This window comes from Nonomuraea sp. NPDC004186, from assembly GCF_053603495.1.
This window is the reverse complement of the sequence record NZ_JBSGFQ010000007.1, coordinates 1-229,134: the sequence shown is the minus strand read 5'-3', so window position 1 is coordinate 229,134 and position 229,134 is coordinate 1. Positions and strand designations below refer to the sequence as shown.

Genomic DNA, 229,134 nt, shown 5'->3' with positions numbered 1-229,134 from the left:
TGACTATATACGCCTACTTTCTCTAGATAGTCCCAACTCCCGGGGAACTTGACACCCGATTCTCAGGATCTATCTAGGGTAGAGCGCTCATCCGCCATGCCGACTTCCCTGGGACGACAGGCTTACGCATACCTCTGGCTGGGTTTCGCCACCTTTGCCGACGCGGCTCCGGAGACTCCTCGGGTTCGGCGTGCGAGCTCTGCCGCGCGACGAGTACGGCCACCAACGCCGCGATCTCCTCGGGCGTGGCGTCCCCCCGGACAATTCGCAGCTCTGGCGTCATAGCGGGATGTTCCCATGCTTCTTCGGCGGGAGCGTCGCCCGCTTGTTCCTGAGGGCCCGCAGCGCCCTGACGACCTGAACCCGGGTCTCGGACGGCCGGATCACCGCGTCCACATAGCCGCGCTCGGCCGCGATGTACGGATTGGCCAGCGTGTCCTCGTACTCGGTGACGAGCCGGGCGCGCTCGGCCTCGGGGTCGTCGGAGGCGGCGAGTTCGCGCCGGTAGAGGATGTTGACCGCGCCCTGTGCTCCCATGACCGCGATCTGGGCCGTCGGCCAGGCCAGATTGACGTCCGCGCCGAGGTGCTTGGAGCCCATGACGTCGTACGCGCCGCCGTACGCCTTGCGCGTGATCACCGTGATCAGCGGCACGGTGGCCTCGGCGTAGGCGTAGAGGAGCTTGGCGCCCCGCCGGATGATTCCGTTCCATTCCTGATCGGTTCCTGGGAGGAATCCCGGCACATCCACAAATGTCAGTATCGGAATATTAAAGGCATCACATGTTCGAATAAATCGGGCGGCCTTCTCCGATGCGTTGATATCCAGACATCCCGCGAAATGCATGGGCTGGTTGGCCACGACCCCGACCGGCTGGCCGTCCACCCGGCCGTACCCGACCACGATGTTCGGCGCGAACAGCGCGTGGACCTCCAGGAACTCCCCGTCGTCCAGCACGTGCTCGATGACCCGGTGCATGTCGTACGGCTGGTTGGCCGAGTCGGGGATCAGCCCGTCGAGCTCCGGATCGGGCTCCAGGTCGGTGGCGGGCTCGAAGGCGGGGGCCTCGTCCAGGTTGTTCGACGGCAGGTACGACAGCAGCGCCTTGACGTACTCCAGCGCGTCGTCCTCGTCGGTGGCCTGGTAGTGGGCCACGCCCGACTTCGTGTTGTGCGTGTGCGCCCCGCCGAGCTCCTCGAACGTGACCTCCTCGCCCGTCACCGTCTTGATGACGTCGGGCCCGGTGATGAACATCTGGGACGTCTGATCCACCATCACCACGAAGTCGGTCAGCGCGGGGGAGTAGACGTGCCCGCCGGCCGCGGCGCCCATGATGAGCGAGATCTGCGGGATCACGCCGGACGCGTGCACGTTGCGCTTGAAGATCTCCGCGTAGAGGCCGAGCGCGACCACGCCTTCCTGGATGCGCGCGCCGCCGCCCTCGTTGATGCCGATGATCGGGCACCCGGTCTTGATCGCCAGGTCGAGCACCTTGACGATCTTCTCGCCGTACACCTCGCCGAGCGAGCCGCCGAACACCGTCACGTCCTGCGAGAACACGCACACCTGCCGGCCGTCGACCGTGCCGTGCCCGGTGATGACGCCGTCGCCGTACGGCCGCCGCCTCTCCAGCCCGAACATCGTCGACCGGTGCCTGGCGAACTCGTCGAACTCCACGAACGAGCCCTCGTCCAGCAGCGCGAGCACCCGCTCCCTGGCGGTCATCTTGCCCTTGGCGTGCTGCTTGTCCACGGCCTCCGCGGAGCCCGCGTGCGCGGCCTCGTCGAGCCGCCGCTCCAGGTCGGCGATCTTCCCGGCGGTGGTGTGAATGTCCGGCCTGTCCGGCAGCTCCTCGGCAGCAGTGCTCATGCGCGCAAGGCTAGTCCTTCCTCCTAGAGTGGATCCATGACGGATGCGGTTCGCACGCACGGGCTGTTCAAGCGCTACGGGCCGCAGGTCGCGGTGGCGGGCGTCGATCTGGTGGTGCCGTCGGGGAGTTTCGCGGGCCTGGTCGGGCCCAACGGCGCGGGCAAGACCACCACGCTCAGCATGATCACCGGGCTGCTCCGGCCCGACGGCGGCACGGCCGAGGTCGACGGGTTCCACGTGTGGCGCGACCCCGTGGAGGTCAAGACGCGCATCGGGGTGCTGCCGGAGGGGTTGCGGCTGTTCGAGCGGCTGTCGGGCCGCGAGCTGCTCCTCTACAACGGGCGGCTGCGCGGCATCCCCAAGGCCGACGTCGAGCAGCGCGCGGGCGAGCTGCTGGCCGTGATGGACCTGACCGAGGCCGCCGACAAGCTCGTCGTCGACTACTCCACCGGCATGCGCAAGAAGATCGGCCTGGCCGCCGCGCTGCTGCACAACCCGTCCGTGCTCTTCCTGGACGAGCCGTTCGAGGGCGTCGACCCGGTCAGCGCCAACACGCTCACCGACGTGCTCCGGCGCTTCACGGCGTCCGGATCGACGGTGATCTTCTCCAGTCACGTGATGGACCTGGTCGAGCGGCTGTGCGACTGGGTGTCGGTGATGAGCGCGGGCCACATCGTGGCGCAGGGCCCGCTGGCGGACGTACGCGGCGGGCGCAGCCTCAACCAGGCGTTCCTGGAGCTGGTCGGCGGATCGCGCGACAACGGCGAGGGCCTCACGTGGCTCGGCGCCAACCCCAGGTGACACCCGAGGAGTCCCGTTGACCACCGTGGCCCTGTTCGCGCAGCTCAAGCTCCGGCTGCTGGCCGGAAACCTGCGCGGAGACCTCCAGCGCAAGCTCGGCTTCGTCTTCACCCTGCTCATCGCCACCGGCCTGGCCGTGCTCGGTTTCTTCCTGATGAGCCTGCTCCGGCTGGCGCCCCACGACATCGCCGCCGACCTGGTGATCATCGCGTTCACGTCCTTCCTGATCGGCTGGATGATCGTGCCGCTGATGGCGTTCGGCCTGGACGACACGCTCGACCCGGCGAAGCTGTCGCTCCTGCCGCTGCGCACCGGGCAGCTCGCGGTCGGCATGTTCACCGCGTCCGTGACCGGGGTCTGGCCGCTGGCCATGCTGATCGTCACGGCCGGCGCGCTGGTGGGGGTGGCGACGGGCGTCGGCGGCGTGCTGCTCGGGGTGCCGGCCGTGCTGCTGCAGTTCGCGCTGTGCGTGGTGACGTCGCGGCTGATCACCACCTCGCTCTCCAGCGCGCTGCGCACCCGGCGGGGCCGTGACGTGCTGGCCGTGGCCGCGCTGCTGGTGGTGGTGCTCGCGCAGCTGCCCAACCTCGTGATGAACCGCGGCCTCGGCGACCCGGAGGGCATGCTGCGCCAGCTTGCGGGCGTGCTCAGGTGGACGCCGCCGGGCATGGCGGCGCACGCGATGGCCGACGGTGGCCTGGCCGGGCTGGCCGAGCTGGCGCTGGTGGCCGTGATCGTGGTGGTGCTGGGCCTGCTGTGGATCAAGGCGCTGGGCCGGGCCCTGGTGACGCCTGACGTCTCCACCCAGGCCGCGTCCGTGCGCAAGGAGAGCGGCCTGGTCGACAGGTTCCTGCCGGACGGGCCGCTGGCGGCCGTGGTGACGAAGGAGCTGAAGTACATCCGGCGGGAGCCCAGGTTCCGGGTCGGCTGGTTCAGCGCGGTCGTCGTCACCGCCGTGGTGGCGTTCTCACTGAGCAGGAGCACGGGCGGCACGGAGGGCAGTGCGATCGTCCCCACCTGCGTCGGCGCCCTGATGATCGCGCTGCAGTCGGGCAACGCGTTCGGCATCGACGGCCGCTCGCTGTGGATGAACGCCGTGGTGTTCGGCTCCGAGCGCGGGCTGGCCACCGACCTGGCCGGGCGCCACCTGGCCAACGCGCTGATCGCCGTGCCGCTGCTCACCGTGATCGCGGTGGCCACCGGCCTGTTCACCGGCCATCCCGGCATGATCGTCCCGGCGGCGCTGGTCGGGTGGGGCGCGCTCGGCGTCGGGCTCGGCGTCGGGTCGGTGACCAGCGTGGTGGTCCCGTACACCGTGCCCGAGCGGATGAACGCCTTCAGCGGCGCCGCGCCCGGGCAGGGGGGCCAGGCGTTCGCCTCCGCCATGGGGGCCACGCTCGGCATCGCGCTGCTGTCGCTGCCGTTCGTGGTGCCGCTGGCGTTCGGCTGGTTCTGGGTGTGCGCGGTGGCGCCGTTCTACGGGGTGCTGGTGGAGGCGCTCGGCAGGCGCCTGGCCGCCAGGATCGGATTCGCCCGGATGCCGGAGCTGCTGGGGGCCGTTTCCAAAGGTAGTTGAATGGTCTAGTCCAATGGGCGAGACCGGTCTACGGCTTCCCTGAGCGACTCGATACCCTTCGAAACATGATTGACCAGGGGCTCGAGCGTCGCAGCGCCGCCGTTACCGAGATGCCGGACGAGCTACGCCACGATGTGCGGCTGCTCGGCAAACTGCTCGGCCAGGTGCTCGCCGAACAGGGTGGCGAAGACCTGCTGGCCGACGTCGAACGGCTGCGCAAGGCAGTCATCGCAGCACGTAAGGGCGAGGTCTCGGCCGACGAGATCACCGCCATGGTCGCCGAATGGGAGATCGAGCGGGCCGTGGCGGTCGCCCGCGCGTTCACCTGCTATTTCCACCTGGCCAACCTGGCCGAGGAACACTACCGGATCCGCACACTACGCGAGCGGGACGCCGAGGGCAGGGTCCAGCGGGAGTCGCTGGCCCAGGCCGTACAGGAGCTGGGCCACGAGCGGGTCTCCGAGCTGCTGGAGGGCCTGGAGCTGCACCCGGTGCTGACCGCGCACCCCACCGAGGCACGCAGGCGCGCGGTCGTCACCGCCATCCAGCGCATCAGCGGCCAGCTCACCGAGTACAACACGCCCGGCCGCGGCGCCAGCGAGCGCGCCGAGAACAAGCGCCGCATGCTGGAGGAGATCGACCTCCTGTGGCGCACGGCCCAGCTCCGCTCGACCAAGCTCGACCCGCTCGACGAGGTGCGCACCGCGATGGCCGCCTTCGACGAGACGCTGTTCCGCATGGTGCCGCAGGTCTACCGCTCGCTGGACGCCGCGCTCGACGAGCGCACCGGCACGCGCCCGCCGCAGGCCAAGCCGTTCATCCGGTACGGCAGCTGGATCGGCGGCGACCGCGACGGCAACCCCAACGTCACGGCCAGGGTCACCCGCGAGACCATCCAGATCCAGTCCGAGCACGTGCTGACGGCCCTGGAGACCGCCTGCACGCGCATCGCCCGCACGCTGACCTCCTCCGTCCAGCTCGCCGCGCCCTCGCCCGCGCTCAAGTCGGCGCTGGCCGAGGCCGTGGACGCCTATCCCGACGTGGTCTCCGAGCTGGCCACCCGCTCGCCGCGCGAGCCGCACCGGCAGTGGCTGCTGTTCGTGGCCGCGCGCATCGCCGCGACCCGCCGCCGCGACCTCGACCTGGCCTACCGCGCGCCGGCCGAGCTGCTGGACGACCTGCGCGTGGCGCAGGAGTCGCTGGCCGCCTCGGCGCCGCGGCAGGCGTACGGGGAGCTGCAGCACCTCATCTGGCAGGTCGAGACGTTCGGCTTCCACCTGGCCGAGCTGGAGGTGCGCCAGCACTCCCAGGTGCACGCGGCCGCCCTGGAGGAGATCAGGGCCGGTGGCGAGCTGTCGGAGCGCACCGAGGAGGTGCTGGCCACGATCCGGGTGATCGCCTGGATCCAGGAGCGGTTCGGGGTCACGGCCTGCTCCCGCTACGTGGTCTCCTTCACCCGCTCGGCCGACGACATCGCGGCCGTCTACGAGCTGGCCAGGCACGCGCTCGGCGAGCGGGCGCCGGTGCTCGACGTCGTGCCGCTGTTCGAGTCGGGCCAGGACCTGGCCAACTCACCGGACGTGCTGACCGGGATGCTCGAGATCCCGGCGATGCGGGCGCGCCTGGAGACCAACGGGCGGCGCATGGAGATCATGCTGGGCTACTCCGACTCGGCCAAGGAGCTCGGCCCCGCGGCCGCCACGCTCCGGCTCTACGAGGCGCAGGAGGAGCTGACGGCCTGGGCGGCCAAGCACGACGTGAAGCTGCGGATGTTCCACGGCCGTGGCGGCGCGCTGGGCCGTGGTGGCGGCCCGGCCAACCGTGCGGTGCTGGCCCAGGCGCCGGGCTCGGTCGCCGGCCGGTTCAAGGTCACCGAGCAGGGTGAGGTCATCTTCGCCCGCTACGGCCACATCGCCATCGCCCGCCGCCACCTGGAGCAGGTGGCCAACGCCGTGCTGATGGCCTCCTCGCCCACGGTCGGCGCCCGTACGGCGGCCGCCGCCGAGCGCTTCCGGGGCCTGGCCGAGCAGGTGGCGACGGCGTCGGAGCAGGCGTACCGCGCGCTGACCGAGGCGCCGGGCTTCCCCGAATGGTTCGGCCTGGTCAGCCCGCTGGAGGAGATCGGCACGCTGCGCCTGGGCTCGCGCCCGGCGCGCCGCGGGCTCGGCGCGCCGCGCTCGCTCGACGACCTGCGGGCGATCCCGTGGGTGTTCGCCTGGGCGCAGACGCGGGTCAACCTGCCCGGCTGGTACGGCCTCGGCACCGGCCTGGCCTCGGTCGGCTCCCTGGAGGAGCTGCGGGCGGCGTACGCGGAGTGGCCGCTGTTCAACGCGATGCTGGACAACGCCGAGATGTCGCTGGCCAAGACCGACCGCTCGATCGCCAAGCGCTACCTGGCGCTGGGCGGCCGGGAGGACTTCGCCCAGCAGGTGCTGGAGGAGTACGACCGGACCCGCGACCTGGTGCTGCGGGTCACCGGCCACACGCGGCTGCTGGAGAACCGGAAGGTGCTCTCGCGCGCCGTCCAGCTCCGCGACCCGTACGTGGACGCGCTCTCCCACCTCCAGCTGCGGGCCCTGCGCGCGCTGCGCACCGGCAACCCGTCGGAGCAGGAGCGCGAACGCCTGTCCACGCTCCTGCTCCTGTCGGTCAACGGCGTCGCCGCGGGCCTGCAGAACACCGGCTGATCCGGCCGTCTAGCGGAGGCCCTCGAAGAAGGCGATGACGTCGGAGGTGAGGGCCTCCGTCGCGGTGTGCGCGGTGTAGTGGCCGTGCGCCGGGGCCGGCAGCGTCTTCCAGGAGACGATGTTGGCGTGGTCGCGCTCGGCGAAGCGGCGGATCGACGTGAAGTCGCCCTCGGCCATCGCCAGCGCGGTCGGCACGGTGGTGGGCTCCTTGGGCTGCTCCGCGCGGGCGTTCTCCCAGTACTGCCGGATGGCCGAGCCGGCGGTCCCGGTGAACCAGTAGATCGCGGCGCTGGTGAGCACGAAGTCGTCGTCCAGGTCCTCGTCGAAGAGCTGGACGAGCCAGCCCAGGAGCCCGGCGGGGGAGTCGGCGAGGGCGTGGGCGAGGGTCTGCGGCTGCTGCGAGTGCAGCACGTTGAAGGCGCCCTTCTCCTTCCAGAACCAGTCGAGCACGGCCAGCCCGGCCTGGTCCTCCTCGCTCAGCCCGGCGAACTCGGCCGGGTCGCCGGAGGGGAAGGAGAACAGCTGCGTGACGTGCACGCCCACGACGTGGTCGGGGTCGATCCTGCCGAGCTCGGGCGAGATCATCGAGCCGCCGTCGTTGCCGACCGCGCCGTAGCGGGTGTAGCCGAGGCGGGCCATCAGCTCGGCCCACGCCCTGGCGATGCGCTGGTTGTTCCAGCCCAGCTCGACGGTGGGGCCGGAGAAGCCGTAGCCGGGGACCGACGGGATGACCAGGTGGAAGTGGCGCGACAGGGGCTCGATGGCGTCGAGGTACTCGGCGACCGAGCCGGGCCAGCCGTGGGTGAGGATCAGCGCCAGGGCGTCGGGGTTGTCGTTGCGTACGTGGATGAAGTGGATGTTCTGGCCGTCGATCTCAGTGGTGAACTGCGGGTGGGCGTTGAGCCTGGCCTCCTGCGCGCGCCAGTCGAAGCCGTCCCGCCAGTAGCCGACCAGGCGCTTGACCCGCTCGACGCTGACGCCCTGGTCGACGCCGGGGATCTCGTGGGTGAAGCGGGTCAGGGCGAGGCGGGCCTGGAGGTCGTCGAGGTCGGCCTGGGAGATCTCGACGCGGAAGGGGCTGATGCTCATGGAAGGCTCCCGGAAAGTGCGGAACGGTTTGTTCTGTTCCAGAATAGCAGAACGGAATGATTCATTCCACTAGAATCCGCTCCGATCCCGCGTAGACGTTGCAGCGCTCTCCGCGCAGGAACCCCACGAGCGTGATGCCGAACTCCCTGGCCAGCTCCACCGCGAGCGACGACGGCGCCGAGACCGCGCACACCGCCGGGATCCCGGCGGCCAGGGCCTTCTGCATGATCTCGTAGCTGGTCCGCCCGCTGACCATGAGCACGTGCTCGGCCAGCGGCAGCCGCTCGTTCAGCCCCGCCCAGCCGACCAGCTTGTCCACCGCGTTGTGGCGGCCCACGTCCTCCCGCACCGCCACCAGCGTGCCCGTGGCCGAGAACAGCCCGGCCGCGTGCAGGCTGCCGGTCTTGCCGAACCCGCCCTGGGCGGCGCGCAACGCGTCCGGCAGCCCGTACAGGAGCTCGGGGGTGAGGTCGAGCCGGCCCCTGGGGACCGGCTTGCAGCGGTCGTGCAGCGCCTCCAGGCTGGCCGAGCCGCAGACGCCGCACGCGCTGGAGGTGAGGAAGTGGCGGTCCAGCGCGGGCAGGTCGGGGATGGGGCCGCGCAGGCGTACGGTCACCGTGTTGTAGCGGGCCTCGGGCGGGAGGTCCTCGTCGGTGCAGTACGCGATGGCGGCGATGTCGCCGGGACCGGCCAGGCCCTCGCCGTGGAGGAACCCGGCGGCCAGCTCGAAGTCGTGCCCGGGGGTGCGCATGGTGATGGCCATGGTCTTGCGCGTGCCGTCGGGCGCGGTGAGCCGGATCTCCAGCGGCTCCTCGGTGGCCAGGTAGTCGCGCCGCTCCCTGGTGGCGGAGCCGGACAGCTCCATGATCCTGATGCGCGTGGTGGGCCCGGGACGCGTGGTCACAGCGGCCGCACGGTGACGAGGGCGTTGTAGTCGGGGATCCGCGCGTCCGGGGAGCGGCGGGACTCGTCCAGCAGGACGTTGCCCTCCGGCCAGTGGATCTGCAGGTTGCCCGGCATGAGCGGGGCCCGCAGGATCTTGCCGCGGTAGGTGCGCTCGCCGGAGCGCAGCTCGACCGGGGCGCCGTCGGGCAGGCCCAGGCGGTCGGCGTCGTACTCGCTCATCAGCACGGCCTCGCGCATCGCGCCGTTGAAGCCGTCGCGGCGCTCGTGGACCATGCTGTTGAACTGCTTGCCGCGCCTGGTGGCCACCATGAAGGCGCCGTCGGGGCGCTTCAGCGCCGGAGGCCGGACATTGCTGAAGCGGCCCAGCCCGTCGGGGGTCTGGAAGCGGCCGTCGGCGAACAGGTGGCGGCCGCCGTACTGGACGTTGTCGCCGAACTTCCGCAGGTCGGCGATGCCTCGGTAGAAGGGGACGGCGCGCTCGATCTCGGCCCGGATCTGCGGAGTGCCAGTGAAGGCGATTTTTGACGAAATTTCGGGGTTTGTGCGGGCGGCCAGCTCCGTGAAGATCTTCCACTCCGGCCACGCCTCGCCGATGCGCGGCCCCTCGACCTCGGGGGAGAAGATGATCCGGCGCTCGGTGGAGGTCTCGGTCACGCCACCGACCATCTCGTAGCGGGTCTGCGCGGGCAGCAGCAGCACGTCGCCCTCGCCCGGGACCAGCATCTGCGACGACAGCACGATGTCGATGTGCACCCGCAGTCGCAGCCGCGACAGGGCCTCGCGGCAGTAGGCCGGGTCGGGCAGGACCTCCAGGAAGTTGCCGCCGCTCGACACCAGCGCGTCGAGCTCGCCGCGGTGGGCCGCGTCGATCATGTCGGTCGCGGTCAGACCGGGCGTGGTCGGGACCTCGAACCCCCACATCTCCGTAAATTTCGCGGCATTCTCTGGCGTGATCGGCAGCCCGCCGGGCAGGCCGGTCGCGTACGCGCCCATCTCGGCCCCGCCCTGCACGCCGCTGTGGCCCCGGATCGGCATCAGCCCGCACTTGTCGCGCCCGACGAAGCCCCTGGCCAGCGCCAGGTTCACGATCGAGCGGACGTTGTCCTCGCCGTAGCTGTGCTGCGTGATGCCCATCGACCACACCAGCACCGCCGACCGGGCCTCGCCCAGCAGCGTGGCCAGGTGGAGCATGTCGTCGCGGGAGGCCCCGGACAGCGCCTCCAGCTCCTCCCACGTCTGCCCCGCGAGCTCCCGGCGCAGCTCCTCGAAGCCCGTGGTCCGCTGGTCGACGAACTCCTTGTCCACCCAGTCGTTCTCGATCAGGTGCTTGAGCACGCCGTTGAGGAAGCCGATGTCGCCGCCCACGTTCACGCCGAAGAACTCGTCGGTGATCTTCGTGCCGAACACGGCGGACTCGGCGTTCGACGGCACCCAGTACTTGTCCATGCCGGGCTCGCGATAGGCGTTGACCATCGCGATCCGGGTGCCGGCCTTCTTGGCGTGGTAGAGGTATTTCATCGCGACCGGCTGGTTGTTCGACGGGTTGGAGCCGATGAAGACGATCAGGTCGGAGCCGATCCAGTCGGTGTACGAGCAGGTCGTGGCCGCCGCGCCGATGGTCTGCTTGAGCGCGACCGTGGAGGGCGAGTGGCAGATCCTGGCGGCGTTGTCGACGCTGTTGGTGCCGAGCGCGCGTACGGCCTTCTGGGCCGCGTAGTAGTTCTCGTTCGGCACGCCGCGGCTGGTCAGGTAGGCCCCGAAGCGCGCGTCCCGCAGGCCATCCGCGGCCACGCGCAGTGCCTCGTCCCAGGAGATCCGGGTGAATCCGGGATCGCCCGCGCGGCGCAGCATGGGGTACGGCAGCCGCCCCAGCTCGCGGAGCTCGGCGCTCTTCTTGCCGACGAGTCCAGAAATATCCCGCAAAAGTGTGGTGTCCAGGGCGGGCATCGTGTTCAGCGGCAGCAGCCGCAGCCTGATGTTGCACAGATGGATCTCGTCCATCGTCCAATCCCTCATGCCTTGGGTGCCCAGCGCGCACCCGTCACACGTGCCCTGGTTGAGTATCCGCCACGCGTAACCCCGGTTGCCCTTGACCGACCTGAACGCCTTCCACAGCTCCAGGTAGTTGTTCGGCTTGCGCAGCCCGATGCCGAACGGTCGCCAAGAGGCCCAGTTACGCGGATCCAGGAGCTTGCTCATCTCTCCATCTTCCTCCTGGCTGCAAAGATAGAGGGATGCCCGACTCGCGTTACTCCGACCTCGACCGCCCGCCTCTCTCCGAGGCGGCGCTCAACCGCGCGCTGGTCCGCCCCGGCTCCCTGTGGACCGGCATCACCGTCGTGGAGAGCACCGGCTCCACCAACGCCGACCTCGCCGAGGCCGCCCACGCCGGAGCCCCGGAGGGGACGGTGCTGGTGGCGGAGTCGCAGCTGGCGGGCCGCGGCCGGCTGGGCCGCACCTGGACGGCGCCGCCGCGCTCGGGCCTGACCTTCTCGATCCTCCTCAAACCGGACGTGCCGGCCACCGCGCAGGGCTGGCTGACGCTCCTGTACGGCGTCGCCGCCGCCTCCGCCCTGCGCCGCCTGGCCGAGGTGGACGTACGCGTCAAATGGCCCAACGACCTGCTGATCGGCGAGCGCAAGCTGGCCGGGATCCTGGCCGAGCGGGCGGAGAGCGGCGTCGTCATCGGCATGGGCCTGAACGTGTCGCTCAGGCCGGAGGAGCTGCCCGTCGAGACGGCCACGTCGCTGGGCATCGAGGAGGCGGCCTGCCTCGACCGCGACCCGCTGCTCAGGGTCGTGCTCCGGGAGGTCGAGAGCCACTACAGGGAGTGGACCGACGCGAAGGGCGACGCCGAGGCGTGCGGGCTGCGCCCGGCGTACCTGGCGGCCAGCGCCACGGTCGGGCGGCGGGTCAGGGTGGAGCTGCCGGGCCGGCAGGCGGTCACCGGGACGGCCACGGGGGTCGACCAGTTCGGGCACCTGCAGGTGGAGTCGGAGGGGGAGCGCTACACGCTGAGCGCGGGCGACGTGGTGCACGTCCGCCCGGCCGACTGACCTGATCCGCCGGGAGCGTAGCCGCCGCGGCGGCGATGGTGGCACGATTTGGCCATGACCCTTCCCGACCATCATCTGACGCAGGGTGAGCGGCGCATCCGGTCCTTCCATCCCCATTGGAAGCGACTCGTGCTCCCCTTCCTCGCGCTGGTTCTCGTCGTCGCGGCCGCGGGCGCGGCGATGTTCTTAATCCCCGGCGGCTGGGAGTACGCGTTCTACGCCAGGATCGCCGTCGTCGTCATCGGCCTCATCCTGCTGACGATCTGGTCGCTCGTCCCCTACCTGCGGTGGGTCAACACCGGCTACGTGCTCACCACCCACCGCTTCACGATCAGCACCGGCGTGCTCAACAAGTCGACCGACGAGATCCCGATCACCAAGGTCAACACGGTCAGCTCCGACCAGACGTTCTTCGAGCGCCTGCTCGGCTGCGGCACGCTGACCGTCGAGTCCGCGGGGGACCGGGGCGAGATCGTGCTGCGTGACATCCCCAAGATCCAGGACGTCCGCACCGACCTGTTCAGGCTCGTCGAGGACGCCTCCGACGGCGAGATCGACGGCCAGTGAACGCGTGAGCCGTCCCCCCAGCCGGCCCACTGCCGAAGAGATCGAACGCCTGCTCGTCGGCTCGCCGGCCCGCTTCACGAAAGAGCAGGTCACGGCCAAGGCCGGGGTGTCGCAGGAGCTGGCCGAGCGCATCTGGCGGGCGCTCGGGTTCGCGCAGCGGGCCGACGGCGCCGTGGCGTTCACCGACGCCGACGCGGCGGCGCTGCGCCGGGTGCGCCGGATGCTCGACGGCGGCCTGCTCGACGAGCAGACCGTCATCCGCATGGCCCGCGCGCTCGGCCAGACCACGGCCAGGCTGGCGCAGTGGCAGGCCGAGATCATGATCGGCGCGATGCTGCCACCGGAGCCCTCGGAGGACGACCTGGCCAAGGTGCTCGGGGCGGCGCAGGAGCTGATGCCCGACTTCGAGCAGGTGCTGGTCCACGTCTGGCGGGCCCAGCTCGCCGCCGCCGGCACCCGGCTGCTGGCCATCGCCGACGGCAGCGACGAGCTGGTGCCGACCCGGGTGGCGATGGCGGTGGGGTTCGCGGACCTGGTCTCGTTCACCAGGCGCAGCCGCGAGCTCGACGAGAAGGAGCTGGCCGAGCTGGTCGAGGGGTTCGAGGCGCGGGCCTCCGACGTGGTGGCCTCCCACGGCGCGCGGCTGGTCAAGACGCTGGGCGACGAGGTGCTGTTCACCGCCCCGAGCCCGGCCCAGGCCGCGGGGATCGCGCTCGACCTGGTCGAGTCGGGTGTCGAGCTGCGCGTCGGCCTGGCGTACGGGCCGGTCCTGCCCACCATGGGCGACGTCTTCGGCACCACCGTTAACCTGGCCGCCCGGCTCACCGCGATCGCCCGGCCGGGCACGATCCTGGTCGATTCCGCGCTGGCCGAAGGGCTGGAGGGGTTCGATCTGCGCAAGATCAGGCGCCGGCCCGCGAGAGGGCTCGGCGTGGTCCAGCCCTATGTCTTGCGGAGATCATCCTCCTGACACAAGATGGCTGGCATGCCGTACGAAGTGCAGGGCGTCGTCGCCCGGGCCAAGGGTCAGGAAGTTTCGCTCGAGACGGTCGTGGTGCCGGACCCAGGTCCCGGCGAGGCGGTCGTCAACGTGCAGGCCTGCGGGGTCTGTCACACCGACCTGCACTATCGCGAGGGCGGGATCAACGACGACTTCCCGTTCCTGCTCGGCCACGAGGCCGCGGGCGTCGTCGAGGCGGTCGGCCCGGGTGTCACCGAGGTCGAGCCCGGCGACTTCGTGATCCTCAACTGGCGCGCGGTGTGCGGCCAGTGCCGCGCGTGCCTGCGCGGCCGCCCGTGGTACTGCTTCGCCACCCACAACGCCACGCAGAAGATGACGCTCAAGGACGGCACGGTGCTGTCGCCGGCGCTGGGCATCGGCGCGTTCCTGGAGAAGACGCTGGTCGCCGCGGGCCAGTGCACCAAGGTCTCCGCCGAGGCGCCCGCGCAGGTCGCGGGCCTGCTGGGCTGCGGCGTCATGGCGGGCATCGGCGCCGCGATCAACACCGGCGGCGTGGCGCGCGGCGACTCGGTCGCCGTCATCGGCTGCGGCGGCGTCGGCGACGCCGCGATCCTGGGCGCCTCGCTGGCCGGCGCCGCGAAGGTCATCGCCGTCGACGTGGACGACCGCAAGCTGGGCTGGGCGCGCGACTTCGGCGCCACCCACACCGTCAACTCCCGCGAGAGCGACCCGGTCGAGGCGATCCGCGACCTGACCGGCGGCTTCGGCGCCGACGTGGTCATCGAGGCGGTGGGCCGCCCCGAGACGTACAAGCAGGCCTTCTACGCCCGCGACCTGGCCGGCACGGTCGTGCTGGTCGGCGTCCCCACGCCGGACATGACGCTGGAGCTGCCGTTCCTCGACGTCTTCGGGCGCGGCGGCGCGCTGAAGTCCTCCTGGTACGGCGACTGCCTGCCCTCGCGCGACTTCCCGATGCTCATCGACCTGTTCCTGCAGAACCGGCTGCCGCTCGACAAGTTCGTCTCGGAGACGATCGGGATCGGGCAGGTCGAGGAGGCGTTCGCGAAGATGCACCGCGGCGAGGTGCTGCGTTCGGTGGTGACGTTCTAGATGATCGACAGGGTCATCACCTCGGGCACGTTCTCGCTGGACGGCGGCACCTGGGACGTCGACAACAACGTCTGGCTGGTCGGCGACGCCCGCGAGGTCGTCGTCATCGACGCCGCCCACGACGCCGCGACGATCGCCGAGCGGGTGGGCGGGCGCACGGTCAAGGCCATCGTCTGCACGCACGCGCACAACGACCACATCAACGCCGCCAAGCCCCTCGCCGACCGCACCGGGGCGCCCATCCGGCTGCACCCCGCCGACCAGGTGCTGTGGGAGCAGCAGTACGGGGCCACAGCGTCGTACGAGCCGCTGGCCGACGGCGAGAAGATCGAGGTCGGCGGCATCGCGCTGGAGGTCGTCCACACCCCCGGCCACGCGCCCGGCGCGGTCTGCCTGTACGCCCCTGACCTCGGCGCCCTGTTCAGCGGCGACACGCTCTTCAAGGGCGGTCCGGGGGCGACCGGCCGGTCCTACAGCTCGTTCGACACGATCATCGACTCGATCAGGGAGCGGCTGCTGACCCTGCCGCCGGAGACCGTCGTGCACACGGGACACGGCGACTCGACCACGATCGGCGCGGAGGCGCCCCACCTGGAGGAATGGATCACCCGAGGTGGATAGCGTGATGTGGCCGACCTAACATAGGCAAGCCTTACCGAAGTGAGGTAGCTTAGGTGTGCCTTACCTAAAGGTGCCCCCACTTCGCTTGAGAGGCCTGTCCCCGGATGTACGTGTGCATTTGTCGTGCTGTGACCGAAAACGAGGTGCACGACTGCATCGCCTCCGGGGCCAAGAGCGCGAAGCAGATTCGCGACACCACTGGTGCCGGTGGTGACTGTGCCCGATGTGTACGGAAGATCTGTGCAATCCTGAAACGGTCTGAAGAACTGACGACCGCATAGCGAGGGGCCCGTTTCATGCAGGGCGACAAGCAGATCATCGAGCTGCTCAACGAGCAGCTGACCGCCGAGCTCACCGCCATCAACCAGTATTTCCTGCACGCCAAGATGCAGGAGAACTGGGGCTACACGAAACTCGCCGAGCACACCCGTGCGGAGTCGATCGACGAGATGCGCCACGCGGAGCGTCTGACCGATCGCATCCTCTTCCTGGAGGGCCTGCCCAACTATCAACGCCTGGGCACCCTGCACATCGGCCAGACCGTGGAGGAGCAGCTCAGGGCGGACCTCGAGGTCGAGCTCTCAGTCGTGCAGCGCCTGCGCCCGGCGATCACGCTCATGCGCGAGAAGGGCGACGTCACCTCGGCCCGGATCTTCGAGGAGATCCTGGAGGACGAGGAGGAGCACATCGACTATCTGGAGACGGAGCTCAGCCTCATCCGCAGCCTGGGCGAGCAGCTCTACCTGGTCCGCTACGCCGAACCGCCCTCGTCCGACGACTGAGCGGCCCTACTGAGCGGCCCTATTGAGTGGCTCTGTGGCACCGAAGGCGCCCCGTCCCCGACGGGGCGCTTTCCCTTTACCTCCAGAGCCACGCCTGCTCTCCCGTGTCCCTGCACGTCCACTGGATGATCCACTTACCCTTCTTGCGCTCGCCCTTGCCGACCGCCAGGCACAGGCCGCTGGCCCGGTTGCGCAGGCGCTGCATGTCGTCGTAGATCCACTCCTGCTCGATCCCGCCGTCCGTGCACGGCCACTGGATCGCGTACTTGCCCTTGACCTGGGAGCCGCGCGCGATCGCCAGGCACATGCCGGTCTTGGCGTTGACGAGCTTGCGCCCCTTGTAGATCCACTGCTGGTCCTTGTTGTCGGAGCAGGTCCACTGGATGACCTTCTTGCCGGCCTTGACCTCGCTCTTGCCCACGGCCAGGCAGAGGTCGGTGGCGCCGTTCATCAGCCGCCCGCTGGCCCCCGCCGAGGCGGGAGCGGCGGCCAGGGACAGCGCCAGGGCGGCGGTGGCGGCGACGGCGAGCAATCTGGTGGGGGTGGCGTCCACGTCAGTGACCCTTTCCGTTGAGGTATTGATCACTGAGACGCGCGCGATTCCCGTTTTGTTGTGATCGGATCCCTTATGGGGTCAGCCCTGGGGTGAGCAGTCGGCGACGGTGGTCTCGGAGATGACGTCCTCGTACACGCCGACCTTGTAGGTGATGAGGTCCAGGCAGCGGTTGAGATCGCTCATCTGGCGCAGCACGCGCTCCCGGTGCTCCAGCATGATGGTGAGGCGCTCCGCCTCGTTCCCGGTCCCGTTCCTGACGAGGTCGGTGTACTCCCGGATGGCGGGCAACGGCATCCCCGAGGCGCGCAGGATGATGCACGTGGTCAGCCAGTGCGCGTCCGCGTCGCTGTAGATCCGCCGCCCGCCCGGCCCGCGGCGCACGGGGTTGAGCAGGAGGCCCTCACGCTCGTAGAAGCGCAGCGTGTGCACGCTCAGCCCGGTGAGTTCGGCGAGCCGGCCGATGCTGATCTCCGATGACATGCCGCCCAGGATACGAGCCGGCCCTAGCCCCCCAGGATGGTGTAGGCCGTCCCGGCCTGGGCGTCCCAGCTCAGCGTGTCCCCGGAGCGCCGCGCGTCGCCGGGCACCTGGCAGCGTCCGGCCAGGTCCGTCCGTACCGTGATCGGGCCCGAGCGCCCCACGTGCAGCGTGATCCGCTCGGCGGCGCCGTCCCGCCAGGAGACGTCCACCGTCACGTCGCCCCGGGCGCGCAGCCCGCGCACCGACCCCGTGGGCCAGGCGGAGGGCAGAGCGGGCAGTACGTGGATCTCGCCGTGATGGCTCTGCACCAGCATTTCCGCCATACCGGCGGAGGCCCCGAAATTTCCGTCGATCTGGAACGGCGGGTGCGTGTCCCACAGGTTGTCCAGCGTGGACGTCCTCAGCTGCTCGCTCAGCATCCGGTGCGCGTGGTCCCCGTCGAGCAGCCGCGCCCAGAAGTTGATCTTCCACGCCTTGCTCCACCCGGTACCGCCGTCCCCGCGAGCGGTCAGCGACACCTTGGCCGCCTCGCCCTCGCGGCTGCCCGCGGCGATCTGCCGGCCGGGATGCAGGCCGAAAAGGTGGGACACGTGCCGATGCGTGTTCTCCGGGTCGTCCCGGTCGGCCTTCCACTCCTGGAGCTGCCCCCAGGACCCGATCCGCAGCCCCGGGTCCAGCTTCGCCAGCGCGTCGCGTACCCTCCCGCCGAACTCGGCGTCGCCCAGAAGGTCCGCGGCCTCCGCCACGTTCGTGAACAGGTCCCGGACGATCTGCTGGGACATCGACGCCCCGGCCGAGAAGTCCCCGTGCTCGGGGGAGTAACCGGGCGAGACGACCAGCGTCCCGTCACGGGGGTCGGTACGCAGGGTGTCCAGCCAGAACTCGGCCGCCCCCTTCATCACCGGATAGGCGGTCTCGCGGAGATAGCCCGCGTCTCGGCTGAAGCGGTAGCGGTCGTAGAGCTGCTGCGTGAGCCAGGCCCCGGCCTCCGGGAACCAGAATGACGTGGCCCAGTCGTGCACGCCGGTGAAGCCGAACGGGTTCGTCTCGTTGTGCACCAGCCACCCGCGCGCCCCGAACATCTCCCGCGCCGTGATCTCACCCGGCTTCACCAGCCCCGCGACATAGTCGACGTACGGCTGCGCCGTCTCGGCCAGGTTCGTCTGGTCGGCGAGCCAGTAGTTCATCTGCAGGTTGATGTTGACGTGGTAGTCGCCGGCCCAGGGCGGGGTGGTGGAGTCGTTCCAGACGCCCTGCAGGTTCGCGGGCAGCGATCCGGCCCGTGAGGAGGCGATCAGCAGATAGCGGCCGTAGGAGAAGAAGAGGGCTTCGAGCGCGCGGTCGTCGGCGGAGGCGCCCCCGGTGTAGGCGGCCCGGAGCCGGTCCGTGGGGATCGGCGGCGTCCGCTGGCCGACGTCCAGCCGCACGCGGTCGAACAGCTCCCCGTGGTCGGCCTGGTGGGCGCGGCGCAGGGCCTCGTACCCCTGGGCCACCGCCTGGTCCACGGCGGCGGTGACGGCGGCGTGTGGATCCTCGCCGCGGTAGTCCGGATGGGCGGGGGCGTAGTCGGTGCCGGCGGACAGCACGAACACGGCGCTGTCGGCCCCGGTGACCGTGATCCGGTCGACCCCGTCCGTACGGGTGCCGCCCTCCGCGACCACCCGCACCTGGGCCTCGAACGCCATCTCGTTGTCCGCGAGCCGCCCGCGGATCGTCAGCCGCCCGTCCGAGACGCTGACCCGCCCGTCCTCGTGCGGCGAGGACACCCGGAGCGTGAACGACACCTGGCCCGCCCGATCGGCCGCGACCCGCCCGGCGATGACGTTTCCGGGGTGACTGGCGAAGTACTCGCGCGAGTGCCGCACCCCGTCCGCCGTGTACGTCACCCTGGCCACGGCCTCGCTCAGGCTCAGCTCCCGGCGGTAGCCGGCGGGGGAGCCCGGCTGCCCGGCCAGGTCCAGCCAGAGGTCACCGAACGGCTGGTACGCGCCGAACCCCGACTTCGGCTGCCCCAGCGCGGCCGCCACCTCCTCCGGCGCCATCCGCCCGTCGCGATCCAGCGCCTCCTGGACCTCGGCGAGCGCGTCCGGCCGGGGAGCGGTCCAGTCGCCGAAGTCGTATCCCTCCCGCGATCCCGGGCCGCCCGTCCACAGGCTCTTCTCGTTGAACTGGAGCCGCTCGGTGTCCGTCCCGCCGAACACCATCGCCCCGAGCGCGCCGTTCCCGATGGGTAACGCCTGCGTCTCCCAGTCGGTGGCCGGCCGGTCGTACCAGAGGGTCAGATCAGTCACGGGGGACAACGTTAACAACATTATTTCTTCCGGACGGCAGAGGGCCGGGGACTCCATTGCTTTCGTTTCTCGGTAATCGCGGTAATTTAATCCCGACTAACCGATATTTAGCCGCGTTTGCCCAGGTCAATGGATAGGTCAACTGCGAGTCAAACCGCGCGCTGTGCCCGGGAAACGATCGCTTAAGGTCCTACGATCGCTTCATGACCTGCGTACTTCTCGCCGAGGATGACACCTCGATCTCCGAGCCGCTCGCGCGTGCATTGCGCCGTGAGGGCTATCAGGTCGAGGTGAGCCCCGACGGCCCGCAAGCCCTGGAAAGGGCTCTGTCGGGCGGCATCGATCTCATCGTTCTTGACCTTGGACTGCCCGAAATGGACGGTTTGGAGGTGGCTCGTCGCATCCGGGCCGAGGGCCACGGCACTCCGGTCCTGATTCTCACCGCTCGCGTCGACGAGGTGGACACCGTCGTCGGCCTCGACGCCGGCGCGGACGACTACGTGACGAAGCCGTTCAGGCTGGCCGAGCTGCTCGCCCGGGTACGGGCGCTGCTCCGGCGCGGCACCTCCGAGACTCCGGTCGTCCAGGGCGTGCGTATAGACGCCGACTCCCGCCGCGCGTGGATGGGGGAAAAGGAGCTGCATCTGACAACGAAGGAATTCGACCTGCTGCGTGTGCTCGTCCGCGACGCCGGAAAGGTGGTCACGAGGGAGCAGATCATGCGCGAGGTCTGGGACACGAACTGGTGGGGTTCGACCAAGACCCTCGACATGCACATCTCCTGGCTACGCCGCAAACTCGGCGACGACGCCGCGAAACCGCGTTACATCACGACCGTCCGGGGAGTCGGCTTCCGGTTCGAACGCGAGTAGGAGATGCGCCGCCGACTGCTCTCCTCAACCCTGGTCGTCGCGGTCATCGCGGTTCTGCTGCTGGGGGTCCCCCTGGGTGTCGTCGTCAGCCGGCTGATCGTCGACGAGGCGGCTCAGGAGCTCGGGGCGGAGGCCAAGCGCCTCGTGGGAGAGGTCGAGTACGCCCGTGTCCAGGAGACGCCGCTCGACCCCCAGCAACTGGAGCAGAAGTATCCCGGCAGGTACATCCAGATCTGGGAACGCGGAACCCCCTTGCGGGTGACCGTGGTCGGCACCGCACCGCCGTCCGGTCACCTGATGACCGAGGACGCGCAGACCAACACCGGCGTCTATGTCCGCATAAGTCGCGATCGCGACCAGGTTGAACAGGACGTACGGGCCCGGCTCCTGCTCATCGTGGCCCTGGCCGTCGCCGCCCTGGCGGTGGCCGTGAGTCTGGCCGTCGTACAGTCCCGGCGGCTGACGCTGCCCTTGCAGGACCTGGCGAAGATCGCCGAGCGGCTGGGCTCCGGAGACGCCCGGCCGAGCAAACACCGCTACGGCATTCCCGAACTCGACCGGGTGGCCCAAGTGCTCGACCGCAGCGCGACCCGCATCTCCGACCTGCTCACCCGCGAGCGCGAGTTCGCCACCGACGCCTCCCACCAGCTCCGGACCCCCTTGACCGGTCTCACCATGCGCCTGGAGGAGATCGTGTCGGCGGCGGACGAGCCGGAGGTCGTACGGGAGGAGGGGGAGGCGGCGATCGTGCAGGCGGAGCGGCTCACCGCCGTGATCGACGAGCTGCTGGCGGCGGCGCGGCGCCAGCGCCACGCCCAGGCCGAGCCGGTCGCCATCGACGACGTGATCATCCAGCAGATCAGGGAGTGGGAGCCGGTGTTCCGGGAGGCGGGGCGTATCCTGCGGCTCGAAGGCGCCCGCGGCCTGAAGGCGATGGCCACCACCGGCGGCTTCGGCCAGGTGATCGCGTCGCTGCTGGAGAACTCCCTGCGCCACGGCGGCGGCGACGTCACCGTCACGTCGACCAGCGGCGACAACTACGTGGTGATCGAGGTCGCGGACGAGGGCCCGGGCATCGCCGACGAGATCGCCCCCAAGATCTTCGAGCGGAACGTCAGCGGCGGCGGAGGCACCGGTCTCGGGCTGACGCTCGCCCGCGCGCTGGCCGCGGCCGACGGCGGCAGGCTGGAGCTGGTACGGCGCCGCCCGGCGACGTTCGCCATCTTCCTGCGCCCGGCCGAGGACGACGGCGCGAGGACCCGCGTGGTCAGCGGTCCTGCTTGACCCCGGTCTCGGGCAGCTCCATCGGGATGGGCTCGGTGGCCTCCAGGAACACCCACTTCTTGTACGACCAGTAGCGGAACAGCGTGCCGAGCCCCACGCCCACGATGTTGGCGATGTTGAAGCTGAGCGGGTCGTGCAGGTCGAGCGTGTAGGTGGTGAAGCCGATCGTCAGCATGCCGAACAGCAGCGCGATGCCGTTGAGCAGGAAGAACAGGAAGTATTCGCGCCTCAACCCGCTCTGGTCGCGGTGCCGGAAGGTCCAGAAGCGGTTGCCGATGTAGGCGAAGGTCGTGGAGATCGTCGTCGCCACGACCTTGGACGTCAGCGGGCCCCAGCCCAGGCCCACGTTGCAGAGGTTGAGGAGGCCGGTGTCGATCAGGAAGGCGACGGCGCCGATGCTGCCGAACTTGGCCAGTTCGTACACAAGGGAGGAGAACCGCTCGTAGAGGCGTTTGGCGAAGTCCACGTCTCTGCTCGGTCCCTTCCTTCGACGAGCCTGACCCAACTCAGCGTACCGGCCGCCATGTAGGGGCGACGTCAGGCTGGTGAACTTACCACTTAGAAATATCGTCCTATGCCCGGCATTTACGACAGTTGGGCATTACGCTGCGTTGCACATCGCCCGCGACCCGGCATAAGCGGGCGGAGCGGAACGCTGGGCGGTCGTGCCTGCGAAGGCAACCCGGAACGGCCGCCCAGCCCGGGGAGTCCGGGAAAGTCGTTCCGTCCCGGTAAGCTCACCTGGCGTGAGTTCCTACAGCCCCATCGGGCCGGTCGTCGGCATCGTCGGCGCAGGCCAGCTGGCCAGGATGTCGCAGCCGCCGGCCATCGCGCTCGGCGTCGAGCTGCGGGTGCTGGCCAACTCTCCGGAGGAGAGCGCCGCACGAGTGATCGTCGACACGCGCGTCGGAGATTACCGCGATCTGGACGATCTGCGCGAGTTCGCCAAGGGCTGCGACGCGATCACGTTCGACCACGAACACGTGCCCACCGAGCACATCCGAGCCCTGACCGAGGCCGGCCACTCCGTGCACCCCGGGGCCGACGCCCTCGTGCACGCCCAGGACAAGGCCGTCATGCGCGAGCGGCTGACCGCGATCGGCGTGCCGTGCCCGGCGTGGGCGCGCGTGTCGTCGCCCGAAGAGGCCACGCGCTTCGCGGAGCAGCACGGCTGGCCGATGGTGCTGAAGTCGGTGCGCGGCGGCTACGACGGCCGCGGCGTGTGGGTGTGCCGGTCGGCCGAGGAGGTCGCGGAGGCGTTCGCGGCCGGGGTCGAGCTGCTCGCCGAGGCGTTCGTGCCGTTCGAGCGGGAGCTGGCGGTGCTGGTCGCCCGCTCGCCGCACGGGCAGGGCGTCAGCTACCCGGTCGTGGAGACCGTGCAGCAGGACGGCATCTGCGTGGAGGTCATCGCGCCCGCTCCCGGGCTGGACCCCGAATACTCCGCGCAGGCGCAGCGCATCGGTCTGAAGATCGCCCACGAGCTCGGCGTGACCGGGCTGCTCGCGGTCGAGCTCTTCGACACGCCGAACGGGCTCGTGGTCAACGAGCTGGCCATGCGCCCGCACAACAGCGGCCACTGGACCATCGAGGGCTCGACGACGTCGCAGTTCGAGCAGCATCTGAGGGCGGTGCTGGACCTGCCGCTCGGCTCGCCCAAGATGACCGCCCAGGTCGTCGTCATGGCCAACCTGCTCGGTGGCGAAGAGCCCGACCTGTTCAAGCGCTACGAGCACGTGCTGGCCCACGATCCGGGCATCAAGCTGCACTTCTACGGCAAAGAGGTGCGCCCCGGCCGCAAGATCGGCCACGTGACGGCGCTCGGCTCCAACCTCGACGAGGTGCGCGCCCGCGCCCGCCACGCCGCCGTCTACCTCACCACCGGGGAGTACACATGAGAGAGCGAAGCATCCCGATGCCGACGAAGGCGGCATCGTGAGCATCGGGATTGTGATGGGGAGCGACTCCGACTGGCCGGTCATGAAGGCCGCCGCGGAGGCGGTCGCCGAGTTCGGCGTGCCCTTCGAGGCGGACGTGGTCTCGGCGCACCGCATGCCGACCGAGATGATCGACTACGGCCGCCAGGCCGCCTCCCGGGGCCTCCAGGTGATCATCGCCGGGGCCGGGGGAGCCGCGCACCTGCCCGGCATGCTGGCCTCCGTCACGCCGCTGCCGGTGATCGGGGTGCCGGTGCCGCTGAAGTACCTCGACGGGATGGACTCGCTGCTGTCGATCGTCCAGATGCCCGCCGGGGTGCCGGTGGCGACGGTGGCGGTCGGCGGGGCCCGCAACGCGGGGCTGCTGGCCGTACGCATCCTCGCCGCGTCCGACCCCGGGCTGCGGGAGCGGATGGAGGAGTTCCAGGTGCGGTTGAAGGAGCAGGCGTACGCCAAGGGCGAGAAGCTCCGCTCGGAGGCCGCGAACCTCGGGTTGTGACGGGGGTGCGCCTACGGTTGCCGGGGGTCGTGATGGGGGGTGCGCCTACGGTGGCCCAGGGTCGTGATGGGGGTGCGCCTACGGCGGCCGGGGCTGTCGTAGGCGGGGGATAGGTCCGTCAGGGGCGGCCGAGGGCGCGGTAGTGCCATCCGGCGGACCGCCACGTCTCGGCATTCAGGGCATTACGCCCGTCCACGATGCGCCGGGTCGCCACCACGGCTCCCAGCTCCTCGGGGTCGAGCTCCACGAACTCCTGCCACTCGGTGAGCAGCAGCACCACGTGCGCTCCCCGTACCGCGTCCAGGGCTGATTCGCCGTAGTTCAGCTCGGGGTGAGCCTTACGGGCGTTGTCGAGCGCGATCGGGTCGTACACGGTGACCTGTCCGCCCTGGTGGCCGATGGTCACGGCGACGTCCAGCGCGGGGGAATCGCGGATGTCGTCCGAGTTCGGCTTGAACGCGGCGCCCAGCACGCCCACGGTGCACCCGTGGAACGAGCCCCCGGCCAGCTCCCTGGCCAGATCGACCATGCGGGCGCGCCGCCGCAGGTTGATGGCGTCCACCTCGCGCAGGAACGTCAGCGCCTGGTCCGCTCCCAGCTCCCCGGCCCGCGCCATGAACGCCCTGATGTCCTTGGGCAGGCAGCCGCCGCCGAACCCGAGGCCCGCGTTCAGGTAACGTCCGCCGATCCGGTCGTCGTACGACAGCGCCTCGGACAGCTGCTTGACGTCGGCGTGCGCGGCCTCGCAGACCTCGGCCATCGCGTTGATGAACGAGATCTTGGTGGCCAGGAACGCGTTCGCGGCCGTCTTGACCAGCTCGGACGTGGCGAAATCGGTCACCACGAACGGAACCTCGCCCAGCGGCTCGTAAACCTCGCGCAGCACCTTCTCCGCTCGCTCGGTGCGAACGCCGACCACGATGCGATCCGGGTGCATGGTGTCCTGAACCGCGAACCCCTCCCGCAGGAACTCGGGGTTCCAGGCCAGCTCGGCCTGCCCGCCGGCGGGCGCGAGGCGGGTGAGCTTGTCCGCGAGCCGCTCGGCGGTGCCGACGGGCACGGTGGACTTGCCCACGACCAGGCACTGGCGGTCGAGGAACGGGGCAAGGGACTCGATCGCGTTGTCCATGTACGTGACGTCCGCGGCATATTCGCCGCGTTTCTGGGGAGTGCCTACGCAGACGAAATGCACGTCGCCGAAGGCGGCGGCTTCCTCGTACGAGGTGGTGAAGCGCAGGCGGCCGGATTCGAGCCCGCGGCGGAGCACAGGCTCGAGCCCGGGCTCGTGGATCGGGAGCTCCCCTTGGTTGAGGCTGCGGATCTTGTCGGCGTCGATATCAAGGCCCAGGACGTCGAATCCGAGATCAGCCATGCACGCCGCATGGGTGATGCCCAGGTATCCGGTCCCGATCACCGTGAGGCGATATGGCACGAGTGAGCTCCTTTCGATCGCGCAGGCATGCTACCGGCCCTAGCTACCTCGTACGTGCCACCTGCACCTCTTCGCAAACCGTACCGACTAGTAACAAGAAGGTCGGACCTCCGGATATCTGACACCCTCTACGCCGTCGCCGACAAGAAGATCAGGCCGGGACCAACGGCGCGGTCCTCGCGCCGGAGGCAAAGGCGCGGTCCTCACGGTGGGGCGCTTCGCGCGGAGAGCTCGGGCAGTGACATTGGGGGTGCGACCCCCAAACCCCCAGCCAAACCCCGCTTCGCCGACTCGTTGAGCACACGAGCCATTGAGAGAAGCACAGCCAGGGGCAAGGAGGCGCTGAGGCCACCACGAGGCCCTGTTCGTGAGCTCGGGAGATGGGACCGGTCCGAGCTCAGTCCTTTGCCGCGAGGCCGACGTCGAACCGCACCTCGACCTCATCGCTCAGCTTGAGCGCGCCGAAGAACGCGGAATACGGTCGAATCCCCCACCGGGACTGCACGATGGCCGCTGAGCCCCGTACGCGGTCATCGGCGACCATGCCCTGGACGGTCACCAGCCGGGTCACCCCGAGGATGGTGAGGTCGCCCTCGATGTGGAACGACTCCGCGGTCCCGTCGACTCGCGTCGATCGGAAGGTGATCGCCGGATGTCGGCCGGTGTGCAGGATCTTCTCCCGGATGGTTCGCTCGATCTCCTCGCGGTCGGAGTCCGTGAGCGGCTTGATGCCGCCGGTCCCTGCCCGGACTTCGAGCGAACCCGGGTCGACCTCGACGGTCACCGAGGAGTTCGCCGGGGCGGCGGTGTCGATTGTGGCGTCGCCGCTCCAGCGCGTGACCTCGATGGTGAGATCGTGGCCGGCCTTGGCGCCAAGTCCGGTGCGGGTCGTGTGGATGAGGAGCCGGCCGGAATCGGGTCCGAATGTGTAGCTACCAGCGGTAATGCTCACCTTGTCAGGCTAACTCGCACCACGCGTCCGCCTTCCGACCGAGGGGCGTGTCCGCCGCCGTGGTGAGACCTGCTGGCGGGTGGTGGAGATGCCGCTTCCGACCGGAGGGCGTGTTCGTCGGTGCGGTGAAAACCTACGGGCAGGTGGTGGAGATGCCGCCGCGTCCCCAGGTGCAGCCGTCGATCTTCTTGAGGTCGCTGCTCCGGTAGAGGCCGGCCGTGTCCCCGTCGTTGTTCCAGACGTACCACTTGCGACCCCAGTACAGGGTGGTCGAGGTGTCGGTCCCCTGGCCCGAGCGTACGGTCACTGACTTGCCGGGCTTGAGGGTGAAGCTGGGGAATCGGTATTTGTAGCCGGTCTCGTCCCGCAGGACCCAGTTCTCGAGCTGGATGCTTCGCCTGCTCATGTTGCGCAGCACCGCGTATTCGCCGTTGAGCGAGACGTTGCCGCCCCGGTCGGACCCTGGCGAGTCGTAGTAGACCTTGACGATCTGAACGACCGGGGTCGCGGCCTGGGCGGGCGTACCGGCCGACGGCAGGACCACGGCGGCGACGCCGGTCGCCGCGAGGAGGCGCTTGAGCACTGCGGGCTCCATATGGCTAGAGATGGAACGTGACATCAGTGGGACGGCTGCTGTGATTGCCGGGTTGGCGATCAACGGCGTCCGCATCCGGCCAATCTCGCGAAAGGCACTCCGCGTCCGGCTCCGTCTTGCGAAAGGCACTCCGCGTCGAGCCGTCTCGCGTAAGGCGCTCCGCGTCCGGCTGGCTTGCGACGGGCGCTCCGCGTCCGGCCGTCGCCCGAAAGGCACGTCCGGCCGCCTCGCGTAAGGCGCCCTGCATTCGGCCGTGTCGCGAATGTCCCGTCTGCCCCTATGTCACCATGCGCCACCATTTGCACACTCTTGGCAGATCAACTACGGTCCCTGACTACTGTCAGCCGCGCATGTGTGGAGTGATCAAGTGAAGAACCGTAGAACGGGGACCGGCGTCGCCCTCACCGCAGCCGTGACCGTGGCCGTCCTGGGCTTCACCACCGCGTCACCGGCCTACGCGTCCCCCGGCACCCCGACTCCCACCCCGTCCCCGTCCCCCTCGTCCTCCGTCGCCGCAACGCCCAAAGGCCTCTTCACACCCCTGAAGTACCAGCTCAACCTCAAGGGCCAGCGCCAGGAGACCAACTACTTCTGCGTCCCCGCCTCGTCGTCGATGAGCCTGTCGACCTTCGGCGTCAACGTCAGCCAGTCGACTCTCGCCAAGAAGATGAAGACCACGGCCGCCGCGGGCACCAAGGGTGTGAACGCGCTGCCGGTGGTCAACGCCTACCTCAAGTCGCGCGGCTACAAGGTCACGAGCCCCACCGACGCGGACGGCAACGCGGTCGTGCTCATGAACCGGGTCTCCGGCAACATCGGAGACCTGCGCCGGGCGCCGGTGCTCGCGGTGTGGATGGAGCAGCTGCCCTGGAACAAGGGCAAGATCAAGGGCACCAGGGTCGGCCACGCCATCATCGCCTACGGTTACGACAAGACGGCGGGCACCATCACCGTGTACGACCCGTGGAAGCCGACCGGCGGCACCCACACCATCAAGACCTCCGTCCTGGCCGGCATCCTCCAGCCGGGCGGCAACATGTACTACATCTCCAAGCTCTGAGGCGACGCGGGCGGGCCGTGCGCCCAAGGCCGGGAGCGGAAGGGGTGCCTACGGGATGAGCGGGTGCCCACGACCGGGAGCGGAAGGGGTGAGTACGGGATGAGCGGGGACCCCGCGACCGGGATGCTGCATCACGTCGAGATCTGGGTGCCCGACCTGCCGCGAGCCGTCGCGAGCTGGCAGTGGCTGCTGGAGACGCTCGGCTACACCCTGTACCAGGACTGGGAGCACGGCCGCAGCTGGCGGCTGGGGGCCACGTACCTGGTGCTGGAGCAGTCGCCCGCCCTCAGCGCCGACCGGCACGACCGCTGCCGCCCCGGGCTGAATCATCTGGCCTTCCACGTGGGAAGCCGCGCCGAGGTGGACGCGCTGGCCGAGCGGGCGCTCGCGAACGGCTGGACGCTGATGTTCCCCGATCGCCACCCGTACGCGGGCGGGGAGCGGCACTACGCGGCCTATCTGGAGGACGGGGACGGCTTCGAGATCGAGCTGGTCGCGCTCGACGCCTCAGGGTGACCAGGGGTTCCGGTAAAGAAGCGAGCGGCACTGCCCAGGTCACCATCACGACCCTGCCGGGGTCGAAGGCGGCGGTCGCCCGCGTTCTGGCAGGCCGAAGCCACTCAGCGCAGTACGGCCGTCAGCAGGTCGGCGCCCAGCGCCATCAGATCGGGGAGATTGAGGGTGTGACGGACGTAACGACCGTGTCGCCGGGCCGTGAGCAGGCCCGCGCGGCGCAGGACAGCGAGGTGGCGGGAAACCTCCGGGGGTGAGAGTTCCCAGGCGTGGGCCAGTTCACCGGTGGTGTGCGGGCCGCGGGCCAGGGTGCGCAGCAGCCGCAGTCGTACCGGATGTGCGAGTGCCTCCAGCCGTAGTGTGACCGTTTCCAGCGATACCGGCTCTGATGGACTTGCCTCGGCCACGGGGTACTGCACCACTGGCTGCCACCCGGGCGCGTGGACCGCCACCAGGTGCGGGTGGCCGAAGACGCTGGGGAGGAAGGTTACCCCGGTGTCGTGGGCGGCGGTCGCCTTGTCCTGCAGCTTGTCCAGGATGATGCAGTTGCCGTCCTGTGCCAGCGTGACGGCGCTGGAGACCGATGCGAGTGCCGCCTCGATGCCCTGGCGCTTCAGCAGGTCGTTCTTCACGCGCAGGTCGGTGGCGAGTTGCACGGCGACGCCTGTCCAGGCGGCGTCGAAGAAGGCCTCGGCGCACTGTTCGAGGGTGTGGCGCACCCGCGCCCGCACGGCGGCCGGGTCCGTGAGCAGCCGTTCCGCGAAGGCCTCTTGGAGCGCGCCGCGGGCCTGGGCCAGGTCCAGGGCCCGCTCGCGCGCCGTCGCGTCGGTGAGTGGCGACGGCGTGGCGAAGTGGACCCGGTTGCTGCCGCACGTGGTGATGAGCGCGGCGGTCACATAGGTTTCATCGTCGATCCGGTCTACATCGTCCAACTCCTCGGCAAGGGTCGGCCGAGGACGAGCGGGGACCAGAAAGTCGGCTCGTGAGGAACGCCAGAGGAACTCCGCCTCCCGCAACCGCTCGGCCAGCTCCGGCCGCAGCCCAGCCCAGACGTCCCCGGCCCAGCCGGCGAGCTGCGGGTGATGCCCGGGTTCGGCCAGCACGTGCAGCATCGCGGTCAGCTCGGCCAGCGGGGAGGCGGCGAACCGCAGTCGCCCGGACGGCATCCCGCTGATGTCGATCCTCAACGTCATCCCCTCATCATCACTGGTCGGATGGCCGACGACCGCGTCGGTTGACGGTGTCCGTCAACCGACACAGTCCGCCCGGCGGCCGAACGCACTGTTGACGCCATGGCAACCACCACCAAGATCCGGCCCCGCGCCCTCGTCCGTGCCTCCGGGGGCCCCCGCTATGCCGTCGCCCTGGGCGTGGACGCGCTCGGCACCGGCCTGCTGCGGCCCTTCCAGCTGCTCTACGGGGTGACTGTGCTGAGGCTGTCCGCGCCGGCCACCGGCATCGCCATGACGGTCGGCGTCGTCGTAGGTCTGGTGTGCATGCCTGCGGTGGGCCGATGGCTGGACCGGGGCGCACGCAGCACGGTCGTGGCGGCGTCGATGCTGGTGCGGGTGCTGGGCGTGGCGCTGCTGCTGGCCACCCCGGCGGGGAACGTCTGGCTGTTCGCGACGGCGGCGCTCTTCCTCGGCATCGGCAACCAGGCATGGCCGGCCGCCCACGCGGCTCTCGTGGCCACGGTCGCCCACGGCCGGGAACGCGACGCCGCTCTCGCGGGAGGCCGCGCCCTGCGCAACGCCGGCCTGGGCGCGGGCGCGCTCCTCGCCACCGCGTGCCTGGCGGGCGGCACCACCGCATTGCAGGCGCTGGCAGCCGTCACCGGGCTCGCCTATCTCGCTGCGGCGGCCTTGGTGTGGTCGGTCCACCTGCACGCGCATCCGGCCGTGACCCCGGCCAAGGACGGGCCCGACGGGCCCGCACCCCGGATGCGCGCGCTGCTGGCCGCCAACGTGGTCTACGTCTTCTGCCTCAACGTCCCCGAAATCGCGCTCCCTCTGGTCCTGGTGACACAGTTGCACGCAACCCCGGTGTGGTCGGCAGCCATCTTCGTGGCCAACACGGTGCTGGTGGTCACCCTGCAGGTTCCGATCACGGTCCTGATGTCCCGCTTCGCCCGGCGGACCGTGCTGGCTGTCGCCGGCGTGATACTCGCCGCGTCCTACCTCGGCTTCCTCGCGGCCACGTCACTGGGACACGGCTGGGGTGCCCCGGCCGTCGCCACGGTGTCCGTGGTCTGCACCATCGGTGAGATCATCTATGCCGGCAGCGCCACCGCGCTCGTCACCGCCCTCGCCCCGGCCCATCTCCTGGGACGCGCCCTCACCCGCTTCCAGCTCTCTACGGGCTTCGGCCTCGCCGTCTCCCCGGCGGTCATCACCGCTCTCGCCCCCCACGGCTCGGCAGCCCTCTGGGGCAGCCTCGCAGCCGCGACGCTCGTGTCCGCCTCCGCCGTTGCCACCGAGAAGGATCAAGGAACGCGGCTCAGCGATTGCCGCCGCCAGGCGCGAGCAGGCTCGTGAGCTCGGCGATCGCCTCTGGCGATGGTTCGAAGTAGCGGCGGACGTTCTCCGGCTTCTTGCGCCCGGGACTTCGTACGGAACAGCCGCAAGCTCAGGCCAGTGCACCTTGACGGTTGCCACGGCATCGCCAGGTTTTGGACGGCACTCACCTATGAGATCATCCTTGACTTTGACGAGATATCACGTGCAACAGCAGGAGAGGACAACATATGGCAGATATCGGCTTAACGGACTCCGGCGACGTCTCGCGGGAGAACACTCTGCGGCACGCCGCGTACTCGGGGGACCTGAAGGGCCTCAAAGAGCAGATAGCGGCCGGCGTCGATGTGAACGCCGCCGACGAGCGGGGTTGGACGGCGCTGCTGGCTGCGGCCCACGAGGCGTTCCGAGAGGGCGTCGAGGCGCTGCTCGCGGCGGGCGCGGATCCAGGGGGCGCTTCCACGGGCGGATTCACCGCGCTGCACCATGTGATCCAGCAGACCAAGGACCGGCCGGTGGCCATCGAGGTCACCGTGGTGCGCGACGGCGTCGAGACGGTTCTCACCGGTCGCGACGAGATCCGCGCGCAGATCGGATCCCACCCGGACGACTTGTACGATGACTGCGTCGCCATCGCGCGCATGCTGATCGACGCGGGGATCGACGTTGAGCGGGTGACCTCCCACAAGCAGACCCCGTTGTCGCACGCAGCCTCGCGGGGGACCGCTGAGATCACCGAGCTGCTCATCGCGACGAAGCGGGTCGATCTCGATTCGCGCGACAAGGACGGGGTCTCCCCGCTTCACTACGCCAGCCGCCATGGTCATATCGATCCGGTACGGCTGCTGCTCGAGGCCGGAGCGAACCCGAACATCACCGAGAACTACGGGTTCACCCCGCTGCACGAAGCGGCGGAGAACGGCCACGCCGAGGTGGCGGGTGTCCTGCTCACGGCGGGCGCGGACCCTGGGCGCGGCCTGACGAAGCCGTTCGAGAGCTACCCGGTGGGCACCACACCACTCGACATCGCGCGAAGCATGGGACGCCGGACGATCGTCGATCTGCTCAACCGCCGGCACTGATCGCCGCGACGGTTTCCGCCGCTACGCAGTCGTGTGCCGGCGGCGGAGGTCACCAGTTCGTGCAAATCGGCCCAGGCTTTGGGCATTCTCCTGCCAACGCCATCGCCGCCGATCGGCCCCTCGGCATAGGGGTTGACCTCAGGCGACTCGCGAGAGCGCGCGAGTTGCTGGAGCGTAAGGGGTACGACACGCGCGACACCGTGCTCGCCTGCTACGGAGGGGTCGGGGTTCAGCGGCGAGCGATGCCCGGGTGGCTCTGGTCGGCCTTGAACGGCTGTATCGCCCATGAATGGGCAGTTCGGAGTGACTTCACTGCCAGTTCACGCATATGTCAGACAGCGACATTCGGTCGGTATACCGTCAGGTTTCGGTCTGATCCCTAACTGAAGACGGGTACGCAAACATGCGCAAAGTCCTGACGCTCGCCGTGGTCGCCACCGCATCGCTCGGCCTGCTCGCCGCCCCGGCCACCGCCGACAACCGCCGCCCAGAGCTGCCGAACGAGATCTACGGCGGCGCCTGGACCGAGGGGCACGTCCAGGGGATCGCCATTGACGAGCGCAAGGGGTACATGTACTTCTCCTTCACCAACGTCCTCGTCAAGACCGACCTCAAGGGCAACCCCGTGGGTTCGGTGAGGGGCTTCACGGGGCACCTCGGCGATCTTGACTTCAACGCCAAGGACGGCCGGGTGTACGGCTCCCTCGAGTACAAGGAGCAGGAGTCGTTCTACATCGCGATCTTCGACGTCGACCGCATCACCAGCATGGGCATGGACGCCCAGACCAGTGACGTCGTCAAGACGGTCTACCTCAAGGAGGTCGTCGCCGACTACACCGCCGACATGAACGGCGACGGCAAGTTCGACGGCAACGTGGGCAACACCCCGGATCACCGGTACGGGTGCAGCGGCATCGACGGCGTGTCCTTCGGCCCCGAGTTCGGGAAGAAGCACGGCAGGCAGCTGCTGACCGTGGCGTACGGGATCTACTCCAACACCACCCGGGCCGACAACGACTACCAGGTCCTCCTCCAGTACGACATCGAGCGGTGGAAGAAGTACGAGAAGCCGCTCACCGAGAGCGACCCGCACAAGAGCGGCCCCGAGCAGGTCGACGGCAAGTACTTCGCGTACACCGGCAACACCACCTACGGCGTGCAGAACCTCGAGTACGACGACTTCACGGGCAACTGGATGATGGCCGTCTACAAGGGCAAGAAGCCGCAGTTCCCCAACTACTCCTTCTTCATGGTGGACGGCCGCGAGCGGCCCAGGGAGGGTGACATCGTCGGGCAGCCGCAGCCCGAGCGGGGCCGGCTGCTCACGCTGGCGCCGGGCGGGCTCCAGCACGAGGCCACCGGCGTCAGGGGCTGGGAGTTCGGCGGCGAGTACGGCCTGATCTCGCTCGGCGGGGGACGCTACTACGTGTCCAAGTCCGGGACCATCACGGACGGCGGGGTCAGCAAGTACACCGGCCACGCCCAGCTCTTCCGCTGGACGGGCCAGACGCCGACCCCCTTCGAGAAGGTCGGCTGATCGGAGCTGCCAGCGGGTGGTCAGTTAAGGCTGTTATGGTCGGTCCGAAATCCCCCACGAACGCGTAAGGGCACGGGAGGGTCATGCGGACCACGAGCAAGATCGCGGCATTACTGATCGGGATGACGGCCCCGGTGGCCGTGGTGACGCCCCCGGCCGGCGCGCAGGCGCGTCCGGCCTGGGTGGCCTACCACGGCCTCACCGCCGAGCAGAGCGTGGCCCGGGTCAAGCAGCTCAGGGACCAGGGCTTCCGGCCGGTCACGGTGAACGTCTCCGACGGGGAGCGGTACGCGGCCGTGTGGGTCAAGGGCGGCTCGCCGGCCAACTGGGGCATCTGGCAGGGCATGTCGGCCGAGGAGTACCAGCAGCGGTTCGACCAGGGGCTGAAGGAGGGGGCGCAGCCGGTCTCCGTCTCCGCCACCGGGCCGAGTGACGCGCCGGTGTTCACGGCCGTCTTCGAGAGGCGGCGCGGGAAGTTCTTCGCCAGGTCGAACCTCACCCCCGCCCAGTTCGCCGCCGCCAACAAGCGGGCCACCGCCCAGGGGCTCGCGCTGACCTCGGTCGACGTGTACGGCACCCCGGACGACCTGCGGTACGTGGGCGTGTGGACGGTCAACACGGGCGGGGCCTGGTACTACACGTACGGGAAGTCCAGGCAGCAGCACGAGGCCGCGTTCTACGCCAAGAAGAAGCAGGGGTTCCGGCCGGTCAAGGTGGCCGTGGCGCCCGACGGGACGTACACGGCGGTGTGGCGCAAGGACGGCGTCAGGTCCTGGGCCCACTACGTCGACATGACCTCCTCCGGCTACCAGAAGCGGTTCGCCGACCTCAAGGCCAAGGGGCTGTCCCCGGTCCAGGTGAACGCCGAGAACGGGCTGTACGCCGCCATCTGGCAGTGAACGCAGTGAGCGAGGTCACCGGGCCCGGAGGATGCGGACGTCTCCGGAGCCGCTCACGGCCGTGATGGTGTTGGGGCTCTTGGCGTCGTCCTTGAGCTCCGAGCGCTCGGTGCCGTCCGTGCTGCGGGCCGTGATCGCGTAGGCCGCCCCGGGCACGGTCGCGGTCACCCGGCCGTCGCTGGAGCGCAGGTCGAGGGCGGTGGGCGGGCTGGCGAACGACACGTCGATCGCGCCGTCCGACGTCCGGCACCGGACGCTCGGCGACTTCAGCCCCTCGCCCGTGATCGGGCCCTCGCTGCGCAGCCGCAGTTTTCCCGCGGCGCCCGAGACCTGGATGCGGTCCCGGCTGACCACGTCCACGTCCTGGGCGAGGCCGTTCAGGATGACGCCGTCGTCGGCCTCGATCGACAGCGGCACGCCGGGCGGGACCTTGACGTGGTAGCGGGCGCCGCAGTCGCCGAAGACCATGTTGCAGTTCGCGCTCAGGCGAAGGGTGCCGTCCCGCAGGGACCAGGTGGCGTTGCCGTCGTCGGCGGCCTTGCCGCGTACCCACCGCTCCACCTCGACGCGGCCCCCGGTGCCCTGGAGGACGCGCACGCCGCCCAGGGAGGCATTGATCTTCAGCGCGGTGCCCGTGAACGGGAACGCCTGCGCGGTGTGGACCTCTTCGGCGTCCAGGTCCACCTTGCACCCGGTCAACGTCAGCGCCGCCGCCAGCGTCACCCCTGTCGCCACGACTCGCCTCATGGAGATGCTCATGCCGCCATGGTGGCCGAGCGCCGCCCGCCCGCCATCGACCGTCCGGCCGAACACGGGCGGGCCACCATCGGCCTTTCGGCCAGAACGCGCGTCAGGCCAGGAGACCACGCGTCAGGCCCGCAGAACGCGCGTCAAGCCCGGAGATCGGAGACCACCCGTCTCAGGCCCGGAGAACGCAGAGAGCGCGCCTCAGAGGGCCGACAGCAGGGCCGTGACGTGCCGCAGCGGGTCCGGACCCAGCGGCCGCACGGCCACCGTGGCGGCCCCCGCCGCCCACAGCTCCTTGACGTGTTCGGCCGCGGCCTCAGGAGACCCCGACGCCATCGCCACCTCCTCGGGCGCGACCCCGAGGAACCCGGCCTGCCCCGCCACCAGGGCCCGGGAGCTCTCCGGGACCTCGGCCTCGGTGTTGAGGAAGGAGAAGACCACGAGCTCGTGATCCGCGGCACCCCCGATCTGGTCCAGGATCCCGGGCAGCTGCGCGGGCCCGACGCCCTCGGGGATGATCGTCCCCTGGGCGACCCGGCCCGACAGGGCCAGCGAGCGTGGCCCCTTCACCCCGGCCAGCACGGGCGGGGGCGCGGAGGGCGGGTGCACCAGGGAGACCCCGTCCAGGTGGACGGACCTGCCGTGCAGGGTGACCGTCTCGCCGCGCAGCAGCGCGCGTACGGACGTGATCGTCTCCTCCAGGAGCGTCAGCGGCGACGACGGGGCGGCGCCCACCTGGCGCATCCAGTCGCCCACGCCGTGCCCGATCCCGGCGGCCAGCCGCCCGGGGTGCACCCTGGCCAGGTTGGCCAGCTCCATCGCCAGCAGCATCGGGTTGCGCAGGGGAGCGGGCGTGATGCCGATGCCGACCCGCAGCCGGGACGTGACGGCGAGCGCGGTGGCTGCCGACGAGACGCCTCCCGTCCAGCCCAGGTCCTCCACCACCCAGAGGTCGTCCACGGACGTCTCGTCGAGCGCCTTGGCGAACGGGATCAACTGCTCGGGAGGAAGGTCCCGGTCGAACATGACTCCGAGTCTCACTATGCCCTCCAGTAATAGCGGAACAACCGGCCGACCTCCGAGTATTCAGCACGCAGGAAGGCGTCGGCAGTCGGGACGTTCGCGACGTCCGTGACGGCGACGATGCGCTGCACGCCCGCCTCGGCCAGCGTGCGGGTGCCCCTGGCCAGCAGGTCGTCGACGTAGCCGTGGCCGCGGTGCTCGGGCACCACGCCGATGTACGCGATCGAGTGGTCGTCGGGGGCCACCAGGCCCACGGGGGAGTCGCCCAGGTAGCCGATCACGAACCAGTCGGGCTTGCCCTTGCGGTTGATCAGGTCGTCGTACATCCATCGGGCCTCGTGCTCGGCCCCCGACGTGGCCACCTCGATCCGCGTGTCGTAGTCGAGCGAGCCCTCCGAGATGCGTACGAGGACGTCGATCACCTCGTCGCCGGCCATGCGGCGCGCGGGGCGGTACGTCAGGCGGCCCGGGTCGACCGGGACGTCGTTGCCCGCCACCCATTCGAGCACCAGCCGCTCGACCTCCATGACGAACCCCGCGAGGGTCAGGGCCTCGTGCTCCACGGCGCGGTCGACCACGGGGTCGAGCCCCGGCTTGAGCGAGATGTCGTGGATCATCTTGGCCGGCCCCATCGTGCGCAGGCTGCCGCTCAGCAGCTCCGCGGCGGCGACCGGGTCGGGGCCCGGGTCGAACTGCCAGATGGTCACCGGCTCCGAGCCCGGGAAGGGCGCCCAGAACGCCAGGCGGGCCTGCCCCTTCACGAAGCACCACTCAGGCCGGGCCCTGCCTTCGTCGAAGGCGGCCGCGAGCTGGGAGCGCCCCGGCTCGGGGAACTGGTCGAACAACGCGAAGGCCTCCACACCTGAGGGGCTCTCCCCGGCCGCGGCCGCCGTGGCGAGGGGTGCCCGTGATGACATGACCATGTTCTCGCACGGAAGCGATCACTCAGACCGTCCCCATAAAGGCTCGATCGAGGTCAGGCGGCGCTGCCGAAGGCCGAACACGCCTCGCCGAGGGATTCGCGCGTCTCGAAGTGCCGGTCGAGGTTGGTGATCGTCAGCAGGTGGCGGATCATGCCGGGGGCCAGCACCAGGATCAGGCGGCCCTTCACGCGCCGGACGTGGTTGAGCGTGGCCACCAGCACCCCGAGGCCCACCGAGTCGCAGAACGGGACCTCGGTCAGGTCGACGACGAGGTTGAGCGGGTCGGCGGCGGCGATGGCCTGTTCGAGCTCGTCCCGCAGCCGAGGGGCGCCTGCCACGTCGAGGTCGCCCACGACGTGCAGCACCGTACAGGGGTCCTCCCGCCACGACCTGACCACCATGAGGGCTTCACCTGCCGAACCGCCGACTGTTATTACTGTTTCTTACATATGTTCTGCATTGCCGTTTTGGTGGTCGGTGTAACACTCGGTTTCGCCGACGGCATGGAAGCCGACTTGGATTTCGCGATCTTCGGCTGATCGCTGCCGATGATCACCTCGATACCCTTGATGTCGGCCTTGTCGATCTCGGCGCCCGGGATGGCGGCGGCCACGACCTTCGCCTCGTCCTCCTGACCCGCGCCGTAGTGGACGACCGTCTTCTTGTAGTCCTTCTTGGTCGTGTTGCCGGGCTGGCCGGGGACCTTGAAGCCGTACGCGACCAGCCCCTCCTTGGTGCGGGCGCCGAGACCCGTGATGAGCGTGCCGTTCTTGACCTTGACCGTGATGCTGCCGGGCGGGATGGCCGACGGCTTGGCCGAAGGAGTGGGCGAGGGGGAGGCGGCGGGCTTGGTCAGGTCCTGGTCGGCGTTGATCCGCGCGAACATGTCGCGGGCGGCCGGCTTGTCCCACAGGACCGCGGACTCGCCCGTGGGCGCCTTGAAGTCGACGTTGGACAGCGGCACCTCGGCGAAGCGCACGTCGTCGAGCGAGACGTCCCGCATCTGGGTGGCCAGGCCGAGGAGACCGTCGTCGGGGTCGACCTTGACCGTGCTCAGCGTGGAGTTGACGAACGAGGCCAGCTTGGCCGGGTTGGCCAGGGTGTCGGCGCTGAGCGCCCGGTTGAGCAGGGCCGAGATGACCTGCTGCTGCCGGTCGATGCGGTCGAGGTCGGAGCGCGCGGTGGCGCGGGTGCGGGCGTAGCCGAGCGCCTGCACGCCCTGGAGCTGGTGGGTGCCGGCGGGCAGGTTGAGCCCGGTCTTGGGGTCGTTGATCGGCACGGGCGTGCAGACGGTGACGCCGCCGAGGGAGTCGACGACGTCGATGAAGCCGAGGATGTTGACCTCGATGTAGCGGTTGATCTGCAGCCCGGTGGCTGCCTCGACGGCCTCCTTGGTGAGCTTGGGCCCGCCGAACTGGTACGCCGAATTGATCTTGTGTTCGCCCTTGCCGGGGATCGTCGTCCAGGTGTCGCGCGGCAGGCTCACCACGGTGACCCGCTTGTGGTCCTCCGACAGGTGGATGACCATCATGGTGTCGGTGCGCTGGCCGGACTCGCGGCCCAGCTTGAGCCGGTTCTGCTGCTGGCGGGTGAGGTCGTCGCGCTTGTCGACGCCCACCATCAGGATGTTCTCGGCGCCGCGGGCGGCCGGCACGGTCACCCCGGCGTCGACGGTGCCGATCTGGCGCGGGGTCGCCCACACCACGCCGGTGGCCACCAGGACCCCGGTGGACAGGAACCCGGCGACGAACACGTTGCGACGGCGGGCCTTGGCGCTCCTGAGCGGCCTGCGGGGACGCGGGTTCGCGAGCTTGACGCCGCCGTAGGCGTCGCCGCCCACGAGCACACCGCCGTCCTCCTCGCCCGGGTCGCGCATCCCGTCCCCCTTTTTGTCACCCGGAGGATCAGGCTTTCGATTGCCCGACTCCCCTGGTCGTACAGTAGCGTGAGCCCCGCCATGAAGCAGTTCCCCGACTCGCCGCAGGCCCCCGCGGAGACGCGTGCCTGGCCCCCCATCTCCGTCGTCATGCCGGTCCTCAACGAGGAGCGGCACCTTCGCGAGGCCGTCGACCAGGTCCTCGCCCAGAGCTACCCAGGTGAGATCGAAGTCGTGCTCGCCGTGGGTCCGTCCCAGGACCGCACCCAGGAGGTCGCCGACGCCATATCGGCGGCCGATCCACGGGTGACGGTCGTGCCCAATCCGACGGGCCGCACCCCCAACGCGCTCAACGCCGCCATCGCCGCCTCGCGCAACGGCATCATCGCCCGGGTCGACGGGCACGCCATGCTGCCCCCCGACTACCTGCGCGTCGCCGTCGAGACGCTGGCCGAGACCGGCGCCGACAACGTGGGCGGCGTCATGGCGGCCGAGGGCATCACGCCGTTCGAGCAGGCCGTCGCCTGCGCCATGACGTCCAAGATCGGCGTGGGCGCCGCCGCCTTCCACGTGGGCGGCACCGCGGGCCCCGCCGACACCGTCTACCTGGGCGTCTTCCGCCGCTCGGCGCTCGACCGGGTGGGCGGCTACGACGAGCACTTCCAGCGGGCGCAGGACTGGGAGATGAACCACCGCATCCGCCAGAGCGGCGGCCTGGTCTGGTTCCAGCCGCGCATGCGGGTCTCCTACCGCCCTCGCCCCAACGTCAAGGCCCTGGCCAAGCAGTACTTCCACTACGGCAGGTGGCGGCGCGTGGTCGCGCGCACCCACGAGGGCACGATCAACCTGCGCTATCTGGCGCCGCCCGCCGCGGTGCTGGCCATGCTGCTGGGGCTGGTCGTCTCGCCGTTCTTCCCCTGGGCGCTCATCGTCCCCGGCGGCTACGCCGTCGCCATCGCGGCGGGCTCCGCGCTGACGGGCAGCGGGCTGTCCCCGGGGGCGCGGCTGCGGCTGCCGATCGTGTACGCCGCCATGCACTGCTCCTGGGGCTGGGGCTTCCTCACCAGCCCGAAGAAGCTGGCCAGGCCGCCCGGGTCATGACCCGGCGAAGACCCGCTCGACGGCGGCGTCGAAGCGGGTCAGCGCGTCCGGATATTCCGCCCCGAACAGGTAGCTCCTGAGCTTGATCCTGGCCCGGGCCAGCGAGTCCTCCCCGTCGAGGAACTCCGCGAGCCCGGCCAGGTCCTTCCCGATCAGCACGCCCGCCTCGGTGCTCGGGTAGCGCTCGTGGAAGGCGCGCTCGTCCAGGCCGGCGACGTTCGTCACCGCGTACGGCTTCTCGCTGGCCAGGAAGTCGGCCACGACGCTGGAGATGTCGCTGATCAGCAGGTCGCACCGGTTGAAGCAGTCGTACAGGTGCGGCTCGGGGCCGGTGACGATCAGATGCTCGATCCGCGGCGTCTCCCCGGTCGCCCGCGACGGGTGCCTGGCCTTCGACTTGGCCAGCTCGGCCGCCTCGATCATGGCCACGATCTTCCGGTGCGCGCGGCCTGCGCTGCGGTCGCGGTGGCCGGTCAGCGGGTGCGGCTTGTAGATCACGCGTACCCGCGGCCGGTGGTCCAGCAGCGCCCGCACGATGCGCGGGCCCATGGTGATCAGCGACGTGTGGAACAGGTCGTCGTTCCAGCCCTCCCAGGTGGGGGCGTACAGGACGGTGCGGTACGGCAGCTCCGGCCCCTCCGTCGAGATGCCTTCGAGCTGCGGCCGGCCGACCTCGTGGATGCTCTCGTCCCTGACGCCCACCCTGGCCCGGCGGTAGCGGTCGCGGCCCGCGGGACCGGCCACCCACACCTCGTCGTACACCCGGGAGAACGGGTTGAACGACGCCTCCTTGTCGCTGTCGCCGTGGTTGAGGAACGCGCTGCGCAGGGTCGGGATGCGCAGCATGTGGACGTTCCTGCCGACGTTGGAGACGTACAGGCAGAGCTTGGCGCTGGACAGGGCGCGGAAGCTCATCAGGTCGGCCGCCGACGGGATGCACAGCATCGGCAGCGTGGTCGCGTCGAGGTGGTTGGCCATGCCGCGCTCGCGCAGCACGACGATGGCGCGCCGGTCGATGCGCTCCAGCGTGGGCAGCCACATCCTGGCCTGATAGGCGGCCGCGGTGGCGCCGGAGAAGTAGAGGATGACCTCGGGCCGGTACTTCTCGACCTGCTCGCCCACGACCGCCAGCACCCTGGCCTTGTCGGTGAGCGGCGTGGCGCGGCGCACGTACGGGATGAGCGCGAGCGCCCCGGCGATGCCCAGCAGGACCGCCAGACCGGCGCCGATCGCGGCGGGCACGGCGCCGACGGCCGCGCCGACCACCGGCAGCGCGTCGAGGTAGAGGAAACGCATGCTGCGGCTGTCACGCAGGGACGGCGGCGGCATCTTCGGGATGCGCAGCGCCGAGACGTCGAGGTTGCGGGTGGTCACCGGCATCCGGCTGAGCGTCCCCTTGAGCCGCAGCGCCAGCGCCGTGTGCCCGGCCCGCACCACGTGGATCGCGAAGATGCCCGACGCCAGCGCCACGAACCACGGCGAGTCGACCCCCGCCATCCGCGCCACCAGCAGCAGCGCCATGGTCTCCCTGGCGGCGAAGCGCAGCGTGACCCCGAGGTGCACCCTGCCGAGCAGCTCGGGCAGCGGCCTGGCGGCGCGCGAGGCCGCGTACTCCACCGCATAGGAGAGCACGGCGACCGCCCCGAACACCACCGGAGCGGGCCAGAGGGCCGACCACAACAGCGTGGGGTAGCAGCCGAGCAGGGCCGCGATCACGATGAGTCTCCTCATGTGATCGCACAGTAACAACTCTCAGGTCAAACGTCTGTGACCTATCTGGGCAAGTCGGAGATCGGCGGGGTTGCGGCGAGCTGGAAGAGCAGCTCGGCGATCCGTAGGTCGAGGGGGTGGGTGACCTTGATGTTGTGCTCGCTGCCCGGCACGAGGTGGATCGGCACGTCGGGCAGGTAACGCAGCACCACGCCGCAGTCGTCGGTGGCCGGGCGGCCGGCGAACCCGGGGTCGGCCAGCGCCCGCTCGTACGCCTCGCGGATCACCGAGAGCCGGAAGCACTGCGGCGTCTGGCTGCGCCGCAGCACCGACCTGTCCAGCACGTCGCCGATCACCTCGCCGCCGGGGCCCGGCACGGCCACGAGGACCGTGTCGGAGCTCGGGATCGCCACGTTGACGGCCGAACGGGTCTCCAGCGCCTTGACGCACTCGGTGATGATCCGGGGCTCCACGAGCGGGCGTACGGCGTCGTGCAGCAGCACGTTGCACTCCTCGGCCCCCAGCGCCCCCAGGGCCAGCCACGTGCTCTCGGTACGGCTCGCGCCGCCCTCCACGACCTTGCTGACCTTGTCGTAGCCGCCCTTGTCCACGATCTCGCGGATCCGGTCGGTGTAGCCGGGCGTCATCAGCACCACGATCTCGTCGATCTCCGGCGCGTTCTGGAACACCGCCAGCGAGTGCTCGATGATCGGCTTTCCCGCGACCTCGATGAGCTGTTTGGGGGTGTCCATCCCGATCCGCTGCCCCACGCCGCCCGCGAGAAGCACCCCGACCGACCGCAACCGTGAATCCATATCGGCAGCGTAACGGTCCTGTTCCGTGATTCCGCCTTGACCTGTCGCTACGCTGTGCCTACGCACCCCCAAGCCACGCGGCTCCCGCGCGACCGGGAGGAGACCTGCGCTTTGCCCGACTCATTGACCCGCGAGACCACGGCCACATCGGTCGTCGTGCTCGCCACGACCCCGGCATGCAAGCTCTCCAGCTTCGACGTCACCCTGCTCGACCGCGTCACCGACCAGCTCGCCACGCTGCCCGTCCGGGAGATCCAGGTGGTGACGCCGGGTGGCGGCCTCGGAGCCGACCTCAGAGGCGTAGCCAAGATCGCCCGGATCTCCACGGGAGCGGTGGCCGTGCTCCCCGCGGACCTGGTGGCCCACACCGAGGCGCTGGCGCTGCTGCTCGACCACCCCGCGCGCGGCAGCGGGGCCCTGGTCTCCCATGACGCCGCCGCGGCGCCCATGCGGCCGCCCGTCCGCGTCGAAGGAGGCAAGATCGTCGCCGCGGGCAGTTCGTTCCATGTGGTCCCCGAGGCCAACGCCACGTTCAGAGGCGTGCTGAAGGCGGGCGAGGCCGACCTGGGCGCGCTGGCGGACATCGCGGAGGAGCTGGCCGAGCTGGCCGACACCGGCAAGCTGGGCCCGGTCACCCCCGTCGAGGCCGTCGACCTGCTCCTGGTCGGGCTGGTCAGATCGGGCGTGTCGGTGCGGGCGGCCGGGATCGGGCCGCTGCACGCCGACCGGGTGACCGGCCAGCACGCCGCCGACACCGCCGTCGCCAGGCTGGCCGAGGTGGACGAGGCCAAGGTCAGGCTCGACCTGTCCATCAAGGCGGACGACGGCTTCTTCGCCACCTTCTTCGTCTCCACCTGGACGCGCCACCTGCTCAAACCGGCGGTCCGGCTCAACCTGGCCCCCAACACCGTCACCGGCGCCTCGATCGGGATGGCCGCGCTGGCGGCCCTCTGGTTCTCGGAGGGCAGCCAGGCCGGCCGGCTGGCGGGGGCGCTGCTGTTCTACCTGTCGTTCGTGCTCGACTGCCTCGACGGGCAGCTGGCCCGCTACACGCGCACGTTCTCGCCGCTGGGGGCGTGGGCCGACGGCATGGCCGACCGGCTGAAGGAGTACGCCGTCTACGTCGGCCTGGCCCTGGGCTTCGCCGGCACCGGCATCTGGCAGCTCGCCGTGGCCGCCATGATCCTCCAGGTCGTGCGGCACGCCATCGACCAGACGTACGCAGGGGCCCGCACCGACGCCGCCCGCGTCGGCGCGCAGTGGGGGCGCCCCGCGCGCTCCCTCCTGGAGTCGGCCGACGGGAGCCGGGCGCGGGGCGTGCTCGGGATCGCCCAGCGCCTGGAGCGCGACGCGATCGCCCGCTGGCTCAAGAAGAGCGTCGTGCTGCCCATCGGCGAGCGCACCGCGCTGATCGCCGTCACCGCCGCGGGCTGGAACGCCAGAGTGACGTTCCTGTCCCTGCTCTGCTGGGGCGGCGTGGCGGCCCTCTATCAGCTCGCCGGACGGATCGCGAGGTCGGCACGGTGATTTCGGTCCACATGACTCCCGTCCCCCGCAGCACGGTCGTGGCCTACCGCGACGACGGCCCGCTCTCGCGCGCCATGGGCCTGCTGGTCGCCGGGCAGCTCCCACCGCTGCCGCCGGTGATCGCGGGCACGTTCGTCACGGGCGTGCTGCTGCTGCTCGGCGTGGCGGGCACGGACGGGCTCGCGGTGTTCGCGCCCGCCGTGACGCTGCTGCTGGCCGGGCCGGGCAGCACGCACGCGCACGACGGCAGGTTCGACTGGCTCGTCCCGCCGATCCTGCGGCTCATCGAGTACACCTTCGTCGCGGCGTGCGGGTTCGCCCACGAGGTGCACCCCGTGGTGATCTTCCTGCTGCTCGGCGCGCTGGCGTTCCACCACTATGATCTTGTTTACCGGCTGCGGCAGCGCGTGTACGCGCCGGCGTGGCTGTCCACGTTCGGCCTCGGCTGGGACGGCCGGATGATGGTGGTCTCGCTGGTCGCCCTCACGGGCTGGCTGACCGGCGGCTATCTGCTGCTCGCGCTCTATCTGTGGGCGTTCTTCGGCTGGGAGAGCCTCACGTGCTGGCTCGCCGCGCCCCGTTCCGGGGTGGAAACACCCGATACGGGAACGCAAGACTAACGCCGGATTACCCGCTCAGGGCCCAAAGACGAATACTCTTTGGGCTCACGAAGACATGCTCGACTGAGGAGTGCACGTTGCTGGGAATGGTTCTGGCCGCTGGAGCCGGACGACGTCTGCGGCCGTACACCGACACGTTGCCGAAGGCGCTCGTGCCGGTCGACGGCGAAACCACGATCATGGACATCTCCCTGCGCAACCTCGCGGCGGTGGACCTGCGGGAGGTCGTGGTCGTCGTCGGTTACGCGGCGCAGGCCGTCCACGACCGCAAGGAGGCCCTGGAGCAGCGGCACGGCGTCAAGCTCACCCTCGTCCACAACGACAAGGCCGAGGAGTGGAACAACGCCTACTCCCTGTGGTGCGCCCGCGACTACTTCGCCCAGGGCGTGCTGCTGGTCAACGGCGACACCGTGCACCCGGTCTCGGTCGAGAAGACGCTGCTGTCCGCTCCTGAGACGAGCGGCATCCTGCTGGCCGTCGACAACGTCAAGAAGCTCGCCGACGAGGAGATGAAGGTCACGCTCTCGCCGGAGGGCTCGCTGCGCCGCATCACCAAGCTGATGGACCCGGCCGAGGCGTACGGCGAGTACATCGGCGCCACCCTCATCCGGCCCGGCGCGGCCGACCTGCTGGCCGACGCGCTCAAGACGACCTTCGAGCGTGACCCCCAGCTCTACTACGAGGACGGCTACCAGGAGATGGTCGAGCGCGGCGAGGTCATCCACGCCGCGCCCATCGGCGAGGTCGACTGGGTCGAGGTGGACAACCACGACGACCTGGCGAAGGCTCGTACCATAGCCGTCCGCTACTGAGGGGGCGCGCATGCCGCTTCTAGCGAGGATGCTGCCGGCGCCGCTGACCATGCAGGTCAGGCGGGGCGCGGTGGCCGAGCTCGGCGCCCTGCTGGCCGACAGCAGGGTGGCCACCTCCGGCCGGGTCGCGGTGGCCGTCGGCCGCGGGCAGGGCGACCACATCGAGAGCTTGATCACACCCCAGCTGGGCGAGGCCGAGGTGTTCCGGGTGGCCGACGGCTCGGTCGACGCGGCCGTCTCCCTCGGCGCCGACCTGCGCAAGGCCGCCTACGAGGTGGTGGTGGGCGTCGGCGGCGGCAAGACCATCGACGCCACCAAGTACGCCGCCTCGCTCGCCGGCATCCCGATGGTCGCGGTGGCCACCAACCTCTCCCACGACGGCATCTGCTCGCCCACGGCCTCCCTGGTCTACGAGGGCGGCAAGGGCTCGTTCGGGGTGCCGATGCCGCTGGCCATCCTGGTCGACCTCGACTTCGTGCACAACGCGCCGGAGTCGCTGGTCAGGGCGGGCGTGGGCGACGTGGTGAGCAACCTGTCGGCCATCGAGGACTGGCAGCTCGGCAACGTCGAGCGCGGCGAGCCCATCGACGGGCTGGCCTGCTCGATGTCCCGCACGTCCGCCGAGGCGCTCATCGGCCGCGGCGACTCCATCGAGTCCGACGCGTTCCTGACCGTGCTGGCCGAGTCCCTCATCCTGTCCGGCATGTCCATGGTGATCGCGGGGTCGTCCCGGCCCGCGAGCGGTGGAGATCATGAGATCCTTCATGCCGTGGATCAGCTCTTCCCCGGCACCTCCAACCACGGCGAGCTCGCCGGGATCGGTGCCGCCTTCTGCTTCTTCCTGAGGGAGGACGAGGCCCGGGTCACGCAGGTGGTCGACTGCCTGCGCCGGCACAAGCTGCCCGTCGTGCCCGCCGACATCGGGCTGACCGGCCAGCAGTTCGCCGAGGCCGTCGCCCTGGCACCGTCCACCCGCCCCGGCCGCTACACGATCCTGGAGCACCTGCGCATGCAGGACTCCGAGATCCACGATCGGGTGGGGGACTATGTCCGGGCCTTCGGTAGCTGAGATCCGGCGGGTCGCCCAGCCCGCCGGCCACCTCGAGCGCAGGAACGGCGAGCACTGGGCCGGCGTGCTCTACATGCGCCAGCTGTCCATCTACGTCACCTGGCTGTTCGCCAAGACCTCGGTCACGCCCAACCAGCTCACCTGGGTGATGACGGTGGCCGGGGCCCTGGCCGGGGTCGTGCTCGCCCTGCCGGGCCTGTGGGCCGCCGTGGGCGCCGCCCTGCTGGTGCAGGTCTACCTGCTGCTCGACTGCTCCGACGGCGAGCTGGCCCGCTGGACGGGGAAGACCTCGCTGGTCGGGGTCTACCTCGACCGGGTCGGGGCCTACTTCTGCGAGGCCGCGGTGCTGGCCGGGCTGGGCTGGCGGGCGTCGGCCGTACTGCCCGACTGGTACACCGTGCTGGGCTTCGCCGCGGCGCTCGGCGCGATCCTCATCAAGGCCGAGACGGACCTGGTGGAGGTGGCGCGGGCCAAGGGCGGTCTGGAGGCCGCCACGGAGGCTTCCGCGGTGCAGTTCCGCTCCGGGCTCCTGGGCCTGGGCCGGCGGGTGCTCTCGGCGACGAAGTTCCACCGGATCGTGCAGCCGATCGAGCTGTCGCTGCTGGCGCTGGCGGCCGCCGTCGTCGATCTGATCCTCGGTGACCTGACGGCCTCGCGGGTCCTGATCGTGGCCTGCTTCGTAGCGGCATGCCTACAGGTTGTCCTGCATTTGGTAAGCATCATCGCCTCGAAGAGACTGGCGTGATCTGATGTCGGAACCGGAGGAGCTCCCCGTCCGTCGTATAGATCGGACGTCCGCCGTTCGGTGGGGGTTCATCCTCGGTTCCGATACGCTTAGCCCCAGCCTTTCCAAAACATGCAGACCAGCAGACTCGGTGATCATGAAAGAATGCTCCGCCCGTGTTCTCAACGCGTCAGGACAGTGATTCGTTGAAGATCTCGTGCGTCATCCTCACCATGGGTAACCGGGTCGCGGAGCTGAATCGGGCGGTCGAGTCCGCGCTCAACCAGGTCGACGGCGACGTCGAGGTGGTGATCGTGGGCAACGGCGCAGATGTGCCCGAATTGTCGGCGACGCCACCCGAAGGGTCGGCCGCGGTCGTGAAAGCGATCCGGCTCGATCAGAACACGGGCATCCCCGCAGGCCGTAACCGCGGCGTGGAGGAGTGCTCGGGAGACGTCGTGCTGTTCCTCGACGACGACGGCTGGTATGCCAACCAGAAGGTCGTCGCGCACGTACGCGACCGCTTCGCCACCGAGCCGGACCTCGCGGTGATCTCCTTCCGCGTCATGGACCCCGACGGCGGCATCGGCCAGCGGCGCCATGTGCCCCGGCTGCGCGCCGGCGACCCGCAGCGCTCGTCGCCGGTCACGACGTTCCTCGGCGGCGCCTCGGCCATCAGGCGCTCGGCCTTCCTCCAGGTGGGCGGGCTGCCCGAGCGGTTCTTCTACGCTCACGAGGAGACCGACCTGGCCTGGCGGCTGCTGGGCGAGGGCTACCGGATCGAGTACGACGCCGAGACGGTGATGTACCATCCGCAGGTCCCGCCGACCCGGCACGTCGAGTTCTACCGGCTCAACGCGCGCAACCGGGTCTGGCTGGCGCGGCGCAACCTGCCGTGGCCGCTGGCGTTCCTCTACCTCACCAACTGGGTCGTGCTCACCCTCGTGCGGGAGCGCGGGGCCGGGCCGGCGCTCAAGGCGTGGTTCAGCGGGTTCTTCGAGGGCCTGCGCACCCCGGCGGGCGAGCGGCGGCCCATGGCGTGGCGTACGGCGTGGCGCATGGTCAAGCTGGGCCGTCCGCCGATCGTCTGACCGCGGCGGGCCATCGGGGCGTCAGACCTCGACGGCCTCGCCGAAGGACATCGCGGCCCGCGAGATCGTGCTGGTGAACATCGCCCGCCTGGGCAGCCCCAGCTCGCTCAGCTCCTTGGCGATGGGATGGTTGCCCAGCCGGATCAGCGCCCCGCTGGGGCGGATCCGGGCGCCGCGGGCCCGTACGGACCAGGGCACGCGCCGCGTGATCCCGTCCCGGTGCGTGTAGGCGTCGAGCGGCGCCATCACCGTCGCGCCCGGCGCGGGCACGCCCGGCTTGATCAGGATGTCCAGCACGAGCCGGCCGTCCCTGCGCAGGACACACCGTTTGTACGGCGTGCCGAGCCGCAGCTCGATGTCCGCCAGCTCCTTCGGGAACCCCCACAGCGTGCGCCCGGCCTCCAGCGTGAACGGCTGGTCCACGGGCAGCCAGTGCACGAACACCCCGGCCTGGCGCAGGTCCCAGAGCCCTCCGGTCCCGGACACGCCTGGGGGACGCACCAGGAACGCCATGCCGAACTCGTGGTACGGGTCCAGATCGCCGTCGCGGTAGTCCACGAACAGCAGCACGCAGACGGCCTTGCCGGGCAGGAACTCGGCCACGTCGAGTCCGGAGTACGCGATCACCGCCCTGGCGGCGTCGGCGCGCACCGCGTAGAAGGCGCTGCACACCTCCGCGTCCCGCACCCGCACCGGCATGGCCACCGTCCGGCCCTGGATCAGATGCGTTGCCATGGCCCCAGTACATCAACCCGTCAGTCGTGTCGCCATTCCCACCCCCGATGTCCTTCCGTGGTGCCGCACCTGCCGCCCGGCCTCCGGCGTGTCGCCCGCGCTCCCGGAGGGCCGGCCGTTCCGGTCAGACGGCCAGAGCGTGGGTGGGGAGTCCGGCCCAGGACTCGGCGCGGTTGACGAAGGCCGCCGCGTGGTCCGGCCAGTGGTGGTGCAGCCGCGCCTCCGCGTGCCCCAGGGCGCCCAGCCGGGCCCGCCGCACCGGGTCCTCCTTGAGGTCCAGCACGGCGTTCAGCACGGCTTCCACGTCCAGCGGCACCACGAGCCCGCAGCCGGTCCGCTCGACCAGCGCCGAGCCCTGCGGAGTCGTGATGACGGGCAGCCCGCGCCCCATGTAGTCCATGATCTTCGTCGGCGCCGTCCGCACCGTGTCGTCCGCCAGCGAAAGACCCGCCAGCGCGCCCTCGGCCATGCGCAGCGCGTGCCGGTTGGGCACGTACCCGAACCAGTCGAGCAGCCCGACCCGCTGCGCGTCACGCAGCAGCGGACGGACGTCCCGGGCCGCCGCGCCGATGAGGTCGAGCCTGACGCCGTACGGGACCAGCCGTTCGGCCAGCCCGATCAGCTCCGCCACGCCGCGCTCGGACGAGAGGCGGCCGATGTGCACCACCCTGGTGTCGCCGGGAGGAGGCGGGCTGGGTGACACCAGGGTCGCCTCGGGAACCACCGCAGGCGTGATCACGCGGTGGCGCCTCCCCGCGCGGGCCAGCCGTCTGGGGGAGACCTCTTCGCGTATGTCCCAGACGACCGGAGGACGCCTGTACGGCAACGCGCCCAGCAGCCGGTGCTCGTGCACGATCAGCAGGTCCGCGCCCTTCACGCCGCGTTTCAGCGCCGCGCGCGCCCTGCCGTACGAGGCGTGCCGCGCCACGTCGATCGCGGTGAGCCCCATGGTGGGGGTCACGTTGAAGTACGTGAACGGTGCGACGTAGGTGACCTCGTGGCCCGCGTCGAGCAGCGCCCTGATCTGCCGGTGCATGATCCGGGCGTCCTCGGGATGATGGACGGTCGTGGCGACACATGTCCGCATGTGTCGATGCTCCGCGCCTACCAGGTCAAAGGCGTAAATGTGGGTAGAACTGTCGCTTAACTTCGTGATGGGCGGCGATAGAGCCAGGTCAGGCGGGGTTCGAGCACCCACTTGAAGACCGTACGGGTCTCAGGCAGGCACAACACGATCGCCAGCGCGAAGGCGCTGGAGGCGATCGCCAGCACGCCGAGCGGCCCGAACAGCCACGGGAACTCCAGCCAGCCCATCTCCTTGGCGACCAGCACGGGGATGCCGTGCAGCAGGTAGCAGTAGAGCGTGCGGGTGCCGAGGTCGGAGAACCACGTCTCGCCCCGGGGCACCAGCGCCAGGACGGCGAAGCACATGGCCAGCGCGCACACCAGCAGCCCGGCGCGCATGCCGAGGCCCATGTACCACGACAGGTGGAGGTCCTGGAAGCTGGCCTTGAAGTAGAACGGGGAGAGCTTCGCCTGCGGCGCGAGGAGGATCGCCACCCCCGCCGCACCCAGGATCGTGAGGACCCCCAGGATCTTGATCCACCGCCGGTTGAGCATCTCGAAGTGCTCCGGCTGCATCACCAGGCCGATCACGAAGAACGGCATGAGACCGAAGAAGCGGTCCATGCTGAAGTCGCCCTCGATCTGCGAGAACCCGGAGAGCAGGTAGACGACGATCGCGACCGGCACCGGATATTTCATCCGCTTCCACACCGGGGTGGACAGCCGCCAGAACAGCAGCGCCAGCAGGTACCAGTTGAGCCACGCCGGGTCGATGATCGTCAGGCTCCACTTCTGGCCCACCGAGACGCGGAGCAGGGCGTAGCCGACCTCGACGATCACGTACGGGACCAGGAACGTGTCGACCAGTTTGTTGGTCTTGGCGTTCGAGTTCCAGAAATTTCTGGACAAATAGCCACTGATCAGCACGAACAGCGGCATGTGGAACGTGTAGATGAAGATGTACAGGGCCCTGGAGGAGTCCGCCGACAGCGTCGGCACCAGCGAGTGGCCGACGACCACCAGCGCGATCAGCACGAACTTGACGTTGTCGAGGTACGGGTCGCGCTTGCGCTTGGCCGGCTGGGCCTCCTGCTTCGGCTCCGGCTGCGGCTGGGCCGTGTCGTCCGCCGCGGCCTTCGCCCGCTTCCGCGGACGCCGCTCCTGCGCCGCCTGCGAGGGCTCGTCCGCCGCGGCAGGAGCCTTCGCGGGAGCCTTCGCCGGGGACTTCGCGGGATCCTTCGCCGGAGCCTTTGCGGGGCCCTCCGCCGGGTTCTTCGTCGGGGGCTCGTCGTCCTTGACGGCGGGCTGCGGCTGGGTCAGCTCACCCGGCGCCATCCAGTGCGGGTCGGCTTCCTCGCTCCAGAACGCCTCCTCCGGCAGCGGCCAGCGGGCTCCCGTCTGGGCGGGGCCGCCGGTCTCCTCCTCGGGGCTCCGCGGAGTCGTGACCGGTGGGGAGAATCTGGTGTCAGACACAGGGGAGTCGCTCAGCTTCGCTCGGGGCCGGGGAACACGACGGCAGCACGACCAACGGATGGCCTCTCGGCTCCGGGTCGCGCTGCGTCGCCGACCCGCAACAGACTATCCCGCCCACGCGCCTCCTGTCCCTCGCGTGAGGCGAGAACGCCCGATTCCACAGGGAACTTGGAGGCTCGTCAGGTGCAGGTGTTCTTCTGCTCGGAGGCAGTGATCGTGCTGTTGTTGACGCTGTCGGGCAGCTTGGTCACCTTGACCGACTCGAAGTCCTCGCCCACCACCAGCTGGATCACCGGAGTGCCCTTCGGCGGGGTGCTCGTGGGGGCCGTCGTCGGCGTGTACGGCTGCGGGTTGGTGACCGAGACCTTGCCCGACGCCGGGGCGGGCTTGGGCACGAGGGCCCCGGCCAGCGTGCCGGCGTGGTCGGGCGCCGACTCGATGGTCTTGGCGTAGTGGACCTCGGTCTTCGGCAGGCTCTTGCCGTCGGGGGCCTCGTAGTTGCCGACGCCGACGACGTTGAAGCCTTCCTTGGCGAGCTGGTCGGCGACCTCGCGGGCCTTGCCGAAGGTCTTGGTGCCGTTGAGCACCTGGATCTTCACCTGCTCGGGCTTGAGCGTGACCTTGGGCTTGGTGCCGGTGGCGGTGCCGGTGCTGGCGGACGGCGCCGGCGTGGCGACCTCGGTGTCGGTCTTGATCGAGGTGAACAGCGCGTTGGCGTCGGGCTGCTTCCAGACCACGCGGTTCTTGTCCTCGGGGTCGGGCCCCCACGGGATCGTCGTGAACTTGACGCCGCCGGCGGTCATCTCCTTGGCGCTCAGCGCGATGTTGATGAGCTGCTCGGTGTCGTTGGCCAGCTCCGGGTCCATGGTGACCGATCCGGCCGCGGCCGCGATGAAGTCCCTGAGCTTGCCGACGTCGGTGAGCAGCTCGCTGCTGGTGGCCTTGGCGACGACCTTGCTCAGGAAGATCTGCTGCCGCTTGATGCGCTGGATGTCGCTGCCGTCGCCGTAGTGGCGCAGGCGCACGTAGCCCAGGGCCTTCTCACCGTTCAGCAGGCTCTTGCCGGGCGGCAGGACCAGCTTGGAGTTCTTGTCGTTGACGCCGGACTTCAGGCAGATCTCGATGCCGCCGAGCGCGTCCACGATGTTCTTGAAGCCGCTGAAGTCGACCTCGACGAAGTGGTTGACACGGATGCCGGTGAGGGTCTCGATCGTGGAGATCGTGCAGGCGATGCCGCCGGAGTTGTACGCCGAGTTGATCATGTCCCGGCGCGGCGGCATCTCCTGCTTGGTGGTCTCGTTCTTGCACTTGGGGATCTGCACCATCGAGTCACGCGGGAAGCTGATCAGCCGCGCCTTGTCCCGGTTGGGCGAGATGTGCATGAGGATGATCGTGTCGGTGCGCTTGCCGCCCGCGTCCGCCTCCCGGGCCAGCTTCTGGCCGTACCGCGCGTTGCCCTTGCCCGCGCGGGTGTCTGAGCCGACGAGCAGGACGTTGAGGGCGCCGGTGTCCACGGGCCGGGGGTTGATGATGTCGCTGTTGACGCTCTTCTTCTTGATGTTGCCGAAGGCGTCCCGGTAGACCGTGTAGCCGGTCAGCGCCCCGGCCACCATGAGCGAGGTCACGCCGATGCTGACCCAGGCCAGGATGCGCATCTTGTTCTGGCCGCCGCCGTTGCCGCCGCCGCGGTGGCCGCGCGGCGGCCGGTCGTCCGGCGGGAGCGGCGGAGCCGCGGCGGCCGCCGCTCTACGCGCCATCCTGCTGCCGGGCTGGGTGGGGGCAGCCCGGTAGTCCTGCCCGGAGGTGACTACGGGCACGCTCCTGTAGTCAGTCATACGTCCCCTAGCCTCACTTCTCGCGCCTGACGCGCTGGCTTCGTCGCCTCGCGCCACGAGACGAGGTCACGTACGGCGTGCCAGGTGCCATGACCGCGGGGAACGACCGTGACCCGGGCGTGATGTTTCCGCGGCAAAGCATACTCAGAGCTGGACATTACGTGGAATATCATCGCCAAACTCTTTCTTGCTCACGCAGTGTTTTCGCACGTCAGGTCTGATGCTCAGGGCCGCCGCCAAACAGGCCAGGGGCACGGCCGGCAACACGTATCGGTAGTCGAACTCCGCCGCCGCGGCCGGTGTGACCAGCAGCACCACGGCCGCTGACCAGGGCACGAGCCAGGGCGCGGGACGCCTGCGCCCGCTCCGGCGGATGGCGGCCGCCACCGGGGGCACCAGCAGCACCCCCAGGAGCACCGGGCCGGGCAGCCGCACCATGTTCTGGTAGGCCCTCAGCCAGCCGGCGTAGGGCTCGACGATCTCCGTGCCGATCTCGCCCCGCTCGTAGAGCTTGGCATAGTCGGCGCCGACCTGTGCGGGATAGCGGCCGGGCGGCCCCGGCTCCGTCACCGGGAACTGGTAGTAGCCGTAGATCTCCGGATCGGGGTAGACCGGGCGGCCCCACGTGAACGTGCGGCCCAGCTCCGTCAGCACCGAGGCGGCGTAGTCGAGCGGCTGCCTGGTGATCGCCAGCGTCGCGAACCGGCCCGCCAGGTCGTCGGTCTCCTTCGTGAACGTGATCCCGGGCAGCAGCACGAGCGGGGAGTCCTTCGCCCAGATGTACTCCTGCGACGGCGGCCGCCGCTCCGGGGGGCGCGGGTCGCACAGGACCCGCAGATCCGGCGGCGGGTCCATCCTGGCGCAGTCGGCGAACGACATCGTGCGGGCGTACATGAAGACGCCGTTCGCGCCCACGAGCCCGACCCGCTGGTACGTGGCGTAGAACCAGGCGCCGTACGCGATGACCGGCACGAGGGCGGTGGCCAGCAGCAGCCCGGCCAGGCGCAGGCGCCCGCGCAGCACGTACCAGGCGGCCAGGAGCAGGATGAGAGGCTGGCCGACGGTCCTGGTGAGGGTGGCGGCGGCCAGCAGCAGGCCGATGGCGGCCACCGTGCGCCGCCGCTCCGACCCGCACAGCGCCACCGCCGCCACCACCAGGAACATGAAGAGCGTGTCCGAGACGAGCAGGTGCTCCAGCTCGATCTGGTACGCGTCGAGCAGCACCGGCACCGTGGCCAGCGTTGCCACCCACCTCGGCGCCCGTCGCGCGACCCGGTAGATCAGCACGCCGGTGGCCAGGCCGAGCAGGTGCTGCGCGGCCGTGACCATCCCGAAGGTGTGGAACGGCTCCAGCAGCTTCAGGAACATCGAGTAGCCCGCCGGGCGGACCAGGTCGGGGCGGGGTCTGAAGACGGTGACGACGTAGGTGTAGGAGTCGGGGAACCACAGGGCCGGCCGGTAGCCCAGCATCGCCAGGGCGCGCAGGGCCGTGCCGAGGGCGAGGACCGCCAGGAACCACCCGTGCCGCCTCCACCGGGACGGATCTCCGACCCACGCCAGGCCTCTGCGAGCGGGCATGTCGGCGCGAGTCTCCGGCATCACCCGCACGCCCTCCCGCTGTCTCTCCGGCATGTCCCGTAGTGCCCACGTACGCTACCCGCCATTCAGTGAACCCCGTGCCAACCGGCCGATAAGGGATACGCACGCCAGGTCTCCCCGGTTGAGATGAAGATCGCCCGCCGTGTGGCGGAACCCACCGGGACCTCCAGGTTGGATACGCTCGCTCACCGATGGGACTCGACCGATCCGGGCGGACGCTCGCCGTGCTCTCGGTGGCGCCCGCGCTCGCCGTGGCGGGCTGGCTGGTGGCGGGGCTGCCGCTGCTGCTGCTCGGCCACTTCGCGCCGCTGCCCGCGGTGCTGCTCGGGCTGCCCGCCGCCGCCCTGCTCTGCCGGGCCGGCACCCGCGGCCTCGGCAAGGTGGCCGAGGCCACGTCCCGGCAGGTCATGGGCGTCGTGGCGGTGGCCGTGGCGTCCGGCGTGTTCAACACGCTCATGCACACCGAGCAGATCGTCGTCAGGCGAGACCCGGCCACGTACGCGCAGTACGCGGCCTGGATCGCGGGCCACGGCTCGCTGCCCGTTCCCACGCAGGCCTGGGCGTTCGGCGGCCCGGACCCGTCGCTGATCTTCAAGAGCGTCGGGTTCTACGCGTTCGACGGGGCGGTGGTGCCGCAGTTCATGCCGGGGCCGCCGATCCTGTTCGCGATCGGCGACTGGCTGGGGATGCCCTTCGCGATCCCGGCGGTGCTGGGCGGGCTGGCCGTGCTCACGGTGGCCGGGGTGGTGGCGCGGCTGGCGGGGGCGCGGTGGGCGGTGCTGGGGGCGGCGGTGTTCGCGGTCAGCCTGCCGATCCTCTACACCTCGCGCAGCACGTTCAGCGAGATCCCGTCGCTGATCCTGCTGTTCGGCGGGCTGGCGCTGGCACACGACGCGCTCGCCCGGCCGGGCCGGGCCCGCGGGCTGCTGGCCGGGCTGGTGTTCGGGCTGGCCGTGCTGGTCCGGGTCGACGGGCTGCGCGACGTGCTGCCCGTGCTGGCGTTCGCGGGGTTGCTGATCGCGATGCGCCGCTTCGCCAGGCCGCAGGGGGCGCTGGGCGTGCCGCTGCTGGCCGGGCTGGTGGCGGGCGCCGGGGCCGGGATGCTCGCGGCGTACCTGCTCTCCCGGCCCTACCTGTCGTACCTGTCGGGGTCGGTCAAGCCGCTGCTGGCCATCTGCGCCGCCGTCCTCGTGCTCACCGCGGTGGGCACGGCCACCGCCCCGCTGCTGGCCAGGATCCGGCCGCCGGCGTGGGTCCCAGCGGCCGGGGCCGGGCTGGTCGTGCTGCTCATGGCCGGCCTGTACGCGCGCCCGTGGTTCCAGACCGTGACCCGCGTGCCCGTGACGGAGGACGACCGCCGCACGGCCCTGATGATCGCCCAGACCCAGCAGGCCAACGGCCTGCCCGTGGACGACACCCGGCTCTACTTCGAGAACTCCCTGCACTGGGTGACCTGGTACGTCGGCATCCCCGTGGTGGTGCTGGCCACGGTCGCGGCGGCGGTGCTGGTGCGCAGGCTGCTGCGGGACGGCGGGCCGTTCGAGTGGCTGCTGCCCCTCGCGGTGATCGGCTGGACCACCGTCACCACGCTCCTGCGCCCCGAGATCACCCCCGACCATCCGTGGGCCGCCCGCCGCCTGGTCCCCATCGTGATCCCGGGCCTGATCCTGCTCGCCATGTACGGCCTGGCACGGCTGCGCGACCTGCTCCGGGCGCACCCGCCGTCCTGGCCGCGCGGGCCCCGGGCGCGGCGGTGGGGGATGGCGCTCGCCGTCCTGATCGTCCTCGCGCCGCCGGCCGTCACCTCCATCGGGACGGCGTTCACGCCGGTCGAGCGGGGCGAGGCGGCGGCGGTGGCGGGGATGTGCGCGAAGCTCCCGCCCGACGCGTCGGTGCTGATCGTGGAGCGGGTGACCGGCGATCGGTTCACCCAGCTCGTACGCGGCATGTGCGACCGCCCGGCGGCGATCGTTGCCCGCGAGGGTTCGATGGACACCGCCCCCGAGGCGCAGGTGCGCCGGCTGATCGCGCGGGTGCGCGCCGCGGGCCGCGTCCCCGTCGTGCTGGCCGCCGACGAGGTCCAGGTGGCGCCGTACGGATCTCCGACCCAGGTCTTCGCGCTGGCCTCCCGCCAGGACGAACGCTCTCTCGTGGACGCCCCGAACGGCACCTGGGGCCTGCAGATCGGCGCCTGGATGGCCCTCCCCGAAGGGAATGGATGATCTTGGAAGTGGGAGCTCCCAGTGGGCGCACGTGGACTCGGCTTTGAGTTGGGCAGAGTACCCTCAAGGCCCGTGAGCACGCTAGAGACCCCGAAGAGTGGACCTGCCGTGGAAGAAGCGCCGTACGTCACCATCGTTCTTCCCTGCTACAACGAGCAGGATCACGTCATCGATGAAGTCGAGCGCATCACCAGGTCCATGGACTCGAGCGGCTACACCTACGAGCTCGTGGCCGTGGACGACTGCTCGACCGACGAGACGCTGGCCAGGCTGAAGCAGGCCGCTCCCGACTACCCCCACCTGCGCATCCGCGCCTTCCACCGCAACGGCGGCGCGGGCACCGTGCGGCGCATCGGCACGCAGGAGGCCAAGGGCGAGATCGTCGTCTGGACCGACGCCGACATGACCTACCCCAACGACCGCATCCCCGAGCTGGTGCAGATCCTGGAGAAGGATCCGATGATCGACCAGGTGGTCGGCGCGCGCACCAGCGAGGAGGGCTCGCACAAGCTGCTGCGCGTCCCCGCCAAATGGGTGATCCGCAAGGTGGCGGAGCAGCTGGCCGGGCAGAAGATCCCCGACCTCAACTCGGGGCTGCGGGCCTTCCGCAGGACGGTGGCCAAGCCCTACCTGCGGCTGCTCCCGCCCGGGTTCTCGTGCGTGACGACGATCACGCTGTCGTTCCTGTCCAACCAGCACGACATCTACTACCTGCCGATCGACTACGCCAAGCGGGCCGGGAAGTCGAAGTTCAGCTTCGTGTCCGACGCGTACCGCTACATCCTGCAGGTGCTGCGGATGATCATGTACTTCAACCCGCTCAAGGTGCTCATGCCGCCCGCGCTGTGGCTGGTGGGCATCGGGTTCGTGAAGGGTCTGTGGGACATGGTCATGCACCCGTTCTACTTCCCGGCCAACACCGTGATGATCTTCCTGTCCGGGCTGCTGATCGGGTCCGTGGCGCTGCTCGCCGACCTGATCGTGCGCTCGCGGGGGGAGTAGCGCGTGCGGATCGCGATCGTCGGCCCCACCTATCCGTACAAGGGGGGCGGGGCCCAGCACACCACCGAGCTGGCGCACCGCCTCACGGCCCAGGGCCACGACGTGGTGATCGAGTCGTGGCGGGCGCAGTATCCGTCGTTCCTCTACCCGGGGCAGCAGACGATCTCCGCGCCGGAGGGCACGCCTTTCCCGAACACCCTGCGCAGGCTCGACTGGCGGCGTCCCGACGGGTGGGTGTCCGCCGGGAGGCGGCTCAGGTCGGCGGATCTGGTGGTGCTGGCCGTGCTGAGCCCGGTGCAGGTCCCCGCATATTTGGGGATTTTGTACGGGATAAGGCGAAAAGTCAGGACTATTGCCCTCTGCCACAACGTGCTGCCCCACGAGCGCAAGCCGTACGACGAGCCGCTCATGAAGGCGCTGCTCAAGCGGGTCGACGGGGTGCTGACCCACTCCGAGCAGCAGGCCGGGCTGGCCAAGGGGCTGACGGGCAGCCCGGTCAGCGTGGCGGCGCTGCCGCCGCACCTGCCCTCCACCAACGCCGAGAAGTCCACCCAGGTCCACCGCAGGTTGCTGTTCTTCGGCATCGTGCGGCCGTACAAGGGGCTGGACCTGCTGCTCAGGGCGCTGCCCGACGGGATCTCGCTGACCGTCGCGGGGGAGTTCTGGGGCGGGCTCGACGAGACGCGGGCGCTGATCGCCGAGCTGGGCCTCGGTGACCGGGTCGAGCTGCGGCCCGGCTACGTGGCCGCCGAGGACGTGCCGGGGCTGTTCGCGCGGGCGGACGCGCTCGTGCTCCCGTACCGGAACGCGACCGCCAGCCAGAACGTCTGGCTCGGCCACGAGCACGGCGTGCCGGTGATCGCCACCCGCGTCGGAGCGCTCGCCGACCACGTCACCGACGGCGTGGACGGGCTGCTGGTCGAGCCGGGTGACGCCGGGGCGCTGCGCGCGGCCCTCGAACGCTTCTACGCCTCGGGCGAGCCCGAGAGGTTGCGGTCGGGCGTCAAGGCCGTCGATCCCGAGCCGTTCTGGTCGGCGTACGCGGGGACGCTGCTGGCCGCCTGACGGCCGAGCACGAACGAGATGCCCGCGGCCGTCGCGTCCGCCAGCGTGAACGCCAGCCGCGACACGATCGCCACCGCGAGCGCCGCCGGGGTGCCGATGATCGGCGCGAGCACCAGCACCAGCGCGCCCTCCCTGACCCCGACCCCCGCGGGCACGACGATGGTGAGGATCCCGGTGGCCCACGCGAACGCGTACGCTCCGGTCGCGACGAGGTAGAGGTCGGAGCGGCCGGAGAGCAACCAGATGTGCAGGCCGTACACGAACCAGCCGAGCGCGGTCCACGCCACCGCGACGACCACGGTACGGCCGGGCAGCACGCTCTCCAGCGGCTCCTTGCGCGCGATCCGCAGCGCCAGGTTGAGACCCCAGGTGAGCACCTTGGGATGCAGGCACACGATGATCACCGGCACGAGCAGCACGAGGTACCAGGCCTTGCGCACCGCCTCCAGCGAGCCCAGCGTCGCCGCGGCGATCGAGACGGCGACGCCGAGGTTGATCACCAGGCTCAGCGAGATCGTCGCGAACGTGCGCCGCGGCGGGCTCCCGTGGTCGCGCCCGAGGTCCATCATCGCCGCGTACGCCCACACGGCGCCCGGGATGTACTTGCCCAGCTGGCCCACGAACATGATCCGCCCGGCGATCCGCAGCGGCACCCGCGTGCCGAGCCCCGCCAGGATCTCCCGCCAGGCCACCAGGATGAAGACCTGGCCGAGCAGCACCGCCGCGAACGCCCCGAGCACCGCCCACGGCGACATCGCCGCCACCGCCCCGGTGGTCTCGTCCCAGTTCGTGGCCAGCCCGTAACCCAGGAAGCCGAGGGCGATCAGGGCGAGGACGACGCGCAGCAGGCGACGGAGCATTCGCTCAGGCTACGCGTGCTCCGCCGGGCAGGCCAGACGGCGGCGCCGGAGACCGCGGGCGCGGCCCGCACCGGCTTCGGACCCATGCCCATTTGGGTACTGTGGGTCCTCGTGGGTAAGCAACGAGTCGCGCAGCTCGAATACTCGGAGTTCCAGTCCGCCATGCTCGACGAGGGCAAACGGCGGCGGAAGGCTGCGAAGATCATCGCGGTGCTCGAGCACTTCCGCGGGCCGCTGAGCGGGCTGACGGTGGGCGACGTGGGCTGCTCCGCGGGGTTCATCGCCGACGAGCTCGCGCAGGCCGGGGCGAAGCACACGCTGGGCATCGACATCGACGTGCCGGGGCTGCGCAAGGCCGCCGACCGGTTCGGCGAGCGGGTGGCGTTCGTGTGCGGCGACGGCACCGCGCTGCCGTTCCCCGACGGGTCGATCGACGTGCTGGTCTTCAACCACATCTACGAGCACGTGGTCGACCCCGACTCCGTGGTGGCCGAGATGCACCGGGTGCTGTCCGACGACGGGGTCCTCTACCTGGGGCTGGGCAACCGGCTCGGTGTCATGGAGCCCCACTACAAGCTGCCGTTCCTGTCCTACCTGCCGCCCGCGCTGGCCGACCGCTACGTGCGGGCGTCCGGGCGGGCCGACCACTACTACGAGCGGTTCAGGACGCGGCGCGGGCTGCGCAGGATGCTGCGGGCCTTCCACGTGTGGGACTACACCTTCCCCGTGCTGGCCACGCCGGGCCGGTTCGCGGGGGGCGAGCTGTTCCCGGGCGCGCTGGGGCGGATCGCGCAGACCGTGCTGGCCCGCACTCCCCGCGAGGTGCTCAGGCTGCTGCTGCCCCTGGTGCCCACGTACCTGTGGGTGGCGACCAAGACGCCGCGGCGGCCCGCGGGCGCGGCGCTGCCGCAGCCGCCCGAGCGGGTCCGCCCGCTGTGACGACGGTGAAAGAGGAGGCCGCCCCGCGGCGCTCGCCGGTCCGCAGGCTCGTCCGGTACGGCTTCCTGGCCGTCGCGCTCGGCTTCGGCGCCTACGCCGTGGCCAAGCAGTGGGACACCGTGGTGGCCGGGTTCGCCAGGCTGTCGTGGGCCGCGCTGGCCGGGTCGCTGGTCGCCGTGGTCGCCGCGCTGCTCGGCGCCATGCTCACCTGGCGCACCCTCCTGGCCGACCTCGGCTCCCCGCTGCCGCTGAGGCCCGCCGCCAAGGTCTTCTTCGTGGGCCAGCTCGGCAAATACATCCCCGGCGCCGTCTGGCCGGTGATCGCCCAGATGGAGATGGGCCGCGACCTCGGCGTGCCGCGCTCGCGCAGCGCGGCGGCGTTCTTCCTGATGATGCCCATCCAGCTGGCGACCGGCCTGCTCGTCTCGCTGGTCACGCTCGGCTGGGACCGCTATGGCTGGCTGCTGCTGTTCATCCCGCTGCTGCTGGTCCTGCTGGAGCCCAAGGTCATCAACGCCGTGATCGGGTACGCCCTGCGCAAGCTCAAGCGGGAGCCGCTCGAACGCCCGCTGACCCGGCGCGGCATGCTCGCCGCCCTCGGCTGGGCGCTGGCCGGCTGGCTCTGCTACGGCGTGCACCTCTACTTCGTCGCCCCCCAGGGCGGCCTGCTCTTCGCCGTCGGGGCCTTCGCGCTGTCGTGGTGCCTGGGCATCCTGACCTTCGTCGTCCCGGCGGGCGCGGGCGTGCGGGAGGTCGCGATGGTCGCGGTGCTGGCGCCTCACGTGGACGGTGGCGCGGCGATCGCGGTGGCTCTTTCGTCCCGCATTGTCATTATTTTGGGGGACCTGATCTGCGCCGGTATGGCGGGAATCGCAGCGCGTCGCAACTCCGTGTGATTTGACCGGCGATTTAGGGGAGGCTGGTCATAAGCTGAACTTCAGAGGGGGACACCAGTCCCACGTTGATCTTGAGGGGAGAAGATCTACGTAATGCCTCGAGTGCTCGTCGACGCGGCGGCGGTCCCCGCGGACCGTGGCGCGTTGATCAGATATGTGGACGGGCTCGTGGCCGCGCTCGACCGGGCCGGCGCAGACCTCGCGGTGGTCTGCCAGCGATCGGAGGCCGAACGCTACCGGCGCCTCGCGCCCTCGGCCCTGGTCCTCCCGGGGCCCGTGGCGATCTCCAACAGGGCGGCCCGGCTCGCCTGGGAACAGACCGGCCTGCCGCTGCTCGCCCGGCAGGCGGGGGCGGACGTGATCCACGCCCCCTACTACTCCATCCCGCTCGGTTCGGGCCTGCCGACCGTGGTGACGATCCACGACGCCACCTGGTTCACCGAGCCCGACCAGCACAGTCCGCGGGCGTCGTTCTTCCGCTCCGCCACCCGCACCGCCGTGCGCCACGCCCGGCGGGTGATCGTGCCCTCCAAGGCGACCAGGGACGAGCTCGTCCGCGTGCTCGCCGCCGACCCCACCCGCATCGACGTCGCCTACCACGGAGTCGACCTGGGGCAGTTCCACCCGCCGAGCGACGACGAGATCCGCCGGGTCGCGCTGCGGTGCGGGCTGCACGGCCAGCCCTATGTGGCGTTCCTGGGCGCGCTCGACCCCCGTAAGAACGTTCCCAACCTCATCCGCGGCTTCGCCGCCGCCGCGAAGCACCTGGACGCGCCGCCCGCGCTGGTGATCGGCGGCGGGGTCCACGAGGACGACGTCGACGCCGCCTGCCGGGAGGTGGAGGCCACCGTCAGGGTCATCCGGCCCGGCTACCTGCGCGCGCCCGACCTGCCGGGGTTCCTGGGCGGGGCGCTCGTGGTGGCCTTCCCGTCGCGCGGCGAGGGGTTCGGGCTGCCGGTGCTGGAGGCCATGGCCTGCGGCGCGCCGGTTCTGACGACACATCACACGTCTCTGCCAGAGGTCGGCGGCGACGCCGTGGCCTACACTGAGCCCGACGCCGACAGCATCGCCGTGGCGCTCGGACACCTGCTGGGCTCCCCCGCCCGCAGGGGGCAGTTGCGGGAGGCGGGGCTGGCAAGAGCACGCGAGTTCACCTGGGACGCCTCGGCCGAGGCGCATCTCAGCTCTTATCAACGCGCGATCGAATAGTTCGGTAACCTCACGGAGTGATGGAGAGCTCTTTGCCAGACCTCGAGGCGATCCTCCTGGTCGGGGGGCAGGGCACGCGCCTGCGTCCGCTGACACTGGGCACGCCGAAACCGCTGCTGCCGACCGCCGGAGTGCCGTTCCTGGCCCACCAACTCGCCCGTGCGCGATCTTTCGGGGTCCGCCGGATCGTGTTCGCCACCTCCTACAAGGCGTCGATGTTCGAGCCCGCCTTCGGTGACGGGTCGGCGTTCGGGCTCTCACTCGAATACATCACCGAGGAGACACCGCTGGGCACCGGCGGCGCGATCCGCAACGCCGCCGAAGCCCTCACGGCGGGGCCGTCCGACCCGGTCCTCATCCTCAACGGGGACATCCTCTCCGGCCACGACATCGGCGATCAGGTACGCACTCACCTGGCACGACATGCCGCTGTAACGCTCCATTTGACAGAAGTCGACGATCCCTCCCGGTTCGGGTGCGTCCCGACCGACGAGACCGGGCGGGTGACGGCCTTCCTGGAGAAGACGCCCAACCCGGTCACCAACCGGATCAACGCCGGCTGCTACGTGTTCACCCGGTCGGTGATCGACTCGATCCCCCGCGACGAGATCGTGTCCGTGGAGCGGGAGACGTTCCCCGGGCTGATCGAGGCGGGCGAGCTGGTGCTGGGCTACGCCGACCGCACCTACTGGCTCGACGTCGGCACCCCGGCGGCCTTCGTGCGGGGGTCGCGCGACCTGGTGCTGGGGCGGCTCGACTCGCCCGCGCTGCCCGGGCCGACCGGGGAGTTCCTCGCGCTGGAAGGGGCTCAGGTCTCGCCTGAGGCCAAGGTGCAGGGCGGCACGGCGGTCGGCGCGCGGGTCGTGGTCGAGGCCGGGGCGACGGTGGTGGGCTCGGTGCTGACCGACGACTGCGTCGTCGAGGCGGGCGCCTCCGTGACGGACTCCGTGGTGGGGCGGGGCGCGCGGGTCTGCGCGGGCACGGTGGTGTGCGACGCGGTGATCGGCGACGGCGCCATCGTGGGGCCGGGCAACGAGCTGCAGAACGGCGTGCGCATCTGGCCGGGCGTGGAGCTGCCCGAGCGCGCGATGCGCTATTCGAGCGACGTCTGAGCCTCTGCCCTCGCTCCTGCGGCCCGGTCACGGGCAGCGGGGAGGTGGGGGCAGACTGGACGGGTGAGAGAGCGCAGGTGGGTGCCCGAGGGGCCGCTGGACGTGGGGCTGGCGTTGCAGCCGCACAAGCGCGGCGGCGGGGATCCCACCTGGCGGCAGGGCTCTGACGGGTCCGTGTGGCGCACCTCCAGGACGCCCGACGGGCCGTGCACGCTGCGGGTGAGCGTCAAGGCCGGGTGCGTGCACGGGCAGGCGTGGGGGCCGGGCGCGGAGTGGGCGCTGGAGGCGCTGCCGGCGCTGTTGGGGGCATTCGACGACGCTTCCGGATTTGTCGCCAAACATGATGTTTTGGCGGAGGTTGTCAGGAAAAATCCGGGTTTGCGGATCGGGCGTACCGGGCGGGTCATGGAGGCCCTCGTACCGGCCGTGCTCGAGCAGAAGGTGGTCGGGCAGGAGGCGTGGCGGGCCTGGCGGTGGCTGCTCGGCCGGTACGGCGAGCCCGCGCCCGGACCCGCGCCCGAGGGGATGCGGGTCGTGCCCGAGACCGTGGTGTGGCGGCAGATCCCCAGCTGGCACTGGCACCGCGCGGGAGCGGAGGCCGTCCGCGCCCGGACGATCGCGAACGCCGCCTGGCACGCCGACAAGCTGGAGGCCGCCGCGACCACCGAGGAGCTCGACCGGCTGCTGCGGGCGCTGCCCGGGATCGGGGTGTGGACCTCGGCCGAGGTGCGCCAGCGCGCGCTGGGCGACCCGGACGCGGTGAGCGTCGGCGACTACCACCTGGCCAAGCTCGTCGGCTACGCGCTGACCGGGGAGAAGACCGACGACCCCGGGATGTTGCGGCTGCTGGAGCCGTACCAGGGGCATCGGCACCGCGCCGCGGTGCTGGTCTGGCTCACCGGCCTGCGCCCGCCCGCGCGCGGGCCCCGGATGTCCGTACGCGACTACCGGTCCTTCTGACGCGCCGGGCCCCTGGGTGCGTGCGGCGAACTCAGCCGTCGTACTGTGCCCGTATGAGTCTCGTCAGTGATTCCGCACTCCGCCGGGCCCTCGCACGTGCCCGCGACGGCAAGGCCCTCGACGTCACGGAGGTGACCGTCCTCCTGCAGGCCAGGGGCGAGCACCTCGACGCCCTGCTCGAACATGCCTCCCGCGTACGTGACGCCGGGCTGCGGGCGGTCGGCCGCGAAGGGATCATCACATACAGCAAGAAAGTGTTCATCCCGTTGACCCGGCTCTGCCGGGACCGTTGTGGTTACTGCACCTTCGCGACCGCGCCGCACAAGCTGCCCGCGCCGTTCCTGAGCCCTGACGAGGTGCTGGAGATCGCCCGGCAGGGGGCGGCCATGGGGTGCAAGGAAGCGCTGTTCACGCTGGGAGACCGGCCTGAGGACCGCTGGCACCAGGCGCGCTCCTGGCTCGACGCGCACGGCTATGACGACACCCTTTCTTATGTGCGGGCCATGGCGATCAGAGTGCTGGAGGAGACCGGGTTGCTGCCGCACCTCAACCCGGGGGTGCTGACCTGGCGTGACCTGCAGCGGCTCAAGCCCGTCGCGCCGTCCATGGGGATGATGCTGGAGACGACGTCGCGGCGGCTGTTCGAGGAGAAGGGGGAGGCCCACTACGGGTCGCCGGACAAGGACCCGGCCGTACGCCTGCGCGTCCTGGAGGACGCCGGCCGGACGAACGTGCCCTTCACCACCGGGATCTTGATCGGCATCGGCGAGACCATCGAGGACCGGGCCGAGTCGATCTTCGCGATCCGGCGGGTGGCGCGCGAGTACGGCGGGATCCAGGAGGTCATCGTCCAGAACTTCCGCGCCAAGCCCGACACCGCGATGCGGGGGCTGCCCGACGCGTCCCTGGAGGAGCTGGCGGCCACGATCGCGGTCGCGCGGCTCGTGCTCGGGCCCCGGGTCCGCATCCAGGCGCCGCCCAACCTGGTGGACTCCGAGTACGCGCTGATGATCCGGGCGGGCATCGACGACTGGGGCGGGGTGTCGCCTCTCACCCCCGACCACGTGAACCCCGAGCGGCCCTGGCCGCAGATCTCCCTCCTGGAGACCCGGACCGCCGAGTCCGGGTTCCAGCTCCGGGAGCGGCTGACGATCTATCCCGAGTACGTGGTGGCCGGGGAGCCGTGGCTGGACCCCCGGCTCTTCGCCCACGTGGCCGCCCTGGCCGACCCCGCCACCGGGCTCGCCCGCCCTGACGCCGAGCTGCGGGGGTTGCCGTGGCAGGAGCCGGACGGCGGGTTCGCGTCGTCGGGACGGGTCGATCTACACGTGGAGGTGGACACGGCGGGGCGCACGCACGATCGGCGGGACGACTTCGACCACGTCTACGGCGACTGGACCGCCCTCCGCGACCGCCTCCCCGCGCCCGCCACGTCGTCGTCCACCGCGCCGTCGGACGGTGCGGGGTCGGATCTCGCCGCACGCGTTGCGCCGGGCACCACCGCCGGGGTCCCCGCCGCACCGGCGCCCGGCGCGCGGGTTGCGGAGAGTGCGGGCGCTGACGCCGCGCACCCCGACGCGGGGCCTGCCGGCGCTGCGGCCGGAGGCGCCGCTTCGGCGGGCGCGCCGGCGGGTGGCGTGGCGGTGGGCGGTGCTTCGGACGGAGTCTCGCTCACCGGCGCCCCCGCGGGGGGTGGGACGCCTGGGGAGGTGCGGCGGGCGTTGCGGAGGGCGGCGGCCGATCCGGGTGGGTTGAGTGACGCCGAGGCCGTGGCGTTGCTGGCCGCCGAAGGGGAGGCGCTGGACGAGCTGGCCGCCATCGCCGACGACCTCCGCCGGCAGGCCGTGGGCGACGAGGTCACCTACGTCGTCAACAGGAACATCAACTTCACCAACGTGTGCTACACCGGATGCCGCTTCTGCGCCTTCGCCCAGCGCAGGACGGACGCCGACGCGTACACCCTGAGCCTGGACCAGGTGGCCGACCGGGCGCAGGAGGCGTGGGACGCGGGTGCGACCGAGGTGTGCATGCAGGGCGGCATCCACCCCGACCTCCCCGGCACCGCGTACTTCGACCTGGCCAGGGCGGTCAAGGAGCGGACGCCCGGGATGCACGTGCACGCGTTCTCCCCGATGGAGGTCATCAACGGGGCCAGCCGCACCGACATGTCCATCCAGGCGTGGCTGGAGGCGGCCAAGGAGGCCGGGGTCGACTCGCTGCCCGGGACGGCGGCCGAGATCCTGGACGACGACGTCAGGTGGGTGCTGACCAAGGGGAAGCTGCCCGCGAAGGAGTGGGTCGAGGTCATCACGACGGCCCACAAGGTGGGCATCCCGACCACGTCCACCATGATGTACGGGCACGTCGACAACCACCTGCACTGGGTCAGGCACATCAAGCTGATCCGCAGCCTCCAGGAGCGGACCGGCGGGTTCTCCGAGTTCGTGCTGCTGCCGTTCGTGCACACCAGCGCCCCCATCTACCTGGCCGGGATCGCCCGCCCGGGCCCCACGGCGGCAGAGAACAGGGCCGTGCACGCGCTCGCCAGGATCCTCCTGCACGGCTCGATCAAGAACATCCAGTGCTCCTGGGTGAAGCTCCGCGACGACCTGTGCCGCCAGGTGCTCCAGGGCGGCGTGAACGACCTCGGCGGCACCCTCATGGAGGAGACCATCAGCCGCATGGCGGGCTCGGAGAACGGCTCGTACAAGACGATCAGCGAGCTGCGCGAGATGGTCGAGGTCACCGGCAGGCCGGTCAGGCAGCGCACCACCGAGTACGGCGTCCCCGCGGACGAACGGCTCGCGGCGTCCGAGGCCAGCGACGGCGTGTGCAAGAGCGTCCGGAGGGTCCTGCCGATGGCGTAGTTGTAACATGTTCTAACAAGGCTTGCGCCCGCCATGGGAGGCGCTGGAAGAATCATCACTCCCCTGGGAGAGAGGTTCACCGTGCGGTTAGGTCGGCACCGCGCTCCGCTGCCCGCTGAGCTGCGACGCAGGAAGGCTTTACGGCGCGGCATGCTGGCGGGCCTGACCGCGGTGGCCATCGTGGCCGCCGGCCTCGTGGTGGTGTTCGGCAGTGGCGGCCTGCTGTGCAGCACACGAGAGCCTGTTCTGGTCAGCGTCGCGGCGGCCGTCGACGTGGCCCCGGCGGCCATGGAGGCCGCCGAGCGGTTCAACGAGACGAAGACGTCCGTGGGTGGCCGGTGCGTGCTGGTCCAGGTGACCGAGCAGTCGCCGGCCACCGTCCTGCGCACGCTGATCGGCGACCGCGCGGGCGTCCTGCGCGAGCGGCCCGACGGGTGGATCGCGGACTCGTCGGCCTGGATCAGGCTGGCCCGCCAGCAGGGCGCGAGCGCGCTGCCCGCCGGTGAGAGCGTGGTGGCGACCTCGCCGCTGGTGTTCGCCACCCGCTCGTCGCTGGCCCAGCGCTTCTCCGTGGGTAAGACCGAGATGAACTGGCGGATGGTCTTCCCCGCCACCGTGCGCGGGCGGCTGACGCCCAACTCGGACGAGCCGGACGTCGTACGCGTACCAGACCCGTCGCTGGCCGGGGCGGGCATCGCGACCGTGGCCGCCGCCAGGGACGTCGTCGGCACGGGGCCGGAGGCGGACAAGGCGCTGACCGCGTTCGTACGGTGGGCGCAGGCCGGCTCCGCCCCCGACTACCGCAGCATGCTGGCGGCGGTCGACGACCACACGTTCTGGCAGCGTCCGGTCGTCATCGTCCCCGAGCAGTCGGTCTGGAACCACAACCAGCGCCCCTCCGCCGACCCGGTCGTCGCGCTGCACCCGCGCGAGGGCACGATCAACCTCGACTACCCGTACGTCGTCACCGCGACCGACCCCACGGTGGCCGAGGCGTCCACGGTCTTCGCCGACTGGCTGAAGGGCTCGCAGGCGCAGGACATCGTCCGGCGGGCCGGGTTCAGATCGGGCGACGGCACCCTGGGCCCGATCTCGCCGGGGCCGCAGATCCCCTCGGAGACGCCGAAGACCAGGTCGTCGGTGTCGTCGCAGGACATCGACGAGGCGCTGCGGGCCTGGAGCCGGCTGGCCCCGCCGACGAACATCCTCGTCCTGGCCGACACCTCCAAGCACATGGCCGAGTCGCTGAACGGCACCACCAGGATCAGCATCGCGCTGGACGCGGCCAAGATCGGGCTGCAGCTCTTCCCGGACTCGACGCACATGGGCCTGTGGGAGTTCGCAGAGGGGCTGGGCGGCCTCAAGCCCTACCGGGAGCGGGTCGGGCTCGGCCCGATCAACGAGCCCCAGACCGGACAGGTGGTACGCAAGAGCCGCCTCGCCGAGCTGACCGGCACGATCACCGCCCATCCCACCCTGGACAGCTCGCTCTACGACGCGATACTCGGCGGCTTCCGCAAGGTCACCAGCGAGTACCGCGAGGAGATGAACAACGCGCTCCTGGTGATCACGGCCGGCAAGGACGACGGCAAGGGCACGAAGCTGCCGGAGCTCCTCGACAAGCTGCGCCACGAGTGGAACCCCGACAAGCCCATACAGATCATCATCATCGCGTTCGGCAAGGGCGTCGATCACGACAGCCTGTCGCGGATCACGGCCGCCACGAACGGCTCGCTGCACGAGGCCCAGGAGCCGGGGGAGATCATCGACGTCTTCCTCGCCGCCCTGGCCCGCCGGCTCTGCCACCCCACCTGCAAGCCGACCCCATGAGAAAGGGGGCGCTCCTGGCGGAACGCCCCCTTCTGGCTGGCTAGACGCGCTGCCAGAGCGCCGGGACGTTGGGCGGCTCCCAGCCGGCCAGCGCGGTGTGGGCCTGGATGCAGCGGTACGTGACGCCGTTGTAGGTGACGGTGTTGCCGACCGCGTACGCGGTGCCGGCCTTCCACGTGCCCGACGGCGTCGTGGGAGTGGGCGTGGGCGTCGGGTTGGGGGTCGGCGTGACGGTCGGGGTGGGGGTCGGGTTCGGGTTGCCGCCACCGCCGCCGATCTGCAGGTCGATGCACGAGTAGAAGGCGTTGGTGGTGTCGGAGATGTTCCAGATCGCCAGGACCTTCTGCCGGCCCGAGTAGCCGGACAGGTTGACCGTGTGCGAGACCGTCGCGGGCGGCTGCTGGCCGTTGCCGTTGAAGACGGCGACCCGCGTGTTGCCGATGTAGTACTCGTAGTTGAGCGTGGCGTGCCTGGCGGTGAACGTCCAGTTGAAGGTCACCGTGGTGCCCGCCTGGGCGACCGGCCACGGCTTGCTCTCGTCGCTGAGCTGCGCGAACTGCGACAGGTTGGCGTGGCAGCTCCGCAGCCCCTTCGGGCCCTCCACGCTCTGCGGCTCGTAGATGATGTTGCCGCAGTTGGGGACCTTGCCCTGGGCGCAGTTGGCCTGCCGGCTGGGCGGGGAGTTGACGTAGCCGTGCGCGAACGCCGGCGCCGTGTTGAACAGCGTGGTGGCGACGGCGATCACCACCACGGCGACTAACGTGAGCGTCCTTCTCATGAAGTTGCTCCTTCACATGGGGGGATGCCCCAAATGTAAAGGAAACTTTCCTAACGGTAAATGCCCGTCTGACCTATCCTTTCGGGCCGCGGTCAGCGTGTGACGATGAAGTCGTCCGGGTCGCGGGGCGCGCGGTCGCGCGGCGGGGCGGCCGCGTGGCCGACGGCCACGCAGCCCATCGGGTCCCAGGAGCCGGGCAGGTCGAGCACCTCGCGGACGACCGGGCGGCAGAACATCGTGGACGACGCCCACGCCGAGCCCAGCCCCTCGACGGCGAGCTGGATGAGGAGGTTCTCCACCCCGGCGCCGGCCGCCGCGACGAACATCTCCCGCTCCGACGCGTTGCGCCGATCGTCGCGGTAGGTGTGGGAGCCCTCCATCACCAGGCACGGCACGATCAGGCAGGGCGCGTCGCGCAGCACGTCGCCCCGCTTGATCCGCTTGGCGATCGACTGCTCGCTGAACCCGTCGCCGCGCAGGTCCTCGATCCACGCGTCGCGCATGGCGTCGAGCAGCTTGGTGCGCGTCTCCGGCGACTCGACCAGCACGAACCGCCAGGGGGTCGTGTGGTGCGGCGCCGGCGCGGCGATGCCCGCCGCGACCGCCCTGCGTACCTTCGCCGGATCGACCGGCCGGTCCGAGAACTCCCTGGTCGTACGGCGCGCGAACACGACATCCCGCGACCCGTAGCGGAACAGGTCGTCGTCGGCCGGCCGCACCAGCGGCCTGACCCCGGGCCCGTCGTCGTCGGTGACCAGGTGGGACAGCCCGCGCACGATCGCCACCGGGACCCCGCCGAGCTTGCCCTTGACCAGCTCGGCCGCGCCCGCGATCTCGTCGGCCAGCGCGGTGACGGTGGCGTTGAGCTCGTTGCCGTAGCCGTCGGAGGTGCCACGGAAGTCGTCGAGCGGGCGCATGCCCGCCACTCCGATGGCCACGTCGGTGAGCCCGTTGCGCCACGGGCGGCCGAACGTGTCGGAGACGATCACGCCCGCCCGCACGGCCAGGCCCTTCCTGATGCGCCTGGCCGAGGCGTCGGAGTCTTCGGGGAGGAGGAGCACGGTGCCCGGCTCGGTGTTGGAGGCGTCGACCCCGGCGGCGGCCATGACGAAGCCGTGGCGGGTCTGGGAGATCACGGTGTCGCCCCGCCTGGCCACCACGCGCTCGGTCTCGTCCTCGATCGCCTTGGTGCGGTCGGGCGCCCTGCGGACGCGGCCCTCGGCCTTGCTGATGATCTTGGACGTGACGACCACGATGTCGCCGTCCCGCAGGCCGGCGTCCTTGAGCAGCTCCGCGATGTCGTCGCCGGGCCGCACCTCGCCGATGCCCTCGACGGCGATCACCTCGAAACGCCGGGGGGCGCTGGTCATCGGGCGAGCTCCTGGGCCAGGTCGAGCGCGGTGCGGGCGATGTCGGCGGCGGCGTCGGCGTCGTGCATGAGGATCGGCCGGGCGATCACCCGTACGCCGTCGAGCGCGACCCCTTCGTCCTCCTCCGCCACCAGCCACCCGTCGATCAGCTCCGGGCCGTACAGGTCGAGCACGGCCTGCGCCGTCGTCTCCACCCCGATGGCGGTCAGGCAGGCGTCGGCCATGCCCCTGACCGGCGCGCCGCCGATGATGGGCGAGACCCCGACCACGGTCTTGGGCAGCAGGGCGTCGCGGATGCCCGGGACCTGCAGGATCGTGCCGATGCTCACGACCGGGTTGGACGGCGGCAGGATCACCACGTCGGCCTGCTCGATCGCGTCGAGCACGCCCGGCGCGGGCTTGGCCGTGTCGGCCCCCACCAGCGCGAAGGACTGCGCCGGGACCGAGGCGCGCAGCCGCACCCACCACTCCTGGAAGTGGATGGCGCGCTTGCCGTTTTCGTCCTCGATCACCACGTGGGTCTCGCAGCGGTCGTCGGTCATCGGCAGCAGCCGCACGCCGGGCTGCCAGCGCGCGCACAACGCCTGCGTGATCTGGGAGAGCGGGTAGCCGGCCTCCAGCATCTGCGAGCGCACGATGTGGGTGGCGAAGTCGCGGTCGCCGAGCCCGAACCACTGCGGCTCCACGCCGTACGCGGCCAGCTCCTCCTTGACGACGTGGGACTCCTTGGCGCGCCCCCAGCCCTGCTCCTCGTCGATGCCGTTGCCCAGGGTGTACATCACGGTGTCGAGGTCGGGGCAGACCCGCAGGCCGAACAGGGTGATGTCGTCACCCGTGTTGCCGATGACGGTGATGGTGGCATCCGGCGCGGTCGCGCGCAGTCCGCGCAGGAAACGGGCGCCGCCGATGCCGCCCGCGAGTGACACGATGTGCATGCCGCCAGTCTTCCATCGGCCCCTGACAACCCTGTCGCGGGTGTGGTTTTACCCCACTTGTTATGAGAGAAGTGCCAGGTGTAGGCCGAATTGGGATGCAGGAGGTTCCTGGGACCCCCGCCACCCGAGTCGGTCATGTGGCAAACTCCCTTCGGGCTAAAGGGTCCGATGGGGGTACTTGTGAGCAAATTTGACGTCGCCCGGCTGAAGGAGCCGGGCGCATGGATCATGCTCGTCCTCGGCTTGCTGACAGTGCTGCTGGCGGTCGGCGACGTCCTGGTCGGCTCGTCGACGTCCCTGACCAGCCTGCCCAGGCGGGCGGCCGCGAACGTCCTGGACCTGGCGAACCCCGTCGTGCCCGCGCTGCTGCTCGGAGCCGTGCTGCTGGTCACCAAGGTCGGCGAACCGTCGCCCAAGGCCAAGCCGATCATGTACGGGTCGGCGGTCGGGCTGGTGCTGGCCACGGTGTTCGGCATGCTGTCGCTGATCCTCGGCCTGTTCTCCGGGCTCGGGGCCTGGCCGACGATGCAGCTGGTGCTCCTTGGCGTGCCTTCCGTCGCGTTGGTCGCCGTCGCGCTGGTGTACCTGATCCCGCAGATCCTGCCGGAGCGGCCCGTCGCGCAGGTCTACCACCACCCGAACCTCGGGCAGCAGGCGCCCTGGCAGCAGCAGTTCGGCCAGCCCGACCAGCCTCAGCAGTTCGGCCAGCCGGAGCAGCCCCAGCACTTCGGTCAGCCCGACCAGGCCCAGCAGGGCTTCGGTCAGCCGGAGCAGCCGCAGCAGGCCCCCGGTTTCGGGCAGCCCGAGCAGGCTCCCGGCTACGGCCAGGCTCCTTACGGCCAGCAGCCGCCCTCGGGCGCGTACGGTCCGCAGCCGGGCTTCGCCCAGCAGCCGCCGTCCGGCCAGCAGCCCGGCTACGGGCAGCAGCCCCCTTCCGGTCAGTACGGCCAGCAACCCCCGTCGGGCCAGTACGGTCAGCAGCCCCCGAGCTTCGGCGGCCAGCCCGAGCCCCAGGCCGCGCAACCGGAGCCGCAGCCCCAACTGCACGTGATCAGGGGCGCCCTGCCCGCCGCCCCCTCGGACCAGAGCCAGCCCGAGCAGCCCTACCCCGCGCCCAGCTTCGGCCCGCCGGAGCAGAGCCAGCCCGACCAGTCCTACTCCACGCCGAGCTTCAGCCCGTTGGAGCAGAGCCAGCCGGACCAGCCCTACGCGCCGCAGGGCTTCGGATCGGTCGATCAGAGCCAACCCGAGCAGCCCAACGCTCCCCAGGGCTTCGGATCGAACCAGCCTGGGCAGCCCTACGCCCCGCAGGGTTTCGGGTCGGGCCAGCCTGAGCCGTCCTTCGCCCCGCAGGGCTTCGGACCTGGGGAGGCCGGCCAGGGCTATTCCTCGCCGAGCTTCCAGCCGGTGGAGCCGCCCGAGCAGTCCTTCGCTCCCCAGGGCTTCGGACCGGGCCAGCCTGACCCGTCCTATGCCCCGCCGAGCTTCGGCTCGTCGGACCAGGGCCAGCCGGACCAGGCCTACGCCCCGCAGGGCTTCGCCCAGTCGGCCTACGCCCCCGCCGACACGGCCCCCTCGGTCCCCTCGGCCCAGGAGTACTCCACCCCGCCGGCCGTCGAGTACCAGCCGGCCCCGTACGTCCCGGCGGACAGCCAGCCGAGCGCCTACGGCCAGTCCAGCCCCAACCCGTACGCGCCGCCCGGGACCGACCAGCCCAGCCCGTACGCCCCGCCCGCGGACCAGCAGCCCAATCCCTACGCCCCGCCCGCGGACCGCCCGAACCCGTACGCGCCCCCGGAGCCCGCGCCCAACGCGTTCGCCGACCAGGCCTTCCCGACGCCGGCCGGCGACACCGCGCCGAGCGTCCCCTACCCGCCGGCCGCCGAACAGCAGCCGCAGCAGCCGTACTTCGGCCAGAGCGCCTTCGACCAGCAGGGCGGCCAGCCGTTCACCGGCTACTCGGGCCGCGAGTACGCCACCCCGTCCGCGTACCAGGAGCCCGACCCGCCCGTGGACCCGCGCTCCCAGCAGCTCATGGACGCCTACCAGCAGGCGGAGACGTACCAGCACTCCACCGGCCAGCACTCGACGGCCCAGCACTCCACCGCGGGCACCCAGCCGGAGCTGCGCGTGCCCGACTACTCCAGCCAGGGGCCCAGGTCGTACGAGGACCCGCTCGGCCACCCGCAGCACCACCAGCAGGGTGGTTACGAGCCCCAGCAGGGCCAGTACCGGCCCACCCACCAGGCGCCCCAACAGCAGCAGCCCTGGCCCCGCCAGGCGGAGCCTGTCGGCGACGCGACGATGCGGCTCGACTCCACCCCCTACGGCGCGCGCCCGGGAGACGACCCCATCGACCCTACGGCCATATACACGCCCAACGAGCCCCGCAGGTAACGGACCGGTAATGAACGACTAGAGAGAAGGTGGGGCCTGGGCGGGTGTCTATCCCGCCCTGGTACGGTTCGGACCGCTGACAGGTTGAACGAGCCTTACGACGCCGCGCGCAAAAGGGTGTCGGCCGGGCGTGAACATCACATGCCAAGCACACCGGGGCGAGCTCTGGTCTTTCCCCGGATAGCTGCATGCCGCTTGACGTCAGCTACAGCACACGCGTGTAATTACAACCATGTTGTTACGCCTTCCGATGGGTGGGTAATAAGGAAGGCGTCCATGGGGGGCTCCATTGCGGGCGGGCGGCAGGGAGGTGTGCAGTGACCGATCCGGTCATCGCACAGGATCAGCTTGACGCTGAAGAACTCGGCTGGCAGGAGCGCGCGTTGTGCGCGCAGACGGATCCGGAGGCGTTCTTCCCGGAGAAGGGCGGCTCCACCAGAGAGGCCAAGAAGGTCTGCCGATCGTGCGAGGTCCGTGCAGAGTGTCTGGAATACGCACTCGAGCACGATGAGCGGTTCGGCATCTGGGGAGGGCTGTCCGAGCGGGAGCGCAGACGGATCAAGCGCCAGGCCGTTTAGGTATATGGGCGGAAGGGTCACGCGGTCGAACGCGTGACCCTTTCCGCATCTGCTGTCCCGGCTGTCACAGGTATATGGTGGGCGCGCCTGCTCTACCCCCCTCAGGAGCATCCGCCCATGTCACGTCCCTATGTCACCGTGATCGTCGTCGCTCACGACGGCGCGCGCTGGCTGGGGGAGACGCTGCGTGCTCTGGTGAACCAGAGTCGCAGGCCGGACCGCGTGGCCGGCGTCGACAACGGCAGCAGGGACGGCTCGGCCGACCTGCTCGCCCAGGCGTTCGGCCGCGGCAACCTGATCTCCCTGCCGCGCTCCACCGGCTTCGGCGAGTCCGTCGCCGAAGTCCTCGCCAAGCTGCCACCCGCCGGAAGCGACGAGTGGATCTGGCTGCTGCACGACGACTGCGCCCCCGACAGGCGGGCGCTGGAGGCGCTGCTCACCGCGGCGGCGCAGGATCCGAAGGCCGCCGTGCTGGGCCCGAAGCTGCTCGACTGGCTCGACCGCCGGCGGCTGCTCGAAGTGGGCGTCACCGTGGGCCGTACCGGGCGCAGGGAGACGGGGCTGGAGCCGCGCGAGTTCGACCAGGGGCAGCACGACGGGACGCGGGACGTGCTGTCGGTGTCCACGGCCGGAATGCTCATCCGGCGCGACGTGTGGGAGCGGGTCGGCGGGCTGGACCCGTTCTTCCCGCTGTTCCGCGACGATCTCGACCTGTGCTGGCGGGTGCGCAACGCCGGGCACAAGGTCCTGAACGTGACCTCCGCCGTGGCCTGGCACGCCGAGGCGGCGGCTCGCAGGCGGCGCAGGATCACGGTCAGCGGCGACCATCCCCGCCGGCTGGACAGGCGTAACGCGATCTTCGTGGTGATGGCGAACCTGCCGTTCGGCGCGATGCTCTGGGCGCTGCTGCGGAACGTGCTCGGCTCGGCCTTCCGCACGGCGCTGTTCGTGGTGAGCAAACAGCCCGCGAACGCGCTGGACGAGCTGGCGGCGATGGCGTCGATCCTGCTGCATCCGTTCCGGCTGCTGCGGGCGCGCCGGGCCCGTCGCCCCGCCGGAAACAGGCAGGCCCGCAAGAAGGGATATATCCGCATAAAGCGGTTGATGTCCCCTCGGGGTGCGGCCTGGCGGCGGCTCATCGACATGGTGCAGAGCTTCCTCGCCGGCGAGGCGCCCGTGGACTCGACGGGCCGCCACCACCACGCCACCGCCTCCACCTCCGCCGAGGACGAGTACGAGGTCGTGCCGGCGGACACCGGCGCGGTCAAACGCTTCCTCAGCCGTCCCGGCGTCGTCCTCATGCTCGCGCTGACCGCGGTCGCGCTGGTCGCCGAGCGCTCCCTCCTCGGCGGCGAACGGCTCGGCGGCGGCGCCCTCGTCCCGGTCACGGGCGGCGCGGGCGACCTGTGGGCCTTCTACACCGAGGGCTTCCACGACATCGGGCTCGGCTCGAACGCCTGGACGCCCCCGTACGTCGCCGTGCTCGCGGCCCTGTCCACGCTCGCGTTCGGCAAGACGTGGCTGGCCGTGTCCGTGCTGCTGCTCGGCTCGGTGCCGCTGGCGGGCGCGACGGCGTACCTGGCCACCCGGCACGTCATCCCGGCGGTGCCCGCGCGGGCCTGGGCGGCGGGGACGTACGCGCTGCTGCCCGTCGCGACGGGAGCGATCGCGGCCGGACGGCTGGGCACCGCGGTGGTGTTCGTGCTGGTGCCGCTCTACGCCTCGCTCGGGACGGTGGTGCTGTCCGGCGAACGCCGCCGCGCCCGCCGGGCCGCGTGGGCGCTCGGGCTGCTGCTGGCCGTGGGGACGGCGTTCGCGCCCCTGGTCTATCCGCTGTTCGCCGTGCTGGGGGTGCTGGCGGCCGTCGCGTTCCGCGGCGCGGTGACCTCGATGGCCATCGCGCTGGCGGTGCCTCCGGTGCTGCTCTTCCCCTGGCTGGCGGGGCTGGTGACCTCCCCGGGCAAGATCCTGCTCGAAGCGGGGCTGCACGATCCCGCCCTGGTGGACGCCGCGCTCGCCCCCGAGTCGCTGCTGGCGCTCAGCCCGGGAGGGCCGGGGCTGCCGCCGTTCTGGGTGACCGGGGGCCTGGTGGTCACGGCGCTGGCCGCGCTCCTCATGCGCCGCCAGCGGATGATCGTCGCCATCGGCTGGGGCATCACCCTGTACGGGGTGCTGGCGGCGATCCTGGTCAGCCGCGTCACCGTCGAAGGCGCACGGGCCTGGCCAGGGGTCCCGCTGGCGTTCGCGGGGACCGGGCTGGTGGTCCTCGTGGGCCTGACCGCCCACCGCCTGGCCGAACTCCGTGCCGGAGGCGCGCTGCGCCGGCTGGGGGCGATGGCGGTGGCGGCGGTGGCGTTCAGCACGCCGCTGCTGGCGGCCGGGTACTGGGTGGCCACCGGGGTGCGGGGACCGCTCGTGGGCGACGTGCCGGACGTGCTGCCCGTGCTGGCCGCCGCCCGTACCACGCAGGGGGAGCGCACGCTGGTGATCAAGGGCTCCTCGTTCACCGTGCTGCACGGCCGTACCCCGCTGATCGGCGAGTCGGAGCTCCCGGTCGAGTCCGAGGCCCGCACCCGCCTGGGGGCGGCGGTCGAGGGCCTGGTCGGCGGGCGCGGCGGCGACGCGGCCATCCTGGGCAAGCTCGGCGTGGGCATGGTGGCCGTGGCGCCGCCCGTCTCCGCCGAACTGGCCAGGACGCTCGACTCGCAGCCGTCGCTGGCGCGCATGAGCCTGTCGGAGGCGGGCGGGCTGTGGCGGCTGGCCGAGCCGGTCGTCCGCGTACCCGCCCAGCCGGTCAGCGCCCTGCACACGCCCTGGCTGTGGACCCAGGCGGTGCTGGTGCTGGTGATCGCGGTGCTGGCGGCGCCGGGGCGGCGCGAAAGCGCCCCCGAGGCCGTGGAGGCGCCGCCGGCGGTCGCCGCCAGAATGGCCGTGAACGTGGCGGGTGGGCGATGAAGGCGTTCGTGGAGAACCGGTTCGGGCTGCCGGCGCTGGTCGTCGTGGCACTGGCGGCCCTGTACGGCGTCGCGTACGTCACCAGGCCGGCCCCTTCGGCGGCGGCCGCCCCGCAACCGCAACCCAGGAAGGTCGCCGTCGAGTCGGTCACCGCGGTGTGCCCCGGTGCCAAGGGCGAGCGGGTCAGCGTCTACCTGCCCGGCACGCTCACCCACGAGCCGATGCGCGACGCCAAGCCGTACGTGACGAAAGGCCCCGGCGGGCTGGAGGCCGGCTACCTCACCCGCGCCACCCAGGGCGCCGGCCGCGGCCTCGCGGGAGTCCGCTGCACCGAACCCGCCCCCACGACCTGGCTCGTGGGCCCCGGCCCCGCCAACGCCGACGTCCGCCTGCACCTCACGAACGCCGACAAGGCGCCGGCCCTGGCGGACGTACAGGTCTACGCGGCGGAAGGCCCCATCTCGGGCGACAAGGGCATCGGCCTGGAGATCGCGCCCGGCGAACACCGCGAGATCGACCTCAAGACCATCGCCCCGTCGGCGGACATCATGGCCGTGAGCGTCACCACCGCCTTCGGCCGCCTCGCCGTCGCCGCCAGGACCGCCCTCGAAACCGGCGGCGTCGACTGGCTCCCCTCGGCCGCCCCGCCCGCCACCCGCGTCGTCGTACCCGGCCTCCCCGGTGGCGGCGGCCGCCGCGAACTCCTGGTCGCCGCCCCCGGCGAGAACGACGCCCAGGTGCGGATCAAGGCGGTGAGCGAGGACGCCGAGTACGCCATGAAGGGCCGCGAGTCGTTGGACGTGCCCGCCGGCAGCGTGGTCTCCCTGGACGTCACCACGGGCGTGGGCGGCTCTTCGGCGGCCCTGGTCCTCACCTCACCCACCCCGATCGTGGCCGGCCTCGTCATCACGGGCACGGGAGGACGCTCGGACGTCGCCTTCACCGCCGGCACCCCCGCGCTGGACCTGGGCAGCACGGTGGCCCGCAACGGCCCGGGCTCGAAGCTGATCCTCACGGCCGTCGGCGTCCCCGGCAAGGTACGGATCCAGGTGATACCCGAGAAGGGCCGGCCGGAGGAGCCGTTCGAGGTGTCGATACCGGCGGGCCGCACGAAGAACGTCAAACTGAGACCGAAGGGGGACTACGCGCTGGCGGTCACGCCGGTCGCGGGGGAGGTCTACGGCGCGAGAGTGATCGAGGACCACCTGAAAACCGGCCTCCTCCTCACCACCCAGCCCCTGGCCCCATCCCGCCTGTGGACCCTCCTCCCACCCTTGACCGACACCCCCAACGTGGTTGCGCCTTAGACCCCGGGAACCGCATGGAGCTCCGCGTTGCGAGGCGCTTCGCGCGGCTCCGGGCAGCGCTTCCCAAGGGGGCCAGCCCCCTTTCGATCCCCCAAAGGCGAGGTCCTCGCACGGGGGCGCGCTTCGCGCGATAGGGAGCTCGGGCAGCGCCCTGTGGGGGCAAGCCCCCACACCCCTGGCGAGGGGCTTTCCAGCCCCTCGCGCTCCCCGGCCCCGGCCCGCCGGAAATACGGAATATCCGTAACCTACGGAGACGGATGATCTCCTGAACAGGCGCTACTCGGCGCCCTTCCTGAGCCCGTTTGTCGCAGAGCGTTCGCTCAGCGCCATGCCCCGTCTTCGCGTCGTAGCTCAGGGAGGCTGCCGTCTGCGACGCGACGGGACACCTCCTCCCACTCGCGGCTGACCCGCCGTTTGCCGTCAGGGCCAGACTGCCAGTTCGCCCGCGTCACTGGTTTGCCGGCGTAGACAGGTTCCCAAGCGATGGCGTGGAAGGCCCCGATCTCCGGCACGAGGGACTTGAGCATGTGCACGGTGCGAAGGTGGTACCACTTGGACACAGCGGTGATAACCAGCCCCACGCGCAGGGCTTCCTGAAGGAAGGGAAGCGCGAACTCGACGTTCTGCCAGGTGTTGGCGGATCGGTCTTCGCAGCGGATGACGGCTTCGGGCACACCACGCTCGATGAGGAGGCGATGGAAGGTGCGTGCCTCGACGATCCCGTTGTGACGGTTCACTCCGCCAGTAGCGATGATCAGCTGGGCGAGCCCCCTGTGGTACCGGTCGGCCGCGATCTCGGCCGGTTGCGGTTGATTGGTGCCGAAGAGGATGAGCGCCGTGCGGCAATCGTCAGGCGGAGGCGCTTCGACATCCACGAATGCGGTGATCTCGGCGACCCTGTCCGGACTGATGTCGTCGGTCATCCACGCTCCTCAGCAGCGCGCGGGAGCTGCAGATAATGTGCAGCCGGGGCGTTGATCGCTTCCAGGTGACGGGCACGGTACTCGGTGGTCTGATTAGCATCAGCGAATTGCCGGACCAGCACCTTGTCAAGCTTTTCCGCCAGCACCATGGAGTCGGCTGCCGGACAGAGCGGCACCGGCGTCCTCCCGCCCGGCGGGCTGACCATGACGGTCCCGCTGACAGCTGGCCGGCGGGTACGAACCCCCCGGGCCCTGTACAGCTCAGCGCGCGCGTCGTCATTTCACCTCGACGTTCCGCGATGAGTTTCGGGCGGTTCGCGAGTCCGACCAGGTGAACCGAACGATAGGAGGCCCGAAGTGGGCGAGCGAGTGAGTACGGGGGTCACCGGCGTCAGGACCGTCGGCGTTCCCGTCACCGACCAGGACCGTGCCGTCGAGTTCTATGTGGGCACACTGGGACTGGAGAAGCGGCTGGACGCGCCCGTCGAACAGCTCGGCGGGCGATGGATCGAGGTGGCGCCGCCGGGAGCGACGACCACGATCGCGCTGATCCTGGCGGCTCCCGGGACGGCGGTCGGAGTCGAGACGGGCGTCCGGCTCGGCACGGCGGACGCGGCGTCCCTGCACAAGGAGCTGGTGGAGCGCAAGGCCGACGTGGACGAGCTGCTGCGGTGGGAGGGCGTCCCGCCGATGTTCGCCCTCCGTGACCCGGACGGCAACGGCCTCGAGATCGTCGAATAGCGGAGAGGGGAACCTGCGATGAGTGGCGCTACGCGAGCGGATGACGTGGTCCAGGAGCTCGACAAGGAGTTCGCCGCGACACTGGTGAAGAGCCCGAACAAGGGTGGTTGGACGTATGTCGTGATGCCCGGGTCCGCCGAGTTCTTCGGCACCCGGGGACTGGTGAAGATTCGGGGGACCATCGACGGTCACCCGTTCCGGAGCTCGTTCATGGCTCTGGGGGACGGCACGCACAAGCTGCCGGTGAAGAACGACGTACGGGAGCTGATCGGGAAGGGGCCTGGGGACAGCGTCACCATTCGCCTGCTGGGCCGGATCAAGTAACGGGGTGCAGGGAGTGCGAGTGTCTGTCGGCCTCCTTCGGCTCGGCTGCACCGGGCCGCATCTCCGGTCTTCGCTGCTGACGTCCACCTCCTGAGCGAGGCCCTGGACACCGAGCGCGATCTGGCGTCGCGCGGCACCTTCCCGCTCCATGTCACCTGGACAACGACCACCAGTCGAAATAGCCCAGACCTTATTCGCCCAGCTCAGCCGCTCCTTCGGATGGAGCTGAACCCGTGCTCATCGTCCGGCTGGGTGCCCAGCGGAACGTGCGCGCCGACATTGGCATCCAACAGCGCATGAACGTACGTCGCCTCATATATTCGACCGCTCTGGCAGCCCCGGTTCTGTACGCCGCGGTCAACATGACCGCGCTCCAGCTGATCGCCCATCCGACGGGAGAACTCAATCCCTGGTACGAAGAGCCATGGAATGACATGCTGCTGAAACAGCTGGAGCAGGAGGTCACGCATGCGCGGAATGTGACGCTCGGCATCACCCTGGTCCTGGCCGCCGAGGCGGTTCTCATCGCCGTGCTCGACCGGCTGAACCGTCGATCACCCTCCAGGTCCACCGTGCCGACCGGCGTCTGGTTCATCCTGTACGAACTGACTCTGGTCATGGGAGTGCTGCTCTCTCCCCTGACACGGTTTTGGCTGCTCAATGACGATGGCGATCTTGAGATGATGGCTCCCGAGTGGCATTCTCCGGCGTTGATCGCCATTCCCGTCCTCACTCTCATAGGCCTGATCGCTTGGATGTCCGGCCCGCCGGATGCCGTACCGGGTCCGCGCGATGAGCGGTGAGGAGGTCGGCGCGCCTCGCGGACAGCGTCGCCGCGATATGACCGAGGGAAAATGGCAGCCATGACCGTCATGAGGTTCGGTGGGGAGCCTGCGTTAGCGAGCGACTTCGGGGTTGTACGCGATGGAGCAGATCGCGGGTGCCGCGCCGCACTACCGCGGTCACGCCGCCGCCCTGCTGGCCTCCTTCGTCCGGTTGCACGCGCCCTGGCCGCCAAGCCGTCCGACGCAGGAGGTCGACCTTGAACGGAAGCGTTTTCACGGAGGGCTGCGCGACGATATCGGCGCGGCGATGGCGGTGCTCAGCCGACGAACGATGGTCCTTCCAGGCGACAGCATCGAGCTGGAGAAGATCGATCTACGGGCTGCCGACCTGGCCGGTTACGATCTGAGCCGATTCTGCTTCGCCGGATCCAACCTCGAGGGCGCGATCCTGACCGGATGCAACCTCACGGAGGCCACCTTCGCCAGCGCCATCCTGCGGAACGCCGACCTGACCGGCGCCGGTCTTTCTGGAGCGGATCTGAGCGATGCCGATCTCGCAGGGGCTGTCGGCATCGATTCGGGTCGGGTGGAGCCGACTCCGGCTGACGGTCGTGGCGCGGCTGGAGGGCCCTAGAGCGGGGCCCATGGGCCCATGGCAGCAGGCGAAACCAAGGGGAGCGCACCCAGAACAACGACGCCGGGCTCTCTGTCCCTCACCCCCGCCGGCGCGGGCGATCCCCTGAAGCCGACCTCTAAGCGGAGCGCCTGCGTACCGATTCCTTTTCCTCTGGCGGCAGGGCCTCGGCGACCAGCAGCCACGGCAGTAGTTCCGGCTCCAAGGTCATCGCACGGAAGACCAGCGCGACGGTCACATCATGATCGGGCCGGTGCACGATCTCGACCGGGTCACCGGCGCGGATATCACCGGGCTCGATCACGCGCAGATACGCGCCCGGCCGTGCGGCCTGTGTGAAACGCTTGATCCAGCCGTCACGCTCCAGCCAGCCCTGGAAGGTCCCACACGGGATCCGCGCGCACGACACCTCCAGGACGACGTCCGGCCCGATCCGCCAACGTTCACCGATCAGGGCACCGTTGACGTCCAGGCCCAGACTTGTGAGGTTCTCCCCGAAGACGCCGTTTGTGAGCGGCCTGCCCAACTCGGCCTCCCAGGTGTCGAGATCCTCGCGGGCATACGCGTAGACGGCCTGGTGAACGCCGCCATGGTGCTTCACGTCGTACACCCGATCGCCGGCGAGACCGACCTCACCGGTGCCCTTCGGGCCCGGGGCTCTCACAGCGACCGGGTTGTGGACGGGCCGCTTGTCGATGCCCGTCGCGCTCAGGCCCTTCCAGGGGTTGGGCCGGGGTCTGCCGATGTTGACGGAGAGGAGCCTCATAAGGCGTGACGGTACGGCCCTCATCCACGCTCTCGCGACTGATTTCTCGTCGCGGGCCCCCGCAGGGCGCCGGCCGAGCTCCCCACCGCGCGAGGACCGCGCCTTCAGGGGATCCGGAAAGGGACGGGTCTCCTTGGGAGGCGATCCGGGCGAAGCGTCCCCCATGCGAGGATCGCGCCCCGGGGATCCGTACGGGGCTCAGCGGCGGTCGTCGTAGCCGGGGTCGACGGTTTCGGGGGAGAGGCCCAGGAGGGTGGCCACTTGTTCCACCACCGTGTCGTGGACCATGGCGCCCAGGGTGTCCCGGTCTCTGGCGCGTGCTTCGAGCGGGCGGCGGTAGACCACGATCGACGCCGGGTTCTGGCCGGTTGCGGCGTCGGCGCGGCCGAAGGGGATCGGGTCGGTGCCCAGGCTCGGGCCGTCGCCGAGTTCGCTCAGCGGAGGGACCTCTTCCACCGCGAACTCCACCGCCGACAGCTGGCGCTCCCAGCGGGGGCGCAGGCGGTCGACCGCGTCCAGCACGAGGTCGTCGAAGCGCTCGCTCCGGGACTTGGCCATGGGCACGTGGGAGGGAGCGAGCGGGCCGCGGAGGCCACGACCGTGGCGATCGCGCCGTCTGGGACCGCGCTTCTGTGTCACGCAAGCAAGTGTACGGGGATGGCCTGTCGATTCTGAGGAACGGTGTCACCTCTCCGCGCCTCTGGGTGATGTTCCGAGGTTCTGGGTGGTCGTCGCCACCGTGAAAGGTCGTGGGGCGCTGAGGCGTTGGCTGTAGCCCGGCGTTCGGGTGGGGTGTCGGGGTGTCGGTCGTGCTTCGGCGTTCGGGTGGGCCGGGGTGTGTGATCTCTGGGGGTGGGGTGCGGCGTTGCCGCTCCCCACCGCGCGTTGATCCCCTTAGGCTTTGAGGAAGCGTCACCGCTCACCACCTCTACGTGATCCCCCAAGGTCCGGAGGGCCGGTGTCTTCGGGGCATGTGGGTGGAAAGGCTGCGACAGGTGTCCGAATTGTGGCGACACGCTCGTTAAGAGCGCTCAGATAGTGGCGCCTCGCACACTTACCAGATACGGTCCCTCCGTGAGCCCCGTCCGCCGCTGTTCCCGCACCGCCTGCAGTCAGCCTGCCGTCTTCACGCTCACGTACGTATACGCCGACTCGACCGCTGTTCTCGGCCCCCTGGCGACGTACGCGGAGCCACACTGTTACGACCTGTGCGCCGAACATGCCGAGCGGTTGACCGCTCCCCGAGGCTGGGAAGTGGTACGGCTGCCGACGGACGGCAACTCCCCGAGTTCCGACGACCTCGAGGCGCTGGCCAACGCGGTCAGGGAGGCCGCGCGGCCCACGCCGTCCGGCGGCGGTGAGCCGGTCGGTCAGGGCGTGGAGGTCGGTCGCCGGGGGCACCTGCGCGTTCTGAGGTCGGCTCAGCAGCACCGCGACCGGTAGGCTCGATTACGCCGGAGAATCGACCCAAGGGCGGAGCTGGAGAGTGGGCGACCTCGCCAAGATCTTCAAAGCGTACGACGTTCGCGGAGTGGTGCCCGAGGAGCTCGACGAGCCGACCGCAGAGGCCGTGGGGGCCGCCTTCGTCGAAGTGACCGGGGCCGAGTCGATCGTGGTCGCGCACGACATGCGCGAGTCCTCGGTTCCGCTGGCGGAGGCGTTCATCAGGGGCGCCCGTTCGCGTGGCGCCGACGTGGTGCACGCCGGGCTGGGCTCCACCGATCTGCTCTACTACGCCAGCGGCAGCCTGGGGCTGCCCGGGGTGATGTTCACCGCCAGCCACAACCCCGCCCGCTACAACGGCATGAAGATGTGCCGGGCCGGTGCGGTGCCGATCGGCGGCGACACGGGGCTCATCGACATCCGTGACCGGGCCGCCGAGCTGGTGGGCGTCACGGCCACCCCCGGCGGGTCGGTGATCGAGAAGGACCTGCTGCAGGGCTACGCCGACCACCTGCGCACGCTCGTCGACCTGTCGCGCATCCGGCCGCTCAAGGTGGTCGTCGACGCGGGCAACGGCATGGGCGGGCACACCGTCCCGGCCGTGTTCGAGGGGCTGCCGATCGAGCTGACGCCGCTCTACTTCGAGCTGGACGGCGACTTCCCCAACCACGAGGCCAACCCGATCGAGCCGCAGAACCTCGTCGATCTCCAGCGGGCCGTGGTCGAGAGCGGGGCGGACCTGGGGCTGGCGTTCGACGGTGACGCCGACCGGTGCTGGGTGATCGACGAGCAGGGGCGGTCGGTCTCGCCGTCGGCCGTCACGGCGCTGGTCGCGACGCGGGAGCTGGCCAAACACCCCGGCTCGACGATCATTCACAACCTGATCACGTCGCTGGCCGTCCCCGAGATCGTGCGCGAGCAGGGCGGGGTGCCCGTGCGCACGCGCGTCGGGCACTCGTTCATCAAGGCCGAGATGGCCCGTACGGGAGCCGTCTTCGGCGGTGAGCACTCGGCCCACTACTATTTCCGCGACTTCTGGTTCGCCGACTCCGGGATGCTGGCGGCGCTGCACGTGCTGGCCGCGCTGGGCGAGCAGGAGCGCCCGCTGTCGGAGGTGGTGGGGGTCTACTCGCGCTACCACGCCTCCGGCGAGGTCAACAGCACCGTGGCGGACCAGGGCGACGCGTTGCGGCGGGTGCGGGAGGCGTTCGCGGCGCGGGGGGAGTTCGACGAGCTCGACGGGCTGACCGTGACCGGGCCGGACTGGTGGTTCAATGTGCGGGCGTCCAACACCGAGCCGCTGCTCAGGCTGAACGCCGAGGCGGCCGACGAGAGCACAATGAGGGCGATCAGGGACGAGGTCCTCGCCATCGTGGGAAGGGTGTCAGAGTGAAGATCGACGACTGGCTGCTGGAGATCCTGGCCTGTCCGGCCTGCAAGGCTGCCTTGCGTGCCGAGAACGAGGCCGAGGAGCTGGTCTGCACGGGCTGCGGCCTGATCTATCCGGTACGGGATGACATCCCCGTCCTGCTCGTCGACGAGGCCAGGAAGCCGTGACCTGGGAGCCGGAGCGGCTCGACGACCAGCGTCACCTCAGCGAGGCAGATCCCGGCGGGATGCTGCCGGCGGTCGCCTCCTCGGCGGCGCACGTACGCACCGGCTACCGCACCGCGGTCGAGGCCCGCGTCGGCCGCCTGGCCGACCATGGGCGCCCGCGCGCCATCGTGGTCGCGGGCATGGGCGGCTCGGGCATCGTCGGCGACATCCTGGCGGCGATCGTCGGCAACGGCGCGCCGCTGCCGATCGTCACGCTGCGCTCCTACCAGCTCCCCGGCTGGGTGGGCGCCACAGACCTGGTCGTGGTCGTGTCCGGCTCGGGCGACGCCGAGGAGACGGTGTCCGTCGCCACCCAGGCGGTCCGGCGCGGATGCGCGCTGCTCGGCGTGGGCGCCCCCGGCTCCCCGCTGGAGGCCGTCGCCACCCAGGCCTCGGCGATCTACGTGCCGGTGCCGGTCACCGGCCCGTCCAGGGCGAGCCTCTGGCTGCTGGCCTCCCCGGTCATCGTGGCCGCCGCCGCGCTGCGGCTCGTCCAGGCCGACGCCGACCTGTTCGAACGGGTGGCCAAGACGCTGGAGGACATGGCGCACCGGTGCCGGCCGTCCAGCGAGTCGTTCATCAACCCCGGCAAGTCGCTCGCCATGGATCTGGCCGAGAGCGTGCCGATGATCTGGGGGTCGTCGCCCGTCGCGTCGGTGGCGGCGTACCGGCTGGCCTGCCAGCTCAACACCAACGCGAAATACCCCGCCGTCCACGGCGAGCTGCCCGAGGCCGGCCACAACCAGGTCGAGGTCTTCGACGGGCCGCTGGCCGAGCGCGACATCTTCGCCGACACCGCCGGGCGCACGCTCCGGCTCGTCGTGCTGCGCGACGTCGAGGAGCATCCCCAGGTGGCGCGGCGGCGCGAGACGTCGGTACGGCTGGCGCGGGAGCGCGACGTGCCGGTGACGGAGCTGTCGGCGGAGGGCGAACATCCGCTGGAACGGATGGCCACGCTGATCGCGCTCGGCGACTACGCGAGCACATATCTGGCGCTCGGATATGCCATCGATCCGACCCCTGTGTCAGCGATCACTGAGCTGAAGGCCAGAATTTCGCAATAGGATCCCTTTTCAGGCCTTTGTACTTGATCTTTATGAGTGGAGCAGACCGGTGAGCGCGAGCGGCGGTACTAAAGCGATCATTGCGGCCTTGACCGCGAACCTGGCAATCGCCGTGTCCAAATTCGTGGCCGCGTTCTTCACCGGGTCGTCCTCGATGCTGGCGGAGGGCATTCACTCGGTCGCCGACTCGGGCAACCAGGTGCTGCTGCTGGTGGGCGGCAAGCGGGCGGCCAGGGCCAGCACGAAGGAACACCCGTTCGGCTACGGCCGCGAACGTTACTTCTACGCCTTCGTGGTGGCCGTCGTGCTGTTCACGATCGGCGCGGCGTTCTCGATTTACGAGGGCATCCACAAGCTCTCCGCTCCGGAGCCGGTGGAGGCGCCGATCTGGGCGTTCGCGGTGCTGATCTTCGCGATCATCGCCGAGGGTTTCTCGTTCCGCACGGCCATCAAGGAGTCGAACGCCGTACGCGGCAAGCTGTCGTGGGTCGCGTTCGTCCGCCGGTCCAAGTCGCCCGAGCTGCCGGTCATCCTCCTGGAGGACCTGGGCGCGCTGCTCGGTCTGATCTTCGCGCTGTTCGGCGTGACGATGGCGGTCATCACCGGTGACGGCACCTGGGACGGCATCGGCACCCTGATGATCGGCGTGCTGCTGGCCGTGATCGCGGTGGTGCTGGCCATGGAGACCAAGTCGCTGCTGGTCGGCGAGGGCGCCACCCCCGAGATGGAGGCCCAGATCCGGTCCGCGCTGGAGGGCTCGCCCGAGGTGGCCAGGGTCATCCACATGCGCACGTTGCACCTGGGCCCCGAGGAGCTGCTGGTGGCGGCCAAGATCGCGGTGGCGTACAACGACACGGCGGCCGAGGTCGCGAAGGGCATCGACGAGGCCGAGCGGCGCATCCGCGAGGCCGTGCCGATCGCCCGCGTGATCTACCTGGAGCCCGACCTGGACCGCCTCCGCAGCAGCACCTCCGCCTCCTGACGTTCACGACGTGAGCTGGGCCGGGCGGAGGCGCGGGAGGCGCAGCCGGGGCCTGCGGGGCCGGCCCAGCGTGATGAACGCCTCGGCCTGCAACGCCGAGACACCGATGCGGGGCAGGTCGCGGGCGTTCGGATAGACCACGAAGCGGGGCTCCCAGATCGGCCGGAACTTGGCGTTGAACCGGTACAGCGACTCGATCTGGAACCAGTGCGACAGGAAGATCAGCAACGCCCGCCAGGCCCGCAGCACCGGTCCGGCCCCGAGGCGCTCCCCGCGGGCCAGGACCGCGCGGAACATGGCGAAGTTCAGTGAGACCTGCGTGATGCCCAGGGCCGGCGCGGCCTGGAGGGTCTTGACGATCAGGAACTCGTTGAGCCCCGGATCGGCGCCGCGGTCGCGCCGCATCAGGTCGAGCGAGATGCCGCGCGGCCCCCACGGCACGAAGTGCAGCACGGCCTTGAGCTCGCCGTCCTTGTGGGCGGTGGCCACCAGGCACTGGGAGTCGGCCGGGTCGCCGAGGCGGCCGAGCGCCATGGAGTAGCCGCGCTCGGTCTCGGTGCCGCGCCAGGAGTCGGCCGCCTGCTGGACGCGTTCGCGCTCCTGGCCGGTCAGGTCGGCGCTGCGGCGCACGTGGCACGTGTAGCCGTTCCGCTCGGTCCTGTTGACCATCTGGCGGACGTTGCGCATGGCGCGGCCCTCCAGCGTGAAGTCGGCGACGTCGACGATGGCCTCGTCGCCGATCTCCAGCGCGGACAGCTTGGCCTCGCGCGTCCACACCTCGCCGCCGGTCTCGCCGCAGCCGATGACGGCGGGTACCCAGGCGTGCCGCCTGGCCTCGTTCATGAACACCTTGATCGCCGCCGGCCACGCCTCGCGGTCGCCGATCGGGTCGCCGCTGGCCAGCATGACCCCGGACACGACGCGATAGGCGATGGCCGCCTTCCCCGAGGGGGAGAACAGGACGCTCTTGTCCCGCCGCAGCGCGAAGTAGCCGAGCGAGTCGCGTTCGCCGTGCTGGGCGAGCAGGGCGCGCAGGCGCCGCTCGTCGTCCTCGGTGAGCTCGGCGGCCGGACGCTCGGGGCGCAGCGCCAGGTAGAGCGTGGAGACGGCGGTGAGCGTGCCGAGCGCGACCAGGGAGAAGTAGACCAGGTCGGAGATCCGCTCGACGGTGAACGTGACCGGGCCCTCGATCCCGACCAGGCCGAGCAGGACGTGTTCGAGGCGGTCGAGCACGCTCGGACGGCCCACGATCACGTGCGGGCGGGCGCTGATGATGAGGTAGCCGAGGCCCACGTCGATGGCGCCGAGCACGAGCAGGTTCCCCAGGGCGCGCCAGCGCGAGCGCGGGTCGGGCAGCGCGGAGAACTCACCCCTGCCCCACACGAGCAGGACCAGCAGGGCGAGGCTGATCACGGCCGAGACCGGACGCAGGTGGACGAAGCTCACGGCGGCGCTCACCGGGAGCAGCAGCACGACCGCGCGCCAGGCGCGCACCTTCCCGCGGCGCAGCGCGTGCGCGAGCATGATCAGCATGATGCCGACGACCAGGGAGGACGCTCGGGCGAAGGTCGTGACGATGCCCGGCAGGATGTCCGTCCACACACCCATGCGGCTGTGCTCGAAACGGGGGAACACCGCCTTGCTGATGTCCAGCAGACCCACCACCAGCGACGCGTAGGCGGCGACGGCACGAATCCAGGAGCGCTTCACACTCCGAGATTGAAGACCCGGCCGGGTAATCTCCATGTTAACTCCCTGCTTACGGCCCTCCCTGTATTCCATGCCTCATGGGACTGAACTCAATCGGCCTGCTGGTCACCTTCTCGGTGCTGGCGGTGGCGGCGCTGGCGACGACGGTGTGGCTGTGGCCACGGCTGAGCGCGGCGCGCCTGAGCGCCGTGCTGGGCCGGGTGGGCGCGCTGACCGTCTGCCAGGCCTTTACGCTGGCAGCCCTCGGTCTGGCGGTGAACCAGTACTTCGCCTTCTACAGCTCTTGGAACGATCTCCTGGGCACCGACACGGGGACGGCGCCGATCACGGTCGCCGCCTCGGGGCTGCAGGTGCTGAGCACCCGCTCGGTGCCGGGCGGGCGGATCGAACAGGTGATCATGCCGGGGCCGTCCACGCGCCTGAGCGAGGAGGCGTACGTGTTCCTGCCCACGGCGTACCTGAAGCACACCACGGAGCGCTTCCCCGCGATCATCGCGCTCACCGGCTACCCGGGGGACCCGCGCAACCTCATGACCCGGCTCGATCTGCCCGGCCGGATGGCGAAGGCGATCGCCCAGCACCAGGTCAAGCCCACGGTCCTGGTCATGATGCGGCCCAGCGTGGTGCTGCCGCGCGACACCGAGTGCGTGGACGTGCCGGACGGGCCGCAGATCCAGGCGTACTTCACGAACGACGTCAAACATGACATGACCACTCACTACCGGGTGGCGGAGGGCCGGGACTCGTGGGGCATCCTGGGCGGCTCGACCGGCGGCTACTGCGCGCTCAAGATCGTCATGAGCCATCCCGACCAGTTCTCCGCGGCGGTCTCGCAGTCGGGCTACTTCAAGACGATCGTCGACAGCACCACCGGCGACCTGTTCCACGGGGACAAGTCGGTCGAACAGCGCAACGACCTGATGTGGCGGCTGGCCAACCTGCCCGCGCCGCCCGTGAACGTGCTCGTCACCAGCAGCAGGAAGGGGGAGAGCGACTACCCGGCGACCATGAGGTTCCTGAGCGCGGTGAAGCCGCCGATGCGGGCGTCCTCGCTGATCCTGCCCAGCGGCGGGCACAACTTCAACACCTGGAACCGCGAGCTCCCGCAGGCCCTCCCGTGGCTGGCCCAGCAACTCGTCACCCCCGCCGCCTGAATGGTCAGCGGCCGGAGGGGCGCAGGAGGCGCAGCGCCTTCTCCTTCTCGAAGTCCAGGGCCCGGCGCGGCACCTGGATCCGCCCGATCCGGATCCCGAGGTCGCGGACGGCCGCCGCCACCGTGGGCTCGCTGAGCACCCGCAGCGCGAAGGCCAGCTCCGCGGGTGAGACGTCGAACTGCTTCTCCAGCTCCACCCCCTGCGCCACCGCCGCCAGCTCGTCGGGCCCGAACCGCCGGTGCGCCCCCTGCTCCCGCACGGGCGGCAGCAGACCGAGCGCCTCCCGATATCGGAGCATTCGAGGGGACATGCCGAGCCGCTTCGCGGCCTCCGTGATACGCATTCTTACATTCTTACGTCAGTTTCGGCCGCCCCGAGATGCGCACCCCTCGAAGGGCCGCCTAAACTCGTCGGGACAACCATCAGTGACGCGAGGGGAAACCCGATGGACTTCAAGGTCGCAGACCTTTCACTTGCCGACTTCGGCCGCAAGGAGATCCGGCTCGCCGAGCACGAGATGCCCGGCCTCATGGCGATTCGCAAGGAGTACGCGGCCTCCCAGCCCCTTCGCGGTGCGAAGATCATGGGCTCCCTGCACATGACGATCCAGACGGCCGTCCTCATCGAGACGCTCGTCGCGCTCGGCGCCGAAGTCCGCTGGGTCAGCTGCAACATCTTCTCCACGCAGGACCACGCCGCCGCCGCGGTGGTCGTCGGCCCCAATGGCACCACGGACGACCCGCAGGGCGTGCCGGTGTTCGCCTGGAAGGGCGAGACGCTGGAGGAATACTGGTGGTGCACCGAGCAGGCCCTCACCTGGCCCGGCGGTGACGCGCCCAACATGATCCTCGACGACGGCGGCGACGCCACGCTGCTGGTGCACAAGGGCGCCGAGTACGAGAAGGCGGGCGCCGTGCCGGCCGCCACGGCCGACGACCCGGAGGAGTGGCACGTCATCATCGACCTGCTCACCCGCACGGTCGGCGCCGACAAGCGGTGGACCAAGATCGCCGAGAGCATCAAGGGTGTCACCGAGGAGACCACGACCGGCGTGCACCGCCTCTACGAGATGCACAAGAACGGCCAGCTCCTCTTCCCGGCCATCAACGTCAACGACTCGGTCACCAAGTCCAAGTTCGACAACAAGTACGGCTGCCGCCACTCCGTCATCGACGGCCTCAACCGCGCCACCGACGTGCTCATCGGCGGCAAGGTGGCCGTGGTGTGCGGTTACGGCGACGTCGGCAAGGGCTGCGCCGACGCGCTGCGCGGCCAGGGCGCCCGCGTCATCGTCACCGAGATCGACCCGATCTGCGCGCTCCAGGCGGCCATGGACGGCTTCCAGGTGACCACGCTGGACGAGGTCGTCGGCATCGCCGACATCTTCGTGACCTCCACCGGCAACTTCAACATCATCACCGCCGACCACATGGCGAAGATGAAGCACCAGGCGATCGTCTCCAACATCGGCCACTTCGACAACGAGATCGACATGGCCGGCCTCGCCAAGCAGCCCGGCATCACGAAGAACAACATCAAGCCGCAGGTCGACGAGTGGGTCTTCGCCGACGGCCACTCGATCATCGTCCTCGCCGAGGGCCGCCTGATGAACCTCGGCTGCGCCACCGGCCACCCGAGCTTCGTCATGTCCAACTCGTTCACCAACCAGGTGATCGCGCAGATCGAGCTGTTCGCGAAGACGGCCGAGTACCCGATCGGGGTCTACACGCTGCCCAAGCACCTGGACGAGAAGGTCGCCCGCCTGCACCTCGACGCCCTGGGCGTCAAGCTCACCGAGCTCACCAAGGAGCAGGCCGCCTACATCGGCGTCCACGTCGAGGGCCCCTACAAGCCCGACCACTACCGGTACTAAATCGTCTTGAGCTCCGGGAGGTGGTTTCCCGCCTCCCGGAGCTTTCCGTTATCAACCCCCGTGGTCTTTTACGGCCGAGCACGGTGGACCGCACGCGCCGACGTCAGTGGCCGTCCGTCATGGCCGGTTGTGAAGGCTCACGGGTCGCTCGCCGTGACGACGCGTGTTCTTGGCCGTCTTCTTCGCTCAAAGGGCTGGCATGGATCTCTGGGAAAGTGGCGAGCGGCAGATCTCCTGGGCCGCTCGTTCGATGCCGGTGTTGACCGCGATCGGAGAGCGGTTCGGCATCGAACGGCCGCTGGACGGGCTGAAGATCGCCGCCTGCCTGCACGTCACCGCCGAGACGGCCGTTCTGATGGGCGCGTTGAAGGCGGGCGGGGCCGAGATCGCGCTCGCCGCGTCCAACCCCCTGTCCACGCAGGACGACGTGGCCGAGGCGCTGCGTGTTTACGGGATCTCCGTGCACGCGCGGGCCGGCGTCGATCGGGCCACCTACTACCGGCACATCCACCAGGCGCTCGACCTCGAGCCCGACCTCGTGCTCGACGACGGCTGCGACCTGGTGAACATTCTCCACACCGAACGCACCGACCTGCTCGAACACGTCACGGGCGGGTGCGAGGAGACCACCACCGGGATCATCCGGTTGCGGCAGATGGCCGCCGAGGGCGCGTTGAGGTTCCCCGTCGTGGCGGTGAACGACACTCGGACCAAGCGCATGTTCGACAACCGCTACGGCACCGGGCAGTCCACGCTGGACGGCATCATGCGCGCCACCAACGCCATGCTGGCCGGGCGCACTTTGGTCGTGGCCGGGTTCGGGTTCTGCGGGCGGGGCGTGGCCGAGCGGGCCAAGGGGTTCGGCGCGCGGGTGATCGTGACCGAGATCGACGCCGTGAAGGCGCTCGACGCGACCCTCCAGGGATACGAGGTCCGTCCCATGGCGCAGGCGGCGATGCTCGGCGACCTCTTCGTCACCGTGACCGGCAACCGCGACGTGATCAGGGCCGAGCACCTGTCGGTCATGAAGGACGGCGCGATCCTGGCCAACGCCGGGCACTTCGACGTGGAGATCGACGTGCGCGCGCTGGACGAGCTGGCCACCGAGGTGCACCGCGGGGTGCGGCCCAACACCGACGAGTACGTGCTGCCCGACGGCCGCAGGCTGCTGCTGCTCGCCGAGGGCCGGCTGGTCAACCTCACCGCCGCCGAAGGCCATCCCGCGGCCGTCATGGACATGTCGTTCTCCGCGCAGGCCCTGGCCGTGGTCTGGCTGGCGGGCGAGCGTTCCCGCCTCGATCCCGGCGTCTACGACGTCCCGGAGGAGATCGACCACGAGGTCGCCAAGCTGAAGCTGGCCGCGGCCGGGATCGGGATCGACGAGCTCACGCCCGAGCAGGAGGAGTATCTCCACTCCTGGAGGGTCGGCTCCTAGAGGGGCCTGAGGGGGCTGCGGGGTTGGCGTGGCCGATGATATTGCAGGATGATCGGATGATCCTGGTATGTCCGGTGGAGAAAGGGTCTGCCACGTGAGTCCATCGCCCAAGTCCCTTCCGATAGGAGGGTTCGCGTTCTCCGCCCTCGGTGTCGGCGCCGTGGTCCTGCAGATGCTGTCCGTCGCCTACCCCGACGGCGACCCGGCCAAGGCGCGCGAGGCCGCGCGCCTGTTGCGGCAGCTGGCCACGCGGGTGGACACGAGCCTGGACGACGTGGAGGACGTCGCGCGAACGGTGTGGCGGCCGCCCAGCTCCGGCGCGGGGGTCGACGCCTTCAGGAAATACTTCAACGAAGATCTCTCGCCCTATCCGCCGCACGTGTCCGCGTACCTCCGCGGGCTGGCCGACGCGGTCGACGACTACGCGGACATGCTGGAGCAGACCCAGCACGCGCTCCACACGATGGCCATGATCCAGTGGCTCGAGCTGCTGATGTTCTTCTGCTGGCCGGCCATCGACAAGAAGGTCCAGGTGCTGATCAACTGGGCGATGCGCAGGAGGCAGGCCGGGCTGCTGCTCAAGCTGTTCAACCACGCGGTGGGCAAGCGCTTCATCTACGCAGTCGGCGGCAGCCTCGCCTACACGGCCCTCGACCAGCTGCTCGTCGACGGGGTCAAGCTGGGGCGCGGCGAGGACATGGGGTCGTGGGGCGACCGGGGCGAGTACATGGTGAAGAACTTCGCCGCGGCGATGGTCTTCTACCATGTGGATCCCGCCAATTTCGGTAAGGCCGCCAACCTGCTGCCGAAGAACAAGGCGGCGCAGAACGCCATCGTCTTCCTGACCGGGTCGTCCATCTTCACCACCACGGCGAACGCGCTCAACCGGCCCGGCGACGTGATCGACGATCCGGCCAGCCTGTTGCCCACCTGGGAGCAGATGCTCGCCAAGCTGGGTGTCGCCGCGGGCCAGGACCAGTTCAGGCGCTGGCGCGGATACTGACGGCTGGTGACCACGTAGCTATTCCCGGCTGAAACGCCTGACCTCGTCGGCGAACGGGGTCAGGCCGTCCGTCATCATCCCGGCCATCTGCTTGGCCAGGTCCGCGGCGGCGGCGTTCGCGGCGGTGAGCACCGCCTCCGCCAGCGCGTCCGCGCCGAGCCGCATCGCCCGCGGGTCGATGCGCAGGCCGCCGAGCACGCCGCTCGGCAGCACCTCGGCCTTCACCTGGCCGTTGGCAGCCTCGCCGCGGCCGCGGAGGTTGTCGAGGCTTTCGCGCAGTTCCTGCAGCGGCCGGAGGTCGGCCTGGAACTGGGAGAGCAGGCGCTGCATCTCCTCGTCGAGGAAGGGGGCGCCGTCGTCTGGTGCGGTCATCGGGTCTCCGAACAACGTCAGGGGTTGAGCTTTCCGTCCGACTTCGAGTACTTGGGCGGGTCGGACACTTTCGGCAGGGACTGGATGCTGGCCCAGTGTGCGACGTCGAAGCCGGTCTTCATGCCGGCCAGCCGTTCGGCGATCCCGGGATAGACGTCGCGTAACGCGTTGACGTACGTCTCGGCCTTCTTCAACCCGGTGGAGTAGCCCTGTTTGAAGGTGTTCGCCGTCTCGTCCGTGCCGGCGAAGTCGCCCAACGCCGTGATGGCGTCGAGGATCCGGCGGGCGTCCCTGGCCAGCTCGTCGTGCTCGGTGATGAAGCCGCCGGCCGCCCCCGTGAAGGTGCTCCCGCGGACATCGATGTTCGGCATGCCCGGGCGGCCGAGGCCGGGTGAGCTGGGCGAAGGGGTGGGGACGGGATACGTGGGAACAGTCGTGGGAGTCGGCGACGCCACAGGCGTGTTGGTCGGCGACGGCGATGGCGTGGGCGTCGGGGTGGGTGTGGGGGAAGGGCTTGGCGACGTCGGGCTCTGGCTGGGCGTCGGGGATGGGGAGCTTGGGCTGGGCGTGGGGCTGGACGTGGGGCTGGACGTGGGTGTCCCAGTGGGTGTCCCAGTGGGTGTCCCCGTGGGTGTTCCTGTGGGGCTCGGTGTGGGTGACCCTGTGGGGGTGGCCGACGGCGTGGGCGATGCGGATGGAGCGTTTGAATCTGCCATTGGACGTGACGTCCTCCTCGCACATTGCCTGCACTACCGGCAGGGATAGTGTACTTTAGCGCCGGGACGAGGCCCCCGTCTTCGAAGTTCCGGCCTTCCTAAAGGGCGGACTGCATCTGCTGCATGCGGCGGATCTCGGCGGCCTGGGTCACGCTGACGTCGCTGGCCAGCTCCTCGACCCGGATGTGCGAGCCGCTCGTCAGCACCTGCTCCGACATCTTGATCGCCCCCAGATGGTGGTTGATCATGAGTTCCAGGAACATCCGGTCGAAGTCCTTGCCCTTGGCCGCCTTCAGGGCCTCCATCTGGGCGGGCGTGGCCATTCCAGGCATGCCGTCGTGCGCGGCGTGGTGCTCGGGCACCGTCTGCTGCTGCTCCCGCAGCCACGTCGTCATGAACTGGATCTCCGGGCCCTGGGCGTCCTTGATCCGGCCCGCCAGGTTCTTCAGCTGGGTCGACTCGGCCCGGGTGGGCGCGAGGAGCGACATGTCCAGGGCCTGGCGGTGGTGGACGATCATGTCCTGGACGTACTTGATGTCGGACGCGTTGGCCGTGGCCGAAGGGACGGCGGTGGCGGCCTCGCTCGGCGACAGCGTCTTGGCCTGCTCCCCTGGGCGGCCGGGAGCGAGCACGGGCGCGGTCGAGTCGGCCCGTGGAGCCGGCGGCGGAGAGGAGGTGCAGCCGGAGAGGGCAACGACCGTGCCCATGATGACGATGAGCGCGGCGCGCACCCACAACCTCCCTGACTGACTCGGACGAGAATGCGCACTCTAGGCCATAAGTGGACAAATTAAAAGAGAGTGAACAGGAACAAAATTTGACAAGTTGTCTGCTTGGCCAGTCGAGGGGGGAAACGCGAGGATGGCGTAGATTTATGCTCCCTTTATAGGAGGATCCCTAGTGTTCTCCCTCCGCAGGGCCCTCACCCTGGTCACGGCGGTCGTGGCGATGGCCGGCGTTGTCTTACCGGCTCAGGCCGCGGACATCCCGGCTCCTGGCGAGATCGTCATGAGTCCCAACATCCAACACGTCACCAACGTGCCCAAGCCCGAGGCCCTGGCCGACATCCACACGGACATGGCCTTCCAAGGCGACTACGCGTACGTCGGCAACTACTATGGCTTCTCGATCTACGACATCAAGCGCCCGAAGCGGACCTCGCTGGTGAGCTCGGTCGTCTGCCCCGGTGGCCAGATGGACATGTCCGTCTACGGCAACCTACTGTTCGGCTCCGTCGACTCCTCCCGCAACGACGACTCGTGCAACAGCACCTCGCAGCCCGCGTCGGTCAAGGAGTCGTGGGAGGGCATCCGCATCTTCGACGTCTCCGACAAGGCCAACCCGAAGTACATCAAGTCGGTCGAGACCAACTGTGGCTCCCACACGAACACGCTGGTGCCCGACCGCAAGGGCGAGAACGTCTACATCTACGTCTCCTCCTACAGCCCGAACGCCTCGTTCCCCGACTGCCAGCCGCCCCATGACCTGATCTCGATCATCAAGGTGCCGCTGCGCGACCCGACGGCCGCGACCGTGATCGCCACGCCGAACCTCTTCCCCGACGGCGGCTACGGCGGCGTCCAGCAGCCGTACCCGAACGGGAAGTCCGCCACCACCGGCTGCCACGACATCACGGCCTACCCGGAGAAGGGCATCGCCGCCGGCGCCTGCATGGGCGACGGCATCCTGCTCGACATCCGCAACCCCGAGCAGCCCAAGGTCACCGCGACCGTGCGTGACGAGACGAACTTCGCGTTCTGGCACTCGGCCACGTTCAACAACGACGGCACGAAGGTCATCTTCACCGACGAGCTCGGCGGCGGGACCAGGGCGACCTGCAACGAGGCCATCGGCCCGAACCGGGGCGCCAACGCGTACTACGACATCGTGAACGGGCAGCTCCAGTTCAGGAGCTACTTCAAGATCTCGCGCCACCAGGCCGACACCGAGAACTGCGTGGCCCACAACGGCTCGCTGATCCCGGTCAAGGGCCGGGACATCATGGTGCAGGCGTGGTACCAGGGCGGGATCTCGGTGGTGGACTTCACCGACTCGGCCCACCCGCAGGAGATCGCGTTCTTCGAGCGTGGCCCGGACAACACCGCGCCGGCGCTCAGCGGCGGCTTCTGGTCCGCGTACTACTACAACGGCTACATCTACGGGTCCGACTTCAACCTGGGCCTGGACGTGCTGAAGATCAACGACTGGCGGACAAACCGCGCGAACGGCGTCAAGATGCGCTCACTCAACGCGCAGACCCAGACGTCGTATCCCGAATACGGCCACTGATCCCCAGGCGGCGAGGGCCCCGACCGGGTCCTCGCCGTTTTCACTTATCCAGACATATGCGATAAGGAGTCTCGGAGTGTTCAATCCGCGCCGTGCCCTCGTCATGGCCGCGGCCGCCGTCGCGTTAGCGCTGACGAGCGTTCCCGCCCTGGCCACCGACATCCCACCGCCCGACGCCGTGGTCACCAGCCCCAACGTGACCCACGTGCTGAACATCCCCAAGCCCGCCCCGATCGCCGGCACCATCAACACCGACATCACCTTCCAGGGCGACTACGCCTACGTCGGCAACTACGGCGGCTTCTCGATCTACGACATCAGCAACCCCAAGAAGGCCAAGCCCGTCAGCTCGGTCGTCTGCCCCGGCTCCCAGATGGACGTCAGCGTCTACGGCGACCTGCTGTTCACCGCCGTGGACTCCTCGCGCAGCGACGACTCGTGCAACAGCACGGCGCTGACCGCCGACCACAAGGAGGCCTGGGAAGGCGTCCGGATCTTCGACGTCTCCGACAAGGCCAACCCGAAGTACATCAAGTCGGTCGAGACCAACTGCGGCTCCCACACCCTGACCCTGGTGCCGGGCAAGGGCCGCGACCGGAACAAGAACGTCTACATCTACGTCTCGTCCTACAACCCGAACGCCACGTTCCCCGACTGCCAGCCGCCGCACGACAAGCTCTCGATCATCAAGGTGCCGCTCAGGAACCCGACGGCGGCGGCGGTCGCGGCCACCCCGGTGGTCTTCCCCGACGGCGGCAATGAGACCCAGCCCGGCCTGCTCCTGCCGACCAGCGGCTGCCACGACATCACCGCCTACGCCGAGAAGGACATCGCGGCGGGCGCGTGCATGGGTGACGGCGTGCTGTTCGACATCTCGGACCGGCTGAACCCGAAGGTCACGGCCAGGACCACGGACCCGAACTTCGCGTTCTGGCACTCGGCCACCTTCAGCAACGACGCCAAGAAGGTCGTCTTCACCGACGAGCTCGGCGGCGGCGGCGGGGCCACCTGCAACGAGGCCACCGGGCCGAACCGCGGCGCGGACGCGATCTACGACATCTCGAACGGGCAGTTCACGTTCAAGAGCTACTTCAAGATCCCGCGCTACCAGGCCGACAGCGAGAACTGCGTCGCGCACAACGGCTCGCTGATCCCCGTCAAGGGCCGGGACATCATGGTCCAGGCCTGGTACATGGGCGGGCTGTCGGTGTGGGACTTCACCGACTCGGCCAACCCGAGGGAGATCGGCTACTTCGAGCGCGGCCCGCGCTCGGCCGGCGGTGGCGGCGGCATCTGGTCCGCGTACTACTACAACGGCTACATCTACGCGGCCGACTTCCACGAGGGCCTCGACGTCGTCAAGGTCACCGACCCGCTCACGAACAACGCCAGGCACGTCCGCACCGACCGGTTGAACGTGCAGACCCAGGAGTCGTACCGCAACTGGTGACCGATTCCGTCCCTGTGCGCCGCTCTCACTGAGGCGGCGCGAACCCGCCCGGAGTCGCCCTCGGCGGCTCCGGCGCGGGGGGCCGGGGCTGAGGCTGCGGCTGGTAGGACGCCGGGGGCTGAGGCTGGTACGGGCCTGGCTGCGCGTAAGGCGGCTGGGGCTGGTACGGCCCCGGCTGTGCGTAGGGAGCCTGGGGCGGGCGGCCGTTGGCGGCGCGTTGCGCGAAACGTACCTGCTCCCTCCTGCGGCGCTCGGCCAGGACGGCGCTCAGGTACGCGTGCGGCGGCACCCCGGCGGGCGCCGCGGGCGAGACGAAGGACGCCGTCTGGGTCGCGATCCGCACCCCCATCTCATGCTGGACCTGCGGCGACAGGTCGTGCCACCGCGACAGGTACTGCCGGGCCGCCTGCGCCACCTCGTCGGGGAGCTGGGAGAGCTCCAGCGTCGCCGCCCAGGCCGCCAGCGGCGGCGGCATCACGATGAGCTGCCCGGAGTCGCGCGGAGCCCGGTCGGAGATCACGATGGTGCCGGCGAAGACGTCGCCGAGCCGCTTGCCCCGCTGCGAGACCAGCGACGCGATCAGCGCGGGCGCCCCGGAGAGCATCCAGAACTCCACGACCCCGGCCAGGCCGCGGAACAGCGCCTGCCTGAAGCGCTCGGGACTGCCGTCGTCGCTGACCACCCGGAGCCCGAGCGCGAGCTTGCCGAGGCTGCGTCCCCTGGTCAGCGACTCGAAGATCACGGGGTAGCCGACCAGCACCAGCACCACGAACACGATCATCGCGGCCCCGAACATGGCCGAGTCCGAGATGACCGAGAACGCGCCTAAGATCGCATAGGCGGCGATCAGCACCGTGAACTGCACGGCCATGTCGATGACGATCGCCAGCGCGCGCGAGGGCATCTGGGCGATCCGCACTTCGACGACGACCGCGTCGCCGGTCACAACCTCAGACATATGTGGAGCCTAACGGCTATGTACTGGTGTTTGAGCGGCCAGAATGTTCGGGTGGACATCGATGCGTTCGTCACAGCTCACCGCCCCGTGTGGGACCGGCTCGATCATCTGGTCAAGCGTCGTTCGTCGCTGACGGGTGCCGAGGTGGACGAGCTGGTGGACCTCTATCAACGCGTGTCCACCCATCTGTCCATCGTGCGCTCCTCGTCCAGGGACGCGATGCTGACCGGGCGGCTGTCGGCGCTGGTGGCGCGGGCCAGGTCGGCGGTGACCGGGGCGCACACGCCCGCCTGGCGGGAGCTGGTGAGGTTCTTCACGGTGTCGTTCCCCGTGGTGGCCTACCGGGCGCGGTGGTGGTGGCTGGGGAGCACGGTGGCGTTCATCGCGGTCGCGTGGGTGATGGGCGCGTGGGTGGCGGCCAACCCCGACGTCCAGGCGACGATCGGCTCGCCGGACGAGATCGCCCAGCTCGTCGACCACGACTTCGCCGACTACTACTCCGAGCACCCGGCCGCCTCCTTCGCCAGCCAGGTGTGGGTGAACAACGCGTGGGTCGCGGCGCAGACGATCATCTACTCGGTGCTGCTCGGCCTGCCGATCCCGTACGTGCTGTACTCGAACGCCGCGAACGTCGGCGTCTCCGGCGGTCTCATGGCCTCCCGCGACAAGCTGGACATCTTCTTTGGCCTGATCACGCCGCACGGGCTGCTGGAGCTGACCGCCGTGTTCCTGGCGGCGGCGGTCGGGATGCGCCTGGGCTGGACGGTCATCGACCCGGGGCCGCGCCGGCGGACGGAGGCCCTGGCCGAGCAGGGCCGGGCGGTGATGAGCGTGGCGCTGGGGCTGGTCGTGGTGCTGTTCGTGTCGGGCCTGATCGAGGCGTTCGTCACGCCGTCCGGGCTGCCGACGTGGGCGCGCGTGAGCATCGGCGCGCTCGCGGAGGTGGGCTTCCTGCTGTACGTGATCGCCTTCGGCCGCCGTGCCCTGCGCCAGAACGAGACCGGCGACCTCGAACGCGCCCCGGACGTCGCCCCGACGGCCTGACCCCCGGTCCAGGCCCTACAGCCGCCCGGCCGCCTTCAGCGCCAGGTACGCGTCCGCGAGCGCGGGGGCGATGTCCTCCGGGGGCGCGTCCACGACCTCCACTCCGTGCCGCCGCAGCCGGGCCGTGATGCGCCGGCGTTCGAGCTGGGCGTGCTCGGCCGCCGCCGCGTCGTACACCTCCTCGGCCGACGCCCGGCGCCCCGCCATGGCCGCCACCCGGGGGTCCGACACCCCGGCCACCAGCACCAGGTGGCGCGAGGACAGCTGGGAGAGCACCGGCATGAGCCCCTCGTCCAGAGCCGCCCCGTTGAGGTCGGTGAGGAGCACGACCAGGCAGCGCCGCTTGGCCCGCGACAGGACGGCCGCGACCATGCCCTGCGAGTCGGCCTCGATCAGCTCCGCCTCGATCGGCGCCATCACGTTGACCAGCGACGACAGCAGCTCGGTGCGTGACGCCCCGCTCACCCAGGCGCGCACCGCCCGGTCGTAGGCGAGGAAGTCGACCTGGTCACCGGCTCTGGCGGCCAGCGCGGCCAGCAGCAGCGCGGCGTCCATCGACCAGTCGAGCCGCGGCCAGCCGGGCGCCAGCCGCGGATCCGGCCGTACGAGCAGACCGGCGCCGCCCGCGGTGGCCCCGGCCATCGGGATGGGCGCGTCGCCCACCCGGCCCGCCGAGGTGCGGCCGGTGTCGAGCACGATCAGCACGCGGCGGTCGCGTTCCGGGCGCCAGGTGCGTACGACCACGTCGTGGCGGCGTGCCGTGGCCCGCCAGTCGATGGAGCGCACGTCGTCGCCCACCACGTACTCCCGCAGCGAGTCGAACTCCGTCCCCTGACCGCGCACCAGCGCCGGGTGCTGGCCGTCCAGTTCGCGGAGCCGGGCCAGCCGGGACGGCAGGTGCTTGCGCGACAGGAACGGCGGCAGCACGCGTACCGACCAGGGCGCCTGGTGGCTGCCCTGGCGGGCGGCCAGGCCCAGCGGCCCGACCGAGCGCACCGTGACCGCCACGGACGAGCGGTCGCCGCGCCTGGTCGGGGCGAGCGTCACGACGATCTTGCGGCGCTCGCCCTTGGGCACGTTCAGGTCGGCGACGCGCGGTGTGGCGCCCGCCGACGGCGGCCAGGCGTCCCTGAGCGCGCCGCGCACCCGGCGGGGGCCCGGGTTCTCGACGATCAGCTCGACCGTGGCCCGCTGGCCGAGCCGTACGAGCGTGTCGCCGGAACGGTGGAACCTCAGCGGGCGCACCGCGCCGGCGAACACCAGGTCCACCACGATCGCGGCGGCCAGCAGCAGGCAGACCCCGGCCAGCGCGGCCCCGGGCTGCGGCGCCAGCAGCACCACGACGATCCCGATCGCCGCGACCAGCCCGGCACGTCCCGTGAGAGCCATCAGCGCGGGACCGGTACGGAGGCCAGGATGCCGTCGAGCAGGCCGTCGGCGGTCGCGCCCTCCAGCTCGGCCTCCGGCCGGAGCTGGATCCGGTGCCGCAGCGCGGGCCTGGCCAGCGCCTTGACGTCGTCAGGAGTCACGTACGGGCGCCCGGACAGCCACGCCCACGCCCGCGAGGCCGCCAGCAGCGCCGTGGCGCCACGTGGCGAGACGCCGAGCTGCAGCGACGGCGAGTTCCTGGTGGCGCGGGCCACGTCCACGATGTAGCCGAGCACCTCGGGCGCCACGTGCACCTTCGAGACCGCCTCCCGCCCGGCCGCCATGTCGTCGGCCGTGGCGACGGGCTTGACCTCGCTCAGGTCGCGCGGGTCGAAGCCGCGGGCGTGCCGTTCGAGCACGGAGATCTCCTGCTCGCGCGGCGGCAGCGGCACGGTCAGCTTGAGCAGGAACCGGTCGAGCTGGGCCTCGGGAAGCTGGTAGGTGCCCTCGTACTCGACGGGGTTCTGCGTCGCGCACACCACGAACGGGTCGGGCAGCGGCCGCGCCGCGCCCTCGACGCTGACCTGCCGCTCCTCCATCGCCTCCAGCAGCGCCGCCTGGGTCTTCGGCGGGGTGCGGTTGATCTCGTCGGCGAGCAGCAGGTTCGTGAACACCGGCCCCTCGCGGAACTCGAACTCCGCGGTCTTCGCGTCGTAGATCAGCGAGCCGGTCACGTCGCCAGGCATCAGGTCCGGCGTGAACTGCACCCGTTTGAAGTCAAGGGACAGGGCGGCCGACAACGTGCGCACCATCAACGTCTTGGCCACGCCGGGCACGCCTTCGAGCAGCACGTGCCCCCTGCACAGCAGCGCGATGACCAGCCCCGTCACCACCGCGTCCTGGCCGACCACGGCCTTGGACACCTCGGCGCGCAGCGCGCCCAGCGCCTCCCTCGCCGAGTCGCCCGAGCTCGGGACGCGGAACGTCTCCTCAGAGTTCACTGACCTGCCTTTCGATGAAGTCCAAATATCCGGCCAACCCGACGAGCCCGGCGTCGTCCACCGGCGGCGGCCCGTAGAGCGCCGCGCCGACCTGGTGGGCGTCCTGGCCGGTGCGGGCGGCGAGCGCCGCGACGACCTCGTTCGGCCCGGCCCCCGATCCGAGCCCCAGCCTGGGCATGAGCCGGTCGATCGTGCCCTCGCGCAGCGACTCCGCGGCCCGCTGCCGCGCGCGCCTGGCCCGGTAGAGCCTGCCGCGGCCCTCGACGGTCTCGGCCGCCCGCACGATGACCGGCAGCTTCTCCGTCACCACGGGGCCCAGCCGCCTGCCCCGCCAGAACGCCGTGAGAGCCAGGGCGATGAGGGACATGTAGACGGTCCAGCGGATGCTCTCGGGCATGAGGTCGTACATCGACTTGCCCCGCTCGCCCGGAAGCTCGGCGACGGGTGGCGGGGTCGCGGGGCGGACCAGCCAGGTCACGGGCCTGCCGGTGCCGATCAGGTTGAGCGCGAGCGCGGCGTTGCCGTCCTCGGCCAGGCGCTGGTTGGTCATGAAGCCGCCGTCGCCGACGACCGTGGTCACGCCGCCCGCCTGCGGGAAGCTGACCAGCGTGTATCCGTCGCCGGCCGGGTAGCAGCCGGTGGCCCCGGTGGGGCCGCGGAAGACGGCGCCGCCCAGGTAGGCGCTCCCCGCGGCCCGGGCGGCGGGCAGCGAGCACTCGGGCTCGCGCGAGCGCGTGCGCGCCGGGGCCGGCTCGCTGCGCACGCCGGGGGCGAGCGCGTCGAGACCGGGGAGGTCGCCGACGATCAGCCGGTCGCCCTGGATCCGGGTCAGGCTGTATTCGTCGAAGTACGACATGTCGGTGATCAGCAGCAGCCGGTTGCCGGTCGTGGCCTTGGCGGCGGCGGCTTCCACGGAGTCGACCCGGTCCACCGTGACGCCCCGTGACCTGAGCACCTCGGCCAGCGCCTTGGAGCCCGCCAGAGTGGTGTCGTCGGGATCCAGGGCCCGCGACGGGCCCCGCTCCGGGCCGAACAGGACGCCCGCGACCGCGATGAGCACGACGATGAGGCCGAGCAGGACGATGATCCGGCTGCCGCGCCAGGTGGAGCGCGCGGTGGGCGAGGTCGAGTACGACGCGCCGTCGGCGGGGCGCGTGAGGACGCTCATGCGGTCCCGCCCGTCCCGGGCCGCTCGCCCGTGGCCGCGCCGACCGGGGTCCAGGCCGTGGCCGCCGCGCCGGCCCCGACCGGGACCGGGCGGGCCTGGCGGAGCTGCTCGTCCAGGTCGGCCATCTCCTCGTACGCCTCCCGCGTGCCCGCCACACCGCCGTACGTCACGTCGTCGAACGACCGGGCGGCAGCCGCCAGCCTCGTGGCGAAGCCGGGCAGCGAGAGTGCCGCCTCACTGGTCAGCTCGTCGGCCGTGCGCCCCGGCATGCCGTCGACGAGCGCGCGTTCCTCCAGGTCACGGGCGATGGCGCGGAGCCGTTCCTGGACGGCCTCGGTCCAGCGCTGCTCGGCGGCCAGCCCGGCGGCCGCCGCCCGGTGCTCGGCCGCCGTCATCACCCGCTCCCCGAACAGCCCGCCCACGGCGAGCGCGTTCTTGCGGCTGGCCTTGCGGAGCTGCCACGAGATCAGCACGATCAGCGCGAGGATGACCAGCACGATGATCACGGAGGCGATGACCCCTCCGGCGGCGCCCCCGCCCGCGGCCGTGTCCACCAGGTCGCCGAGGAACTGCATGACCCGCCGGTAGATCAGGTCGAGCAGGGACTCCTTCTCGTATGCAGGCTTGAGGAGCTCCTCCGCGGCCCGGCGCGCGGCCTCCTCCCTGTCGATCGGGCTCACGGCCTGGCGGAGTTGGAGGGGTGCCAGAGCTCGTCCGCGGAGGAGTGCACCCATCCCTGGCGCTGCTGCTCGATGGCCGCCGTCTGCAGCACGAGGTCGAACGCCTCGCTGCGCATGCGCCGGTCGGCGTAGAGCAGGCCGGCGACCCCGGCCTGGAACGGATAGGTGAGCATCGATCCGAGCGTGCCGCCGAGCGCGATGAGCACGGCCGACACGACGGTGGTGGCCACCGAGCCCGCGCCGAACATGCCGAACAGCGTGCCCGCCAGCGTGAAGGGCACCGACAGGACGCCCGCCACGAGCCCGACCAGCAGGGACGTGAGCAGCAGGATGCCGAAGACGCGCCAGAAGTCGCCGGTCACCAGGTGCCACGAGCGCCGCATGGCCTCGATCGCCCCCCTGCCCTCCAGCACCACGATGGGAGAGGCGAAGGCGAAGCGGGTCGTGAAGAACAGGTAGTAGCCGAGGTAGGCGATCATGAACAGGAAGGTCAGCCCGAGGACCACGCCTGCCGCGCCGGAGGAGACGTTCAACGCGACCACCACGATGAGCAGCACCATCACGACCAGCGGCACCAGCATGATGACGGCCATCAGCGCCACGACGCCGAACAGCGCGGGCGCCCTGCCCTTGACGAGCCGCCACGCCTCCCCGGCGGTGATGGTGCCGCCGAAGACGGCGCGGCCGAGGATCCTGGTCAGCACGCCGGTCAGCAGCGTGACCACGACGAACTGGACCATGTACGAGACGAGCGTGCCGCCGTACTGGGCGGCGAGGCCGTACACGCTGGTGAGCTGGTCGGAGGAGGTGTACGCGCTCTCGGGGTCGGTGAACGCGCCGCTCATGGAGTCGAGCACGAACGCCTGGCCGACGGCCACGGGCACGGAGGCGAGCAGGGCGGCGACGGCCGACAGGCCGAGCACCGCCTTCGGGTTGGACCGGATCAGCTTGATCGTGCCGTCGAGGATGTCACCGAGGCCCAGGGGGCGCAGCGGGATGATGCCCGGTCTCAGCGCCGGTGGTGGCGGCGCGTAGCCGTAACCGGGCTGAGGATGCGGATAGGGCGGATAGGGTGTTTGGGGCCCGGGTCCCAGTGGCTGTTGTTGCTGAAGGGGCTCCCCGTACGGCTGCCCGTAGGGCATCTGCTGTGGCGCGCCTGGCGCGGTCCACGGGGAGGCCGGCGGGGCGCTGTAGGGCGGGGGCTGTTCGGCCGACCAGCCTGATGGCGTCTCGGGCGGGGGACCGTGACCGTCTGACATATCCCAATCCTGGCATGCTGAACGGGGCATTGGTGTCGCTGAGCGCATTCGCCGTCTCATCCTTGCCGTATTCGACGGAGAATCCGGTCGAGGTTCACGTCCAGGGGATGGCAGAAAGTTGCTCTGTTACCGCAGACTTGAGATTGCGGTCGCGGGGGGCGGACCTAAAATTCGCCTTTTGCATGGCTCATGTCACACCCATGGGCCCACCAAGGGTAACCTTCAGCGATCGTGCGGGTATGTCCCACAATGCGTAGAACGAATGAGGGGCCATGAAAGGTCGCGTGCTGGTCGTCGATGACGACGCCGCTCTCGCCGAGATGCTGGGGATCGTCCTGCGAGGGGAAGGCTTCGAGCCGTCTTTTGTCTCCGACGGCGACAAGGCCCTCGATGCGTTCCGGGATACACGCCCGGATCTGGTCCTGCTCGACCTGATGCTGCCGGGGGCGGACGGCATCGACGTCGCACGCAGGATCAGGGCTGAGTCGGGGGTTCCGATCGTCATGCTCACGGCCAAGAGCGACACGATCGACGTCGTTCTCGGGCTGGAGTCCGGGGCCGACGACTACATCGTCAAGCCGTTCAAGCCGAAGGAGCTCGTGGCCCGGGTGCGGGCGCGGCTCCGCCGCACCGATGAGCCGACCCCCGAGATCCTCCAGATCGGCGACATCACCATCGACGTGGCCGGGCACTCGGTCAAGCGGGGCGAGGAGACGATCAACCTCACGCCGCTGGAGTTCGACCTGCTGGTCGCGCTGGCCCGCAAGCCGCGCCAGGTGTTCACCCGCGAGGTCCTGCTCGAGCAGGTCTGGGGCTACCGGCACGCGGCCGACACGCGGCTGGTCAACGTGCACGTGCAGCGGCTCAGGGCCAAGATCGAGAAGGACCCCGAGCACCCCGAGATCGTGGTGACGGTCCGCGGCGTCGGCTACAAAGCCGGCCCCGCCTAGTCCACGTCCCGACCTGCCGTGCCCCCGGCGAAGAAGAAGCGTTTCCGCCGACGGACATTCCGCCAGATTCTGGGCGGCGTTCGCCGGCGGGTGCGCCGTGCGGCAGGCAGGACACGGAGCGTGTGGCGGCGCTCGCTCCAGCTCCAGGTGGTCACCAGCACGCTGGTGATCTCCGTGATCGTGGTGGTCGTGCTGGGCACGTTCCTGTCCGAGCAGATCAACCGGTCGGTCGTGCAGAGCAGCCAGCGCTCCTCCGCCAGCGAGGCCTTCGCCGACCGCCTCCAGATCGCCGACGCGCTGGCGCCCGAGACCGACGACCCGACCAAGCCCGCCGACAGCGGCAAGAAGGGCTCGGCCAACCCGCTCGACGACGTCATGGACATCGTCACCGGATCGGGTGAGAACGGCTCCAAGAAGCGCTACGACGTGCTGATACTCAACCAGGCGATCCCCGGCCAGTCGCGGGCGTCCGGGGGAGTCGTGCCGTCCAACGTGCCGGAGAGCCTGCGGCACAACGTGCAGAAGAAGACCGTCGGGTCCATCGAGAAGATCAAGTTCGCCGGCGAGAGCCAGCCCCGGCTCACGTACGTGGTCGGCGGCACCGTGCACGTGCCCTCCAGCGGCCAGAGCTACGAGGTCTACCACTTCTTCCCGTTCACGGACGAAGAGGAGCTGCTGTCCAACGTCCGGCTGGCCATCGTCGTGGTCGGCCTCGGGCTCGTGCTGCTGCTCGCCGCCATCGCGTACCTGGTCGCCCGCCAGGTCGTCACTCCCGTGCGGCTGGCGCGCCAGGCCGCCGAGCGCCTGGCCTCCGGCAAACTGGACGAACGGCTCAAGGTTCGCGGCGAGGACGACCTGGCCCGCCTGGCGAACTCGTTCAACGAGATGGCCGCCAACCTGGCACTGAAGATCCACCAGCTGGAGGAGCTCTCGCAGGTCCAGCGGCAGTTCGTCTCCGACGTCTCCCACGAGCTGCGCACGCCGCTGACGACCGTGCGCATGGCCGCCGACCTGCTCTACGACGCCCGCGAGGACTTCGACCCGATGGCCTCCCGCTCGGCGGAGCTCATGCAGGCCCAGCTCGAACGGTTCGAGTCGATGCTGGCAGACCTGCTGGAGATCAGCCGCTACGACGCCGGCGCCGCCACGCTCGACCTCGACCCCGTGGATGTGCGCGACGTGGTGCTGCGGGCCATCGCCGACTCCGAGGCGCTGGCCGAGCGGCACACGACCCGCTTCGAGCTCCGGCTGCCGAACGAGCCGTGCATGGCCGAGATCGACAACCGCAGGGTCGAGCGGATCCTGCGCAACCTGCTGTTCAACGCCATCGAGCACGGCGAGGGCAGGGACATCGTGGTCACCGTCGGCGCCGACCGGGACGCGGTCGCGGTCGCCGTGCGCGACCACGGGATCGGGCTGAAGGGCGGCGAGGACACGATGGTGTTCGACCGGTTCTGGCGGGCCGACCCGTCGCGGGCGCGGACGATCGGCGGCACCGGGCTGGGGCTGGCGATCTCGCGCGAGGACGCCACGCTGCACGGCGGCTGGCTGCAGGCCTGGGGACAGCCGGGGGAGGGCTCGCAGTTCAGGTTGACGCTGCCGAGGACGGCCGGGGCCGATCTGAAGGGCTCGCCGCTGTCGCTGGTGCCGCCGGAGATCGAGATGCGGCGCACGTGGCGTACGGCCATGACGCCGGTGCTGCTGCCGGCCTCGGCGGACGGGGCCGACCATGACGACGACTAGGCGGCGTGAACGGGTGTGGCGGCTCGGCGCGGTGTTCGTGATCGGGGTCGCGGTGGTCTGCGCGGGCTCCGGCTGCACCGTGATCCCCGTGACCGGTCCCATCACCGTCAACGAGGCCGGCAGCGGCGACCCGCTGAGCAAGCCGTTCCACCGCATGATCGCCTTCCCGCCCGACAAGACCTGGAACGAGGAGCAGACGATCAGGGGTCTGCAGGCGGCCATGGCCGCCTACGCCGACGACCCGACCATCCTGCCCCAGTACCTGACCCAGGAGGCGCGGGCGAAGTGGAGCGCCTCGGGGCCGGTGACGGTGGTCGACGACGCGTTCGAGATCGTGCCTCCCACCGAGCGCGAGGCGACGGAGCCGGTGGAGAAGGTCACGGTCAAGGGCCGGTGGGTGGCGCGCATCAAGGAGGACGACTCGTACGCCCCCACCGCCGGTCCCTGGGTGGACTCCTTCGAGCTCGTGAAGGCCGAAGGCGGCGGTTACCTGGTCAAGAGCCTGCCCAACGGGCTGCTGCTCACCGACTCCGACGTGAGCCGCGCGTACCGGGCCACGAACCTCTACTACCTGAACGGCAACAGCCCGAACACGCTGGTCGTGGACCGCGTGCGCCTGCGGCTGAAGCCGACGGAGACGTACGCGCAGACCATCCTGCAGCGCCTGCTCAAGAGCCCCACCTCGGCCCTGCAGGGGGCGGTGACGACGAGCTTCCCGCTCGACACCAAGGTCGAGTCGATCAGGTCCGGCGAGGACCGCGTGGTGATCAACCTCTCCGGCCCCCTCGACACCCTTGACCTGGGCGCCGAGGACTCCCTGCGGGCCCAGATCAGGTACAGCCTGAACAAGAACGAGATCGCCAAGGGCCGCGTCATCGAGATCCAGGTGAACGGGGAGTCCTACTCCATCGACCGGCCCGACTCCGACGACGACTGGCTGGACGCCACCAGCGACGCCGCGTACTACATCAGCAAGGGCGCGGTCCACTACATGAGCAAGGACGGGCCCGCGGGCAGCGTGCCGGGTCCGGCGGGGCAGGAGCGCGACGGCTTCCACGGCTTCGCCCTGTCCAAGGACGGTGGGTACGTCGCCGCCCAGACCTCCACCGGCATCTCGGTGGCGGCGCTGACGCAGTCGGGGCGCTGGCAGGAGGTCATCCAGGGCACCCTGACCCCGCCCACGTGGCACCGCGACGGGTCCCTGTGGACCTACGACCAGACGAACGCCGCCCTGCTCCGGTACGACCCGCTCAGCGGGAAGGGACCCCAGCGGATCTCCGCGCCCAAGCTGACCGGGCTGGACGTCACCCGGCTCAGGATCGCCAGGGACGGCGTGCGGGTGGCGGTCACCACCGGTCAGAACACGGTCCAGATCGGCGCGCTCACGGGCGGGGCGGCGGGGATGATGCTGGGCAACTTCCAGGCCCTGACCACCACCGAGGGGGGAAACAAGATCCTCGACGTGGCCTGGGAGGATGACGAGCACCTGCTGGTGCTGGTGGAGGGCCAGGCGGGGCAGGTGCTCAACGAGATCAACGTGGGGGACGGGGAGATCGAGGGAGTGCCGCTGAAGGAGCCGCTCGCGGCGGTGGCCGCGGTGAACGACCGCGTGCTGGCGGAGGCGAAGACGGCCAAGGGCAACCAGATCATGGAGCTCGGCCAGGACCGGCAGTCCTGGACCACCAAGATCGAATCCGGCGCCAGCACCCCGCTCTTCCCCCTGGGTTAGCCGCTCGTCTCTCCCCGGGCCGGCCGCTCGTCGGCCCGGACGGAAATTGTCGGTCGCGGGCGGCATCCTGGCACGCGTGCTGACCGCCGTGCTCGACCTCGTCCTCCCGCAGTCCTGCGCCGGGTGCGCCGCCGGTGGTGCGCGGTGGTGCGCGGGCTGTCAGGCCGAGCTCGTCGGCGCGTCCGCCAGGCGGTTGCCCGAGCCCGTGCCGGACGGCCTGCCCGACTGCTGGTCGGCGGCACCGTACGAGGGCGCGGTGCGCAGGGCGGTCGTGGCGTACAAGGAGCGGGGCGCGGTGACGTTGGCGGAGGTGCTGGCGGAGGCCGTGGCGTTCACCGTCGTGACGGCGGTCAACGGCGCGAAGGCACCCTGGGCCGGCGGGCGGTTCGCGGTGGTGCCGGTGCCGAGCGCGCGGCGGACGCGCCGGCACCGGGGCCACGACCCGGTCGGCCGGCTGGCGGTGCTGGCCGCCGGTCGGCTGCGGGCGTGGGGCCTGCGGGCCGAGGCCTGGCCGGCGCTGGGCCAGGCGCGGCGGGTGGCCGACCAGGCGGGGCTGAGTTCCGCCGAGAGGAGCTCCAACCTCGCGGGGTCACTCCAGGTGCGGCGGGCCGCGAAAGGCCCTCCAGCGGCCTGTGCGGTGCTCCTGGACGACATCGTCACGACCGGGGCCACCCTCGTGGAGGCCGCCAGGGCGCTGAGCTCGGCGGGGGTGCGAGTGCCGCTCGCCGCGACCGTGGCCGCGACACGCCGAAGATCTTGAAAAGGATTACGGTTACGGTGAGTAAAGAAAGATCCACATCGCTATCCTCACCACGAGGCCACATGTCACTTCCCTCACGGGGGCGGCGGGGCTGCTCAGTGGGCGGGAGCTCCATCCTCATAAGGGTTGCCGACCGGTTAAATAGGGCATTTGGGAGAGCATGAGGACCTCGGGAAAATCACGGTACGTGATCCTTTGGCCGATCCTCCGGCTGACATTCGCGCAGGATGCGGATAGCGTTCTGACATGGCACCCGTTCGGGTCCGTGGTTGCGCAGGGTCGGGGTCCCCGACTCTGCTAGCCGATGCCAGCCGCAGGCAAAACGGTCCACGTAAGGCGACTCTTTGTCGACCGATCACGGTGCGGCTTAGGGGTAAGTCCTGCCTTCCCGAGGGTCCAGATGTCCCTCGCCAGAAGAGAAGGGCAGTAGTGGCAACAGAGCTGCGAAACCCTCAGCAGGCGGATGTGGGGTCGAAGACCAGGTCGGCCGGACGGGTGCCAACCGAGTTCCCGGTGACGCAGAGTCGGAAGAGGGTAACGGTGACAGAAAGGCAGACAGCAGACCCCGTCCGACAGGCACGTCGTCGGGCGCTCTTGCTCAGTCGCTAGACCGAAGGGGGGCTGTTGCATGGACATCATCGTCAAGGGCCGGCACACAGGTGTGAGTGATCGGTTCCGTGACCAAGTGACGACCAAGCTGGCCAGGATCGAACGTCTGGACAACAAACTCATCCGAGTCGATGTGGAGGTGTCGAAAGAACGCAATCCGCGCCTCGCTGACCAGCGCGAGCGCGTCGAGCTCACCATTCACTCTCGAGGACCGGCCATCCGCGCCGAAGCCTCGGCCGACGACCGATTCGCAGCCCTCGACATGGCCCTCGACAAGCTGGAAGGCCGCCTCAGGCGGCTGGCCGACCGGCGCAAGGTCCACCACGGCAACCACTGCCCGCCCTCTGTGGCGGAGATCACCGCGGCACTCCCCGACGTCGCGGACCTGGCCCCGCGGGAGGCCACCGCCCCCGCCGAGGCCGAAGAGGACGAGCAGGTTCAGCGCGACCAGCGCTACGACGACATCGTCCCGATCGAGATGGACGGCGAAGGGCCGCTCGTCGTCCGAGAGAAGTTCCACAAAGCGGAACCCATGACCATCGACCAGGCCCTCCTCGAGATGGAGCTGGTCGGGCACGACTTCTACCTGTTCCGTGACAAGGAGAGCGGCCAGCCGTGCGTGGTCTACAACAGACGCGGCTACAACTACGGCGTGTTGCGGCTCGTAGAGCCATGATCGCGCGCTAAAAGATCTTCTCGACCACCCGAGAACCGCGGCTCCCGTGCCATCATTGCGGTTCAACGGCTCTGGCCCCCCGACGAGGAGGAGACGTGAGCGAGCTCAGTCAGGTTCAGATGAGCGAGCGAAGCGAAGCGAAGGCTGTCGCGAGGCGGATCAAGGAGGCCTCGTGACCGAGTCCGGCGAGGTCCGTACCCCAGCGACCGAGCCGATCCGCGTGTTGATCGTTGACGATCACGAGCTGATCCGGCGGAGCCTGGCTCTCGCGCTGGCCGCTGAGCCCGACATCGAGGTGGTCGGCGAAGCGAGCGACGGGCAGGAGGCGGTCGAGTTGGCCAACCGCCTCATGCCCGACATCGCGCTCATGGACGTGCGTATGCCACGGCAGGACGGGATCGAGGCCACGAAGGGCATCAAGGCCTCGGTCCCGAGCACGCGCGTCATCATGCTGACGGTGAGCGACGAGGAAGAAGACCTCTTCGAGGCCATCAAGGCAGGCGCCACCGGCTACCTGCTCAAGGACGTCCAGATCAACGACGTGCCGGCCGCGGTGCGCGGCGTGCACGAGGGCCAGTCCTTAATCAACCCGGCGATGGCCGCCAAGCTCATCAGCGAATTCCAGAACATGAGCCGCAAGGAGTCCGAGCGCCCTCCCCAGCTCCCCGTCCCCCGCCTGACCGATCGCGAGATGGAGGTCCTGCGGCTGGTGGCCAAGGGGATGAACAACCGCGAGATCGCCAAGCAGCTGTTCATCTCCGAGAACACCGTGAAGAACCACGTACGCAACATCCTCGACAAGCTGCAACTGCACTCGAGGATGGAGGCCGTGGTGTACGCGGTGCGGGAACGCATGCTGGAGATCACCTAGCCGTCCATGCGGGGAGCCTCACCCCGGCTCTCACCTGGACGGCTCAGGGCCAGGTAGCCATCGCCACCCGCGATGGCCGGGTCCCCTGTTTCCCGTCCGGGCTGTCAGGGACAGTCAGTCCCCACGCCCCGGAGGCCGCGTCGCCCCGGTTCCTCGTCTGGGCGGCCAGGCAGGGGACAGGGCAACCACCGCCGCCCGCGAGATCCCGTCCCCTCGGTTCCCATCCGGGCGGGCATTCACCCACGCCCCGGCGGTCGTGCCGCCCCCGTTCCCACCTGGGCGGTCAAGGGACAGGCACGGCCATCGCCGCCCGCAAGCCGTCACTCCCGCGCCCAACTGGGCGGCCTGGAGGCAGGCTCACTCCCGCGCCCACCTGGGTGGCCTGGAGGCGGGCACCCACTCGCGCCCGCCACCGTAGCCCGCGAGCCGTCTCACCCCCGCGCCCATCTGGGCGGTCTGGAGGCGGGCACCCACTCGCGCCCGCCACCGTAGCCCGTAAGCCGTCTCACCCCCGCCCCCATCTGGGCAGCCGGGAGATAGGCAGCTACCCGCGCTCGCTACCCGCGCCCGCCCGTCTGGCGCCGTCGTGCTGGGGTGCTATCGGGCGGTGGCGGCGGCGTTCAGGATCGGGACGAGCTCGGGCGGATCGGCGTGCTCGACCCGTACGGAATCGCAGCCCACCCACTCCGCCGCAGACCACAGGGCGTCCGCCAGGGCGTCGGCCCACCTGGCGGGCGACAGGCCCGGCTCCAGGTGGAGCTGCCGGATCACCAGTGTGCTGCCCTCACGGGCCGGGTCGACGCGGCCGATCAGCCGGCCGCCCGCCAGCACGGGCATCGTGAAGTAGCCGTGGACCCGTTTGTGCTTGGGGACGTACAGCTCGAGCGTGTACTGGAAGCCGAAGACGCGCTCGGTGCGGCCGCGGTGCCAGATGAGGGAGTCGAACGGCGACAGCAGCGTCGTGCGATGGCGCCCGCGCGGCTCGGACTCCAGCGCCGCCGGGTCCGCCCAGGCGTTGGGGGAGCCCTTCTTGCCCGGCCAGCCCGCGACCGTCACGGGCACGAGGCCCGCCGCGCCGCTGCGCAGGGCCTCGTCGAGCATGGCGGCGTACTCGCCCTTCAGGCGCAGGAAGTCGATGAGGTCGGTCCTGTTGGCCACGCCCAGGGACCGGCCCGCCACGGCGGCCAGGCGTACGACGCACTCCTCGTCGGAGAGGTCGTCGGCCAGGAGCTCCGCTGGGACCACGCGTTCCGCCAGGTCGTAGACGCGCCGCCAGCCGACGCGGCGGCTGCAGACCAGCTCGCCGATGTCGAGCAGCCACTCCAGGCCGATCTTGGAGTCGGACCAGTCCCACCACGGGCCGCCGTTCTTGGCCCCGCCGACGTCCGAGGTCGTCAGCGGGCCCTGCTCGCGTACCTGCTCGAGCAGCTTGTCCACCCCGTCGGGGACCTCGTGCCAGCGGTAGCGCCGCTTACGGTACGCCCGGCGCCGGAACGAGTAGAGGGGCCAGTGCTCGACGGGCAGGATGCAGGCGGCGTGGCACCAGTATTCGAAGCTCTGGGCGGGGTTGTGCCAGTAGGCCCGTTCGATGCTGGCCCGTCCCACCGCGCCCAGGCGGGCGTAGGCGACCAGCTCGTGGGAGCGGGCGAGCACTGAGATCGTGTCGAGCTGCACGGCGCCCAGCCTGCGCAGCATCGCGTGCGCCCCGCCCTTGCGCGCTTCGGCGCCGATCATGCCCTGGGAGCGGAGGATGATCCGGCGCGCCTCGTCGAGGGTCAGGTCGATGGTGCCGGTCATGGCTGCGATTGCGTATGGCGATGCATGCGAGCAATGTAGCGACGGCCACCGACAAAACATCCCCGCCCGCCCCACCCTTTGGGCACACCCCCCGCCATCCGCGCCCCGGCCCACCCACCGCCAACGCCACCGGCCCCACCAACACCGACCGCCCCCGCCGATGCCTACCACGTCGATGTGTCCCGCGTGGATGTGTCCCGCGTGGATGTGTCCTGCGCCGATGTGTCCTGCGCCGATGTGTTCCGCGCCCGCCTGACGCCTTGTCGACGTCACCCGTGCCCGTCGGCAGTGGAGGTCGCCCATCGCCCGCTAGCTGGCACCGCCCACACCTGGCCCGCCACCAGCCAACGTCCGGACTGCCGCCAGCCAATGCCCGGACTGCCGCCAGCCCACCCCAGGCGCCCCCGGCTCGCCGCCATCCCCGCCCGGCGGGCCGCTCGTCAATATCGCCCGGTCCTCGACCGTCTGCGCCATCGCGTCCGGTCGGCGTCACCGCGTCTGGTCGGCGTCACCGCGTCCGGTCGGCGTCACGGCGTCACGGCGTCACGGCGTCCGGTCTGCCCGCCGTCAACGCCAGCCGTCTTGCCCCGCCGACGCCGATCGGGCCCGCCGATGCCGCCTGAGAGCGGCCGGGCGGCAGGCGACGGCGCCCGTAGCAGGCCTCAAGGCCCCCAGCGCCGTACGTCCGGCCCTGTGGCTCGTACGGTCCGGCCTGTGGCTCGTACGCCCCGTACGCAACCCCTCATCCCCGCCCGACACGCGCGGCGGGCTCGTCGTTACGGGGATTGTGCTCGTCTATTACGAAAGGCCAAGGTCGGCGGCTTCGAGGTGCTCGCGGCCGGTGTGGGAGAACCGGTCACCGGCGGCGCACAGAGCGTGGGAGATGGGAGCTGGCGGGGCACCCGTGGGTGGGTGCCCGCCCGGTGAAGCGTGCGTCAGCGGTGATCTTCAGCGTGCATGCCCACGCGGGGCGCGTCGATCACGACGTCGGTGAAGATATCGAAGACAAGGGCCAGGACGCCGCCCACGACGAACACTCCGGCGCCGATCCAGACGAGCGTCCAGTTGGCGGCCGTGAGGCCGAAGCCGGCCACCACCGTGCCCACCAGCATCACCGTCACCGCCAGCCACGATGACGCGCGCCCGGCGTGGCTGCCGAGATTCTCCGTATGCTCCGACTTCTTCCCCTCAACCATGATTAATCCTTCCTTTGCCGGTTATCGCGCTTATTGGTGCGAGCCGGCTCTCAACCGGCATACCCTCTGCCTTGACCCATTCTCCCAGATGGGTGTTGCGCCCTCGTCGTCACGGTGGCTGTGTCTGGTTGCGGAACCGCCTACGATGGCAACGGGGAAGTTTGTCTCGGCCTCTCCTCCTGGCGGCGCCGCCGGGGTAGACCTGCGAGGAGCTTTACATAAAGTGGCAGCCATTCTCGACAAGATCCTACGTGCCGGCGAAGGTAAGATCCTGCGCAAGCTCAAGCGGATCGCAGACCAGGTCAACTCCATCGAGGACGACTTCACGAGCCTGTCCGACGCGGAGTTGCGTGCGCTGACGGATGAGTTCAAGCAGCGCCATGCAGACGGTGAAACGCTCGACGATCTGCTTCCCGAGGCGTTCGCGACCGTGCGCGAGGCGGCCCGCCGCGTGCTCGGCCAGCGGCCCTACGACGTGCAGATCATGGGCGGCGCCAACCTCCATCTGGGCAACATCTCGGAGATGAAGACCGGTGAGGGCAAGACTCTCACCTGTACGCTTCCGGCGTACCTCAACGCCATCTCCGGCAAGGGCGTCCACGTCATCACGGTCAACGACTACCTGGCCAAGCGTGACGCCGAGACCATGGGCCGCATCCACCGGTTCCTCGGCCTCGAGGTCGGCTGCATCGTCGCCGGCCAGCAGCCCGACGAGCGGCGCAAGCAGTACGAGGCCGACATCACGTACGGCACCAACAACGAGTTCGGCTTCGACTACCTGCGCGACAACATGGCGTGGTCGCTCGAGGAGTGCGCGCAGCGCGGCCACAACTTCGCGATCGTCGACGAGGTCGACTCCATCCTGATCGACGAGGCCCGTACGCCGCTGATCATCTCCGGCCCCGGCGAGCAGTCGGGCAAGTGGTACCAGGAGTTCGCCAAGATCGTGCCCCGCCTGCGCAGGGGCGTCGAGGCGAAGAACCCGGGCGAGGAGAGCACCGGCGACTACATCGTCGACGAGAAGAAGCGCACGGTCGGCATCCTGGAGGCCGGTGTCGAGAAGGTCGAGGACTGGCTCGGCATCGACAACCTCTACAAGCCCGAGCACACCCACCTCGTCGGCTTCCTGAACAACGCGCTCAAGGCCAAGGAGCTGTTCAAGAAGGACAAGGACTACATCGTCGCCGACGGCGAGGTCCTGATCGTCGACGAGTTCACCGGCCGCATCCTGCACGGGCGCCGCTACAACGAGGGCATGCACCAGGCCATCGAGGCCAAAGAGAGCGTGAAGATCAAGGACGAGAACCAGACTCTCGCCACGGTCACCCTGCAGAACTACTTCCGCCTCTACACCAAGCTGAGCGGAATGACCGGTACGGCCGCGACCGAGGCCAACGAGTTCCACCAGACGTACAAGCTGGGTGTCGTCCCGATCCCGACCAACCGGCCGATGGTCCGCAAGGACCAGGCGGACGTGGTCTACAAGACCGAGGACGCCAAGTTCGACGCGGTGGTCCAGGACATCAAGGAGCGCTACGAGGCCGGCCAGCCGGTGCTCGTCGGCACGACCTCGGTGGAGAAGTCTGAGCGGCTGTCCAAGGCGCTCAAGCGCCGCGGCGTGCAGCACGAGGTGCTCAACGCGAAGAACCACGCGCGTGAGGCGTCGATCATCGCCGAGGCCGGGCGCAAGGGCGCGGTCACCGTCGCCACCAACATGGCCGGTCGAGGCACCGACATCATGCTCGGCGGCAACTCCGAGTTCCGCGCCGACCTCGAGCTGCGCCAGCGCGGCCTCGACCCGGTCGAGACGCCGGAGGAGTACGAGAAGGCCTACCCCGAGGCGCTGGAGAAGGCCAGGGCGGCGGTCAAGGCCGAGCACGACGAGGTCACCTCGCTCGGCGGCCTCTACGTTCTCGGCACCGAGCGCCACGAGTCGCGCCGCATCGACAACCAGCTCCGCGGCCGCTCCGGCCGTCAGGGCGACCCCGGTGAGTCGCGGTTCTACCTGTCGCTCGGCGACGACCTCATGCGCCTGTTCAACTCGGCCAGGGTCGAGATGATCATGACCAGGCTGCAGATCCCCGACGACCAGCCGATCGAGTCGGGCATCGTCTCCAAGGCCATCGCCTCCGCCCAGCACCAGGTCGAGCAGCAGAACTTCGAGATCCGCAAGGAAGTTCTGAAGTACGACGAGGTCATGGACCGCCAGCGCAAGGTCATCTACGCCGAGCGCCACCGCGTGCTGGAGGGCGCCGACCTGCACGAGCAGGTGCGCGGCTTCGTTGGCGAGGTGATCGACGGCTACGTGCAGGGCGCCACGTCCGAGGGCTTCGCCGAGGAGTGGGACCTCGACAAGCTGTGGAAGGCGTTCGGGGAGCTCTACCCGATCTCGATCAGGATCGAGGACCTCATCGAGGAGGCCGGCTCTCGCGAAGAGCTGTCCGCCGAGTTCATCTCCGAGAAGGTCAAGGCCGACGCGCTCGAGGCGTACGCCAGGCGCGAGGAGGAGTTCGGCCCCGAGACCACGCGCGACCTGGAGCGCCGCGTGATCCTCTCGGTCCTCGACCGGAAGTGGCGCGAGCACCTGTACGAGATGGACTACCTGCGCGAGGGCATCGGCATGCGGGCCTACGCGCAGAAGGACCCCAAGATCGAGTACGCCCGCGAGGGCTTCGAGATGTTCGCCGCGATGCTCGAGGGCATCAAGGAGGACTCGGTCGGGTTCCTGTTCAACCTCGAGGTGGAGGTGCAGGAAAACCCGATCGTCGAGGAGGAGGACGCGGCCATCGCGGAGACCCGCTCGATCATCGCGCGCGGGCTGCGCGGGCCTGAGCGTCCGGCCGAGCTCGAATACTCCGCGCCCGGCGAGCAGGGCGAGGTCGAGCACACCCGCGTCCGCACCACTTCGGCGGAGCGGGCCGCGTACGGAAACGTGGAGCGCAACGCGCCCTGCCCGTGCGGGTCGGGCAAGAAGTACAAGCGCTGCCACGGCGATCCCAAGAACGCCGCCTGACGCTTCTTTTTGAGACCCCCACCTCGTGTGGGGGTCTCTTTTTTCTGCCATGTCTTTTCTGGGCTCTTTAAATGCCTTTTTCTACGCCGTTTCGAAGTCCGTGCAGAGCCATTGGGCGCCCCTCCGTTCGAGCCGTATCGCCAGGACGCGGTTGCGGTCGCCACAGTGCACCAGCATGCACATCTCCACGGCACCGTCTCTGGGCTCCTTGACGTGCACGCTGCCGGCGAACGGGGGGCGGCTGGTCCTGATCATCTTGCCTGCCTGGACCAGCTCTCGGTAGGCGCGAGCTGTGAGCTTGTCGGCCACGGTCTCCGGCGGTCGGCGGCCCGCGAGCACCTCTGCCAGCGCCTGGCCGAGGTGGCGCAGCTTGCGCTCATCGGGGATGGATCCCGGCGGGCCCCATACGAGGGGGTGGGGGTCCAGGGCCAGGGTGCCGTGGATTTCCGGGGGTGCGATTTCCGATGTCGGCTGCTCTTCGTCGTAGGGGGGTTCGGGGGTGGGGGTGACGCCGATGCGGGGGGTTGTTGACACGCATCCTCCAAATTCTTGGACGAAGAAAGAATCGTTATAAGGAGTTTTCGGTCTGGGCCAGGAATACAAATGCCGCCAACTTCTCCTGGGGGTGGCTGGGTTTGTCTGTCTTTGATGGAGAAGATTTTTGGAAGTTGGATCCCCTTGGGGTGGGGGTGGGTGGCTATTCCGGACGTGATTGGCTGGGTTGCGGGTGCCCCAAACCCTTTTGGGCATGCGTGTAGTGGGGTGGTGGTCGGCCCTTTTTCGGGGTGCGAGTGGGCTCCGCCATTGATGGGCGCCGGGCGCGGCCGTGGGGCGTCTCTGCCGACGCGGCGCTTTGGAGGGCGGGGCGAGGCACGTGGGGCGGCGGTATGGCGCTGCGGCGGGGTGGCCTGGGGCTTGTGGGGGCTCGCTCGCGGGGCGTTCGGCCGGGCGGTGGTCGGGGGCTGGGAGGGCGTGTCGTCCGTGGCGCGGTGGTCGTGGGGCTGCGTGGGCGTCCCGTTTATGGCGTCCCAGGCTGGGCTGTGGTGGGTGCCGCCGTCTCGCCGTTGGTGGGCGCCGGGCGCGGCCGTGGGGCGTCTCTGCCGGTGGGTGGAGCGGCTTGGGGTGGGGGTGTGGGTTGGGGGCTAGGTTTCGCCTGAGTCGAGGTCGGGTTCGGGTTCGCGGCCCGGGGTGAGGATGTTGAGTTTGCGGATGAGGAAGGTGAAGACGGCGTAGTAGACGACGCCGTAAATCACCCCCAAGATCAGGATCCCGGGCAAATTCTGGGTGTTCGACTTGCTGGCGTTCAGGAGCATGTCGAGCAGGCCGGCGGAGAAGCCGAATCCCAGTTGTCCGCCGATCAAGGTGGTCAGGGCCATGGCCAGGCCGGTCAGGATGGCGTGCACCACCAGGAGCAGGGGGGCCACGAAGATGAAGGCGAACTCGATCGGCTCCGTGATCCCCGTGACGAACGACGCCAGGGCGGCCGAGAGCATGATGCCGCCCACCGTGGCGCGGCGGTGGGGTGGGGCGGCGCGCCACATGGCGAGGGCGGCGGCGGGCAGGGCGAACATCATGACGGGGAAGAAGCCGGCCATGAACTGGCCGGCGTGCGGGGCGCCGCCGAAGTAGCAGTTCCAGTCCCCGCCCAGCACCCGGCCGCCCACCTCGCACTGCGGCACCACGTACCAGACGACGGAGTTGACGAAGTGGTGCAGGCCGAGGGGGATGAGCAGGCGGTTGATGAGGCCGTAGATGCCGGTGCCGATCGGGCCGATGGCGGCCAGGGCCTCGCCGGCGTGGCGGATCCACTCGCCGATCACCGGCCAGAGCCAGCCGAAGACCACGCCGAGGAGCAGGGCCACGATGGAGGTGATGATGGGGACGAATCGGCGACCGCCGAAGAAGGCCAGCCAGGACGGCAGCTTGATGCGGTGGAAGCGCTGCCAGAGGAGGGCGGCGACCAGGCCCATGACGATGCCGCCGAGGACCTTGGTCGGGTTCTGCATGCCGTAGTTGATGATCTCCTTGATGCCCTGGGCCTGGGCCTCCTTGATGAGGACGGTGTCGCGGATGTCGGAGCCGAAGAACATCACCTTGGTCACCCGGTCGAAGACCAGGTAGCCGACCACGGCGGCCAGGGCGGTGGAGCCGTCGGCCTTGCGGGCGAAGCCGATCGCCACTCCCACGGCGAACAGCAACGGCAGGTTCTCGAACAGCGCCGCGCCGGCCGCGGCCAGCACCTCGGCGACCTGGTTCATCCAGGCGAACCCGGCCACGTCCGCCAGGCCGCCCGGCTCGGCGCCGTTGGAGCCGAGCATGTCGGGCTGGCCGAAGCGCAGCAGCAGGGCGGCGGCGGGCAGGGCGGCGATGGGCAGCATGAGGGAGCGGCCCAGCCGCTGGAGCACGGTCATCACGCGAGCGAACGGCGAAGGCCGGGCGGCGGTGGTCTCGTTCACCGGGCGTTCCTCCGAGCCGGGTGAGGCCTCAGCCCCGTCTTACGGGCATTTCCAGGATGGTGCGCAACTGGTAGCGATCCGCACGATACGTGGACACGCCCAGCTCCGCACAGATGCCGCCGGCGAACGACCTGCGCTGCAGCAGCAGTACGGCGCCGCCGCGCGGGAGCTTCAGCAGGTCCGCGTCGCTCGGGTCGGCGATGCCGCCGTCGATGGTGAGCTCGCCGGCGTCCATGACCAGGCCGTAGCGGCTCTCCAGCAGCTCATAAAGTGATTTATCCGACAAGTCGTGGGAACCCAGGTCAGGGGCGAGCTTGACCGGGATGTGCGCCCGTTCGATGGACAGCGGCTCCCCGTCGGCCATCCGCAGCCGCTCGATGAAGTGCACCTCCTCGCCCGGCTGGATCCCCAGCTCCTTGGCGAGGTGCGCGCTGGCCCGCACGGTCCGGCGATCGAGGTCGCGCGAGCCCGGGATCATGCCCCGCGCCCTCATGTCGTCGGTGAACGACGTCAGCTGCAGCGCCAGCTCGATCTTGGGCCGGGCGACGAACGTCCCCTTGCCCGGCACCCGGTGCAGGCGACCCTCGGACACGAGGTGGTCGACGGCCTGCCGTACGGTCATCCTGGACAGGCCGAAGCGCTGGCAGAGCTCGCGCTCGGACGGGATGGCCGCCCCGATGCTCAGCTCGTCGCTGTCGATGAGGTCCAACAGGATCTCGCGGAGCTGGAAATACTTGGGCACCGGGCTGTCCGGATCGATGTGCGCCACGGATCCTCCCCTCGATCGCGACCTTGGCAATGGGTTATGGTTCGTACTGGTCTAGTCCGGACTAGACCACATGTCGCGAAAGACGGTCAAGTCCGCGTCGCAGTCGATCAAGGAAAGAGCCCGAGATGACCACGAAGATGCGCAGCGAGATCGCCGAGCAGCCGGCCGCGCTGCGGGCCACCCTGGACTCCCTGCTGCCGAGGGTCGACGAGGTGAGAGCAGTGGGCGAGCAGACTCGCCAGCTGCTGTTCATCGCGCGCGGTACCTCTGACAATGCTGCAGTTTATGGGCGATACCTGGTCGAATCACACGCGGGCCGCCTGGCCGCGCTGGCCGCTCCCTCGATCGCCACGACGTACAAGCGCAAGCTGGACCTGGACGGGGTGCTGGCCGTCGCGATCTCGCAGTCGGGGCGCACCGAGGAGATCGTCGAGACGCTCGCCTGGGCCAAGGACTGCGGGGCCAGGACCGTCGGCATCACGAACGGCGGCGAGCAGAGCCCCCTCGCGCAGGCAGCCGACGTGGCCCTGTGCACGGTCGCCGGCGAGGAGAAGGCCGTTCCCGCGACCAAGACGTACACGACGCAGCTCGCGGCCCTGGCGGTGCTCGCGCTGGGCCTGGGCGCCGATGTGGACGCGGAGGACCTGCGGCGGGTGCCCGAGGCGGTGGAGAAGCTGATCACCGAGCCGGGCGACCTGGAGGCCGTGGTCGAGGGCCTGCTGGACAAACCGGGCGTGGTCGTGTCCGGGCGCGGGCTGGCGTTCTCGACGGCCCTGGAGACGGCGCTGAAGCTCAAGGAGGCCTGCTACCTGCACGCCATGGGCCTGTCCTACGCCGACCTGCTGCACGGCCCCATCGCCGTGGTCGACGCCGACACGCCCGCGCTGCTGGTCGCCGCCGAGAACAGCCCGACCCTGTCCGGTACGGTCGCGCTGGCCGAGCGGGTGGTGGCCGCGGGCGCGGCGGCGTACACGATCGGTGGCGGCGACGCGCTCGCACGGGCGGGCACCGCCGCGCTGAACGGCCCCGACCTGCCCGAATGGGTGGCTCCGATGGGGTTGATCGTGCCCGGTCAGCTGCTCACCGAGGCGCTGGCCCGCAGGCTCGGCATCGACCCCGACGCGCCGCGCGGGCTGAACAAGGTCACCCAGACCGACTGAAATAGCCTGGTCACAAGAGCTCGAGGGAGGGCCGGATGGCGGCTGACGCGAACGCGATCATCGCCGGTTTGGGCGGGGCCGACAACATCATCGAGATCGAGCCCTGCATCACCCGGTTGCGCACGGAGGTGCACGACGCGTCCAAGGTCGATCAGGCCGCCCTCAGGGCGGCGGGCGCGCACGGCGTGATGGCCGCGGGGAACGTGGTCCAGGTCGTCGTCGGGCCGGAGGCGGACACCATCGCCAGCGACATCGAGGACATCATCGGCTAAGGGCGAGACCATGACGACTGTTCTCGCCCCGGTTGAGGGGGCAGCTGTGGGGTTGGCCGCCGTGCCCGACCCGGTGTTCTCCGCCGGGCTGGTCGGGCCGGGGGCCGCGATCGACCCGCTGCGCGGGCCGGGCAAGGCCGTAGCCCCCATAGCTGGAAAGATCATGAAACTGCATCCGCACGCGTACGTCATCGTCGGAGACGACGGCAGAGGCGTCCTGGTGCACCTGGGCATCGACACGGTCCAGCTCAAAGGCCAGGGGTTCGAGCTCCTGGCCGCCGAGGGCGACCGCGTGAGCGCCGGTCAGCCCGTCGTGGCCTGGGACCCGGCGGTCGTCGAAGCGGGCGGCCGCTCGCCGGTCTGCCCGGTCGTCGCGCTCGACGCCCTCTCCGGGTCCGTGACGGAGGTCGCGGAGGGGGCGGTTCACGCGGGGGACGAGCTCTTCCGATGGGAATAGCTCCGGAACGAGCGTGTTCGCCGAGACGGCAGAATGTACACGCGCTATCGCACGAGGGTCCGGCTGGTCTGGACCGGCACCAGAAGGAGGAGTAATGGGTGAGCGCAAGGTCACCGTGGCGGCGGAAGTGGGGCTGCACGCCCGGCCCGCGGCGACGTTCGTCCAGCGGGCGAAGAAGGCCCCCATGGACATCACGGTGACGAAGTCCCACGGCAGCCAGCAGGTCAACGGCAAGAGCATCCTCGCGATCATGGCCCTGGACGTCAGGCAGGGCGAGACCGTCGTGATCAGCGCGGAGGGCGAGGGGTCGGAAGAGGTCCTCGACGAGCTGGCCGCGATCGCCGCGGCGCCATGAACCTGCGGGGGGTCGGGGTCAGCCCGGGCATCGGGCACGGCCCCGCGTACGTGCTGACCGTCTCCGTGCCCGAACCCCCCGAGGGCGCCACCTACACCGGTGAGGCGGATCAGGAGAAGGAGCGCGCGATGGCCGCGCTCACACAGGTCGCGGGAGAGTTGGAGGCCCGGGGGAACCAGGCAGGCGGCGAGGCCGAGGAGATCCTCAAGGCCCAGGCGCTGATGGCCGAGGATCCCGGGCTGGTCGTCAAGGTGCGAACGTTGATCGACCGCGGCCTGGCCGCCCCGAGGGCGGTTTTTGAAGCTTTCACGAAATATCGGCACGTACTGGCCGGGTCCGGGGGCTACCTGGGCGAGCGGGCCGCCGACCTCGACGACATCAGGGACCGCGTGATCGCGCTGCTCTACGGGCACGCCATGCAGGGGCTCCCGGTCGCGCCCGAGGAGCCGTACGTGCTGGTCGCCAGGGACCTCGCGCCCGCCGACACGGCGATGCTGCGCAAGGAGGACGTCGCCGCGTTCGTCACCCAAGAGGGCGGCCCCACCAGCCACACCGCGATCATGGCCAGGGCGATGGGCGTGCCCGCCGTCGTGGCCTGCCCGGGCGCGCTGGAGATCCCGCCGGGCGTCCGGGTGATGGCCGACGGCACGTCGGGAGACGTACGCGTCGAGCCGGCCGAGTCCGACGTGGCCGAGGCGGTCGGCGCGGACGCCGCGCGGCAGGCGGCGATCGCCGCGGCGAAGGGACCGGGCAGGACCGCCGACGGGCACCCGGTTCCGCTGCTCGCCAACATCGGCGGCCCCGCGGACCTCGACGACGCCGTCAACGCCGGGGCCGAGGGGATCGGGCTCTACCGCACCGAGTTCCTCTTCCTCGACAGGACCGAGCCGCCGTCCACGGGGGAGCAGCGGCGGGCCTACCGCGCGGCGCTGGAGGCGTTCCCCAGCGGCAAGGTGGTCGTGCGAACCCTGGACGTGGGCGCGGACAAGCCGCTGGCGTTCCTGCCCGGGCCCGCCGAGCCGAACCCGGCGCTCGGTGAGCGGGGGCTGCGCAGGTTCAGGAGATTCCCCGACGTCATGGCGGCGCAGCTCGGCGCGCTCGCGGCCATCGCCTCCGAACGGCTCCAGGTGATGGCGCCGATGGTGGCCACGGCCGAGGAGGCCGCGTGGTTCGCGCAGGAGTGCCGGGCCAGGGGCCTGACGAACGTGGGCGCGATGGTCGAGGTCCCGTCGGCCGCGCTGCGCGCCCGCGAACTGCTCACCCGGGTGGACTTCGTCTCGATCGGCACCAACGACCTCGCCCAGTACGCCTACGCCGCGGACCGCCAGGTCGGCGCCGTGAGCGCGCTGCACGACCCGTGGCTGCCCGCGCTGCTGGACCTGGTCGCCATGACCGCGGCCGCCGCCGCGAGAGCGGGCAAGCCGTGCGGCGTCTGCGGCGAGTCGGCCGCCGACCCGGCGCTGGCCTGCGTGCTCGTCGGGCTCGGGGTCTCCTCGCTGTCGATGGGCGCCGCGGCGTTGCCCGCCGTACGCGCCGTGCTGGCCGCGCACACGCTCGAGCAGTGCGAGCGGGCCGCCGAGGCCGCGCGGGCGCAGACGACGGCGGCGCAGGCGCGTGCGGCGGCCCGTGTGCACCTGTCCGGGCTCACCCGGCTGGGGCTGTAACCGGGGTCCACATCCGGCCGTCTTGGTAAAGGGACGGTCTGGTGTGGGTTGTCTCATGGATACCTTTGGAGGCATGCTTCGACGGATCGGTACGGCAGGCCTCCTCGCGATCGCTCTGACAGCCTGCGGCGCAGGCGGCAGCCCGGCGGGTGCGACCCCGACCGGAGGAGGCAAGGCCGCACCGCCCGCGCAGACCCCGCAAACGACGCCTCCGCAGACGACGCCGCAGAGCCCGCCGCAGGCGCGGCAGGGCGCCGTCGAGCGTGTCCTGGCGAAGATGAGCGTCGAGGAGAAGGTCGGCCAGCTCTTCATGCCCGTCCTGTACGGCACCGCGGCCGGCACGGTGTCGGGCGAGAACCAGGCCAGGTACGGCGCCCAGACCCCGGCCAAGGTGATCGCGAAGTACCACCTCGGCGGCGTGATCCTCTTCCCGCACAACATCAAGGGCGTCGGCCAGGTCGTCGGCCTCACCAACGGCCTGCAGCGCGCGTCCGCGGACGTCCCGCTCCTGATCGGCACCGACCAGGAGAACGGCCTGGTGGCCAGGATGTCCGCGCTGATGACCGACTTCCCCGGAGCCGCCCAGATCGGCGCCACCAAGGACCCCGACCGGGCGCGGGCCGTGGCCAGGGCCACCGGCGAGGAGCTGCGCGCGCTCGGCGTCAACCTCGACTTCGCCCCGGTCGCCGACGTGAACGTGAACCCCAAGAACCCGGTCATCGGCCCCCGGGCCTACGGCAACGACCCGGCGCGGGTGGCGAAGATGGTCGCGGCGGCGGTCAAGGGGTTCGGCGAGGCGAAGGTGGCCGCCACCGCCAAGCACTTCCCCGGCCACGGCGACACCGACGTCGACAGCCACACGGGGCTGCCGGTGATCAAGCACACGAAGGCGCAGTGGGAGAAGATCGACGCGCCGCCGTTCAGGGCGGCGATCGACGCGGGCGTGGACGCCGTGATGAGCGCCCACCTCGTCTTCCCCAAGCTCGACCCGTCGGGCGACCCGGCCACGCTGTCCAAGCCCATCCTGACCGGCCTGCTGCGGCAGAAGCTCGGCTTCAAGGGCGTGATCTCCACCGACGCGCTCAACATGGAGGGCGTGCGCAAGAAGTACAACGACGGGGAGATCGCGGTGCGGGCCGTGCTGGCCGGGGCCGACCTGCTGCTCATGCCGAACGACCTGCCGAAGGCCTACCAGGCGGTGGTGGCGGCGGTGAGGTCGGGCCGGATCTCCAAGGACCGGCTCGACCAGTCCGTCACCAGGTTGCTCACGCTCAAGCAGGCCAAGGGCTACCTGACCGAGGCCCCCGCCGCCGACGCGGAGAAGGCGGCCGGCGTGCTGCGCTCCGCGGCGCACCGCAAGCTGGCCGCCCAGGTCACGCGCTAGCTAGTGCGCGCCGCGCAGGCCGCTGGCGATGAACATCCCGGCCAGCATGGCGAACAGGAACGCCTGTAGAAACTGGATGAACATCTCGAACGCGGTCATCACGATCGTCATCAGCACGCCGAGGACGCCGAGCCCCGCGCCCAGCGGGGTGAGCCGCTCGAACAGGAACCAGAAGCCCACCGAGCTGAAGAAGGCCACGAGGATGTGGCCGGCGAACATGTTCGCGAACAACCGCACGAAGTGGGTGAACAGCGACGTGATGAACACCTCGGCCAGGATCAGCGGGGCATAGAGGCCGTACGCCCAGCCGGGCAGGCCCGGGAGATGCACGATGCCCCTCAGGTAGCCGCGCACGCCGTGGTGCCGGACGCCGAGGTAGACCTTGATGCCGTACACGATGAGCGCCAGCACCAGGGGGAAGGCGATGTGCGCGGCGACGGGGAACTGGATGAGCGGGACGATGCCCATCAGGTTCCAGATGAGCACGGTCAGGAAGGTCGTGAGGAGGAAGCCCATCCATCGGTCGGAGTCGGCGCCGAGGCTGGGCCGGGCGATCTGGTCGCGTACGAACAGGTACGCGTACTCGCCGATGCTCTGCCAGCCGCGTGGGATGATCTTCGGCTTGGCGAACGCGGCCCAGCACAGGGCGATGGCGATGACCGAGCTGAGCAGGGCGATGAGGACCGGTTTGGTGAGCCATTCCGGGCCGCCGGGAAAGATCGGCGCGAACTCGAAGAGTTCCAGTCCCGGGGCGGTCCATCGGTCGGGGGAGGTGATCAGGATCGTCGTCCGCACGGCGGTCCTTTCTGGGTAGCGACTATCGCTGGAAGCACACCTTAACCGGATATATCGGGCGACCTTTTTATGGGGTTTTAACGGTTTATAAGTGCCGGTGACGTTCTATTCTGGAACGGTGCTTACGGGTGTGCTCATCGACTGGGGCGGGGTGCTGACGACCAGCCTTTCCGACTCCATCGCGCGCTGGATCGCGGCGGACAGGATCGACGGAGACCACTACCGCCACGTGATGCGGAAGATGGTCGACCACGCTTACGGCGACGGTGTCGGCGAAAGCGTCGTCCACGCGCTGGAAAGGGGCGAGATCGACGGCTCCGCCTTCGAGCGCGACCTCGCCGCCCGGCTGCTGACCGTCGACGGGGTGCCGCCCGTGGCCGAAGGGCTGCTGGAGCGGATGTTCGCGGGATTCGAACGCGTTGACGCAATGTACGACATGCTCCGCGACGTACGAAAAAATGGTGTCAAAACGTGTTTGGTATCTAACTCTTGGTCGAATGAGTATCCCCGCGCCGACTGGGACGAGCTCTTCGACGCGGTCGTGATCTCCGGCGAGGTCGGGATGCGCAAGCCCGAGCCGCGCATCTACCACCACGCGGTCGAGCTGATCGGCCTGGCCTGCGAGGAGTGCGTGTTCATCGACGACATCGAGGCCAACATCCTGGCCGCCCGCGCGCTCGGCATCGCCGGCATCCATCACAAAGATGCCGACTCGACCATCGAGGAACTCGAGTCTCTCCTCCGTCTCACGCTGCGACGGGCATGATAGAGCCCTTGTACGCCGAGACAGGGCCGCCGCCGAGTGCGGACCTCCATCTCGGCACGCCGAGCTGAGCTCGGCCAGAAAGAAAGCACGAAAGGTTCGTCATGCGCGTCTATCTGCCGTGCACTCTCCCGGCACTGGCCCAGGCGGTCGAGTCGGGAGAGCTGGGTCCGGCCCCGCTGACCGGCTACGCGGTGACCCCCGCGCTGACCGAGTGGTACGCCTCGGGTGACACCGAGGAGCTCGAATACGTGGCGCTCACCGAGGCGGCCCGCGCGTCGCTGCGGATGCTGGCCGCCGACCGCGCCGACGGCGCCGAGACCGCGTTCCGGCGCGTGGTGGTCGCCGCCGAGGTGTCGGAGCGCTCGGTCGCCGCCGGAGTCGATCTGGAGGAACGGGCGAGAGTGCGCCTCGCCGACCCGATCCCGCTGGCCAAGGTGGCCGCGGTGCACATCGACGACCACGAGGCGATCACCGACATCGAGGCCGCCGTCGCCGCGCTGCCGGCCGCGGACGGGGGCGACGACGACGCGAGATTCACCGTGGACGGGGCCGAGGCGCACGAGCTCATGTGGTATGCCACGCAGGAGATTTCCGACCTTCTGCGATCATAACAACGACGTTACATCGATCACACTTCCTTGACCGTTTGGAGCCGGGCCTCGCTAGTGTCGCGATCTAGCAAGTGTTGTTTACGCAAGGAGTCGGTCCAAGTGAAGCTTCGAGTTGCCGCTACTGTCCTGGGAGCCGTCGCGGCGGTCCTCCTGGCGGGCGCGCCCGCGCACGCCCAGGCCAAGCCGGGCGACCACAAGGACCCGTCCAAGTCGGGCTGCTGGAACTCGGCCAAGGTGGTCAAGACCGCCCCCATCAAGAGCCGCCTCGACGGCAACGTCGGAACGATCAAGCTCTGGTGGTCCGGCAAGTGCAAGACCAACTGGGTCGAGATCCGCACGGCCTCCTCGGCGACCGGCACCATCAGCGTCTACGCGGCGGACGGCCGCTACGACCAGTTCCGCTTCAAGGCGGGCAACAAGGGCCGGCACTGGGGCAACATGGTCTGGGCCAACAACATGTGCGCCTGGGGCAGTGCCTCGATCCAGTGGAACGGCGGCCGTGGTGGCCAGAACGGCACCGGCGCCACCGCGAAGGCCTGCGGCTAGCTCTCCCTCCAGGGGTCGTGGCCGGATGGCCGCGGCCCCTGTTCTGGGCGTTCATCGAAACGTCACACGTGCCGTCTAAGCTTGTCGCAACATGACAAAGCACATCATCTGGGATTGGAACGGCACGCTCTTCCACGACATCGACGCCGTGGTGGGAGCCACCAACGAGGTCTTCAAGCCGTACGAGCTTCCTGAGATGACCGCCGACGGTTTCCGCGCGGTCTACACCCGGCCCATCTGGGTCGCCTACGAGCGCATGCTCGGCCGCCCCCTGACCGAGGGGGAGTGGGAGCTGCTCGACGACGGGTTCCACGAGCACTACTTCCGGCTGAGCGACGCCTGCGCGCTGGCCGCCGACGCAGAGCTGGCCCTCGCGAACTGGACGGGCACCCAGTCGCTCTGCTCGATGGCGCCGCACGCGCACCTCGTGCCCAAGGTCGACTCGTTCGGCATCACCCGGCACTTCACCCGGATCGACGGGCTGCTGGGCACCACGGGCGGCGAGAAGGCCGCGCACATGACGGCACACATCACGGCCCTCGGGATCGATCCCGCCGAGGTCCTGGTGATCGGCGACAGCGTGGACGACGGGCTCGCCGCGCGGCACGTGGGGGCCAGGGCGGTGCTGTACACGGGCGGGATGACGACCCGCGCCGAGCTGGCGAGCATCGGCTTTCCCGTGGTCGACACGCTGTCGGACGCGCTGAATTTCGCGTAAAACCTTCATGCCCGAATCGCCAAGGCGTCGGCTCCGCGTATCGCGCCGGCCGTACCGTATGTGAACACGAACGGCGGCGCCCGCCGTACCCTATGCAGGGTCACCCCCCAGGAGGCTGCCATCAACCGCCTTGTGCTGTGGAACATCGACCTCACGCTGGTCGACGTCGCCATCGTGACCAGAGACGCCTACGCGGAGGCGTTCCGCCTCGTCACCGGGCGACCGCTGGTCAAACTCGTGCCCCCGCTGGGGCGCCCGGACTCCGAGATCGTCTTCGAGACGCTCGCCGTCAACGGCATCCTGGCCGAGGACGACCATCTGCCCAAGTTCCTGTCGGCGCTGGCCGTGGCCTTCGCCGACCGGCGCGGGCGGCTGGCCAAGGAGGGGCGGGCCCTGCCGGGGGCCAAGGACGCGCTGAAGTCGGTGTCCAGGCTCGACGGCGTGATCCAGACGGTGCTGACCGGGACCATCAGGAGCAACGCCGTGCACAAGCTCAAGGCGTTCGGGCTGGACAAGCACATCGACTTCACGCTGGGCGGGTACGGCGAGGAGGTCTACCCCAAGGCGACGCTGCTGCAGGTGGCGCAGTCCCGGGCCAAGGAGCGCCTGGGCACGCCGTTCACCGCGGCGAACACCGTGGTGATCGGGGACTCCACGCGGGACGTCCAGGCCGCCAAGATCGGCGGCGCGGCGATGATCGGGGTCGCCTCGGGCCGGTCCATGGCGGCAGAGCTGCGCGAGGCGGGGGCCGACGTGGTGCTGCCCGACCTCTCCAACGCCTCCGAGGTCGTCGCCGCCGTGGCGGGCCTCACCTCGCCGGTCGGCCGCACCGCCTAGCATCACGTGCCGGCGCTGCCGAGGTTGTCGAGGAAGCGGGCGGCGGCCGGGGCGGCCACGCCGGCGCCGGTGCCCGCGCCTTCGGCGATGACCGCGAAGGCCACGTCGCCGCGGTAACCGATGAACCACGAGTGGGTCGGCGGCTCCTTGCCGGACCCGAACTCCGCGGTGCCCGTCTTGCCGGCCGTGCCCTCGGGGAACTGGACGGCGTGGGCGGTGCCGTCCGTCACCACGGCCGGCATCAGCTTGCGCAGGGCCGCCACCACGCCGTCCTCCAGCGGCCGGGGGTTGGTGGGCTGGGCGTCCGGGATCGGCTCCTCCTTGACGAGGGTCGGGGAGATCCAGGCGCCGGAGGCGATGGCGGCCGCGACCGAGGCCATGTTGAGCGGGCTGGCCAGGACGCGGCCCTGGCCGATGGCGGCGGAGGCGAGGTCCGTGTCGTCCTTCGTGTCCGGGAACTCGGCGCGGACCGCGGGCACGCCGGGGGTGATCGGGGTCCCGAACCCGAAGCTGCGGGCGACCTGCGCCAGCCGGCCGCCGTTCAGCCGGCCCACGCTCATCTCCCCGAACGTCGTGTTGCACGAATGCGCGAACGCGTCCTGGAACGACAGCGTGCCGAAGTCCTCGAAGTCGGCGTTGTGGAACGGGAAGCCGCCGATGTTCTTCTCGGCGGGGCAGGTGACCTGGCGGGACGGCTCGACCCCGTCCGCGACCAGCGCGGAGGCCGTCACCACCTTGAACGTCGAGCCGGGCGGATACTTGCCGAGCAGGGCCCGGTTGAAGCCCCCCGGCTTGTTCACCACCGCGAGGATCTCGCCGGTCGAGGCGCGCAGCGCCACCAGGGACGCCGGTTCCGACACGTCCTCCAGGGCCTTGGCCCCGGCGCTGTGGACCTTCAGGTCGATGGTGGTCCGGAGCGGGCGGTATCCACTGGCGCGGACGACCGTCTGGATGGGTTTGTCCCCCTCGTACAGATCGATCCGGGAGCGGGCGGGCTTCTTGAAGCGGTCGGGGAACGTCTGCCTGATGCCCTCCACGAGCTGCTGCACGGAGCCGGGCGCGGACGGCGTGTTGATCGCGGTGCCGTCGGCGGCCAGGACCCGCAGCGGGTCGCCCTGCTGGGAGATCACCCGCAGCGAGCGTCCCTTCTTGAGCAGCGGGTGGATGGTGGCCGGCGTCCAGGCGACCTTCCACCTGCGGTCGCGCTCCACGAGCTTGAGCTCGCCGTCGTAGGTCCAGTCCTGCTGTCCGAGCAGCTTGGCCTGGAAGCCGACCTCGTCCCCCGGGGAGGAGGCGAAGACGCCCGTCGGCCTGGGGCGGTCGAAGGACGCCTCGGTGAGCTTGAGGTCGGTGCGGAAGCGCCGGTGCCAGGTCTCGAAGTCGGCGGGCGGGTCGGCCACCAGAGCGCGCATCCCCGCATAGTCCTGGGCGGACCAGGCCGAAAGATACTTGTCGGCCGTCTCCTCCGGCGAGCCCTCCGTGCGCAGCGCCCAGATGACGCCTGCCGCCGCCACGACCGGGATCAGGAGCCCCGGAACGATCCACGGCCAGCGGCGGCGCCGTGCGTACATTGTCCCCGTTTGTGGTGCCATGGAGCAGAGGACACCAGAGGGACGGCAATGGTGTCCAATACTGATATGAGCGCCTTACAGATATAAATCTGGATATAGTGGCTGGTCGTGGACCTCGTCCGGCACCTTCGCTACTTCACCGTCGTCGCGGAGGAACTCCACTTCGGCAACGCCGCCATCCGGCTCGGCATGGCGCAGCCGCCGCTCAGCCAGCGCATCAAGCGCCTGGAGGAGGAGCTCGGCGTGCGGCTGTTCGACCGCTCGGCCCGCCAGGTGCGGCTCACCGAGGCGGGCCGGCTGCTCCTGGGCGAGGCCCGCGAGATCGTGGCCCGGGTGGACCGGCTGCACGAGCTGGCCAGGCAGGGCGAGGGCACGGTGCTCAAGGTCGGCCTCCCGCCCGACCTGGCCGCCGCCGCCATCGCCGCCCTGGTCGCGGGCTTCCGCGAGACCAATCCCGCGGTACGCCTCGCGCCCGCCGAGATCTGGACCGCCGACCAGGTGACGGCGCTGGCCGAGGGGACGATCGACGTCGGCCTCGTCCGCCATCCGGTCGCCGCGCCCGGCCTGCGGTTCGGCCAGGTGCTGGCGCAGCCGCAAGGTGTGCTGCTGGCCGAGGGCGACCCGCTCACCGGAGTCGGCGAGGTGCACCTGGCCGACCTGGCGGGCCGGGAGCTGCTGATGCCGCCCCAGGAGGGCGAGCCGGGGCTGTACGCGGAGATGCTCTCGGAGTGCCGCCGCCACGGCTACGTCCCCGTACAGGTGCACGAGGGCGCCGGGCTCGGGCTGGTGCTGGCGGGCGCGGCGGTGGCGTTCGGGCCGAAGGTGGAGCTCCCGGGGCTGGTCTGGCGGCCGCTGCTAGGCTCGCCGATCACGTGCCGGGTCTCCACCGCCTGGCGCCAGGCGGTGGCCGCCCCGATCGACGAACTGGTCGACGACTTCTCGGCCGTCGCCGTACGCACGCTGAAGGAGAGCGCCGGGATGACGGACGAGGGCGCGGTGTCCGTGCGGCGGATCAGCCGCAGGCCGGGGATGCTCGCATGAGCACGCCGGACTTCGAGGCGCTGTTCCGTGCGGCGGGGGTGCGGGGCTGGCTGTACGCGGCCGACATCGACTCGGGGCGCGAGGTGGGGCACGGGCCGGACGAGCCGGTGCCCACGGCGTCGATGTTCAAGGTGCCGCTGCTGGTGGCGCTCTGCGGGCAGGCCGACGCCGGGCTGCTGGACCTCTCCGAACGCGTGACCGTCACGGCCGAGGACAGGGTCTCGGGGCCGACGGGGCTCTCGGCGATGCTCGACGACGTGACGATCTCGCTGCGCGACCTGGCGTACCTGATGATCGCGGTGAGCGACAACACCTCGGCCGACGTGCTGCTGGGCCGGGTCGGGTGCGAGGCGATCAACACCATGCTGGCCGGGTTCGGGCTCGACGGGACGCGGGTGACGCAGAGCGCCCGGGAGCTCCTCGGCAGCATGGCCGTCGACGCCGGGCACGCGTGGCCGTTCGTGGATCCGGAGGACATCGCGCGCCTGAGCGTGCTCGACCCCGCGCGGGCGAACCGGTCCACCCCGCGCGAGCTGGCCGCGCTGTTCGGGATGATCTGGCGGGACGAGGCGGCCTCGCAGGAGTCGTGCGCCTGGATGCGCGGCGTGCTCAACATGCAGGTGTGGCCGCACCGGCTGGCCTCCGGCTTCCCGTACGACGACGTCGCGGTCAGCGGCAAGACCGGCACGCTGCCCACGCTGCGCAGCGAGTCGGGGGTCGTCGAGTACCCGGACGGCCGGCGCTACGCCGTGGCCGTGTGCACGCGTTCGTTCAGCACCGCGCTCAACCAGCCGCGCGCGGACGCGGTGATCGGCACGGCGGCGCGTATGGCGGTGGACCACCTACGGAGATAGCAAGTTATGTGGGGGTCCGGGTATGACTTTCCCCCCGACGGGCGACAGGATGGGCACATGGTTGCTGAGGGCGAGCTTCTCTGGGAGCCGAGCGAAGAGGTCGTCGCGAAGGCCGGGCTGACCCGCTACCTGGAGTGGCTGGGACGGCCGGGACCCTATGAGGACGTGTGGCGGTGGTCCGTCGAGCACCCGGGCGAGTTCTGGACGTCGATCTGGGACTACTTCGACGTGGTCGGCGACCGGGGCGACGGGCCGGTGCTCTCCGGGACGATGCCGGACGTCACGTGGTTCGAGGGGAGCACGCTCAACTACGCCGAGAACGCGCTGCGCCGCACCGAGGGCACCGCCGTGGTGTTCGTGTCCGAGGACGGCGCCCGCCAGGAGCTGACCTGGGACGAGCTGCGCGAGGAGGTCGCCCGCGTCCGGGCGGGGCTGGCCCGCCTCGGCGTGCGGCGCGGCGACCGGGTGGCCGCCTACCTGCCGAGCATCCCGCAGGCCCTGATCGCCTTCCTGGCGACCGCCTCCCTGGGCGCGATCTGGTCGGCCGGCTCGCCCGACTTCGGGGTGCCGAGCATCGTCGACAGGTTCAAGCAGATCGAGCCCAAGGTGCTCATCGCGGTCGACGGCTACCACTACAACGGCAAGACCTACGACCGCTCCGACGCCGTCAACGAGATCGCCGCCCAGCTGCCCACGCTGCGCGCGACCGTGTGGATCCCCTACCTGGCGGCACTCGACGAGGGCAGCGCGCCCCAGCAGGCCGGGCCCGCCGAGGCGCACACCCGGGAGGTGCCGCACGGCGAGGTGATCGGCTGGGAGGGGCTGCGGGCCGAGGAGGGGCCGCTGGAGTTCGAGCGGGTGCCGTTCGGCCACCCGCTGTGGATCCTCTACTCCAGCGGCACGACCGGGCTGCCCAAGCCGATCGTGCACGGGCACGGCGGCGTGGTGCTGGAGCACCTCAAGTCCCTCACCTTCCAGCAGGACATCGGCGAAGGCGATGTGTTCTTCTGGTACACCACCACGGGCTGGATGATGTGGAACTACCTCATCGGCGCCCTGCTGGTGGGGGCCACGCCGGTGCTGTACGACGGCGCGGCCACCTATCCGTCGCCCGCCGCGCTGTGGCGGATCGCCGACTCCGAGAAGGTGACCTACTTCGGGGTCGGGGCGCCGTACATCATGGCCTCGCTGAAGGCCGGGGTCCACCCCCAGGGGCTGGAGCGGCTGCGCGGCGTCGGCTCGACCGGGTCGCCGCTGCCGCCGGAGGGGTTCTCGTGGGTGGCCTCGGAGCTGCCCGGGGTCCCTGTGGGGTCGTTCTCCGGAGGCACGGACGTGTGCACGGGGTTCGTCGGGGCGACCATGCTCCACCCGATCAGGGCGGGCATCATCCCGTGCCGGTCGCTGGGGGCGAAGGTCGAGTCGTACGACCCCGCGGGCAAGCCGGTCGTCGGCGAGGTGGGCGAACTCGTGCTGACCGCGCCCATGCCGTCGATGCCGGTGATGTTCTGGAACGACCCCGACGGCCGGCGCTACTTCGAGAGCTACTTCGACGTCTACCCCGGGGTGTGGCGGCACGGCGACTGGATCAAGATCAACGAGGACGGGAGCTGCGTGATCTACGGCCGCTCCGACTCGACCCTCAACCGGGGCGGCGTCCGGATGGGCACCAGCGAGTTCTACCGGGTCGTCGAGCGGTTCGACGAGATCGCCGACAGCCTCGTGATCGACACCGGGCAGCTCGGGCAGGAGGGGCGGCTGCTGCTGTACGTGACGCTCGCCGAAGGCGCGACGCTGACCGAGTCGCTCCAGCGGACCCTCTGCGACGCCCTGCGCAAGGAGCTGTCCCCCCGTCACGTGCCCAACGAGATCCACGCCGTCCCCGGCATCCCCCGTACGCTCTCCGGCAAGAAGCTGGAGGTGCCCGTACGCAAGATCCTGCTGGGCACGCCCGTCGAGCAGGCGGCCAATCCTGACGCCATGGCCAACCCCGAGGTGCTGCGCCACTTCAGTCCGGCAGCAGAATGATCTTGCCGCGCGTCCGGCCCTGCCCGGCCGCGCGGTGGACCTCCTCCAGCTCGGTCAGGGGACGATACTCGGCCACTTCGACCGTGAGCTCGCCCCGGTCGACGAGCTCGGCCAGCTCGGCGAGCTGAGCCGGGTCGTTGCGGGCCACGAAGTGGGTGCCGCCCTCGATCGGGGTGGCGATCGTGATCGTCCTGCGCCCGAGTCCGGCCAGGGCGGCGGCGTCCTCCTGGGGGAGCGCGGCCAGGTTCAGCACGACGTCCATGCCGCCGGGGAGCGGCGTGGTCGTGTAGTCGATCACCTCGTCGGCGCCGTACCGCTCGACCGCGGCCGCGCTGCGCGGGCTCGCCGTGGCGAACACGGTCGCGCCCGCGAGCTTGGCGAGCTGGACGGCGAACATGCCGACCCCGCCGCCCGCCCCGTTGATCAGCACCCGCTCGCCACGGATGACGCGGGCGTGCTCGTGGATCGCCTGCCACGCCGTGAGCCCGGCCACCGGGACGGCGGCCGCGTGGGCGAGCGGGATGCTCCGCGGCGCTCTGGCCAGGACGCTCGCGGGCACGGCCGCGTATCCGGCGGCGGCGCCGTCCACCAGGCCGAACACGCGGTCACCCGGGGCCAGGCCCGTCACGCCCTCGCCGAGCGCGACGACCGTGCCCGAGACGTCCGCGCCGAGCGTGTACGGCAGGCTCACCGGGAGCACCTCGCGCAGCAGGCCCGCCCGCAGGCCGACCTCCGACGGGTTGAAGGAGGTGGCGGCCACTTCGAGGAGGACCTGTCCCGGGCCCGGGCGCGGCGTGGGGATCCGGTCGAAGCGGATCTCGTCCCCGTATTCGTGGATGCGGGCGGCACGCATGGTCTCGGGTGGTTCGCCGGGAACGCGGAACTCCTCGGCGTGGTCGGCCACCCAGGCGCCGAACGTGCGGGGCGCGGTCTTCGTGACCTCCTCGACCGCCGGCGTGACGGGGGCCGGGTGGCGGACCAGGTCCGCCTGGGCCTGGAGCACGCCGTCCACCGCCTGCGGGGGCCAGCCCGTGGCCAGGAGCTCCGTACGGGTCCGGTCGGGCGGGACCTCCTCCCAGTGCGCCGGAAATTTCGTGATCTGGGAGATGATGCGGACCTGGTCGGCCTGGGTGATCGACTCCGGGCCGGTCAGGTCGTGGACGGCGCCATGGTGTCCCTCCTCCATCAGCGCCCGTGCCGCCACCGCCGCGAGGTCCCGCTCGTCCAGCATGGGCATGGCGGCCTGGCCGTACGAGCCGCGCACCACCCCCGCCCGCACCCGCGCCGCCCACCGCAGCGCGTTGGCCGCGAAGGCGTGCGGGCGCAGCACCGTCCACTCCAGGCCCGACTTCTCGATCAGCCGCTCGACCTCGCGTTCGTGGTCGCGTACCGCGGCGGAGGAGAGGTAGACCACCCGCCGCGCCCGGCGCGCGATCGCGTCGATCACCGCCCGCGCCCCTTCCGCCGTGGCGAACGGCCACACCAGGAACACCGACTCCACCCCGTCGAGCGGCAGCGACCCGGGGTCCGCCAGGTCGCCCTGGGCCCGGCCGAAGGGCCTGACCTCGGCCCCCGCCTCCGTCAACCGCGCCACCACCAGCCTGCCGACCGTCCCGGTCGCGCCCGTCACCAGCACTGTTCTCATGCAGGCCACCGTACGGGCCGTCCGCGAGACAACCAATGCGTCATCGAGCCGGATTTCATACGCGATCGTCCTCCCGTAAGCTTCATCCGTGGACGTGCTCAGCGATGTGATCGCCCTCATGCGCACCGGCAGCCCCCGATCGGCCCGCGTCGAATGGCGTGCCCCCTGGGGCCAGCGGTTCCCGACGGTTCCCGGCTCCGCCGGGTTCCAGGTCGTCCTGCGGGGGTCGGGCTGGTTGATCCGGCCGGACGGCGATCCGATCGCGCTGTCGGTGGGTGACGTGGTCTTCTTCCCCCACGGCCACGGCTACGCCATGGCGGACTCGCCGTCCACCCCGCTCGCCGAGCCCGACTGCGACCCGCTGGACGACGGTCCCGGCCTGTTCGCCTCCGCCACCGTCGATGGGCTCGTTGACGGGCCCGTGGCGACGGTGCTGCTGTGCGGCGGCTACCGGCTCGATCCGGGCCGGGCCCACCCGATCCTGCGCGATCTTCCCGACCTGATCCACCTCCCGGCCGGCGTCGGCCTCCACACCGAGCTGCGCGCCGCCGTCGAGGCCCTGGGCGCCGAGATCCAGCGCCCGCGGCTGGGCGCGGACACGGTGGTGTCGTCCCTCCTGGACCTGCTGCTGCTCTACATCCTGCGGGCCTGGTTCGAGGGGGAGCACGGCCAGTGCTCGGTCGGCGGGTGGGCGCAGGCGCTCGCGGATCCCGGCATCAGCGCCGCGCTGGACGCCGTCCACCGGGATCCCGCCCACCCGTGGACGGTCCAGGAGCTGGGCGCGCGGGCGGGGCTGTCGAGGTCGGCCTTCTCGCGCCGCTTCGGCGAGCTGATCGGCCGGCCGCCGCTCGCGTACCTCACCTGGTGGCGCCTGGCCACGGCGGCCCACCTCATGCGCGCGTCGGACGCCCCGCTGGGCCAGATCGCCGCCAAGGTCGGCTACACCTCGGAGTTCGCCTTCGCCAACGCCTTCAAACGGGAGTACGGCGTGGCGCCCGGCAGATATCGCCGCGAGATCTGCCCGGCCTGACTTCTTGCCCTTGCGCAAATAGGTTAAAACGTAACAATTTCCGAACGACTTCGGGTGCTTGGGAATCTTGTAATAGCCAGGCATTGACGCTTCGCCACTCGCTGATTTACCGTCCTCCCACCGCTTAAAACGATTTTGCCGGGAGTGCGGCAATGAATGAGACTCCCGTTCTATCCCTTTCCCAGGTCAGCAAGGCGTTCGGTGCGGTGCGCGCCGTACGCGAGGTCTCTCTCGATCTCTTCCCCGGCGAGGTGCACGCGCTCGCGGGGGAGAACGGCGCGGGCAAGTCGACGATCGTGAAAATCCTGTCCGGCGTGCACCGGCCGGACTCGGGCCGGATCCTGCTGGACGGCGAGCCGGTGGAGTTCGGCGGGCCCGCGGACGCGCAGCGGGCCGGGGTCGCCGTCATCTACCAGGAGCCGACCCTCTTTCCCGACCTGTCGGTCATGGAGAACATCTTCATGGGCCGCCAGCCCCGCGGCCGCCTCGGCATCGACCGGCGGGCCATGCGCGCCGGCGCCGCCGAGCTGTTCGAGCGGCTCGGCGTGCCCCTCGACCCCGACCAGCCGGCCCGCGGCCTGTCGATCGCCGACCAGCAGCTCGTGGAGATCGCCAAGGCGCTGTCGCGGCAGGCGCGGGTGCTCGTCATGGACGAGCCCACCGCCGCCCTGTCCGGCACGGAGGTCGCCCGGCTGTTCGGCGTGGCCCGGACGCTGCGCGCGCAGGGCTGCGCGCTGCTGTTCATCTCGCACCGGTTGGAGGAGATCTTCGAGCTGTGCCGGCGGGTCACCACCCTGCGTGACGGCGCGTACGTGGCCGGGGACATGGTCGCCGACATCACCCCCGACGACCTGGTACGCCGCATGGTCGGCAGGGAGCTGGAGGCCCTGTTCCCCAAGCAGGAGACGGAGGCCGGCGAGGTCGCGCTCAAGGTGCGCCGGCTCACCCGCGAGGGCGTCTTCACCGACGTCTCCTTCGAGGTGCGGCGGGGCGAGATCGTCGCGCTGGCCGGGCTCGTCGGGGCCGGGCGCAGCGAGGTGGCCAGGGCCGTGTTCGGCATCGACCGGTGGGACGCGGGGAGCGTCGAGGTGGACGGCAGGCGGCTGCGGCCCGCCAGCCCCACGGCGGCCATGGCGGCGGGGCTGGCCCTGGTGCCCGAGGACCGGCGGCAGCAGGGGCTCGTCATGGACCTGTCCATCGAGCGCAACATCGGGCTCGCCGGCCTGGCCGACGTGCGCCGGGGGCCGCTGGTCTCCCGGGCGGCCGAGCGGGAGCGGGCCAGGGACTGGGCGGTGCGGCTGCGGCTGAAGTTCGCGCGGCTGACGGACGCCGTGAACGTGCTGTCCGGCGGCAACCAGCAGAAGGTCGTGCTGGCCAAGTGGCTGGCGCGTCGGCCGTCGGTGCTCATCGTGGACGAGCCGACCCGGGGGATCGACGTGGCCACCAAGGCCGAGGTGCACCGGCTGCTGTCGGAGCTGGCCGGGAGCGGGGTGGCGGTGCTGATGATCTCGTCGGAGCTGCCCGAGGTGCTGGGGATGGCCGACAGGGTGCTGGTCATGCACGAGGGGCGGCTGGCCGCGGAGATCCCGCGCGCGGACGCCACCGAGGAGAGCGTGATGGCCGCCGCCACCGGAAGGAGCCGCGCGTGACCGCCACCGGAAGGAGCCCGGCGTGACCGCCACCGGAAGGAGCCGCGCGTGACCGCCACCGGAAGGAGCCCGGCGTGACCGCCACCGGAAGGAGCCGCGCGTGACCGCCACCGCCACCAGGACCGAGGCCGTGCGGCGCAACGGCGGGCGGCGGCTCGTGGACCGCGTCGCGCGGGTGCGCGAGCTGGGCATCGTGGTCGCGCTGGGCCTCCTCTTCGGCGTCACCGGCGCCGTCAACCCGTCCTTCCTCACCTACGCCAGCCTGCGCGACATCCTGCTGAACTCCGCCATCGTCGCCATGCTCGCCGTCGGCCAGACGCTCGTGGTCATCACCAGGAACGTGGACCTGTCCGTCAGCTCCGTGGTGGGGCTGTCGGCTTTCGGTGGCGCGCTGATCCTGGCCGACCACCCGGGCGTGCCGATCCCGGTCGTGATCACGGGCTGCGTGGTGCTCGGCGCCCTGTGCGGGGCGGTCAACGGGCTGCTCGTCGGGGCGGCCAAGGTGCCCGCGCTGGTGGCCACCCTCGGCACCCTGTACGCCTTCCGCGGCATCGACTTCGCCTGGGCCGGCGGACGCCAGGTGAACGCGGCCGACATGCCCGACGGCTTCCTGTCCCTGGGGACGCGCTCGGTGCTCGGCGTGCCGCTGCTCGCGCTGGTCGCCCTGGTCGTGCTGCTGGCGGTCGGGTGGATGCTGGGCAACCTGCGCGCCGGCCGCGAGCTGTACGCCATCGGCTCCAACCCCGAGGCGGCCGTGCTGGCCGGGATCCGGGTGCGGCGCAGGATCGTCGCGGCGTTCGTGGCCAACGGGGCGTTGGCGGGGCTGGCCGGGGTCATGTGGGCGGCCCGCTTCGGCACCGTGGACGCCACCGTGGCGACCGGTAAGGAGCTCGACGTGGTCGCCGCCGTCGTGGTGGGCGGGGTGGCCATCTTCGGCGGCAGCGGCACGGTGTACGGGGCGGCGCTCGGGGCACTCCTGCTGACCGGCATCACCAGCGCGCTGGCCGTGCTCCGGGTGGACGCGCTCGCCCAGACCGCCATCAACGGCGCCCTGCTGCTGGCCGCCATCGTCCTCGACCGCGTGCTCGCGCTCCGCGTCGCCGCGGCCCTGCGCCGCCGCAGATTCCACGATGCCACCGAACCTACCGATCCTGCAGAGCCCGCTCCCGGGAGGACCGCCGATGGCAGCTGATCTCGCTCGGATGGCGCGCCGGTGGGAGGGGCTCATCCTCGTGCTGCTCGTCGGCGTGACCGTCTGGGCCTCGCTCGGCGTGGACGGGTTCGCGAACGGGTCCAACGTCTCCTTCCTGCTCCTCGACACCACCGAGATCGCCCTCATGGCCCTGACGATGACGCTGGTCATCGTGGCGGCCGAGATCGACCTGTCGGTGGCCTCCACGCTGGGCCTGTCGTGCGCGGTGCTCGGCCAACTGTGGAACGCGGGGCTGCCGATCGAGGCGATCATGCCCATCTGCCTGCTGGTGGGCGCCCTGTGCGGCGCGTTCAACGGGCTGCTCGTCACCCGCCTCGGCCTGCCCTCGCTCGCGGTCACCATCGGGACGTTCGCGCTGTTCCGCGGGCTGGCGTACGTCATGCTGGGCGACCAGGCGGTGGCCGACCTGCCGCCCGCGTACACGAGCCTGGCCACCGCGTCCGTCGGCCCGATCCCGCTGGCGTCCGTGCTGGTCGGGGTGCTGGCGGCGGTGGCGGCCACGCTGCTGCACGCGACCGGGCTGGGCCGCTCCATCGTCGCGCTCGGCTCGAACGTGGAGGCCGCCTACTTCGCGGGCGTCCGGGTCAAGCGGATCAAGTTCTGGCTGTTCGTGGCCTCCGGGGTGATGGCGTCGCTGGCCTCCCTCGTCTACACGTTCCGCTACGCCAGCGCCAGGGCGGACAACGGCGTCGGGCTCGAGCTGGCCGTGGTGGCCGCCGTGCTCCTCGGCGGCGTGTCGATCTTCGGCGGGCGCGGCACGCTGCCCGGAGTCCTCATGGCGGTGCTGCTGCTCGGCGTCGTGCGCAACGCGCTCATCCTCGCCGACGTGGCCAACGAGGTCCTGAACTTCGTGACGGGCCTGCTGCTCGTCGCATCCGTGCTGGCGCCGAACCTGGGGGCGGTATGGCGGCGGCGCACCTCACCACAAGTGGAAGGGAAGTCCGTTTCATGACAACGCGCACCCCTTGGCGGCCGACGGCGCTCCTTGCCGGACTCGTCCTGCTGACGGCCGCCTGCGGCGGCACCACCAAGAGCGACGTGGCACAACAGTCCTCCGCCTCCGCCACGGCCGCCGCCTCCTCGGCCCCGGCCGTGGATCCCAATGCCCCGCTCAAGCAGGGACTGAAGATCGCGTTCCTGCCCAAGCAGGTCAACAACCCGTACTTCACGATCGCCGACGGCGGCGGGATCGCGGCCGCCAAGGAGTTCGGCGGCGAGGGCAAGGAGGTCGGGCCGTCCGACGCCAGCGCGTCCTCGCAGGTCTCCTACATCAACACGCTGATGCAGCAGAAGCAGGACGCCATCGTCATCTCCGCGAACGACCCCAACGCCGTCGTGCCCGCGCTCAAGCAGGCCAGGGCCGCCGGGGTCAAGGTCGTCAGCTACGACTCCGACACCGCCCCCGAGGGCCGCGACGTGTTCGTCAACCAGGCCAGCCCCGAGGACCTGGGCCGGACCGAGGTGCAGTTGCTGGCCGAGCAGATCGGGCACAAGGGCAAGATCGCCGTGCTCTCCGCCACCCCCAACGCGACGAACCAGAACACCTGGATCGACTTCATGAAGGACGAGCTCAAGAAGCCCGAGTACAAGGACATGGAGCTGGTCAAGGTCGCCTACGGCAACGACGACGACCAGAAGTCGTTCACCGAGACGCAGGGGCTGCTGCGCTCGTATCCGGACCTGGTGGGCATCATCTCGCCCACGACCGTGGGCATCGCCGCGGCGGCCCGCTACCTGTCGGACTCGCCGTCCAAGGGCAAGGTCAAGCTGACCGGGCTCGGCACCCCCAACCAGCTCAGGAAGTTCGTCAAGGACGGCACCATCGAGGCGTTCGAGCTGTGGAACCCGGCCGACCTGGGCTACCTGGCCTCGTACGCGGCGGCGGCGCTGGCGTCCGGGCAGATCACCGGGGCCGAAGGGGAGAAGTTCAAGGCCGGCAAGCTCGGCGAGTACACGATCGGGGCCAAGGGCGAGGTGCTGCTGGGCAAGCCGACCGTGTTCAACAAGGACAACATCGACAAGTTCGACTTCTGATGTTCACGCCCGGCCGCGCGGCACGACCAGGCCCGTCTCGTACGCCATGACGACGGCCTGGGTTCTGTCGCGCAGGCCGAGCTTGTTCAGCACCCGGCTCACGTGGGTCTTGACGGTCTCCTCGGTGACCACCAGCCTGGCCGCGATCTCGGGGTTGGACAGGCCCTCGGCGACCAGCCGCAGGACCTGCGTCTCGCGCGGGGTCAGCGCGGACAGCGTCTCCGCCGCCGGTCTCGGGCCGCCCATGCGGGCGAACTCGCTGATGAGGCGGCGGGTGACGGCCGGGGCCAGCAGCGCCTCGCCGGCGGCGATCACGCGTACGGCGTCGAAGAGGCGCTCGGCGGTGACGTCCTTGAGCAGGAAGCCGCTGGCTCCGGCGCGCAGGGCGTCGTAGACGTACTCGTCCAGGTCGAACGTGGTCAGGATGAGCACTCTCGGCCCGCCGTTGAGGCGCCTGGTGGCCTCGATGCCGTCCATGACCGGCATGCGCACGTCCATGAGCACCACGTCGGGGGACAGCTCGCGGCAGACCCGCACCGCCTCGGCCCCGTCGGCGGCGGTGCCCGCGACCTCGAAGTCCAGCTGGGTGTCGAGCAACTCGGCGAACCCCGTCCGCACCACCAGGTGGTCGTCGGCGATCACGATCCTGAGCCTGGCGGGCCCGCTCATCCGCCCTCCTCGTCCCGTCCGGGCAGGCGGGCCTCCACGAGGAACCCGCCGCCCTGGGCGGGGCCCGTGCGGAGCTCGCCGCCGACGGCCACGGCCCGCTCGCGCATCCCGGACAGGCCATGCCCACCATTGGGTCCTCCCCCTTCCGGGTCCACCGGCCCCGGGCCGTTGTCGCGGACGAGCAGGCGCAGGCCGGGGCCGGTGTAGTCGAGCTCCACGTCCACGGCGGCCCCGGGCGCGTGGCGGCGCGCGTTGGTGAGCGCCTCCTGGATGATCCGGTACGCGGCCAGCTCCACGCCGGGATCGAGCTCCACCGGCGAGCCCCGCAGGACGAGCCGGGTGGTCGTGCCCGACGCCTCGCGCGACTCGTCGAGCAGCTCGTTGAGCTCGTGCAGGCCCAGCCCGGGCTGGGGATGCCGGGCCGAATCGGCCTCGGCGTCCTCGCGCAGCACGCCGAGCAGCCGCCGCATCTCGGTCAGCGCCGCCCGCGCGGTGTCGCCGATGGCCAGCAGCCGCTCCGCGCCCGCCTCCGGCATGCCGGGGACGGCCAGCCGGGCGGTCTCGGCCTGGACGGCGACCATGGAGATGTGGTGGGCGACCACGTCGTGCAGCTCGCGGGCGATGCGGGCGCGCTCGCCTCGGGCGGTGTGCTCGATCAGGCTGTCGGCCATGACCTGCCGGGCGGCGGTGTCGGCCCGGGCCCTGCGGCGGGCCCGTACGGCGATCCCGGCCAGCGCCAGCGCCGGGGCCAGGCAGGCGAGCAGCAGCGTGAGCGCCCGCACACGCTCGCCCGGCCCGATCGCCACGGCCAGCACCGGGTACGGCACCGCGACGAGCACGGCCGCCGCCGGCGCACCGTGGCGGCCCGCCCGGTAACCGGCGATGAGCTGCGCCGCCGCGCCCGCCACGGTCAGCGTGTGGAAGGCCAGGACCGACAGCGCGCCCGCCCCGGTCGCCAGGAGCGCCGCCACGGACGGCTGGGCCCACAGGAGGGGGAGCGGCAGCGTGGTGGCCAGCGCGAGCAGGGGGAACACCACGAGGAGCAGCGGGGCCGTGCCGTCACCGGCCGGCGACAGCGCGTCGGGGCTCACGGGCTGACCGCCCACCGGCGCGCTCACGGTCTCCGAGAGCGCGGGCGCGCTCCCGGACTGCACGACCGACTCGGCCACCGCGAGCACCGCCAGGGCCACCCCGAGCACGACCGGCAGCTGCCGGGCCGCGGCGGGACCGTACGGCACGGCCGCCCCGATCCGGCGCGCCCACGCGAGCGGCACCGCGACGATACGGCTCCACCTCCGGTCCTGCACTCGTTCCACCAGGTCATTGTCCCGGGCGCGGGCAATTGTGGCATCCCTCGTAAGAGGGACGAGGTGTAGCTGGCGCCAGTGACGCCGCAGATCGCTCCGCCGCGTGACGACCCGGGCCGGGCCCGCTGCCTAGTCTGCCTGCCGTGGAAGCAACCATCGAAGTCAGCGGCCTGCGCAAGCGGTTCGGCCAGACCCGGGCGCTGGACGGGATGACGTTCACCGTGCTGCCCGGCCAGGTCACCGGGTTCGTCGGGCCGAACGGCGCGGGCAAGTCCACCACCATGCGGGTGGTGCTCGGACTGGACGCGGCCGACGAGGGCCACGCCCTGGTCGGCGGGCGCCCGTACGCGAGCCTGCGCAGCCCGCTGAGCCACGTCGGCGCGCTGCTGGACGCGGCCGCGCTGCAACCGGGCCGCACCGCGCGCAACCACCTCCTGTGGCTGGCCCACTCCCAGGGGCTGGGCGCCGGGCGGGTGGACGAGGTGATCGAGCAGGTCGGGCTGACGCCCGCGGCCCGGCGCCGGGCGGGCGGCTACTCGCTCGGCATGCGCCAGCGCCTCGGCATCGCCGCCGCGCTGCTCGGCGACCCGCCGGTGCTCATGCTGGACGAGCCGTTCAACGGCCTCGACCCCGAGGGCATCGTGTGGATCCGGGGCTTCCTGCGGTCGCTGGCCGCGGAGGGGCGTGCCGTGCTGGTGTCCAGTCACCTGATGAGCGAGCTCCAGGACACCGCCGGCCATCTCGTGGTGGTGGGCAGGGGCCGGGTCGTCGCGGACACCAGCGTGGCCGACCTGATCGCGACCGCCTCACGGGACCGGGTCACGCTGCGCACGCAGGCGCGTCCGGAGGCGATGTCGGTGCTGGCCGCGGCCGGGGGCACCGTGACCGTCACCGATCGCGACACGCTGGTCGTCTCCGGGCTGGCGTCCGAGCACATCGTGCGGCTGCTCGCCTCGCGGGCGGTGCCGTTCTCCGAGGTCGCGGCCCACCGGGCGTCGCTGGAGGAGGCGTACCTGGATCTGACCAGGGACGCGGTCGAGTTCAAGGGGGCGGCGCGATGACCGCCGTGACCCCCTACCGCTCGGGCCTGCGGGCCGGGCGCGACGGCTTCGCGCAGCTGCTGCGGGCCGAGTGGACCAAACTCCGCACGGTACGCGGCTGGATGGCGGGCCTGACGCTGACGACGCTGCTCATCGTCCTGCTCGGGGTGCTCTTCGCGACCGGCAGCCGCTCCTCCTGCATGAAAGGCCCGATCGAGGTGCCCTGTCCCGCGCCGCCGACCGGGCCCGCCGGCGAGGCCGTGGAGGACCGGTTCTACTTCGTCCACCAGCAGCTCGACGGCGACGGCAGCATCACCGTACGCGTGAACAACCTGACCGGGCAGCTCCGCAAGCCCGACGTGACCCCCGGTGTCCGGAACGTCGTCCCCGGCGTCACGCCGTGGGCCAAGGCCGGGGTCATGATCAAGCAGAGCGTCCGCCAGGGAGCCGCGTACGCGGCGGTGATGGTCACCGGCAGCCACGGGGTGCGGATGCAGCACGACTTCACCGAGGACGTGGCGGGGCGGCCCGGCGGGGCTCCGCGGTGGCTGCGGTTGACCCGTACCGGCGAGACGATCGTCGGCGAGGAGTCGGCCGACGGCTCGCGGTGGACCAGGGTGGGCACCGCCCGGATGGCGGCCGGGAGGGTCCGCGTCGGGTTGTTCGCGGCCTCTCCCGGCGACCTGACCGTGACCTCCAACGTGATCGGCGGGGCCGCGACGGCCTCCCGCTTCGCCGAGGTCACCGCCGACATGGACCAGGTCAGCGTGCGGGGCGTGGCCTCCGGGGGTTCGTGGACCCGCGACGACATCGGCGTCACGCTCGAGGTCGACGGCACCCCGCACCATCCGGGCGGGCTCGTGCGCTCCGGTGACACGTTCAGGATCACGGGAGTCGGCGACATCGCGCCGGCCCTGGAGGGCATGCCCGCCGAGCGCGTCCTGACCGGGGTGCTGGCGGGGCTGGTCGTCGTCATCGTGGTCGCGGTGTCGTTCGTCACCGCGGAGTACCGGCGCGGGATCGTCCGCACCACCCTGCTGGCCGCCCCGCGGCGCGGCCGGGCGCTGGCGGCCAAGGCCGTCGTGATCTCCGTGGCCGTCTTCGTCTTCGGGCTGGTCGCCGCCGCCGTCACGGTGCCGTTCGGACGGGCTCTCCTGGCGGGCAACGGCAACGTCCTCGCGCCCCTGGCGCCGCTCACCGGACTTCGGGTGATCGCCGGGACGGCCGCGTTGCTCGCCGTGGTGGCGGTCTTCGCGCTCGCTCTCGGGTCGCTGTTCCGGCGCAGCGCGGTGGCCGTCATCGCGGCCATCGTGGCGATCGTCGTCCCGTACCTGCTGGCGACCGCGTCCCTGCTGCCCGACGAGGTGGCGCGGTGGCTGCTGCGGCTCACCCCGGCGGCGGGCTTCGCGATCCAGCAGAGCACGGTCACGTACGAGCAGATGACCGCCCGGTTCGCCCCGGCGGAGGGCTTCTTCCCGCTGCCGCCCTGGGCGGGGTTCGCGGTCCTGTGCGCGTACGCCGCGCTCGCCCTGGCCCTGGCCGCCCACCGGTTGCGCCGGAGGGACGTATGAGACGCGAGATACACGCCGAGTGGACCAAGCTGCGGACGGTGGCGGGGCCCGGGTGGCTGCTGGCCGGGGCCGTCGTGCTGACCGTGGCCCTGAGCGCCCTCGCGGCGGCCGTCGTGTCCTGCGCGACGGCGGGGTGCGGGCAGGACGCGGCCAGGATCAGCCTCGTCGGGGTCCAGCTGGGCCAGGCGATGGTGGCGCTGCTGGCCGTGGTGGCGGTCTGCGGCGAGTACAGCACCGGCATGATCCGCACCAGCCTCACCGCGATGCCGCGCCGGGCCACCGCCCTGGCCGCCAAGGCGGTGGTGGTCGGCGGGCTCACGCTGGGCGCGGGGACCCTCGCGGTGCTCGGGTCCGTGCTGGCGGGACGGCTCCTGCTGCCGGGCAGCGGCTTCACGGCCGCGCACGGCTACCCGCCGCTGTCCCTGGCCGACGGGCCGACCCTGCGCGCCGCCGTCGGCTCGGTCCTCTACCTGGTGCTGATCGCGCTGCTGAGCCTCGGCCTGGCCACCGCCGTACGCGACTCGGCCGCGGCCGCCGGGGTCGTGATCGGGCTCCTGTACGTGTTCCCGGTCGTGATCCTCATGGTCGCGGACCCCGAGGTGCGGCGGCTCCTGTGGACGCTGTCCCCGACGAACGCCGGGCTGGCCGTCCAGACGACCGTGGATCTCGCGTCCCTCCCCATCGGACCGTGGGCGGGCCTCGGCGTCCTCGCCGCCTGGTCCGCCGCCTCCCTCGTGGGGGGCGGTCTGCTCCTCCGGTACCGCGACGCGTGATCGAATAGCGAATAAAGCGGAAATGCCGGTATTTACCGGAATTGATATTCTCGCGGACTTTGCTTGACAAAACCTCCCGTTGGATGTGAATTATCGGCGATCTGGGTACGCGTCGATTTATGAGGATAAGGGGAATGGCGGCGCTGGCCGCGGGATGTTTTCTGCCGCTGCTGGCCGCGGCGCCCGCTCTGGCGGACGAGCTCCCGCAGGGGGACCCGGGCGTCCAGACCGACACGGGCGTCCCGGCGGTGGAGGCGGTGCCGGACGTGATGCCGGTCCCGGCGGTGGAGACGGTGCCGGAGCCGGTGAAGCAGGTCCGGGTGGTCAAGGGCGTCAAGGGCGCCCGCGCCGGGAAGATCGGTGTGCTGCGGCCGGGTGATCGGGGCGAGATGGTCAGGCAGCTCCAGCGGCGCCTGCACGACGGCGGCTTCTACTTCGGCCAGGCGCACGGCGTCTATGACGAGCAGACGAGGTACGCGGTCTGGGGGTTGCACAAGAGCAGGGGGATGGTGCCGAGGGGCGAGGTGGGGCCGAAGACGTGGGCGGCGCTCAGGCGGAGCAAGGGCCTGCGCCCGCTGGTGCCGCAGGGCGGCGCGAACCGGATCGAGATCAGCCTGACCCGCCAACTGCTCACCATCTATCGCGACAACCGCCCGGTGCTGGTCACCCACGTCTCCACCGGCGCCGAGGTGCAGTACTGCGAGAAGGGCCACTGCGGCAACGCGGTCACGCCGGTGGGCGACTTCCGGGTGACCAGGAAGGCGCCCGGCTGGACGACGGGCCTGCTGGGCTCGATGTTCAACTCGCTCTACTTCGTCGGCGGCATCGCCATGCACGGCTCGACGGAGGTGCCGCTCAGGCCCGCCTCGCACGGCTGCGTACGCATGCCGCTGTCGACGTCCGTGCGCGTGTTCAACATGGTGAAGGAGGGGGAGCCGGTGTACGTACGCGGACAGATCTAGATGCCCTGGGGCAGCCGGAACAGCCGGCCGGGGTCGTACGTGGATTTCACCTCGGCCAGCCGGGCCGCATTTGGCCCGTAGTACGCATTTCGCCAATTACTCAAATCGGGGTCGATGTAATTAACGTAAGCATGATCCCCAAAAAATGGGGACATGTCGGAATGTAGCCCGCGCAGCCACCGCCGATCCGTCCCCTCCGCGTAATACTGCACGCTGTAGAGCGCCGCCCGATGCGGGAACGCCGTGTCCGCCGGACCGACCCGGCCGATGGCCCCGCCCATGGCGTCCAGCAGCACCGAGTGCCGCCCGCCGCGCGCCACCCCGTCCACCAGCGCCCGCACGCCGTCCGCCGGCAGCTTCCGGTACGCCATGTGCGACTTGGCCGCGAACGCCTCCCGCGGCATCCGCCGGCACTCGGCGATCGACATGGCCGCGCAGCCGCCCATGATCTTCATGCCGTCCAGATAGGGGACCGTCCGGGCCGAGCGGGAGGAGGGCTGCCCGATCTTGCCGATGAGCGGGGCCAGCAGCCGGTCGAGCGCGGGCCTGCCGCCCACGTACGTGCCGACGATCGCGACGTCCAGGCCGCCGCCCGAGCGTCCCAGGTGCAGCGAGGACCACAGCTCGTCCGGCGCCGAAGGCCCCCACGACTGCCACGCCTTGACCGCGGCCCCCGCCTTGGCCCACGGCCAGTGCAGGAAGAACACGGTGACGTCGCGCGCCGCGAACGTCCTGAACGTGAAGGACACCGCCACGCCGAAGTTCCCGCCGCCACCGCCCCTGCAGGCCCAGTAGAGGCCGGCGTTGCGCGCGGCGTCGCAGTCCAGCGTCCGGCCGTCGGCCGTGACGACGCGTACCGACTGGAGGTTGTCGCAGGTGAGCCCGTACTTCCGGGACACCACGCCGATGCCCCCGCCGAGCGTGAGACCGCCGACCCCGACCGTGGGGCAGGAGCCCGCGGGGATGCTCACGCCGTGGCGGGCGAGCTTGTCGTAGACGTCGATCAGCTTGGCTCCCGCGCCGACCGTGGCCCGGCCGCCCGCATAGGCGACCGAGCTCATCCTGGACACGTCGATCACCAGCCCGGGGCCCGTGGACCAGCCCGCGTAGGAGTGACCTCCCGAACGGGTGGTGACCGGCACGCCGCCGGTGCGCGCGAACGTCAGGCACGCCGACACGTCGGCCGCGCTCGCACAGTAAGCGACCCCGCCCGGCCGGATCCGGTCGTAGGCGGGGTTGTACAGGCGGCGCGCGGTGTCGTACCCGGCGTCGCCCGGCAGCACGAGCGTGCCCTTCAGCTGTCTCCGCAGCCTCGCCCAGTTGGGCGGCGGCGCGGAGAGCCCGGACGTGCCAGTAGACCGCCCAGTAGACCGCGCGGTGGCGGCCAGCGGGGCGAGCGCGGCGACATGCAGAAAGTCCCGGCGGTCCATGGACGCCTCCGTGTGATCGGTGTTGAGCCGCTCGGTGAGACGTCCGGATGACCCGCCAGGTTTGGTCACATCTCCGTCACTTCTGGGCTCAGCCGGCGCTCCCTCCGAACGCGCTCCTGGGGGTGGCGCCCCCCACCCGGGTGAGCCGCGGCGGGCCGCTCTTCTCGGGCTTCTTGAGGGCTCCGTCCTTGACCAGCCGCAGCGGCGAGGCGGCCGGCTTCGGAGCCGGACCACCGTGACCGTCTCCCGTGGTCTGGACCATCCGCAGGGCCAGCGCGGGGCACATCTCGACCGTGCGCCGAGCCTCCTTGGCCATCCAGCCCGGGACGGTCCTGAACGACGGGAACCCGTAGTCGTCCAGTTCCACGAACTCCGGCAGCAGATGGGCACAGAGTCCGTGTCCCGCGCAGCGGGACCAGTCGACCTCCAGCCGGTACTCCACGTAGTCCTTCTCGGGCTCGGGCATCGGCAGCGCGCCGCGGACCGGCCGTCCGCACGAACCGTGCTCCAGATGGAGTGCGATCTCGCTCTCGAACGCGTCCAGCGCCGACAGCACGAACTTGGCCGTGCCGTCCGGGTGGAAGCACGCCCCCCGCCGCTCGACGCCGCGCACGCAGCGCCGTACGGCGTCCACGGAGCCGCTGCCCTCGACCAGCGCGTTCATGGCCCACGCCAGGTCCGGCAGGCCGAGCCGGCACGGGCCGCACTGGCCGGCCGACTCGCCCGCCAGGTAGGAGGTGACTCGGGCGGCCTCGCCCAGCGAGCACGTCGACTCGCCGAGCGGGACGATGATCCCGGCCCCCAGGGTCGCGCCGGCGAGCTTCATGCCCTCGCGCGAGATCACGGCCGTCTGCGCCACCTCGGCCGACAGCCAGGCGCCGTGGTAGCCCCCGATGAGCACCCCGTCGCCGATCTCGGCCTCGGTGAGCGCGAGCACGTCCGCCAGGTACGTTCCGGTCGGCGCCTCGATGACCGCGCCGTTGGCCGCGCCGCCGCTGACGGTGAGCAGGATGGTGCCGGGCTCCTTGGGGGTGCCGACCTCGGCGTACCTCTCCGGGCCGAGCTCGGCCAGCAGCGCCAGCTGCGCGTACGTCTCCGTGTTGGACAGCAGGGTCGGCAGCCCGTCCACGCCGCTGATCGCGGCCCGCCTCTTGCGGCCGGGCGGGATGCCGATCTCGCCGTTGACGGCGTTGACGAGCGCGCCGCCCTCGCCGGAGATGAACCGTTCCTTGATCCCGACCACCCGGATCGGGATACGGCTCTCCGCGCCGCCGGCGACGTTCGCGGCCCGGCGCTCGTCCACGGCGGCGCTGACGGACGCCTCGGCGACCTCGCCGCCGGCCGTGGCGAGAACCACCTCGCGGGCGCCCAGCGCCTCGGCGGCCAGCACGGCGCCGTCGAGGACCAGGTGGGGGTTGCGGGTGAGCAGCATGGCGTCCTTGGAGCTGGCCGGCTCGCCCTCGGCGCCGTTGATGAGGACGACGCACTCGCCGCTCGAGCCCACCGCGTCGGCGACGGCCCGCAGCTTGCGCGCGAACGGGAACGCCGCGCCGCCCCGGCCGCGCATGTCCACCTCGTTGGCCATCGAGATGAGCTGATCCAGGTCGCGCGGCTTGGGGGAACCGTGGAGGGTGCGGTGGGCGGGCAGGTCCAGTCGGCGGGTCTGGTCCAGCCCGGCGGTCAGCCGGGCCGGACCCATCCGTAAGACCCGCGGCACTCGGGCCGGAATCACGATCGCTCCTGTCGGGTTGCGGGGGTCAACCGGGTCTCCTGAGGCGGTCTCATCCGGCCTCCCGATACCTGCGCCGCGCGTCGGCGAGGCTTACCGGTGCGTTCCTTCTCTGGGCCGGGCCCGGGCCCGCGGCCGCTGCCGCGGCTGCCGCTGCGGCGGCGTTGCCCGCCGCGACCTTCTGCGGCTGCTCGGCGGGTACGCCCATGGCGGCGGGGTTGGTCACCGCCGGCCCCTGGATCTTCTCGAGCGTGACCGGCGGCCGGAAGGCCGCGGCCAGCACGCGGATGACCAGCGCTCCGCCGACCGCCGCGATGCTGGCCACGTAGGACCAGGCCACCCAGCCGGCCGGCGGACGGCCGGCCGTCAGGCCGTGCATGATGGCGACGGGCCAGCCCAGGTACGCGACCGAGTGCATCACCCGCCACATCCATGGCCTGGCCTTCGCCGCCCAGCGCCTCCTGAGCAGTCCCGTGGCCACGGCCACGATCATCATGTCGAAGGCCAGGATGCCGAGACCCTTGTTGATTCCGGCGATCGGGACGACCGCCGCGCCCGGCGGCACGTGACCCAGGCTGATCATGAGGGAGATGTGCGTGATCAGGAAGATCATCCCGAGAAGGCCGAAGGCCTTGTGGGCGAGCTGCGACCTGACCCGGTTGACCGGAGACAGGAAGACCCGCTCGGTGGTGATGATGCCGAGCGCGACGGTCGCGGTGAAGGTCACCAGGGCCATCACGCCCACGTAGAACTCGAGGAAGCCGACCACCCGGCCGAGGATTGCTATGCCACGGTCTGTCCTGGTCAGCGCGAACGCCGACAGCACGACTGCCATGACCATGGCGCTGGCTCCCAGTCGGACACTGCGGGTGTCTAACTTGGTGGGAGTGTGCCGGGGGTGTCGTCTGTGGAGCATCTAAGGTTCCCTCCAAGGTCGGGTGAGGGTGCGACTCGGAAGGCTGGGTAGCCCGTGAGGGCTTTCAGATCAGCATCGGCGGCCCCGGTTGATGCAAGAGACGACGAACTGCATCAGCCGGTCGGGCATCACGTTCGCGAAGTCGGCGTGGTCGGTGATGGGGTTGTGCTTCTGTTCAGGGAAGGCGTCCACGGCGAATGACGGGCCTTGCGGCACGGTGTACGTGAGGGTCATGCGCAAAGCCGGCACCGCCTTGGTTCCTTGCGGGCAGGCGCCACCCTGTCCAGGGAAGACCACGTGCGTTCGGTGATTGGCGCTATCAGTGTTCTGGCCGTCCCAGCAGCTAGGGAAGTCCAGAATACGAACGACTTGGCTGCCGCGCGGGCAAAGCGGATATTTGTCGGGACTTATGCGGTTTTGGAATCCCGTGCAGCTCCAGGCGGCCCTGGCGTTGCCGGCGCCGTTGGTGGCGGCCTTGGCGTCACCGGTGATCAGCCTGAGGAACCTCGGCATCGCGACGACCTGGGAGCTGGCGTTGCCGCGGAACTGGAGCGTCACGGAGCGTGCACGCAGCACCTGGCCGACGTTGCCGTCCGCATCCTGAGTGTTCACGTCCACCTTGCGGTCTCTGAGGACCGGCCAGAAGTAGGTGGATTTATCGCCCAGCCGGCACGTGGTGCCCGCGGCGGCCAGGCTCTCGTCCGTGGAGAAGCCGTCCGTTGACAGGTTGCCCACGTAGTCGTGGAGGTGGTGGGCTCCGTTGCTCACGCCGGGGGCGACGATGAAGTTGTCCGGGTTGTTGTGGCCGTTGCGGTTCGTCCCGCACGCGGAGACGAAGGTGCCGCGCGAGCCGCCCCTGCCGATGCGGGCGTCAAGCTGACGCGGCGCTACCTGGCGGATGTCGACGAAGTCCTCGACGAACGGGCCCAGGTCGGCGCACTCGTTCTCGTTGTGCTCCTCGGACGCCGTGGGGGACGGGCTGGGGGAGGCGTTGCCGTTGTTCCCGTTGTTGCCATTGTTCCCGTTATTGCCCTGGCCGGGGTTCCTGGTCGGCCGGTTGCGGCGGCCGAACGTCTCGGCGGTCTGCTCCGGGTCGGGATTCTGGGCGTCGGGGTTCTGGGCGTCGGGGTTCTGGGCGTCGGGGTTCTGGGCCGGGTCGAGCACGGCGCGCCCGCCGCTCTGGCCCTGCTGGTCGGCGTTCTGCTGCTGGTCGCCGTTCTGGTCCTGCTGCTGGTTGTTCTGCTGCTGGCCGTTCTGCTGGTCGTTGTTCTGCTGGTTGTTGTTCTGGTCCTGCTGGTTCTGGTTGTTGTTCTGGCCTTGGTTCTGCCCGTTCTGATCCTGGTTCTGGTTCTGGTCCTGCTGGTTCTGATCCTGTCCCTGCTGATCTTGATCTTGTTGCTGGTCCTGGTTCTGGTTCTGGTTGTTGTTCCGGTTCCGCTGACCCTGCTGCTGCTCCTGGGAGGCCTGTGCCGGGTCGCAGTGGTCGGCGCGCGCGGGGCCGACGCCGATGACGGCCGCGGACACCAATCCGCCGGCCACCACGGCCAATGCGGACACGGCCGAGGCCATGCGTCTAGATCTCGTCATGCGTCTCTCCTCTTTTCAACCGCCATCGCGACGGGTGGAGCTGGTGAGGGCGTCGGAGGCTCGGGCAACTGCGTGTGATCGACCAGGCCGGTGGACTCCAGGAGCGTCATGTGGCGCATGACGAAGTTGATGCCTTCCTGGGCGAACTTCCTGATCTCCGCGTTGCGCGTACCGGCCCGTACAGCCGCCACGACGGTGAAGACCTTGCCGTGCGCGGCACGCAACAGGTTCGCGAAGTCCTGGTCGAAGGCGGGTCCGCGCTCCGCAGCCAGCTGGGCCATCCAGCTCTGCTGATCGGCGTTGGGCTCGCTGGGCAGTGCCACACCGAGCTTCTTGGCGGTTTGCCGTGTCATCAGGTCCAGCCTCTGGTGGTCCTGCATGATCAGCCTGCCGACTTCCTTGACGCGCTGGGACTCGGCGCGGGTCTGGGCATAGTCGCCCGCGGGCATCTCCCAGAGACCGGCCTGCCGTACCTTGATGAGCAGGTCACGGTCGGCGGCCGTGACGGGCCCCGATGATGTCTGGGTCGCCGCAGTGGCGGCGGGATCGATCGAAGGCGGCATGACCAGCACGATCGTCACCGCGGCCGCCACGACGAAGCCACCGAGCATGAACAGCTCGCCACCGCGCAAAAGCCTGTGCATGGTCGGAGGTACGCGAGTCTCTCGGGCTTGGTTCAGCACATGGCCGGAGATAGTTAGAAATGACTGGAGTTATCGGAGTGGCTACCGCTGAGATAACGAAGGTGTAAAGATGTGCCCCGTGCTAGGTCACCTCGACGGCAGGTTCGAGAGTGCGGATGCCGAGGCGGAGCATCGCATCGCGGTGCTTTACCAGGAGTTCGGCGGCCCTCTGCTGCGCCACGTACGCAAATCGACAGGTAACGACCTTCAATGGGCCGAAGACGTGGTGCAGGAGACGCTCGTCCGAGCCTGGAAAAACTCGGCAAGACTGCAGTGGGAACCAAGCCTTATATGGGCGTGGCTACTGACGGTAGCCCGCCGCATCGTTATCGATGGACGTCGACGGAAGAGCGTCCGGCCTCAAGAGGTCGAGCCGCCCGAAGTCGACATGATGGCCGTACCCGACGGCTCGGAGCGAGCTCTGTCGCGGATGGTCGTCGCCGACGCCCTTCGCAGCCTCTCTGAAGAACACCGCGAAGTCATAGAGCAGACCTACCTCCGAGACCGTACGATTAGTGAAGCGGCGGAGATACTGGGGATACCTCCGGGCACGGTGAAGTCCCGGCTCTATTACGGGATCCGGGCTCTCCGCGAACTGCTGCGGGACAAGGGGGTAGCCGGCTGATGCATGACGAGGTGGCTGCCTATGTCCTCGGAGTCCTCGATGAGGATGAGCACGAGGCCTTCGAACGCCACCTCGATACGTGTAAGAGATGCCAGGCGGAGCTGATTGAGCTTGCCGAGCTTCCGGAAGAGCTCGACGAGCTCAAGAACGCTCCCGCAGCCTCCGATGACGACCCCCCGAGGTCGATGTCACGCTGACGTCTGTACGTTGACGTCTGTGCCCTTTTCGGGTGGTATCGGTACGGCGAGGCGTTGCGTCCGGTGTAGCGTGACCGGACGGTCAGGGGGAGGTGTTCGGTGGGCATCGACGGAGATGCGCCCGTTCCCCCGCATCGGCGGTTCGGCGAGGAAGGCGGCCGGCTGTCGTACGGCGGCTATCTTCGCCTGCCCGCGCTTCTCGCACAGCAACGGCCACAGTCGGAAGCGCCCGACGAGTTGCTCTTCATCACCATCCACCAGGTCTACGAGCTGTGGTTCAAGCTGCTGCTCCACGAGCTGGAGAACGCCCGCGAGGCCATGTTCGCCGGCGAGCTCTGGCGGGCCAGGCACCTGTTCCGACGGGTGCACTCGGTCGAGAAGGTGCTGATCGAGCAGGTGGACGTCCTGGAGACGATGACGCCCCAGGACTTCCTCATGTTCCGGGAGAAGCTGGCGCCCGCCAGCGGCTTCCAGTCGGTGCAGTTCCGGGAGCTGGAGTTCCTGTCCGGGCTGAAGGACGAGCGCTATCTCGGCAGCTTCAGGCACGCCAGCGACACGGAGCTCGCACGGCTGCGCCGCAGGCTGGAGGAGCCCTCGCTGTGGGATGCTTACCTCACCGCCCTCTCCCAGCGTGGCCTGCCGGTCTCCGACGACGAGATCATGGGCTCGCTGCTGGCCGTGGCGAGGGACCGCGGGTCGTACGACGACCTGTGGCAACTGGCCGAAGACCTGCTGACGCACGACGCGACCGCCGCGCAGTGGCGGACACGTCATGTCCAGATGGTCGAACGTCAAATCGGCACCAAGTCGGGCACCGGCGGCTCGACAGGCGCCCCCTATCTACGCGGCAGAACGCGTTTGCACTACTTCCCGCTGCTGTGGGAGCTAAGGGCCTGGCTATGAACAGCTTTGGCAAACCCTCACAAAGGAGTGAGACCGAAATGCCCCTCGACGAGGCCAAGGACGAGCTGCTCCAGCGAGCCGCGGAAAGTTGCGCGGCGAGCAGCGAACATGTGGGCCCCGAGGAGGCCCTGTCCTTCCTCCGGTTCTACTACCGGCACGTCGCGCCGGAGGACCTGCTCGACCGCAACCCCGTTGACGTGTACGGCCCCGCGATGTCGCAGCGGCAGCTGGCCGAGGTCCGCCCCCAGGGCCGGGCGGTCGTCCGCGCCTACACCCCCACGCTGGACGAGAACGGCTGGGACCCGGGCCACTCGGTCGTCGAGGTGGTCACGGACGACATGCCGTTCCTCGTCGACTCCGTCACGATGGAGCTCGACCGCCACGACCTGGGCATCCACCTGCTGGTCCACCCCCAGATGCGGGTGCGCCGCGACATGACGGGCCGGATGCTCGGCCGCGGCCAGGAGGACGTCACCGGCCAGATGCTGGTCGAGTCGTGGATGCACATCGAGGTCGACCGGCAGGCCGATCCCGAGGCGCTCAAGGCGCTCGAGGCCGACCTGCAGCGGGTGCTCACCGACGTGCGCCACGCGGTCGAGGACTTCAGGAAGATGCGGGCGCTGGCCGTACAGACCGCCGAGGACCTGGGCATGAGCCCGCCGCCGCTGGAGCCCGCGGAGGTCGAGGACAGCATCGACCTCCTGCGCTGGCTCGCCGACGGGCACTTCACCTTCCTGGGTTACCGCGAGTACCGGCTCGAGCACACCGACGAGGGCGAGACGCTGCGGGCGCTGCCGGGTGCGGCACTGGGCATCCTGCGCGACGACAAGGTCGGCTCGGAAAGCTTCTCGGCGCTGCCCGCCGAGGTGCGCGCCAAGGCGCGCGAGAAGCAGCTCGTGATCACCACCAAGGCCAACTCGAGGGCCACCGTTCACCGGGCGACCTACCTCGACTACATCGGCGTCAAGATCTTCTCGCCCGAGGGCGAGGTGATCGGCGAGCGGCGCTTCCTGGGCCTGTTCACGCACGTGGCGTACAACGAGTCGATCTCCAGGATCCCCGTGCTCCGCCGGAAGCTGGCGGAGGTGCTGGACAGGGCCGGGCTGGCGCCCGACAGCCACGACGGCAAGGACCTGATCGAGATCCTCGAGACGTTCCCGCGCGACGAGCTCTTCCAGACCTCGATCGACCAGCTCCTGCCGATCGCGCTGGGCGTGCTGCGGCTGCGCGAGCGCAAGCAGGTCAAGCTCTTCCTGCGCCGCGACGACTACGGCCGCTACATCTCCTGCCTGATCTACCTGCCGCGCGACCGCTACACCACCAAGGTGCGGCTGAAGATGCAGGAGGTGCTGCTGAAGGCCCTGGGCGGCAAGTCGCTCGACTACAGTGCGATGATCGGCGAGTCGGTGCTGGCCCGGCTGCACGTGGTCGTGCGGGGCGAGCGGGGCAAGCAGCTCCCGCCGCCGAGCGTGGACGTCGAGGAGCTGGAGGCGCGGCTGGCCGCCCTGACCCGCTCCTGGGAGGACGACCTGGCCACCGAGCTGGGGCGGAGGACCGCCGAGGACGAGGCGCCCGCGCTCATCAAGCGGTACGCCTCCGCGTTCCCCGAGGGTTACAAGGCGGACTTCCCGCCCAAGGTGGCCGTCGTGGACCTGCGCCGCCTGGAGGACCTCGTGGCCGTGGGCGACGGCGCGGAGGTGGACATCAACCTCTACGAGCCGTACGACGCGGCCGAGGGGGAGCGGCGGCTCAAGATCTACAAGGTCGGCTCGCCCATCTCGCTCTCCGAGGCGCTGCCGCTGATCCAGCGGCTCGGCGTGGAGGTCGTGGACGAGCGGCCGTACGAGATCGACCGCGACAACGACCCCAACACCAAGAACGCCTGGATCTACGACTTCGGCCTGCGGTACACGCCGACCGAGGAGGTCGGCAGGGACGACTTCAAGCGGCTGTTCCAGGACGGGCTCAGCGCCCTCTGGAAGGGGCAGGTCGAGGCCGACGACCTCAACTCGCTCATCCTGAGCGCCGGGCTGACCTGGGAGCAGGTCGAGATCCTCCGGGTGTACGCCAAGTACCTGCGCCAGGCCGGGGGCACGTTCTCGCAGACCTACATGGAGCGGGTGCTGGCCGGGAACGTGCGGCTGGCGCGGTTGCTGGTGAGCTTCTTCGAGGCCAAGCTCGATCCGCGGCGCGGCGAGGACGTGCGGCTCGATCTCGCCGAGGCGCTCAACGAGGAGATCCTGGGCGCGCTCGACGAGGTGGCCTCGCTGGACGAGGACCGGATCCTGCGGGCGTACCTGGAGATGATTCAGGCGACATTGCGCACGAATTACTTCCAAAGGGTCGATGGGCACCGCAAACCGTACATATCCCTCAAATTCGACCCGCAGGCGATCAGCGTCCTGCCGCTGCCGCGGCCGAAGTACGAAATATTCGTCTATTCGCCACGGGTCGAGGGCGTGCATCTGCGCTTCGGGAAAGTGGCGCGGGGCGGGCTGCGGTGGTCGGACCGGATGGAGGACTTCCGTACGGAGATTCTCGGCCTGGTAAAGGCGCAGATGGTGAAAAACACCGTCATCGTCCCCACTGGGTCTAAAGGCGGATTTGTCGTTAAACAGCCGCCTGTGTCCGGAACGCGGGAGGAGATGCTCGTCGAAGGCGTCGCCTGCTACCGGACGTTCATCTCCGGCCTGCTCGACGTGACCGACAACCTCGTGGACGGCAAGGTCGTGCCGCCGCCCGACGTGGTCAGGCACGACGGCGACGACACCTACCTCGTGGTCGCCGCCGACAAGGGCACCGCGACCTTCTCCGACATCGCCAACAGCGTGGCCAAGGAGTACGGCTTCTGGCTGGGCGACGCGTTCGCCTCCGGCGGCTCGATCGGCTACGACCACAAGGCCATGGGCATCACCGCCCGCGGAGCCTGGGAGTCGGTCAAGTACCACTTCCGGACCACGGGCCTGGACGTGCAGAGCACCGACTTCACGGTGGCCGGCATCGGAGACATGTCCGGCGACGTGTTCGGCAACGGCATGCTGCTGTCCCGCCACATCCGGCTGGTGGCCGCCTTCGACCACCGGCACATCTTCGTCGACCCCTCGCCCGACGCGGCCACCTCGTACGCGGAGCGGCAGCGCCTCTTCGAGCTGCCGCGCAGCTCCTGGGAGGACTACGACGCCAAGCTGATCTCGGCCGGTGGCGGCATCTTCCCCCGCACGGCCAAGTCCATCCACATCACGCCGCAGATGCGCGAGGCGCTCGGCATCCCCGCCGGGGTCACCTCCCTGGCCCCCAACGACCTGATCAGCGCCATCCTGCGGGCCCCCGTCGACCTGCTGTGGAACGGCGGCATCGGCACCTACGTCAAGGCCGGCTCCGAGTCCAACGCGGACGTGGGCGACAAGGCCAACGACGGGCTGCGGGTCAACGCCGCGGACCTGCGCTGCAAGGTCATCGGCGAGGGCGGCAACCTGGGGTTCACCCAGCTCGCCCGCATCGAGTTCGCGCTGAACGGCGGGCTGGTCAACACCGACTTCATCGACAACTCGGCGGGGGTCGACACCTCCGACCACGAGGTGAACATCAAGATCCTGCTCGACCAGGTCGTCCGCGACGGCGAGCTGACCGACAAGCAGCGCAACCAGGTCTTCACCTCGATGACCGACGAGGTCGCCGACCTGGTGCTGCGTGACAACTACGCGCAGAACGTGGTCCTCGCCGCGGCCCGCACCCAGGCCGTCGAGATGCTCCACATCCACTCCCGCTACCTGCGCCGCCTCGAACGGGACGGCCTGGTCAACCGGGAGCTGGAGTTCCTGCCCTCGGACAAGACGCTGGCCGAGCGCCGCCAGGCCAGGCTCGGCCTGACCGCGCCCGAGTTCTCCGTCCTGCTGGCCTACACCAAGCTGGTCGCCGACGCCGAGCTGCTGGGCTCCGACCTGCCCGACGACCCCTACCTGGCCTCGTGGCTGGTGTCGTACTTCCCGTCCGCGCTGCGCGAGCGCTTCCGCCCCTACATGGACGCCCACCCGCTGCGGCGCGAGATCATCACCACCTGCGTGGTGAACGAGCTGGTCAACTCCATGGGCACCACGTTCATGTACCGCTTCGGGGAGGAGACCGGGGCCTCGACCCCCGACATCGTGCGTGCCTACCTCGTGGCGCGCGAGGTGTTCGACCTGCCCAGCTTCCACCGGGCCGTGGAGGCGCTGGACAACAAGGCCGACACGGCCACCCAGATCGCCATGCTGCTGGAGGCCCGCAAGCTGGCCGAGCGCGGCACCCGCTGGCTGCTGGTCAACCGCCGGCCGCCGCTGGACCTGGCAGGGTCGGTCGCCTTCTTCGTGAAGGGCGTCAACGGCCTGCTGACCCACATCCCCAAGCTGCTGACCGGGCCCGACCTGGCCGCCTACGAGGATCGCCGCGACTCGTTCGTGGCCAGGGGGGTGCCGCTGGAGCTGGCCGAGCGGGCGGCCGCCATGGTGCCCGCGTACTCCATGCTGGACCTGGTGGAGGTGGCGTCGCTGACGGGCCGCCCGGTCGCCGAGGTGGCGGAGGTCTACTTCGACCTGGCGGACCGGCTCCAGCTGGCCCGCCTCCGGGAGCGCATCATCGCGCTGCCCCGGGACAACCGCTGGAACTCGATGGCCCGCTCCGCCCTGCGCGACGACCTCTACGCCGCGCACGCCTCGCTGACCCGCGACGTGCTGGCCCACAGCACGCCGGGGCTGCCGCCGGAGGAGCGGCTGGCCCGGTGGTCGGAGGCCAACTCGGCGGCGGTCTCCAGGGCGCGGCAGACGCTCTCGGAGATCTGGGAGAGCGACCACTTCGACCTGGCCACCCTGTCGGTCGCGCTGCGGGCGATCCGGACCCTGGTGGCGGCCAGCAACCTCCCGCACACGGAGGCGTAGCCAGGCCGCTGTGCTCACGGCGGCCTGGGCCCGGCCCGGCCGCCGTGCGTACCGCGGGTCGGGCCCGGCCGCCGTGCGTACCGCGGTCTGGGTCCGGCCCGGCCGCTGTGTCTACGGCGGCCCGGGCCTGTGCTCGGCCGTGCCCCGGTGGTGCGCCCGGAGCGCCGCGTGGCGTGGGGCGCCTTCCAGGGCGCTCCAGGGGGTCACCAGCTCCCGTCCGCCAGTACCTGCCGGAGGCGGGTCGCCAGCGCGGCCCGGTCCACCCCTGCCAGGGTGAGCGCGCGGGGCACGGTGCCGACCTCGGCCTCCAGGATCCCGAGCACCAGGTGGCCGGGCCTGAGGTCCTTCTTGCCCGTGGCGGAGGCGAAGCCGCGTTCGAGGCAGAGCCGTCCCGAGGCCCCCAGGCTCACGCGGCGGTCCGGGTCGGGGGTGGGCGCCGGGAGGCCGAACGAGGCGGCCGACACCCCGGCCGTGCCCAGGCTGTGCTCGAACTCCCGGTCCAGCGCGTCGCGGATCGCCTGGCGGTCCAGCCCCGCCGAGGTCAGGACCTCGCGGGCGGCGGTGCCCTCCTGGGCGGCGATGCCCAGGAGCAGGTGGTGCGCCTCTATCGCGGCGGACCCGTCCTGCCTGGCCTCGGTCTGGCCGTGCAGGATGACGGCCTGGATGTAGTGGTCGATCGCGCTCACTGTCGTCTCCTCAGCGTGACGCCGGCGGCGATGAGCCGCTTGACGTGCTTCTTGTGCACCGCTTGACGGGTGACTCCGAGCGCCTCGGCGACCTGCGGCCAGCTCCAGCCGGCCCGCATCGCCTGCTCGACGGCGGCGTCCTCCAGCTGATCGGCCAGGCGCCGCAGTGCGACCACGGCCGCCAGCGCGTCAGCGGGCTCCTGGGGTTCGGGAATGTCGGCCGGCATGCAAGCAACCATAGTTGCCTACCGGCGAATTAGTCAACCTAAGTTGCTACTGGCCCGAGGCGCGTGTCAGGGCGCCGTCGTGGGCGATGACGTCGGCGGCGGCGGGGGCCTTCAGAGGGGGCACCACGGTGGCGTACTGGTGCGTCTCGATCAGCTTGAGCGAGCGCCGCAGCACCGGCGTGGTGATGGCCCACTGCGCCTGCTCCGGCACGGGGATGTAGTCGTCCTCGGCCGTCTTCGTCGTCGTGGACGTCGTGCGGGTGAGTGAGTATTGGATCAACGCCCCGCCGTCCTTGGTGCGCAGCGCGTAGACGGGATAGTTGTCGGCACTGAAGATCGAGTCGTAGCTGAACCCGTCGTTCTTCGACTTCTCCCGGAGGCCGGCGATCTGCTCGGCCACGTCCGTCGTGTACGGGCCCGCCGCCAGCAGCCCCGCCGTGACCCCCGCGGACCCGGTCTCGGCCACGCTGGCGTGCACCGGACCCATGAACTGCGGGCTGATCGTGACCGACTTGTCGTCGGGCGCCACCGCGGTCGCGTAGCCGTCGGCGTCGAGCTGGATCTCCGGCACCTCCTGCCTGGGCAGGAGCTCGGCCGCGGAGCTGAGCCGCCACCGGTCGGCGGACTTGGCGAACGTCAGCAGGGTCGGGCTGCCGTCGCGCGTCACCAGCGCGCTGAACCAGGGCGCCTGCTCCGTCGGCGCGAACCTCGGCACGAACAGCTTCGGCGTCCCCCACCTGTAGCGGGGCGGCGCGAAGTCATGCGACAGGAACGCCGCCGCGGTCAGCGGCAACTGCCCGCCCGTCACGACGTCCTTCAGCTCCATGTCCAGGCGTCCCTGGAACTCGCTCGGAGCCCGCAGCGTGTCGTCGGTGGCCGTGAACTTGGAGAACTCCTCCGTGGCCTCGGCCTGAGTGACGGCCGTCATGGGGACGGAGGGCGAGGGGGACGCGGACGCCGACGAGGTCGCGGCCGCCTTGGACGGCTCGGCCGGGGCATTGCCCGTGCAGGCGGTCGCCGCGGCCAGTACGCCGGCGGCGAGCGCCAGCACCTTCCGCCGACCGTATGCACGCACCTCGCCATGTTATTCGCGACCGCGGGGCGGCGGGCCCTCCGGTGCCCGAACAGAAGCCGCCTTTTGACGACGTGGGCGGGATGGGGGGCGCAGCCCTCCGGGGGAAGTAGGCTTGGGAGACGTGGCAGGCATCGATCCGGCAGAAGAGATCAACGAGCTCGCGGGCACGCTCCGCAGCATCCAGGACGTGCTCGACCTCGACGCGATGCGCAAGCAGATCGAGGAGCTGGAGCAGCAGGTTGCCGCACCGGACCTGTGGGACGACCCCGACCAGGCGCAGAAGGTCACCAGCAAGCTCTCGCACCTCCAGGGTGAGCTCAACCGCGTCGAGGGCGTCGCGCGCCGCCTCGACGATCTCAACGTCCTCTACGAGCTGGCGGCCGAGGAGGGCGACGACGACACGCGCGCCGAGGCCGACAAGGAGCTTGAGACGCTCAAGTCCGACATCGGGGCTCTAGAGGTGCGCACGCTGCTCTCGGGCGAGTACGACGCCCGTGAGGCGCTCGTCACGATCAACTCCCAGGCGGGCGGGGTCGACGCCGCCGACTGGGCCGAGATGCTGCTGCGCATGTATCTGCGCTGGGCCGAGCGCAAGGGCTACTCGACCGAGGTCTACGACACCTCCTACGCGGAGGAGGCCGGCATCAAGTCGGCCACGTTCACGATCAAGGCTCCCTACGCGTACGGCACGCTCCGTGGCGAGCACGGCACCCACCGGCTGGTCCGCATCAGCCCGTTCGACAACCAGGGCCGCAGGCAGACCTCGTTCGCCGGGGTCGACGTCGTGCCGGTCGTCGAGCAGACCGACCACATCGACATCAACGAGGACGAGATCCGCGTCGACGTCTACCGGTCGAGCGGCCCGGGCGGCCAGGGGGTCAACACGACCGACTCGGCGGTGCGCATCACGCACCTCCCGAGCGGCATCGTCGTCTCCTGCCAGAACGAGCGCTCGCAGCTCCAGAACCGCGCCACCGCCATGAACGTCCTGCAGGCCAAGCTGCTGGAGCGTAAGCGGCAGGAGGAGGCGGAGAAGATGTCGGAGCTGCGCGGCGCCACCACGACGTCCTGGGGCACGCAGATCCGCAACTACGTGCTGCACCCGTACCAGATCGTGAAGGATCTACGCACGGCCACCGAGGCGGGCAACCCGTCGGCCGTGCTCGACGGCGACCTCGATGAGTTCATCGAGTCCGAGATCCGCTGGATGCGCCGCCAGGAGTCGGGGACCGCCGACTAGAGCCCGCTCAGGTGCTTGAGCACCAGGCTCACGAAGAGCAGGACGACCAGCAGCAGAGCGATCAGAGCGGGTGACAGCCCGGCGAAGCCGTGCTGGTGCATCCGCTCCCTGCTGGCTCGGCAGGTGGGGCAGCGTCCCTCGATCACAGGGTGGGCGCACTGCGCGCATACGAGGTGTTCACAACTCATGACAGCCCCAAGTCTAGCCGCACAATCGTTTTGTTTCCGTTATGGACTTTCCATGCCAGTCTTCCCCCTAGACTGTCGTCTGGCCAATCGGAACGTCGATCAACAGTAAAGACCGCGTAACCCGATCGGCCGGTGGCGGGAAGTGGGCATGTGCCACCCTCGCTTCCGTCCTGACCCCTAGACTGGCATGCCGTGATGCTCTCGTGATCCATTTCGATAATGTCACCAAGGTCTACGCGAACCAGAACCGGCCCGCCCTCGACCACGTGTCCGTAGACGTGGACAAGGGCGAGTTCGTGTTCCTCGTCGGTCCCTCGGGATCAGGCAAGTCCACGTTCCTGCGTCTGGTCCTCAAGGAGGAGCGGCCCAACTCCGGTGCGATCCATGTCGCCGGCAAGGACCTGGCCCGCCTCTCCAACTTCAAGGTGCCGCACCTGCGCCGCCGCATCGGCTGCGTGTTCCAGGACTTCAGGCTGCTCCCGAACAAGAACGTCTACGAAAACGTGGCGTTCGCCCTCGAGGTCATCGGAAAGCCCCGGCGGTTCATCCGCAAGGTGGTGCCCGAGGTCATCGAGCTGGTCGGCCTGGAAGGCAAGGCCCACCGTATGCCCGACGAGCTGTCCGGCGGCGAGCAGCAGCGCGTCGCCATGGCCCGCGCGTTCGTCAACCGGCCGATGATCCTGCTGGCCGACGAGCCCACGGGCAACATCGACCCCGCGACGAGCATCGGCATCATGAAGGTGCTCGACCGCATCAACAGGACTGGCACCACGGTCGTCATGGCCACGCACGACGCGGCCATCGTCGACTCCATGCGTAAGCGCGTGGTGGAGCTGGAGGACGGCAAGATCGTCCGTGACCAGTCGCGTGGCGTGTACGGCCAGGCGTACTGACAGGGAGCTGCAGACAGAACATGCGGGCGAATTTCATCTTCTCCGAGGTCTGGATCGGCCTCCGTCGCAACCTGACCATGACGATCGCGGTGGTGATCACCGTGGCGGTCGGCATGGCGATGCTGGGCGTCGGCTTGATGATCAACGCCCAGGTCGGCATGATGAAGGGCTACTGGGACGACAAGGTCGAGGTCTCGGTCTTCTTGTGCACCAAGGGCTCGGCCATGGAGTCCTGCAAGGGCAAGGAGGTCTCCAACGCCCAGAAGGAGGCCCTCAACACCCTGATCAAGGGCACCCCCGGGGTCAAGGAGGTGTTCTTCGAGGACCAGTCGGCGGCGTACCAGAACTTCCAGAAGCTGTACGCGACCAACAAGGCCCTGGTGAGCACCGCCAAGGTCGAGGACATGCCGCAGTCGTTCCGTATCAAGGTGGCAGACCCCAACAACTACAAGGCCGTCGTGCAGGCCCTTCAGGGGCAGCCGGGCGTGTCGCAGGTGCTGGACCAGGCCCAGTTGGTCGGTCCGTTCTTCGAGATGCTCGACAAGCTCGCGTTCTACGCGCTCGCGGTGGCCATCATCCTGGTGCTGGCGGCGGCGCTGCTGATCGGCAACACGGTACGGCTCTCGGCGTTCAACCGGCGTAGAGAAACGGGCATCATGCGCCTGGTCGGCGCGTCCAATCTCTACATCCAGCTCCCGTTCGTCATGGAAGGCGTCATCGCCGGCCTGATCGGCGGGGTGTTCGCGGCGGTCATCCTGATCGTCACGAAGGTCTTCCTCTTCGAGGAGCTCGGGCGCTACCTGGGCGACGCCACCGCGCAGCTGGGCTGGAACGATGTGGCCCAGACCATCACCATCACCATGGTCATCGGTGTGGTCATCTGTGTGCTGGCATCGTTCGTGACGCTCCGCCGCTACCTGAGGGTCTAGGGATCGCCGGTAAAGTCGAAGCATGCCACGTGAGACCGGGCGTAAGGTCATCGCCCAGAACAAGCGTGCCAGGCACGACTACCTCCTCGAGGACACGTTCGAGGCGGGGCTCGTGCTCCAGGGCACCGAGGTGAAGTCGCTGCGTGAGGGCCGCGCCTCGCTCGTCGACGGCTACGCCAGCATCGACGGCGACGAAGCGTGGCTGCTCAACGTCCACATCCCCGAATACTCCCAGGGGACGTGGACCAACCACGCCGCCCGCCGCAAGCGCAAGCTGCTGCTGCACCGCAAGGAGATCGACAAGCTCGCCGCCAAGACGAAGGAGGGCGGGCTCACGATCGTGCCGCTGACGCTCTACTTCAAGGACGGCAGGGCCAAGGTCGAGATCGCGCTCGCCCGGGGCAAGAAAGACTGGGACAAGCGGCAGTCGCTGGCGGAGCAGCAGGCGAAGCGGGAGATGGCCCGGGCCCTGCGGCACCGCAACCGATGAGACGGCGGCACCGCACCCCATGACACGCGCTCGCCGCATCCTCTCCGCGGCCGCCACCCTGGCGGTCGCGAGCACGACCCTGACCGGCTGCTTCGAGGAGCCCTCACCGCACGACGCGGTGCGGGACTTCCTCGTGGGCTGGCAGTCGGGCGACTACGAGCTCGCCGCCGGCCGCACCGACGGCGATCAGGCCATCGTGCGCAAGACGCTGTCCGACGCCAAGCTGGAGCTCGACGCGGCCTCCTTCCGCTTCAAGATCAAGAGCCTCAGCATGACGGGCGAGGAGGCGAAGGCCGACTTCCGCGCCGAGGTCGACCTGGGGGAGAACAACCCCCTCTGGGAGTACGACGGGCTGCTCCCGCTCCACCTCGTGGACGGCACCTGGAAGGTGCGCTGGTCGCCTTCGGTGCTGCATCCACAGCTCAAGGAGGGGCAGCGGTTCGCCGTCGACACCGACCCGAGGCCGCGCAAGCCGATCGTCGACCGCACGGGCGAGCCGCTGCAGGGCAACACCGTGTTCTACAGCGCGGGTGTCTACCCGGCCAAGCTCGGCGACAAGGCGGAAGAGGTCGCCGCCAAGCTGTCCAAGATCACCGACTACGCGCAGGACCGCCTGCTGAGCCGCATCAGGTCGTCGCCGCCCGACAAGTTCGTGCCGCTGGTCACGTTCGGCCGCTCGCGCTACCAGACGATGCAGTCGAAGCTCGACGCCATCGACGGGATCGAGACCGTGCAGCAGGATCAGCCGGTCAACCCCGAGCCGCCGCAGCAGATCGTCGGCAGCGTCAGCGCGCTCACCCCCGAGACCGAGCAGAAGCTCGGCGGGCCCGAGCGGGCCGGTGACTCGGTCGGCAGGAGCGGCCTCCAGCAGGCCTACCAGGACTACCTGACCGGTTCGACGCAGACCAAGGTGATCACGCTCGACCTGAAGACCGGCAAGCAGGTCGCCCTGCTGAAGGAGTGGCGGGGCCGGGAGAACGTCTCGGTGAAGACCACCATCGACCGGTCCGTCCAGGCGGCGGCCGAGCAGGCGCTGGGCGACACGGAGGCCAGCCTGCTGGTGGCGGTGCAGCGCGACACCGGTCAGATCCTCGCGGTCGGGTCCCAGGGCGAGCTGACCCGGCAGAAGGACCTGAACCAGGAGATGGGCGCGCTGGCCGGCCGCTTCCCCGCGGGCACGGCGTTCTCGATCGTGGCCGCGAACGCGCTGCTCAAGAAGGACGTCAGCCCGAAGCTACGGCTGGCCTGCCCGGACGAGCGCACGGTCGGCGGCGCCAAGTTCGTGCAGGCTGCGGAGTCCACCGGGGTCACGCCCTCGGCCACCTTCCAGGAAAACTTCGCCAAGGGCTGCGTCACCGCGCTGGCCTCGCTGGCCCGCCGCGTCACGGCCGACGACCTGTCCGGGAGCGCCAAGGCGTTCGGCGTGGGCCAGCCGTGGCGGCTGCCGCTCAAGTCGTTCAGCGGCGCGCTGCCGCAGCTGGCCGGCGACGCCGACAAGGCCAAGGCCATCGCGGGCCAGAACGTCGAGGTCAGCCCGCTCGGCATGGCGCTGGTGGCCGCCGCGGTCGCCTCGGGCACCTGGCGCCCGCCGGTGCTGGTCACCGACCCCAGGTCACCCGACCCGACGGTGGAGGCCGCGCAGGCTCCGCAGCCCGCCCCCGTACCCGTCGACCCCAAGGTCCTCGCGACGCTGAAGCGGATGATGGCGGCCGGGGCGACCGGCACGCCCGCCCAGGCGGGCAAGGGCAGGGTCTACGGCGTGACGGCCACGGCTGGCAACCAGCTGAAGTGGTTCGTGGGCTGGCAGGGGGACGTGGCGGTCGCCGTACTGGCGCGTAACCACGACGCCGGAGCGGTCGCGGGCAGCTTCTTCTCGGCCCTTCGGAACTCTTCGTGAAATTGTCGTCACTCTGAGCAACCATTCGAGGGTCCGGCTGCGTCTTACTGAGTGACTGGACCCGCTCGGGGGGTTGCGGATCCAGTCGCCGTGATGAGATCAGGACTTCATCTCGGGGGAAGTCCTGCCGTCCGGACCGGCTCGACCCTGCCGGTCGGCCCCCGGGAGCGCGAGCCGCTGAGCCGCGCTCCCGGGGGTTTCGTCATGGGGAATCAAGTTGGCGTTGGGGGCGTTGTTCCCTGTAGATTCTTGTTGCTCACCTCTTCGGAGGTGTGTTGACAACTGCACAGGGGGTGACTGGCTTCGACTTCGACTTTGCAAGCCAGGTGAAGCGGGCCGAGGACTGCGGACATAACCTCGTTAATCCTGTGACCGCAAACAACAAGTGCCAATTCTAAGCGCACTGTGGCTGCCCAGGATTCCCTGGGCCTCGCTGCCTAAGTAGCGAAACCACTGTCAGCCCGGGAGTGCCTTCGGCCCGGTGTCTGGCATCGTTAGAAGGCTCAACCGCTCGACCCGGCCACGGGGGAGAGCGGGAAATCAAACAGTGGCTGGGCCCGTCGGCGACTCGCCTGCGTGATCGCCGGGGCCGAGAAAAGCACAGCAGGCTGCGCCCGGAGAAGCCCTGACTTGGGGTTGAAGGACGCGGGTTCGATTCCCGCCACCTCCACACCATCAGACCGCCTCTGATCTGCCGAGACCTCGGCAGGCAGGGGCGGTTTTTTGCGTTCAGGGGCCCCAACGTCCTCAGGGGCCTCAAGGTTCTCAAGGCGGCAAGGGCGCCACAGGCCCCTGGACCCGAGGTGTGAGCAGGGGGTTCAGGGGCGCGCAGGGCCCAAAGAGGCTCAAGGGGCTTTTGGTAGGACGCTTGATGCCGCTTGGAGACGGGCGTCGCGGGTGCCGGGGCTGCCGGTACAAGTGGTCCCAGGCCATTCCCAAGGTGCGGGCGCCAAGCTCCTGCACCGGGCCGTAGATCGCGGCCTTCTGTAACCAGATGGGATGTTTGATGAGCAACCTGCTCAAGATCGAGGATCTGCCCGCCGGGGTCTCCGAACTCGTCGGTGAGGAGCTCGAGGTCGTCGCGGGCATGCCCATGGCGGACATGAAGCCCGGCTCGGGCTACACCTGCAGCTCCACGTGGGGCAACCCGAGCGCCGACTGCGTGAATCGCTGATGGTTGCGGCGGGGAGCCGGCAATCACCGGGTGCCGGCTCCCCGCCGCGTGAACGGCTGAAGGAGCATCCGACCGTGTTATTGATCATCAGCAGCCCGCGCGACGACTCGGTGCACACCGTGCGCCCGAAGCTGGAGGAGCGCGGCGTGCCGCTGCTGTGGTGGGACGAGGCCGAGTACCCCGGATCCTCCACCCTCACCACCGCCTTTCTCGACGGCCGGTGGCGGCAGACGCTGACGTTTCAGGGCGAGACGTACGACCTGTCGAAGGTCACCGCGGTCTGGGACCGCCGCCCCGGCAAGGTGGCCGCACCCGCCGTGCGAGAGCCGTCGCAGCGGGCGTTCGCCGAGCACGTGGCCAGGATCGCGCTCGCGGGCGCGTACGGCCTGATGGCAGGGGCGCGGTGGATGCCGGCACCGCCGCCGCACGTCGTAGCGGTGGACAACAAGCTCCTGCACCTGTACCGGGCCACCGAGCTGGGGTTCACCGTGGCCGACACCGTCGTGACGAACGATCCGGAGGCGCTGGCGCAGCTGTGGAACCGGGCCGGCGGCCGGGTCATCACCAAGACGCTCGACTACCGGCCGTTCTTCGTGGACGGCGAGGACCGTCACCTCTTCACGACGGTGGTGCCGAGGCGGCGGCTCGCCGGGCGGCACCGCCTGCGGTACGGGCCCGCGATGCTGCAGCCCAACGTGCCCAAAGCCTACGAGCTGCGGGTGACGGTCGTCGGCGAGCGGGTGTTCGCCGCGAGCATCGACTCCCAGGCGTCACGGATGACCGAGGTCGACTGGCGGCACCTCGAGGATCCCAAGACCCGCTATTCCGCCTACGACCTGCCGCGGAACGTCGCCGACGGCTGCGTACGCCTGGTCGCGGGGCTCGGCCTGAGCTTCGCCGCCCTGGACTTCATCGTGACCCCGGACGGCCGGTACGTCTTCCTGGAGCTCAACGTCAACGGCCAATGGGCCTTCGTCGAGATGCTCACCGGCCTGCCCATCAGCGACGCCATCGCCGACTGGCTCGCCGACGCCACCGCCACCGCCCGTCCCCGCATCGAGGAAGCCGCCGATGTCCGCTGATTCGTTCGCCATGGATCTCTTCGACGCGGTCGTGCTGCTGCGCGACCTCCCGACCTCCCAGGAGGAGGTGGGCGACGCCCGGCGGCGCGTCGGGGACTGGGGCGCGAAGCGGCCGCACCTGCGTGTCCAGCTCGCGGTCGACGAGCCGCCGGGCACCACCAGGGCGGGCTACGACCTGCTCCTGGAGCACCCCGAGGGAGGCACCGTCGCGCTGTCGGCCGAGGTGGACGACGGCATTCCCTGGCTGGTGGACCACTCCACCCATTGGGCGGCGTCGTGCGTCCTCAGCGTCGACGGCAAGGGGCTGCCGGTGGCGGCCGCGCTGTCCACGATCCGCGCGCTCGGCGCCCGGGACCGGCAGCTGCACGAGCGGCTGGTGGACCACCGGATCCTGCTCAGCGAGCTGGAGAACGACATGCGGCCGGTGACTCCGGAGGAGGCGCGGCGGGCCGCCGACGAGTTCCGGCGACGGCGCGGGCTCACCGGTCGTGCGCAGACCCTGCGGTGGCTGGCCGAGACGGGCATGTCGGAGGACGCCTTCTGGAGCCACGTCAGAACGCAGGGCCTGATCGCCCGCGTCCGCGAGCGCTTCGCCGGTGAGCCGGCCCGTCGCCGTCTGGCCGAGCACCCGGAGGAGTTCACGGTGCGGCATGCGGTGTGGGTGATCGGGCCGGACGCCGATGAGCTGGGCGCCCTGCTGGACGGGCCGGTGCCGGGTTTCCACGCGCGGGCGATGGCCGCGCTGCCCGGGAGCCCGGCATCCGGACGGCGCGGGATGCGGTTGCAGGCCGCCGTCGCGCTCACCCCGGAGCTGCCCGAGCCCCTGCGGGCGCTGCCCGAACAGGCCTCGGCCGGGCCCGTTCCGTACGACGGCGGCCATCTGGCGGGGGTCGTCCACGAGGTCGTCCCGCCCGATCCCGAGGCTCCCGAGGTGCTGGAGGCGGCGCGGGACGCGGCGTTCCAGGCGTGGCTGGACGAGCGGCGGCGCACGTCGGAGGTCCGGTGGTTCTGGTTGTGAGAAGGCGCCCGCGGAGCGCCGGCGCTCACCGTCGCTGACAACATTTGGTACCGCTGACACCGCAGACCGTAACCAACGCGTGTTTTACATGTGCTTAGGTGGGTCTCTGACATTTTGCGTGCCGGAGTGAGGGTAAAGGGTGTCAAGGTACGGCTGGCGTCACTCGGTGTTCGCGCCTGTGGTGGGTGTGGTGTTCTCCGCGCTGCTGATGGCGGCCGGAATGGTGGAGGCTCTGCTGGTGTCCGTGGGCGCGACCACGGCCCCCGTGGCAGCGGAGCTTGTGGTCACGCTGATCATCGCGGTGTTCCTGACCGCGGTGCTCAGGATCGTCAGGGCCGTTCCGGACATCCGGCGTGAGAACGCCGCGACGGCTCGGGCCGTGTCGAACGTCCAGGCGGTGAAGCCGACCGACGACACGCTGGTGGCGCGGCGGCTCAAGCTGTTCAGGGAGGCGGCCGAGGCAGGGAACGACTGCGAGGCGGTGCTGAGCGCGCGGTCCGCGCTGGACGAGAGCGAGATGGCCAACAAGCACCATCTCGACCACGCGCTCATCTGGGCGCTGCCGGTCTTCGGGTTCATCGGCACCGCGCTGACGATGGGCGCGATGGTCAACTCGTTCTCGAACGCCCTGGACCGCGAGGGCGACCCAGGGGTGCTGATCGCCGCGCTCAAGCAGCACGTGCTGCCCGAGCTGGCCTCCGCGTTCGGCGTCACGCTGATCGCGCTGTTCCTGAGCGTGCTGTCGTTCAGCGCGATGGCCCTGGTCGAGCGGGGCGAGCGGGCCAACGTGGTGGCCGCCGACGAGGTGTTCCTGATCTACATCGCGCGGCTGCCCGCCAAGCAGGCGGCCCCCGCCATGCACGGGCTCACCCAGGAGCTGGCCCAGTCCAGGGGCCGGACCGAGGAGCTCGTCAAGGGCCTGGACGCGCTGCGTACGGCGGTGGAGCGGCTGAGCGCGGCCGAGAGCCGCCCGCAGAAGTACACGCTGGTGAGGGAGCCGTGAGGCGGCGGCCCGCCCGATCGTTCGCCCCGCCGCTCGATCTGCGCTTCATCGACCTGTTCATGGCCATCGTCCTGGCGCTGTCGTTCGTCGCGATCATGCTGACCGTCGTGGCGCGGATGCTCCCGACGGACACCCCCGCGACTCCCCCGCGCCAGGAGAGGAGCGTCGCCCAGCTGAAGAAGCAGCTCGACGCGGCCGTGGAGGCCAAGCGGAAGGCCGAGACGGAGCTGCGTACCACGCAGCGGCAGATCGCCGACCAGACCGCCTTCGCGCTGCCCTGGTGGCTGATCGGGTTCTGCGCCCTGCTCGGCGTGCTCGCCGTCTTCATGGGCTGGCGGATCCGGCTGTGGAACAAGGGGAATCTGCCGCGCCTGCGAAGCTGGCTGCTGGTCACCCTGGTGGTGGCCGTGGTCACGGCGGTGATCAGGTCGCTGAGCGACGGCGACGGCTATCTGCTGCTCGCCGAGATCCCCTGGTGGGCCGCCGACGCGCTCTGTCTCGGGCTGATGCTGGTCTCGTACGTGCTGATCTCCGTCATCCGGGAGAACCACACCACGCTCGGCGAGATCAAGGCCCGCTCGGCGGGCACCGAGGCCCGGTAAATACCGTCGCATCGGTGCGAAAGGCCCGGTAAGGTCCGGACCAGACTGGCCGCGGGACTCAGGTACGACTTCCGGAACCCGCCTGTACAGCGATGCTTCGCAGCTCGTGCCCCCATTCCCCGGCCAGTCCGCCGACCCCCGGGGGAGCCCATGGAGACCTACGCCGACCTGATCGAGTGCGAGGACGTCCTGATCTTCGCGAACGCGGCCATCACCTCCACCGGCCAGCGCGAGTTCCACGGCACGGCCGGCGAGCAGCGGCTCTCCCTCGACTTCCTGCACCGCTACGTCCAGGGCAACTATCCCGACCTGTACGCCGCCGCGCTGGCGCTCGACATCAACGACCACAACGCCGCCCTGATCATCGCCAACCTGCTGAGCGGGCGCGCGGGCGACGGCCGGCTGATCGCCTGGCGGCTGGAACGGATGAGCCCGCCGAGGGTCTACCGGCTCTTCCGGCGCCTGCGCCGCGACGGCGTCAACAACCGGCGCACCAGGGCCGTCGTCCGCGACTGGCTCACCGGCCGCCCCGACCTGGCCTTCGACGCGGTCAAGTACCGCGCGCAGGTGAAGTCGGCGGTGCGCCACGCCCACCTGCGACTGCCGGGCGAGCTGGGCGACTTCCTGTTCGCGCCGTTCAGCCGGGCCCGCTACGAGACGCCCGTCCTGGAGGCGTGGCGCCGCGCGCACTTCGACAAGAGCGCCCTGTACGACCTCCCGTACACGGTCGCCGAGGGTTTCGCCGCCCGCCACGGCATCGGCAGGGAGATCTTCCTGGAGCGCATCGCGCCCCGGCTGACCAGGCTGGAGCGCCTGCGGCTGACGGAGTCCGCGAGCCGGGACAAGGTGGACACCGAGGCGGATCTGGCCGCGATGCCGCTGGTCAGGCTGGCCTCGTACATTCTGTCGCTGCGTGCCGACGTGCGCGCGAGCCGTCGCGCCGAGCTGGTGGGCGCGCTGCGGGCGGCGGCGGCCCGTGTGGCCGGTGCGCGGGCGGGCACGTGGGGGAGCGTCGCGGCGGTGCTGGACGACAGCTTCTCCTCGTTCGGCTCGCCGGTGAAGCGCCGCCGGCCGCTGGCGGTCGCGCTGGCCTGCCACTACCTGCTGGAGGCCCTGGCCGGCGACTACCGCGGCCTGTGGCTGTCGCGCCGGACCGACCCGCTCCAGGTGCGGCCGTACGGGCCGACGCCGCTGGGGCAGCGGATCCTCGACGCGCTCGAACACCGGCCCGGCCTGCTCGTCATCGTCTCCGACGGCTGGGACAACGCGCCGCCGGGGCTGGCGGGCGAGGTGCTGCGCGTGTGGCGGCGCAAGCTCGATCCCGGAGGCGAGGTGGGCATCGTGCACGTCAACCCGGTCTACGACGCCGACCGGTTCGACGTGCGGCGGCTGTCGCCCATGGTGCCGACGGCCGGCATCCGCGACGCCGAGGACCTGCCCGCGCTGGTGGAGCTGGCCCGGTTCGCGGAGGGGCGCACCGGGCTCGGGGAGCTGAGGACGTACCTGGAAGATCGGGCGGCACGGCGATGATGGATCTCACGGGGCTGGACACGCGGCCCGCGCAGACCTGGGGAGGGCTGCGGCTGGTGCCGCTCGTGCGCCGCGAGCCCGTCGAGGACCTGCGGCTGCACGCCAAGGTGTACGGCGACGAGCTGTCCATGGTCCACCTGCCGGACAAGACCCTCTACACGGCGTACATCCCGCACGCCTTCGTCGCGTCGTGGACCGGCGACGGGACCCCGGCGGCGGCCTACGGCACGCAGCTCGGGCAGCCGCTGCGCCACATGTGCATCAGGACCAGGCGCAGGATGGCCCGGCGGGTGGACAAGAACCGGCTCCGGTTCCTGCCGCTGCACCTGGCCGTGGAGGGATACCTCGCGCTGCACTTCGGCGGCCCCGTGGTCGCGTGGGAGGAGTGGTCGCGGCAGGCGCTCGTCCACGGGCTGTCCCCCCGCTCCGAGGAGGCCTACGCCGGGGCGGAGGTGCGCGGGCTGGAGGACGCGCTCAAGATCTTCGAGATCTACCCCGGGCAGTGCGGGCTGCTGCTGTACGCCGGTGACACGCTGGCCAGCGCTTTCGTGGTGCCGCACCCGGAGGACTACCGGGCACTGCACCCGACGCTGGTCCGCGACATGTACGGCGAGCTGATCCACGACTATGCCCTGTTCTACCCCGCCAGGGACTTTCCCGCGATGATCGACGAGAGCGCGGTCGCCTCGCTGGCCGACCTGCGGGCCGAGGCCGTACGCGCCGAGCGGGACTGGGCCGGCTTCCACGACTCGGTGATGGCAGCGGGCCTCCTCCGCGCCCCCGCGCGGGTGGAGGAGGTCTACCGGATGGGCGGGTTCACGCTGAGCCGGTTCCTGCCCGCGTTCGAGCGGAAGAGCGAGAACCACATCGGCGAGATGATCAACGACGCGGACGGGCGGACGGCCTACCTGAAGACGTTCAGGCTGTCGGAGGCGCAGGTCAGGCGTGGCCACCTGCTGAGCACGCTGGCCGAGCACGACTGGAGCCTGCCCGCCGCCGCGGAGAGCCTGCGGGTGAGCGCCGCCGAGCTGGGGCTGCGGCTGGAGCGGGCCGGGTTCGGGCACCTGCTGCGGCAGGACGTCCTGGACGGCTACCGCAAGGCGCTCAGTGAGCGCAGCCGGCGTACTCGTCGAGCCGGCGCAGCATCGCCGCCAGCATGAGCGGGAGCATCGCCACGTGCGCCGCCGTCATCATCGTCCCGGCGTCGATGGCGCCCAGCCAGAGCAAGGGGAACAGCGGCACCACCGGGACGAACATCGCGGCGCACATCTCCAGCGTCGAGGCCCAGCCGTGCCCGCGGATCCGCATCCACGTGGCCATGCCGATCGACATGTCGACCGCCATGACCAGGTACGCGAGCTCGGGCTGCTGCTCGTGGGAGAAGCCGATCCCCACGGCGGACTGCAGCATGCCGAGGGCCAGCATGCCGACGAACATGCCGACGAACATGGCGACGATCATCTCGACGTAGTGAAGGGCGAACCTGCCCCAGCGGCGGCCGGTGCCGGTGTTTGTCGTTGTCATGCCACGACTGTTGCCGGAGGGCCACCGCGTGCCAAGGGAGGTGGGCCGGGGAGGTCCGGAAACTTGGGCTCTCTGTCCTTCGGCCCTACAGTCATGGCCATGGAGGTACGACGGGTCGTCGTCGTGGCGTACGAGGCGGTGGGGTTACTCGACGTCGCCTGCGTCACCTCGACGCTGGAGGAGGCCAACTGGCACGGCGCGGCGCCCTGCTACGAGGTACGCGTGGCCACGCCGGGCGGGCACCCCGTCACCTGCGGCACCGGGCTGACCGTCCAGGCCCAGCTGGCGCTGGAGCGGATCCACGGGCCGCTCGACACGCTGGTGGTGTCCGGCGGGGTCGGCCACGACGACGCCGCCGCCAGCCCGCTGATCGTCGGCCACGTCCGCAGGCTGGCCCGCGAGAGCCGCCGCGTCGCCTCCGTCTGCACGGGCGCGTACGTGCTCGCCGCCGCGGGGCTGCTCGACGGGCGGCGCGCCACCACGCACTGGCAGCTGGCGCACGACCTGGCAGCCCGGCATCCCGCGGTGGCCGTGGACGCCGACCCGATCTTCATCCGCGACGGCAACGTCGCCACGTCCGCCGGCGTCACCGCCGCCCTCGACCTCACGCTCGCCTTCGTGGCGGAGGACAACGGCCCCGAGCTGGCCCGCACGGTGGCCCGCAACCTGGTCACCTACCTGCAGCGGCCCGGCGACCAGGCGCAGATGAGCATGTTCGTCAGCGCGCCCGTCCCCGCGAACAACCTGGTCAGGCGGACCATCGAGTACATCGCCGCGCACCTGCGCGAGGACCTCACCACGGCCGCGCTGGCGAACGAGGCGGGGGTGAGCGAGCGGCACCTCACCCGGCTCTTCCTCCAGCACCTGCAGCTGACGCCCGGGCGATATGTCCGGCAGGCCCGCACCGAGGCCGCCGCGCACCTGCTGGCGTCCACGTCGCTGCCGATGGCGTCCGTGGCCGTGCGGTGCGGCTTCGGGACGGCGGAGACGCTGCGGCAGGCGTTCGTCGACCGGTACGGGATCCCGCCGTCGCGTTACCGGCTGACCCAGGCGGCCGGGTGACCCGATCCAGGGAAATGTCGGGAGCTGGCTAGTCTGTCTGCGATGAACGAGGTCATTGGCGGGTACACGCTGCGGCGCCTGCTCGGGCGCGGCGGCATGGGCGAGGTGCATCTCGCCTCGACACCCACCGGCGGCCTGGCGGCGCTCAAGGTCATCCATCCGGCGCTGGCCCGCGATCCGGCGTTCAGGCGGCGCTTCGAGCGGGAGGTCGCGGCGGCCCGCCGGGTGGCCAGGTTCTGCACCGCGCCCGTGCTGGACGCGGGGATCGACGGCGATATCGCCTACCTCGTCACCGAATACGTCAAGGGGCCCGACCTGGCGCAGGCCGTGAACGAGCAGGGGCCGCTGTCCGGCGGGAACCTGGAGGCGCTCGCGGTGGGCATCGCCACCGCGCTGAGCGCCATCCACGGGGCCGGGGTGATCCACCGCGACCTCAAGCCGTCGAACGTGCTCCTCTCGCCGCTCGGGCCCCGGGTGATCGACTTCGGCATCGCCCAGCTCGTGGAGCACGACAGCCTGGTCAGCCAGGCGATACTCGGGACGCCCGCGTTCATGGCGCCCGAGCAGGTGCGCGGGGAGCCGCTGACGCCCGCGGCCGACGTGTTCGCGTGGGGCGGGGTGATCGCGTTCGCGGGGACGGGGCGGCTGCCGTTCGGGGGCGGGGCGCCCGCGGAGGTGCTGTACCGGATCACGCAGGAGGGGCCCAGGCTGGACGGGCTCGACGAGGGGATCAGGCAGGTCGTGGAGCGGGCGCTGGCCAAGGACCCGCGCCTGCGGCCGACGGCCCAGCGGTTGCTGGCGGACCTGGTCGGCGGCACCCGCCTGGCCACGGCCACCGAAAGGGTCGAGCGCACCTGGACGGGCACCACGACAGCCGACGTGCGGCCCGGACCCGACGTGCGGCCCGGACCCGACCTGCGACCCGCGTCCGGTATGCCGCCCCCGCCCGCGATGCCGCCCGCTCCGCCTGTGTCTGCGCCTGTGTCTGCGTCTGTGTCTGGGACGAAGCGGAGGCGGTGGCCGTGGGTCGCGGGGGCCGCCGGGCTCGTGCTCGCCGTCGTCGCCGCCGCCGTGACCGTCCCAGCGCTGTCGCAGGAGAGCTGGCCGTACGAGGCCGACTTCGGCGACTCCTGGGCGATCGGCGCGTCGGAGGGCGGGAGCGCGCGGCAGGCGGGCTCCGGCTACGAGCTGACCGTCAAGCCGGGCTGGCGGCTGTGGAAGTCGGCCCCCAGGCAGGAGCCGGAGGGCGACGTGGTCGTCAGCGCGAAGGCCACCCTTGAGGAGGGGAGCGGGGAGTACGGTGTGTGGTGCCACGGCTCGGCGCGCTCCGGCGATCGTTACGAGTTCGGGGTGAGCGGCTCGGGCAAGGTCACGATCGTCAAGCGCCGCACGGGCACCCGGGGCACGACCCTGTACGGCCCGGCGGACGCGCAGGGCGCGACCGTCAACCGCGTCGTTGCGGAGTGCGGCGAGAGCGGGGGCAAGGTGACGCTGCGCATGTGGCTGAACGAACGCCTGGTCGCGCAGGCGACCGACTCCGACGCGCCCTACGGCCCCGGCGAGTCCGGCGTCCACGCCGCCTCCGGCGCCACCGGGTCCGCACGCGTCCGCTTCGACTCCTTCGCGCTCAGGCCGGCGGGCACGTGATGCTGAGAGGTGCGTGAGCGTGCGCTTCGGCGTGCTCGGTCCGTTGCGGATCGAGTCCGGTCAGGTGCCGGGACCGGCCAAGCACCGCACGTTGCTGGCCGCGCTGCTGCTGTCGGCCCGTGAGACGGTGCCGGTCGAGCGGCTGATGTCCGTGGTGTGGGACGACCGGCCGCCGGCCTCGGCGGGGTCGGTGCTCCGGGTGTACGTCAGCGCGCTGCGCAAGCTCGTGGACGGCATCCGTACGGTGCCGGGCGGCTACCTGATCGACGTCGAGCGGGACGACGTCGACTGCCACCGGTTCGAGCGGCTGGTCGGCGGGGCGCGGCAGGCCCGGGCGGCGGGCCGGGTGGCGGAGGCGGCCGACGGCTTCAGGGCGGCCTTGGGACTGTGGCGGGGGCAGGCGCTGGCCGACGTCGAGTCGTCCCTGTTGCGCCGGACGCACGCCGTACCGCTGGAGGAGCTGCGCCTGACCGCGCTGGAGGAGCGGGTGGAGCTGGACCTGCGGCTGGGCCGGGGCGCGGAGGTGATCGGGGAGCTGCGGGCGCTGGTCGGGGCGCATCCGCTGCGCGAACGTGCCTGGGTGCGTCTCATCGAAGCCCTCCACCAGGCGGGACGCAGGTCGGAGGCGCTCGGGGCCTACCAGGACGCGCGCCGGACGCTGGTGGACGAGCTGGGCCTGGAGCCGGGCGCCGAGCTGGCCGACGCTCACCGGCGGGTCCTGGCCGGCGAGGACCGCCCCGCGGCGCCGGCCGGTGGCGACCGCGGCCCGGTCGACGAGCTGCCACCCGACATTTCCGATTTTGTCGGCCGATCGCCCGTACTCGATTGGATCGTCCGGACGGCTCGCGAGCACGCGTCGGCCCCCGTGCACCTCGTCCTGCACGGCCCGCCCGGTTGCGGGAAGTCGGCCGTCGCGGTGCACGCCGCCACCGGCCTCGAACGCCCGGACGGCCGGCTCTACGCCTCGCTGGGCGCCCGCCCGCCCGGCGCCGTGCTGGAGGACCTGCTGCGTTCGCTGGGCTGCCCGGACGGCGCGGTCCCGCCGGCGCCGGACGAGCGGGTGCGGCTCTACCGGAGCATGACGGCCCGCAAGCGGCTGCTCGTCGTGCTGGACGACGCCGCCGACGAGGCCCAGGTGCGCCCGTTGCTGCCGACCGGGCCCGGCAGCCTCACCCTGGTGACGAGCCGGTCGCCGCTGGCCGGGCTGGAGGCGGCGCGGGCGTACGAGATGGGGGTGCTCGACGGGGACGAGGCGGTGGCGATGCTCGGCGAGGTGGCCGGGCACGAACGGGTGCGGGCCGAGCCCGAGGCCGCCCTGCGCATCGTACGGCTCTGCGGCCACCTGCCCCTGGCCCTGCGCATCGCCGGCTCCCGGCTGGCCAGGAAGCCGGGTTGGACGCTCGACCACCTGGCGGGCCGCCTGGGGGACGAGCGGCGCAGGCTCGACGAGCTCAGCGCGGGCGACCTCGCCGTGCGGGGCAGCCTCGCGCTCGGCTACCGGGGCCTGGCCGACCCGGAACGGCGGCTGCTGCGCGGGCTCGGCGCGCTGTCGGCGCCCGACTTCGCGTCGTGGGTGTTCGGCACGGACCTGGAGCCGCTGGCGGAGGCCGGGCTGCTGCAGTCGCGCGGCCTGGACGAGGCAGGTCAGGAGCGCTACGGCTGGCACGACCTGACCAGGCTCTACGCCGCCGAACGCCTCGCCGGGGAGGAAGGCGGCCCGGAACGCGTGCTGGCTGTCATCGCCGGCGCGATCCTCGAACGGACCCGGCAGGCCAGAGCCTCCCTCCTGCCCGCCGAGCCCGGCACCGGCCGCACCGAGGTCCACCTGCCCGGCGCAGAGCGGCTGGAGACCGGATGGCTGCGGCACGAGGCGCGCTGGCTGAGCGCCGAGCGCCGCTTCCTGGTGGCGACCGTCGGGGACTTCTCCCGGGTGGGCCTGCACGAGGCCGCCTGGCGGCTGGCCTTCTACCTCACCCCGCTGTTCGAGCTGGGCGCGCACCACGACGACTGGCACGCCACCACGGCGACCGGGCTGGACGCGGCCAGGGCGGCGGGCCACCGGCACGGCGAGGCGCTCCTGCTGCGCGGCCTGGCCGACCTGCACCGGGCCGAAGGGCGCACGGAGTCGGCGGCCGCGGCGCTGCGGGCGGCCCAGCCGCTGGTGGAAGGGCTGGAGCTGGCCAGGGTCACGCTCCGGCTCGGGCTGGTCCAGGCCCGTCCGGCGGAGGCCGAGCAGGCGTTCGTACGGGCCCTGCGGGTCTTCGAGGAGGCGGGCGACCGGCGCGGGCGGGCCGATGCCTTACGGGCGCTGGGCGCGTTGCGCCGGGACGAGGGCCGGCTCAACGACAGCCTGAGCGCGTACCAGGACCTCGGCGACCCGCGTGGCGAGGCGGAGGCGCTGCTGGACCTGGGCAGGCTGCACCTGGGCGGGGGCAGGCTCGCCGAGGCCCGCGGGTGCGTGGAACGGCGGCTGCGGATCAACCGCCGCCTGGGCGACCGGCTGCCCGAGGCGGGGGCGCTGCTCGTACTGGCCGAGATCGCCAGGGCGGAAGGCACGCCAGGGGCCGCGGCCGGCTCCGCGAGGGAAGCGCTGGAGACGTTCGTCGCCTACGGGGACCGGCGGGGCGCCGCGCAGGCCCTGATGGCGCTCGCCCGGGCCGCGCTGGACCTCGACGACATTGACGGAGCGGTTGAGGCGCTTACGCGTGCTATGGGAGAGTTTGACCGCCTCAGTGACGAGCAGGGCAGAGCCGAGGCCGACCGGCTCGCGCAGGAGGCCCGTAGGCGGCGTGGCCCGCGGATATAGCGGACTATGCGGATCCTGAACGCCGCCTCCCTACGGTGAGGGCCACATCCCCGACAACGAAGGTGATCTCAGAATGCGAAAGACGATCGCGCTGGCTGTCGCGGCCGTCGCGCTGGCCGGTTGCGGTGCGCTCCCGGGGCGGCAGGCCGGCGGTGGCGGCGAGGAGAAGCAGCCCCAGACCGTCGCGGAAACCACCACCGAACCCCCGGCCACGGCCGAGGCGACAGAGGCGCCTGCGCAGGAGACCAGGGCGATCGCCAGCCGCGAGGCCGACGTGTCCGCTGGCGGGCAGCACGGCAAGGCCCGCGCCGACATCCTCGGGCTCAAGCGCCAGGGCAGGACGCTCAGCCTCAACTGGTCGATCACCGCGCTCGACGGCAAGGTCAACGTCCACAACGGTCTGGGTACGGCCACGCTCGACTTCACGGTGTCGGCCGTCTCCCTCATCGACCCGGTGAACGCCAAGCGCTACCGCGTGGCCCGCAACGGCACCGGCCAGGACGCGAAGTGCGTCTGCTCCGGCACCCAGGGCCAGTTCCTGGAGAAGGGGCAGACGTCCACGCTGTACGCGGTCTTCGCGGCGCCTCCGGCGGACGTCACGAAGATCAACATTGAGATGCCCATGATCGGCGTGCTCACCGATGTTCCGATCTCTTAGCGTCGCCCTGGCCCTCGTCCTGTCGCCCACCCCGGCGCCCGGCGCGCCGTCCGACGCCGTGGGGGCGGTGGAGGACCTGGTGCTGCCCGTCGAGGACATCATCGGCGAGGTCGAGTCGCTGGACGGCACCGAGACCGAGACCAAGCAGGGGCGCCAGGTGACGGTCTCGCTCACCAGCGACGTGCTGTTCGCGCTGGACAAGTGGCAGCTGACCGCGAAGGCGAGGCAGCGGCTGCGGGAGGTGGCCGCGAAGGTGAACGCCGACGGGGCGGGCGGGGCGGTCAGGATCGAGGGGCACACGGACGATCAGGGGAGCGACTCGTACAACCTCGCGCTGTCGCGGCGGCGGGCGCAGGCCGTGGAGACGGCCATGCGCGGGCTGCTCACGGGGGCGGGGGCGAGTCTGGAGGCGCGGGGGTACGGCGAGAGCCGGCCGCGGCGGCCCAACGTGGTGGGCGGGAAGCCGGTCGAGAAGAACCGGGCGCAGAATCGGCGGGTCGAGATCGTCTTCACCGCCAAGCAGTGACCCTGCGGGCCCCTTTGACGCGCCGTACTTCGGCCGGGGTCCTTCGGGAGGGGTGGCGGCGCTCCCCGCACGCGTGCCGTGGGTGGGGTGTCAGTCGGTTCGGAGTTGGCCCAGGGTGACGGTGACCGTGCTCGTGGTGCCGTCGGAGTGTTGCACCCCGACCTTGGCCTGGTCGCCGGGCCTGAGGGTGGCGAGGGCCTCCGCGAGGGACGCCATCGTCGGCGTGTTCCTGCCGTTGATCGAGACGATCACGTCACCGGCCGCGATCCCCGCCTTGTCCGCCCCGCTGCCCGGCTCGACCCGGATGACGCCCACGCCGATCTCCTGCCCGTCCGTGCTGATCACCGTGCTGCCCTGGATGCCGAGCGCGGCCCGGTGGCTGTTGGTGACCTTGCCGTACCTGACGATCTGGGTGGCGATGTCCCTGGCGGTGTTGCTCGGGATCGCGAACCCGATGCCCGGCGCGGCGCCCCCGCCCAGTTCGGGGTCGGTGGCCGCGAGCGTGGGGATGCCGATCACGTTGCCCGACAGGTCCACAAGTGCTCCGCCGCTGTTGCCCGGGTTGATGGCGGCCGAGGTCTGGATGGCGCCGGCGATCGTGGCCCCGGGGGAGCCCGCCTCCTGAGGCTCGGAGACGGTACGGCCGAGAGCCGAGACGATCCCGTTCGTCACGCTGCCCGACAGGCCCAGCGGGTTGCCCATGGCGAGCACGATCTGCCCGACCCGCAGCTTGGACGAGTCCCCGAACCGCGCGGGCCGCAGCCCGTTCGGGTTGTCCACCTTGATCACCGCCAGGTCCCCCGCATTGAAGGACCTGACCAGTTTGGCCGAGCGCGGCGGGCCGCCGGTGGCGATCGTGACCTCCATCTTGCCGGCCTGGCCGACGACGTGAGCGTTGGTGATGATGTGTCCCGCGGTGTCGAGCACGATGCCGGACCCGAGCCCGACCTTGGTGGTGATCTGGACGATGGACGGCAGGACGTCGGCGATGACGTCCTCGTACGCCGACTCCAGCGAGTGCAGCGACGGTGGTGAGGGAGAGGCCGTCGGCGAGCTGTGCGGGGTCGCGGTCGACGGCGTCGCGCTGGACGTGGGGGGAGGAGCGCAGCCCGCGAGCAGCAGCACGAAAGCGGTGGCCAGTCCCGCGGCGATCCTCCTCATGGGAGGACTGTTCCCAGCTCAGCCCGAAAGATACGCTTCCCGCACGTTGTGCCTGCTCAGCTTGCCGGTCGGCGTGCGCGGCAGCGACTCCCGGTACTCGATCAGCCGGGGATGCTTGAGCCTGGCCAGCCGGGGCGCGCAGTGCCGCAGCAGCTCCGCCGTGAGCTCGTCCCCGGCCACCGCGCCGGCCGCCGGCTGCACGAGCGCGACCACCTGGTATCCCCACTCCGGGTCCGGTACGCCGATCACGGCCACGTCCGCCACGGCGGGGTGTTCGAGCAGCGCCGCCTCGATCTCGGCCGGGTAGATGTTGACCCCGCCGGAGATGATCAGGTCGGTCCGCCGGTCCAGCAGGAACAGATAGCCGTCGTCGTCGAGGTAGCCGATGTCCCCGGGCGTGTACGCCTGGCCGCGCATCGCCGCCGCCGTCTTGTCCGGGTCGCGGTGGTACTCGAACCGGTTGATCCCGCCGATGTAGACCAGCCCCGGCGAGCCCGGCCCCACCTCCTGGCCGTCCTCCCCGACGATCGTGAACGACATCCCGTCCAGCGCCCTGCCGACCGTGCCCGGCCTGGCCAGCCACTCCTGCGAGGACACCATGGTCGCCACGGCCGCCTCGGTGGACCCGTAGTACTCCCACAGCACGGGCCCGAGCCAGTCGATCATCGCCTGCTTGGTGGCCGGCGGGCACGGGGCCGCCCCGTGGTAGAGGTGGGTGAGGGACGACAGGTCGTACGACTCCCGATCCGGCACCCCCAGCAGCCGATGGAACATCGTGGGCACCATGAACGCGTTCGTCACCCGATGCCGCTCGATCAGCCGCAGCGCCTCGACGGCCTCGAACCGCTCCGGCGCCACGATCGCGTGCCCGAACTGCAGCGCCATCATGGCCTGCCCGTACGGCGCCGAGTGGTAGAGCTGCGAGCACACCAGGTGCACCCCGCCGAACGGCAGCCCGAAGTGGCGCCAGCTCTTGCGGACGAGGATCGGGTACAGCTCCTCCGGCGTCAGGTCCAGCAGCCGCCGACGTACCCCTTTGGGTCGTCCCGTCGTCCCGGAAGTGTAGAGCATCATGGACCCGGCCCGCCGGTGCGGTGGCGCGGTGGCGGGCTGCCCGTCGGCGAGCTCGGCGACCGAGCGGGCGTCCGGCGAGACCACCAGCCCGGCCCCGCAGTCGGCCACGATGTAGTCGATCTCCTCGGCGGTGAAATGCCAGTTGACGGGCACGAGGTAGGCGCCGGTCTGGTACGTCGCGAGCATCATGGTGAGGGCGTCGAGCCCGTTCTTCAGCACGGTGACGACGCGGTCGCCGGGGGCGACTCCACGTGCCGTCAGGCCGTTGGAGACCTGGTTCACCCGGGCGAGAAGTTCACCGTAGGTGGCGCCGGTGTCACCGAGGAGCGCGGGACGTTCAGGGTCATGGGCTGCGATCTCGTAAAAACCCCTCATGTTCGCAGACCTTACAGAATTAGATTCTGCAGGGGTATTGGAGGAATTATCCAGCTCTCTTGTGACGTAACCTCATGGCCATGGCGGACGTCGGCGACAAGAGACCTTCATACGATTCACCCACCACTCCGTTCCGCAAGGTCGTCCTGCCTGCCGAGGAGACGGTCCAGATCCCCCGCCCGCCGGCGGCGGGTCCGTCCGTCCCTCTCAGGCCTCCGGCGGGCGGCCCGCCGGTGCAGCAGACCCCTCCCCAGCAGGCGCCTCTCCCGCAGCCTCCTGCCCAGCGAGGCGGCCCCGGCCCGCTCCCCGGCCCGCTGTCGCAGCCCCCGATGCAGCAGCAGCCGCTGTATCCGCCCCCGTCCCCGCCCCTGCCCATCCCCAAGCCGCCGAGGCGCGGCATCGGCGACATTCCGATCAAGGTCGTCTATCTCCTCGGTGCGATCCTTGTCACCGTCCTCGCCGTGTTCCTGATCTTCGTGGTCTTCTCCGGTGACGTGCCCACCAACAAGTCGGCCGAGCAGGTGGCCTCCGTCGCCCCCGTGCCGAGCTCCGGCGCCCCTTCGGCGTCGGCCGCCCCGACCCCCACCGAGAGCCCGATCGTGCTGCCGCCGGTGCCGAAGAGCAAGGCGTACCCGACCCTGGCGGGCACCGCGGCCGTGGTCACCGGCATCATCAGCGACAAGAACGCCGGGATCAGCTACCCCAGGCTGGCCACACCGTGGAAGGCCAAGTCGTTCCCGCCGTTCTCCATCGCGCAGCGCATCGGCAAGGTGGCCGTCCCGCACACGGTGGTCGCCTCGGCCATGTTCCCGGGTGACTCACCCACGACGAAGCCCTCCAAGGACGCCGACTACCGCGAGCTGGCCACCCAGGCCGCCCGCTGGTCGCTCCGCACGCAGTACCCCGCGGGCGCCACGCTCGCCTGGACCGCCTCCCAGAAGGTCCCGGTCGGCAAGGGCTGGACGCTCGGCTACCAGGTCACCTACACCTTCAACGGCAAGCAGCAGGTCGCCCAGGCCATGGTGACGATCGTCGAGGTGGGCAAGACCAAGCCCGCGATGCTCCTGGCCTCCATCCCCGAGCCGAACAAGAAGCGCTGGGCGGACATCAACACCCTCGTCCAACGGGTTCGACCGCTCTAGGCCAGAAGCATCCTCTAGAATATGGTTCTAGGTATGGGTCGGACCTGGCATGGAGGATGAGCATGGCGATCGGGTTGAGCGAGGAGCACGAGGCGCTCCGTGAGTCGGTGAGCGGCTGGGCCGAGCGGAACATCCCGTCCGAGCTGCTGCGCGCCGGGACGGAGGGGCGTCCGCCGTTCTGGGCGGGCCTCGCCGAGCAGGGGCTGCTCGGCCTGCACGTGCCCGAGGAGTACGGCGGCTCCGGCTACGGGCTGCTGGAGACGGCCGTGGCCGTCGAGGCGCTGGCCGAGCGCATGGCCCCGGGTCCCTACCTGCCGACCGTGCTGGCCAGTGCCGTGATCAACGCCTCCAAGCGCCCCGAGCACCTCGAGTCGTTCGCCGACGGCACCCTCACCGGCGCCGTCGCCCTGACCGGCTCGCTGACCGGCACCCGCACCGAGGACGGCTCCCTGGTCGTCTCCGGCACGGCCGACCCCGTGCTCGGCGGCTCGCTGGCCGACGCGCTCGTGCTGCCGGTCGCCACGGACGACGGCGAGGAGTGGATCCTCGTCGACGCCTCCGCCGTCACCGTCACCGAGGTCAAGTCGCTGGACCTGACCAGGCCGGTGGCCAAGGTGGAGCTGTCGGAGCTGGTGGTGCCCGCCGAGGGCATCCTGGGCGGCGTCCAGCGCCCCGACGTGCTGAACCTCGCCGCGATCCTGCTCGGCGCCGAGGCCGCGGGCCTGGCCTCGTGGTGCGTCACCGCCGCCGCCGAATACGCCAAGGTGCGCGTGCAGTTCGGCCGCCCGATCGGCCAGTTCCAGGGCATCAAGCACAAGCTCTCCCGCATGCTGGTAGCGCTGGAGCAGGCCCGCGCGACCGTTTGGGACGCCACCAGGGCTGACGGCAAGGAGCTGGAGTACGCCGCCGCCATCGCGGGCGTGATGGCCCCCGACGCCGCCGTCCAGTGCGCCAAGGACGCCATCCAGACCTTCGGCGGCATCGGCTACACCTTCGAGCACGACGCCCACCTCTACTACCGCCGCGCGCTCACCCTGCGCGCCCTGCTCGGCTCCTCGTCGGAGTGGGCGGCCAAGGTGACCGGGCTGGCCCTGGAGGGCGTCGCCCGCGAGATGCAGATCGACCTGCCCGAGGACGCCGAGGAGCTGCGCGAGTCGATCCGGGCCGAGATCGCGGAGATCGCCCGGTTGGAGGGCAAGGAGCAGAAGCGGGCCCTGGCCGACCGCGGCTTCGTCATGCCGCACCTGGCCCGGCCGTGGGGCCGCGACGCCAAGCCGCTGGAGCAGGTGCTGATCGCCCAGGAGCTCAAGGCCGCCAAGGTCAAGCTGCCCGCGATGATCATCGGCGCGTGGGTGGTGCCGTCCGTCGCCGCGTACGGGACCCGGGAGCAGCAGGAGCGCTTCCTGCCCAGGACGCTCAGCGGCGAGACGATCTGGTGCCAGCTGTTCTCCGAGCCCGGCGCCGGGTCCGACCTGGCCTCGCTGCAGATGAAGGCGGAGCAGGTCGAGGGCGGCTGGAAGCTGACCGGGCAGAAGATCTGGACCTCCGTCGCCCACGTGGCCGAGTGGGGCATCTGCATCGCCCGCAACTCCAGCGAGGGCTCCAAGCACCAGGGCATCACGTACTTCCTGGTGGACATGAAGGCCCCGGGCGTCACGGTCCGGCCGCTGACCGAGATGACCGGCGAGAACCTGTTCAACGAGGTCTTCCTCGACGACGTCTTCGTCCCCGACGACCTGGTCGTGGGCGAGGTCGGCGACGGCTGGAAGGTCGCCCGCAACACGCTCTCGAACGAGCGCGTCTCGCTGTCGTCCGGCTCCGGCGGCACCGGCGCGTCCGTACCCGACCTGCTGGGCCTGATCGGCCGCCTCGGCCGCGAGCTGACGCCGGCCGAGGCGCAGCAGGTGGCCGCGGTGGTCTGCGAGGGCCACTCGATCAACGCGCTGTCGCTGCGGGTCACGCTCAAGCAGCTCGCCGGGGCCGAGCCGGGCGCGGACGCGTCCGTACGCAAGCTGCTGTCCACCTCCCACGCCCAGCACGTCTCCGAGACGGCGGTGGACCTGCTGGGTGCTGCGGCGGTCGTGGGGGCCGACATGAAGCTCGGCGACGCGGGCTACTGGAACCGCGCGGTGCTCGCCACCAGGGCGATGACCATCTACGGCGGCACCACGGAGGTGCAGCTCAACATCATCGGCGAGCGCATGCTGGGCCTGCCCAGGGACCCCGAGCCCGGCAAGTGAGCGTCATCCCCCCACGGGCTGCGGGGGGACGGCGGTGGCGTTCACGGCCGGTCTGGGGATGCCGACCCTGATCTCGCCGACGCAGGCGGACCGGCCGTCCAGGGTGCGCAGGACCAGGTCGGTCCCGCCGCCCTCGACGGCCGCGTACGTCGAGCCCAGGTCCTTGCCCGCGGGCACCCGCGTCTCGGCCCCGCCGAGCCGCACGGACAGCGTGGTCTCCACCGGGTTCAGGTAGCCGATCTGGGCCGTCCACGTGCCCTTGGGCAGGGACAGGGGAAGGCGGAAGCGGACCCCCGCGGGGCCCACCCGCGTGCAGGGGGACCGCCCGGGGACGACGGCGCCCTCGATGGACACCGGGCGCAGGCGGCCCTGGTCGTCGAACATGAGCGGGCCGCTGACCGGCCCGTTCAGCCGGCCGGTCCAGGTGACGGGGTGCGCGGCGATGGGGCCGAGCACCTTGGACGTCAGCGCGTACCGGTAGAAGAACGTGGCCACGACCACCTTCGGCGGCACGTACGCGTCCACGATGACGGCGCCGGGCGGCGTGCGCTTGAGCGCCACCCGTGCCGTCTCCACGTAGCTCTTGACGTGCTGCCCGAGGGGCAGGTGCCCGTAGGCCGTCACCGACCAGATCGAGCCCGCCGCGACGGCGGCGGCCAGCGGCACCCACACCAGCCTCAGCCGGGGCGCGGGGCGGAGCCAGGGTCGCTCCTCGTCCCGCAGCGGGATGAACGCCAGGCCGATCACCAGGGCCAGCACCATGGACGTGGAGGAGACGTAGCGCAGCTCGTACCCGCCCAGGTCGGGGCCGAGCTGCTCGATGCGTCCGATCAGCACCGGCACCACGTCGGCGAGCAGCACGTAGCCGAGCAGGACCAGCCAGGCCAGCCAGGCGCGCCTGCGGTAGCGGATCGACACCGCCACGGCCACGACGGCCAGCCCGAGCGCGGCCCAGGCGAGAGCGGGCGGCGTGGCGGCGATGGCGTAGTCGTCCCCGATGGGCAGCCACTTCCACGGCCCGCCGAACGTGCCGGGCACCAGCGAGCCCCACAGCAGCGTCCAGGCGAACCTGGCCGCGACCGACAGGCTCGGCAGGCTCGGCTGCACGGTGTCGTCCGTGAGCTGCACGGAGGTGAAGAGCTGCCGGAAGAAGATCACCGCGTAGACCGCGACCACCCCGGCGTACAGCACCCAGGCCGGCCACTGCCGGGGCCGGCGCAGCCACCCCACGCTCAGCGCGAGCGCGAGCACCAGGATGAACGGCGCCTTCACGAAGAAGGCCATGCCGGCCGCCGTCCACGCCGCGGCGGCCAGCGCGTGCCCGAAGCGGCCGGTCCGCGCATAGTGGATGTGCGAGCTCAGCGCCATCGGCAGCGCGATCTGGAACGGCAGCGTCTCGATCAGCACCGCCCACCACGACAGCGACGAGATCGTCATCGGGGTCAGCAGGTAGAACGCGAGCGGCACCAGGATGGCCGGGCGCGGCCCGAACAGCAGCCGCAGCAGCCGCAGCAGCGCCAGCCCCGCGGCGCCGAGCAACGTCATCGCCACGGCGTGGGCCAGCACGTCGTTGTAGACCCCCAGCCGGCCCAGCGCCCACTGGATCGCGAACGGCCCGGGCACGAGGTGGCCGTAGTCCACCCGCATGAGGTAGTCCCAGGTCAGGCCGTGCTCCAGGCCGCGGGCGATGAAGGTGAAGTCGTCCTGCCTGAAGTAGGAGCGCCGTACCAGGTCGAACTTCCAGACCAGCTGGACGGCCACCATGACCAGCCCGGCGGCCAGCACGGCGTCGCCGCGCGTCCACGGGCGACCTTCGGCGCCACGCGTCCGCGGGCGGCTCTCGGCCGTCGTCTCGCTCGTCGTCACCGGTCCCTCTGGCCCCGTCGCTCGCGTGGATCGGTCCCGCGCCGCTCCCCTGCGCGGCGTCGTGTCACCGAGAGAGCACCTGGATCTGCGGAAAGACTAACAATCGGGGGACATGCCGGGAATGTCTGTGGCTGGGTTGTGATGTCATAGCGGGATGCCGCAGACCAGGAGGGCCGGAGCAGCCTGCGCGCTGCTCGGACTCGTCCTGGGTGCTCTCGCGCTGGGGCCCGGGCTGGGGTGGGGCTTCGTCCTCGTCCAGGACATGGTGTTCGTGCCGGAGCCGCGTTTCTCGCGCTTCACCTTCGGGCTGGCCGGCGGGGCGCCGCGGGTCGTGCCGAGCGACGCCGTCGTGACCGCGGTGGCCTCGGTGGTTCCCGCGGAGCTGGTGCAGAAGGCGGTCCTGCTGGGGGTGTTCGCGCTGGGCTGCGCGGGGGCGGGGCTGCTGGTCCCGTCGGCCGTGCTGGGGCCCCGGCTGGTCGCGGGGGCGTTCTACGTCTGGAACCCGTACGTCGCCGAGCGGCTGCTGATGGGGCAGTGGGCGCTGCTCCTGGGGTACGCCGGGCTGCCGTGGGTGGTGCGGGCGGCGTGCGAGCGCCGCCGCATGGCCGTGGCGATGCTGCCGGCCGCGGTGGGCGGGTTCGCCGCGATGGCCGTCACCGCGATCACCGTCATCCCGTCGGCCTGGTACGCCCGGAGCGCGACCGCCGAGCACAGACGCCGGGTGGCGGACACCGTGCCGGCGGCGAGCCTCGTCCTGGCGTTCAGCCTGCCCTGGCTGGTGCCCGCGCTGGCCCGGCCGGAGGCGCTGAACGGGGACGGCGTGGGCGTGGACGCGTTCGCCGCCCGGGCGGACGGCCCCTTCGGCGCGGTGGTGAGCCTGCTGTCGCTCGGCGGGATCTGGAACGCCGGCGCGGTGCCCGCCGGGTACGACGCACCGGTCGCCGCCCTGGCCAGGCTCGTGCTGGTGCTCGCCGGGATCGCGGCTGTGGCGCGCGCCCGGGACCTGCCCGGCCGGGCGGGGCTCGCCGTGGCGTCGGCCGCCGGGTTCGCGATCGCCTGCCTCGGCGTCACCGCCGCCGGCCGGGCGGCGCTCAGGTGGCTGGTGGAGCTGTGGGGCGGGTTCGGGGTGCTGCGTGACGCGCAGCAGTTCCTGGCGCCGCTCGCGCTGCTGGCCGCCGTGGGGCTCGGCCTGCTCGCCGCGCGGGCCGCCGCCGAGGGCGGGCGCCTGGTGCCGTACGGGGTGTCGCTCCTGGTGCTGGCGCCGGTGGCGGTGCTGCCGACGCTGGCCTGGGGGGCGTTCGGCCGGCTGGAGGCGGTGGAGTATCCGCGCGGCTGGTACGAGGCCAGGGCGGCGATCCTGGCGGACGGGGCGCCGGGGGACGTCCTGGTGCTACCGTTCGAGTCTTATCGCCGGTTCCCCTGGAACGGCGGGCGGGCGGTGCTCGACCCGGCCCAGCGCTTCTTCGCCGCGCCGGGGCGCGACGTGGTGGCCGACGACTCGGTGCGGGTGGGCAGCATGGTCGTCGCGGCCGAGGACCGCCGGGTGCGCGAGGTGGAACGCGTACTAGATGGATCTTCGCCAGACCTGGCCGCAGCGGGCTTCCGGTACGTCGTGGTGGACGCGGGGACGGCCGAGGAGCGTGCCAGGTTCGCCCGGTGGACCGAGGGGGCCACCCTGGTCATCGATCGGCCTGAGCTGCGGTTGTACAGAATTCAAGCGCCTACCGGGAACGATCACCCTACTTGATCGGCGACTTTGTGAAAATTCAGTCTAGCTACTAGCGAGTAAGGAGAATTGGTTCTAAGTTGGGTGCGCCCGGGTCATTGCCGCCTCAAAGGAGGAATTCCCGGTGATAAAGATCCTCTTAGCAGCGATCATTGGCGTCGCCCTGGCCGCACTGGTGGCGACCGTCACGACCGTGTCACTCACCGGTGCCACGGCGACACCGGTCAACCGGCCGCTCTACAACTACGGCGACCGGTAACACGGGCCATGCCGCCCTCCCGTCAAGGGAACGAGAGGACGAGCCGACCGACACTGCTTGAGATCATCGTTCCCGCGTACAACGAGGAACGGCGACTTCCTGGGGGGCTCCTGCAGCTGTGCGCGAAGCTTGCCCGCCTTCCGTTCCCGACAGCCGTCATCGTCGTGGACAACGCCAGCACCGACCGCACCGCGGAGATCGTCAGTACGTGGCCGCAGGAGCCGGTCCCCGTACGCCTCGCGCAGTGCCCCACGCCCGGCAAGGGCGCGGCGGTGCGCGCCGGGCTGCTGGAGACCACCGCGCCCTTCGTCGGTTTCTGTGACGCCGACATGGCCACCGACCTGCGGGCCGTCGAGCGCGCCTTCGGGCTGCTGCTCTCCGGCGAGCGCATCGTCATCGGCTCGCGCGCGCATCCCCTGGCCGAGGTGGAGCACCGGCACAGCCCGATCCGCGAGCTGGGCGCGTTCGGATTCCGAGCGCTGGCCAGAGTGCTGGTGCCCGGGGTGAGCGACACGCAGTGCGGGTTCAAGTTCTTCGACGGGCTGCTCGCCCGCGAGATGGCGGCCCGGCTGCGGACCGACGGCTTCGCCTTCGACGTCGAGCTGCTCGCGCGCTGCGTCGCGGACGGCGCCTCGGTCCTGGAGATCCCGGTGACGTGGCATGACATGCCGGGCTCGCGGTTCTCCCCGGCCCGGCACAGCCTGGGCATAGTGCTGGAGCTCTGCCGGATCTGGGCGCGGCTGCGCGCGGAGTCGCGCGGCGCGCTCAGGGTGAAGCAACCGCTGGACTCCCTCGGATATCCGTGAACATCGCCATCGTCAACTGGCGCGACCCGTGGCATCCGGCCGCGGGGGGCGCCGAGGTCTACGCCTGGGAGCTGGCCCGGCGCTTCGCGGCCGACGGGGACCGGGTGTGGTTCGTCACGGCCCGCGCCCCCGGGCAGGCCCGCGAGGAGACCGTCGAAGGGGTGCGGCTGGTCCGCATGGGCGGGCCGTTCACGGTCTACCCCCTGGTGCTGCTCTGGATGTCGGTCCGGCGCAACCGCTTCGACGTGGTCCTCGACTGCCAGAACGGCATCCCGTTCTTCACGCCGCTGGTCGTGGGGCGGCGTACCAGGGTGTTGTGCGTGGTGCACCACGTGCACGACCGGCAGTTCGACGTGCACCTGCCGTGGTGGCTGGCCGCGCTCGGCCGGTTCCTGGAGGGGCCGGTGTCGCGGTGGGCGTACCGGGGGCGCGAGTGCGTGGCCGTCTCGCCGTCGACCGTGCGCGCCATGCGGGAGCGGCTCGGCTGGCGCGGGCCCATCCACCTGGTCCCGAACGGGGTGCCCGGCCGGCTGAGCGCGCCGCGCGCGGGCGCCGCGCGGAGCCGGCGGCCGCGGCTCGTGTGCGTCGGCAGGCTCGTCGCGCACAAGCGGGTGGAGCTGCTGCTGGAGGCCGTGCCCGAGCTCAGGAAGCGCTGGCCGGACCTGGTCGTGGACGTCGTCGGCAGAGGGCCGGAGGAGGCGCGGCTGCGCGCCGCGGCGCCCGAGGGCGTCGTCCTGCACGGCTATCTGACCGAGGAGGAGAAGGAGCGGCTGGTGTCCGCAGCCTGGCTGCAGGTCAACACCTCTCAAGGCGAGGGATGGGGGCTGTGCGTGCTGGAGGCGGCCGCGTTGGGGGTGCCGACGGTGGCGTACGACGTGGACGGGCTGCGGGACGCAGTGCGGCCCGGCGAGACCGGCTGGCTGCTGCCCGAGGGCGGGGACCTGGCCAAGGGCATCACCGCGGCCCTCGACGAGCTCACAGTGGCCTCCGACACCTATAGCGCGAAATGTCGGGAATGGGCGGCTCAGTTCTCCTGGGACCGCAGCGCCGAGCGGCTCTCCGCCCTCGTCCGCCGTCCCCCCGGCGCTCCCGCCACCCCTGTCGTCCTTGAGTGGGAGGAACGGTGACCGAGCGGGCCAGGCATCGGCTCTGGCTGGCGATCTGCTGCCTCGGCTTCGCCGTGCTGTCGTTCACCACCAAGCCCGGCAGCATCATCTCCGACACCAAGCTCGACCTCGCGCTCAACCCGATCGGCTGGCTGGAGCGCGTCGCCCACCTGTGGGACCTCCAGCACTTCGGGCAGCTCCAGAACCAGGCCGCCGGCTACGTGTTCCCGATGGGGCCGTTCTTCGCGCTCGGCGAGCTGGCCGGGCTGGACGCCTGGGTGACCCAGCGGCTCTGGCTGACGGCGCTGCTCTGCCTGGCGTTCCTGGGCGTGGAGCGGCTGGCCAGGCAGCTCGGCATCGGCGGGCCCGGCACCGCGATCGCCGCCGCGCTGGCGTACGCGCTGGCACCGCGCACGCTGTCGATCCTCGGCGAGATCTCGATCGAGTGGCTGCCCGCGGCGATGCTGCCGTGGATCCTGATCCCGCTGCTCACCGCCGTGGAGACGGGCCAGCGCGCCCGCGGCGCGATCAGGTCCGGGCTGGCCGTGGCGCTGTGCGGCGGCGTGAACGCGGTGGCGGTGCTGGCCGTGCTGGTCGCCCCCGTCGTCTACATCCTCACCCGGCCGCGCCCGGTGCCCCGCTGGCGGCTGCTCGCCTGGTGGACCGGCACCGTGTCGGTGGCCACGCTGTTCTGGTGGCTGCCGCTGCTCCTGGTGGGCCGCTACGCGTTCTCCTTCCTGCCGTACACCGAGACCGCCTCCACCACCACGCAGGTCACCTCGCTGACGAACGTGCTGCGCGGCGCCTCCGACTGGGTGCGCTACCTGACCGTCAACGGCGTCGCCACGCAGCCGCCCGGGTACGAGATCGCCACCGCGGCCGCCATGGTCTTGGTCACCGGCCTGCTCGCCGCGCTCGGCCTGGCCGGGCTGGCCCGGCGCGACCTGCCCGCCAAGGGGTTCGTCGTCACCCTCTTCCTGATCGGCACGGCGGCGCTGGTCGCCGGGCACATGAGCGCGCTGGAGCCGGTCGTCGCCGAGCCCGTGCGCTGGCTGCTCGACGGGCCGCTCGCGCCGCTGCGCAACCTGCGCAAGTTCGACCCCCTCGTCCGGCTGCCGCTGGCGCTCGGCCTGGCCCACCTGCTGGCCCACGTGACGGCCCGGGCGCGGCTGCCGATCCGGTCGGTGGCCGTGGCGACCCTCGCCGCGCTGGTGCTGCCGGTCTTCAACCAGGGCCTGGCCCCGCCCGGCGAGTTCAAGGAGGTGCCGCTCTACTGGCGGCAGGCCGCGACGTGGCTCAACCAGAACGCCGGTGACGACGGGGTGCTCGTCGTGCCCGGCTCCAAGTTCGGCGAGTACCTGTGGGGCCGGCCCATGGACGACCCCCTGCAGCCGCTGTCCGCCGTCCGCTGGACCGCCCGGCAGGTCACGGCGGCCGGCTCCGTGGGCATGACCAGGCTGCTCGACGCCATCGACCAGCGGCTCACCGCGGGCCACGGCTCGGCGGGGCTGACCGAGGTGCTGCGCAGGATGGGCGTGCACTACCTGCTCGTCAGGAACGACCTGATGCGGGCCAACCTGCAGGGAGCCTGGCCGTCACGCGTCTACGAGGCGCTGCGCGAGTCGCCCGGCATCACCAAGGTCACCTCGTTCGGCGGCGAGGTGGGCGACACCGGCACCGACGACGCCATCGAGTCGGTGGACTGGCCCTTCCCGGCTCTGGAGCTGTACAAGGTGTCGGAGAGCACCGACATGGTCAGCGTGGAGCCCGCCGCGGACGCGCTGGAGGTGCGCGGCGGCCCGGACTCGCTGCTGACGATGGGCGACCTCGGCCTGCTCGGCGAGGGCCCGGCGCTGGTGAACGGTGACGGGGCCGACTCCGGCCTGCCCACCGTGGTCAGCGACGGGCTGCGGCTGCGCGAGCGGCAGTTCGGCGAGATCAGGTCCAACTGGTCGCCCACCCTGACCGCGGACCGGCGCGACGACTTCACCGGCGTCAAGGAGCTCGACCTGCTGGAGGACGGCTGGCTGGAGGAGACGGCCACCGCCGAGTACGACGGCATCGCCGACGTCACGGCCTCCTCCTCGGTCGCCGACGCCGACGCCGTGCCCGGCCTCAGCACCCCCGGCCGCGGCCCCTGGGCCGCGCTGGACGGCGACCTGGACACCGGCTGGGAGAGCGGCGGCTGGAAGCGACCGGAGAACGAATGGCTCCGGATCGACCTCCGCCAGCCCCGGGAGATCCCCCGGCTGCGGGTGACCTTCACCAACAACCTGCTGATCAGCCAGTCGGTCAGGAAGGTGGCCGTGGAGACCGAGAGCGGTCGGCTGGTGCAGGACGTGGCCAGGACCAACGACGCTCAAACGCTCCGCGTCCCCGCCGGGCCGACGGGCTGGGTGCGGATCAGGGTGCTGGGCACGTACAACGCGGAGTGGAGCTTCGTGCAGCGGGTCGGCATCACCGAGGTCGCGATCCCCGGGGTCCTGCCCGGCCGCACCGTCAGGATGCCGGGCCGGGACGGGGACGTCTTCGTCATGGACCGCGGGCTGGACGAGCGGCCGCGCTGCATGCGCAACTGGGCCCGCTGGGTGTGCAACCCGCTGCTGGTCAGGTCGGGGGAGGAGGGTGCCGGGTTCGACCGGACGTTCACCTCGGACTCCGGCCGGAAGACCACCCTGCGGGGCTCGGCGGTGCTGCGGGACGTCGCGCTCGTCGACCGGTTCACCCGGCTGAGCGGCGACCTGACCACGGTGAGCGGTTCGTCGGCGATGAGCAAGGACGCGGTGGTCGCGCCGAGGTCGGCGTTCGACGCCGACTCCGCCACCACGTGGGTGCCCTCGCCGGAGGACGCCGAGCCGACGCTCACGCTGGGCTGGAAGGGCCGGCGGACCGTCTCGCAGATCCAGGTCGCCCGCCCCGGCGGCGACCGGCAGGCGCTCGACGTGGTCGTGACCGGTGCCAGGGGCGAGGTCCGCGGCGGCCGGGTGGACGCCGGCGGGACGCTGCGGTTCAAGCCGCTCACCACGACGCGGCTGAAGCTGCGCTTCTACCCGGCCTCGCGCCGGCTCCAGGTCACCGAGCTGGTGATCCCCGGCGTCAGCCCGGCGAGCCGGCCGGCCGGGCCGCAGTTCCGGCTGGCCTGCGGGCTGGGCCCGACCCTCCAGGTGAACGGCGCGGCCGTGAAGACCAAGGTCACCGGCGTCTATGCCGACCTGCTGGAGGGGCGGCCCGTGCAGATCACCGCGTGCGGCCAGGTCACGCTGCGGGCGGGGGACAACCGGGTGCGGGCGGCCGGCTGGGAGCCGTTCGCGGTGGAGAACCTCGCGATCGGCGCGTTCCCGCCCCGGCGCAAGGCCGTGGAGAGCTCCGCCGCCCGCGGTGCCTGGTCCTCCGTCGAGCGCGAGGTACGGGTGAGCGCGCCGGAGGACTCCTTCCTCGTGGTCAACGAGAACTTCAACGCCGGCTGGCGGGCCGAACTGGACGGCCGGCAACTGCGCCCGATCCGGATCGACGGGTGGAAGCAGGGCTGGCAGCTCCCCGCGGGCACCGCGGGTACGGTGCGGCTGACGTACGAGCCCGACCAGCCCTACCGGCTCGCGCTCGGGCTGGGCCTGGCCGGGATCGCGCTGCTCGCGCTCCTCTCCCTGGTGATGCACGGACCCCGCCCCGAGCACGTCAAGGAGACCGCCGCCGCGGCGGAGTCGCGGCTGTCGCGCTGGCGCGTGCCCTACGTCGTGGTGCTGGGCCTGGCGTTCGGCGGCTGGGTGGCGAACTGGCCCGGCATGCTCGTGGCGCTCGCCGCCGTCGTGGCCACCCTCTGGCTGCGGGTACGCCGGCCGCACACGCACTGGGCGACGGCGGGCCTGTTCGGCGCGGCGACGGTGGCGCTGGCCGCCGGGGTGTTCCTGCGCAACCGGGGCGTCGACGTCGATCCGCTGCTCGACCAGGTGCCGCAGCTCCTGTCGTGCGCGGCGGTGGGGTCGCTGTTCGGCCAGCTCGTCACGGCGCCGGAGCCGACACCGGAGCCTGAGGTTCCGGCCGAGCAGGAGGTGCTGACCGCCACCGGCGGCTGAGCCGCAGCGCGTTCTCCTCGACGAGGTGGTAGCTCACGGCGCTCACCAGCAGCGAGCCGACGAGCGTGGGCACCGCCACGCCCACGAAGTCGCCGCTGAACACCGGGCGGCCGGTGAGCTTGTAGAAGAGCGTGATCACCGGCGCGTGCCACAGGAAGAAGCTGTACGAGATGCGCCCCAGATAGGCGGTCACCGGGTTGCCCAGCACCCGGTGCGGCAGCGTGTCGCGCCGGGAGGCCAGCGCGAACGGGGCCACCAGCAGCACCGCCACCGCCGTCTCCAGGACCATCCGCCACAGCGACTGCGACAGGCTGGGCAGCGTGAGGGTGCGCGGCCCGGCCAGCTCCGTGCTCAGCACCGCGAACGCCAGCAGCGCCAGCACCAGGAGCTGCGGCGCCAGCGCGTCCACCACCTCGCGCCGCTTGATCCACACCGACATCACGGCCATCGCCATGCCGGCGGCGAAGAAGATCAGGTGGTTCGGCAGCCACAGCGCCAGCTCCGGCTGGTCGAGCACGTGCGAGACGACCACGCCGGCCAGCGAGATCACCGGGAGCGCCGCGATGCCGCCGAGCAGCCGGAGAGGCCGGTTGCCGCCGCGCGCCCACCGGTGCAGGAGCCAGGCGAGCACCGGCAGGACCAGGTAGAAGGCCATCTCGATGGGCATCGTCCACATCTGGTAGAGCCCGTCGGGCGCCCGCCCCTGCTCGAAGTAGTTCTGCAGCAGGAACAGCCACTTGAGCCAGCCCGTCCAGTCGAGCTGCCCCCAGGCCCAGAGCGCCACCGCGGTGACCAGCCAGTAGGCGGGCAGCACGCGCATCGCCCGCCGCCACAGGTAGCGGCCCACCCGCGGCGACGGCGCGTCCTCCAGCACGGCACGGGCCCACGGCCGGTAGAGCAGCAGCCCGGACAGCAGGAAGAAGATCGGCACGGCGATGCCGAGCCGGGACGTCATCCAGGCGAACATGCCCTCCTGGTAGATCATCCCGGTGTTGCCGCCCACGTGCAGGACCCAGACGCCGAGCGCGGCCAGGGCCCGGATGCCGTCGAGCGCGGCGTCCCGCCCGGTGGCGGGGCCCTCTGCGGCGGCCGTCACCCGAGTTTCCTGAGCACCAGGACGAGGTTCCACGTGACGAACTCCCGGACGACGGGGACCTTGACCAGCGGACGGCACCACCACGGCAGGTAGCGCGGGAAGGCGTCGACCAGCTCGACGTCCCGCGCGGACCGCGCCCAGCGCAGGCCGTGCGCGACGGAGACGGGGAAGAGCGAGCGCCCGTAGCGGTTCTTGGGCTGCCTGCCGTGCACCCGCGCGTACCGGCGGGCGGCGTGCTCGCCGCCCAGATAGTGCCAGGGCGAGGTCTCGTGCCCGCCCCATGGGGAGAGCCAGTTCGTGTACGCGAGGAAGATCACCCCGCCCTCGCGGGTGACCCGGGCCATCTCGGCCGCCATCCGCCACGGGTCCGGAACGTGCTCCAGCACGTTGGACGAGAAGCACACGTCGACCGACCCGTCGGCGAGCGGCAGCTCCAGGGCGCTGCCCAGCACGCCGGAGCCCGGTGCACCCTGGCCGGTCAGCTCTCCCGCGTCGACGTCCACGCACACGCACCGGGCGCCGGCCCGCCTGAAGGCGTCGGCGAAGTATCCGGGGCCGCCACCCACGTCGAGCACGGTGGCGCCGGCCAGGGACACGCGGTCCGAGAGCTGGGCGGCGGTGTCGGTGGCGAGGGTGGTGTAGTACGCGTCCGGCTTGGCCTGTTCTGTCCTGAACGCGCGGAACAGCCGGATGGACCTGGCCAGATCGGCACGCATGCCCACGACTCCGTCCCGTCGAGAAGACACCCAGAATAGAACGCGTTTCGATGCCTGGGTACAGGCAATCGCCGGGGGCGTCAAGAGAGCGGTCGTCGGACAGGGTATGTTCGGTGCGCCGACGGTCCTTCGTAGAACATGTTCCGATTTGTTACTCGGATGTGGCTGTGAAGACGTCTCGCCGGATGCTACTTTCCAGTAACGATCATGTTACGTACATCACACGCGCGACTTGAAGTCCGGGGGGCGGGGCGCTGAGTATGTAACCGGTTCTCGCACCTTCGACGCCAGGAGGATCTTGAATGCAGCGCACACCTGTACTCGTTCTCGTCGCCGTTGGTGCGTTTCTGGTGGTCCTCGCAGGAATGGTGAAATTCTGGGCGGCGGACCGGGTCATCTCCGCGCCGGCGGGCCAGTACAGCACCGTCGAGCTCGAGGCCCCGTCGTCCCAGTACTTCTCCGTCGCCGACGGGAAGGTGCTGACCGCGAACCTCAAGATGCTGGTCACCACCCGCGGCGACGTCTCTCAGGCCACCGACTCCCGCGTCGTCTGGGACGAGTTCACCGTGGTGGACGACGTCACCAACAACAAGCCGCAGATCAACATCTCCGAGCGGCGCAGCGCCTTCGACCGGCACACCGGCGTGGGCGTCAACTGCTGCGGGGTGAGCGTCAACAAGGAGCCCGTGACCCTGGAGGGGCAGATCTACCTGTTCCCCTTCGGCGTGGAGAAGAAGACCTACAAGTACTTCAACCAGACGGCCAAGCACGCCTTCGACGCGACGTTCGCCGGCGAGGACACCGTGGACGGGCTGCCCGTCTACAAGTTCCAGCTGAAGGTGCCGCCGACCAAGATCGCGACGTTGAGCGCCCCCGCCTCGATGATGGGGATGACGGGGACCGGTGACGTCCAGGTCGACCGCTGGTACGAGGGCGTGGACACGTACTGGGTGGAGCCCACCAGCGGCGCGCCGGTCAAGCAGGAAGTGAGCAGGAACGAGACGCTCAAGAGCCAGGACGGGGTCGAGCGGGCCAAGGCCCTGGTCGCCACCGCCTCCTTCACTCCGAAGACCATCTCCAACCTGGTGGCCACGGCCAGGGACGCCAAGAACCAGATCACCCTGGTGAAGACCACGATCCCCATCGCGCTGCTGGCGTCGGGCCTGCTCGCGTTCGGCGCCGCGCTGGTGGTCGCCCGCCGCCGCACGCCGCGCGCCGTCGTCAAGGAGCCGGTCGACGCGTAACTGCTGGAACAGGTTGCAGTTCGGCCCGGCTTGCGCGAGCAGCCGGGCCGAACTCGTGACTAGAGCAAAGGTTCTAGGATAGAACGCGTTGCAGTTCGCTGGTTTCGCGGCTTATGGTCGGCTCATGCGGACACGTGTCACGGACATGTTCGGAATCGAGCTCCCGATCTTCGCCTTCAGCCACTGCAGGGACGTGGTCGCGGCCGTGAGCCGCGCCGGCGGCATGGGTGTGCTCGGTGCGCTCTACTTCACCCCCGAGGAGCTCGAGACCGAGCTCAAGTGGATCGACGACCACGTGGACGGCAAGCCGTACGGCGTGGACGTCGTCATGCCCGCCTCCTACGAGGGCGCCGACTTCGCGCCCGAGGAGCTGGTGGGCCGCCTGCAGTCGATGATCCCCGACGGCCACCGGGGGTTCGTCGAGAACCTCCTGGCCAAGCACGGGGTCCCGCCGCTGTCGTCGGACGCGGACCCCGGCAAGGTGCTGCTCGGCTGGACGGACGCCACCGCGCGCCCCCAGGTCGAGGTCGCCCTGCGGCACCCCATCGCGCTGCTGGCCAACGCGCTCGGCCCGCCTCCCGCCGACGTGGTGGACCTCGCCCACGAGCACGGGGTCAAGGTCGCCGCCCTGGCCTCCACGCCCCGGCACGCGCTCAAGCAGGTGGAGGTCGGCGTGGACGTCGTGGTCGCCCAGGGCACCGAGGCCGGCGGCCACACGGGCGAGATCTCCACCATGGTGCTGATCCCGCAGGTGGTGGACGCGGTGGACGTGCCCGTCCTGGCCGCCGGCGGCATCGGCAACGGCCGCCAGATGGCGGCGGGGATGGCGCTGGGCGCCGAGGGCGTCTGGACCGGCTCGCTCTGGCTCACGGTCGAGGAGGCCGACACCCCGGAGATGGCCAAGCGCCGCATCCTGGAGGCCACCTCCCGCGACACCGTCCGCTCGCGCAGCTGGACCGGCAAGCCCGCGCGGCTGCTCAAGAACGCCTGGACGGAGGCGTGGGAGTCGGAGGAGTCGCCCGGCACGCTGCCGATGCCCCTGCAGTTCATGCTGGTGTCGGACGCCCTGCGGCGCATCGGCCGCTCCGACGTGTCGGACCTGGCCACCTTCCCGGCCGGCCAGGTCATCGGCATCACCAACCAGGTCCGCTCGACCAAGGACGTCATGTTCGGCCTGGTGGAGGAGTACGGTGAGGCGCTCGAACGCCTGGAGCGCCTCACCGGCGACTAACGCGCGTGGTAGGTCGGGGGGCGCTTCTCGCGGAAGGCCCGGGTGCCTTCCTTGGCGTCCTCCGACCCGATCACCGGCCAGCCGATCTCGTCCGACACCTTCAGCGCCTCCGGCTCCGGCATGCCCAGGGTGTCCCGGTACGTACGCAGGATCGCCTGCACGGAGAGCGGCCCCGAGGAGACGACGTCCTCGGCCAGTTCCCGGGCCGAGGCCAGCGCCTGGCCGTCGGGCACCACGCGGTTGACCAGCCCCATGGACAGCGCCTCCGCCGCCGTGATCGGGCGGCCGGTCAGGAGGAGGTCCATGGCGTGGCAGTACGGGATCTGCCGGGGCAGGCGTACGGCGCTGCCGCCCATGGGGAAGAGCGCCCGCTTGGCCTCGAACAGCCCCAGCGTGGACGACTCCGCCACCACCCGCAGGTCCGTCCCCACCAGCAGCTCCGTGCCGCCCGCCACCGCGTAGCCCTCGACCGCGCTGATGATCGGCTTGGTGGGCAGCTCCTCCCTGAGCAGGCCCTTCCAGTGGAAGTTGGGGATCTGCGCGGCCCTGGCCTGGACCTCCGGGTCCGTGGACGGCTGCCCCATGGCCTTGAGGTCGGCCCCGGCGCAGAACGTGCCCTCCGCGCCCGTCAGGATCGCCACCCTGATCCCGGCCTCGGCCGACGCGTAAGCCCATGCCGAGGCCAGGCCGATCAGCATGTCCGAGGAGAGCGCGTTGCGCGCCTCCGGCCGGTTCATGGTGACGATCAGGACATGGCCGTCTCGTTCGATCCGGCAGTGGGGAGTGCTGATCGGCAGGAGCTCCACGTACGCCTCCGAAGTGTCTAATCAAGCGCTTGCTACGAACTTCGGCCCCAGGATACGCTCCCAGCAGCAAACGAGAACAGGTTCCTGTTTTGCTCGCGCCACGACTCCTGGGAGTTCAGATGGGCACGCTCGGTTTCTGGAGGCTCGCGCAGGCGGATCCCGAGTGGATCGCGGCCGTGGACCCCGACGGCACGGAGCATCGCGCGGGCGATCTGCTCGCCCGGGCCAACCGCCTCGTCCACGGCTTACGCGGGCTCGGGCTCCAGCCCGGCGACGGCATCTGCGGCCTGGTGCCGAACGGTGCCGACGGGCTCGTGCTCTATCTCGCCGCCATGCAGGCCGGCTGGTACTACACCCCGGTCAACTGGCATCTGACCGGCCCCGAGATCGCGTACATCGTCTCCGACAGCGAGGCCAAGGCGTTCTTCGTGCACCCCCGCTACATCGAGGAGGGCGCCAGGGCGGCCGAGGCCATCGAGCCGCACCGCCGCTTCCTCGTCGGGGAGGGCCCCGTAGAAGGCGGGGCCGATGGCTTCCGCCAGGTGGGCGAGCTGACCGACGGCCAACCGGACACCGCCCCCGAGGGCCGCACCGCGGGCGCCACCATGCACTACACCTCGGGCACGACCGGCAAGCCCAAAGGGGTCAAGCGCCGGCTGAACGGCCTCGATCCGGACGACTCCGCCGAGCTCATGACGTTCCTGCTCGGACTGTTCGGCATCACCCCGGGCCGCCCCAACGCCCACCTGGTCACCTCCCCGAACTACCACACCGCGGTCACCCAGTTCGGCGGCACCGCGCTGCACATGGGACACACCCTCGTCTACATGGACAAGTGGGACGCCGAAGAGCTGCTCCGGCTCTGCGAGCGCCACGGCGTCACGAACTCCCACCTCGTCCCGACCCACTTCAAGCGGCTGCTCGCGCTGCCGGAGGAGACCCGGACCAGGTACGACCTGTCCTCGCTCAAGTGGATGATCCACGCCGCCGCCCCCTGTCCGGTCCCGGTCAAGTGGGCGATGCTCGAGTGGTGGGGCGACTGCGTGTACGAGTACTACGCGGCCACCGAGGGCGGCGGCACCCTGGCCACGCCCGAGGACTGGAAGGCGCATCCGGGCACGGTCGGCAACGCCTGGCCCATCAGCGAGCTGCTGATCGCCGACGATCAGGGCGAGCCCGTGCCGACCGGCACCGCCGGGACGATCTACATGAAGATGATGGGTGTCCCGTTCGAGTACAAGGGCGACCCCGCCAAGACCGCCGCGAACCGGCTCAAGGAGTACTTCACCGTCGGGGACATCGGATACCTGGACGAGGACGGCTTCCTCTTCCTCTGCGACCGCAAGGCCGACATGATCATCTCCGGCGGGGCGAACATCTACCCCGCCGAGATCGAGAACGAGCTCATGATCCACCCGAAGGTGGCGGACGTGGCCGTGTTCGGCATCCCGGACGAGGAGTGGGGCGAGCAGATCAAGGCCGTGGTCGAGCCCGCGCCGGGCGTCGAGCCCGGCCCCGAGCTGGCCCGCGAGCTGCTGGCCTCGCTGGAGGGCCGCCTGTCCAGGATGAAGTGGCCCAAGAGCGTCGACTTCATCGCCGAGATGCCCCGAGAGCCCAACGGCAAGCTGCTCAAACGCAAGCTCCGCGCCCCGTACTGGGAGGGACGAGACCGTGCCATCTGATCCGCTGGTCGCCCAGCACGTCCTGGAGTTCCCGGGCGGCTACACGAGAACCACAGGCCCCGTGATCGGCCGATTCCTGAGCGAGTTGCGCGGCCGGCGCATCGTCGGGGTGCGGACGAACGAGGGCAAGGTGCTCGTGCCGCCCCTGGAGTACGACCCCGCGACCGGCGAGCCGGTGACCGCCGAGTACGTCGAGGTCGGTCCGGCCGGCACGGTCACCACCTGGGCGTGGGTGGACGAGCCGCTCGAAGGCCACCCGCTCGACCGCCCCTTCGCCTGGGCGCTGATCAAGCTGGACGGCGCCGACACCGCGCTGCTCCACGCCGTGGACGCGGGCAACGCCAAGGCGCTGGCCGCAGGAGCACGCGTCTGGCCGGTCTGGAGCGACCGGCCCACCGGCCACATCCGCGACATCTCCCATTTCGCCCCCGAGGTCACGAAGATCGTCTCCAACGTGCGCGCCGAGTACCGCCTCCAGGCGGGCGGCGCGCTCCGCGTCTTCCTGGAGGGCGTCCGGCGCGGCGTCTTCCTCGGCGGGCGGTGCGAGACCTGCGACAAGGTGTACGTGCCCTACCGCCAGTCCTGCCCCGAATGCGGAAGCGGCATCGCGGAGACGCTCGAAGTGCCCGACACCGGCACGATCACCACGTTCGCCATCAACAACCTGCCCGATCCCCGGGCCCCGCAGGTGCCGTTCGTGTCGGCGTACATCCTGCTCGACAACGCCGATATCCCCATGATCGCGCTCATCGGGGACGTACCCGCTCACGAGGTGCGCCAGGGCATGCGGGTCAGGGCGGTCTGGGTGCCGGAGAGCGAGCGTACGGCGTCAATGTCGAACATCCGCTGGTTCGCCCCCACCGGCGAGCCCGACGTGGAGCTGTCATGAGAGATGTCGCGATCGTCGCGTTCGCCCAGACCCGGCATACCGACCACGACGCCGGGCAGACCGAGCCCGAGCTGATCCTGCCCGTGATCGACGAGGTCAAGGAGCGCACCGGGCTCAAGAGGTTCGGCTTCACCTGCTCCGGCAGCTGCGACTACCTCGCGGGCGCCCCGTTCTCGTTCGTGTCGGCCCTCGACGCGCTGGGCGCCTGGCCGCCCATCTCGGAGAGCCACGTGGAGATGGACGGCGCCTGGGCCCTGTACGAGGCGTGGGTCCGGCTCCAGCACGGCGACATCGACTCGGCCCTGGTCTACGGGTTCGGCAAGTCGTCGCTCGGCGACCTGAACACGATCATGACGGTCCAGCTCGACCCCTACTACCTGGCGCCGCTCGGCCTCGACCTGCTCTCCTACGCCGCGCTCCAGGCCGGCGCGGTCGGCGCGGACCGCAAGGAGCTCGACGAGATCGTCCGCAGGAGCCGGGCGGACGGGCGGGCCAACCCGTACGCGCTCGACCTGCCCGATCCGGACGGCGAGGACTTCGCGGTGCAACCGCTCAAGAAGACGGACGTGCCGCCCATCACGGACGGCGCGGCGGCGATCGTGCTCGCGGCCGGTGACCTGGCCGGGGAGCTGTGCCCGAACCCGGCCTACATCAGGGGCATCGCCCACCGCATCGAGCCCCACTACCTGGGCATGCGCGATCTCTCCGCGTCGGCCTCCGCGGCCGACGCCGCACGGGCTGCCGGGGTCGGCAAGGGGCCCGTCGAGGTGGCCGAGTTGCACGCCCAGTTCCCGCACGAGGAGATCATCCTGCGTCGGGCGCTGGAGCTGCCCGGCGAAACGGTGATCAACCCGTCCGGCGGCCCGCTGGCCGCCAACCCCGTCATGGCCACAGGCCTCATCCGCATCGGCGAGGCCGCGCGGCGCATCCTCGACGGCGACGCGAGCCGCACCGTCGGGCACGCCGCGGGCGGGCCCTGCCTGCAGCACAACCTCGTCACCGTTTTGGAGGCGTGACATGGGCAACCGCTGTGCGGTCATCGGCGTCGGGCAGACGCACTACACGACCAAGCGCAGGGACGTGTCGATCGCCGGGCTGGTGCGCGAGGCGGCGCTGCGGGCGCTGGAGGACGCCGGGCTGTCGTTCAAGGACATCGACGCCGTGGTCATCGGCAAGGCGCCGGACCTGTTCGAGGGCGTGATGATGCCGGAGTCGTACCTGGCGGACGCCCTCGGCGCGGCGGGCAAGCCGATGATGCGGGTGCACACGGCGGGCAGCGTGGGCGGCTCCACGGCGCTGGTCGGCGCCAGCCTCATCCAGGGCGGCGTGCACGACCGGGTGCTGGTGGTGGCGTTCGAGAAGCAGTCGGAGTCGAACGCCACCTGGGCGCTGTCCACGCACCTGCCGTTCAACGCGTCGCTGGTCGTGGGGGCGGGCGGCTACTTCGCGCCGCACATCCGCGAGTACATGCGCAGATCGGGCGCGCCCGATCACATCGGGACGCTGGTGGCGGTCAAGGACCGGCTCAACGCGCTCAAGAACCCGTACGCGCACCTCAAGATCCCCGGCATCGACCAGAAGATGGTCGAGTCCACGCCGATGTTGTGGGAGCCGATCCGCTACCTGGAGACCTGCCCGTCCAGCGACGGCGCCTGCGCGATGGTGCTGTCGTCCGAGTCGAAGGTCACCGGCACCCCGGCCTGGGTGCACGGTACCGCCATGCGCTCCGAGCCGATCTTCCGCGCCGGGCGCGACACGGTCAGCCCGCAGGCGGGCAAGGACTGCGCGGCCGACGTCTACCGCCAGGCCGGCATCACCGACCCGCGGCGGCAGATCGACGTGGCCGAGACGTACGTGCCGTTCTCCTGGTACGAGCCGATGTGGCTGGAGAACCTGGGGTTCGCGGCGGACGGGGAGGGGTGGAAGCTCACCGAGTCGGGCGCGACGGCGCTCGACGGTGACACCCCGTGGAACGCCTCGGGCGGGGTGCTGTCGAGCAACCCGATCGGGGCGTCGGGACTGATCAGGTTCGCCGAGGCCGCGCTGCAGGTGCGCGGGATGGCGGGCGAGCACCAGGTGGACGGCGCCCGCACGGCGCTCGGCCACGCCTATGGCGGGGGAGCCCAGTTCTTCGCGATGTGGATCGTCGGACGGGAGAGACCCTGATGGAGTTCAACCACGCTGACCTGTTCGAAGGGCTCGCGGACGCGATCGGGGACAGGACCGCCGTCGTCTGCGGCCCGGACCGGCGCACCTACGCCGAGCTGGAGGCCGAGTCGAACCGGCTCGCCCACTACCTCATGGACCTGGGCGTCCAGCCCGGCGAGCACGTCGGCCTCCACCTCTACAACGGCGTCGAGTACGTGGCGGGCCTGCTGGCCGCGCTGAAGATCCGGGCCGTGCCGATCAACGTCAACTACCGCTACGTCGAGTCCGAGCTGCTCTACCTCTACCGCGACGCCGACATCCGGGCGCTGGTCTACGACGTGGAGTTCGACGCGCGGGTGGCCGCCGTGGCGGACCGGGCGCCGCTGCTGGAGCACCTGATCTCGGTGGGCGGGCCGTCGGCGATCGGCGCGGCGGTGCCGTACGAGACCGCTCTGGAGCGCGGGCGGCCGGAGCGCGGCTTCCCGGCGCGCTCGGGCAACGACGTCTACATCATCTACACCGGCGGCACCACGGGCATGCCCAAGGGGGCGATGTGGCGGGTCGAGGACCTGTTCATGGCCTTCGGCGGCGGCAATCCGTACGGCGAGCCGCGCGCCACCCCGCGCGAGGTGATCGACGAGGCCGTCAAGGCCGGCCCGATGGTCATGATGGCCGCGCCGCCGCTGATGCACGGGGCCGCGCAGATGGCCACGTTCATCGCCTGGTGGATGGGCGCGACCATGGTGTACGTGCGCAAGTTCGACGCCGAGGACGTGTGGCGCGCGGTCGAGCGCGAGCGCGTGTTCACCATGAACATCACCGGCGACGCCATGGCCAGGCCCCTGGCCGAGGCGCTGGAGAAGGGCGGCTACGACGTCTCGTCGCTGTTCGTGGTCAGCTCGACCGGGGCGATCCTGTCGGGCGCGGTACGCGACCGGCTCCAGAAGGCACTCCCGAACATCGGGATCCTGGACAACTTCGGCTCCACCGAGTCCGGCTTCACCGCGTCCGGCGTGGCCGGGTCCTCGCCGGAGAAGGGCCTGCGCTACCAGCCGAACTCCGTGGTCAAGCTGGCCGTGCTCGACGAGCGGCACCGGCCCGTCGAGCCCGGCTCCGGGCAGCTCGGGACCGTCGCCAGGGCCGGGCGGGTGGCGTTCGGCTACTACAACGACCCCGAGAAGACGGCCCGCACGTTCGTCACCGACGCGGACGGCACCCGCTGGCTGCTGACCGGCGACCTGGCGACCGTGGACACCGACGGGACCGTGAACGTGTTCGGCCGCGGCTCGCAGTGCATCAACACCGGCGGGGAGAAGGTGTTCCCCGAGGAGGTCGAGGCGGTGCTCAAGGGGCATCCGTCGGTGTTCGACGCGGTGGTGACCGGGGTTCCGGACGAGCGGTGGGGGAACAGGGTCGCGGCCGTGGTGGAGCCGCGGCCGGGCGTCGAGGTCACGGCCGAGGAGCTGGACGCGCACTGCAGGACGCTGCTGTCGGGGTACAAGGTGCCTCGTACGTACGCGTTCGTGGAGGAGATGGTGCGCTCGCCGGCCGGCAAGGCCGACTACCGGTGGGCCCGCGAGACGGTCCAGGCCAGCGACGCCTAGAGCCGCTGCAGTTCCTCCTCGATCGCCGCCGTCTCGTCGCGCCTGCCCGTCTTCTCCAGCAGCGTCAGCCTGCCCCGCAGCACGTCGCGGAGCAGGTCGGGGACGCCGTCGTGGGCCGTCAGGTCCCGCAGCAGCCCCGCTGAGACGCGCAGCGCGGCGTCGGCGGCGTCGTCCCTGCCCAGCTCCTGCTGGCACAGGCCGAGCCGGGCGTGCGCCACGGCCCTGGACAGCTCGTCCCGGGTCACCTGCGTGGCGCGGTGGAAGACGAGCCCCGCCTCCAGCGCCCGGCCCGCCTCCATGAGGGCGTCGCCCAGCATGAGCATCGCCCTGGACAGCAGCTCGCGCTGCGTCGGGTTCCCCTGGCCGGAGCGCTGCTCCACGATGCTTCCCGGGCCGAACCGCTCCAGCGCCGCCACCGCCTCCCGCAGCGGCTGGATCGCCTCGGCGGCCAGGCCCCGCATCCTGAGCGCGGACGCCATCGTGAGGCAGGCGCCCGCCCGGCTGGTGTGCAGGGCCTGCGCGTTCACGCCGGTGGTCAGCAGCTCGTCGTAGATGCCGATGGCCTCCCGGGCCCTGGCCTCCGCCTCGGTCCCCTCGTCCAGCCCGAGCAGGGGCAGCAGCTCGGAGCTCTGCGCCAGGGAGTCGGCGAGCACGGCCTGGTACGTGAGATCGTCCGGCGACCGCCGGGCCCGCGGGATCAGCTCCTCGACGAGCGCGTTGGCCTCGGCGAGCTCGCCGCGCATCATGTGGCACCGTACGAGCCGCTGGGTGGCCAGGGTGTGCTTGAGCGTGCCCGGCGGCTGTCCGGCGGCGGCGATCCCGGCGTACTCGGCGGCCTCCTCCGGCCGCCCGGTGGCCAGCAGGTCGTCGGCGATCACCGCGGCGGTCTCGGCGGCCTCCCGCTGCTCCGACAGGTCCGTGTAGAGCCGCAACGCCTCCATGAGGTGCTCCAGCGCCTCCTGCTCCCTGCCGGCGGCCCGCAGCGCCCGCCCGCGCACCTGGATCGCCTGAGCCCGGACGCGGCGCAGCTCCGGGCCGGCTTCCGGGGCTCGGTCCAGCTCGGCCAGGGACCAGGTGATCGCCTCCAGGGCGGCCTGGGGGCGTTCGAGCATGGCCAGGGCGGCGCCGAGCCGGGCGTACGTGACGCCGGCCAGGGCCGGGTCGTCGAGCTCGTCGCAGAGGTCGGCGGCCCGCTCGCAGTGCGCCAGCGCCTCCACGGGGCGGCCCTGTTCGAGCAGCAGGACGGCGTAGCGGTTGAGGACGTCCGCCAGCACGTCGCCCGGCTGCCCGGCGAGGAGGTAGGCGGCCTGCTCCAGGACGGCGGGCTCGGCCTGGCCGTGCCGGGCGAGCGAGGCCAGCGCCAGGCCGAGCCGTCCGCGGTGGTCGTCGGAGAAGGCGGCCAGCCCTCGGTAGACCCGGACGGCCAGCTCCGCGCACAGCACCGCCGCGTCTTCCTGCGCCGTGCCTTCCTGGGCCGCACGTTCCTGCGCCGTGCCTTCCTTCGCGGCTGCGCCGAGCCGCGTCAGGCAGCGCCCGTACCGGTCGTGCACCTCGGCGCCGCCACCGCCGCTCAGCGGCACCTCCCGCTCCAGCGCGTCCGTGAAGGACGCGAGTGACGCAAGCAGCTCGGACGGGTCGCCCGGGAAGCCGGAGACCTCCTCGATGAGCGTTCCGAGCACATCCGTCCCGGGAAGCGGTCGCGTGTCGAGCATCCGGCGGTAGAGGGCGATGCCCGCAGCCGGTCCTTCCTCCTCGACCCGCATCCTGGCCAGCCGCGCGAGAGCCGGCAGGTGCACGCCGGCGAGCTCCGGCGGCGGGTCGGTCATCAGCTCGACGCCCTCGGCCAGCTTCGGCCCGGCCGCGCCGGGATCGTGCAGCTCGGCCAGGCACAGGCCGGCGAGCTCCAGGCAGGCGGCGGCGAGCACCCGGTCGTCGGCCGGCGTCATGACATCGAGGGCCCGTGTGGCCGACCGGAGTGCGCCTTCGACGTCCTGCCCGGCGAAGCGGGCGCCGCCCTGGAGGCACAGCGCCCCGGCGAGGGCGGAGGCGGTCGCGAGCCCTTCCGAGACGAGCCCGTCGTACAGCTCGACGAGCCGGTCGGCGGCAGCCTCCGCGCCGGCCCGGGGTAGCGCGGCCGTCTCCAGGATCAGCAGCTCGGCCAGCTCCGTACGGAACACGACGCTCGTCTCGGCCATCGGCTCGTAGGACTCGACGGCGGTGCGCAGGTGCGGCCTCGCCTCCTCGGCCCGCCCCAGGCTCACGAGCGCCCTGCCGAGCGCCGCCGCCACCATCCCCACGGCGATCGCGTGCGGCCGCTCCGGGCCGGGCTCGCGCTGTGGCGCGTCCGGTACGGGGTGGCGGCTCAGCAGCTCGGCGGCCTGCGTCGCGAGCACGAGCCCGTCCCCGGCCCGCCCCACGTCCGTCCAGGCCCGGGCGAGCACGGCCTGGGCGGAGATGTAGGCGTGTATCTCCGGCGTGCCGCCCCCCTCGGCCGCCTGCCGGCACTCCACCAGCCGCCGCTCCGCGCTGACCACGGCCTCCTCCGGCCGCGAGGTGACCAGCTCCAGCAGCCACGGCCGCCCACCCACGCGACCGGCGGCCGGTTCCGGCAGCCACGGCCGGCCACCCACGCGACCGGTGGCCGGTTCCGGCAACCACGGCCGGCCCCCCATATGGCCGCCCGCCGGCTCCGGCCGTCGGGCTCGCGCTCGCGCCTCGGACGCGTGCCGCGCGGGGGAGCCGTTCTCGGCCGTCAGGTCCTCGGGGCTCAGCCCGCCGTACAGCTCGGCGGCGAGCTCCAGCTGTGCCCGGCCGTCGGCGGGCCGCCCGAGCTCGTCCAGGCACAGGCCGAGCAGCCGCCTGGCGCGCGCCTCCGTGGCCGGGCGCCGGTCGGCCGCCACGCTCATGGCCTCCTGCAACGGCCCCAGCGCCGCCTCGGGCCGGTCGTCGACCAGCAGCAGCTCGCCCAGCTCCAGCAGCTGCCCCGTCAGGGTGTGACCGTGCTCGTCGGGCTCCAAGGCGACCAGAGCACGCAGGTTGCGTACGGCTTCGGCGGCGGACCGCACGGCGGCGTCCAGGTCGTCCAGCCGGGCATGGAGCCCTGCCAGCAGCCCGGCGGCGTCGGCGAGCATGGACCGCAGGCCGGGTTCCTGGGCGGCGAGGCCGCGCAGCCGTACGACGGCCTCCGAGGCGGGGACGACCGCGTCGGCCGGCCTGCCCTGCCCTTCGAGCCAGGCGGCCAGGAGGTGGAGGTGGTGGGCCAGATCCGTGTTCGTGGGGGCCACGCCCTTGACGGCCGCGGTGATGGCGACGGCGAGGCAGGCGGCCAGCTCGGGCAGCGCGCCGCCGTCCGCCTCCTCGAACGGCACCAGCGGCCCGGGCACCGGCACCGGCTCGGCTGTCCCCTTGGGCGGCCCCACGGCCGCGACGGGGAGCGCGCCGTGAGGCGGCGCGACGGTCGGGATGGGGAGCGCTCCGGGAGGTGGCGCGACGGTCGGGATGGGGAGCGCTCCGGGAGGTGGCGCGACGGTCGGGATGGGGAGCGCTCCGGGAGGTGGCGTGAGGGCCGGGGCGGCGAGCAACCTCATCGGCGGCGTGTCGTCCGGCCGGAACCCGGCCCCAGGATCCGGCGAAGGCGAAAAGATCGAGTGGGGGCGCACGCGTGGTTGCGTGGTCGGTTCGGGCCCCGGCCATGAGGTGACGGACTGCGGGGGTGCGGAGGTGAGCGCCGTCAGATGCATCGCGGTGCCGGCGTCGCCGCCCGCCGCCTCGAACGCCGCCACGGCCTCGTCCAGCCGCCCGAGCTCCAGCAGCGCGCACGCGACATTGTGGTGCGCCCGCGCCGCCTCCGCCGCGTACCCAGGGTCCTCCTCGGCCAGGATGCGGAACCTGGCCGCCGCCTCCTGCGCGGGCTTGAGCGCCGAACCGGCCTCACCCGCCAGCAGCAGGCATGCCCCCAGGCTGAACAGCGCCTCCGCCCGGCCGGCCGCCGCCTCGTACGGGGGAGCGGCCGCGTAGATCTCGACGGCCTCCGCCGCCGCCACGACCGCCTCGCCGACCCGCCCGACGGCCACCAGCCGCCCGGACAGCCAGGTCAACCCCGCGGCCTGCGCGATCCGCTCGCCACTCGCCCGGCGATGCCGTACGGCCAGCTCGCCGAGGGTGACGTGCAACGCCCGCAGCCCCAGCGCCCCGCCCCGCCCGCTCTCCAGCAGGCCGGACGCGGCCTCGGCGAGCTCCCGGTCGGCGGGGAACAGCGTGAGGGCGGCGTTGAGCAGGTCCCCGAGCCGGGTGGCGGGGTTCGCGGCGGCCTCGGTGACCATCGCGCCGATCCTGGCCCCGACCAGGGAGCGCAGCGCCGACCCGACCCGCGCCCGGTCGGCGGACAGGCGCAGGACGTGCAGCAGGTGGACGAGGTGGTGGACCGTGCGGCCCTCGTGATCGTGGAGGGCGAGCACGAGCTCGTCCAGGCCCTCCGTCTCGGCCAGGAGCTCCTCGGCGACGAGGTCGGGGCCCAGCTCGCCGCTCGGGAAGACGGCGCCCAGCCAGCGGGCCGCGTTCGTGGTGTGCCCGTGGAGCCCGGTCCCGCCACGCAGTCCGGGTACGGCCGTCAGCAGGCCCGGCAGCTCGGCAGGCGCCGGCGCGGTGAGCGTGAGCACCGCCACGGCCTGGCGTGCCGTCACGTCGTCCACGCGTTCGTGCTCGGCGGGCCACACCCGGGCCCACTGGTCGCTCTCCCGCGCCAGGAACCGGTGGAGCAGGCCGTCCCCGTGCGGCCGCATCGGCTGCGTGCGCAGGTCGGCGTCGCGGTCGCGTGCGTGCGCGGGCGGTTCGCCGTCGCGGGAGGGTGCGGGGTGCTCGTCGTCGCACAGCCGGAGCAGGGCCGCCAGGTGGACGTGGAGCGGGAGGCCGTACTCCGGGTCGTCGAGGCGGGGAGGGGCGGGCAGCGCGGCCCGGCTGGGGGCGAAGGCCTTCATGGCGGCGAGCGCGTGGTCCGTGCGCTCCGCCAGGGTGAGCGGGTGGGCGTTGAGCTGGACCGTCGTGGAGGTGAGCCGTCTCAGCCAGCCGCCGGCCGCCGTGTCGAGCCGCCGCCACCAGTCCGCCTCGCCGAGCTCGCGGGCCAGCAGCAGGAGCCGTACGCGGGGGTTGCGCCCGTGCTTGGCCAGGCGCCGTACCAGCTCGCCCACCAGGGGCGGGGACGGGTCAGGATGGTCCACCACGAGCAGGGTCGGGCGTAACGCCTCCAGGGCCCGGCCGGTCAGCGGGCCGCCTGCGGAGTCCAGCGGCAGGAATCCGGTGTCCCACCCGGCCTCGGCCAGCTCCGCGCAGAGCTCGCCCGCCAGCCTCGTCTTGCCCGTGCCGCTCCGGCCGGTCAGCACCGCGATCGACAGGGCGGCCGGTTCGGCGGCCCACGAGCGCAGGTCCGCCAGCTGCTCGTCCCTCCCCAGGAACGGCACCACCGCGTGCCGCGCCATCAGCAGCGTCCAGTCGGAGCAGTCCTGGGGCAGCCTCTCGCGGGCGGGGGTCAGGAGGTCGGCGATGATCACGGAGGGGTCGTCCTCCGCCACGGTCTCCATCCGGCCGGGCGCCACGCCCGCCAGCTCGCAGAACCGTTCGTCGCCCAGCAGCGCGGTCGCGGGCACCGCGTCCAGCTCGTGCGGCGCGGTCCCGGACGGGCCGGCGGCGACCACGCCGATGATCTGCCCGGCCGGCTCGGCGAGCAGGACGGCGCCCGACAGGCCCCGCGTGAGCGCGCCCGGCGGCGACTCGGGCCCGGGGCTCAGCACGCTGACCGCCAGGACCTTCGACACCGCGCCGGTGGGGGCGTCGACCAGGCCCGTCACGGTCTCCGCGTCCCGGATCCCGGCCCGCCGCCCCAGCCACGGGAACCCTCTGGCCACGCAGCGCACCCTGAAGCCCGTTGCCGCGCCCGAGGAGGCGGCCACCCTGGCCCAGCGGACGTGTTCGATGCCGGGGACGCCGGCCCAGGGGGCTCCGGCGACCCGCAGGAGCACCGTGCCCGCCCGCCCGCGCCATACCTGCTCGGCCTCGGCCCAGTGGCCCGAATCGGCCGCGCGTACCTGGCACGGCAGCCCGTGGGCCACCACGAGGCCGGAGGTCAGCACCAGATCGGCACCGATCGCATAGCCGGAGCCGGTCACGCCGACGAGGTCGTCGTGACCCGAGTAGACCTCGACGACCCGTTCGAGCCCGAGGCGGTGCGGTGGCGTGTCCATGAGGTCCGCCTCTTAGCTACGTCCCGACGTGCCGTCCCCCTGATCTGATCTCACTATCGCACTATGAGCCAGAAATTTCCTGGCTTGTCAGGCCTTCTCGGTTGTGAGCCAGGCCGCCAGCCCGAGGTAGACCAGCCCGCTGCCCACGTTCAGGCGGCGGCGCGCACGGGCGGACCCGCGCAGCCGGCCCGCCAGCGCCGACGAGAGCATCGCGTACGCGCCGTCGGACGCCATCCCCAGCACCAGCCACAGCGCCCCGAACAGCAGGATCTGCGGGCCGACGGGCCCTGCTTCCGGGTGGGTGAACAGCGGCAGGAACGTCAGGAAGAACAGGGCCGTCTTGGGGTTGAGGACGTTCACCACGAAGCCCTCCCAGAACAGCCGCCGCTTCGACTGCACGCGCAGCTCCAGCACCTGCTCGCCCTCTTCGCGCTGCATCAGCTTGCGTACGCCGAGCCAGAGCAGGTAGGCCACGCCCACGTACTTCACAATGGTGAACGCCGTGGCCGAGGCCGCCAGCAGCGCGCTGAGGCCCAGCGCCGCCGCCGCGATGTGGACGAGCGAGCCCGTGTGCACGCCGAGCACCGAGATCACGCCCGCGGCACGGCCCTGCGTGACGCTCCGGGTGACGATGTAGAGGACCGCCGGTCCGGGGACCACGAGCAGGCCGAGAGTGGCCACGCAGAAGAGCGCGAGAGTCGAAATTTCCGGCATGGGGTCATCGTAGAGGCGGCGTCAAAAGACTTTCCCGCAGCGCCGCCAGCAGCGCCTCCGTGGCCGGTGGGTGGGGCGGCTCGCCGTAGACGGCGGCGTACACGTGCCGGGTCGAGCCGGGCACCTCGGCCACCTGCACGTCCGGGTTGCGGTGGGCCCGCAGCGCCAGCCCCGGCAGCATGGTCAGGCCCAGCCCGGCCGCCACCAGGGCCTGCACGGCCACGATGTCGTCGCTGGTGAACGAGATCTGCGGGGTGAATCCCGCCTTCTCGCAGATCTCCAGCAAGTGGCTCCTGCACCGGTCGCATCCCGCGATCCAGGCAGAGTCCGCGTGGTCGGCCAGCCCGCCCGCCGGACCCTTGGCCACCAGGTAGCTGGGGTCGTCGAGGAGGTGGATCATGCGGATGTCGCCGTCCTCGGGCGCGGTGTCGTCGTACCGGAAGATCACGGCCACGTCCACCCGCCCGGACCGCAGCAGCCTGAGCGCCTCCGGCGGCTCGATCTCGGTGAGCTGCAGGCGCAGCCCTGGATGAGCGGCCGACAGCAGCCCCGCCGCCTTCGGGATGAACGTGCCCAGCGCCGAGGGGAACGCGGCCAGCCGTACGCGCCCCGAACGCAGCCCCACGTGCGCGGCGAGCTCCTCGGCGGTGGCGTCGAGACGGCCGATGATCTCGGCGGCCCGCTCGGCGAGCAGCCGGCCCGCCTCCGTGAGCCTGACGCCGCGCCCGACGCGCTGGACGAGCCGGGCCCCGGTCTCCGCCTCCAGCCGGGCCAGGTGGTGGCTGACCGAGGGCTGCGAGTAGTGGAGCTCCTTGGCGGCGGCGGTCAGCGAGCCCTTACGGGCGACCGCGACGAGAACGCGAAGGCGCACGACATCCAGCATTCATCGATCGTATCTATGAATGGGCCAGATAACTTCTGTTGGACCTATCGGTTGCGGTGTAGCACCGTAGAAGGGGAAGGATGATTGTCTGCTTTCCCTAGGGGGACACCATGAATATGGCCGCCACCACCGCCGCGCGGCCCGGCCTGGACGCGCTCGTGACCGGGGTCTCCGAGATCGTGGCGCGGCGGCTCGGTCGCGCCGAGACCGCGTTCGCCGTCGCGGACCTGCTGCGCGGCCGGCTTCCCGGGCTCGACATCCTCACGCCGCGCGAACGCGAGGGCTCGCCCGACGGCTACGTGTCCCGCCCGCTCCACTGCGAGGAGGACTTCTCCATCGTGAGCGTCGTGTGGCGTCCCGGCCAGGAGACGCAGATCCACGACCACGTGTCGTGGTGCGCGTTCGGCATCGTCAGCGGGATCGAGCACGAGACCCTCTACCGCGACATGGGCGATCATCTGGTCGAGATCGGGCGGGTCGACAACGGGCCCGGCGAGGTGAGCGGGTTCGCGCCGCCCGGCGACATCCACAAGGTCCGCAACACCAGCGACGAGGTGGGGCTGTCGATCCACGTGTACGGGGCGAACGTGGCCCGGCTCGGCAGCAGCGTGCGCCGCGTCTACGACCTGCCGGTGAGGTAACCCTCCAGGCGGTCGGCCAGCTCCTTCGGCCGGGCCAGCATGGGGGCGTGGCTGCCGTCGATCTCGTCGGGCGTGATGCCGAGCCGGTCGCGTACGACCCCGCGCATGAAATCGGGCGTGAAGAACCGGTCGTCCCGGCACAGCAGGAATCTCGTCGGCACGTCGGGCCACGCGTCGAGCGGCCACGGCTCTCCCATGGCCTTGTCCGCGTGGTCCCGTGACCTGGTCAGCAGCTCCTCGGCCACGTCTCCGGGCACGTCGTGCAGGAACAGGCCGATCGGGTCGGACATGTCCTTCGAGCCGAACCCCGTGTTGCCCCACCAGTCGGACGGCGGCTCGCCGGGGGCCGGGATCATGGCCGTGACCAGCACCAGAAGGTCGGCCGGCGTGCGGGCGCAGACGAGCGGCCCCACGAAGCCGCCCCACGAGTGCGCCACGACGACCAGGTCGCGCCGGCCTCCGACCGCCTCCACCACCGCGTCGGCGTGGTCGAGCAGGCCGGCGGACTCGTCCTCGACCGGCAGGCTCACCGCCACGGTGTCGTGCCCGCGGTCGCGCAGCTCGGGCTCCAGCAGATGCCAGTCCCACGCGGACCCGCCGCCCCCGTGGATCAGTGCGAACGTCGCCATGCCCCTCACCCTACCCCCCGATACGAAAATTTATTTGCGCAAATTTTCTTTCGCTTCTATGGTGGTTCCATGGCCACCGAGGAGAGTCGTCGGATCAAGGACCTCGACACGCTCAAGGCGTTGGGGCATCCGCTGCGCATGAAGCTCTACCGCGCGCTCAAGGTGACGGGCACGGCGACCGCCTCCCAGCTCGCCGGCCAGGTCGACGAGGCCGTCTCCCTGGTCAGCTACCACCTGCGCAAGCTGGCCACGCACGGCCTCATCGAGGAGGCGCAGGCGCGCGGCGACGCGCGGGAGCGCTGGTGGCGACCGGCAGACGACGGCATCAGCACCAGGGACGAGGACTTTCGCGACTCCCCTGAGAGCGCGGCCGTCCACTCCGCGGTGACACGCATATACGCCCGCCAGCGTAACGAGATGTATGAGAGCTACCTCGACACCCAGCACGCCTGGCCCGGTGACTGGCGCAACGCGGTCTTCAGTTCCGAGCGCATTCTCTCGCTGACGGCGGAGGAGCTGCAGCGGCTGGGCGACGAGATCAACGAGGTCATCGGGAAGTGGCGGGCACACGGGAAGGACGCTCGCGAGGCGGGCGACGTCGAGGGTCGCGAGAACGTGGCGGTGCACACGTACGGCTTCCCGTTCCGGACCTGACCGAGGAGGGTGTGATGTATCCGGAGTTGTATCTGTTCGTGGAGCGGGCGCGAGCCCGTGAGCTGCGGGCCGACGCGCGGCGGCACGCCCGCGCGGGCGAACTGAGGGCCGCCATGTGGCGGCGAGCCCGGGTGGGTGAGCTGGGGGCCGACATGCGGCGGCGAGCCTGGGTGGGTGAGCTGCGGCCCGGTGTGGAGCGTCGTCGCCCGGGCGGTTCGGTGGTCCGCGCCGTGGAGGTGCGCCTGGGCTGGGTGCTGGTGGAGGCGGGCCTGCGGCTGGTGCACCGGTATCACTGACCCAGGCCGAGCTGGTGGCGCATGGCCACCGAGTCCCTGATGGCCCAGTGCTCGACGATCCTGCCGTCCCTGACGCGGATCATGTCCATTCCCCGCACCTCGTAGCGACGCCCCGAGGCGGTGTGCGTGCCGCGGCTGAGGTAGACGTTGGTCGACAGGTCATCGGTGGAGATGTTCTGCTCCACCGTGACGGACATGTCATGAAAGCCCGTCCCGCCGGACAGGGCCCGTTCCCACTTCTCCCTCCACGCCGCCAGCCCGTGGTGGTCGCCGTCCGAGCCGCCTCGGTGGTCGATCACGCCGGGGTCGACGAGCGCCAGCCCCTCGTCGATCCGCCCGGCCCCGTAGAGCTCGATGATGCTCCGATGCACTTCACCGGCCGTCGCTGCCATTCCTGCCTCCCGCATTAAGTGGGGAACTCCCCGTTTAGTTGGCGTGACTAGACTAGATGGGGAGTTCCCCACTTAGCAGGAGAAGGATGGGATCGCGTCCTCGCCGGGCGGATGCGCAGCGCAACTACGACCGGCTGCTGGCCGCGGCCGCGCAGGTCTTCGCCGAACGCGGCACCGACGCGCCGCTCGACGACGTGGCCCGCCGGGCCGGGGTCGGCAACGCCACCATGTACCGACATTTCCCCACCCGTACGGATCTGCTGGTCGCCGTCTACGCGGACGAGGTCGCCCAGCTGTGCGCCCGCGGCCAGACCCTGTCGGCCGCCGGGTCGCCGGCGCAGGCGCTGCACGAATGGCTGCGGCTCTTCATGGACCACATCGCCTCCAAGCGCGACCTGGCCCTGGCGGTCACCGGCGACAGCGGCGCCACCGCGCTGGTGGCGCAGTGGCACGCGTCCATGCTCGCCACGGCCTCGGGCCTGCTGGACGCGGCCAGGCGGGCCGGCGCCGTACGGGCGGATCTCGACGTACGCGACCTGCTGACCCTGGTCAGAGGCATCGCACTGACCGCCGCGGACCGCGCCCAGTCCGACCGCCTCCTGGCGCTGATCGACTGGTCACGCTGATCGGCTGGTCACGCTGATCGGCCGGCTACGGTGATCGGCTGAACCCGGCGCCCCCGACACGCCGGAACCGTCCTTCTCTACTCGGCGGCGGTCGCCTGGGCGTCCTGCAGCTTCCGCATGGCCACCTTCGCCGCCCGCTTGCTCAGGCCCGGGTCGAACGTCCCGAAGAACCCGTCGCTCACCAGCAGCATGACGCTGTTCCCGGTCCCGATGAGCACGACGTCCGCCGCGAAACTCGGCTTGGAGTTCAGGGCGGGGATCGTCTTGCGGTGCCTGATCCCGTAGGCCCAGGTGCCGAACTTGCCGATGGAGAGCTTGGTGATGCCGGCCTTGGAGGAGCCGGAGTTCGCCTTGACCCCGGAGCAGTCGCGGACCATGACCTTGCCCACGGGCTCCCAGCGGGCCAGCCGCGCGGGAGTCCCGCTGATCAGGAACTGCTTGACGCCGGACGGCTTGCCCTCCTCGTCGATGAAGGCCGCCGCCTTGCTCGTGAGAATGGGCTTCAGCGCCTTGATGGCGCTCCGGCACTTCTTCGTGTGCGCCGACTCGGAGTCCAGCGCCTCACGGATGTGCTTCGGGTTCTCCGTGTACTGCTCGCCCAGGTCGCCGGGCGTGATCAGGGCCTCGCTCAACTGATCCGGGGTCAGCGGCTTGGCGGGGGCGGCGGCCACGGCGGGAGCCGTGGCGACCAGCAGGAAAGAGGCGGCGAGGCCGCCTAAGATCGCGGAACGCATGGAACGGATCTTAGGGGTCGCGCGGGCTCCCCAAACCG

The 229,134-nt window shown here is 70.8% G+C and carries 201 protein-coding genes, 1 other RNA gene and 1 pseudogene; 128 read left to right on the top strand and 75 right to left on the bottom strand.

What is annotated here, in order from left to right; genetic code table 11:
- Window positions 1-73: 73 nt before the first annotated feature.
- Window positions 74-283, bottom strand: a complete 210-nt coding sequence (locus tag ACWEPL_RS08500) for an acyl-CoA carboxylase subunit epsilon (protein ID WP_452435593.1) — start codon at window positions 281-283, stop codon at window positions 74-76.
- The gene (locus tag ACWEPL_RS08495; RefSeq protein WP_355190657.1) at window positions 280-1,869 is read right to left on the bottom strand and encodes an acyl-CoA carboxylase subunit beta; all 1,590 of its coding nucleotides are present in this window, start codon (window positions 1,867-1,869) and stop codon (window positions 280-282) included. Before ACWEPL_RS08495 ends, ACWEPL_RS08500 begins: the two co-directional genes overlap by 4 nt.
- A 36-nt stretch (window positions 1,870-1,905) precedes the next feature.
- On the opposite strand from ACWEPL_RS08495, the gene ACWEPL_RS08490 reads away from it, so the two are divergent.
- The 3 genes from ACWEPL_RS08490 (at window position 1,906) to ACWEPL_RS08480 (ending at window position 6,933) form a co-directional block, all read left to right on the top strand.
- Entirely contained in the window at window positions 1,906-2,670 is a 765-nt protein-coding gene (locus ACWEPL_RS08490) for an ABC transporter ATP-binding protein (protein ID WP_350728324.1), read from the top strand.
- A 25-nt stretch (window positions 2,671-2,695) separates the two neighbouring features.
- Window positions 2,696-4,246 carry a hypothetical protein gene (locus tag ACWEPL_RS08485; RefSeq protein ID WP_452435595.1) on the top strand — a complete coding sequence of 517 codons (1,551 nt, stop codon included), beginning with the start codon at window positions 2,696-2,698 and terminating at the stop codon, window positions 4,244-4,246.
- Between the two features lie 65 nt (window positions 4,247-4,311).
- Entirely contained in the window at window positions 4,312-6,933 is a 2,622-nt protein-coding gene (locus ACWEPL_RS08480) for a phosphoenolpyruvate carboxylase (RefSeq protein ID WP_452435592.1), read from the top strand.
- A gap of 9 nt (window positions 6,934-6,942) precedes the next feature.
- Here the strand turns inward: ACWEPL_RS08480 and ACWEPL_RS08475 are convergent, their stop codons facing one another.
- From ACWEPL_RS08475 to ACWEPL_RS08465, 3 genes are all read right to left on the bottom strand, one after another.
- Entirely contained in the window at window positions 6,943-8,022 is a 1,080-nt protein-coding gene (locus ACWEPL_RS08475; protein ID WP_452435591.1) for an epoxide hydrolase family protein, read from the bottom strand.
- Window positions 8,023-8,083: 61 nt separating this feature from the next.
- Entirely contained in the window at window positions 8,084-8,926 is an 843-nt protein-coding gene (gene fdhD / locus ACWEPL_RS08470; protein ID WP_452435590.1) for a formate dehydrogenase accessory sulfurtransferase FdhD, read from the bottom strand.
- Complete coding sequence (locus ACWEPL_RS08465) at window positions 8,923-11,127, bottom strand: FdhF/YdeP family oxidoreductase (protein WP_452435589.1); 2,205 nt, start codon at window positions 11,125-11,127, stop codon at window positions 8,923-8,925. Before ACWEPL_RS08465 ends, fdhD begins: the two co-directional genes overlap by 4 nt.
- A 35-nt stretch (window positions 11,128-11,162) precedes the next feature.
- Between ACWEPL_RS08465 and ACWEPL_RS08460 the strand changes: the two genes are divergently transcribed.
- The 7 genes from ACWEPL_RS08460 to bfr all read left to right on the top strand — a co-directional run bounded on the left by ACWEPL_RS08460 (window position 11,163) and on the right by bfr (window position 16,025).
- Entirely contained in the window at window positions 11,163-11,984 is an 822-nt protein-coding gene (locus tag ACWEPL_RS08460) for a biotin--[acetyl-CoA-carboxylase] ligase (protein ID WP_452435588.1), read from the top strand.
- Between the two features lie 54 nt (window positions 11,985-12,038).
- The gene (locus ACWEPL_RS08455) at window positions 12,039-12,551 is read left to right on the top strand and encodes a PH domain-containing protein (RefSeq protein ID WP_397371223.1); all 513 of its coding nucleotides are present in this window, start codon (window positions 12,039-12,041) and stop codon (window positions 12,549-12,551) included.
- A gap of 4 nt (window positions 12,552-12,555) precedes the next feature.
- Window positions 12,556-13,521, top strand: coding sequence for an adenylate cyclase regulatory domain-containing protein (locus ACWEPL_RS08450; protein ID WP_452435587.1), 966 nt, complete (start codon window positions 12,556-12,558; stop codon window positions 13,519-13,521).
- Between the two features lie 15 nt (window positions 13,522-13,536).
- Complete coding sequence (locus ACWEPL_RS08445; protein ID WP_350728332.1) at window positions 13,537-14,622, top strand: S-(hydroxymethyl)mycothiol dehydrogenase; 1,086 nt, start codon at window positions 13,537-13,539, stop codon at window positions 14,620-14,622.
- Window positions 14,623-15,243, top strand: a complete 621-nt coding sequence (locus ACWEPL_RS08440) for an MBL fold metallo-hydrolase (RefSeq protein ID WP_363962424.1) — start codon at window positions 14,623-14,625, stop codon at window positions 15,241-15,243.
- Between the two features lie 104 nt (window positions 15,244-15,347).
- Window positions 15,348-15,524: a (2Fe-2S)-binding protein gene (locus tag ACWEPL_RS08435; RefSeq protein WP_138669932.1), complete on the top strand. Its 177-nt coding sequence runs from the start codon at window positions 15,348-15,350 to the stop codon at window positions 15,522-15,524.
- A gap of 15 nt (window positions 15,525-15,539) precedes the next feature.
- Window positions 15,540-16,025 (top strand): bacterioferritin, encoded by a 486-nt coding sequence (gene bfr / locus ACWEPL_RS08430; RefSeq protein ID WP_452435586.1) that lies wholly within the window; start codon window positions 15,540-15,542, stop codon window positions 16,023-16,025.
- 76 nt (window positions 16,026-16,101) lie between these two features.
- On the opposite strand, the gene ACWEPL_RS08425 is transcribed toward bfr, so the two are convergent.
- The 3 genes from ACWEPL_RS08425 to ACWEPL_RS08415 all read right to left on the bottom strand — a co-directional run bounded on the left by ACWEPL_RS08425 (window position 16,102) and on the right by ACWEPL_RS08415 (window position 19,352).
- Window positions 16,102-16,578 carry an RICIN domain-containing protein gene (locus tag ACWEPL_RS08425; RefSeq protein ID WP_452435585.1) on the bottom strand — a complete coding sequence of 159 codons (477 nt, stop codon included), beginning with the start codon at window positions 16,576-16,578 and terminating at the stop codon, window positions 16,102-16,104.
- Between the two features lie 81 nt (window positions 16,579-16,659).
- On the bottom strand, window positions 16,660-17,061 hold the full coding sequence (locus tag ACWEPL_RS08420; RefSeq protein WP_363962426.1) for a MerR family transcriptional regulator: 402 nt from the start codon (window positions 17,059-17,061) through the stop codon (window positions 16,660-16,662).
- Window positions 17,062-17,084: 23 nt separating this feature from the next.
- Entirely contained in the window at window positions 17,085-19,352 is a 2,268-nt protein-coding gene (locus ACWEPL_RS08415; RefSeq protein WP_452435584.1) for a glycoside hydrolase family 95 protein, read from the bottom strand.
- Window positions 19,353-19,555: 203 nt separating this feature from the next.
- Here ACWEPL_RS08415 and ACWEPL_RS08410 point away from each other — a divergent pair, with 203 nt between their 5' ends.
- Together ACWEPL_RS08410 and ACWEPL_RS08405 are read left to right on the top strand one after the other, a co-directional pair.
- Window positions 19,556-20,224 (top strand): response regulator transcription factor, encoded by a 669-nt coding sequence (locus ACWEPL_RS08410; protein ID WP_043620820.1) that lies wholly within the window; start codon window positions 19,556-19,558, stop codon window positions 20,222-20,224.
- Window positions 20,225-20,227: 3 nt separating this feature from the next.
- On the top strand, window positions 20,228-21,508 hold the full coding sequence (locus ACWEPL_RS08405; protein WP_452435583.1) for an ATP-binding protein: 1,281 nt from the start codon (window positions 20,228-20,230) through the stop codon (window positions 21,506-21,508).
- On the opposite strand, the gene ACWEPL_RS08400 is transcribed toward ACWEPL_RS08405, so the two are convergent.
- Window positions 21,492-21,974 (bottom strand): GtrA family protein, encoded by a 483-nt coding sequence (locus ACWEPL_RS08400; protein ID WP_350728338.1) that lies wholly within the window; start codon window positions 21,972-21,974, stop codon window positions 21,492-21,494. The genes ACWEPL_RS08405 and ACWEPL_RS08400 overlap by 17 nt on opposite strands.
- A gap of 280 nt (window positions 21,975-22,254) precedes the next feature.
- Between ACWEPL_RS08400 and ACWEPL_RS08395 the strand changes: the two genes are divergently transcribed.
- Window positions 22,255-23,403, top strand: a complete 1,149-nt coding sequence (locus ACWEPL_RS08395) for a 5-(carboxyamino)imidazole ribonucleotide synthase (protein ID WP_452435582.1) — start codon at window positions 22,255-22,257, stop codon at window positions 23,401-23,403.
- Window positions 23,404-23,458: 55 nt separating this feature from the next.
- Window positions 23,459-23,941: a 5-(carboxyamino)imidazole ribonucleotide mutase gene (purE, locus tag ACWEPL_RS08390; RefSeq protein WP_363963099.1), complete on the top strand. Its 483-nt coding sequence runs from the start codon at window positions 23,459-23,461 to the stop codon at window positions 23,939-23,941.
- 118 nt (window positions 23,942-24,059) lie between these two features.
- Here purE and ACWEPL_RS08385 read toward each other — a convergent pair whose 3' ends face one another.
- The 3 genes from ACWEPL_RS08385 to ACWEPL_RS08375 all read right to left on the bottom strand — a co-directional run bounded on the left by ACWEPL_RS08385 (window position 24,060) and on the right by ACWEPL_RS08375 (window position 26,908).
- Window positions 24,060-25,373 carry a UDP-glucose dehydrogenase family protein gene (locus ACWEPL_RS08385; RefSeq protein ID WP_397371231.1) on the bottom strand — a complete coding sequence of 438 codons (1,314 nt, stop codon included), beginning with the start codon at window positions 25,371-25,373 and terminating at the stop codon, window positions 24,060-24,062.
- A gap of 397 nt (window positions 25,374-25,770) precedes the next feature.
- Window positions 25,771-26,325 (bottom strand): YceI family protein, encoded by a 555-nt coding sequence (locus ACWEPL_RS08380; protein ID WP_452435581.1) that lies wholly within the window; start codon window positions 26,323-26,325, stop codon window positions 25,771-25,773.
- A gap of 133 nt (window positions 26,326-26,458) precedes the next feature.
- Window positions 26,459-26,908, bottom strand: a complete 450-nt coding sequence (locus ACWEPL_RS08375) for a lamin tail domain-containing protein (protein ID WP_452435580.1) — start codon at window positions 26,906-26,908, stop codon at window positions 26,459-26,461.
- A gap of 379 nt (window positions 26,909-27,287) precedes the next feature.
- On the opposite strand from ACWEPL_RS08375, the gene ACWEPL_RS08370 reads away from it, so the two are divergent.
- Window positions 27,288-27,980, top strand: a complete 693-nt coding sequence (locus ACWEPL_RS08370; RefSeq protein ID WP_452435579.1) for a C39 family peptidase — start codon at window positions 27,288-27,290, stop codon at window positions 27,978-27,980.
- Between the two features lie 99 nt (window positions 27,981-28,079).
- Complete coding sequence (locus tag ACWEPL_RS08365; RefSeq protein WP_452435578.1) at window positions 28,080-28,496, top strand: VOC family protein; 417 nt, start codon at window positions 28,080-28,082, stop codon at window positions 28,494-28,496.
- Between the two features lie 104 nt (window positions 28,497-28,600).
- On the opposite strand, the gene ACWEPL_RS08360 is transcribed toward ACWEPL_RS08365, so the two are convergent.
- The gene (locus tag ACWEPL_RS08360; RefSeq protein ID WP_363962434.1) at window positions 28,601-29,686 is read right to left on the bottom strand and encodes a helix-turn-helix domain-containing protein; all 1,086 of its coding nucleotides are present in this window, start codon (window positions 29,684-29,686) and stop codon (window positions 28,601-28,603) included.
- 99 nt (window positions 29,687-29,785) lie between these two features.
- On the opposite strand from ACWEPL_RS08360, the gene ACWEPL_RS08355 reads away from it, so the two are divergent.
- The 4 genes from ACWEPL_RS08355 (at window position 29,786) to ACWEPL_RS08340 (ending at window position 34,524) form a co-directional block, all read left to right on the top strand.
- Window positions 29,786-31,027, top strand: coding sequence for an MFS transporter (locus ACWEPL_RS08355; protein WP_452435577.1), 1,242 nt, complete (start codon window positions 29,786-29,788; stop codon window positions 31,025-31,027).
- A gap of 209 nt (window positions 31,028-31,236) precedes the next feature.
- The gene (locus ACWEPL_RS08350; protein ID WP_452435576.1) at window positions 31,237-32,088 is read left to right on the top strand and encodes an ankyrin repeat domain-containing protein; all 852 of its coding nucleotides are present in this window, start codon (window positions 31,237-31,239) and stop codon (window positions 32,086-32,088) included.
- 403 nt (window positions 32,089-32,491) lie between these two features.
- Entirely contained in the window at window positions 32,492-33,625 is a 1,134-nt protein-coding gene (locus tag ACWEPL_RS08345) for a hypothetical protein (RefSeq protein ID WP_452435575.1), read from the top strand.
- Window positions 33,626-33,708: 83 nt separating this feature from the next.
- Window positions 33,709-34,524 (top strand): hypothetical protein, encoded by an 816-nt coding sequence (locus ACWEPL_RS08340; RefSeq protein WP_363962438.1) that lies wholly within the window; start codon window positions 33,709-33,711, stop codon window positions 34,522-34,524.
- A gap of 15 nt (window positions 34,525-34,539) precedes the next feature.
- Here the strand turns inward: ACWEPL_RS08340 and ACWEPL_RS08335 are convergent, their stop codons facing one another.
- The 5 genes from ACWEPL_RS08335 to ACWEPL_RS08315 all read right to left on the bottom strand — a co-directional run bounded on the left by ACWEPL_RS08335 (window position 34,540) and on the right by ACWEPL_RS08315 (window position 39,093).
- On the bottom strand, window positions 34,540-35,283 hold the full coding sequence (locus ACWEPL_RS08335) for a DUF4097 family beta strand repeat-containing protein (RefSeq protein ID WP_363962439.1): 744 nt from the start codon (window positions 35,281-35,283) through the stop codon (window positions 34,540-34,542).
- 189 nt (window positions 35,284-35,472) lie between these two features.
- Window positions 35,473-36,312: an LLM class flavin-dependent oxidoreductase gene (locus tag ACWEPL_RS08330; protein WP_363962440.1), complete on the bottom strand. Its 840-nt coding sequence runs from the start codon at window positions 36,310-36,312 to the stop codon at window positions 35,473-35,475.
- A complete protein-coding gene (locus tag ACWEPL_RS08325) occupies window positions 36,312-37,211 on the bottom strand; it encodes a GNAT family N-acetyltransferase (protein WP_452435574.1) in 900 nt (299 codons plus the stop codon). Before ACWEPL_RS08325 ends, ACWEPL_RS08330 begins: the two co-directional genes overlap by 1 nt.
- A 59-nt stretch (window positions 37,212-37,270) precedes the next feature.
- A complete protein-coding gene (locus ACWEPL_RS08320; protein WP_350728352.1) occupies window positions 37,271-37,618 on the bottom strand; it encodes an STAS domain-containing protein in 348 nt (115 codons plus the stop codon).
- 32 nt (window positions 37,619-37,650) lie between these two features.
- Entirely contained in the window at window positions 37,651-39,093 is a 1,443-nt protein-coding gene (locus tag ACWEPL_RS08315) for an LCP family protein (RefSeq protein WP_363962442.1), read from the bottom strand.
- Between the two features lie 81 nt (window positions 39,094-39,174).
- Between ACWEPL_RS08315 and ACWEPL_RS08310 the strand changes: the two genes are divergently transcribed.
- Window positions 39,175-40,194, top strand: coding sequence for a glycosyltransferase family 2 protein (locus ACWEPL_RS08310; protein WP_350728354.1), 1,020 nt, complete (start codon window positions 39,175-39,177; stop codon window positions 40,192-40,194).
- Here ACWEPL_RS08310 and ACWEPL_RS08305 read toward each other — a convergent pair.
- Together ACWEPL_RS08305 and ACWEPL_RS08300 are read right to left on the bottom strand one after the other, a co-directional pair.
- Complete coding sequence (locus ACWEPL_RS08305) at window positions 40,189-41,925, bottom strand: CDP-glycerol glycerophosphotransferase family protein (protein WP_355190708.1); 1,737 nt, start codon at window positions 41,923-41,925, stop codon at window positions 40,189-40,191. The genes ACWEPL_RS08310 and ACWEPL_RS08305 overlap by 6 nt on opposite strands.
- Window positions 41,926-41,966: 41 nt before the next feature.
- The gene (locus ACWEPL_RS08300; protein ID WP_355190710.1) at window positions 41,967-42,719 is read right to left on the bottom strand and encodes an IspD/TarI family cytidylyltransferase; all 753 of its coding nucleotides are present in this window, start codon (window positions 42,717-42,719) and stop codon (window positions 41,967-41,969) included.
- 111 nt (window positions 42,720-42,830) lie between these two features.
- Here ACWEPL_RS08300 and ACWEPL_RS08295 point away from each other — a divergent pair, with 111 nt between their 5' ends.
- From ACWEPL_RS08295 to ACWEPL_RS08270, 6 genes are all read left to right on the top strand, one after another.
- Window positions 42,831-44,246 carry a CDP-alcohol phosphatidyltransferase family protein gene (locus tag ACWEPL_RS08295; protein WP_363962443.1) on the top strand — a complete coding sequence of 472 codons (1,416 nt, stop codon included), beginning with the start codon at window positions 42,831-42,833 and terminating at the stop codon, window positions 44,244-44,246.
- Window positions 44,247-44,257: 11 nt separating this feature from the next.
- The gene (locus ACWEPL_RS08290) at window positions 44,258-44,866 is read left to right on the top strand and encodes a DUF5941 domain-containing protein (RefSeq protein WP_363962444.1); all 609 of its coding nucleotides are present in this window, start codon (window positions 44,258-44,260) and stop codon (window positions 44,864-44,866) included.
- A 77-nt stretch (window positions 44,867-44,943) separates the two neighbouring features.
- The gene (locus ACWEPL_RS08285; RefSeq protein ID WP_452435573.1) at window positions 44,944-45,678 is read left to right on the top strand and encodes a phosphocholine cytidylyltransferase family protein; all 735 of its coding nucleotides are present in this window, start codon (window positions 44,944-44,946) and stop codon (window positions 45,676-45,678) included.
- 28 nt (window positions 45,679-45,706) lie between these two features.
- Entirely contained in the window at window positions 45,707-46,747 is a 1,041-nt protein-coding gene (locus ACWEPL_RS08280) for an iron-containing alcohol dehydrogenase family protein (protein ID WP_363963101.1), read from the top strand.
- Window positions 46,725-47,492, top strand: a complete 768-nt coding sequence (locus ACWEPL_RS08275; protein WP_355190715.1) for a CDP-alcohol phosphatidyltransferase family protein — start codon at window positions 46,725-46,727, stop codon at window positions 47,490-47,492. The genes ACWEPL_RS08280 and ACWEPL_RS08275 overlap by 23 nt, the downstream gene beginning before the upstream one ends.
- Before the next feature lie 185 nt (window positions 47,493-47,677).
- Window positions 47,678-48,562 (top strand): glycosyltransferase family 2 protein, encoded by an 885-nt coding sequence (locus ACWEPL_RS08270; RefSeq protein ID WP_350728361.1) that lies wholly within the window; start codon window positions 47,678-47,680, stop codon window positions 48,560-48,562.
- A gap of 21 nt (window positions 48,563-48,583) precedes the next feature.
- On the opposite strand, the gene ACWEPL_RS08265 is transcribed toward ACWEPL_RS08270, so the two are convergent.
- The 5 genes from ACWEPL_RS08265 to ACWEPL_RS08245 form a co-directional block, all read right to left on the bottom strand.
- A complete protein-coding gene (locus ACWEPL_RS08265) occupies window positions 48,584-49,297 on the bottom strand; it encodes an acetoacetate decarboxylase family protein (protein ID WP_363962445.1) in 714 nt (237 codons plus the stop codon).
- 124 nt (window positions 49,298-49,421) lie between these two features.
- On the bottom strand, window positions 49,422-50,384 hold the full coding sequence (locus tag ACWEPL_RS08260) for a glycosyltransferase (protein ID WP_452435572.1): 963 nt from the start codon (window positions 50,382-50,384) through the stop codon (window positions 49,422-49,424).
- Window positions 50,385-50,440: 56 nt separating this feature from the next.
- Window positions 50,441-51,835 (bottom strand): acyltransferase family protein, encoded by a 1,395-nt coding sequence (locus ACWEPL_RS08255; RefSeq protein WP_452435571.1) that lies wholly within the window; start codon window positions 51,833-51,835, stop codon window positions 50,441-50,443.
- Window positions 51,836-52,014: 179 nt separating this feature from the next.
- On the bottom strand, window positions 52,015-53,670 hold the full coding sequence (locus tag ACWEPL_RS08250) for an LCP family protein (protein ID WP_452435570.1): 1,656 nt from the start codon (window positions 53,668-53,670) through the stop codon (window positions 52,015-52,017).
- Window positions 53,671-53,814: 144 nt separating this feature from the next.
- Complete coding sequence (locus tag ACWEPL_RS08245; protein WP_452435569.1) at window positions 53,815-55,302, bottom strand: hypothetical protein; 1,488 nt, start codon at window positions 55,300-55,302, stop codon at window positions 53,815-53,817.
- Window positions 55,303-55,460: 158 nt separating this feature from the next.
- On the opposite strand from ACWEPL_RS08245, the gene ACWEPL_RS08240 reads away from it, so the two are divergent.
- The 3 genes from ACWEPL_RS08240 to ACWEPL_RS08230 all read left to right on the top strand — a co-directional run bounded on the left by ACWEPL_RS08240 (window position 55,461) and on the right by ACWEPL_RS08230 (window position 59,558).
- Window positions 55,461-57,491, top strand: a complete 2,031-nt coding sequence (locus ACWEPL_RS08240; protein ID WP_452435568.1) for a hypothetical protein — start codon at window positions 55,461-55,463, stop codon at window positions 57,489-57,491.
- A 72-nt stretch (window positions 57,492-57,563) separates the two neighbouring features.
- Window positions 57,564-58,493 (top strand): glycosyltransferase family 2 protein, encoded by a 930-nt coding sequence (locus tag ACWEPL_RS08235; protein WP_357726325.1) that lies wholly within the window; start codon window positions 57,564-57,566, stop codon window positions 58,491-58,493.
- A gap of 3 nt (window positions 58,494-58,496) precedes the next feature.
- Window positions 58,497-59,558: a glycosyltransferase family 4 protein gene (locus ACWEPL_RS08230; protein ID WP_452435567.1), complete on the top strand. Its 1,062-nt coding sequence runs from the start codon at window positions 58,497-58,499 to the stop codon at window positions 59,556-59,558.
- On the opposite strand, the gene ACWEPL_RS08225 is transcribed toward ACWEPL_RS08230, so the two are convergent.
- Window positions 59,459-60,418, bottom strand: coding sequence for a lysylphosphatidylglycerol synthase transmembrane domain-containing protein (locus ACWEPL_RS08225; RefSeq protein WP_363962452.1), 960 nt, complete (start codon window positions 60,416-60,418; stop codon window positions 59,459-59,461). The genes ACWEPL_RS08230 and ACWEPL_RS08225 overlap by 100 nt on opposite strands.
- Window positions 60,419-60,529: 111 nt before the next feature.
- On the opposite strand from ACWEPL_RS08225, the gene ACWEPL_RS08220 reads away from it, so the two are divergent.
- The 7 genes from ACWEPL_RS08220 to ACWEPL_RS08190 all read left to right on the top strand — a co-directional run bounded on the left by ACWEPL_RS08220 (window position 60,530) and on the right by ACWEPL_RS08190 (window position 70,231).
- Window positions 60,530-61,357 carry a class I SAM-dependent methyltransferase gene (locus ACWEPL_RS08220; RefSeq protein ID WP_363962453.1) on the top strand — a complete coding sequence of 276 codons (828 nt, stop codon included), beginning with the start codon at window positions 60,530-60,532 and terminating at the stop codon, window positions 61,355-61,357.
- On the top strand, window positions 61,354-62,253 hold the full coding sequence (locus ACWEPL_RS08215) for a lysylphosphatidylglycerol synthase transmembrane domain-containing protein (RefSeq protein ID WP_363962454.1): 900 nt from the start codon (window positions 61,354-61,356) through the stop codon (window positions 62,251-62,253). The genes ACWEPL_RS08220 and ACWEPL_RS08215 overlap by 4 nt, the downstream gene beginning before the upstream one ends.
- Before the next feature lie 93 nt (window positions 62,254-62,346).
- Window positions 62,347-63,462, top strand: a complete 1,116-nt coding sequence (locus ACWEPL_RS08210; RefSeq protein ID WP_363962455.1) for a glycosyltransferase family 4 protein — start codon at window positions 62,347-62,349, stop codon at window positions 63,460-63,462.
- A 32-nt stretch (window positions 63,463-63,494) separates the two neighbouring features.
- The gene (locus tag ACWEPL_RS08205) at window positions 63,495-64,574 is read left to right on the top strand and encodes a sugar phosphate nucleotidyltransferase (protein WP_452435566.1); all 1,080 of its coding nucleotides are present in this window, start codon (window positions 63,495-63,497) and stop codon (window positions 64,572-64,574) included.
- Between the two features lie 63 nt (window positions 64,575-64,637).
- A complete protein-coding gene (locus ACWEPL_RS08200; RefSeq protein WP_350728375.1) occupies window positions 64,638-65,534 on the top strand; it encodes a DNA-3-methyladenine glycosylase family protein in 897 nt (298 codons plus the stop codon).
- Window positions 65,535-65,587: 53 nt separating this feature from the next.
- A complete protein-coding gene (locus tag ACWEPL_RS08195) occupies window positions 65,588-68,401 on the top strand; it encodes a bifunctional FO biosynthesis protein CofGH (protein WP_452435565.1) in 2,814 nt (937 codons plus the stop codon).
- Between the two features lie 81 nt (window positions 68,402-68,482).
- Window positions 68,483-70,231, top strand: a complete 1,749-nt coding sequence (locus ACWEPL_RS08190) for a substrate-binding and VWA domain-containing protein (RefSeq protein WP_397368294.1) — start codon at window positions 68,483-68,485, stop codon at window positions 70,229-70,231.
- Between the two features lie 40 nt (window positions 70,232-70,271).
- On the opposite strand, the gene ACWEPL_RS08185 is transcribed toward ACWEPL_RS08190, so the two are convergent.
- The 3 genes from ACWEPL_RS08185 to cofD form a co-directional block, all read right to left on the bottom strand.
- Window positions 70,272-71,009: a lytic polysaccharide monooxygenase gene (locus ACWEPL_RS08185; RefSeq protein WP_452435564.1), complete on the bottom strand. Its 738-nt coding sequence runs from the start codon at window positions 71,007-71,009 to the stop codon at window positions 70,272-70,274.
- 92 nt (window positions 71,010-71,101) lie between these two features.
- Complete coding sequence (locus ACWEPL_RS08180) at window positions 71,102-72,379, bottom strand: coenzyme F420-0:L-glutamate ligase (RefSeq protein ID WP_452435563.1); 1,278 nt, start codon at window positions 72,377-72,379, stop codon at window positions 71,102-71,104.
- Window positions 72,376-73,314, bottom strand: a complete 939-nt coding sequence (gene cofD / locus ACWEPL_RS08175) for a 2-phospho-L-lactate transferase (RefSeq protein WP_355190746.1) — start codon at window positions 73,312-73,314, stop codon at window positions 72,376-72,378. Before cofD ends, ACWEPL_RS08180 begins: the two co-directional genes overlap by 4 nt.
- A 180-nt stretch (window positions 73,315-73,494) precedes the next feature.
- Between cofD and ACWEPL_RS08170 the strand changes: the two genes are divergently transcribed.
- From ACWEPL_RS08170 to ACWEPL_RS08155, 4 genes are all read left to right on the top strand, one after another.
- Complete coding sequence (locus ACWEPL_RS08170; protein WP_452435562.1) at window positions 73,495-75,711, top strand: hypothetical protein; 2,217 nt, start codon at window positions 73,495-73,497, stop codon at window positions 75,709-75,711.
- 317 nt (window positions 75,712-76,028) lie between these two features.
- Window positions 76,029-76,289, top strand: a complete 261-nt coding sequence (locus tag ACWEPL_RS08165) for a WhiB family transcriptional regulator (protein WP_020546325.1) — start codon at window positions 76,029-76,031, stop codon at window positions 76,287-76,289.
- A 117-nt stretch (window positions 76,290-76,406) separates the two neighbouring features.
- Complete coding sequence (locus ACWEPL_RS08160; protein ID WP_452435561.1) at window positions 76,407-79,244, top strand: glycosyltransferase; 2,838 nt, start codon at window positions 76,407-76,409, stop codon at window positions 79,242-79,244.
- Window positions 79,241-80,551 carry a DUF5719 family protein gene (locus tag ACWEPL_RS08155; RefSeq protein ID WP_452435560.1) on the top strand — a complete coding sequence of 437 codons (1,311 nt, stop codon included), beginning with the start codon at window positions 79,241-79,243 and terminating at the stop codon, window positions 80,549-80,551. Before ACWEPL_RS08160 ends, ACWEPL_RS08155 begins: the two co-directional genes overlap by 4 nt.
- A gap of 320 nt (window positions 80,552-80,871) precedes the next feature.
- Here the strand turns inward: ACWEPL_RS08155 and ACWEPL_RS08150 are convergent, their stop codons facing one another.
- Together ACWEPL_RS08150 and ACWEPL_RS08145 are read right to left on the bottom strand one after the other, a co-directional pair.
- Window positions 80,872-81,474, bottom strand: coding sequence for a YdcF family protein (locus tag ACWEPL_RS08150; RefSeq protein ID WP_452435559.1), 603 nt, complete (start codon window positions 81,472-81,474; stop codon window positions 80,872-80,874).
- Window positions 81,471-81,623, bottom strand: coding sequence for a hypothetical protein (locus tag ACWEPL_RS08145; RefSeq protein ID WP_452435558.1), 153 nt, complete (start codon window positions 81,621-81,623; stop codon window positions 81,471-81,473). Before ACWEPL_RS08145 ends, ACWEPL_RS08150 begins: the two co-directional genes overlap by 4 nt.
- Before the next feature lie 208 nt (window positions 81,624-81,831).
- On the opposite strand from ACWEPL_RS08145, the gene ACWEPL_RS08140 reads away from it, so the two are divergent.
- The 4 genes from ACWEPL_RS08140 (at window position 81,832) to ACWEPL_RS08125 (ending at window position 83,958) form a co-directional block, all read left to right on the top strand.
- A complete protein-coding gene (locus tag ACWEPL_RS08140) occupies window positions 81,832-82,215 on the top strand; it encodes a VOC family protein (RefSeq protein WP_452435557.1) in 384 nt (127 codons plus the stop codon).
- An 18-nt stretch (window positions 82,216-82,233) separates the two neighbouring features.
- A complete protein-coding gene (locus tag ACWEPL_RS08135) occupies window positions 82,234-82,539 on the top strand; it encodes a DUF1905 domain-containing protein (protein WP_452435556.1) in 306 nt (101 codons plus the stop codon).
- A gap of 233 nt (window positions 82,540-82,772) precedes the next feature.
- Window positions 82,773-83,342: a hypothetical protein gene (locus tag ACWEPL_RS08130; RefSeq protein ID WP_452435555.1), complete on the top strand. Its 570-nt coding sequence runs from the start codon at window positions 82,773-82,775 to the stop codon at window positions 83,340-83,342.
- A gap of 121 nt (window positions 83,343-83,463) precedes the next feature.
- The gene (locus ACWEPL_RS08125) at window positions 83,464-83,958 is read left to right on the top strand and encodes a pentapeptide repeat-containing protein (protein ID WP_452435554.1); all 495 of its coding nucleotides are present in this window, start codon (window positions 83,464-83,466) and stop codon (window positions 83,956-83,958) included.
- 118 nt (window positions 83,959-84,076) lie between these two features.
- On the opposite strand, the gene ACWEPL_RS08120 is transcribed toward ACWEPL_RS08125, so the two are convergent.
- The gene (locus tag ACWEPL_RS08120; RefSeq protein ID WP_452435553.1) at window positions 84,077-84,568 is read right to left on the bottom strand and encodes an MOSC domain-containing protein; all 492 of its coding nucleotides are present in this window, start codon (window positions 84,566-84,568) and stop codon (window positions 84,077-84,079) included.
- Between the two features lie 354 nt (window positions 84,569-84,922).
- Window positions 84,923-85,282 (bottom strand): metallopeptidase family protein, encoded by a 360-nt coding sequence (locus tag ACWEPL_RS08115; protein ID WP_221519419.1) that lies wholly within the window; start codon window positions 85,280-85,282, stop codon window positions 84,923-84,925.
- Window positions 85,283-85,798: 516 nt separating this feature from the next.
- Here ACWEPL_RS08115 and ACWEPL_RS08110 point away from each other — a divergent pair.
- The 5 genes from ACWEPL_RS08110 to ACWEPL_RS08090 are packed head-to-tail and all read left to right on the top strand — an operon-like array spanning window position 85,799 to window position 89,809.
- Window positions 85,799-86,167 (top strand): DUF3499 domain-containing protein, encoded by a 369-nt coding sequence (locus ACWEPL_RS08110; protein ID WP_219466545.1) that lies wholly within the window; start codon window positions 85,799-85,801, stop codon window positions 86,165-86,167.
- A 43-nt stretch (window positions 86,168-86,210) separates the two neighbouring features.
- Window positions 86,211-87,560 (top strand): phosphomannomutase/phosphoglucomutase, encoded by a 1,350-nt coding sequence (locus ACWEPL_RS08105; RefSeq protein WP_397368282.1) that lies wholly within the window; start codon window positions 86,211-86,213, stop codon window positions 87,558-87,560.
- A complete protein-coding gene (locus ACWEPL_RS08100; protein ID WP_185070977.1) occupies window positions 87,557-87,724 on the top strand; it encodes a Trm112 family protein in 168 nt (55 codons plus the stop codon). The genes ACWEPL_RS08105 and ACWEPL_RS08100 overlap by 4 nt, the downstream gene beginning before the upstream one ends.
- A complete protein-coding gene (locus ACWEPL_RS08095) occupies window positions 87,721-88,827 on the top strand; it encodes an SIS domain-containing protein (protein ID WP_363962472.1) in 1,107 nt (368 codons plus the stop codon). Before ACWEPL_RS08100 ends, ACWEPL_RS08095 begins: the two co-directional genes overlap by 4 nt.
- A gap of 49 nt (window positions 88,828-88,876) precedes the next feature.
- A complete protein-coding gene (locus ACWEPL_RS08090) occupies window positions 88,877-89,809 on the top strand; it encodes a cation diffusion facilitator family transporter (protein WP_350728389.1) in 933 nt (310 codons plus the stop codon).
- A 3-nt stretch (window positions 89,810-89,812) separates the two neighbouring features.
- On the opposite strand, the gene ACWEPL_RS08085 is transcribed toward ACWEPL_RS08090, so the two are convergent.
- Window positions 89,813-91,519, bottom strand: a complete 1,707-nt coding sequence (locus ACWEPL_RS08085; protein ID WP_363962473.1) for a phosphatidylglycerol lysyltransferase domain-containing protein — start codon at window positions 91,517-91,519, stop codon at window positions 89,813-89,815.
- Between the two features lie 77 nt (window positions 91,520-91,596).
- Between ACWEPL_RS08085 and ACWEPL_RS08080 the strand changes: the two genes are divergently transcribed.
- On the top strand, window positions 91,597-92,673 hold the full coding sequence (locus tag ACWEPL_RS08080) for an alpha/beta hydrolase (protein ID WP_363962474.1): 1,077 nt from the start codon (window positions 91,597-91,599) through the stop codon (window positions 92,671-92,673).
- Window positions 92,674-92,677: 4 nt separating this feature from the next.
- On the opposite strand, the gene ACWEPL_RS08075 is transcribed toward ACWEPL_RS08080, so the two are convergent.
- Window positions 92,678-93,016 carry a MerR family transcriptional regulator gene (locus tag ACWEPL_RS08075; protein ID WP_192790205.1) on the bottom strand — a complete coding sequence of 113 codons (339 nt, stop codon included), beginning with the start codon at window positions 93,014-93,016 and terminating at the stop codon, window positions 92,678-92,680.
- 102 nt (window positions 93,017-93,118) lie between these two features.
- Here ACWEPL_RS08075 and ahcY point away from each other — a divergent pair, with 102 nt between their 5' ends.
- The 3 genes from ahcY (at window position 93,119) to ACWEPL_RS08060 (ending at window position 96,984) form a co-directional block, all read left to right on the top strand.
- Window positions 93,119-94,546, top strand: coding sequence for an adenosylhomocysteinase (ahcY, locus tag ACWEPL_RS08070; protein WP_452435552.1), 1,428 nt, complete (start codon window positions 93,119-93,121; stop codon window positions 94,544-94,546).
- 199 nt (window positions 94,547-94,745) lie between these two features.
- Window positions 94,746-95,981 carry an adenosylhomocysteinase gene (locus ACWEPL_RS08065; RefSeq protein ID WP_363962475.1) on the top strand — a complete coding sequence of 412 codons (1,236 nt, stop codon included), beginning with the start codon at window positions 94,746-94,748 and terminating at the stop codon, window positions 95,979-95,981.
- A gap of 94 nt (window positions 95,982-96,075) precedes the next feature.
- Window positions 96,076-96,984, top strand: coding sequence for a WXG100-like domain-containing protein (locus ACWEPL_RS08060; RefSeq protein WP_452435551.1), 909 nt, complete (start codon window positions 96,076-96,078; stop codon window positions 96,982-96,984).
- Window positions 96,985-97,002: 18 nt separating this feature from the next.
- Here ACWEPL_RS08060 and ACWEPL_RS08055 read toward each other — a convergent pair whose 3' ends face one another.
- Complete coding sequence (locus tag ACWEPL_RS08055; RefSeq protein WP_363962477.1) at window positions 97,003-97,356, bottom strand: YbaB/EbfC family nucleoid-associated protein; 354 nt, start codon at window positions 97,354-97,356, stop codon at window positions 97,003-97,005.
- Between the two features lie 17 nt (window positions 97,357-97,373).
- On the bottom strand, window positions 97,374-97,727 hold the full coding sequence (locus ACWEPL_RS08050; RefSeq protein ID WP_363962478.1) for a hypothetical protein: 354 nt from the start codon (window positions 97,725-97,727) through the stop codon (window positions 97,374-97,376).
- Between the two features lie 52 nt (window positions 97,728-97,779).
- Between ACWEPL_RS08050 and ACWEPL_RS08045 the strand changes: the two genes are divergently transcribed.
- Window positions 97,780-98,121, top strand: coding sequence for a hypothetical protein (locus tag ACWEPL_RS08045; protein ID WP_452435550.1), 342 nt, complete (start codon window positions 97,780-97,782; stop codon window positions 98,119-98,121).
- Between the two features lie 49 nt (window positions 98,122-98,170).
- On the opposite strand, the gene ACWEPL_RS08040 is transcribed toward ACWEPL_RS08045, so the two are convergent.
- Window positions 98,171-98,803: a DUF305 domain-containing protein gene (locus ACWEPL_RS08040; protein ID WP_452435549.1), complete on the bottom strand. Its 633-nt coding sequence runs from the start codon at window positions 98,801-98,803 to the stop codon at window positions 98,171-98,173.
- Window positions 98,804-98,972: 169 nt separating this feature from the next.
- Here ACWEPL_RS08040 and ACWEPL_RS08035 point away from each other — a divergent pair, with 169 nt between their 5' ends.
- Window positions 98,973-100,361, top strand: coding sequence for an LVIVD repeat-containing protein (locus ACWEPL_RS08035; RefSeq protein ID WP_449966974.1), 1,389 nt, complete (start codon window positions 98,973-98,975; stop codon window positions 100,359-100,361).
- Window positions 100,362-100,464: 103 nt separating this feature from the next.
- Window positions 100,465-101,811: an LVIVD repeat-containing protein gene (locus ACWEPL_RS08030; protein WP_449894678.1), complete on the top strand. Its 1,347-nt coding sequence runs from the start codon at window positions 100,465-100,467 to the stop codon at window positions 101,809-101,811.
- Between the two features lie 25 nt (window positions 101,812-101,836).
- Here ACWEPL_RS08030 and ACWEPL_RS08025 read toward each other — a convergent pair whose 3' ends face one another.
- Window positions 101,837-102,769 carry an RDD family protein gene (locus ACWEPL_RS08025; protein WP_363962483.1) on the bottom strand — a complete coding sequence of 311 codons (933 nt, stop codon included), beginning with the start codon at window positions 102,767-102,769 and terminating at the stop codon, window positions 101,837-101,839.
- Between the two features lie 51 nt (window positions 102,770-102,820).
- On the opposite strand from ACWEPL_RS08025, the gene ACWEPL_RS08020 reads away from it, so the two are divergent.
- Entirely contained in the window at window positions 102,821-103,813 is a 993-nt protein-coding gene (locus tag ACWEPL_RS08020; RefSeq protein ID WP_452435548.1) for a stage II sporulation protein M, read from the top strand.
- A gap of 15 nt (window positions 103,814-103,828) precedes the next feature.
- Here the strand turns inward: ACWEPL_RS08020 and ACWEPL_RS08015 are convergent, their stop codons facing one another.
- The 5 genes from ACWEPL_RS08015 to ACWEPL_RS07995 are packed head-to-tail and all read right to left on the bottom strand — an operon-like array spanning window position 103,829 to window position 109,289.
- Window positions 103,829-105,202, bottom strand: coding sequence for a DUF58 domain-containing protein (locus ACWEPL_RS08015; RefSeq protein WP_452435547.1), 1,374 nt, complete (start codon window positions 105,200-105,202; stop codon window positions 103,829-103,831).
- Complete coding sequence (locus ACWEPL_RS08010) at window positions 105,202-106,182, bottom strand: AAA family ATPase (RefSeq protein ID WP_363962484.1); 981 nt, start codon at window positions 106,180-106,182, stop codon at window positions 105,202-105,204. The genes ACWEPL_RS08015 and ACWEPL_RS08010 overlap by 1 nt, the downstream gene beginning before the upstream one ends.
- A complete protein-coding gene (locus tag ACWEPL_RS08005) occupies window positions 106,172-107,350 on the bottom strand; it encodes a DUF4350 domain-containing protein (RefSeq protein ID WP_452435546.1) in 1,179 nt (392 codons plus the stop codon). The genes ACWEPL_RS08010 and ACWEPL_RS08005 overlap by 11 nt, the downstream gene beginning before the upstream one ends.
- Window positions 107,347-108,030 (bottom strand): DUF4129 domain-containing protein, encoded by a 684-nt coding sequence (locus tag ACWEPL_RS08000; protein ID WP_363962485.1) that lies wholly within the window; start codon window positions 108,028-108,030, stop codon window positions 107,347-107,349. Before ACWEPL_RS08000 ends, ACWEPL_RS08005 begins: the two co-directional genes overlap by 4 nt.
- Entirely contained in the window at window positions 108,027-109,289 is a 1,263-nt protein-coding gene (locus ACWEPL_RS07995) for a glycerophosphoryl diester phosphodiesterase membrane domain-containing protein (RefSeq protein WP_452435545.1), read from the bottom strand. The genes ACWEPL_RS08000 and ACWEPL_RS07995 overlap by 4 nt, the downstream gene beginning before the upstream one ends.
- 272 nt (window positions 109,290-109,561) lie before the next feature.
- Between ACWEPL_RS07995 and mtrA the strand changes: the two genes are divergently transcribed.
- The 6 genes from mtrA to ACWEPL_RS07965 all read left to right on the top strand — a co-directional run bounded on the left by mtrA (window position 109,562) and on the right by ACWEPL_RS07965 (window position 116,627).
- Entirely contained in the window at window positions 109,562-110,239 is a 678-nt protein-coding gene (mtrA, locus tag ACWEPL_RS07990) for an MtrAB system response regulator MtrA (RefSeq protein ID WP_043620615.1), read from the top strand.
- Between the two features lie 18 nt (window positions 110,240-110,257).
- A complete protein-coding gene (gene mtrB, locus ACWEPL_RS07985; RefSeq protein ID WP_452435544.1) occupies window positions 110,258-111,982 on the top strand; it encodes an MtrAB system histidine kinase MtrB in 1,725 nt (574 codons plus the stop codon).
- Window positions 111,969-113,711 (top strand): LpqB family beta-propeller domain-containing protein, encoded by a 1,743-nt coding sequence (locus ACWEPL_RS07980; RefSeq protein WP_452435543.1) that lies wholly within the window; start codon window positions 111,969-111,971, stop codon window positions 113,709-113,711. Before mtrB ends, ACWEPL_RS07980 begins: the two co-directional genes overlap by 14 nt.
- Window positions 113,712-113,787: 76 nt before the next feature.
- Window positions 113,788-114,471 carry a ComF family protein gene (locus ACWEPL_RS07975; protein WP_452435542.1) on the top strand — a complete coding sequence of 228 codons (684 nt, stop codon included), beginning with the start codon at window positions 113,788-113,790 and terminating at the stop codon, window positions 114,469-114,471.
- Between the two features lie 628 nt (window positions 114,472-115,099).
- Window positions 115,100-115,756 (top strand): ribosome hibernation-promoting factor, HPF/YfiA family, encoded by a 657-nt coding sequence (gene hpf, locus ACWEPL_RS07970; protein ID WP_363962490.1) that lies wholly within the window; start codon window positions 115,100-115,102, stop codon window positions 115,754-115,756.
- A gap of 172 nt (window positions 115,757-115,928) precedes the next feature.
- Window positions 115,929-116,627: a response regulator transcription factor gene (locus ACWEPL_RS07965; protein WP_350728412.1), complete on the top strand. Its 699-nt coding sequence runs from the start codon at window positions 115,929-115,931 to the stop codon at window positions 116,625-116,627.
- 597 nt (window positions 116,628-117,224) lie between these two features.
- On the opposite strand, the gene ACWEPL_RS07960 is transcribed toward ACWEPL_RS07965, so the two are convergent.
- Together ACWEPL_RS07960 and ACWEPL_RS07955 are read right to left on the bottom strand one after the other, a co-directional pair.
- Window positions 117,225-118,424 (bottom strand): winged helix-turn-helix domain-containing protein, encoded by a 1,200-nt coding sequence (locus tag ACWEPL_RS07960; protein WP_452435541.1) that lies wholly within the window; start codon window positions 118,422-118,424, stop codon window positions 117,225-117,227.
- A 935-nt stretch (window positions 118,425-119,359) separates the two neighbouring features.
- Window positions 119,360-119,620, bottom strand: a complete 261-nt coding sequence (locus ACWEPL_RS07955; RefSeq protein ID WP_350728414.1) for an HGxxPAAW family protein — start codon at window positions 119,618-119,620, stop codon at window positions 119,360-119,362.
- 223 nt (window positions 119,621-119,843) lie between these two features.
- On the opposite strand from ACWEPL_RS07955, the gene secA reads away from it, so the two are divergent.
- A complete protein-coding gene (secA, locus tag ACWEPL_RS07950) occupies window positions 119,844-122,633 on the top strand; it encodes a preprotein translocase subunit SecA (RefSeq protein WP_452435540.1) in 2,790 nt (929 codons plus the stop codon).
- Between the two features lie 81 nt (window positions 122,634-122,714).
- Here secA and ACWEPL_RS07945 read toward each other — a convergent pair whose 3' ends face one another.
- The 3 genes from ACWEPL_RS07945 to ACWEPL_RS07935 form a co-directional block, all read right to left on the bottom strand.
- Window positions 122,715-123,167: an Rv3235 family protein gene (locus ACWEPL_RS07945; protein WP_350728416.1), complete on the bottom strand. Its 453-nt coding sequence runs from the start codon at window positions 123,165-123,167 to the stop codon at window positions 122,715-122,717.
- A gap of 608 nt (window positions 123,168-123,775) precedes the next feature.
- Entirely contained in the window at window positions 123,776-125,089 is a 1,314-nt protein-coding gene (locus ACWEPL_RS07940) for a PTS transporter subunit EIIC (protein ID WP_452435539.1), read from the bottom strand.
- A 28-nt stretch (window positions 125,090-125,117) separates the two neighbouring features.
- A complete protein-coding gene (locus tag ACWEPL_RS07935; protein WP_363962495.1) occupies window positions 125,118-125,858 on the bottom strand; it encodes a GntR family transcriptional regulator in 741 nt (246 codons plus the stop codon).
- Between the two features lie 125 nt (window positions 125,859-125,983).
- Here ACWEPL_RS07935 and ACWEPL_RS07930 point away from each other — a divergent pair, with 125 nt between their 5' ends.
- The 6 genes and pseudogenes from ACWEPL_RS07930 to nagZ all read left to right on the top strand — a co-directional run bounded on the left by ACWEPL_RS07930 (window position 125,984) and on the right by nagZ (window position 131,150).
- Window positions 125,984-127,018 carry an SIS domain-containing protein gene (locus ACWEPL_RS07930; RefSeq protein WP_350728419.1) on the top strand — a complete coding sequence of 345 codons (1,035 nt, stop codon included), beginning with the start codon at window positions 125,984-125,986 and terminating at the stop codon, window positions 127,016-127,018.
- Window positions 127,019-127,050: 32 nt separating this feature from the next.
- A pseudogene (locus ACWEPL_RS07925) lies at window positions 127,051-127,290 on the top strand (glucose PTS transporter subunit EIIB); the annotation flags it as partial.
- A 10-nt stretch (window positions 127,291-127,300) separates the two neighbouring features.
- Window positions 127,301-127,747: a PTS sugar transporter subunit IIA gene (locus ACWEPL_RS07920; RefSeq protein ID WP_350728420.1), complete on the top strand. Its 447-nt coding sequence runs from the start codon at window positions 127,301-127,303 to the stop codon at window positions 127,745-127,747.
- 94 nt (window positions 127,748-127,841) lie between these two features.
- Entirely contained in the window at window positions 127,842-128,102 is a 261-nt protein-coding gene (locus tag ACWEPL_RS07915) for an HPr family phosphocarrier protein (protein WP_192790234.1), read from the top strand.
- On the top strand, window positions 128,099-129,766 hold the full coding sequence (gene ptsP / locus ACWEPL_RS07910; RefSeq protein WP_452435538.1) for a phosphoenolpyruvate--protein phosphotransferase: 1,668 nt from the start codon (window positions 128,099-128,101) through the stop codon (window positions 129,764-129,766). Before ACWEPL_RS07915 ends, ptsP begins: the two co-directional genes overlap by 4 nt.
- Window positions 129,767-129,839: 73 nt before the next feature.
- Window positions 129,840-131,150, top strand: a complete 1,311-nt coding sequence (gene nagZ / locus ACWEPL_RS07905; RefSeq protein WP_363962497.1) for a beta-N-acetylhexosaminidase — start codon at window positions 129,840-129,842, stop codon at window positions 131,148-131,150.
- Here nagZ and ACWEPL_RS07900 read toward each other — a convergent pair whose 3' ends face one another.
- Window positions 131,151-131,945, bottom strand: a complete 795-nt coding sequence (locus tag ACWEPL_RS07900; protein WP_363962498.1) for a F0F1 ATP synthase subunit A — start codon at window positions 131,943-131,945, stop codon at window positions 131,151-131,153. It lies immediately after the preceding gene.
- A 91-nt stretch (window positions 131,946-132,036) separates the two neighbouring features.
- Between ACWEPL_RS07900 and ACWEPL_RS07895 the strand changes: the two genes are divergently transcribed.
- The 5 genes from ACWEPL_RS07895 (at window position 132,037) to ACWEPL_RS07875 (ending at window position 135,423) form a co-directional block, all read left to right on the top strand.
- Window positions 132,037-132,711 carry an HAD family hydrolase gene (locus ACWEPL_RS07895; protein WP_350728424.1) on the top strand — a complete coding sequence of 225 codons (675 nt, stop codon included), beginning with the start codon at window positions 132,037-132,039 and terminating at the stop codon, window positions 132,709-132,711.
- A gap of 101 nt (window positions 132,712-132,812) precedes the next feature.
- Window positions 132,813-133,322, top strand: a complete 510-nt coding sequence (locus ACWEPL_RS07890) for a DUF6912 family protein (protein ID WP_452435537.1) — start codon at window positions 132,813-132,815, stop codon at window positions 133,320-133,322.
- 99 nt (window positions 133,323-133,421) lie between these two features.
- Window positions 133,422-133,868 carry a DUF2690 domain-containing protein gene (locus tag ACWEPL_RS07885; protein ID WP_363962500.1) on the top strand — a complete coding sequence of 149 codons (447 nt, stop codon included), beginning with the start codon at window positions 133,422-133,424 and terminating at the stop codon, window positions 133,866-133,868.
- Between the two features lie 91 nt (window positions 133,869-133,959).
- Entirely contained in the window at window positions 133,960-134,586 is a 627-nt protein-coding gene (locus ACWEPL_RS07880; RefSeq protein ID WP_363962501.1) for an HAD family hydrolase, read from the top strand.
- Between the two features lie 132 nt (window positions 134,587-134,718).
- On the top strand, window positions 134,719-135,423 hold the full coding sequence (locus ACWEPL_RS07875; RefSeq protein WP_363962502.1) for an HAD family hydrolase: 705 nt from the start codon (window positions 134,719-134,721) through the stop codon (window positions 135,421-135,423).
- Between the two features lie 2 nt (window positions 135,424-135,425).
- Here the strand turns inward: ACWEPL_RS07875 and ACWEPL_RS07870 are convergent, their stop codons facing one another.
- On the bottom strand, window positions 135,426-136,994 hold the full coding sequence (locus ACWEPL_RS07870; protein WP_452435536.1) for a penicillin-binding transpeptidase domain-containing protein: 1,569 nt from the start codon (window positions 136,992-136,994) through the stop codon (window positions 135,426-135,428).
- A gap of 108 nt (window positions 136,995-137,102) precedes the next feature.
- Here ACWEPL_RS07870 and ACWEPL_RS07865 point away from each other — a divergent pair, with 108 nt between their 5' ends.
- From ACWEPL_RS07865 to ACWEPL_RS07855, 3 genes are read left to right on the top strand one after another with little or no spacing between them, the layout of a single operon-like run.
- Entirely contained in the window at window positions 137,103-138,035 is a 933-nt protein-coding gene (locus ACWEPL_RS07865) for a LysR family transcriptional regulator (RefSeq protein ID WP_355190818.1), read from the top strand.
- A complete protein-coding gene (locus ACWEPL_RS07860) occupies window positions 138,032-138,889 on the top strand; it encodes a serine hydrolase (protein WP_350728431.1) in 858 nt (285 codons plus the stop codon). The genes ACWEPL_RS07865 and ACWEPL_RS07860 overlap by 4 nt, the downstream gene beginning before the upstream one ends.
- A 57-nt stretch (window positions 138,890-138,946) precedes the next feature.
- Complete coding sequence (locus ACWEPL_RS07855; protein ID WP_363962505.1) at window positions 138,947-140,914, top strand: acetoacetate--CoA ligase; 1,968 nt, start codon at window positions 138,947-138,949, stop codon at window positions 140,912-140,914.
- Here ACWEPL_RS07855 and ACWEPL_RS07850 read toward each other — a convergent pair.
- Window positions 140,895-142,559: a zinc-binding dehydrogenase gene (locus tag ACWEPL_RS07850; RefSeq protein WP_452435535.1), complete on the bottom strand. Its 1,665-nt coding sequence runs from the start codon at window positions 142,557-142,559 to the stop codon at window positions 140,895-140,897. The two genes, ACWEPL_RS07855 and ACWEPL_RS07850, sit on opposite strands and share 20 nt — an antisense overlap.
- Before the next feature lie 88 nt (window positions 142,560-142,647).
- Between ACWEPL_RS07850 and ACWEPL_RS07845 the strand changes: the two genes are divergently transcribed.
- The 5 genes from ACWEPL_RS07845 (at window position 142,648) to rhaS (ending at window position 148,485) form a co-directional block, all read left to right on the top strand.
- Complete coding sequence (locus ACWEPL_RS07845; RefSeq protein ID WP_355190822.1) at window positions 142,648-143,589, top strand: AraC family transcriptional regulator; 942 nt, start codon at window positions 142,648-142,650, stop codon at window positions 143,587-143,589.
- 152 nt (window positions 143,590-143,741) lie between these two features.
- The gene (locus tag ACWEPL_RS07840; RefSeq protein ID WP_452435534.1) at window positions 143,742-145,238 is read left to right on the top strand and encodes a sugar ABC transporter ATP-binding protein; all 1,497 of its coding nucleotides are present in this window, start codon (window positions 143,742-143,744) and stop codon (window positions 145,236-145,238) included.
- 100 nt (window positions 145,239-145,338) lie between these two features.
- Window positions 145,339-146,430 (top strand): ABC transporter permease, encoded by a 1,092-nt coding sequence (locus ACWEPL_RS07835; protein WP_452435533.1) that lies wholly within the window; start codon window positions 145,339-145,341, stop codon window positions 146,428-146,430.
- Complete coding sequence (locus ACWEPL_RS07830) at window positions 146,420-147,403, top strand: ABC transporter permease (protein WP_452435532.1); 984 nt, start codon at window positions 146,420-146,422, stop codon at window positions 147,401-147,403. The genes ACWEPL_RS07835 and ACWEPL_RS07830 overlap by 11 nt, the downstream gene beginning before the upstream one ends.
- On the top strand, window positions 147,400-148,485 hold the full coding sequence (rhaS, locus tag ACWEPL_RS07825) for a rhamnose ABC transporter substrate-binding protein (protein WP_452435531.1): 1,086 nt from the start codon (window positions 147,400-147,402) through the stop codon (window positions 148,483-148,485). Before ACWEPL_RS07830 ends, rhaS begins: the two co-directional genes overlap by 4 nt.
- A gap of 3 nt (window positions 148,486-148,488) precedes the next feature.
- On the opposite strand, the gene ACWEPL_RS07820 is transcribed toward rhaS, so the two are convergent.
- Together ACWEPL_RS07820 and ACWEPL_RS07815 are read right to left on the bottom strand one after the other, a co-directional pair.
- A complete protein-coding gene (locus tag ACWEPL_RS07820; RefSeq protein WP_452435530.1) occupies window positions 148,489-149,154 on the bottom strand; it encodes a response regulator in 666 nt (221 codons plus the stop codon).
- Window positions 149,151-150,470 (bottom strand): sensor histidine kinase, encoded by a 1,320-nt coding sequence (locus tag ACWEPL_RS07815; protein WP_452435529.1) that lies wholly within the window; start codon window positions 150,468-150,470, stop codon window positions 149,151-149,153. Before ACWEPL_RS07815 ends, ACWEPL_RS07820 begins: the two co-directional genes overlap by 4 nt.
- A gap of 134 nt (window positions 150,471-150,604) precedes the next feature.
- Here ACWEPL_RS07815 and ACWEPL_RS07810 point away from each other — a divergent pair, with 134 nt between their 5' ends.
- The 4 genes from ACWEPL_RS07810 (at window position 150,605) to ACWEPL_RS07795 (ending at window position 154,807) form a co-directional block, all read left to right on the top strand.
- Window positions 150,605-151,522, top strand: coding sequence for an ATP-binding cassette domain-containing protein (locus ACWEPL_RS07810; protein WP_363962511.1), 918 nt, complete (start codon window positions 150,605-150,607; stop codon window positions 151,520-151,522).
- Window positions 151,519-153,072 (top strand): ABC transporter permease subunit, encoded by a 1,554-nt coding sequence (locus ACWEPL_RS07805; protein ID WP_452435528.1) that lies wholly within the window; start codon window positions 151,519-151,521, stop codon window positions 153,070-153,072. Before ACWEPL_RS07810 ends, ACWEPL_RS07805 begins: the two co-directional genes overlap by 4 nt.
- Window positions 153,069-153,845, top strand: a complete 777-nt coding sequence (locus ACWEPL_RS07800; RefSeq protein WP_355190838.1) for an ABC transporter permease — start codon at window positions 153,069-153,071, stop codon at window positions 153,843-153,845. The genes ACWEPL_RS07805 and ACWEPL_RS07800 overlap by 4 nt, the downstream gene beginning before the upstream one ends.
- Before the next feature lie 134 nt (window positions 153,846-153,979).
- A complete protein-coding gene (locus ACWEPL_RS07795; protein ID WP_452435527.1) occupies window positions 153,980-154,807 on the top strand; it encodes a L,D-transpeptidase family protein in 828 nt (275 codons plus the stop codon).
- Here ACWEPL_RS07795 and ACWEPL_RS07790 read toward each other — a convergent pair.
- The 5 genes from ACWEPL_RS07790 to ACWEPL_RS07770 form a co-directional block, all read right to left on the bottom strand.
- Window positions 154,804-156,237 carry an FAD-binding oxidoreductase gene (locus ACWEPL_RS07790; RefSeq protein ID WP_452435526.1) on the bottom strand — a complete coding sequence of 478 codons (1,434 nt, stop codon included), beginning with the start codon at window positions 156,235-156,237 and terminating at the stop codon, window positions 154,804-154,806. The two genes, ACWEPL_RS07795 and ACWEPL_RS07790, sit on opposite strands and share 4 nt — an antisense overlap.
- Before the next feature lie 88 nt (window positions 156,238-156,325).
- The gene (locus ACWEPL_RS07785; protein WP_452435525.1) at window positions 156,326-157,969 is read right to left on the bottom strand and encodes an NADH-ubiquinone oxidoreductase-F iron-sulfur binding region domain-containing protein; all 1,644 of its coding nucleotides are present in this window, start codon (window positions 157,967-157,969) and stop codon (window positions 156,326-156,328) included.
- A 49-nt stretch (window positions 157,970-158,018) separates the two neighbouring features.
- The gene (locus tag ACWEPL_RS07780) at window positions 158,019-158,807 is read right to left on the bottom strand and encodes a hypothetical protein (protein ID WP_355190844.1); all 789 of its coding nucleotides are present in this window, start codon (window positions 158,805-158,807) and stop codon (window positions 158,019-158,021) included.
- Between the two features lie 144 nt (window positions 158,808-158,951).
- Window positions 158,952-160,469, bottom strand: a complete 1,518-nt coding sequence (locus ACWEPL_RS07775) for a DUF1996 domain-containing protein (protein ID WP_452435524.1) — start codon at window positions 160,467-160,469, stop codon at window positions 158,952-158,954.
- Window positions 160,466-161,113, bottom strand: coding sequence for a DUF4142 domain-containing protein (locus tag ACWEPL_RS07770; RefSeq protein WP_350728448.1), 648 nt, complete (start codon window positions 161,111-161,113; stop codon window positions 160,466-160,468). Before ACWEPL_RS07770 ends, ACWEPL_RS07775 begins: the two co-directional genes overlap by 4 nt.
- Window positions 161,114-161,231: 118 nt before the next feature.
- On the opposite strand from ACWEPL_RS07770, the gene ACWEPL_RS07765 reads away from it, so the two are divergent.
- From ACWEPL_RS07765 to ACWEPL_RS07750, 4 genes are all read left to right on the top strand, one after another.
- A complete protein-coding gene (locus ACWEPL_RS07765; protein WP_185071037.1) occupies window positions 161,232-161,777 on the top strand; it encodes a sigma-70 family RNA polymerase sigma factor in 546 nt (181 codons plus the stop codon).
- Entirely contained in the window at window positions 161,777-161,974 is a 198-nt protein-coding gene (locus ACWEPL_RS07760; protein ID WP_363962518.1) for a zf-HC2 domain-containing protein, read from the top strand. Before ACWEPL_RS07765 ends, ACWEPL_RS07760 begins: the two co-directional genes overlap by 1 nt.
- A gap of 99 nt (window positions 161,975-162,073) precedes the next feature.
- Window positions 162,074-162,877 carry a tryptophan 2,3-dioxygenase gene (locus tag ACWEPL_RS07755; protein WP_363962519.1) on the top strand — a complete coding sequence of 268 codons (804 nt, stop codon included), beginning with the start codon at window positions 162,074-162,076 and terminating at the stop codon, window positions 162,875-162,877.
- Between the two features lie 38 nt (window positions 162,878-162,915).
- Window positions 162,916-167,790: an NAD-glutamate dehydrogenase gene (locus ACWEPL_RS07750; RefSeq protein WP_363962520.1), complete on the top strand. Its 4,875-nt coding sequence runs from the start codon at window positions 162,916-162,918 to the stop codon at window positions 167,788-167,790.
- A 203-nt stretch (window positions 167,791-167,993) separates the two neighbouring features.
- Here the strand turns inward: ACWEPL_RS07750 and ACWEPL_RS07745 are convergent, their stop codons facing one another.
- Genes ACWEPL_RS07745 through ACWEPL_RS07735 form a run of 3 tightly spaced genes read right to left on the bottom strand, consistent with a single transcriptional unit; the run spans window position 167,994 to window position 169,778 of the window.
- Window positions 167,994-168,476: a Clp protease N-terminal domain-containing protein gene (locus tag ACWEPL_RS07745; protein ID WP_363962521.1), complete on the bottom strand. Its 483-nt coding sequence runs from the start codon at window positions 168,474-168,476 to the stop codon at window positions 167,994-167,996.
- Window positions 168,473-168,703: a hypothetical protein gene (locus ACWEPL_RS07740; protein ID WP_350728452.1), complete on the bottom strand. Its 231-nt coding sequence runs from the start codon at window positions 168,701-168,703 to the stop codon at window positions 168,473-168,475. The genes ACWEPL_RS07745 and ACWEPL_RS07740 overlap by 4 nt, the downstream gene beginning before the upstream one ends.
- Window positions 168,704-168,749: 46 nt before the next feature.
- Window positions 168,750-169,778, bottom strand: a complete 1,029-nt coding sequence (locus ACWEPL_RS07735) for a hypothetical protein (protein ID WP_452435523.1) — start codon at window positions 169,776-169,778, stop codon at window positions 168,750-168,752.
- A gap of 121 nt (window positions 169,779-169,899) precedes the next feature.
- Between ACWEPL_RS07735 and prfB the strand changes: the two genes are divergently transcribed.
- From prfB to ACWEPL_RS07670, 13 genes are all read left to right on the top strand, one after another.
- Window positions 169,900-171,018 (top strand): peptide chain release factor 2, encoded by a 1,119-nt coding sequence (prfB, locus tag ACWEPL_RS07730; RefSeq protein WP_363962523.1) that lies wholly within the window; start codon window positions 169,900-169,902, stop codon window positions 171,016-171,018.
- A gap of 391 nt (window positions 171,019-171,409) precedes the next feature.
- Entirely contained in the window at window positions 171,410-172,099 is a 690-nt protein-coding gene (gene ftsE, locus ACWEPL_RS07725) for a cell division ATP-binding protein FtsE (RefSeq protein WP_020541427.1), read from the top strand.
- A 20-nt stretch (window positions 172,100-172,119) separates the two neighbouring features.
- Window positions 172,120-173,028: a permease-like cell division protein FtsX gene (gene ftsX / locus ACWEPL_RS07720; RefSeq protein ID WP_355190861.1), complete on the top strand. Its 909-nt coding sequence runs from the start codon at window positions 172,120-172,122 to the stop codon at window positions 173,026-173,028.
- Window positions 173,029-173,050: 22 nt separating this feature from the next.
- The gene (smpB, locus tag ACWEPL_RS07715; protein ID WP_350728456.1) at window positions 173,051-173,518 is read left to right on the top strand and encodes an SsrA-binding protein SmpB; all 468 of its coding nucleotides are present in this window, start codon (window positions 173,051-173,053) and stop codon (window positions 173,516-173,518) included.
- Between the two features lie 19 nt (window positions 173,519-173,537).
- Window positions 173,538-175,415 (top strand): penicillin-binding transpeptidase domain-containing protein, encoded by a 1,878-nt coding sequence (locus ACWEPL_RS07710; RefSeq protein WP_363962524.1) that lies wholly within the window; start codon window positions 173,538-173,540, stop codon window positions 175,413-175,415.
- Between the two features lie 289 nt (window positions 175,416-175,704).
- Window positions 175,705-176,088: a transfer-messenger RNA gene (gene ssrA, locus ACWEPL_RS07705) on the top strand.
- 333 nt (window positions 176,089-176,421) lie between these two features.
- On the top strand, window positions 176,422-176,589 hold the full coding sequence (locus ACWEPL_RS07700; protein ID WP_355190865.1) for a hypothetical protein: 168 nt from the start codon (window positions 176,422-176,424) through the stop codon (window positions 176,587-176,589).
- A gap of 74 nt (window positions 176,590-176,663) precedes the next feature.
- Window positions 176,664-177,671 carry an MvdC/MvdD family ATP grasp protein gene (locus tag ACWEPL_RS07695; RefSeq protein WP_452435521.1) on the top strand — a complete coding sequence of 336 codons (1,008 nt, stop codon included), beginning with the start codon at window positions 176,664-176,666 and terminating at the stop codon, window positions 177,669-177,671.
- Window positions 177,661-178,689, top strand: coding sequence for a TIGR04500 family putative peptide maturation system protein (locus ACWEPL_RS07690; RefSeq protein ID WP_452435520.1), 1,029 nt, complete (start codon window positions 177,661-177,663; stop codon window positions 178,687-178,689). Before ACWEPL_RS07695 ends, ACWEPL_RS07690 begins: the two co-directional genes overlap by 11 nt.
- 166 nt (window positions 178,690-178,855) lie before the next feature.
- Window positions 178,856-179,692 (top strand): hypothetical protein, encoded by an 837-nt coding sequence (locus ACWEPL_RS07685; protein WP_363962527.1) that lies wholly within the window; start codon window positions 178,856-178,858, stop codon window positions 179,690-179,692.
- The gene (locus ACWEPL_RS07680) at window positions 179,689-180,294 is read left to right on the top strand and encodes a hypothetical protein (RefSeq protein WP_363962528.1); all 606 of its coding nucleotides are present in this window, start codon (window positions 179,689-179,691) and stop codon (window positions 180,292-180,294) included. The genes ACWEPL_RS07685 and ACWEPL_RS07680 overlap by 4 nt, the downstream gene beginning before the upstream one ends.
- A gap of 150 nt (window positions 180,295-180,444) precedes the next feature.
- A complete protein-coding gene (locus ACWEPL_RS07675) occupies window positions 180,445-181,824 on the top strand; it encodes a hypothetical protein (RefSeq protein WP_363962529.1) in 1,380 nt (459 codons plus the stop codon).
- Window positions 181,821-182,984, top strand: coding sequence for an ARPP-2 domain-containing protein (locus tag ACWEPL_RS07670; RefSeq protein WP_452435519.1), 1,164 nt, complete (start codon window positions 181,821-181,823; stop codon window positions 182,982-182,984). Before ACWEPL_RS07675 ends, ACWEPL_RS07670 begins: the two co-directional genes overlap by 4 nt.
- On the opposite strand, the gene ACWEPL_RS07665 is transcribed toward ACWEPL_RS07670, so the two are convergent.
- Window positions 182,929-183,348, bottom strand: coding sequence for a hypothetical protein (locus tag ACWEPL_RS07665; RefSeq protein ID WP_452435518.1), 420 nt, complete (start codon window positions 183,346-183,348; stop codon window positions 182,929-182,931). The two genes, ACWEPL_RS07670 and ACWEPL_RS07665, sit on opposite strands and share 56 nt — an antisense overlap.
- A gap of 99 nt (window positions 183,349-183,447) precedes the next feature.
- On the opposite strand from ACWEPL_RS07665, the gene ACWEPL_RS07660 reads away from it, so the two are divergent.
- The 5 genes from ACWEPL_RS07660 to ACWEPL_RS07640 all read left to right on the top strand — a co-directional run bounded on the left by ACWEPL_RS07660 (window position 183,448) and on the right by ACWEPL_RS07640 (window position 190,047).
- Entirely contained in the window at window positions 183,448-184,410 is a 963-nt protein-coding gene (locus ACWEPL_RS07660; protein WP_363962532.1) for a GlxA family transcriptional regulator, read from the top strand.
- A gap of 42 nt (window positions 184,411-184,452) precedes the next feature.
- On the top strand, window positions 184,453-186,057 hold the full coding sequence (locus ACWEPL_RS07655; protein WP_452435517.1) for a protein kinase domain-containing protein: 1,605 nt from the start codon (window positions 184,453-184,455) through the stop codon (window positions 186,055-186,057).
- A gap of 13 nt (window positions 186,058-186,070) precedes the next feature.
- Window positions 186,071-188,863 carry a BTAD domain-containing putative transcriptional regulator gene (locus ACWEPL_RS07650; RefSeq protein ID WP_452435516.1) on the top strand — a complete coding sequence of 931 codons (2,793 nt, stop codon included), beginning with the start codon at window positions 186,071-186,073 and terminating at the stop codon, window positions 188,861-188,863.
- 73 nt (window positions 188,864-188,936) lie between these two features.
- Complete coding sequence (locus ACWEPL_RS07645) at window positions 188,937-189,521, top strand: hypothetical protein (protein ID WP_363962535.1); 585 nt, start codon at window positions 188,937-188,939, stop codon at window positions 189,519-189,521.
- On the top strand, window positions 189,505-190,047 hold the full coding sequence (locus ACWEPL_RS07640) for an OmpA family protein (RefSeq protein ID WP_355190888.1): 543 nt from the start codon (window positions 189,505-189,507) through the stop codon (window positions 190,045-190,047). The genes ACWEPL_RS07645 and ACWEPL_RS07640 overlap by 17 nt, the downstream gene beginning before the upstream one ends.
- Before the next feature lie 90 nt (window positions 190,048-190,137).
- Here the strand turns inward: ACWEPL_RS07640 and ACWEPL_RS07635 are convergent, their stop codons facing one another.
- Together ACWEPL_RS07635 and ACWEPL_RS07630 are read right to left on the bottom strand one after the other, a co-directional pair.
- On the bottom strand, window positions 190,138-191,208 hold the full coding sequence (locus ACWEPL_RS07635) for a S1C family serine protease (RefSeq protein ID WP_452435515.1): 1,071 nt from the start codon (window positions 191,206-191,208) through the stop codon (window positions 190,138-190,140).
- 18 nt (window positions 191,209-191,226) lie between these two features.
- Window positions 191,227-192,657 (bottom strand): AMP-binding protein, encoded by a 1,431-nt coding sequence (locus tag ACWEPL_RS07630; RefSeq protein WP_452435514.1) that lies wholly within the window; start codon window positions 192,655-192,657, stop codon window positions 191,227-191,229.
- Window positions 192,658-192,737: 80 nt separating this feature from the next.
- Between ACWEPL_RS07630 and ACWEPL_RS07625 the strand changes: the two genes are divergently transcribed.
- Together ACWEPL_RS07625 and ACWEPL_RS07620 are read left to right on the top strand one after the other, a co-directional pair.
- Complete coding sequence (locus tag ACWEPL_RS07625) at window positions 192,738-193,799, top strand: hypothetical protein (RefSeq protein ID WP_452435513.1); 1,062 nt, start codon at window positions 192,738-192,740, stop codon at window positions 193,797-193,799.
- Window positions 193,800-193,861: 62 nt separating this feature from the next.
- Complete coding sequence (locus ACWEPL_RS07620) at window positions 193,862-196,039, top strand: acyl-CoA dehydrogenase (protein WP_350728472.1); 2,178 nt, start codon at window positions 193,862-193,864, stop codon at window positions 196,037-196,039.
- Window positions 196,040-196,042: 3 nt separating this feature from the next.
- Here the strand turns inward: ACWEPL_RS07620 and ACWEPL_RS07615 are convergent, their stop codons facing one another.
- The gene (locus ACWEPL_RS07615) at window positions 196,043-197,905 is read right to left on the bottom strand and encodes a hypothetical protein (protein ID WP_452435512.1); all 1,863 of its coding nucleotides are present in this window, start codon (window positions 197,903-197,905) and stop codon (window positions 196,043-196,045) included.
- A 154-nt stretch (window positions 197,906-198,059) separates the two neighbouring features.
- On the opposite strand from ACWEPL_RS07615, the gene ACWEPL_RS07610 reads away from it, so the two are divergent.
- The 5 genes from ACWEPL_RS07610 to ACWEPL_RS07590 all read left to right on the top strand — a co-directional run bounded on the left by ACWEPL_RS07610 (window position 198,060) and on the right by ACWEPL_RS07590 (window position 205,875).
- A complete protein-coding gene (locus tag ACWEPL_RS07610; RefSeq protein WP_452435511.1) occupies window positions 198,060-199,652 on the top strand; it encodes a hypothetical protein in 1,593 nt (530 codons plus the stop codon).
- A 103-nt stretch (window positions 199,653-199,755) separates the two neighbouring features.
- On the top strand, window positions 199,756-199,890 hold the full coding sequence (locus ACWEPL_RS07605; RefSeq protein WP_318787313.1) for a hypothetical protein: 135 nt from the start codon (window positions 199,756-199,758) through the stop codon (window positions 199,888-199,890).
- Window positions 199,891-199,898: 8 nt separating this feature from the next.
- Window positions 199,899-200,696: a glycosyltransferase gene (locus tag ACWEPL_RS07600; protein ID WP_363962543.1), complete on the top strand. Its 798-nt coding sequence runs from the start codon at window positions 199,899-199,901 to the stop codon at window positions 200,694-200,696.
- Entirely contained in the window at window positions 200,693-201,823 is a 1,131-nt protein-coding gene (locus ACWEPL_RS07595) for a glycosyltransferase family 4 protein (RefSeq protein WP_452435510.1), read from the top strand. The genes ACWEPL_RS07600 and ACWEPL_RS07595 overlap by 4 nt, the downstream gene beginning before the upstream one ends.
- The gene (locus ACWEPL_RS07590; RefSeq protein WP_452435509.1) at window positions 201,820-205,875 is read left to right on the top strand and encodes an alpha-(1->3)-arabinofuranosyltransferase domain-containing protein; all 4,056 of its coding nucleotides are present in this window, start codon (window positions 201,820-201,822) and stop codon (window positions 205,873-205,875) included. Before ACWEPL_RS07595 ends, ACWEPL_RS07590 begins: the two co-directional genes overlap by 4 nt.
- Here the strand turns inward: ACWEPL_RS07590 and ACWEPL_RS07585 are convergent.
- Window positions 205,802-206,971: an acyltransferase family protein gene (locus ACWEPL_RS07585; protein WP_452435508.1), complete on the bottom strand. Its 1,170-nt coding sequence runs from the start codon at window positions 206,969-206,971 to the stop codon at window positions 205,802-205,804. The genes ACWEPL_RS07590 and ACWEPL_RS07585 overlap by 74 nt on opposite strands.
- Complete coding sequence (locus ACWEPL_RS07580; RefSeq protein ID WP_363962547.1) at window positions 206,968-207,687, bottom strand: class I SAM-dependent methyltransferase; 720 nt, start codon at window positions 207,685-207,687, stop codon at window positions 206,968-206,970. The genes ACWEPL_RS07585 and ACWEPL_RS07580 overlap by 4 nt, the downstream gene beginning before the upstream one ends.
- Window positions 207,688-207,989: 302 nt before the next feature.
- Between ACWEPL_RS07580 and ACWEPL_RS07575 the strand changes: the two genes are divergently transcribed.
- Window positions 207,990-208,931 carry a DUF3068 domain-containing protein gene (locus ACWEPL_RS07575; RefSeq protein WP_363962548.1) on the top strand — a complete coding sequence of 314 codons (942 nt, stop codon included), beginning with the start codon at window positions 207,990-207,992 and terminating at the stop codon, window positions 208,929-208,931.
- A gap of 124 nt (window positions 208,932-209,055) precedes the next feature.
- Entirely contained in the window at window positions 209,056-210,162 is a 1,107-nt protein-coding gene (locus ACWEPL_RS07570; protein ID WP_350728481.1) for an NAD(P)H-dependent flavin oxidoreductase, read from the top strand.
- Here the strand turns inward: ACWEPL_RS07570 and ACWEPL_RS07565 are convergent.
- Complete coding sequence (locus ACWEPL_RS07565) at window positions 210,159-210,968, bottom strand: crotonase/enoyl-CoA hydratase family protein (RefSeq protein ID WP_364244029.1); 810 nt, start codon at window positions 210,966-210,968, stop codon at window positions 210,159-210,161. The genes ACWEPL_RS07570 and ACWEPL_RS07565 overlap by 4 nt on opposite strands.
- Before the next feature lie 119 nt (window positions 210,969-211,087).
- Between ACWEPL_RS07565 and ACWEPL_RS07560 the strand changes: the two genes are divergently transcribed.
- Genes ACWEPL_RS07560 through ACWEPL_RS07540 form a run of 5 tightly spaced genes read left to right on the top strand, consistent with a single transcriptional unit; the run spans window position 211,088 to window position 217,291 of the window.
- A complete protein-coding gene (locus tag ACWEPL_RS07560; protein WP_452435507.1) occupies window positions 211,088-212,650 on the top strand; it encodes an acyl-CoA synthetase in 1,563 nt (520 codons plus the stop codon).
- On the top strand, window positions 212,640-213,539 hold the full coding sequence (locus tag ACWEPL_RS07555) for a Zn-ribbon domain-containing OB-fold protein (RefSeq protein ID WP_363962552.1): 900 nt from the start codon (window positions 212,640-212,642) through the stop codon (window positions 213,537-213,539). Before ACWEPL_RS07560 ends, ACWEPL_RS07555 begins: the two co-directional genes overlap by 11 nt.
- Window positions 213,536-214,555 carry a thiolase domain-containing protein gene (locus ACWEPL_RS07550; protein ID WP_452435506.1) on the top strand — a complete coding sequence of 340 codons (1,020 nt, stop codon included), beginning with the start codon at window positions 213,536-213,538 and terminating at the stop codon, window positions 214,553-214,555. The genes ACWEPL_RS07555 and ACWEPL_RS07550 overlap by 4 nt, the downstream gene beginning before the upstream one ends.
- A 1-nt stretch (window position 214,556) precedes the next feature.
- Window positions 214,557-215,705: a thiolase domain-containing protein gene (locus ACWEPL_RS07545; protein WP_363962553.1), complete on the top strand. Its 1,149-nt coding sequence runs from the start codon at window positions 214,557-214,559 to the stop codon at window positions 215,703-215,705.
- The gene (locus ACWEPL_RS07540; protein ID WP_452435505.1) at window positions 215,705-217,291 is read left to right on the top strand and encodes an acyl-CoA synthetase; all 1,587 of its coding nucleotides are present in this window, start codon (window positions 215,705-215,707) and stop codon (window positions 217,289-217,291) included. Before ACWEPL_RS07545 ends, ACWEPL_RS07540 begins: the two co-directional genes overlap by 1 nt.
- On the opposite strand, the gene ACWEPL_RS07535 is transcribed toward ACWEPL_RS07540, so the two are convergent.
- The 3 genes from ACWEPL_RS07535 to ACWEPL_RS07525 form a co-directional block, all read right to left on the bottom strand.
- Window positions 217,288-223,527, bottom strand: a complete 6,240-nt coding sequence (locus ACWEPL_RS07535; protein WP_452435504.1) for a tetratricopeptide repeat protein — start codon at window positions 223,525-223,527, stop codon at window positions 217,288-217,290. The genes ACWEPL_RS07540 and ACWEPL_RS07535 overlap by 4 nt on opposite strands.
- A gap of 87 nt (window positions 223,528-223,614) precedes the next feature.
- Window positions 223,615-224,241: a LysE family translocator gene (locus tag ACWEPL_RS07530; RefSeq protein ID WP_363962556.1), complete on the bottom strand. Its 627-nt coding sequence runs from the start codon at window positions 224,239-224,241 to the stop codon at window positions 223,615-223,617.
- 4 nt (window positions 224,242-224,245) lie between these two features.
- A complete protein-coding gene (locus ACWEPL_RS07525) occupies window positions 224,246-225,124 on the bottom strand; it encodes a LysR family transcriptional regulator (protein WP_363962557.1) in 879 nt (292 codons plus the stop codon).
- Between the two features lie 110 nt (window positions 225,125-225,234).
- Between ACWEPL_RS07525 and ACWEPL_RS07520 the strand changes: the two genes are divergently transcribed.
- Entirely contained in the window at window positions 225,235-225,765 is a 531-nt protein-coding gene (locus ACWEPL_RS07520) for a cysteine dioxygenase (RefSeq protein ID WP_452435503.1), read from the top strand.
- Here ACWEPL_RS07520 and ACWEPL_RS07515 read toward each other — a convergent pair.
- Window positions 225,744-226,394 carry an alpha/beta fold hydrolase gene (locus ACWEPL_RS07515; RefSeq protein WP_452435502.1) on the bottom strand — a complete coding sequence of 217 codons (651 nt, stop codon included), beginning with the start codon at window positions 226,392-226,394 and terminating at the stop codon, window positions 225,744-225,746. The genes ACWEPL_RS07520 and ACWEPL_RS07515 overlap by 22 nt on opposite strands.
- A 69-nt stretch (window positions 226,395-226,463) precedes the next feature.
- On the opposite strand from ACWEPL_RS07515, the gene ACWEPL_RS07510 reads away from it, so the two are divergent.
- Together ACWEPL_RS07510 and ACWEPL_RS07505 are read left to right on the top strand one after the other, a co-directional pair.
- A complete protein-coding gene (locus ACWEPL_RS07510; protein WP_452435501.1) occupies window positions 226,464-227,048 on the top strand; it encodes an ArsR/SmtB family transcription factor in 585 nt (194 codons plus the stop codon).
- Between the two features lie 14 nt (window positions 227,049-227,062).
- On the top strand, window positions 227,063-227,344 hold the full coding sequence (locus ACWEPL_RS07505; RefSeq protein WP_452435500.1) for a hypothetical protein: 282 nt from the start codon (window positions 227,063-227,065) through the stop codon (window positions 227,342-227,344).
- Here ACWEPL_RS07505 and ACWEPL_RS07500 read toward each other — a convergent pair.
- Window positions 227,338-227,736: an ester cyclase gene (locus ACWEPL_RS07500; protein WP_452435499.1), complete on the bottom strand. Its 399-nt coding sequence runs from the start codon at window positions 227,734-227,736 to the stop codon at window positions 227,338-227,340. The genes ACWEPL_RS07505 and ACWEPL_RS07500 overlap by 7 nt on opposite strands.
- A gap of 86 nt (window positions 227,737-227,822) precedes the next feature.
- On the opposite strand from ACWEPL_RS07500, the gene ACWEPL_RS07495 reads away from it, so the two are divergent.
- Window positions 227,823-228,362: a TetR/AcrR family transcriptional regulator gene (locus tag ACWEPL_RS07495; RefSeq protein ID WP_363962562.1), complete on the top strand. Its 540-nt coding sequence runs from the start codon at window positions 227,823-227,825 to the stop codon at window positions 228,360-228,362.
- 77 nt (window positions 228,363-228,439) lie between these two features.
- On the opposite strand, the gene ACWEPL_RS07490 is transcribed toward ACWEPL_RS07495, so the two are convergent.
- Entirely contained in the window at window positions 228,440-229,096 is a 657-nt protein-coding gene (locus ACWEPL_RS07490) for a hypothetical protein (RefSeq protein WP_452435498.1), read from the bottom strand.
- Window positions 229,097-229,134 lie beyond the last annotated feature (38 nt).

Coding starts and splice junctions, on each gene's coding strand:
- ahcY (WP_452435552.1), top strand. CDS start 93,119: ATGGACTTCAAGGTCGCAGACCTTTCACTTGCCGACTTCGGCCGCAAG.
- ACWEPL_RS08195 (WP_452435565.1), top strand. CDS start 65,588: ATGAGTCTCGTCAGTGATTCCGCACTCCGCCGGGCCCTCGCACGTGCC.
- ACWEPL_RS07980 (WP_452435543.1), top strand. CDS start 111,969: ATGACGACGACTAGGCGGCGTGAACGGGTGTGGCGGCTCGGCGCGGTG.
- ACWEPL_RS08495 (WP_355190657.1), bottom strand. CDS start 1,869: ATGAGCACTGCTGCCGAGGAGCTGCCGGACAGGCCGGACATTCACACC.
- ACWEPL_RS08150 (WP_452435559.1), bottom strand. CDS start 81,474: ATGACCGACGACATCAGTCCGGACAGGGTCGCCGAGATCACCGCATTC.
- ACWEPL_RS07775 (WP_452435524.1), bottom strand. CDS start 160,469: ATGACGAGATCTAGACGCATGGCCTCGGCCGTGTCCGCATTGGCCGTG.
- ACWEPL_RS07665 (WP_452435518.1), bottom strand. CDS start 183,348: ATGACAACGACAAACACCGGCACCGGCCGCCGCTGGGGCAGGTTCGCC.
- ACWEPL_RS07760 (WP_363962518.1), top strand. CDS start 161,777: ATGCATGACGAGGTGGCTGCCTATGTCCTCGGAGTCCTCGATGAGGAT.
- ACWEPL_RS08125 (WP_452435554.1), top strand. CDS start 83,464: ATGGAGCAGATCGCGGGTGCCGCGCCGCACTACCGCGGTCACGCCGCC.
- ACWEPL_RS08305 (WP_355190708.1), bottom strand. CDS start 41,925: ATGAGGAGACTCATCGTGATCGCGGCCCTGCTCGGCTGCTACCCCACG.
- smpB (WP_350728456.1), top strand. CDS start 173,051: ATGCCACGTGAGACCGGGCGTAAGGTCATCGCCCAGAACAAGCGTGCC.
- ACWEPL_RS08500 (WP_452435593.1), bottom strand. CDS start 283: ATGACGCCAGAGCTGCGAATTGTCCGGGGGGACGCCACGCCCGAGGAG.
- ACWEPL_RS08250 (WP_452435570.1), bottom strand. CDS start 53,670: ATGACTGACTACAGGAGCGTGCCCGTAGTCACCTCCGGGCAGGACTAC.
- ACWEPL_RS07955 (WP_350728414.1), bottom strand. CDS start 119,620: ATGGTTGAGGGGAAGAAGTCGGAGCATACGGAGAATCTCGGCAGCCAC.
- ACWEPL_RS08300 (WP_355190710.1), bottom strand. CDS start 42,719: ATGGATTCACGGTTGCGGTCGGTCGGGGTGCTTCTCGCGGGCGGCGTG.
- ACWEPL_RS08185 (WP_452435564.1), bottom strand. CDS start 71,009: ATGAGAAGGACGCTCACGTTAGTCGCCGTGGTGGTGATCGCCGTCGCC.
- ACWEPL_RS08350 (WP_452435576.1), top strand. CDS start 31,237: ATGGCAGATATCGGCTTAACGGACTCCGGCGACGTCTCGCGGGAGAAC.
- nagZ (WP_363962497.1), top strand. CDS start 129,840: ATGCTTCGACGGATCGGTACGGCAGGCCTCCTCGCGATCGCTCTGACA.
- ACWEPL_RS07550 (WP_452435506.1), top strand. CDS start 213,536: ATGAGAGATGTCGCGATCGTCGCGTTCGCCCAGACCCGGCATACCGAC.
- ACWEPL_RS08290 (WP_363962444.1), top strand. CDS start 44,258: ATGACTCCCGTCCCCCGCAGCACGGTCGTGGCCTACCGCGACGACGGC.
- ACWEPL_RS08160 (WP_452435561.1), top strand. CDS start 76,407: ATGTCACGTCCCTATGTCACCGTGATCGTCGTCGCTCACGACGGCGCG.
- ACWEPL_RS07540 (WP_452435505.1), top strand. CDS start 215,705: ATGGAGTTCAACCACGCTGACCTGTTCGAAGGGCTCGCGGACGCGATC.
- ACWEPL_RS07515 (WP_452435502.1), bottom strand. CDS start 226,394: ATGGCGACGTTCGCACTGATCCACGGGGGCGGCGGGTCCGCGTGGGAC.
- ftsX (WP_355190861.1), top strand. CDS start 172,120: ATGCGGGCGAATTTCATCTTCTCCGAGGTCTGGATCGGCCTCCGTCGC.
- ACWEPL_RS08240 (WP_452435568.1), top strand. CDS start 55,461: ATGGGACTCGACCGATCCGGGCGGACGCTCGCCGTGCTCTCGGTGGCG.
- ACWEPL_RS07830 (WP_452435532.1), top strand. CDS start 146,420: ATGGCAGCTGATCTCGCTCGGATGGCGCGCCGGTGGGAGGGGCTCATC.
- ACWEPL_RS07880 (WP_363962501.1), top strand. CDS start 133,960: ATGACAAAGCACATCATCTGGGATTGGAACGGCACGCTCTTCCACGAC.
- ACWEPL_RS07535 (WP_452435504.1), bottom strand. CDS start 223,527: ATGGACACGCCACCGCACCGCCTCGGGCTCGAACGGGTCGTCGAGGTC.
- ACWEPL_RS07620 (WP_350728472.1), top strand. CDS start 193,862: ATGGCGATCGGGTTGAGCGAGGAGCACGAGGCGCTCCGTGAGTCGGTG.
- ACWEPL_RS08225 (WP_363962452.1), bottom strand. CDS start 60,418: ATGCTCCGTCGCCTGCTGCGCGTCGTCCTCGCCCTGATCGCCCTCGGC.
- ACWEPL_RS08155 (WP_452435560.1), top strand. CDS start 79,241: ATGAAGGCGTTCGTGGAGAACCGGTTCGGGCTGCCGGCGCTGGTCGTC.
- ACWEPL_RS07890 (WP_452435537.1), top strand. CDS start 132,813: ATGCGCGTCTATCTGCCGTGCACTCTCCCGGCACTGGCCCAGGCGGTC.
- ACWEPL_RS08410 (WP_043620820.1), top strand. CDS start 19,556: ATGACCTGCGTACTTCTCGCCGAGGATGACACCTCGATCTCCGAGCCG.
- ACWEPL_RS08440 (WP_363962424.1), top strand. CDS start 14,623: ATGATCGACAGGGTCATCACCTCGGGCACGTTCTCGCTGGACGGCGGC.
- ACWEPL_RS08065 (WP_363962475.1), top strand. CDS start 94,746: ATGGATCTCTGGGAAAGTGGCGAGCGGCAGATCTCCTGGGCCGCTCGT.
- ACWEPL_RS07915 (WP_192790234.1), top strand. CDS start 127,842: ATGGGTGAGCGCAAGGTCACCGTGGCGGCGGAAGTGGGGCTGCACGCC.
- ACWEPL_RS08135 (WP_452435556.1), top strand. CDS start 82,234: ATGAGTGGCGCTACGCGAGCGGATGACGTGGTCCAGGAGCTCGACAAG.
- ACWEPL_RS08015 (WP_452435547.1), bottom strand. CDS start 105,202: ATGGCTCTCACGGGACGTGCCGGGCTGGTCGCGGCGATCGGGATCGTC.
- ACWEPL_RS07580 (WP_363962547.1), bottom strand. CDS start 207,687: ATGCGTGCCGATCTGGCCAGGTCCATCCGGCTGTTCCGCGCGTTCAGG.
- ACWEPL_RS08080 (WP_363962474.1), top strand. CDS start 91,597: ATGGGACTGAACTCAATCGGCCTGCTGGTCACCTTCTCGGTGCTGGCG.
- ACWEPL_RS07640 (WP_355190888.1), top strand. CDS start 189,505: ATGTTCCGATCTCTTAGCGTCGCCCTGGCCCTCGTCCTGTCGCCCACC.
- ACWEPL_RS08345 (WP_452435575.1), top strand. CDS start 32,492: ATGCGCAAAGTCCTGACGCTCGCCGTGGTCGCCACCGCATCGCTCGGC.
- ACWEPL_RS07860 (WP_350728431.1), top strand. CDS start 138,032: ATGAGCACGCCGGACTTCGAGGCGCTGTTCCGTGCGGCGGGGGTGCGG.
- ACWEPL_RS08245 (WP_452435569.1), bottom strand. CDS start 55,302: ATGCCGGAGAGACAGCGGGAGGGCGTGCGGGTGATGCCGGAGACTCGC.
- cofD (WP_355190746.1), bottom strand. CDS start 73,314: ATGCACATCGTGTCACTCGCGGGCGGCATCGGCGGCGCCCGTTTCCTG.
- ACWEPL_RS07560 (WP_452435507.1), top strand. CDS start 211,088: ATGGGCACGCTCGGTTTCTGGAGGCTCGCGCAGGCGGATCCCGAGTGG.
- ACWEPL_RS07850 (WP_452435535.1), bottom strand. CDS start 142,559: ATGAGAACAGTGCTGGTGACGGGCGCGACCGGGACGGTCGGCAGGCTG.
- rhaS (WP_452435531.1), top strand. CDS start 147,400: ATGACAACGCGCACCCCTTGGCGGCCGACGGCGCTCCTTGCCGGACTC.
- ACWEPL_RS08465 (WP_452435589.1), bottom strand. CDS start 11,127: ATGAGCAAGCTCCTGGATCCGCGTAACTGGGCCTCTTGGCGACCGTTC.
- ACWEPL_RS07770 (WP_350728448.1), bottom strand. CDS start 161,113: ATGCACAGGCTTTTGCGCGGTGGCGAGCTGTTCATGCTCGGTGGCTTC.
- ACWEPL_RS07840 (WP_452435534.1), top strand. CDS start 143,742: ATGAATGAGACTCCCGTTCTATCCCTTTCCCAGGTCAGCAAGGCGTTC.
- ACWEPL_RS08050 (WP_363962478.1), bottom strand. CDS start 97,727: ATGCCGAACATCGATGTCCGCGGGAGCACCTTCACGGGGGCGGCCGGC.
- ACWEPL_RS07525 (WP_363962557.1), bottom strand. CDS start 225,124: ATGCTGGATGTCGTGCGCCTTCGCGTTCTCGTCGCGGTCGCCCGTAAG.
- ACWEPL_RS07780 (WP_355190844.1), bottom strand. CDS start 158,807: ATGGTCATGGCAGTCGTGCTGTCGGCGTTCGCGCTGACCAGGACAGAC.
- ACWEPL_RS07635 (WP_452435515.1), bottom strand. CDS start 191,208: ATGAGGAGGATCGCCGCGGGACTGGCCACCGCTTTCGTGCTGCTGCTC.
- ACWEPL_RS07820 (WP_452435530.1), bottom strand. CDS start 149,154: ATGAGCGGGCCCGCCAGGCTCAGGATCGTGATCGCCGACGACCACCTG.
- ACWEPL_RS07500 (WP_452435499.1), bottom strand. CDS start 227,736: ATGGCAGCGACGGCCGGTGAAGTGCATCGGAGCATCATCGAGCTCTAC.
- ACWEPL_RS08310 (WP_350728354.1), top strand. CDS start 39,175: ATGAAGCAGTTCCCCGACTCGCCGCAGGCCCCCGCGGAGACGCGTGCC.
- ACWEPL_RS08145 (WP_452435558.1), bottom strand. CDS start 81,623: ATGGTGCTGGCGGAAAAGCTTGACAAGGTGCTGGTCCGGCAATTCGCT.
- ACWEPL_RS07750 (WP_363962520.1), top strand. CDS start 162,916: ATGCCCCTCGACGAGGCCAAGGACGAGCTGCTCCAGCGAGCCGCGGAA.
- ACWEPL_RS08030 (WP_449894678.1), top strand. CDS start 100,465: ATGGCCGCGGCCGCCGTCGCGTTAGCGCTGACGAGCGTTCCCGCCCTG.
- ACWEPL_RS08365 (WP_452435578.1), top strand. CDS start 28,080: ATGAGCGGGGACCCCGCGACCGGGATGCTGCATCACGTCGAGATCTGG.
- ACWEPL_RS08475 (WP_452435591.1), bottom strand. CDS start 8,022: ATGAGCATCAGCCCCTTCCGCGTCGAGATCTCCCAGGCCGACCTCGAC.
- hpf (WP_363962490.1), top strand. CDS start 115,100: ATGGACATCATCGTCAAGGGCCGGCACACAGGTGTGAGTGATCGGTTC.
- ACWEPL_RS08335 (WP_363962439.1), bottom strand. CDS start 35,283: ATGAGCATCTCCATGAGGCGAGTCGTGGCGACAGGGGTGACGCTGGCG.
- ACWEPL_RS08360 (WP_363962434.1), bottom strand. CDS start 29,686: ATGACGTTGAGGATCGACATCAGCGGGATGCCGTCCGGGCGACTGCGG.
- ACWEPL_RS07645 (WP_363962535.1), top strand. CDS start 188,937: ATGCGAAAGACGATCGCGCTGGCTGTCGCGGCCGTCGCGCTGGCCGGT.
- ACWEPL_RS07855 (WP_363962505.1), top strand. CDS start 138,947: ATGGTTGCTGAGGGCGAGCTTCTCTGGGAGCCGAGCGAAGAGGTCGTC.
- ACWEPL_RS08490 (WP_350728324.1), top strand. CDS start 1,906: ATGACGGATGCGGTTCGCACGCACGGGCTGTTCAAGCGCTACGGGCCG.
- ACWEPL_RS07710 (WP_363962524.1), top strand. CDS start 173,538: ATGACACGCGCTCGCCGCATCCTCTCCGCGGCCGCCACCCTGGCGGTC.
- ACWEPL_RS07520 (WP_452435503.1), top strand. CDS start 225,235: ATGAATATGGCCGCCACCACCGCCGCGCGGCCCGGCCTGGACGCGCTC.
- ACWEPL_RS08420 (WP_363962426.1), bottom strand. CDS start 17,061: ATGTCATCGGAGATCAGCATCGGCCGGCTCGCCGAACTCACCGGGCTG.
- ACWEPL_RS08210 (WP_363962455.1), top strand. CDS start 62,347: ATGCCTCGAGTGCTCGTCGACGCGGCGGCGGTCCCCGCGGACCGTGGC.
- ACWEPL_RS07510 (WP_452435501.1), top strand. CDS start 226,464: ATGGCCACCGAGGAGAGTCGTCGGATCAAGGACCTCGACACGCTCAAG.
- ACWEPL_RS08005 (WP_452435546.1), bottom strand. CDS start 107,350: ATGAGCGTCCTCACGCGCCCCGCCGACGGCGCGTCGTACTCGACCTCG.
- ACWEPL_RS07490 (WP_452435498.1), bottom strand. CDS start 229,096: ATGCGTTCCGCGATCTTAGGCGGCCTCGCCGCCTCTTTCCTGCTGGTC.
- ACWEPL_RS07655 (WP_452435517.1), top strand. CDS start 184,453: ATGAACGAGGTCATTGGCGGGTACACGCTGCGGCGCCTGCTCGGGCGC.
- ACWEPL_RS07670 (WP_452435519.1), top strand. CDS start 181,821: ATGATGGATCTCACGGGGCTGGACACGCGGCCCGCGCAGACCTGGGGA.
- ACWEPL_RS08320 (WP_350728352.1), bottom strand. CDS start 37,618: ATGGTGGTCAGGTCGTGGCGGGAGGACCCCTGTACGGTGCTGCACGTC.
- ACWEPL_RS08025 (WP_363962483.1), bottom strand. CDS start 102,769: ATGTCTGAGGTTGTGACCGGCGACGCGGTCGTCGTCGAAGTGCGGATC.
- ACWEPL_RS07610 (WP_452435511.1), top strand. CDS start 198,060: ATGCCGCAGACCAGGAGGGCCGGAGCAGCCTGCGCGCTGCTCGGACTC.
- ACWEPL_RS08460 (WP_452435588.1), top strand. CDS start 11,163: ATGCCCGACTCGCGTTACTCCGACCTCGACCGCCCGCCTCTCTCCGAG.
- ACWEPL_RS07930 (WP_350728419.1), top strand. CDS start 125,984: ATGACCACGAAGATGCGCAGCGAGATCGCCGAGCAGCCGGCCGCGCTG.
- ACWEPL_RS07600 (WP_363962543.1), top strand. CDS start 199,899: ATGCCGCCCTCCCGTCAAGGGAACGAGAGGACGAGCCGACCGACACTG.
- ACWEPL_RS07675 (WP_363962529.1), top strand. CDS start 180,445: ATGGAGACCTACGCCGACCTGATCGAGTGCGAGGACGTCCTGATCTTC.
- ACWEPL_RS08435 (WP_138669932.1), top strand. CDS start 15,348: ATGTACGTGTGCATTTGTCGTGCTGTGACCGAAAACGAGGTGCACGAC.
- ACWEPL_RS07545 (WP_363962553.1), top strand. CDS start 214,557: ATGGGCAACCGCTGTGCGGTCATCGGCGTCGGGCAGACGCACTACACG.
- ACWEPL_RS08480 (WP_452435592.1), top strand. CDS start 4,312: ATGATTGACCAGGGGCTCGAGCGTCGCAGCGCCGCCGTTACCGAGATG.
- mtrA (WP_043620615.1), top strand. CDS start 109,562: ATGAAAGGTCGCGTGCTGGTCGTCGATGACGACGCCGCTCTCGCCGAG.
- ACWEPL_RS08115 (WP_221519419.1), bottom strand. CDS start 85,282: ATGGCCAAGTCCCGGAGCGAGCGCTTCGACGACCTCGTGCTGGACGCG.
- ACWEPL_RS07700 (WP_355190865.1), top strand. CDS start 176,422: ATGAGCAACCTGCTCAAGATCGAGGATCTGCCCGCCGGGGTCTCCGAA.
- ACWEPL_RS07505 (WP_452435500.1), top strand. CDS start 227,063: ATGTATCCGGAGTTGTATCTGTTCGTGGAGCGGGCGCGAGCCCGTGAG.
- ACWEPL_RS07570 (WP_350728481.1), top strand. CDS start 209,056: ATGCGGACACGTGTCACGGACATGTTCGGAATCGAGCTCCCGATCTTC.
- ACWEPL_RS07995 (WP_452435545.1), bottom strand. CDS start 109,289: ATGTCAGACGGTCACGGTCCCCCGCCCGAGACGCCATCAGGCTGGTCG.
- bfr (WP_452435586.1), top strand. CDS start 15,540: ATGCAGGGCGACAAGCAGATCATCGAGCTGCTCAACGAGCAGCTGACC.
- ptsP (WP_452435538.1), top strand. CDS start 128,099: ATGAACCTGCGGGGGGTCGGGGTCAGCCCGGGCATCGGGCACGGCCCC.
- ACWEPL_RS07495 (WP_363962562.1), top strand. CDS start 227,823: ATGGGATCGCGTCCTCGCCGGGCGGATGCGCAGCGCAACTACGACCGG.
- ACWEPL_RS08280 (WP_363963101.1), top strand. CDS start 45,707: ATGCTGCCGGCGCCGCTGACCATGCAGGTCAGGCGGGGCGCGGTGGCC.
- ACWEPL_RS08325 (WP_452435574.1), bottom strand. CDS start 37,211: ATGTCATCACGGGCACCCCTCGCCACGGCGGCCGCGGCCGGGGAGAGC.
- ACWEPL_RS08265 (WP_363962445.1), bottom strand. CDS start 49,297: ATGGCAACGCATCTGATCCAGGGCCGGACGGTGGCCATGCCGGTGCGG.
- ACWEPL_RS07690 (WP_452435520.1), top strand. CDS start 177,661: ATGTCCGCTGATTCGTTCGCCATGGATCTCTTCGACGCGGTCGTGCTG.
- ACWEPL_RS08315 (WP_363962442.1), bottom strand. CDS start 39,093: ATGCGCGACCCGGGCGAGGAGGACGGCGGTGTGCTCGTGGGCGGCGAC.
- ACWEPL_RS08355 (WP_452435577.1), top strand. CDS start 29,786: ATGGCAACCACCACCAAGATCCGGCCCCGCGCCCTCGTCCGTGCCTCC.
- ACWEPL_RS07805 (WP_452435528.1), top strand. CDS start 151,519: ATGACCGCCGTGACCCCCTACCGCTCGGGCCTGCGGGCCGGGCGCGAC.
- ACWEPL_RS07920 (WP_350728420.1), top strand. CDS start 127,301: ATGACGACTGTTCTCGCCCCGGTTGAGGGGGCAGCTGTGGGGTTGGCC.
- ACWEPL_RS07630 (WP_452435514.1), bottom strand. CDS start 192,657: ATGAGGGGTTTTTACGAGATCGCAGCCCATGACCCTGAACGTCCCGCG.
- ACWEPL_RS08260 (WP_452435572.1), bottom strand. CDS start 50,384: ATGCGGACATGTGTCGCCACGACCGTCCATCATCCCGAGGACGCCCGG.
- ACWEPL_RS08275 (WP_355190715.1), top strand. CDS start 46,725: ATGTCCGGGCCTTCGGTAGCTGAGATCCGGCGGGTCGCCCAGCCCGCC.
- ACWEPL_RS07660 (WP_363962532.1), top strand. CDS start 183,448: ATGGAGGTACGACGGGTCGTCGTCGTGGCGTACGAGGCGGTGGGGTTA.
- ACWEPL_RS08455 (WP_397371223.1), top strand. CDS start 12,039: ATGACCCTTCCCGACCATCATCTGACGCAGGGTGAGCGGCGCATCCGG.
- ACWEPL_RS07790 (WP_452435526.1), bottom strand. CDS start 156,237: ATGGACCGCCGGGACTTTCTGCATGTCGCCGCGCTCGCCCCGCTGGCC.
- ACWEPL_RS07870 (WP_452435536.1), bottom strand. CDS start 136,994: ATGTACGCACGGCGCCGCCGCTGGCCGTGGATCGTTCCGGGGCTCCTG.
- ACWEPL_RS07625 (WP_452435513.1), top strand. CDS start 192,738: ATGGCGGACGTCGGCGACAAGAGACCTTCATACGATTCACCCACCACT.
- ACWEPL_RS08055 (WP_363962477.1), bottom strand. CDS start 97,356: ATGACCGCACCAGACGACGGCGCCCCCTTCCTCGACGAGGAGATGCAG.
- ACWEPL_RS08075 (WP_192790205.1), bottom strand. CDS start 93,016: ATGCGTATCACGGAGGCCGCGAAGCGGCTCGGCATGTCCCCTCGAATG.
- ACWEPL_RS07530 (WP_363962556.1), bottom strand. CDS start 224,241: ATGCCGGAAATTTCGACTCTCGCGCTCTTCTGCGTGGCCACTCTCGGC.
- ACWEPL_RS08405 (WP_452435583.1), top strand. CDS start 20,228: ATGCGCCGCCGACTGCTCTCCTCAACCCTGGTCGTCGCGGTCATCGCG.
- ACWEPL_RS08180 (WP_452435563.1), bottom strand. CDS start 72,379: ATGACCAGCGCCCCCCGGCGTTTCGAGGTGATCGCCGTCGAGGGCATC.
- ACWEPL_RS07575 (WP_363962548.1), top strand. CDS start 207,990: ATGCAGCGCACACCTGTACTCGTTCTCGTCGCCGTTGGTGCGTTTCTG.
- ACWEPL_RS07740 (WP_350728452.1), bottom strand. CDS start 168,703: ATGCCGGCCGACATTCCCGAACCCCAGGAGCCCGCTGACGCGCTGGCG.
- ACWEPL_RS07795 (WP_452435527.1), top strand. CDS start 153,980: ATGGCGGCGCTGGCCGCGGGATGTTTTCTGCCGCTGCTGGCCGCGGCG.
- ACWEPL_RS07960 (WP_452435541.1), bottom strand. CDS start 118,424: ATGACCGGCACCATCGACCTGACCCTCGACGAGGCGCGCCGGATCATC.
- ACWEPL_RS08340 (WP_363962438.1), top strand. CDS start 33,709: ATGCGGACCACGAGCAAGATCGCGGCATTACTGATCGGGATGACGGCC.
- ACWEPL_RS07800 (WP_355190838.1), top strand. CDS start 153,069: ATGAGACGCGAGATACACGCCGAGTGGACCAAGCTGCGGACGGTGGCG.
- purE (WP_363963099.1), top strand. CDS start 23,459: ATGGGGAGCGACTCCGACTGGCCGGTCATGAAGGCCGCCGCGGAGGCG.
- ACWEPL_RS08445 (WP_350728332.1), top strand. CDS start 13,537: ATGCCGTACGAAGTGCAGGGCGTCGTCGCCCGGGCCAAGGGTCAGGAA.